General features: G+C 60.5%; 215 protein-coding genes, 2 tRNA genes, 4 pseudogenes and 1 riboswitch (2 of these 222 only partly in view). Of the genes and pseudogenes, 123 read left to right on the top strand and 98 right to left on the bottom strand.

The annotated features are described in order from the left end of the window. The 12 genes from mdh to AMC88_RS20405 form a co-directional block, all read left to right on the top strand. Nucleotides 1–43: the end of a malate dehydrogenase gene (gene mdh, locus AMC88_RS20460; protein ID WP_004679265.1), read on the top strand. The gene continues 920 nt to the left of window position 1, outside the view; only the last 43 of its 963 coding nucleotides appear in the window; its start codon lies off the left edge, out of view; it ends in the stop codon at nt 41–43. Between the two features lie 35 nt (nt 44–78). Further along, nucleotides 79–1272, top strand: a complete 1194-nt coding sequence (gene sucC / locus AMC88_RS20455) for an ADP-forming succinate--CoA ligase subunit beta (protein ID WP_012485486.1) — start codon at nt 79–81, stop codon at nt 1270–1272. An 8-nt stretch (nt 1273–1280) separates the two neighbouring features. Next, entirely contained in the window at nt 1281–1772 is a 492-nt protein-coding gene (locus AMC88_RS20450) for a DUF1579 family protein (protein WP_064825726.1), read from the top strand. Nucleotides 1773–1785: 13 nt separating this feature from the next. After that, the gene (sucD, locus tag AMC88_RS20445; RefSeq protein ID WP_016736377.1) at nt 1786–2688 is read left to right on the top strand and encodes a succinate--CoA ligase subunit alpha; all 903 of its coding nucleotides are present in this window, start codon (nt 1786–1788) and stop codon (nt 2686–2688) included. 168 nt (nt 2689–2856) lie between these two features. Continuing rightward, nucleotides 2857–5841, top strand: a complete 2985-nt coding sequence (locus AMC88_RS20440) for a 2-oxoglutarate dehydrogenase E1 component (protein ID WP_064823189.1) — start codon at nt 2857–2859, stop codon at nt 5839–5841. A 16-nt stretch (nt 5842–5857) separates the two neighbouring features. Beyond that, nucleotides 5858–6166 carry a YciI family protein gene (locus AMC88_RS20435; RefSeq protein WP_064822927.1) on the top strand — a complete coding sequence of 103 codons (309 nt, stop codon included), beginning with the start codon at nt 5858–5860 and terminating at the stop codon, nt 6164–6166. 40 nt (nt 6167–6206) lie between these two features. Beyond that, complete coding sequence (gene odhB, locus AMC88_RS20430; protein WP_064825724.1) at nt 6207–7472, top strand: 2-oxoglutarate dehydrogenase complex dihydrolipoyllysine-residue succinyltransferase; 1266 nt, start codon at nt 6207–6209, stop codon at nt 7470–7472. Nucleotides 7473–7483: 11 nt separating this feature from the next. Continuing rightward, the gene (locus AMC88_RS20425; protein ID WP_064830065.1) at nt 7484–8233 is read left to right on the top strand and encodes a DUF4241 domain-containing protein; all 750 of its coding nucleotides are present in this window, start codon (nt 7484–7486) and stop codon (nt 8231–8233) included. Further along, nucleotides 8230–8760: a hypothetical protein gene (locus AMC88_RS20420; RefSeq protein ID WP_064825722.1), complete on the top strand. Its 531-nt coding sequence runs from the start codon at nt 8230–8232 to the stop codon at nt 8758–8760. The genes AMC88_RS20425 and AMC88_RS20420 overlap by 4 nt, the downstream gene beginning before the upstream one ends. Further along, entirely contained in the window at nt 8757–9509 is a 753-nt protein-coding gene (locus tag AMC88_RS20415; protein WP_064825721.1) for an SDR family oxidoreductase, read from the top strand. The genes AMC88_RS20420 and AMC88_RS20415 overlap by 4 nt, the downstream gene beginning before the upstream one ends. Before the next feature lie 118 nt (nt 9510–9627). Beyond that, nucleotides 9628–11034 (top strand): dihydrolipoyl dehydrogenase, encoded by a 1407-nt coding sequence (lpdA, locus tag AMC88_RS20410; protein ID WP_064825720.1) that lies wholly within the window; start codon nt 9628–9630, stop codon nt 11032–11034. 102 nt (nt 11035–11136) lie between these two features. Further along, nucleotides 11137–11637: a cytochrome b gene (locus AMC88_RS20405; RefSeq protein ID WP_010017651.1), complete on the top strand. Its 501-nt coding sequence runs from the start codon at nt 11137–11139 to the stop codon at nt 11635–11637. Between the two features lie 78 nt (nt 11638–11715). Here AMC88_RS20405 and AMC88_RS20400 read toward each other — a convergent pair whose 3' ends face one another. Further along, nucleotides 11716–12789 (bottom strand): TraB/GumN family protein, encoded by a 1074-nt coding sequence (locus tag AMC88_RS20400; protein WP_064825719.1) that lies wholly within the window; start codon nt 12787–12789, stop codon nt 11716–11718. Between the two features lie 160 nt (nt 12790–12949). Then, nucleotides 12950–13885: a tyrosine recombinase XerC gene (locus AMC88_RS20395; RefSeq protein ID WP_064825718.1), complete on the bottom strand. Its 936-nt coding sequence runs from the start codon at nt 13883–13885 to the stop codon at nt 12950–12952. A gap of 139 nt (nt 13886–14024) precedes the next feature. On the opposite strand from AMC88_RS20395, the gene AMC88_RS20390 reads away from it, so the two are divergent. Continuing rightward, on the top strand, nt 14025–14975 hold the full coding sequence (locus AMC88_RS20390) for a GNAT family N-acetyltransferase (RefSeq protein ID WP_064825717.1): 951 nt from the start codon (nt 14025–14027) through the stop codon (nt 14973–14975). A gap of 42 nt (nt 14976–15017) precedes the next feature. Here the strand turns inward: AMC88_RS20390 and AMC88_RS20385 are convergent, their stop codons facing one another. Further along, nucleotides 15018–16643 (bottom strand): GMC family oxidoreductase, encoded by a 1626-nt coding sequence (locus AMC88_RS20385; RefSeq protein ID WP_064825716.1) that lies wholly within the window; start codon nt 16641–16643, stop codon nt 15018–15020. After that, nucleotides 16640–17572 (bottom strand): dihydrodipicolinate synthase family protein, encoded by a 933-nt coding sequence (locus AMC88_RS20380; protein ID WP_064825715.1) that lies wholly within the window; start codon nt 17570–17572, stop codon nt 16640–16642. Before AMC88_RS20380 ends, AMC88_RS20385 begins: the two co-directional genes overlap by 4 nt. A gap of 186 nt (nt 17573–17758) precedes the next feature. Between AMC88_RS20380 and AMC88_RS20375 the strand changes: the two genes are divergently transcribed. The 8 genes from AMC88_RS20375 (at nt 17759) to AMC88_RS20340 (ending at nt 25799) form a co-directional block, all read left to right on the top strand. Next, a complete protein-coding gene (locus AMC88_RS20375) occupies nt 17759–19975 on the top strand; it encodes a primosomal protein N' (protein ID WP_064825714.1) in 2217 nt (738 codons plus the stop codon). A gap of 79 nt (nt 19976–20054) precedes the next feature. Next, nucleotides 20055–20444 carry an AGROH133_08824 family phage infection protein gene (locus AMC88_RS20370; RefSeq protein WP_064825713.1) on the top strand — a complete coding sequence of 130 codons (390 nt, stop codon included), beginning with the start codon at nt 20055–20057 and terminating at the stop codon, nt 20442–20444. 253 nt (nt 20445–20697) lie between these two features. Beyond that, nucleotides 20698–21264 carry a F0F1 ATP synthase subunit delta gene (locus AMC88_RS20365; RefSeq protein WP_170965670.1) on the top strand — a complete coding sequence of 189 codons (567 nt, stop codon included), beginning with the start codon at nt 20698–20700 and terminating at the stop codon, nt 21262–21264. Next, nucleotides 21264–22793, top strand: a complete 1530-nt coding sequence (gene atpA, locus AMC88_RS20360) for a F0F1 ATP synthase subunit alpha (RefSeq protein ID WP_012485466.1) — start codon at nt 21264–21266, stop codon at nt 22791–22793. Before AMC88_RS20365 ends, atpA begins: the two co-directional genes overlap by 1 nt. 26 nt (nt 22794–22819) lie before the next feature. Then, the gene (locus AMC88_RS20355) at nt 22820–23704 is read left to right on the top strand and encodes a F0F1 ATP synthase subunit gamma (protein ID WP_064825712.1); all 885 of its coding nucleotides are present in this window, start codon (nt 22820–22822) and stop codon (nt 23702–23704) included. 21 nt (nt 23705–23725) lie between these two features. Beyond that, the gene (atpD, locus tag AMC88_RS20350; RefSeq protein ID WP_012485464.1) at nt 23726–25153 is read left to right on the top strand and encodes a F0F1 ATP synthase subunit beta; all 1428 of its coding nucleotides are present in this window, start codon (nt 23726–23728) and stop codon (nt 25151–25153) included. Continuing rightward, nucleotides 25153–25392 carry a hypothetical protein gene (locus tag AMC88_RS20345; protein ID WP_004679291.1) on the top strand — a complete coding sequence of 80 codons (240 nt, stop codon included), beginning with the start codon at nt 25153–25155 and terminating at the stop codon, nt 25390–25392. The genes atpD and AMC88_RS20345 overlap by 1 nt, the downstream gene beginning before the upstream one ends. Beyond that, complete coding sequence (locus tag AMC88_RS20340) at nt 25392–25799, top strand: F0F1 ATP synthase subunit epsilon (RefSeq protein WP_064825711.1); 408 nt, start codon at nt 25392–25394, stop codon at nt 25797–25799. Before AMC88_RS20345 ends, AMC88_RS20340 begins: the two co-directional genes overlap by 1 nt. A gap of 201 nt (nt 25800–26000) precedes the next feature. Here AMC88_RS20340 and AMC88_RS20335 read toward each other — a convergent pair whose 3' ends face one another. The 6 genes and pseudogenes from AMC88_RS20335 to AMC88_RS20310 all read right to left on the bottom strand — a co-directional run bounded on the left by AMC88_RS20335 (nt 26001) and on the right by AMC88_RS20310 (nt 31127). Continuing rightward, nucleotides 26001–26738 carry a sugar transferase gene (locus AMC88_RS20335; protein ID WP_064825710.1) on the bottom strand — a complete coding sequence of 246 codons (738 nt, stop codon included), beginning with the start codon at nt 26736–26738 and terminating at the stop codon, nt 26001–26003. 167 nt (nt 26739–26905) lie between these two features. Next, nucleotides 26906–28127 (bottom strand): annotated as a pseudogene (locus AMC88_RS20330) (acyltransferase family protein). 88 nt (nt 28128–28215) lie between these two features. Then, on the bottom strand, nt 28216–29226 hold the full coding sequence (locus tag AMC88_RS20325; RefSeq protein ID WP_064825708.1) for an ABC transporter substrate-binding protein: 1011 nt from the start codon (nt 29224–29226) through the stop codon (nt 28216–28218). Nucleotides 29227–29294: 68 nt separating this feature from the next. Beyond that, a pseudogene (locus tag AMC88_RS20320) lies at nt 29295–30106 on the bottom strand (ABC transporter ATP-binding protein). Further along, nucleotides 30103–30909, bottom strand: a complete 807-nt coding sequence (locus tag AMC88_RS20315) for an ABC transporter permease (RefSeq protein WP_064825869.1) — start codon at nt 30907–30909, stop codon at nt 30103–30105. Before AMC88_RS20315 ends, AMC88_RS20320 begins: the two are co-directional and overlap by 4 nt. Before the next feature lie 11 nt (nt 30910–30920). Further along, complete coding sequence (locus AMC88_RS20310) at nt 30921–31127, bottom strand: hypothetical protein (protein ID WP_064825707.1); 207 nt, start codon at nt 31125–31127, stop codon at nt 30921–30923. Continuing rightward, nucleotides 31118–31231, bottom strand: a riboswitch (TPP riboswitch). It overlaps the preceding gene by 10 nt. 333 nt (nt 31232–31564) lie before the next feature. On the opposite strand from AMC88_RS20310, the gene soxR reads away from it, so the two are divergent. The 10 genes and pseudogenes from soxR to AMC88_RS32200 all read left to right on the top strand — a co-directional run. Continuing rightward, nucleotides 31565–32035 (top strand): redox-sensitive transcriptional activator SoxR, encoded by a 471-nt coding sequence (gene soxR / locus AMC88_RS20305; protein WP_064825706.1) that lies wholly within the window; start codon nt 31565–31567, stop codon nt 32033–32035. 120 nt (nt 32036–32155) lie between these two features. Further along, nucleotides 32156–32926: an SDR family NAD(P)-dependent oxidoreductase gene (locus tag AMC88_RS20300; RefSeq protein WP_037118023.1), complete on the top strand. Its 771-nt coding sequence runs from the start codon at nt 32156–32158 to the stop codon at nt 32924–32926. A 103-nt stretch (nt 32927–33029) separates the two neighbouring features. Next, complete coding sequence (locus AMC88_RS20295; protein ID WP_064825868.1) at nt 33030–33371, top strand: ArsR/SmtB family transcription factor; 342 nt, start codon at nt 33030–33032, stop codon at nt 33369–33371. 76 nt (nt 33372–33447) lie between these two features. Further along, nucleotides 33448–34341 (top strand): LysR family transcriptional regulator, encoded by an 894-nt coding sequence (locus AMC88_RS20290; RefSeq protein ID WP_012485454.1) that lies wholly within the window; start codon nt 33448–33450, stop codon nt 34339–34341. A gap of 136 nt (nt 34342–34477) precedes the next feature. Further along, nucleotides 34478–34957, top strand: a complete 480-nt coding sequence (locus AMC88_RS20285; protein ID WP_064825705.1) for a formate dehydrogenase subunit gamma — start codon at nt 34478–34480, stop codon at nt 34955–34957. Beyond that, the gene (locus AMC88_RS20280; protein WP_064825704.1) at nt 34954–36510 is read left to right on the top strand and encodes a formate dehydrogenase beta subunit; all 1557 of its coding nucleotides are present in this window, start codon (nt 34954–34956) and stop codon (nt 36508–36510) included. The genes AMC88_RS20285 and AMC88_RS20280 overlap by 4 nt, the downstream gene beginning before the upstream one ends. Before the next feature lie 69 nt (nt 36511–36579). Next, the gene (fdhF, locus tag AMC88_RS20275) at nt 36580–39459 is read left to right on the top strand and encodes a formate dehydrogenase subunit alpha (protein WP_064825703.1); all 2880 of its coding nucleotides are present in this window, start codon (nt 36580–36582) and stop codon (nt 39457–39459) included. A gap of 64 nt (nt 39460–39523) precedes the next feature. After that, complete coding sequence (gene fdhD, locus AMC88_RS20270) at nt 39524–40351, top strand: formate dehydrogenase accessory sulfurtransferase FdhD (protein ID WP_064825702.1); 828 nt, start codon at nt 39524–39526, stop codon at nt 40349–40351. After that, complete coding sequence (locus AMC88_RS20265) at nt 40341–40586, top strand: formate dehydrogenase subunit delta (protein ID WP_064825701.1); 246 nt, start codon at nt 40341–40343, stop codon at nt 40584–40586. Before fdhD ends, AMC88_RS20265 begins: the two co-directional genes overlap by 11 nt. Before the next feature lie 59 nt (nt 40587–40645). After that, a pseudogene (locus AMC88_RS32200) lies at nt 40646–41122 on the top strand (MFS transporter small subunit); the annotation flags it as partial. A 95-nt stretch (nt 41123–41217) separates the two neighbouring features. On the opposite strand, the gene AMC88_RS20255 reads toward AMC88_RS32200, so the two are convergent. The 4 genes from AMC88_RS20255 to rocF all read right to left on the bottom strand — a co-directional run bounded on the left by AMC88_RS20255 (nt 41218) and on the right by rocF (nt 46114). Beyond that, nucleotides 41218–42978 carry a methyl-accepting chemotaxis protein gene (locus AMC88_RS20255; RefSeq protein WP_064825699.1) on the bottom strand — a complete coding sequence of 587 codons (1761 nt, stop codon included), beginning with the start codon at nt 42976–42978 and terminating at the stop codon, nt 41218–41220. 287 nt (nt 42979–43265) lie between these two features. After that, the gene (locus AMC88_RS20250; RefSeq protein ID WP_010020519.1) at nt 43266–43742 is read right to left on the bottom strand and encodes a chemotaxis protein CheW; all 477 of its coding nucleotides are present in this window, start codon (nt 43740–43742) and stop codon (nt 43266–43268) included. A 197-nt stretch (nt 43743–43939) separates the two neighbouring features. Continuing rightward, the gene (rocD, locus tag AMC88_RS20245; protein WP_037118010.1) at nt 43940–45139 is read right to left on the bottom strand and encodes an ornithine--oxo-acid transaminase; all 1200 of its coding nucleotides are present in this window, start codon (nt 45137–45139) and stop codon (nt 43940–43942) included. A 39-nt stretch (nt 45140–45178) separates the two neighbouring features. Continuing rightward, a complete protein-coding gene (gene rocF / locus AMC88_RS20240; RefSeq protein WP_064825698.1) occupies nt 45179–46114 on the bottom strand; it encodes an arginase in 936 nt (311 codons plus the stop codon). A 122-nt stretch (nt 46115–46236) separates the two neighbouring features. On the opposite strand from rocF, the gene AMC88_RS20235 reads away from it, so the two are divergent. Next, nucleotides 46237–46674, top strand: coding sequence for an Lrp/AsnC family transcriptional regulator (locus AMC88_RS20235; protein WP_010025157.1), 438 nt, complete (start codon nt 46237–46239; stop codon nt 46672–46674). Between the two features lie 67 nt (nt 46675–46741). Here the strand turns inward: AMC88_RS20235 and AMC88_RS20230 are convergent, their stop codons facing one another. The 3 genes from AMC88_RS20230 to AMC88_RS20220 all read right to left on the bottom strand — a co-directional run bounded on the left by AMC88_RS20230 (nt 46742) and on the right by AMC88_RS20220 (nt 55585). Next, nucleotides 46742–53164 carry a translocation/assembly module TamB domain-containing protein gene (locus AMC88_RS20230; RefSeq protein ID WP_064825697.1) on the bottom strand — a complete coding sequence of 2141 codons (6423 nt, stop codon included), beginning with the start codon at nt 53162–53164 and terminating at the stop codon, nt 46742–46744. A 66-nt stretch (nt 53165–53230) separates the two neighbouring features. Beyond that, complete coding sequence (locus AMC88_RS20225) at nt 53231–55159, bottom strand: autotransporter assembly complex protein TamA (RefSeq protein ID WP_185171500.1); 1929 nt, start codon at nt 55157–55159, stop codon at nt 53231–53233. A gap of 168 nt (nt 55160–55327) precedes the next feature. Then, complete coding sequence (locus AMC88_RS20220) at nt 55328–55585, bottom strand: YMGG-like glycine zipper-containing protein (protein ID WP_004679653.1); 258 nt, start codon at nt 55583–55585, stop codon at nt 55328–55330. 326 nt (nt 55586–55911) lie between these two features. Here AMC88_RS20220 and hemA point away from each other — a divergent pair, with 326 nt between their 5' ends. From hemA to AMC88_RS20185, 7 genes are all read left to right on the top strand, one after another. Further along, nucleotides 55912–57126 carry a 5-aminolevulinate synthase gene (hemA, locus tag AMC88_RS20215; protein WP_064825867.1) on the top strand — a complete coding sequence of 405 codons (1215 nt, stop codon included), beginning with the start codon at nt 55912–55914 and terminating at the stop codon, nt 57124–57126. 271 nt (nt 57127–57397) lie between these two features. Further along, the gene (locus AMC88_RS20210; RefSeq protein ID WP_080515666.1) at nt 57398–58474 is read left to right on the top strand and encodes a LacI family DNA-binding transcriptional regulator; all 1077 of its coding nucleotides are present in this window, start codon (nt 57398–57400) and stop codon (nt 58472–58474) included. Nucleotides 58475–58528: 54 nt separating this feature from the next. After that, nucleotides 58529–59767 (top strand): ABC transporter substrate-binding protein, encoded by a 1239-nt coding sequence (locus tag AMC88_RS20205; RefSeq protein WP_012485439.1) that lies wholly within the window; start codon nt 58529–58531, stop codon nt 59765–59767. Between the two features lie 73 nt (nt 59768–59840). Further along, nucleotides 59841–60758, top strand: a complete 918-nt coding sequence (locus AMC88_RS20200; protein ID WP_012485438.1) for a carbohydrate ABC transporter permease — start codon at nt 59841–59843, stop codon at nt 60756–60758. Next, complete coding sequence (locus AMC88_RS20195; protein ID WP_010021086.1) at nt 60755–61618, top strand: carbohydrate ABC transporter permease; 864 nt, start codon at nt 60755–60757, stop codon at nt 61616–61618. The genes AMC88_RS20200 and AMC88_RS20195 overlap by 4 nt, the downstream gene beginning before the upstream one ends. A gap of 127 nt (nt 61619–61745) precedes the next feature. Further along, nucleotides 61746–63668 carry a glycoside hydrolase family 127 protein gene (locus AMC88_RS20190; RefSeq protein WP_012485437.1) on the top strand — a complete coding sequence of 641 codons (1923 nt, stop codon included), beginning with the start codon at nt 61746–61748 and terminating at the stop codon, nt 63666–63668. Nucleotides 63669–63679: 11 nt separating this feature from the next. Further along, on the top strand, nt 63680–64765 hold the full coding sequence (locus tag AMC88_RS20185; RefSeq protein ID WP_012485436.1) for an ABC transporter ATP-binding protein: 1086 nt from the start codon (nt 63680–63682) through the stop codon (nt 64763–64765). 40 nt (nt 64766–64805) lie between these two features. On the opposite strand, the gene dxr is transcribed toward AMC88_RS20185, so the two are convergent. Next, a complete protein-coding gene (dxr, locus tag AMC88_RS20180) occupies nt 64806–65996 on the bottom strand; it encodes a 1-deoxy-D-xylulose-5-phosphate reductoisomerase (protein WP_012485435.1) in 1191 nt (396 codons plus the stop codon). Nucleotides 65997–66353: 357 nt separating this feature from the next. Between dxr and AMC88_RS20170 the strand changes: the two genes are divergently transcribed. Both AMC88_RS20170 and AMC88_RS20165 read left to right on the top strand, forming a co-directional pair. Then, complete coding sequence (locus AMC88_RS20170; protein ID WP_010023048.1) at nt 66354–67004, top strand: hypothetical protein; 651 nt, start codon at nt 66354–66356, stop codon at nt 67002–67004. Between the two features lie 62 nt (nt 67005–67066). Beyond that, complete coding sequence (locus AMC88_RS20165) at nt 67067–67357, top strand: BON domain-containing protein (RefSeq protein ID WP_010023046.1); 291 nt, start codon at nt 67067–67069, stop codon at nt 67355–67357. A gap of 100 nt (nt 67358–67457) precedes the next feature. Here the strand turns inward: AMC88_RS20165 and AMC88_RS33715 are convergent, their stop codons facing one another. The 3 genes and pseudogenes from AMC88_RS33715 to AMC88_RS20150 all read right to left on the bottom strand — a co-directional run bounded on the left by AMC88_RS33715 (nt 67458) and on the right by AMC88_RS20150 (nt 69424). Then, nucleotides 67458–67610 (bottom strand): hypothetical protein, encoded by a 153-nt coding sequence (locus tag AMC88_RS33715; RefSeq protein WP_010023044.1) that lies wholly within the window; start codon nt 67608–67610, stop codon nt 67458–67460. 114 nt (nt 67611–67724) lie between these two features. After that, nucleotides 67725–69091, bottom strand: a pseudogene (locus tag AMC88_RS33220) (IS3 family transposase). Between the two features lie 66 nt (nt 69092–69157). Further along, a complete protein-coding gene (locus AMC88_RS20150; protein ID WP_064825695.1) occupies nt 69158–69424 on the bottom strand; it encodes a hypothetical protein in 267 nt (88 codons plus the stop codon). 167 nt (nt 69425–69591) lie between these two features. Here AMC88_RS20150 and AMC88_RS20145 point away from each other — a divergent pair, with 167 nt between their 5' ends. Both AMC88_RS20145 and AMC88_RS20140 read left to right on the top strand, forming a co-directional pair. Beyond that, complete coding sequence (locus tag AMC88_RS20145; RefSeq protein ID WP_010025651.1) at nt 69592–70110, top strand: DUF2937 family protein; 519 nt, start codon at nt 69592–69594, stop codon at nt 70108–70110. A gap of 93 nt (nt 70111–70203) precedes the next feature. Then, nucleotides 70204–70449, top strand: a complete 246-nt coding sequence (locus AMC88_RS20140) for a DUF982 domain-containing protein (protein ID WP_004679623.1) — start codon at nt 70204–70206, stop codon at nt 70447–70449. 31 nt (nt 70450–70480) lie between these two features. On the opposite strand, the gene AMC88_RS33215 is transcribed toward AMC88_RS20140, so the two are convergent. Continuing rightward, nucleotides 70481–70577: transfer RNA gene (locus tag AMC88_RS33215), tRNA-Arg, on the bottom strand. A 406-nt stretch (nt 70578–70983) separates the two neighbouring features. Continuing rightward, entirely contained in the window at nt 70984–71400 is a 417-nt protein-coding gene (locus AMC88_RS20135) for a helix-turn-helix domain-containing protein (RefSeq protein WP_237353160.1), read from the bottom strand. A 588-nt stretch (nt 71401–71988) separates the two neighbouring features. Here AMC88_RS20135 and AMC88_RS20130 point away from each other — a divergent pair. The 4 genes from AMC88_RS20130 to AMC88_RS20115 all read left to right on the top strand — a co-directional run bounded on the left by AMC88_RS20130 (nt 71989) and on the right by AMC88_RS20115 (nt 76364). Further along, nucleotides 71989–73926: an AAA family ATPase gene (locus AMC88_RS20130; protein ID WP_064830063.1), complete on the top strand. Its 1938-nt coding sequence runs from the start codon at nt 71989–71991 to the stop codon at nt 73924–73926. Continuing rightward, nucleotides 73926–74900 (top strand): hypothetical protein, encoded by a 975-nt coding sequence (locus AMC88_RS20125; protein WP_064830062.1) that lies wholly within the window; start codon nt 73926–73928, stop codon nt 74898–74900. The genes AMC88_RS20130 and AMC88_RS20125 overlap by 1 nt, the downstream gene beginning before the upstream one ends. Nucleotides 74901–75028: 128 nt before the next feature. Further along, a complete protein-coding gene (locus AMC88_RS20120; RefSeq protein ID WP_064830061.1) occupies nt 75029–75796 on the top strand; it encodes a metallophosphoesterase in 768 nt (255 codons plus the stop codon). A 178-nt stretch (nt 75797–75974) separates the two neighbouring features. Beyond that, on the top strand, nt 75975–76364 hold the full coding sequence (locus AMC88_RS20115; protein WP_064830060.1) for a hypothetical protein: 390 nt from the start codon (nt 75975–75977) through the stop codon (nt 76362–76364). Nucleotides 76365–76797: 433 nt separating this feature from the next. On the opposite strand, the gene AMC88_RS32195 is transcribed toward AMC88_RS20115, so the two are convergent. From AMC88_RS32195 to AMC88_RS20100, 4 genes are all read right to left on the bottom strand, one after another. Continuing rightward, the gene (locus tag AMC88_RS32195; RefSeq protein ID WP_150128089.1) at nt 76798–77121 is read right to left on the bottom strand and encodes a hypothetical protein; all 324 of its coding nucleotides are present in this window, start codon (nt 77119–77121) and stop codon (nt 76798–76800) included. Nucleotides 77122–77245: 124 nt separating this feature from the next. Beyond that, on the bottom strand, nt 77246–77590 hold the full coding sequence (locus AMC88_RS32190) for a hypothetical protein (protein ID WP_081282713.1): 345 nt from the start codon (nt 77588–77590) through the stop codon (nt 77246–77248). A gap of 39 nt (nt 77591–77629) precedes the next feature. Then, on the bottom strand, nt 77630–78397 hold the full coding sequence (locus AMC88_RS20105) for an amino acid ABC transporter ATP-binding protein (protein WP_064830059.1): 768 nt from the start codon (nt 78395–78397) through the stop codon (nt 77630–77632). Between the two features lie 48 nt (nt 78398–78445). Further along, nucleotides 78446–78880 (bottom strand): NAD(P)/FAD-dependent oxidoreductase, encoded by a 435-nt coding sequence (locus AMC88_RS20100; protein WP_167355273.1) that lies wholly within the window; start codon nt 78878–78880, stop codon nt 78446–78448. Between AMC88_RS20100 and AMC88_RS34705 the strand changes: the two genes are divergently transcribed. Further along, nucleotides 78864–79097: an HAD-IA family hydrolase gene (locus AMC88_RS34705; protein ID WP_064830057.1), complete on the top strand. Its 234-nt coding sequence runs from the start codon at nt 78864–78866 to the stop codon at nt 79095–79097. The genes AMC88_RS20100 and AMC88_RS34705 overlap by 17 nt on opposite strands. Before the next feature lie 324 nt (nt 79098–79421). Here AMC88_RS34705 and AMC88_RS20090 read toward each other — a convergent pair whose 3' ends face one another. Next, nucleotides 79422–79925, bottom strand: a complete 504-nt coding sequence (locus AMC88_RS20090; protein ID WP_064830056.1) for a hypothetical protein — start codon at nt 79923–79925, stop codon at nt 79422–79424. Nucleotides 79926–81327: 1402 nt separating this feature from the next. On the opposite strand from AMC88_RS20090, the gene AMC88_RS20080 reads away from it, so the two are divergent. From AMC88_RS20080 to AMC88_RS20070, 3 genes are read left to right on the top strand one after another with little or no spacing between them, the layout of a single operon-like run. Further along, nucleotides 81328–82800 (top strand): hypothetical protein, encoded by a 1473-nt coding sequence (locus tag AMC88_RS20080; RefSeq protein WP_064830054.1) that lies wholly within the window; start codon nt 81328–81330, stop codon nt 82798–82800. A 55-nt stretch (nt 82801–82855) separates the two neighbouring features. Further along, nucleotides 82856–85819: a VPA1269 family protein gene (locus tag AMC88_RS20075; protein WP_064830053.1), complete on the top strand. Its 2964-nt coding sequence runs from the start codon at nt 82856–82858 to the stop codon at nt 85817–85819. Continuing rightward, complete coding sequence (locus AMC88_RS20070; RefSeq protein WP_064830052.1) at nt 85816–86490, top strand: hypothetical protein; 675 nt, start codon at nt 85816–85818, stop codon at nt 86488–86490. The genes AMC88_RS20075 and AMC88_RS20070 overlap by 4 nt, the downstream gene beginning before the upstream one ends. Nucleotides 86491–86794: 304 nt before the next feature. Here the strand turns inward: AMC88_RS20070 and AMC88_RS20065 are convergent, their stop codons facing one another. From AMC88_RS20065 to AMC88_RS20050, 4 genes are all read right to left on the bottom strand, one after another. Beyond that, on the bottom strand, nt 86795–87106 hold the full coding sequence (locus AMC88_RS20065; protein WP_064830051.1) for a hypothetical protein: 312 nt from the start codon (nt 87104–87106) through the stop codon (nt 86795–86797). Beyond that, nucleotides 87106–87738, bottom strand: a complete 633-nt coding sequence (locus AMC88_RS20060; protein WP_237353159.1) for a ParA family protein — start codon at nt 87736–87738, stop codon at nt 87106–87108. The genes AMC88_RS20065 and AMC88_RS20060 overlap by 1 nt, the downstream gene beginning before the upstream one ends. 424 nt (nt 87739–88162) lie before the next feature. Beyond that, nucleotides 88163–89452, bottom strand: a complete 1290-nt coding sequence (locus AMC88_RS20055) for a WD40 repeat domain-containing protein (RefSeq protein WP_064830049.1) — start codon at nt 89450–89452, stop codon at nt 88163–88165. Between the two features lie 123 nt (nt 89453–89575). Then, the gene (locus AMC88_RS20050; RefSeq protein ID WP_237353158.1) at nt 89576–89854 is read right to left on the bottom strand and encodes a hypothetical protein; all 279 of its coding nucleotides are present in this window, start codon (nt 89852–89854) and stop codon (nt 89576–89578) included. A gap of 97 nt (nt 89855–89951) precedes the next feature. Here AMC88_RS20050 and AMC88_RS33710 point away from each other — a divergent pair, with 97 nt between their 5' ends. The 3 genes from AMC88_RS33710 (at nt 89952) to AMC88_RS20040 (ending at nt 91722) form a co-directional block, all read left to right on the top strand. Continuing rightward, the gene (locus AMC88_RS33710) at nt 89952–90107 is read left to right on the top strand and encodes a hypothetical protein (protein WP_167355293.1); all 156 of its coding nucleotides are present in this window, start codon (nt 89952–89954) and stop codon (nt 90105–90107) included. A 28-nt stretch (nt 90108–90135) separates the two neighbouring features. Next, on the top strand, nt 90136–90720 hold the full coding sequence (locus AMC88_RS20045; RefSeq protein ID WP_064830048.1) for a DUF4304 domain-containing protein: 585 nt from the start codon (nt 90136–90138) through the stop codon (nt 90718–90720). Between the two features lie 159 nt (nt 90721–90879). After that, on the top strand, nt 90880–91722 hold the full coding sequence (locus AMC88_RS20040) for an isocitrate lyase/PEP mutase family protein (RefSeq protein ID WP_190311518.1): 843 nt from the start codon (nt 90880–90882) through the stop codon (nt 91720–91722). A 147-nt stretch (nt 91723–91869) separates the two neighbouring features. Here AMC88_RS20040 and AMC88_RS20035 read toward each other — a convergent pair whose 3' ends face one another. After that, nucleotides 91870–92826, bottom strand: coding sequence for a DMT family transporter (locus tag AMC88_RS20035; protein ID WP_237353157.1), 957 nt, complete (start codon nt 92824–92826; stop codon nt 91870–91872). Between the two features lie 164 nt (nt 92827–92990). Here AMC88_RS20035 and AMC88_RS20030 point away from each other — a divergent pair, with 164 nt between their 5' ends. Continuing rightward, on the top strand, nt 92991–93365 hold the full coding sequence (locus AMC88_RS20030; RefSeq protein WP_237353156.1) for an Lrp/AsnC family transcriptional regulator: 375 nt from the start codon (nt 92991–92993) through the stop codon (nt 93363–93365). Between the two features lie 417 nt (nt 93366–93782). Beyond that, on the top strand, nt 93783–94049 hold the full coding sequence (locus tag AMC88_RS34100; protein ID WP_237353155.1) for an NADPH-dependent FMN reductase: 267 nt from the start codon (nt 93783–93785) through the stop codon (nt 94047–94049). A gap of 459 nt (nt 94050–94508) precedes the next feature. Here AMC88_RS34100 and AMC88_RS20020 read toward each other — a convergent pair whose 3' ends face one another. The 4 genes from AMC88_RS20020 to AMC88_RS20000 form a co-directional block, all read right to left on the bottom strand. Then, nucleotides 94509–94952 (bottom strand): hypothetical protein, encoded by a 444-nt coding sequence (locus AMC88_RS20020; RefSeq protein ID WP_064830046.1) that lies wholly within the window; start codon nt 94950–94952, stop codon nt 94509–94511. A gap of 662 nt (nt 94953–95614) precedes the next feature. Beyond that, nucleotides 95615–95917, bottom strand: a complete 303-nt coding sequence (locus AMC88_RS20010) for a DUF982 domain-containing protein (protein ID WP_064830044.1) — start codon at nt 95915–95917, stop codon at nt 95615–95617. A 239-nt stretch (nt 95918–96156) separates the two neighbouring features. Next, on the bottom strand, nt 96157–96354 hold the full coding sequence (locus tag AMC88_RS20005) for a hypothetical protein (RefSeq protein WP_064830043.1): 198 nt from the start codon (nt 96352–96354) through the stop codon (nt 96157–96159). 123 nt (nt 96355–96477) lie between these two features. Continuing rightward, nucleotides 96478–96903, bottom strand: coding sequence for a pyridoxamine 5'-phosphate oxidase family protein (locus tag AMC88_RS20000; protein ID WP_064830042.1), 426 nt, complete (start codon nt 96901–96903; stop codon nt 96478–96480). Nucleotides 96904–97407: 504 nt separating this feature from the next. Here AMC88_RS20000 and AMC88_RS19995 point away from each other — a divergent pair. Then, nucleotides 97408–98142: a metallophosphoesterase gene (locus AMC88_RS19995; protein ID WP_064830041.1), complete on the top strand. Its 735-nt coding sequence runs from the start codon at nt 97408–97410 to the stop codon at nt 98140–98142. A 311-nt stretch (nt 98143–98453) separates the two neighbouring features. Here AMC88_RS19995 and AMC88_RS19990 read toward each other — a convergent pair whose 3' ends face one another. The 3 genes from AMC88_RS19990 to AMC88_RS19980 form a co-directional block, all read right to left on the bottom strand. Beyond that, the gene (locus AMC88_RS19990; protein ID WP_064830040.1) at nt 98454–99332 is read right to left on the bottom strand and encodes a DUF1236 domain-containing protein; all 879 of its coding nucleotides are present in this window, start codon (nt 99330–99332) and stop codon (nt 98454–98456) included. Between the two features lie 99 nt (nt 99333–99431). Next, nucleotides 99432–99731 carry a DUF1236 domain-containing protein gene (locus AMC88_RS19985; RefSeq protein ID WP_064830039.1) on the bottom strand — a complete coding sequence of 100 codons (300 nt, stop codon included), beginning with the start codon at nt 99729–99731 and terminating at the stop codon, nt 99432–99434. 138 nt (nt 99732–99869) lie between these two features. Continuing rightward, nucleotides 99870–100136 (bottom strand): BON domain-containing protein, encoded by a 267-nt coding sequence (locus AMC88_RS19980; RefSeq protein WP_064830038.1) that lies wholly within the window; start codon nt 100134–100136, stop codon nt 99870–99872. A 239-nt stretch (nt 100137–100375) separates the two neighbouring features. On the opposite strand from AMC88_RS19980, the gene AMC88_RS19975 reads away from it, so the two are divergent. After that, complete coding sequence (locus tag AMC88_RS19975) at nt 100376–101092, top strand: SOS response-associated peptidase (RefSeq protein ID WP_064830037.1); 717 nt, start codon at nt 100376–100378, stop codon at nt 101090–101092. Between the two features lie 200 nt (nt 101093–101292). Here AMC88_RS19975 and AMC88_RS19970 read toward each other — a convergent pair whose 3' ends face one another. Then, entirely contained in the window at nt 101293–102231 is a 939-nt protein-coding gene (locus AMC88_RS19970) for a sialate O-acetylesterase (RefSeq protein ID WP_064830085.1), read from the bottom strand. 300 nt (nt 102232–102531) lie between these two features. Between AMC88_RS19970 and AMC88_RS19965 the strand changes: the two genes are divergently transcribed. Both AMC88_RS19965 and AMC88_RS33210 read left to right on the top strand, forming a co-directional pair. Further along, nucleotides 102532–102813, top strand: a complete 282-nt coding sequence (locus AMC88_RS19965; RefSeq protein WP_064830036.1) for a DUF982 domain-containing protein — start codon at nt 102532–102534, stop codon at nt 102811–102813. A 487-nt stretch (nt 102814–103300) separates the two neighbouring features. Further along, entirely contained in the window at nt 103301–103504 is a 204-nt protein-coding gene (locus AMC88_RS33210) for a hypothetical protein (RefSeq protein WP_150128087.1), read from the top strand. Nucleotides 103505–103538: 34 nt separating this feature from the next. Here the strand turns inward: AMC88_RS33210 and AMC88_RS19950 are convergent, their stop codons facing one another. From AMC88_RS19950 to AMC88_RS19915, 8 genes are all read right to left on the bottom strand, one after another. Then, nucleotides 103539–103799 carry a BON domain-containing protein gene (locus AMC88_RS19950; protein ID WP_064830033.1) on the bottom strand — a complete coding sequence of 87 codons (261 nt, stop codon included), beginning with the start codon at nt 103797–103799 and terminating at the stop codon, nt 103539–103541. 534 nt (nt 103800–104333) lie between these two features. Then, nucleotides 104334–104576, bottom strand: coding sequence for a hypothetical protein (locus AMC88_RS19945; protein ID WP_064830032.1), 243 nt, complete (start codon nt 104574–104576; stop codon nt 104334–104336). A gap of 172 nt (nt 104577–104748) precedes the next feature. After that, complete coding sequence (locus AMC88_RS19940; protein ID WP_064830031.1) at nt 104749–105360, bottom strand: L,D-transpeptidase; 612 nt, start codon at nt 105358–105360, stop codon at nt 104749–104751. A 157-nt stretch (nt 105361–105517) separates the two neighbouring features. Further along, nucleotides 105518–106330 (bottom strand): non-homologous end joining protein Ku, encoded by an 813-nt coding sequence (gene ku / locus AMC88_RS19935; RefSeq protein ID WP_064830030.1) that lies wholly within the window; start codon nt 106328–106330, stop codon nt 105518–105520. Nucleotides 106331–106341: 11 nt separating this feature from the next. Then, nucleotides 106342–107247 (bottom strand): non-homologous end joining protein Ku, encoded by a 906-nt coding sequence (ku, locus tag AMC88_RS19930; protein WP_064830029.1) that lies wholly within the window; start codon nt 107245–107247, stop codon nt 106342–106344. 301 nt (nt 107248–107548) lie between these two features. Beyond that, nucleotides 107549–108799, bottom strand: coding sequence for a WD40 repeat domain-containing protein (locus tag AMC88_RS19925; RefSeq protein ID WP_064830028.1), 1251 nt, complete (start codon nt 108797–108799; stop codon nt 107549–107551). Nucleotides 108800–108951: 152 nt separating this feature from the next. Then, entirely contained in the window at nt 108952–109308 is a 357-nt protein-coding gene (locus AMC88_RS19920) for a hypothetical protein (protein WP_064830027.1), read from the bottom strand. A gap of 113 nt (nt 109309–109421) precedes the next feature. Continuing rightward, complete coding sequence (locus AMC88_RS19915) at nt 109422–109790, bottom strand: hypothetical protein (RefSeq protein ID WP_064830026.1); 369 nt, start codon at nt 109788–109790, stop codon at nt 109422–109424. Between the two features lie 287 nt (nt 109791–110077). On the opposite strand from AMC88_RS19915, the gene AMC88_RS19910 reads away from it, so the two are divergent. The 14 genes from AMC88_RS19910 (at nt 110078) to AMC88_RS19850 (ending at nt 126573) form a co-directional block, all read left to right on the top strand. Next, nucleotides 110078–110833, top strand: a complete 756-nt coding sequence (locus tag AMC88_RS19910) for an ImuA family protein (protein WP_064830025.1) — start codon at nt 110078–110080, stop codon at nt 110831–110833. Then, complete coding sequence (locus AMC88_RS19905) at nt 110754–112268, top strand: Y-family DNA polymerase (RefSeq protein ID WP_064830024.1); 1515 nt, start codon at nt 110754–110756, stop codon at nt 112266–112268. The genes AMC88_RS19910 and AMC88_RS19905 overlap by 80 nt, the downstream gene beginning before the upstream one ends. Further along, on the top strand, nt 112265–115528 hold the full coding sequence (locus AMC88_RS19900; RefSeq protein WP_064830023.1) for an error-prone DNA polymerase: 3264 nt from the start codon (nt 112265–112267) through the stop codon (nt 115526–115528). Before AMC88_RS19905 ends, AMC88_RS19900 begins: the two co-directional genes overlap by 4 nt. Nucleotides 115529–115794: 266 nt before the next feature. Further along, the gene (locus AMC88_RS19895) at nt 115795–116883 is read left to right on the top strand and encodes a DUF262 domain-containing protein (protein WP_064830022.1); all 1089 of its coding nucleotides are present in this window, start codon (nt 115795–115797) and stop codon (nt 116881–116883) included. Then, on the top strand, nt 116880–118034 hold the full coding sequence (locus AMC88_RS19890; protein ID WP_064830021.1) for a DUF3696 domain-containing protein: 1155 nt from the start codon (nt 116880–116882) through the stop codon (nt 118032–118034). Before AMC88_RS19895 ends, AMC88_RS19890 begins: the two co-directional genes overlap by 4 nt. Nucleotide 118035: 1 nt before the next feature. Further along, on the top strand, nt 118036–118998 hold the full coding sequence (locus AMC88_RS19885; RefSeq protein WP_064830020.1) for a hypothetical protein: 963 nt from the start codon (nt 118036–118038) through the stop codon (nt 118996–118998). Nucleotides 118999–119221: 223 nt separating this feature from the next. After that, nucleotides 119222–119413 carry a DUF6494 family protein gene (locus AMC88_RS19880; protein ID WP_064830019.1) on the top strand — a complete coding sequence of 64 codons (192 nt, stop codon included), beginning with the start codon at nt 119222–119224 and terminating at the stop codon, nt 119411–119413. Nucleotides 119414–119837: 424 nt separating this feature from the next. Continuing rightward, complete coding sequence (locus AMC88_RS34700) at nt 119838–120620, top strand: thermonuclease family protein (protein WP_081282709.1); 783 nt, start codon at nt 119838–119840, stop codon at nt 120618–120620. Continuing rightward, nucleotides 120584–120964: a hypothetical protein gene (locus AMC88_RS34090; protein WP_237353154.1), complete on the top strand. Its 381-nt coding sequence runs from the start codon at nt 120584–120586 to the stop codon at nt 120962–120964. The genes AMC88_RS34700 and AMC88_RS34090 overlap by 37 nt, the downstream gene beginning before the upstream one ends. Nucleotides 120965–121562: 598 nt before the next feature. Next, nucleotides 121563–121880, top strand: a complete 318-nt coding sequence (locus AMC88_RS32180; protein ID WP_081282708.1) for a MafI2 family immunity protein — start codon at nt 121563–121565, stop codon at nt 121878–121880. Between the two features lie 124 nt (nt 121881–122004). Continuing rightward, a complete protein-coding gene (locus AMC88_RS19865; protein WP_064830018.1) occupies nt 122005–122778 on the top strand; it encodes an SOS response-associated peptidase in 774 nt (257 codons plus the stop codon). 628 nt (nt 122779–123406) lie between these two features. After that, complete coding sequence (locus tag AMC88_RS19860) at nt 123407–124411, top strand: class I SAM-dependent methyltransferase (RefSeq protein ID WP_064830017.1); 1005 nt, start codon at nt 123407–123409, stop codon at nt 124409–124411. Between the two features lie 93 nt (nt 124412–124504). Next, a complete protein-coding gene (locus AMC88_RS19855) occupies nt 124505–125968 on the top strand; it encodes an asparagine synthetase B family protein (protein WP_081282719.1) in 1464 nt (487 codons plus the stop codon). Further along, nucleotides 125968–126573 (top strand): LysE family translocator, encoded by a 606-nt coding sequence (locus tag AMC88_RS19850; protein WP_064830015.1) that lies wholly within the window; start codon nt 125968–125970, stop codon nt 126571–126573. The genes AMC88_RS19855 and AMC88_RS19850 overlap by 1 nt, the downstream gene beginning before the upstream one ends. A gap of 258 nt (nt 126574–126831) precedes the next feature. Here AMC88_RS19850 and AMC88_RS34695 read toward each other — a convergent pair whose 3' ends face one another. Then, complete coding sequence (locus AMC88_RS34695) at nt 126832–127125, bottom strand: HNH endonuclease (protein ID WP_418314105.1); 294 nt, start codon at nt 127123–127125, stop codon at nt 126832–126834. Between the two features lie 556 nt (nt 127126–127681). Here AMC88_RS34695 and AMC88_RS19845 point away from each other — a divergent pair. Then, on the top strand, nt 127682–127963 hold the full coding sequence (locus tag AMC88_RS19845; RefSeq protein WP_064830014.1) for a DUF982 domain-containing protein: 282 nt from the start codon (nt 127682–127684) through the stop codon (nt 127961–127963). 206 nt (nt 127964–128169) lie between these two features. Here AMC88_RS19845 and AMC88_RS19840 read toward each other — a convergent pair whose 3' ends face one another. The 3 genes from AMC88_RS19840 to AMC88_RS19830 form a co-directional block, all read right to left on the bottom strand. Next, nucleotides 128170–129624 (bottom strand): SNIPE associated domain-containing protein, encoded by a 1455-nt coding sequence (locus AMC88_RS19840; RefSeq protein ID WP_064830013.1) that lies wholly within the window; start codon nt 129622–129624, stop codon nt 128170–128172. 196 nt (nt 129625–129820) lie between these two features. Continuing rightward, entirely contained in the window at nt 129821–130177 is a 357-nt protein-coding gene (locus AMC88_RS34690; RefSeq protein ID WP_081282706.1) for a hypothetical protein, read from the bottom strand. 313 nt (nt 130178–130490) lie between these two features. Next, nucleotides 130491–131093 carry a hypothetical protein gene (locus AMC88_RS19830; RefSeq protein ID WP_237353153.1) on the bottom strand — a complete coding sequence of 201 codons (603 nt, stop codon included), beginning with the start codon at nt 131091–131093 and terminating at the stop codon, nt 130491–130493. A 315-nt stretch (nt 131094–131408) separates the two neighbouring features. Here AMC88_RS19830 and AMC88_RS19825 point away from each other — a divergent pair, with 315 nt between their 5' ends. Further along, entirely contained in the window at nt 131409–132137 is a 729-nt protein-coding gene (locus AMC88_RS19825) for a competence protein CoiA (RefSeq protein WP_064830010.1), read from the top strand. Between the two features lie 66 nt (nt 132138–132203). Here AMC88_RS19825 and AMC88_RS19820 read toward each other — a convergent pair whose 3' ends face one another. Both AMC88_RS19820 and AMC88_RS19815 read right to left on the bottom strand, forming a co-directional pair. Next, nucleotides 132204–132959: a hypothetical protein gene (locus AMC88_RS19820; protein WP_064830009.1), complete on the bottom strand. Its 756-nt coding sequence runs from the start codon at nt 132957–132959 to the stop codon at nt 132204–132206. A gap of 195 nt (nt 132960–133154) precedes the next feature. Continuing rightward, nucleotides 133155–133784: a helix-turn-helix transcriptional regulator gene (locus AMC88_RS19815; protein WP_064830008.1), complete on the bottom strand. Its 630-nt coding sequence runs from the start codon at nt 133782–133784 to the stop codon at nt 133155–133157. Between the two features lie 189 nt (nt 133785–133973). Between AMC88_RS19815 and AMC88_RS19810 the strand changes: the two genes are divergently transcribed. After that, nucleotides 133974–134531 carry a recombinase family protein gene (locus AMC88_RS19810; RefSeq protein ID WP_064830007.1) on the top strand — a complete coding sequence of 186 codons (558 nt, stop codon included), beginning with the start codon at nt 133974–133976 and terminating at the stop codon, nt 134529–134531. Here AMC88_RS19810 and AMC88_RS19805 read toward each other — a convergent pair. Further along, nucleotides 134528–135628: a flagellin gene (locus AMC88_RS19805; protein WP_064830006.1), complete on the bottom strand. Its 1101-nt coding sequence runs from the start codon at nt 135626–135628 to the stop codon at nt 134528–134530. The genes AMC88_RS19810 and AMC88_RS19805 overlap by 4 nt on opposite strands. 568 nt (nt 135629–136196) lie before the next feature. Beyond that, nucleotides 136197–138146, bottom strand: a complete 1950-nt coding sequence (locus tag AMC88_RS33705; RefSeq protein WP_167355291.1) for a competence protein CoiA family protein — start codon at nt 138144–138146, stop codon at nt 136197–136199. A 117-nt stretch (nt 138147–138263) separates the two neighbouring features. Between AMC88_RS33705 and AMC88_RS19795 the strand changes: the two genes are divergently transcribed. Next, on the top strand, nt 138264–140957 hold the full coding sequence (locus AMC88_RS19795; protein WP_064830004.1) for an AAA family ATPase: 2694 nt from the start codon (nt 138264–138266) through the stop codon (nt 140955–140957). A 978-nt stretch (nt 140958–141935) separates the two neighbouring features. On the opposite strand, the gene AMC88_RS19785 is transcribed toward AMC88_RS19795, so the two are convergent. Continuing rightward, the gene (locus tag AMC88_RS19785) at nt 141936–143099 is read right to left on the bottom strand and encodes a M20 aminoacylase family protein (protein ID WP_012485424.1); all 1164 of its coding nucleotides are present in this window, start codon (nt 143097–143099) and stop codon (nt 141936–141938) included. A 155-nt stretch (nt 143100–143254) separates the two neighbouring features. Between AMC88_RS19785 and AMC88_RS19780 the strand changes: the two genes are divergently transcribed. Both AMC88_RS19780 and AMC88_RS19775 read left to right on the top strand, forming a co-directional pair. Next, on the top strand, nt 143255–144388 hold the full coding sequence (locus AMC88_RS19780) for a D-alanyl-D-alanine carboxypeptidase family protein (RefSeq protein WP_029531895.1): 1134 nt from the start codon (nt 143255–143257) through the stop codon (nt 144386–144388). Nucleotides 144389–144416: 28 nt separating this feature from the next. Beyond that, on the top strand, nt 144417–145589 hold the full coding sequence (locus AMC88_RS19775) for a CobW family GTP-binding protein (protein ID WP_012485422.1): 1173 nt from the start codon (nt 144417–144419) through the stop codon (nt 145587–145589). A 123-nt stretch (nt 145590–145712) separates the two neighbouring features. Here the strand turns inward: AMC88_RS19775 and AMC88_RS19770 are convergent, their stop codons facing one another. The 5 genes from AMC88_RS19770 to AMC88_RS33700 form a co-directional block, all read right to left on the bottom strand. Then, nucleotides 145713–145937: a sulfurtransferase TusA family protein gene (locus AMC88_RS19770; protein WP_012485421.1), complete on the bottom strand. Its 225-nt coding sequence runs from the start codon at nt 145935–145937 to the stop codon at nt 145713–145715. Between the two features lie 5 nt (nt 145938–145942). Then, on the bottom strand, nt 145943–147169 hold the full coding sequence (locus tag AMC88_RS19765; RefSeq protein WP_012485420.1) for a L,D-transpeptidase family protein: 1227 nt from the start codon (nt 147167–147169) through the stop codon (nt 145943–145945). 195 nt (nt 147170–147364) lie between these two features. After that, a complete protein-coding gene (locus tag AMC88_RS19760; protein WP_004679607.1) occupies nt 147365–148318 on the bottom strand; it encodes an acetyl-CoA carboxylase carboxyltransferase subunit alpha in 954 nt (317 codons plus the stop codon). Between the two features lie 62 nt (nt 148319–148380). Beyond that, nucleotides 148381–149334, bottom strand: coding sequence for a site-specific tyrosine recombinase XerD (xerD, locus tag AMC88_RS19755; protein ID WP_041683789.1), 954 nt, complete (start codon nt 149332–149334; stop codon nt 148381–148383). A 5-nt stretch (nt 149335–149339) separates the two neighbouring features. After that, the gene (locus tag AMC88_RS33700) at nt 149340–149516 is read right to left on the bottom strand and encodes a hypothetical protein (RefSeq protein WP_004679604.1); all 177 of its coding nucleotides are present in this window, start codon (nt 149514–149516) and stop codon (nt 149340–149342) included. A 148-nt stretch (nt 149517–149664) separates the two neighbouring features. Between AMC88_RS33700 and AMC88_RS19750 the strand changes: the two genes are divergently transcribed. From AMC88_RS19750 to AMC88_RS19740, 3 genes are read left to right on the top strand one after another with little or no spacing between them, the layout of a single operon-like run. Next, complete coding sequence (locus AMC88_RS19750) at nt 149665–150255, top strand: shikimate kinase (protein ID WP_004679602.1); 591 nt, start codon at nt 149665–149667, stop codon at nt 150253–150255. After that, nucleotides 150252–151382, top strand: a complete 1131-nt coding sequence (gene aroB, locus AMC88_RS19745; protein ID WP_012485418.1) for a 3-dehydroquinate synthase — start codon at nt 150252–150254, stop codon at nt 151380–151382. Before AMC88_RS19750 ends, aroB begins: the two co-directional genes overlap by 4 nt. Then, nucleotides 151382–152692 carry an HlyC/CorC family transporter gene (locus AMC88_RS19740; protein WP_012485417.1) on the top strand — a complete coding sequence of 437 codons (1311 nt, stop codon included), beginning with the start codon at nt 151382–151384 and terminating at the stop codon, nt 152690–152692. Before aroB ends, AMC88_RS19740 begins: the two co-directional genes overlap by 1 nt. 44 nt (nt 152693–152736) lie before the next feature. Here AMC88_RS19740 and AMC88_RS19735 read toward each other — a convergent pair whose 3' ends face one another. Continuing rightward, nucleotides 152737–153021 (bottom strand): BolA family protein, encoded by a 285-nt coding sequence (locus AMC88_RS19735; protein ID WP_010010759.1) that lies wholly within the window; start codon nt 153019–153021, stop codon nt 152737–152739. A 102-nt stretch (nt 153022–153123) separates the two neighbouring features. Between AMC88_RS19735 and AMC88_RS19730 the strand changes: the two genes are divergently transcribed. From AMC88_RS19730 to AMC88_RS19710, 5 genes are all read left to right on the top strand, one after another. Continuing rightward, nucleotides 153124–153741 carry a J domain-containing protein gene (locus AMC88_RS19730; RefSeq protein ID WP_064830002.1) on the top strand — a complete coding sequence of 206 codons (618 nt, stop codon included), beginning with the start codon at nt 153124–153126 and terminating at the stop codon, nt 153739–153741. Nucleotides 153742–154044: 303 nt separating this feature from the next. After that, the gene (gene cobS, locus AMC88_RS19725) at nt 154045–155037 is read left to right on the top strand and encodes a cobaltochelatase subunit CobS (protein WP_012485415.1); all 993 of its coding nucleotides are present in this window, start codon (nt 154045–154047) and stop codon (nt 155035–155037) included. A 12-nt stretch (nt 155038–155049) separates the two neighbouring features. Continuing rightward, complete coding sequence (gene cobT, locus AMC88_RS19720) at nt 155050–156951, top strand: cobaltochelatase subunit CobT (RefSeq protein ID WP_012485414.1); 1902 nt, start codon at nt 155050–155052, stop codon at nt 156949–156951. Between the two features lie 24 nt (nt 156952–156975). Beyond that, complete coding sequence (locus tag AMC88_RS19715) at nt 156976–158004, top strand: esterase-like activity of phytase family protein (protein WP_012485413.1); 1029 nt, start codon at nt 156976–156978, stop codon at nt 158002–158004. Nucleotides 158005–158064: 60 nt separating this feature from the next. After that, nucleotides 158065–158628, top strand: a complete 564-nt coding sequence (locus AMC88_RS19710) for an ATP-binding protein (RefSeq protein WP_012485412.1) — start codon at nt 158065–158067, stop codon at nt 158626–158628. Nucleotides 158629–158642: 14 nt separating this feature from the next. Here AMC88_RS19710 and AMC88_RS19705 read toward each other — a convergent pair whose 3' ends face one another. Next, nucleotides 158643–159278 carry a VUT family protein gene (locus AMC88_RS19705; protein WP_012485411.1) on the bottom strand — a complete coding sequence of 212 codons (636 nt, stop codon included), beginning with the start codon at nt 159276–159278 and terminating at the stop codon, nt 158643–158645. Between the two features lie 113 nt (nt 159279–159391). Continuing rightward, complete coding sequence (gene rpmB, locus AMC88_RS19700; protein WP_004679586.1) at nt 159392–159691, bottom strand: 50S ribosomal protein L28; 300 nt, start codon at nt 159689–159691, stop codon at nt 159392–159394. A gap of 241 nt (nt 159692–159932) precedes the next feature. On the opposite strand from rpmB, the gene AMC88_RS19690 reads away from it, so the two are divergent. Then, the gene (locus AMC88_RS19690; protein WP_064825691.1) at nt 159933–160712 is read left to right on the top strand and encodes a DUF3108 domain-containing protein; all 780 of its coding nucleotides are present in this window, start codon (nt 159933–159935) and stop codon (nt 160710–160712) included. Between the two features lie 30 nt (nt 160713–160742). After that, nucleotides 160743–161630 carry an aromatic amino acid exporter YddG gene (gene yddG, locus AMC88_RS19685; protein WP_064825690.1) on the top strand — a complete coding sequence of 296 codons (888 nt, stop codon included), beginning with the start codon at nt 160743–160745 and terminating at the stop codon, nt 161628–161630. Here the strand turns inward: yddG and AMC88_RS19680 are convergent. Both AMC88_RS19680 and gloB read right to left on the bottom strand, forming a co-directional pair. Next, nucleotides 161627–162049: a cupin domain-containing protein gene (locus AMC88_RS19680; RefSeq protein ID WP_012485407.1), complete on the bottom strand. Its 423-nt coding sequence runs from the start codon at nt 162047–162049 to the stop codon at nt 161627–161629. The genes yddG and AMC88_RS19680 overlap by 4 nt on opposite strands. Further along, complete coding sequence (gene gloB, locus AMC88_RS19675; protein ID WP_012485406.1) at nt 162049–162819, bottom strand: hydroxyacylglutathione hydrolase; 771 nt, start codon at nt 162817–162819, stop codon at nt 162049–162051. Before gloB ends, AMC88_RS19680 begins: the two co-directional genes overlap by 1 nt. Nucleotides 162820–162872: 53 nt before the next feature. Here gloB and AMC88_RS19670 point away from each other — a divergent pair, with 53 nt between their 5' ends. The 4 genes from AMC88_RS19670 (at nt 162873) to AMC88_RS19655 (ending at nt 166189) form a co-directional block, all read left to right on the top strand. Beyond that, entirely contained in the window at nt 162873–163649 is a 777-nt protein-coding gene (locus tag AMC88_RS19670; RefSeq protein ID WP_029531900.1) for a class I SAM-dependent methyltransferase, read from the top strand. Nucleotides 163650–163729: 80 nt separating this feature from the next. After that, entirely contained in the window at nt 163730–164839 is a 1110-nt protein-coding gene (gene hisC / locus AMC88_RS19665) for a histidinol-phosphate transaminase (protein WP_012485405.1), read from the top strand. Next, nucleotides 164836–165762, top strand: a complete 927-nt coding sequence (locus AMC88_RS19660) for a prephenate/arogenate dehydrogenase family protein (protein WP_012485404.1) — start codon at nt 164836–164838, stop codon at nt 165760–165762. Before hisC ends, AMC88_RS19660 begins: the two co-directional genes overlap by 4 nt. A 7-nt stretch (nt 165763–165769) precedes the next feature. Next, a complete protein-coding gene (locus AMC88_RS19655) occupies nt 165770–166189 on the top strand; it encodes a GNAT family N-acetyltransferase (RefSeq protein ID WP_012485403.1) in 420 nt (139 codons plus the stop codon). 12 nt (nt 166190–166201) lie between these two features. Here the strand turns inward: AMC88_RS19655 and AMC88_RS19650 are convergent, their stop codons facing one another. Then, nucleotides 166202–167218, bottom strand: coding sequence for a DUF2125 domain-containing protein (locus AMC88_RS19650; protein ID WP_012485402.1), 1017 nt, complete (start codon nt 167216–167218; stop codon nt 166202–166204). 49 nt (nt 167219–167267) lie between these two features. Between AMC88_RS19650 and AMC88_RS19645 the strand changes: the two genes are divergently transcribed. Beyond that, on the top strand, nt 167268–167798 hold the full coding sequence (locus tag AMC88_RS19645; RefSeq protein ID WP_041683945.1) for a gamma-glutamylcyclotransferase: 531 nt from the start codon (nt 167268–167270) through the stop codon (nt 167796–167798). Here the strand turns inward: AMC88_RS19645 and AMC88_RS19640 are convergent, their stop codons facing one another. The 4 genes from AMC88_RS19640 to ftsE all read right to left on the bottom strand — a co-directional run bounded on the left by AMC88_RS19640 (nt 167799) and on the right by ftsE (nt 171243). Continuing rightward, nucleotides 167799–168596: a lysophospholipid acyltransferase family protein gene (locus AMC88_RS19640; protein WP_012485400.1), complete on the bottom strand. Its 798-nt coding sequence runs from the start codon at nt 168594–168596 to the stop codon at nt 167799–167801. Between the two features lie 197 nt (nt 168597–168793). Next, on the bottom strand, nt 168794–169510 hold the full coding sequence (locus AMC88_RS19635; RefSeq protein WP_170960108.1) for a YdcF family protein: 717 nt from the start codon (nt 169508–169510) through the stop codon (nt 168794–168796). A 67-nt stretch (nt 169511–169577) separates the two neighbouring features. Further along, nucleotides 169578–170591 (bottom strand): cell division protein FtsX, encoded by a 1014-nt coding sequence (locus AMC88_RS19630; RefSeq protein ID WP_041683787.1) that lies wholly within the window; start codon nt 170589–170591, stop codon nt 169578–169580. Further along, the gene (ftsE, locus tag AMC88_RS19625) at nt 170584–171243 is read right to left on the bottom strand and encodes a cell division ATP-binding protein FtsE (protein WP_004671394.1); all 660 of its coding nucleotides are present in this window, start codon (nt 171241–171243) and stop codon (nt 170584–170586) included. Before ftsE ends, AMC88_RS19630 begins: the two co-directional genes overlap by 8 nt. 206 nt (nt 171244–171449) lie before the next feature. Between ftsE and AMC88_RS19620 the strand changes: the two genes are divergently transcribed. The 3 genes from AMC88_RS19620 to AMC88_RS19610 all read left to right on the top strand — a co-directional run bounded on the left by AMC88_RS19620 (nt 171450) and on the right by AMC88_RS19610 (nt 173275). Further along, on the top strand, nt 171450–172091 hold the full coding sequence (locus AMC88_RS19620) for a membrane protein (RefSeq protein ID WP_012485396.1): 642 nt from the start codon (nt 171450–171452) through the stop codon (nt 172089–172091). A gap of 111 nt (nt 172092–172202) precedes the next feature. Then, on the top strand, nt 172203–172745 hold the full coding sequence (gene hpt / locus AMC88_RS19615) for a hypoxanthine phosphoribosyltransferase (protein WP_004671390.1): 543 nt from the start codon (nt 172203–172205) through the stop codon (nt 172743–172745). 170 nt (nt 172746–172915) lie between these two features. Continuing rightward, nucleotides 172916–173275: a response regulator gene (locus tag AMC88_RS19610; RefSeq protein WP_003543311.1), complete on the top strand. Its 360-nt coding sequence runs from the start codon at nt 172916–172918 to the stop codon at nt 173273–173275. Between the two features lie 75 nt (nt 173276–173350). Here AMC88_RS19610 and AMC88_RS19605 read toward each other — a convergent pair whose 3' ends face one another. From AMC88_RS19605 to argH, 4 genes are all read right to left on the bottom strand, one after another. Next, on the bottom strand, nt 173351–176011 hold the full coding sequence (locus tag AMC88_RS19605; RefSeq protein ID WP_064825689.1) for a TIGR02302 family protein: 2661 nt from the start codon (nt 176009–176011) through the stop codon (nt 173351–173353). A 240-nt stretch (nt 176012–176251) separates the two neighbouring features. After that, entirely contained in the window at nt 176252–177520 is a 1269-nt protein-coding gene (lysA, locus tag AMC88_RS19600; RefSeq protein ID WP_012485394.1) for a diaminopimelate decarboxylase, read from the bottom strand. A gap of 11 nt (nt 177521–177531) precedes the next feature. Next, entirely contained in the window at nt 177532–177726 is a 195-nt protein-coding gene (lptM, locus tag AMC88_RS19595; RefSeq protein WP_004671378.1) for an LPS translocon maturation chaperone LptM, read from the bottom strand. Between the two features lie 153 nt (nt 177727–177879). Next, nucleotides 177880–179283, bottom strand: coding sequence for an argininosuccinate lyase (gene argH, locus AMC88_RS19590; RefSeq protein WP_012485393.1), 1404 nt, complete (start codon nt 179281–179283; stop codon nt 177880–177882). A 26-nt stretch (nt 179284–179309) separates the two neighbouring features. On the opposite strand from argH, the gene tlpA reads away from it, so the two are divergent. Further along, nucleotides 179310–179972: a thiol:disulfide interchange protein TlpA gene (tlpA, locus tag AMC88_RS19585; protein WP_012485392.1), complete on the top strand. Its 663-nt coding sequence runs from the start codon at nt 179310–179312 to the stop codon at nt 179970–179972. Between the two features lie 181 nt (nt 179973–180153). Here tlpA and AMC88_RS19580 read toward each other — a convergent pair whose 3' ends face one another. The 7 genes from AMC88_RS19580 to AMC88_RS19545 all read right to left on the bottom strand — a co-directional run bounded on the left by AMC88_RS19580 (nt 180154) and on the right by AMC88_RS19545 (nt 185885). After that, nucleotides 180154–181035: a 3-hydroxybutyryl-CoA dehydrogenase gene (locus tag AMC88_RS19580; RefSeq protein WP_012485391.1), complete on the bottom strand. Its 882-nt coding sequence runs from the start codon at nt 181033–181035 to the stop codon at nt 180154–180156. Nucleotides 181036–181275: 240 nt separating this feature from the next. Continuing rightward, nucleotides 181276–182205, bottom strand: a complete 930-nt coding sequence (locus AMC88_RS19575; protein WP_064825688.1) for an electron transfer flavoprotein subunit alpha/FixB family protein — start codon at nt 182203–182205, stop codon at nt 181276–181278. A 24-nt stretch (nt 182206–182229) separates the two neighbouring features. After that, nucleotides 182230–182979, bottom strand: a complete 750-nt coding sequence (locus AMC88_RS19570; protein WP_064825687.1) for an electron transfer flavoprotein subunit beta/FixA family protein — start codon at nt 182977–182979, stop codon at nt 182230–182232. 184 nt (nt 182980–183163) lie between these two features. Further along, a complete protein-coding gene (locus AMC88_RS19565) occupies nt 183164–183952 on the bottom strand; it encodes a rhomboid family intramembrane serine protease (RefSeq protein ID WP_012485388.1) in 789 nt (262 codons plus the stop codon). Nucleotides 183953–183985: 33 nt separating this feature from the next. Continuing rightward, entirely contained in the window at nt 183986–184564 is a 579-nt protein-coding gene (locus AMC88_RS19560; protein ID WP_012485387.1) for a cob(I)yrinic acid a,c-diamide adenosyltransferase, read from the bottom strand. Between the two features lie 269 nt (nt 184565–184833). Continuing rightward, nucleotides 184834–185037 carry a twin transmembrane helix small protein gene (locus AMC88_RS19550; protein ID WP_004671745.1) on the bottom strand — a complete coding sequence of 68 codons (204 nt, stop codon included), beginning with the start codon at nt 185035–185037 and terminating at the stop codon, nt 184834–184836. A gap of 14 nt (nt 185038–185051) precedes the next feature. After that, the gene (locus AMC88_RS19545; protein ID WP_010025556.1) at nt 185052–185885 is read right to left on the bottom strand and encodes an SDR family oxidoreductase; all 834 of its coding nucleotides are present in this window, start codon (nt 185883–185885) and stop codon (nt 185052–185054) included. Nucleotides 185886–185960: 75 nt separating this feature from the next. Between AMC88_RS19545 and AMC88_RS19540 the strand changes: the two genes are divergently transcribed. Then, nucleotides 185961–186884, top strand: coding sequence for a YihY/virulence factor BrkB family protein (locus AMC88_RS19540; protein WP_012485385.1), 924 nt, complete (start codon nt 185961–185963; stop codon nt 186882–186884). Here the strand turns inward: AMC88_RS19540 and gluQRS are convergent. After that, nucleotides 186849–187730 carry a tRNA glutamyl-Q(34) synthetase GluQRS gene (gluQRS, locus tag AMC88_RS19535; RefSeq protein ID WP_064825685.1) on the bottom strand — a complete coding sequence of 294 codons (882 nt, stop codon included), beginning with the start codon at nt 187728–187730 and terminating at the stop codon, nt 186849–186851. The genes AMC88_RS19540 and gluQRS overlap by 36 nt on opposite strands. On the opposite strand from gluQRS, the gene AMC88_RS19530 reads away from it, so the two are divergent. Continuing rightward, a complete protein-coding gene (locus AMC88_RS19530; protein ID WP_064825684.1) occupies nt 187729–188421 on the top strand; it encodes a DNA-3-methyladenine glycosylase family protein in 693 nt (230 codons plus the stop codon). The genes gluQRS and AMC88_RS19530 overlap by 2 nt on opposite strands. Before the next feature lie 111 nt (nt 188422–188532). Continuing rightward, entirely contained in the window at nt 188533–189090 is a 558-nt protein-coding gene (locus AMC88_RS19525; protein ID WP_004671754.1) for an HNH endonuclease, read from the top strand. A 93-nt stretch (nt 189091–189183) separates the two neighbouring features. On the opposite strand, the gene AMC88_RS19520 is transcribed toward AMC88_RS19525, so the two are convergent. Together AMC88_RS19520 and AMC88_RS19515 are read right to left on the bottom strand one after the other, a co-directional pair. Further along, the gene (locus AMC88_RS19520) at nt 189184–189699 is read right to left on the bottom strand and encodes a disulfide bond formation protein B (RefSeq protein WP_064825683.1); all 516 of its coding nucleotides are present in this window, start codon (nt 189697–189699) and stop codon (nt 189184–189186) included. 126 nt (nt 189700–189825) lie between these two features. Next, entirely contained in the window at nt 189826–190416 is a 591-nt protein-coding gene (locus tag AMC88_RS19515) for a YqaA family protein (RefSeq protein WP_064822853.1), read from the bottom strand. Nucleotides 190417–190612: 196 nt separating this feature from the next. Here AMC88_RS19515 and AMC88_RS19510 point away from each other — a divergent pair, with 196 nt between their 5' ends. Next, nucleotides 190613–190906: a hypothetical protein gene (locus tag AMC88_RS19510; protein WP_064825866.1), complete on the top strand. Its 294-nt coding sequence runs from the start codon at nt 190613–190615 to the stop codon at nt 190904–190906. Between the two features lie 31 nt (nt 190907–190937). On the opposite strand, the gene AMC88_RS19505 is transcribed toward AMC88_RS19510, so the two are convergent. Further along, a complete protein-coding gene (locus AMC88_RS19505) occupies nt 190938–192686 on the bottom strand; it encodes a cation:proton antiporter domain-containing protein (RefSeq protein ID WP_064825682.1) in 1749 nt (582 codons plus the stop codon). A gap of 212 nt (nt 192687–192898) precedes the next feature. On the opposite strand from AMC88_RS19505, the gene AMC88_RS19500 reads away from it, so the two are divergent. Both AMC88_RS19500 and AMC88_RS19495 read left to right on the top strand, forming a co-directional pair. Continuing rightward, nucleotides 192899–193183: a hypothetical protein gene (locus tag AMC88_RS19500; RefSeq protein WP_064825681.1), complete on the top strand. Its 285-nt coding sequence runs from the start codon at nt 192899–192901 to the stop codon at nt 193181–193183. A gap of 166 nt (nt 193184–193349) precedes the next feature. Next, nucleotides 193350–193637 carry a hypothetical protein gene (locus tag AMC88_RS19495; RefSeq protein WP_064825865.1) on the top strand — a complete coding sequence of 96 codons (288 nt, stop codon included), beginning with the start codon at nt 193350–193352 and terminating at the stop codon, nt 193635–193637. A gap of 118 nt (nt 193638–193755) precedes the next feature. On the opposite strand, the gene AMC88_RS19490 is transcribed toward AMC88_RS19495, so the two are convergent. Beyond that, nucleotides 193756–193840, bottom strand: a tRNA-Leu gene (locus tag AMC88_RS19490). Nucleotides 193841–193963: 123 nt separating this feature from the next. After that, nucleotides 193964–195259, bottom strand: a complete 1296-nt coding sequence (locus AMC88_RS19485) for an MFS transporter (protein WP_012485376.1) — start codon at nt 195257–195259, stop codon at nt 193964–193966. Nucleotides 195260–195385: 126 nt separating this feature from the next. Here AMC88_RS19485 and AMC88_RS19480 point away from each other — a divergent pair, with 126 nt between their 5' ends. Further along, entirely contained in the window at nt 195386–195970 is a 585-nt protein-coding gene (locus AMC88_RS19480; RefSeq protein ID WP_012485375.1) for a TetR/AcrR family transcriptional regulator, read from the top strand. Between the two features lie 2 nt (nt 195971–195972). Here AMC88_RS19480 and AMC88_RS19475 read toward each other — a convergent pair whose 3' ends face one another. Further along, entirely contained in the window at nt 195973–196770 is a 798-nt protein-coding gene (locus AMC88_RS19475; RefSeq protein ID WP_064825680.1) for a class I SAM-dependent methyltransferase, read from the bottom strand. Nucleotides 196771–196934: 164 nt separating this feature from the next. Then, the gene (locus AMC88_RS19470; protein WP_016736480.1) at nt 196935–197915 is read right to left on the bottom strand and encodes an aldo/keto reductase; all 981 of its coding nucleotides are present in this window, start codon (nt 197913–197915) and stop codon (nt 196935–196937) included. 222 nt (nt 197916–198137) lie between these two features. Between AMC88_RS19470 and AMC88_RS19465 the strand changes: the two genes are divergently transcribed. After that, nucleotides 198138–199769: an AMP-binding protein gene (locus AMC88_RS19465; RefSeq protein WP_064825679.1), complete on the top strand. Its 1632-nt coding sequence runs from the start codon at nt 198138–198140 to the stop codon at nt 199767–199769. 4 nt (nt 199770–199773) lie between these two features. Here the strand turns inward: AMC88_RS19465 and AMC88_RS19460 are convergent, their stop codons facing one another. The 3 genes from AMC88_RS19460 to secA form a co-directional block, all read right to left on the bottom strand. After that, nucleotides 199774–201051, bottom strand: a complete 1278-nt coding sequence (locus tag AMC88_RS19460) for a GNAT family N-acetyltransferase (protein WP_012485371.1) — start codon at nt 201049–201051, stop codon at nt 199774–199776. Further along, nucleotides 201052–202467 carry a lipopolysaccharide biosynthesis protein gene (locus tag AMC88_RS19455; protein ID WP_064825864.1) on the bottom strand — a complete coding sequence of 472 codons (1416 nt, stop codon included), beginning with the start codon at nt 202465–202467 and terminating at the stop codon, nt 201052–201054. It lies immediately after the preceding gene. A gap of 177 nt (nt 202468–202644) precedes the next feature. After that, nucleotides 202645–205359 carry a preprotein translocase subunit SecA gene (secA, locus tag AMC88_RS19450; protein ID WP_016736484.1) on the bottom strand — a complete coding sequence of 905 codons (2715 nt, stop codon included), beginning with the start codon at nt 205357–205359 and terminating at the stop codon, nt 202645–202647. A 246-nt stretch (nt 205360–205605) separates the two neighbouring features. Between secA and AMC88_RS19445 the strand changes: the two genes are divergently transcribed. The 6 genes from AMC88_RS19445 (at nt 205606) to AMC88_RS19420 (ending at nt 209782) form a co-directional block, all read left to right on the top strand. Beyond that, on the top strand, nt 205606–206487 hold the full coding sequence (locus AMC88_RS19445) for a peptidylprolyl isomerase (protein WP_004671783.1): 882 nt from the start codon (nt 205606–205608) through the stop codon (nt 206485–206487). Nucleotides 206488–206547: 60 nt separating this feature from the next. Then, complete coding sequence (gene argJ, locus AMC88_RS19440) at nt 206548–207789, top strand: bifunctional glutamate N-acetyltransferase/amino-acid acetyltransferase ArgJ (protein ID WP_012485368.1); 1242 nt, start codon at nt 206548–206550, stop codon at nt 207787–207789. Continuing rightward, on the top strand, nt 207770–208576 hold the full coding sequence (locus AMC88_RS19435) for a GNAT family N-acetyltransferase (RefSeq protein ID WP_016736486.1): 807 nt from the start codon (nt 207770–207772) through the stop codon (nt 208574–208576). Before argJ ends, AMC88_RS19435 begins: the two co-directional genes overlap by 20 nt. Further along, nucleotides 208573–209001, top strand: a complete 429-nt coding sequence (mutT, locus tag AMC88_RS19430) for an 8-oxo-dGTP diphosphatase MutT (RefSeq protein WP_012485366.1) — start codon at nt 208573–208575, stop codon at nt 208999–209001. The genes AMC88_RS19435 and mutT overlap by 4 nt, the downstream gene beginning before the upstream one ends. Before the next feature lie 229 nt (nt 209002–209230). Next, the gene (locus AMC88_RS19425; protein ID WP_004671792.1) at nt 209231–209548 is read left to right on the top strand and encodes a hypothetical protein; all 318 of its coding nucleotides are present in this window, start codon (nt 209231–209233) and stop codon (nt 209546–209548) included. 66 nt (nt 209549–209614) lie between these two features. Beyond that, complete coding sequence (locus AMC88_RS19420; RefSeq protein ID WP_012485365.1) at nt 209615–209782, top strand: Flp family type IVb pilin; 168 nt, start codon at nt 209615–209617, stop codon at nt 209780–209782. Nucleotides 209783–209848: 66 nt separating this feature from the next. On the opposite strand, the gene AMC88_RS19415 is transcribed toward AMC88_RS19420, so the two are convergent. After that, nucleotides 209849–210733 (bottom strand): methyltransferase domain-containing protein, encoded by an 885-nt coding sequence (locus AMC88_RS19415; protein WP_012485364.1) that lies wholly within the window; start codon nt 210731–210733, stop codon nt 209849–209851. Between the two features lie 167 nt (nt 210734–210900). On the opposite strand from AMC88_RS19415, the gene AMC88_RS19410 reads away from it, so the two are divergent. From AMC88_RS19410 to AMC88_RS19395, 4 genes are read left to right on the top strand one after another with little or no spacing between them, the layout of a single operon-like run. Then, nucleotides 210901–211677: a ComF family protein gene (locus AMC88_RS19410; RefSeq protein WP_012485363.1), complete on the top strand. Its 777-nt coding sequence runs from the start codon at nt 210901–210903 to the stop codon at nt 211675–211677. Between the two features lie 31 nt (nt 211678–211708). Next, entirely contained in the window at nt 211709–211966 is a 258-nt protein-coding gene (grxC, locus tag AMC88_RS19405) for a glutaredoxin 3 (RefSeq protein ID WP_010002303.1), read from the top strand. A gap of 10 nt (nt 211967–211976) precedes the next feature. After that, nucleotides 211977–212834: a carbon-nitrogen hydrolase family protein gene (locus tag AMC88_RS19400; protein WP_012485362.1), complete on the top strand. Its 858-nt coding sequence runs from the start codon at nt 211977–211979 to the stop codon at nt 212832–212834. Then, nucleotides 212831–213259, top strand: a complete 429-nt coding sequence (locus AMC88_RS19395; protein WP_012485361.1) for a DUF1178 family protein — start codon at nt 212831–212833, stop codon at nt 213257–213259. Before AMC88_RS19400 ends, AMC88_RS19395 begins: the two co-directional genes overlap by 4 nt. 53 nt (nt 213260–213312) lie before the next feature. Here the strand turns inward: AMC88_RS19395 and ubiG are convergent, their stop codons facing one another. Then, complete coding sequence (gene ubiG / locus AMC88_RS19390) at nt 213313–214059, bottom strand: bifunctional 2-polyprenyl-6-hydroxyphenol methylase/3-demethylubiquinol 3-O-methyltransferase UbiG (RefSeq protein WP_012485360.1); 747 nt, start codon at nt 214057–214059, stop codon at nt 213313–213315. A gap of 295 nt (nt 214060–214354) precedes the next feature. On the opposite strand from ubiG, the gene AMC88_RS19385 reads away from it, so the two are divergent. The 6 genes from AMC88_RS19385 to clpB all read left to right on the top strand — a co-directional run bounded on the left by AMC88_RS19385 (nt 214355) and on the right by clpB (nt 223858). Further along, nucleotides 214355–215629, top strand: a complete 1275-nt coding sequence (locus AMC88_RS19385) for an aspartate kinase (protein ID WP_004671807.1) — start codon at nt 214355–214357, stop codon at nt 215627–215629. A gap of 89 nt (nt 215630–215718) precedes the next feature. After that, nucleotides 215719–217986, top strand: a complete 2268-nt coding sequence (ptsP, locus tag AMC88_RS19380; RefSeq protein ID WP_004671809.1) for a phosphoenolpyruvate--protein phosphotransferase — start codon at nt 215719–215721, stop codon at nt 217984–217986. A gap of 29 nt (nt 217987–218015) precedes the next feature. Continuing rightward, nucleotides 218016–219095 (top strand): peptide chain release factor 1, encoded by a 1080-nt coding sequence (prfA, locus tag AMC88_RS19375; RefSeq protein WP_037114101.1) that lies wholly within the window; start codon nt 218016–218018, stop codon nt 219093–219095. Further along, the gene (prmC, locus tag AMC88_RS19370; protein WP_064825678.1) at nt 219092–219952 is read left to right on the top strand and encodes a peptide chain release factor N(5)-glutamine methyltransferase; all 861 of its coding nucleotides are present in this window, start codon (nt 219092–219094) and stop codon (nt 219950–219952) included. The genes prfA and prmC overlap by 4 nt, the downstream gene beginning before the upstream one ends. A gap of 343 nt (nt 219953–220295) precedes the next feature. Further along, on the top strand, nt 220296–221006 hold the full coding sequence (locus AMC88_RS19365; RefSeq protein WP_012485357.1) for a DUF4167 domain-containing protein: 711 nt from the start codon (nt 220296–220298) through the stop codon (nt 221004–221006). A gap of 251 nt (nt 221007–221257) precedes the next feature. After that, nucleotides 221258–223858 carry an ATP-dependent chaperone ClpB gene (gene clpB / locus AMC88_RS19360; RefSeq protein WP_004671816.1) on the top strand — a complete coding sequence of 867 codons (2601 nt, stop codon included), beginning with the start codon at nt 221258–221260 and terminating at the stop codon, nt 223856–223858. A 99-nt stretch (nt 223859–223957) separates the two neighbouring features. Here clpB and AMC88_RS19355 read toward each other — a convergent pair whose 3' ends face one another. Further along, a protein-coding gene (locus tag AMC88_RS19355) for a M23 family metallopeptidase (RefSeq protein WP_064825677.1) crosses the window boundary here: on the bottom strand, nt 223958–224980 show its 3' portion. Its footprint extends 918 nt past the window's final position; 1023 of the gene's 1941 nt are visible here — the last part of the coding sequence; its start codon lies off the right edge, out of view — the gene reads right to left on this strand; it ends in the stop codon at nt 223958–223960.

Genomic DNA, 224980 nt, shown 5'->3' with positions numbered 1-224980 from the left:
TCTTTGCGAAGCCTGCATCAATATCGCGCCTGCCCTCAAGTAATTGGGCGCTGAAGCAATCGAAACAGGGATAAACCCATGAACATTCATGAATATCAGGCCAAGGCTCTGCTGAAGGGCTATGGCGCGCCGGTTGCCGAAGGCGTCGCTATCCTCAAGGCTGAGGAAGCCGAAGCGGCCGCCAAGTCGCTTCCCGGTCCGCTCTACGTGGTCAAGAGCCAGATCCATGCCGGCGGCCGCGGCAAAGGCAAGTTCAAGGAGCTGTCGCCGGAAGCCAAGGGCGGCGTGCGCCTCGCCAAGTCGGTCGAGGACGTCGTTGCCAACGTCAAGGAAATGCTCGGCAACACGTTGGTGACGGCGCAGACCGGCGAAGCCGGCAAGCAGGTCAATCGCCTCTATATCGAGGACGGCGCCGACATCGAGCGCGAACTCTATTGCTCGCTGCTCGTCGACCGCTCGGTCGGCAAGGTCGCTTTCGTGGTCTCTACCGAAGGCGGCATGGACATCGAAGCCGTCGCCCACGATACGCCCGAGAAGATCCAGACGATCGCCATCGATCCGGAAACCGGCGTGACGGCTGCCGACGTTGCCAAGATCTCCTCCGCTCTCAAGCTCGACGGCGCTGCCGGAGAAGACGCCAAGTCGCTCTTCCCGCTGCTCTACAAGGCCTTCAACGAGAAGGACATGTCGCTTCTCGAAATCAATCCGCTGATCGTCATGAAGAATGGCCATCTTCGCGTTCTCGACGCGAAGATGTCGTTCGACGGCAATGCGCTCTTCCGTCACGACGACGTCCGGGCGCTGCGCGATGAGACCGAAGAAGACGCCAAGGAAATCGAGGCTTCCAAGTGGGACCTCGCTTATGTCGCGCTCGACGGCAATATCGGCTGCATGGTCAACGGCGCGGGCCTTGCCATGGCGACGATGGACATCATCAAGCTCTACGGCAAGGAGCCGGCGAATTTCTGCGACGTCGGTGGCGGCGCCGGCAAGGAGAAGGTCGCGGCTGCCTTCAAGATCATCACCGCCGACCCCAAGGTCGAAGGTATTCTCGTCAACATCTTCGGCGGCATCATGAAGTGCGATGTCATCGCCGAGGGCGTCATTGCCGCGGTCAAGGAAGTCGGCCTCAAGGTTCCGCTCGTCGTGCGCCTCGAAGGCACCAATGTCGAGCTCGGCAAGAAGATCCTGAACGAGTCGGGCCTTGCGATCACTGCGGCCGACGATCTGGACGATGCGGCCAAGAAGATCGTCGCGGCGATCAACGGCTGAGAACAGTCATGGCCTTCCAGTCCACACCATCCGCCGCTCATTTCCGCCTCAGCGCCTTTGCCGGTGTCTGGGAAGGAGAGGAGCATGTGGCGGCGTCGGTGTGGACGAATGAAGGCAAGGCCAGCGCCGCGCTTTCCGGCGAGGCGCTGTTCGGCGGGTTCTTCCTGGAGCAGCGCTATCGCCAGATGCGCGACGGCGCGGTCTCTTTCGAAGCTCGCAATGTCTTCGGCTTCGATGGTTCGGATCAGGCTTACAAGCTTTACCAGTTCGATAGCGCCGGTTTTGCACCGCCTTCGCCGGCTTCGGGCGAATGGAATGGCAATGAACTCGTGCTGACGAAGACTTCGCCGCGCGGCAGACAGCGCACTGCATTCACATTTGAAAATGAAGACTGCTACCGGATGGGCGTCAGCTTTTCGCCTGCAGGCAGCGATACTTGGCAGGAGGTGGTCAGCGGTATCTATCGTCGCGCCGCCCTCACGTCTTCCAACCTCTCCTAAACAAAGGCCTCGCATGTCCATTCTCGTCAACAAAGACACCAAGGTTCTCGTTCAGGGCCTGACCGGCAAGACCGGAACCTTCCACACCGAACAGGCGCTTGCCTATTACGGCACGCAGATGGTCGGGGGTATCCACCCGAAGAAGGGTGGCGAAACCTGGACCGGCGCAAAGGGCGAAAGCCTGCCGATCTTCGCCACTGTCGCCGAAGGCAAGGAAAAGACCGGCGCCGACGCGACCGTCATCTATGTTCCGCCGGCCGGTGCTGCCGACGCGATCATCGAGGCGATCGACGCCGAGATCCCGTTCATCACCTGCATCACCGAAGGCATCCCTGTCATGGACATGGTGCGCGTCAAGGCCCGCCTCGACCGCTCCAAGTCGCGACTGCTTGGGCCCAACTGCCCTGGTATCCTGACGCCGGAAGAATGCAAGATCGGCATCATGCCGGGCTCGATCTTCCGCAAGGGTTCGGTCGGCATCGTCTCGCGCTCGGGCACGCTCACCTATGAAGCCGTCTTCCAGACCTCCAACGAAGGTCTCGGCCAGACGACGGCCGTCGGCATCGGCGGCGACCCGGTCAAGGGCACCGAGTTCATCGATGTGCTCGAGATGTTCCTCGCCGACGACGCCACGACCTCGATCATCATGATCGGCGAAATCGGCGGCTCGGCCGAGGAAGACGCTGCGCAGTTCCTGAAGGACGAAGCCAAGAAGGGCCGCAAGAAGCCGATGGCCGGCTTCATCGCCGGCCGCACGGCGCCGAAGGGCCGCACCATGGGCCATGCCGGCGCCGTTGTCTCCGGCGGCAAGGGCGACGCGGAATCGAAGATCGCGGCAATGGAATCGGCAGGTATCAAGGTGTCGCCCTCTCCGGCCCGCCTCGGCAAGACGCTGGTCGAAGTTCTCAAGGGCTAAGCCACGTATCGACCGGGCGGAGGATGGCATCTGCGCCTTCCGCCCGGCTTGACAACATCAGACAAGCAGATGCGCCGCGGACAGGCGGCGATCGGAATGCGGCAGCCGGCGATCAAACCGGCAAAATCATCAAAGTCAGGAGGCGGACGGAAGCGTCCGCATATCACCATGGCACGGCAAGAAGCCAACGAGCAGTTTCAGATCACCTCGTTTCTGGATGGCGCGAACGCGGCCTATATCGAGCAGCTCTATGCGCGCTACGAAGAGGATCCTGCATCGGTCGACGATCAATGGCGCGCCTTCTTCAAGGCGCTGGAGGAGGATCCTGCCGATGTGAAGAAGGCAGCCAAGGGAGCTTCCTGGCGCAAGAAGAACTGGCCACTGCCGGCCAGCGGCGATCTGGTGTCGGCTCTCGACGGCAATTGGGGCATCGTCGAAAAGGCGATCGAGATCAAGGTGAAGGCGAAGGCCGAAGCCGCGGGCAAGCCCGCCGACAGCACCGACGTGCTGCAGGCGACACGCGATTCGGTCCGCGCCATCATGATGATCCGCGCCTATCGCATGCGCGGCCATCTGCACGCCAAGCTCGATCCGCTCGGCATCGCCGCTGCTGTCGACGACTATCATGAGCTGTCGCCGGAAAATTACGGCTTCACCGCTGCCGACTATGACCGCAAGATCTTTATCGACAACGTGCTCGGCCTTGAACACGCGACCATCCGCGAGATGATCGAGATCCTAGAGCGGACCTACTGCTCGACGCTCGGCGTCGAATTCATGCATATCTCCAATCCGGAGGAGAAGGCCTGGATCCAGGAGCGCATCGAAGGTCCAGACAAGGGCGTGGCTTTCTCGGCCGAAGGCAAGAAGGCGATCCTTGCCAAGCTCGTCGAAGCCGAGGGTTACGAGCAGTTCCTCGACGTCAAGTTCAAGGGCACCAAGCGCTTCGGTCTCGACGGCGGTGAATCGCTGATCCCCGCGCTCGAACAGATCCTGAAGCGCGGTGGCCATCTCGGCCTCAAGGAAGCAGTGTTCGGCATGGCCCATCGCGGCCGTCTGAACGTGCTCTCCCAGGTGATGGGCAAGCCGCACCGCGCCATCTTCCACGAGTTCAAGGGCGGCTCCTATGCGCCCGACGAAGTCGAAGGTTCCGGCGACGTCAAGTACCATCTTGGCGCTTCCTCCGACCGCGAATTCGACGGCAACAAGGTGCACGTTTCGCTGACGGCAAATCCGTCGCATCTCGAAATCGTCGACCCTGTCGTCATGGGCAAGGCTCGCGCCAAGCAGGACATGAGCGCGACGGTATGGGAAGGCGACATCATTCCGCTGTCCGAACGCTCCAAGGTTCTGCCGCTTTTGATCCACGGCGACGCGGCCTTCGCCGGCCAGGGCGTCATTGCGGAAATTCTCGGTCTGTCCGGTCTGCGTGGCCACCGTGTCGCCGGCACGATGCACGTCATCATCAACAACCAGATCGGTTTCACCACGAACCCGGCCTTCTCGCGTTCGTCGCCCTATCCATCCGACGTCGCCAAGATGATCGAGGCGCCGATCCTGCACGTCAACGGCGATGACCCGGAAGCCGTCGTCTACGCCGCCAAGGTCGCGACCGAATTCCGCATGAAGTTCCACAAGCCTGTGGTGCTCGACATGTTCTGCTACCGCCGCTACGGCCACAACGAAGGCGACGAGCCGTCCTTCACGCAGCCGAAAATGTACAAGGTCATCCGCGGTCACAAGACGGTGCTGCAGCTCTATGCGGAGCGTCTCGTGCGCGAAGGCCTCGTCACCGACGGCGAAGTCGAGAAGATGAAGGCCGACTGGCGCGCCCATCTCGAACAGGAATTCGACGCCGGCCAGCACTACAAGCCGAACAAGGCCGACTGGCTGGACGGCGAGTGGTCCGGCCTGCGCACGGCCGACAATCAGGACGAACAGCGCCGCGGCAAGACCGCCGTGCCGATGAAGACGCTGAAGGAGATCGGCCGCAAGCTCTCCGAGATCCCGGCGGGCTTCAACGCCCATCGCACGATCCAGCGCTTCATGGAAAACCGCTCCAACATGATCCAGAGCGGCGAAGGCCTCGACTGGGCGATGGCGGAAGCACTTGCGTTCGGATCGCTCGTCGTCGAAGGCCACAAGATCCGTCTGTCCGGACAGGATTGCGAACGCGGCACTTTCTCGCAGCGCCACTCGGTTCTCTACGATCAGGAGACCGAAGAACGCTACATTCCGCTCGCGAACCTGGCGCCGACGCAGGCCCGTTACGAAGTCATCAATTCGATGCTTTCGGAAGAGGCCGTCCTCGGTTTCGAATATGGCTACTCGCTCGCCCGCCCGAATGCGCTGACGCTTTGGGAAGCCCAGTTCGGCGATTTCGCTAACGGCGCGCAGGTGGTCTTCGACCAGTTCATCTCGTCGGGCGAACGCAAGTGGTTGCGCATGTCGGGCCTCGTCTGCCTGCTGCCGCACGGCTATGAGGGACAGGGTCCGGAGCACTCTTCGGCTCGCCTGGAACGCTTCCTGCAGCTTTGCGCGGAAGACAACATGCAGGTCGCCAACGTTACGACGCCGGCGAACTACTTCCACATCCTGCGCCGGCAGCTGAAGCGCGACTTCCGCAAGCCGCTGATCCTGATGACGCCGAAGTCGCTGCTGCGCCACAAGCGGGCGGTCTCGACGCTGGCCGAGCTGGCCGGCGAATCCGCCTTCCACCGCTTGCTCTGGGATGATGCCGAGGTAATCAAGGACGGCCCGATCAAGCTGCAGAAGGACAGCAAGATCCGCCGCGTCGTCATGTGCTCCGGCAAGGTCTATTACGATCTTCTCGAAGAGCGCGAAAAGCGCGGTATCGACGACATCTACCTGCTGCGCGTCGAACAGCTTTATCCTTTCCCGGCCAAGGCGCTCATCAACGAGCTGTCGCGCTTCCGCAATGCCGAAATGGTCTGGTGCCAGGAAGAGCCGAAGAACATGGGCGCATGGTCGTTCATCGACCCCTTCCTCGAATGGGTGCTTGCCCATATCGATGCGAAGTACCAGCGCGTCCGCTATACCGGCCGTCCGGCCGCCGCCTCTCCGGCGACGGGCCTGATGTCGAAGCATCTGTCACAGCTCGCCGCATTCCTCGAGGATGCCTTGGGCGGTTAAAATCAAGGGGGGCGCAATGGCTTATTTCTTTCTGAGACTGCTGCCGCCGCGCCCCACCTTCCCGCATGACGGGACCGGAGAGGAAATGGCGGCGATGAAACGCCATGTCGAATACTGGCACCGGCACGCCCTTGCGGGAACGGCGATCGTCGTCGGTCCCGTCTTCGAGGGTGCAGGCGCCTTCGGCATGGCGGTCGTCGAAGTCGAAGATCAGGCGGCGGCGCGGACTCTTGCCGACGGCGATCCGATCATTACCTCCGGCTTCGGTTTCCGTTTCGATATCCTGCCGATGCCCTCGATCATCTTGCGGCCGCCCGCCGTCTGAAACGCTTAAAACGAACACACACGAAATCAGGATCTGAACAATGGCCACAGAAATCCGCGTTCCAACTCTCGGTGAATCCGTCAGCGAGGCAACCGTCGGCACCTGGTTCAAGAAGGTCGGCGACGCCATCAAGGCCGACGAGCCGATTCTCGAGCTTGAAACCGACAAGGTGACCATCGAAGTGCCGGCACCGGTCTCCGGCACGCTTTCCGAAATCGTCGCTGCCGCCGGCGAAACCGTCGGTCTCGGCGCGCTGCTCGGCCAGATCGCCGAAGGTGCCGTCGCTGCCGCCGCGCCGGCTGCCGCTCAACCGGCCGCCGCTCCTGCCCAGCCAGCTCCGGCTGCTCCCGCTCAGCCGGCGCCGGTTGCCGCTGCGGCTGCATCGTCGTCGAGCGCTTCCGTCTCCACCATGCCGCCGGCACCGGCGGCTGCGAAGATGCTGGCCGAAAGCAAGCTTTCGGCCGATCAGGTCGACGGCAGCGGCAAACGCGGCCAGGTGCTGAAGGGCGATGTCATTGCTGCCGTCGCCCGGGGTATTTCAGCTCCGGCAGCCGCCCCGGCGGCAGCGCCCGCCGCTGCGCGCGGCCCGTCGACGGTCGAGGATGCCTCGCGCGAAGAGCGCGTGAAGATGACGCGCCTGCGCCAGACGATCGCCAAGCGCCTCAAGGACGCGCAGAACACCGCCGCCATGCTCACCACCTATAACGAGGTGGACATGAAGGCAGTCATGGACCTGCGCAACAAGTACAAGGACATTTTCGAGAAGAAGCACGGCGTCAAGCTCGGCTTCATGGGCTTCTTCACCAAGGCAGTAACGCATGCACTGAAGGAATTGCCGGCGGTCAATGCCGAGATCGACGGCACCGACGTCATCTACAAGAACTACTGCCATGTCGGCATGGCCGTCGGCACCGACAAGGGCCTCGTCGTTCCTGTCATCCGCGATGCCGACCAGATGTCGATCGCCGAAATCGAGAAGGACCTCGGCCGTCTTGCCAAGGCAGCCCGTGACGGCTCGCTCTCCATGGCCGACATGCAGGGCGGCACCTTCACCATTACCAATGGCGGTGTTTACGGCTCGCTGATGTCCTCGCCGATCCTCAACGCACCGCAGTCGGGCATTCTCGGCATGCACAAGATCCAGGAACGGCCGGTTGCAATCGGCGGCCAGGTGGTCATCCGTCCGATGATGTATCTGGCGCTTTCCTACGATCACCGCATCGTCGACGGCAAGGAAGCAGTCACCTTCCTCGTGCGCGTCAAGGAAAGCCTGGAAGATCCGGAACGCCTGGTTCTCGATCTCTAAGGAGCTTTTCAATGCGGAACCGGATGATGCGAGCGGCGCGCCTTCTTCTTTGCGCTGCTGCCGCGCATGTCCCGGTTTCCGCATCGGCGGGCGGCTGGGACGTCAGCAAGGCAAGCAGCAATTTCGAGCTGGTGACGCTCGGTGACACCGAACTCTCCGGACGGTCGATCAACGCGATCCATATGGGCAATGTCGAGCTGACCTCGGGGCGCATCGTCGCTGCCGACCCGCTCGCCCAGCCCGATCGGCCGGCGCTCGCCAGGACGGTTGCGCCGGGCGACTATCCGGTGACGCTCTATCAGGCGTTCGGTCGCATCGCCGCCGCCAGCATGCGGTTTGCCGAGGGCAAGCCGGATCATTGGGAGCTCGCCGTCCTGCCCGGACAAGATCCAGCAACGCTGAAGGACGACGAAATCTTCGGCTACCCCGTCGACGCCGGCGTCGGCTGCTACATGGATGCGCAGACGCTTGATCGGATCGACGAGCGTCAAGCGCAGGTGCAGGCGCAAAAACCGGACGCCGACATCAATTATTACGACGACGTGCTGGCCGCGGATCTGGATGCCACCAAGGGCCATTATGCGCTGCACCGGCCGGTCGCCGGCAAGAAGGGCAATGTCGCGGTATTCTGGAGCGGCTGGGGTGACGGCATCTATCCGGTTTTCTGGGGACTCGACAGGGACGGTCACGCGCTGGTGCTGCTGACGGATTTCGCGGTGATCGAGAATGCCGACGGGCGAAGGGAGCCGAAGCTGCAATGATCGGTCGGGGCGGTATCATCGCGGGTCGAAACGGCGTGGCGGCAATCGCAGCCGCCGCGGTTTTCAGTGTTCCCGCGACCGTCTTCGGCGCCGACTGCAAGCAGGAACAAGCCGTCTATATCGATCGCGACGGTGCCTATGAACTGCGTTTCGCGCCGCTGAATTCGGCGTCGGCCGCCGCCAGCAATCAGTTCAAGATGAGTGCGCTGAAGACGGCGGTGGTGATGGAAGGCTATGTCATGCCATCGCAGGATCCGGTGCGCGCCATCGGTATCCTGATGTTCAACTGTCCGGAAGGCGATGTGACCGGCGCCGATCTCGATGCCTGCACGGTCTGGCAGGGCGCCGTCTATGGGATGGATGCCAAGGGCGAGATCGCCAATCTGCAGCCGGAGGGGACTGCGGCCGCCGAAAAGCTGGTGCTTCCCGGGCTTGGTCCCGCCATTCGCGAATCCAGCGCCTGGGGCGAGGGCAAGGCCTCGGTGGCGCCTTGGGACGTGCTGACATTCAAGGAGTGTGCGACATGAGCGATACACCTGTTGTTCTCGTCACCGGCGGAAGCCGGGGCATCGGCGCGGCCGTCTGCCGGCTTGCTGCGCGCGGGGGTTGGCGCGTCGCGGTGAATTATGCCACCAGCCGCGAAGCGGCGGACGCCGTCGTTGCCGCGATCACCGATAGCGGCGGCGAGGCTGTGGCAATTGAGGGCGATGTCGGCAAGGCCGCGGATATCGCCGCGATGTTTTCGGCGGTTGATCGTCAGTTCGGGCGGCTTGACGGACTGGTCAACAATGCCGGTATCGTCGACTATCCACAGCGGATCGACGAAATGTCGGTCGAGCGGATCGAGCGGATGCTGCGCGTCAATGTGACGGGCTCGATCCTCTGCGCCGCCGAGGCCGTGCGCCGCATGTCGCGCCGATATGGTGGGCAGGGCGGGGCGATCGTCAACGTCTCCTCAATGGCGGCGGTCCTCGGTTCGGCAACGCAGTATGTCGATTATGCGGCCTCGAAAGCGGCGATCGACACCTTCACCATCGGCCTTGCACGCGAAGTCGCCGCGGAAGGGATTCGCGTCAATGCCGTCAGGCCCGGCATCATCGAAACCGATCTCCATGCATCGGGCGGCTTGCCGGACCGGGCGCGCGAAATGGCGCCATCGGTTCCCATGCAGCGGGCCGGCATGCCGGAGGAGGTGGCGGATGCAATCCTCTATCTCCTTTCATCTTCGGCGTCCTATGTCACCGGATCGATCCTCAATGTGAGCGGCGGCCGTTAGAAGGACAGGGCGAAATCAATATGAGCTACACTTTCGAATTCCTCGGCCTGATGGCCGTCTCCCGCCTCGCGCTGTCGCGCGCCGCCGACTAATTGAAAAATTCAAAGGGAAAAAAGCAATGTCTTATGATGTGATCGTTATCGGAACCGGCCCGGGCGGCTATGTCTGCGCCGTCAAGGCAGCCCAACTCGGCCTCAAGGTCGCCGTTGTCGAAAAGCGCGCCACCTATGGCGGCACCTGCCTGAACGTCGGCTGCATCCCGTCGAAGGCGCTGCTGCATGCCTCCGAAATGTTCCATCAGGCCGGTCACGGCATGAGCGCGCTCGGCATCGACGTTCCGGAGCCGACGCTCAACCTTGGCAATATGATGGCGCACAAGGATGCGACGGTGAAGGCGAATGTCGACGGCGTTGCCTTCCTCTTCAAGAAGAACAAGATCGATGCCTTCCAGGGCACCGGCAAGATCGTCTCGGCCGGCAAGGTTGCCGTCACCACCGAGGACGGCCAGGTGCAGGAGATCGAAGGCAAGAACATCGTCATCGCCACCGGTTCGGATGTCGCCGGCATTCCCGGCGTGCAGGTCGAGATCGATGAAAAGACCATCATTTCGTCCACCGGCGGCATCGCGCTCGACAAGGTGCCGGAAACGCTGATCGTCGTCGGCGGCGGCGTCATCGGCCTCGAACTCGGCTCGGTCTGGTCGCGCCTCGGCGCCAAGGTCACCGTCGTCGAATATCTCGACACCATCCTCGGCGGCATGGACGGCGAAGTCTCCAAACAGTTCCAGCGCATGCTTGCCAAGCAGGGCATCGATTTCCATCTCGGCGCCAAGGTCACCGGCGTCGAAAAGGGTGAGAAGGGCGCCAAGGTCACCTTCGAGCCGGTCAAGGGCGGCGACGCCGTGACGCTCGACGCCGATGTCGTTTTGATCGCCACCGGCCGCAAGCCTTATACGGCAGGTCTCGGCCTCGAGGAGGCCGGTGTTGCGCTCGACAATCGCGGCCGTGTCGAGATCGACGGTCACTTCAAGACCAATGTCGCCGGCATCTATGCGATCGGCGACGTGGTCAAGGGTCCGATGCTGGCGCACAAGGCGGAAGACGAGGGTGTGGCGCTGGCCGAAATCCTCGCCGGGCAGCATGGCCATGTGAACTACGATGTCATTCCGAGCGTCGTCTACACGCAGCCCGAGATCGCCTCGGTCGGCAAGACCGAGGAAGAGCTGAAGGCGGCGGGTATCGCCTACAAGGTCGGCAAGTTCCCGTTCACGGCGAACGGCCGCGCCCGCGCGATGCTGGCGACCGACGGTTTCGTCAAGATTCTCGCCGACAAGAACACCGACCGCGTGCTCGGCGGCCATATCGTCGGCTTCGGCGCTGGCGAGATGATCCACGAGATTGCCGTGCTGATGGAGTTCGGCGGTTCGTCGGAAGATCTCGGCCGCAGCTGCCACGCGCATCCGACGATGTCGGAAGCGGTCAAGGAAGCTGCGCTCGCGACCTTCTTCAAGCCGATCCACATGTAATCTTACATATTCGTAATGAAGCGTTCAGCCGCTTGCCGCGAGGCAGGCGGCTGTTTTAATTTTGGCGCATCGCAGAAATCGGCATGTGACGAAGGTTAGAAAATGCAAAAGCCGTCCGACAAGGGTTACAGCCTGAGCCAGCGCTTGCTTCATTGGACGGTGGCGCTTTTGATCTTCTTCAATCTGCTGTTTCCTGACGGCATGAACATCTGGCATCGGCTCATGCGCAGAGGCGAGGTGCCGACGCCGGAGCAGATTGCGTCGGCCAACATCCATGCCTATGTCGGCATCGCCATTCTGCTGCTCGCCGCCGTCAGGCTCGGGCTGCGCTTCGTCAACGGCGTGCCGGCCGAAGTCGCGGAGGAGCCCGTGATCTTCCGTCTTGCGGCGAAGCTTGCGCATGCCGGTCTCTACATCCTGATCTTCGCCATGCCGCTTACCGGCATCGCCGCCTATTATTTTGGCGTCAATCCCGCGGGTTCGCTGCACGCGGAGATCCTGAAGATCATTCTCTGGGCGCTGATCGCAGCGCATGTCGCGGGCGCGCTCGCCCATCAGTTCTATTGGAAAAGCAATGTGCTGCGCCGGATGACGCTCGGCTGAACACGATCTGACGTATACAAACTGAGATTGTCAGTCTCGATGAGCTGCTATTGCGGCTGACTATTCGGGCGACATGCTTCAGTTTACGGCAGTCACCGTAAAACCCTGCTTGCGCAGCCGTTCGATGACGCCACCCTGGCCGGGCAGGTGCAGGGCGCCGACGGCCATGAAAACATTGCCGCCGTCGAGAATCGGGGCGGCGCGCTCGGCCATCACCTTGTTGCGATCGAGGATGACGCGCTGTTCGAAGGCGGCGTAGTCGCCGGCCTGGTCTTCATTCGTCGGCGTTACGGTCTTCAGCATCGGCATGGTCATGCCGATATCGCCGGAGAGGTAGAGATCGGTCATCGTTTCGACGACGTCGCTCATCTTGTCGCCGAGTTCCAGCGTCTCGATCAGCGACTTCATATGGAATTCGACCGGCAGGTCGGCCATGGCTTGGATCTGTTCGGCAAGCGTCTCCAGCCCCCTGACCTGCTTGCCCTGAGCAACCGCGTCGGTGGCGATCTTCTGGTCGAGGAACTGCACGCCCTTGGCCTTGCGGGCGAGTTCGCAGGCCGGAAGCGCGACGGCGCTCGAGATCATCCATGGCCGCATGCGGGAGACGGCGCTGAGCGGGATGCCGCGCTGCTTGAGGCCGGCCTCCAGCCGCTTGTAATCTTCGGCAGACAGCAGCTTGTCGATCGTCGTGCCGTCGGTGAACATCGTCAGCTCCGGGCGCGCCAGCAGGGCGGCGGTCGCCTTGCGTTCATCGAGAATCTCGTCGGACTCGATGATGATCGTATCGGCGGCGTCGTGGGCTGCCTGGGCGCGCGGCGGCAGGGCCAGCACGCGCGGATCGGTGACATGCATGCTGCCGAGCAGCCATGATGGCGCAAGTCCTGCTTTTTCGATCTTCCAGAAGATGCCCTTGCCGTTCGGCACCGCCTCGGCTTCCTTGACCGCCTCGGCGTAGCGGGCGGGGTTGCTCTGCTGCAGATCGATCATCAGATTGCGGCCGGTGCAGGCCTCTTCCGCCGACGCCGGCCGTGCCGCCAGGAAGGCGACAAACAGCGCCGCAAGAAGCAGCATGTGGAAGGCTGCAATCAACCAGAGCAGCAGGTTGCCGGATGCTGCGAGGAAAGAGGTCCGGCGGCCGATTGATGTCGTCATGATGATGTTCCGGTCACATGCCTGATGCTTCATGCTCTACGCTCGGCTTGCGCATAATCCTTTAAGAGAATGCGTTAACGAAAACTTAGCGCATCGCATTCGTCGAATTCATGGGCGCTGAGCTTGCCGGTGAGCTGCGTGCCGCCGCCACAAACATGCCTCAGGCGCGCGGATGGGCCCGATCATACACCTCGAGCAGGCGCGACGCATCGACGCCGGTATAGACCTGGGTCGTCGAAAGGCTGGCATGGCCGAGCAGCTCCTGGATGGTGCGCAGATCGCCGCCGCCGGCAAGTAGGTGGGTGGCGAAGGAGTGGCGAAGCGCGTGGGGTGTTGCCGTCTCCGGCAGGCCGAAGGCGCTGCGCAGCTTCTGCATGGCGCGCTGGATGATCGCCGCCTGCAGCTTACCGCCGCGGGCGCCGCGAAACAGCGGCGCGTCGTTTTCAAGATGATATGGGCAGAGCGCGCGATATTTCTCGACCGCGTCGAACACCACGGGCAGCAGCGGCACCAGCCGCGTCTTGTTGCCCTTGCCGGTGATGCGGAGCGTCGCCGCCCCTTTCGGCAGGTCGGCGGGAACGAGATCCAGCGCCTCGGAGATGCGCAGGCCGCAGCCGTAGAGCAGCGTCATGACAGCTGCATCGCGCGCGGCGATCCAGGGCTCGTCATGGAGTTGGGCTTCGTTGCTGACGACGGTGATCGCCTGCGTGTCCGACAGCGGCTTGGGAAGCGATTTCGGCTGTTTCGGCGAGCGGATCGCGGCAGCGCCGGCGGCATTGACGAGGCCCTTCTTTTCGAGATGGCGCAACAGTGAGCGAAGACCGGCCAGGTTGCGCCCGAGCGAACGGGCGCCGGAGCCTTGCTTGCGCCGCGCGGCAAGGAAGGCGCGGAAGTCGGCGGGGCGCAATTCCCTTATATCACTGAGCGTCGCCGGGCCGGCGAGATGGCCGGTCAAGAAGGTCAGAAACTGGCGGGTGTCGCGCTCATAGGCATCGAGCGTATGCTCGGAAAGGCGGCGTTCGCGCGCGAGGTTTTCGAGCCACGCGGCGCGTTCCGCCATCAGGCGCGGGTCGGCGATAACAAGCAGTTCATTCACGTCGCTGGCCTTGAATTTGCCTTCAAGTCCGCCAATTTGAAGCAGGAACGGTTATGGAATTGCTAATGCCGGCCAAACCTTTGTCATGCCTAGATCATATTCTACTGCGATAGCTTACAGCCCATAGACAGGATCTTTCATGGCCCGGCGCGATTCCATGACGGCTTTCGGACAACTCGCGGAAGCGATCGCTCTTGTTTCACAGGGAAAGCCCGGTCATATCGTCGACACGCTGATTGCCGAACGCGGCCAGAGGATCGTCAAACATCCGCTCTGGCCGGTCATGCGGCCGTTCCTCTACACGCTTTTGCGCTACAATAAGGCGATCGAATTTGCCAATGCGGTCGCCAAGATGCCGGGCTTCCAGTCGTTCGAATATCTGAGCAGCGTGCTGAAGCTCGACATCGGCATCGCCAATGGCGAGCGTATCCCGGAGACAGGCGGCTTCATCCTCGTCAGCAACCATCCGACCGGCATTGCCGACGGTGTCGCCGTATTCGACCTGCTGAAAACGCGCCGGCCCGATATGATGTTCTTTGCCAATCGCGATGCGATCCGCGTCAATCCGCGTTTCGCCGAGATGGTCATCCCGGTCGAGTGGCGGGAGGAGCACAAGAGCAAGCTCAAGGCGCGTGAGACGCTGCAATTGACCAACCACGCGGTGAGGGAAGGCAAGGCGACGGTGCTCTTTCCATCAGGCCGTATCGCCTATTGGGCGAACGGCCGGCTGAACGAGCGCCCATGGAAGACCTCAGCCGTCGGGCTGGCGCGCAAATACAATCTGCCGATCCTTCCCGTCCACATGACGGCGCGCAATTCCGGCCTGTTCTACTGGCTGGCGAAGTGGTCGACGGAACTGCGCGACATGACCGTCTTTCATGAATTGTTGAACAAACGCGGCGACCGTTTCGATTTCGTGATCGGCAACCTCATCCCCGCCGAGCATCTCGACGGCGATCTCAACGAGGTGACGAAGGCGCTGGAGCAACATACGGTGTATGATCTGGCCGGCGACGGCGACGTCACCTTCGTGCCTGCCGGCATGCCGGCCGCGGCGATGCCTCGCAAGATTCCGGTACCTGCCGTTTAGATCATTCGGGATGGATGCCCGATTTGACACGGTGCCGCCACATCATTGGTAGTCCGCGGCAATCATGCTCGCCGCCTTCGATCCGATCGCCATCGCCGGTGCGTTGGTGTTGCCTGACGGGATAAAGGGAATGATCGAGCAATCGATCACCCTCAGCCCGTCCACGCCACGCACCCGCAGCCTGCCGTCGACCACGGACATCGAATCGGTTGCTGGCCCCATCCTCAGGCTGCCGGACGGATGGTAGTTCGTCTTGACGGTCTGGCCGGCGAATTTTACCAGCGAGGCCTCATCCTGAAGCGATCGTCCCGGCAGGATCTCCTCGGCGATCTTGCTCTTGAAAGGTTCCGTCTCAAGGAGCCGGCGCGCCGTCTTCAGCGAGGCGAGCGTCAGGCGGAGGTCATCGGGATCGCCGAAGAAATTGCAGTCGACCAGCGGCTGTTCAGCAGGGTTGGCAGAGCGCAGCCTGACGCTGCCGCGCGCCTTCGGCCGCAGCAGGCAGGAGGTGAAGGTCACCCCATAGGTCGGCTTTGCCGACGAGACGTCGCGGTCGAGATAGACGATCGGCGCGCAATACAGCTGGATCGTCGGACGATCGCCGCCATCGGGATCATAGAAGAGGCAGGATTCGATGCCCGTCGTGGTGACGGGGCCGGAATTGAACAGCAGATATTGCAGGCCGTTGCGGATCATCGGCCAGCCGCGATCCTGGCCGAAATAGCCGGATTTCGATTTCGTCGAGGCGATGACCGGAACTTCGTGGTGATCCTGGAGATTGGCGCCGACACCGGGAAGATCGGCGGCAACGGCGATGTCGTGTTCGCGAAGATGGTCAGCCGGGCCGATGCCGGAAAGCATCATCAGCTTGGCGCTGTTGTAGGTGCCGGCCGCGACGAGCACCTCGCGTCCGGCCAGGGCTCTGCGGCTTTCGCCGTTGCTGGTATAAACGACGCCGACGGCCCGCCCGTTTTCGATCAGAATGCGATCGACCCGGGCCTGGGTGACGATCTCCAGCCTGGTGTCGGCTGCAAGAGGATCGAGAAACGCCTTTTTGGCATCCGATCGCTCGATGCGCCGGCCCCATGGCGCGAAAGTGTGCTGCATGATGCCGACGCCGTTCTGCCGCGCGCCATTGAAGTCGGGATTATATGGATGGCCAAGCCCCTGTGCCGCCAGGATAAAATCCTCCGTCGTATCGGAGATGTGGCGCGGTTCCGAAACACGCAGATTGCCTGATATGCCGTGGTACCGGTTGTTGAAGCGGCTATTGGCCTCGAGGCCTTTGAAATGCGGCAGCATGTCCTCGTAGGACCATTCGTCTTCATTGCCGAGATGGGCTGCCCAGCCGTCATAATCCTCCTTCTGGCCGCGCATATAGACCATGGCGTTGACGGCGCTGCCGCCGCCGAGAGCTTTCGCAACGGGCACGATCGGTCCGCGCCCGCCGAGCTGGGGTTGCGGCACCGTATGGTGCATCTCGAGAAAATCGTCGCGGGCAAGATATTTCATATAGCCGGCGGGAAAGGCCATCAGCCTTGCCGTGTCGCGCGGTCCGCGCTCAAGGACGAGCACCGAAAAGCCGAAGTCACGCACCAGCCGCATGGCGGCAACGCAGGCCGCCGATCCGCCGCCTGCTATGATGAAGTCGAAATTCCTGTCCGTCGTCATGCGTCGATCTCCTTGAGGCGGATGGCCTGGCGGGCCAAAAGCCGCTCGATATCGGCGATGTCGAGTGCCGAAAGCCTGGCACCCGGCTTGCGCAAGGCAGCGGAATGGATGACGCCGCGCTTGGCAAGGACATATTTACGGCAGGCGAGACCGATGCCCTGCTGCTGTTCATAGCGGGCGAGCGGCAGGTAGGCATCGAAGATCTCATGGGCGCGATCGGGATTGCCGGCGCCATAGGCTTCGACGACGCCGACCATCATTTCCGGATAACAAAAGCCGGTCATGGCGCCATCGGCGCCGCGGCTCATTTCTTCGGGCAGGAAAAGTCCGCCATTGCCGCAGAGGATGGAGATGCGCCGCATACCGCCCTTGTCGCTGGCGGCGCGAAGCGCGGTGATTTTCGGCAGGCCCGGCCAATCCTCGTGCTTGAGCATGACGCAGCTGGGCACCTCCCTGACGATGCGCTCGATGACGGCGGGCGCGATCGTCACATTGGTGGTAAGGGGATAGTCCTGCAGCACGAAGGGTGTATCGCCCAGGGCTTCACCGACCGACTGGTAGAAGGCGAACACCTGGTCGTCGGTCTTGACGGTCCAGGGCGGCGCGACCATGACGCCGGCGGCACCTTCGCCCATGACGGCTTCGGCAAGCTCGCGCATCGGGGCAAGTCCGGGCGCCGACACGCCGACCACCACCGGCAGACGCCCGTCAAGCCGCTGCAACACGCGCTCGACGACGACGCGCGATTCTTCGGCGGTCAGCTTCGGGGCCTCGCCGAGTTGGCCAAGCACTGTCAGGCCAGTGACGCCGGCGCCCTCGTAGAAATCGACCATGCTGTCGATGCTTTCGAGATCGAGCGCGCCGTTGTCGGCGAAGGGAGTTACGGCGATCACATAGACGCCCTTGGCATCCGCGGTCAGTCTGGCCATTCCTGCGCTCCGATTCAGCGGTCGAACAATCTTCAGGCAATCTATGCGGCCAATCGCTTGCCGGGCAACCATTTCGTGAGGGCGTTGCCAATCTCGGCAGAGCCTCGTCATCCGCATTCCCGCCCGATACGGCGCCCTCGTCTTTGCGGTTCCAATTCCGTCGATTTGCGGGCATGGTCTCGCCCGATGAGCACAGATTCGTCCGATCTCTTTGGCGCGCTGTTCGAAGCACCGCCCCTGAACCGAACGGTTCCGGTGCTGGTGCCGATGCCGGCGCCGAAACCCTATTCCTACTCGGTGCCGGAGGGCATGGCGGTCGAGCCCGGCTCGGTCGTGCAGGTGCCGCTTGGGCCGCGACAGGTGATCGGCGTCGTCTGGGACGGCGGCGAGGATGGTGTCGATCCGAAGAAGCTCCGTCCGATCAGCCATGTCTTTGACTGTCCGCCGCTTTCCAGGGAGATGCGGGATTTCATCGACTGGGTGGCGGCCTATACACTCTCCCCGCCCGGCCTCGTCGCGCGCATGGCGCTGAGGGCGCCGAATGCCTTCGAGCCGGAGCCGATGGTGGAGGGGCTGAAGTTCGTCGGCGGCGAACCGGAACGGATGACGCCGGCGCGCGCCCGGGTGCTCGCGACCGCCTCCGACGGCTTGTCCTGGACGCGCAGCGGCCTGGCGCATGCGGCAGGTGTCTCGACCAGCGTCGTCGACGGGCTGATCACGCTCGGCATCTTCGAGACGATATTCCTGCCGCCGCCGCCGGTCGTGGCGTTGCCGGATCCCGATTTTGCCGCCGCACGTCTCGAAGGGCCGCAGAAAGAGGCGGCCGCAGAGATCGTCGCCGACGTTCGCAAGGGCGAATTTGCCGTATCGCTGATCGACGGCGTGACCGGCTCCGGCAAGACCGAGGTCTATTTCGAGGCGATCGCCGAGACGCTGAAACGTGGCAAGCAGGTGCTGATCCTGCTGCCGGAGATCGCGCTGACGGCCAGTTTCATGGAACGTTTTCAGGATCGCTTCGGGGCAAAACCCGCCGAATGGCATTCCGACCTCGCCCCGCGCATGCGCGAAAAAGTCTGGCGCCAGGCAGTGACCGGCGAAGTGCGCGTGGTGGCCGGCGCCCGCTCGGCGCTGTTCCTGCCTTTCGAGGATCTCGGCCTCATCATCGTCGACGAGGAGCATGACCCTGCCTACAAGCAGGAGGATCGCGTCTTCTACAATGCCCGCGACATGGCCGTGGTGCGCGGCCGCATCGGCGATTTTCCCGTCGTCCTGGTGTCGGCGACGCCGTCGGTCGAAAGCCAAGTCAACGGGCAAAGCGGGCGCTACAGTACCGTCCACCTGCCGACGCGTTTCGGCGATGCGGCGCTGCCGGACCTGCATCTCATCGATATGCGCAGGCACGCGCCGGAGCGCGGTGGCTTCCTGTCGCCGGTGCTGATCCGGGCGATCGGCAAGACGGTGGAGAAACGCGAACAGGCGCTGCTCTTTCTCAACCGGCGTGGTTATGCGCCGCTGACGCTCTGCCGGGTGTGCGGCCACCGCTTTCAATGCCCGCAATGTTCGAGCTGGCTGGTCGAGCATCGTTTCCGCAAGCAGTTGCAGTGCCATCAATGCGGTCATGCCGAGCGCACCCCGGAGGCATGCCCGGAATGCGGCACGCTCGACCATCTCGTCGCCTGCGGGCCTGGCGTCGAACGGATCGCCGAAGAGGTGGAGCGGCATTTCCCGCAGGCGCGGACGATCGTTCTTTCCTCGGATATCATGGGCGGGGTGAAGCGGCTGCGGCTGGAACTCGATGCCATCGCCAAGGGCGAGGCCGATATCGTCATCGGCACCCAGCTCGTCGCCAAGGGCCATAATTTTCCGCTGATGACGCTGGTCGGCATCATCGACGCCGATCTCGGCCTCGCCAATGGCGATCCGCGGGCGGCCGAGCGCACCTTCCAGCTTCTGTCGCAGGTGACCGGCCGGGCCGGGCGCACCGGGCTCAAGAGCCATGGGCTGCTGCAGACCTACCAGCCGCAGCATCCCGTGATGCAGGCGATTGTATCAGGCGATTCAGATGCCTTTTATGAGCGCGAGATCACCGAGCGCGAACGCGCGGCGCTACCGCCGTTCGGCCGGCTGGCCTCGATCATCGTCTCGGCCGAGACCCGCCACGACGCCGAAAACCATGCGCGCGGCATACGCAACGCCGCACCTGAGGTGTCCGGCATCTCGGTGCTCGGCCCGGCGGAGGCGCCGCTGGCGCTGGTGCGCGGCCGCCATCGCTTCCGGCTTCTGGTGCACGGACGGCGCAATTCCGACATGCAGGGTTTCCTGCGGGCGATGCTGTCGCAATCGCCGAAGGAGCGCGGATCGGTGCAGGTGCAGCTCGATATCGATCCGCAGAGCTTTCTGTAGATCGTTCCGCACGCTGCGTTTCCGGATGCGGCCGATCATGGCATAAACGCAGAATCAGCGGATGATTTGGGGTCGAGGCATGGAATTTGAGTTTCCGACGGAATTTGGTGAGCAGCTTGCCTTCGGCGCAGCCGCCTTCACGGCCTTCGCCGGCTTCGTCATCATGTTTGCGCCCGGTCTTGCGATGCGGGTCTTCGGCCTGGCGCCGCGCGGCGAGCGGCGTGAAGGTTTCAGCGAGGTCCGATCGGTGGGCGGCTTCTATCTCGGTCTTGGCCTCGGTGCCGTCGTGCTGGCTCAGCCGCTGATTTATACCGCCTTCGGCGCAGCGTTCGCCATGGCCGCGTTTGCCCGCATCGTCTCCATCCTGTCAGATAAGGGGAGTACGTATATCAACTATTTACTTCTGGTTGTGCAGGCAATTATCGCAGCATTGCCGCTGCTGTATGTTTTCGGCTTCTTCCAGACATAATTTCGCTGCCGGCGGCGGCTTGCGCGGCCCGCTTTCAGGCCATTGCGCAATTTTGCGAACAGAAATTCATGCGAAAGGCGTATTCGGGCATTACGCGTGTTGCGAGTCCGAACATCCTATGTTAGACGGACCCCGAATTTCGGAAGAAGCAAGAGGCTTCTCTTGTGATTTCTGGGGGAAATCAAAACGAATTCAAGATCATAGGTTCGGCGCCCGCCGAGAGCCGGATTTTGGATTGAAATCAGGGAAATTTGTGCCAGTGGCAGACACGTCCCAGCTTACTTCTGGTGTTGCCGAGCGCTATGCCTCGTCGCTTTTCGAGCTGGCGCTCGAACACGGCGCCGTCGACAGCGTAACCGCCGATCTTGACCGTTTCCAGGCGATGCTGGATGAGAGCGCCGAACTGAAGCGCTTCGTCGCAAGCCCGGTTTTCTCCGCCGAAGATCAGCTGAAGGCGATCGTCGCCATCAGCGAGAGAGCCGGCATCAGCGGCTTCTTCGCCAATTTTCTGAAGGTCGTGGCGCGCAACCGTCGCCTGTTTGCCCTGCCGGGCATGATCAGGGCCTTCCGTCTCATCGCCGCGAATCATCGCGGTGAAATCTCCGCCGAGGTCACCTCGGCGCATGCGCTCTCCCAGGCGCAGGAAACCGAATTGAAGGCGGCACTCAAGAGCGTCACCGGCAAAGACGTGACGATATCAGTCACGGTTGATCCGTCAATTCTTGGTGGTCTGATCGTGAAGGTCGGGTCCCGTCAGATTGATACGTCTCTTCGTACCAAACTCTCTACCCTTAAGCTCGCATTGAAAGAGGTTGGCTGATGGATATCCGCGCCGCGGAAATTTCCGCAATTCTCAAAGACCAGATCAAAAATTTCGGCAAAGAGGCAGAAGTCTCGGAAGTCGGCCAGGTTCTCTCCGTCGGTGACGGTATCGCTCGCGTTTACGGCCTGGACAATGTCCAGGCTGGTGAAATGGTCGAGTTCCCCGGCGGCATCCGCGGCATGGCTCTGAACCTTGAATCCGACAACGTCGGTGTCGTTATTTTCGGCTCCGACCGCGACATCAAGGAAGGCGACACCGTCAAGCGGACCGGCGCCATCGTCGACGTCCCCGTTGGTCCGGAACTGCTCGGCCGCGTCGTCGACGCGCTCGGCAATCCGATCGACGGCAAGGGCCCGATCAATGCGACGCGCCGTTCGCGCGTCGACGTCAAGGCGCCCGGCATCATTCCGCGCAAGTCGGTTCATGAGCCGATGTCGACCGGCCTCAAGGCCATCGATGCGCTGATCCCGGTTGGCCGCGGCCAGCGCGAGCTCGTCATCGGCGACCGCCAGACCGGCAAGACCGCCATCCTGCTCGATGCCTTCCTCAACCAGAAGGCCATTCACGAGAGCGGTCCGGAAGGCGAGAAGCTTTACTGCGTCTACGTCGCCGTCGGCCAGAAGCGCTCGACCGTTGCCCAGTTCGTCAAGGTTCTCGAAGAACGTGGCGCCCTGAAATACTCGATCATCGTTGCCGCTACGGCTTCCGATCCGGCGCCGATGCAGTTCCTGGCTCCGTTCGCCGGCTGCGCAATGGGCGAATATTTCCGCGACAACGGCATGCACGCGCTGATCGGTTACGACGACCTGTCGAAGCAGGCCGTGTCCTACCGCCAGATGTCGCTGCTGCTGCGCCGCCCGCCGGGCCGCGAAGCCTATCCGGGTGACGTTTTCTACCTGCATTCGCGCCTGCTCGAGCGCGCCGCAAAGATGAACGATGACAAGGGCGCCGGTTCGCTGACCGCTCTGCCGGTCATCGAAACGCAGGGCAACGACGTTTCGGCCTTCATCCCGACCAACGTGATCTCGATCACCGATGGCCAGATCTTCCTCGAAACCGACCTGTTCTATCAGGGTATCCGTCCGGCAGTTAACGTCGGTCTGTCGGTTTCCCGCGTCGGTTCTTCGGCGCAGATCAAGGCGATGAAGCAGGTTGCCGGCTCGATCAAGGGCGAACTCGCCCAGTATCGCGAAATGGCCGCCTTCGCCCAGTTCGGTTCGGACCTCGACGCTGCGACGCAGCGGCTGCTGAACCGCGGTGCACGCCTGACCGAGCTCCTGAAGCAGCCGCAGTTCTCGCCGCTGAAGACGGAAGAGCAGGTCGCCGTGATCTTCGCAGGCGTCAACGGTTACCTCGACAAGCTGCCGGTCGCATCGGTCGGCAAGTTCGAACAGGGCCTGTTGTCCTATCTGCGTTCGGAAGGCTCTGCCATCCTCGACGCGATCCGCACGGAAAAGGCTATCAGCGACGGCACGAAGGGCAAGCTCACCGCTGCTCTCGACAGCTTCGCCAAGTCTTTCCAGTAATCGGGCCAGGTTAGGACGGATAACGGATGCCTTCACTTAAGGATCTGAAAAACCGGATCGCCTCCGTCAAGGCGACGCAGAAGATCACCAAGGCGATGAAGATGGTCGCCGCGGCGAAGCTTCGGCGTGCGCAGGAGGCGGCTGAGGCCGCCCGGCCTTACTCGCAGCGTATGAATGCGGTCCTGGTGAACATCGCCAAGGCCGTTACCGATGCGGACGGGGCGCCGGTCTTGATGACCGGCACCGGCAAGGACCAGGTACACCTGCTCGTCGTCTGCACGGCCGAACGCGGCCTGTGCGGCGGCTTCAACTCGCAGATCGCCCGCTTCGCCCGCGACCATGTCCGCAAATTGGTCGCCGAAGGCAAGACGGTGAAGATCTTCACCGTCGGCAAGAAGGGTTATGACATTCTGCGCCGCGAATTCGCGTCGCTGATCGTCGAGCGCAAGGAGTTGCGCGAGGTCAAGAAGATCGGTTTCGAGAATGCCGACCAGATCGGCAAGCGCGTCATCGAGATGTTCGAGGCCGGCGAATTCGATGTCTGCACGCTGTTCTATTCCGAGTTCAAGTCGGTGATCAGCCAGGTTCCCACCGCCCAGCAGCTCATTCCCGCCAAGGCTCCTGAAGCCGTCGCCGAGGATGCAGACCATGCCGGCGCGGTTTACGAATACGAGCCTGATCCGGCGTCGATCCTCGACGATCTGATCCCGCGCAACATCTCGGTCCAGATCTTCCGCGCTCTCCTTGAAAATGTCGCGGGCGAAATGGGCGCCAAGATGAGCGCGATGGACAATGCGACGCGCAATGCTGGTGAGATGATCAATAAGCTGACACTGAGCTACAACCGCCAGCGTCAGGCGCAGATCACCAAGGAACTGATTGAAATCATTTCGGGCGCGGAAGCGCTCTGAGTTAGGAAAGAGGGTAAGAAAATGGCTGAGGCAGCTACCCGCTCTGTCGGCAAAGTCACCCAGGTTATCGGCGCCGTCGTGGACGTCGCTTTCGAAGGCGAACTGCCGGCGATCCTGAACGCGCTCGAAACCGATAACAACGGCAACCGCCTTGTTCTCGAAGTCGCTCAGCACCTGGGCGAAAACGAAGTCCGCACCATCGCCATGGACTCGAGCGAAGGCCTCGTTCGCGGCCAGCAGGTCATCGATACCGGCGCTCCGATCTCGGTTCCGGTCGGCGACGAAACGCTCGGCCGCATCATGAACGTCATCGGCGAACCCGTCGACGAAGCAGGCCCGCTCAACACCGCCCACAAGCGCGCCATCCACCAGGACGCTCCGGCTTATGTCGAGCAGTCGACGGAAGCGCAGATCCTCGTTACCGGCATCAAGGTCGTCGACCTTCTGGCTCCCTATGCACGCGGCGGCAAGATCGGCCTGTTCGGCGGCGCCGGCGTCGGCAAGACCGTTCTGATCATGGAACTGATCAACAACGTCGCCAAGGCGCATGGTGGTTACTCGGTTTTTGCTGGCGTGGGTGAACGTACCCGCGAAGGCAACGACCTTTACCACGAAATGATCGAATCGGGCGTCAACAAGCATGGCGGCGGCGAGGGCTCGAAGGCTGCGCTCGTTTACGGCCAGATGAACGAACCGCCGGGCGCACGTGCTCGCGTCGCTCTGACCGGTCTGACCGTCGCAGAACATTTCCGCGACCAGGGCCAGGACGTTCTGTTCTTCGTCGACAACATCTTCCGCTTCACGCAGGCAGGTTCCGAGGTGTCGGCTCTGCTCGGCCGTATTCCTTCGGCCGTGGGCTATCAGCCGACGCTCGCAACCGACATGGGTCAGATGCAGGAACGCATCACCACGACGACCACGGGCTCGATCACCTCGGTCCAGGCCATCTACGTTCCGGCCGACGACTTGACCGACCCGGCGCCGGCGACCTCGTTCGCCCACCTTGACGCAACGACCGTTCTGTCGCGTTCGATCGCTGAAAAAGGCATCTACCCGGCCGTTGACCCGCTCGACTCTACCTCGCGCATGCTCGACCCGATGGTTGTCGGCGAAGAGCATTACGAAGTTGCCCGTAAGGTTCAGTCGACGCTGCAGCGTTACAAGGCCCTGCAGGACATCATCGCCATCCTGGGCATGGACGAACTGTCCGAAGAGGACAAGCTTGCCGTCGCCCGCGCCCGCAAGATCGAGCGCTTCCTGTCGCAGCCGTTCTTCGTCGCCGAAGTCTTCACCGGCTCGCCGGGCAAGCTGGTTGCTCTCGAAGACACCATCAAGGGCTTCAAGGGCCTCGTTAACGGCGAATACGACAACCTGCCGGAGGCCGCCTTCTACATGGTCGGCTCGATCGATGAAGCCATCGAGAAGGCCAAGAAGCTCGCCGCTGCTTGATGAGCGACGCTCAGGACGAGATATTCTGCTGCGACTCCCTCAAGGGAGTCGTGGCGGAACTTCCAGAGCCGGCAGCGCCGACCGTCTACCGTGCCGATAACGGCGTGATCATGATGGTTGTGGGGCTGGTTCAGACCGAGGAAGGCCTCGGATATCTTGACCAGGCGATACTGCACTGCCCGTTCTGCGGGACCAAATTGCAAGATGCAAAAGCCATAGCCGAGAAGGTAAGTCACTGATGGCTGACAATTTCAACTTTGAGCTCGTTTCGCCGGAGCGTCTGCTGCTGTCGGAGATGGTGACCGAGGTCGTCATTCCCGCAACCGAAGGCGAGATGACGGTTATGGCGCATCATGCGCCGACGATGACGACGATCAAGCCGGGTATCGTGAGCGTCCGCTCCGGCTCCGGCAAGAAGCAGGACTATGTCGTGTTCGGCGGTTTTGCCGATATCCTGCCGACGGGCTGTACATTGCTTGCCGAGTCCGCCGTTCCGGTTGAAGAGCTCAACAAGGATGAACTGACCCGCCGCATCGAAGCTGCCAAGAAGGAACTTGAGGATGCCGTGCATCACGAACACAAGTCCAAGCTTGAGCACTTCATCCTGGAACTGACCCACCTGCGCGGTATCGTCGAGCAGGACTGATGGCCGCGATGGCATCATTGAAAGGCGGCCTTCCAGGCCGCTTTTTTATTTCTGGCTGTTTTCGCGGATCGGGAACACGGCATTGTCGCGCGGCTTGAAAGTGAAGAGCCGTGCCGTACGGCGGCTTTCCTGACGTCAAATGCGACTGCGTTCAGCCGGCCAGAAAAGCGGACACCGCTGCCACCGCGTTGTCGCGGTGACTCAGAAGCCGGTGCCGCCGCGCAGCTCGATGAGCAGCGTCTTGTACAGGATCTTCAGGTCGAGCAGCAGGCTGAAATTCCTGACATAATAGATATCACAGGCGATGCGGGCCCGGGCCGCCAATGGCCTTGTCGTGGGGCCGCGCCAGCCGCGTGTCTGTGCCAGGCCGGTGATACCGGGGCGCATGACGTGTCGATGGTGGTAGTTCGGGACTACTTCCTCGTAGAGCCTGCCGGCTGCGCGCATGTTGATGGCATGGCAGCGCGGGCCGACCAAGGACATCTCGCCTTTGAGGACGTTCAGGAGCTGCGGCAGTTCGTCGATATTGGTCCTGCGGAGCATTGCGCCGATGGCGGTCATCCTGGCGTCGCCCTTGACGGTCTGCTGGACGCCGCTTGGATCGCAAGCCTCCGCCCGCATTGAACGGAATTTGAAGACGTTGATCTTGCGGCCATTCAACCCCCAGCGGATCTGGCGGAAGAACACCGGACCGCCGTCGTCGAGCTTAATGAGAAGAGCGATCGCCAGGAAAAGCGGCGCCAGTACGAGAAGAGCGTTGGCCGAGATGACGATGTCGATCAGCCGTTTCACGGCCAATCGCAGTGCCGGCTTTCCTTCGCCATAGGCAAAGCTGTCCGGCTGGCGAATGTTGGAATTCGCTACGAGCAGGGTCTTGGCTTTGGTCTGGCGCTGAGACGGATCGAAGCGTGAACTCGTCTTCGAAGTAAAAGCATTCATTACGCAAGGCCCACAAGTTTAGATGCAATTCTGAACTGCGTGGAGACAAATACATGCTCACGTAAGGTTTGTCATCGGTATAAATAAGAAATTGCTAACCCTAAAGACACCAAAAATGGGAGTATTGCCTGTTAACCTTAATGCCTGTAGTTGAGGCGGAAACGAAATTATACTTTAAAAGGAGTAGCCCGTTCGGGTAGGGCGCGATGTCAGACGGTTGCCGAAGTCGATGGCCGGTCGCTCCAGCAGGTGATAGCTGAGACCTGCCACAAGAAGGACGAGCGCCGCCGTCAGTCCGCAGGATTGCAGCCAGCCGGTGACGACATTGTCCGAGGAGGCGCCGAACGAACCGGGGTCGAGTCTCTGGATCAATGTCAGGATAATCTCCTGCCAGATATAAATGCCGAACGAAATCTTGGCGACGTAACGGACGGGAGCGTTGTCGAGCAGCCTGCCCAGACGATGCGAATGGCAGAGCGATACGAGCGTGGTTGCGATTGCCAGCGGAAAGACCGGAAATCCGTAGGGGATGCCGAGCCAGCCGTAAGCCTCGGCGGAACCGCCGGGCGATATGGCGAGGCGGTAGCCGGCGATGGAAAAAGCGAGAAGTGCTGCGGCATCGAACCCCAGGGAACGCCTTGCAGCCAGCATGACTTCTATGCCGGCGGCAAGTGCGCCGAGGGCGAAGACGGCAAAAAAGCCGATTGGATTGTAGTTGGGCATCCATTCCTTCGCCCCGCCCTGCAGGCCATAGGCCCAGCCGCGCCCGATGTCGTCGAGCGCAAAGAGCCGCAGGATCGCCAACTGGGCAATGAGGACGCCGGCAAGGACGCAGAGCCAGGCGAAACGGGCCAGGAACAGGCGCTGCCGCAGCCCGGGCAGGCGAAACAGCAGGAAAAAGCAGGCCGGCAGGAGCACATAGCTGGTGACCTCGAAGGGGATGGACCAGAGCGGCCCGTCGGCCTCGACAGGGAAAAACGTGCGCCAATGCCATTGGCTCATGAACAGCAGTCCGGAAACGTAGCGAAGCGCGAGTTCCGGCGTCAGCGGCAGGGCAAGCAGCGTCAGGCTGACAACGAAGCTGACGGTGGCGGCGACCCAGAAGCCGGGGGCAATGCGCGCCGCCCTGCGGATGGCGTAGTTCCCAAGGCTCGGCATGTCGCTGCCGGCATCGAGCGCGCGCCAGAAGGGACGGGCCAGAAGAAAGCCGCTGAGCACGAAGAAAATGGCAACGCCGAAGTTGCCGAAGCGCAGGATGTGCGCCGTCGGCGCCAATTCATCGGGAATTCGGCGCATATCCAGTCGGAGCGTGAGATGGTGAGCAAGCACCAGCAGGCAGGCCATCGCGCGCAAAAAGTCCGCTCCGGCCAGTCTCTCCTGTGGTCGCATGTCGTTCCCCACCCTGCCCGATCCGGCTCAAATCACACCAAACAAAAGCTTGCCGTGGAAGGCCGCGTCGGGCAAGGCCGGGGCGGATTCAGCCGAGCAGTTCGTTGGTATAATAGGTGGAAAAGTCCGGCTTCTCCTTGAGCGCTGCGCCATTCGCATCGACCAGGATGCCGTTCTCGAGCAGGAAGGCGCCGATGGCATCGGCCTTCGCCGGGTCGATTGTGCCGATCACGCCGGCCTCGGATTTGAGGAAATGCCCGTCGATCAAAGCCTTCTGGGATGCTTTTACCAGTTCCGTATTCATCAGTGCGCCATTGCTGTTGGAAATCAGCAGGTCGCAGGCCTCGTCAGGATGGTCGACGGAATAGGCATAACCCTGGCGCGTGGCCTGGATGAAGGCGCGGGCGTATTCTGGACTCGCCGCGAGATAGGCGTCGCTGGAAACGATGACGGTCGTCTGCTCGTCGGGAATGCCATAATCGGAATAGTGGAAACGGCTGATCTTGCGGTTTTCCAGCTCGGCGGCGATGCCTTCCCAGGTGTAGATCTCCAGCGTGAAATCGACCGAGCCATTGTCCAGCGCCTCGTAGGCGGAGGTGCCGAGGGTGACGGTCTTGACGTCGCCCGTGCCGCCGTCGTTGCGGATCATCGCCGAGATCAGCGCGCTCTCCCAGGTGCCGCCAAAGCCGCCATAGGTCTTGCCGTCGAGATCTCTCGGGCTCTTGATGTCGTCGCGCCCGCCCTTGTAGATCAGGCGCGCGGTTTCGGTCTGGACGACGCCGTAGACCATCTTGACGTCACCGCCGCCGGCGCGCTGCGTCAGAGCCTCGATCTCGCTGCTGATGCCGAAATCGGCAACCCCGTTCGACACCAGCGTGCCGGCGCTGGTATCGGTAAAGGGTAGAATTTCGACATCGAGGCCGGCCGCGGCATAGAACCCCTTTGCCTTGGCGACATAGATGCCGATATGGTTGGTGTTGGGTGTCCAGTCGAGCGCGATGCGAACCTTTGCCGGTGCCGACTGGGCAAAGGCGGTTCGGCCGGCGAGGCTTGTCGCGAGGGCGGCGAGGATTGTCTGTCGACGGGTGAGAAGCAGCATGGTGACCTCCTCAGGTCTCTGGAGCATGATGCCGAAAACTGTAAGCGGTTTTCGGACGACATCATGCTCTAACTCTTTAAATGAGAACAGGATTCAGATCTTAGGCCGGCGGCCCAAAATCATCCTGTTCTTGCGGATGAAGCAGGGTTTGCAGGATTTCGGTCTCGATCGCCTGGGCCGCCGGCGAGCCGAGATCGGCGATGCTTCTCGGGCGGGACAGGGGAACGCGGAATTGGCGGATGATACGCGCCGGGCGGGCTGATAACACGTAGATCCGATCGGAGAGGAACACCGCCTCGCGGACGTCGTGGGTGATCAACAAGGCCGTCCAGCGATGTTGCGTCCACATGCCCTGCAGCCATTCCTGGATCTGCGTGCGTGTCAGCGCGTCCAGCGCGCCGAAAGGCTCGTCGAGCAGCAGCATGTCCTGGCTCTGGACGACGGTGCGCAATAGCGCGGCGCGCTGGCGCATGCCGCCGGAAAGCTCGGCGGGGTAATGGTGTTCGAAGCCGGCAAGGCCGAAATGCTCGAACAGCGGCGCCACAGTGGCGCGGGCGGCGCGACGGCTGATGCCGCGCACCTCGAGGCCGAGTGTGGCGTTGTCGATGATCCGGCGCCAGGGCATCAGCGCATCGCGTTGCGGCATGAAGGCGAAGGAATGCGGCGCCTGTTCCAACGGGGCGCCCTTGAAGAGCAAAGCGCCGGCATCGGGTCGCAGCGCCTGGGTCAGCAATCTGAGCACCGTCGATTTTCCAGAGCCGGAGGGGCCGACGATCGAAACGAACTCGCCGCTTGCGACAGCGAGCGAAATATCGCCGAGCACCTGCATGCCGTCGAAGGATTTCGAAATCTTGCGTAGTTCGACCAGTTCATCGGTCATCGGCGGCGCTCCCCGGACGGTTGCCAGGGCATGACGAGGCGCTCGATCATCAGCGTCACTCCGAAGAGGCAGAGTGTCAGAACGGCGCTGACGACGACGGCGGCGAGGACAAGATCCGGCCGGAAATTGTTCTTGGCGTTGAGGATATAGATGCCGAGGCCGCGCGCGGCTCCCGCATATTCGGCAAAGATCGCGCCGACGACGGCATAGGTGATCGAGATCCTGAGGCCGGCGAAGAAATAGGGCAGCGAGGAGGGAAGCCGGGCCAGGCGGAAAATGCGCCAGCGGCTTGCCTTCATCGAGTTCAAGAGTTCAGCGATGTCGCGGTCGGTCGCCTCATAACCCTGCAGCAGGGCGACGAGCAGCGGGAAGAAGGTGACGAGCGCGACCAGCAATATCTTCGGCAACAGGCCGAACCCGAACCAGAGAACGACGAGGGGCGCGATCGCCACCAGCGGCAGGGTCTGGCTGGCAATGAAGATCGGCAGCATTGCCCGGCGCATGAAAGGCATGAAATCCATCAGGATCGACGAGACGAAAGCGAAGGCGAGCGACAGGGCGAAGCCGCCGAGCGTGGCGCCGAGCGTCGGCCAGGTGTTCGATATCAGCGCTTCGCGGTTCAGCCAGCCCTGGGTAAGGATGCGCCAAGGCGCCGGCAGGATGGACGGTTTGATACCGGAAAGATCGACATAAAGTTCCCATGCGGCCAGAAAGGCAAAACCGGCGAGCAGGGCGGGGCTCGCCCGGCAGAGGGCGGCACTGAGCGCGGCAAGGCGCGAATCCGATGGTGGTGGCGATGTCATCAGCGTCGATTTCAGGCTTTCTTCCGGCTGCATGATTCCTCAAATCGGAATCGGTCCGGGGATAAATTCATGCAGCAATTCAAGATGCCGCAGCCTCCTTTGCGCGCCTGAAAAATCGCGCGGCGCCACAGATGCGCAAAGCCGTTGAAGACATCGAGCATGGCGCCGGCGAAACGGCCGGACATCGAAAAGGGTGACACTTGTGCGCCGGAAAACATCTGAACCTCGCTCCGCTGGCATTACCCAGATCAGCTTTGAAGGGTCCGGAGGCTTGCGCTTCTCATCTCAGCCCCGGCAACACGGAGCTCCCCTGTTATTTCGGCGAAAACTATCATCGGGGTTTTCTTACCGCAACCGCAAAATCACAATCCCGTCCGTCCGGTCGGGACGGAACCGCCGACACGAAAAAACACCCGGACGGAATCGCGTCCGGGTGTTTTCCGAGGTTCCGTACCTGCCGGGAACGGAACCCGAGCTCGTCTCCAGGCGACCTATCGGCAGGACGCGGCCGGCGCGAGGACGGCAAATGCCGGCGCCGTGATTTCAGCCGGTTATCGGCCGCGGTGATCTCGCCGCCGCTTCTTCCTGTCCTTGGGCTTTACGGCCGGCGGAGCAGGCGTTATAAAACCTCAACTAATATTGAGGTCAAGAGACGATGGATGCGATTTCTGCAACGCCGTTCGGCAGGCTTCTGACGGTTGGCGAAGTGGCGGAACGCAGTGGTCTTGCTGTCTCGGCGCTGCATTTCTATGAGGCCAAGGGGCTGATTTCCAGCATCCGTACCCGCGGCAATCAGCGGCGCTACGGACGTGACGTGCTTCGCCGGCTCGGCATCATCAAGGTGGCACAACGTGTCGGCATTCCGCTCTTAGAAATCCAGACGGCGTTCGCTTCCCTGCCGCAGGGGCGCACCCCGACGGTTGCCGACTGGCAGACGCTGTCGGCGCGCTGGAAGAACGAGCTCGACGAGCGAATCGGACGGCTCAGCCTGCTGCGCGACCGTCTGAGCGGCTGCATCGGCTGCGGCTGTCTGTCGATCGAAAGCTGTCCGTTGCGTAATCCCTGCGATCGGCTCGGCGAGGAAGGCCCCGGGGCGCGGCTTCTGGAGATCGAGAAGGAAAGCTGAGCTTCCGCAGCCCTGGTCTCCGGCGGAAAGATCGATGCGTGCCTTTCTTTCGGCCGGCGCGCTCATATGTTAAGGGCGAAGGGCGCAACCGGCGGCATTGTCCGCGAGGAGGACGGCTTCGTGTTCCATCCGAGACTATTCGAAAATCGCAATGTCGTCGTCACCGGCGCCGGGCGGGGCATCGGCCTCGAGGTGGCCCGGCAGTTCCTGGACTGCGGCGCGAAGGTGATCGTCCATACCGGGCGCAAACCGGGACGGGATCTGCCGGATTTCCTGCTGACGGCCGAATCGGAAAGGCGGGCGCTGTTGCTGCACGCCGATTTCACCGCCGCCGGCGGTGCTGCGCAATTTGCAGAGGACGCTCTCGCCTTCTTCGACAAGGTGCATGTGCTCGTCAACAATGCCGGCACCATGCTCGGCCGTTTTCCGGCCGCGACACTGACCGACGCGGATTATGAAGCGATCGTGCGGCTGAACCAGACGTCGGTGGTGGCCCTGACCCGGGCGCTGCTGCCGGCATTGAAGGCAGCCGAAGGCGCGGCCATCGTCAACACGGTTTCGATTTCAGCACTGACCGGCGGCAGCCCCGGCTCTTCGGTCTATTCGGCCTCGAAAGCATTCGTTTCCACCTATTCCAAGGCGCTTGCCCGTGAGTTGGCGCCGGATGGAATCCGGGTCAATTGCGTCTCGCCGGGAACGATCGAGACGGATTTCCATGAGCGCTATTCCTCCCGCGAAAAGCTGGAGCAGACGAGAAAATCCATTCCGTTGCAGCGTCTCGGCACGGCCGAGGATTGCGCTCCCGCCTATCTGTTCCTGGCGGCTCCTTCTCTCTCCGGATACATTACGGGCCAGGTTCTCGAGATCAACGGCGGTCAGCTTATCTGCTGATTTACTTGGACCTTTTTTGGCATTTCATCACATTTGACGAATTCGCTTGTGCGAATATGCTATTGTGCTGATCTACCTTATGCTTCCCTTCCGAGATGCCGAAATGCCGCTGCCTAAACCGGAGCCGGGAATGACCGGCCAGGACTTGCACAAACTCGCTTCAAAAGCCCATGAAGCGAGCGATCTACTGAAGGCGCTGGCGCATCAGAGCCGACTTCTGATCCTCTGCATCCTCGCGAATGAGGAGCGGACGGTGGGTGAAATCGAGAATATTCTCGGCATACAACAGGCAATGGTCTCGCAGCAGCTCGCGCGTCTGAGGCTCGAAGGGCTGGTCAACACGCGCCGTCAGGGCAGGCTGGTCTATTACAGCATCGGCAATCTCAGCGTGCTTGCCTTCCTCGAATCGCTGTTCGATCTTTTTCCGGCTGTCGAAAACGGTTAAAGCATGTCGGGTCGCGCGGTGGCTGCGCAGAAGATGGGCTGGATCCGGATGTGAACATACCGGGTCGGGAGACCGGATGATCGACAAGCTGGAATTCTTCATCGCCCTTGCCAATGAAAAACATTTCGGCCGCGCTGCGGAGGAATGCGGGATTTCGCAGCCGACGCTCTCGGCCGCCATCCGCCAGCTGGAGGATCAGCTCGGCGTCATGCTGGTGCAGCGCGGGTCGCGGTTTCAGGGGTTGACGCCGGAGGGGCAGCGCGTGCTCGAATGGGCGCGGCGCATCGTCGGCGATGCCCGCACCATGCGAGAGGAAATGCGCGCGGCGCGGCGCGGTCTTTCCGGCCACATTCGTCTCGCCGCCATTCCGACGGCCCTCGCCATGCTTTCGCGCATCACCACGCCCTTTCAGGAACGACATCCCGGCGTCACCTTCTCGATCGTCTCGCGCAATTCGCTGCAGGTGCTGAGCATGCTCGAAAATCTCGAGATCGACGCCGGTATCACCTATCTTGAAAATGAGCCGCTCGGGCGTGTCACCAGTGTTCCCCTCTATGCCGAGCGCTATCATCTGATCACGGCTGCGGGCAGCCCGCTGTCTGATCGCGACAGCGTCACCTGGAAGGAGGTCGGCGATCTTCGGCTTTGTCTATTGACCGCCGACATGCAGAACCGACGCATCATCAACCGGCACCTGACGGAAGCCGGAGCCACAGTGCATCCAACACTCGAATCCAACTCGATGATCGTGCTGTTCTCACATGTCAGAACCGGGCGCTGGGCAAGCATCATGCCGCGCAACGTTGCAAAATCATTTGGATTCCCAATAGAAATCCGCATGATTCCGATCGTTGAACCGGAGGCCCACCATCTGGTCGGCCTCGTCGCGCCCTATCGAGAGCCCTTTACGCCGCTCGTTTCGGCCTTGCTGCATGAAGCGCGCGTGCTCGTGCGCGATGAAGAGCTGTGATAGAAAAAACCTATCAATCCACGAGATAGCTTTATTGATCGTCGCCGGCTTCCCTGAGATGCTTGTATGAGGGGATGGCCTCATGCTGGGGGAGAGCGCCATTCCGCAACGAGCAAGCGGCTGGGAGGGCTGCCTTATGACCATTCATATCGCCGAAGGCGATATCGCAGCGCGCACGCGTACCATTGTCGCCGACCTTCGCTTCCTTGAAGGGCCGCTGCTTCCTATTCTACATGAAGTTCAGCAGGAATTCGGTTATGTGCCGCAGGAAGCCCTGCCCGTGATCGCGGAGGAACTGAACCTCTCGCGCGCCGAAGTGCATGGGGTGGTGACCTTTTACCACGATTATCGTGACCACCCCGCCGGGCGGCATGTGCTGAAGCTCTGTCGCGCCGAGGCCTGTCAGTCGATGGGCGGCGACGCGCTGGCTGAGCGCATCAAGGCGCTGCTCGGCATCGATTTTCACCAGACGACGCTCGACGGCAGCGTGACGCTGGAGGCGGTCTACTGCCTCGGGCTCTGCGCCTGCGCCCCGTCGGCGATGCTCGACGGCGAGGTGTATGGCCGGGTCGACGATCAGCTGGCGACGGAGCTGGTTGCGGAGGCGCGCCGATGACAGTCAAGATATATGTTCCGCGCGATGCCGCTGCGCTGGCGCTCGGGGCCGAAAAGGTGGCAAAGGCGATTGCCCAGGAGATCGTCGCCCGCGGCCTCGATGCTGAGATTGTGCGCAACGGCTCGCGCGGAATGTTCTGGCTGGAGCCGCTGGTCGAGGTCGAGCTTGCCGGCAAGCGCATCGGCTACGGACCGGTGAAGGCCAAGGATGTGTCCGTGCTTTTCGACGCCGGCATCGTCAATGGCGGCGATCACCCGCTCTGTCTCGGGGAGGTTGAAGACCTCCCGTTCCTGAAGGAACAGACCCGCCTGACCTTCGCCCGCTGCGGCGTCATCGATCCGCTCTCGCTTTCGGATTACGAGGCGCATGGCGGTCTTGCCGGCCTTCGCCGCGCCGTTTCGATGGCACCCGCCGAAATCGTCAAGGAAGTCACCGATTCCGGCCTGCGTGGACGCGGCGGCGCGGGTTTCCCCACAGGCATCAAGTGGAAGACCGTTCTCGATGCGCCCGGCGAACGCAAATATATCGTCTGCAATGCCGATGAGGGCGACAGCGGCACCTTTGCCGACCGGATGATCATGGAGGGTGATCCCTTCGTGCTGATCGAGGGCATGGCGATATCGGGACTTGCGACCGGCGCCACGAAGGGCTTCATCTACACGCGTTCGGAATATCCGCATGCGATCGCCGCGATGAGCGAGGCGGTCGGCATCGCGCGCCAGGCCGGGATCCTCGGCCCGTCGGTGCTCGGCTCGGGCCGCGCTTTCGATATCGAGGTGCGCACCGGCGCCGGCGCCTATGTCTGCGGCGAGGAGACGGCCCTGCTGAACAGCCTCGAAGGCAAACGCGGCGTCGTGCGCGCCAAGCCGCCGCTGCCGGCGCATAAGGGGCTCTTCGACTGTCCGACCGTCATCAACAACGTCATCTCGCTCGCTTCCGTGCCTGTGATTATGGAGAAGGGTGCTGCCTTCTATCGCGATTTCGGCATGGGCCGCTCGCGCGGCACCATTCCGCTGCAGATCGCCGGTAATGTCAGATATGGCGGTCTCTACGAAACAGCTTTCGGTCTTTCGCTCGGCGATATCGTCGACAGGATCGGCGGCGGTACGGCGACGGGACGGCCGGTCAAAGCCGTGCAGGTCGGTGGGCCGCTCGGCGCCTATTTCCCGCGGGCGCTGTTCGACACGCCGTTCGATTACGAATCCTTCGCTGCCCGGGACGGGTTGATCGGCCATGCCGGCATGGTCGTTTTCGACGACACCGCCGACATGCTGAAGCAGGCGCGTTTCGCGATGGAATTCTGCGCCGTCGAAAGCTGCGGCAAGTGCACGCCCTGCCGCATCGGCTCGACGCGCGGTGTCGAGACAGCCGACAAGATCGCTCAGGGCATCGAGCCGGAGAAGAACCGCGAGCTGCTGGCCGATCTCTGCAACACGATGAAATTCGGCTCGCTCTGCGCGCTCGGCGGTTTCACGCCTTATCCCGTGATGAGCGCCATGACGCATTTCCCGGAGGATTTTTCACCGGCACCGATCGTGGAGGCTGCCGAGTGATGACATCCCACGTGCTGGCCTGCTTTTCGCCCGACTTGCTCAATTCCATTTCCATACAGGAGAGCGACCATGTCTCTCATTCATGAAATCGACTACGGCACTCCCGCCTCGAAATCGGAAACGATGGTGACGCTCACCATCGATGGGCAGCAGATCAGCGTGCCGGAGGGCACCTCGATCATGCGCGCTTCGATGGAGGCCGGCATCGAGGTGCCGAAGCTCTGCGCCACCGACATGATCGATGCCTTCGGCTCCTGCCGGCTCTGTCTCGTCGAGATCGAGGGCCGGGCCGGCACGCCTGCCTCCTGCACAACGCCGGTGGCGGCCAACATGGTGGTGCACACGCAGACGGGCCGGCTGAAGGACATCCGCCGCGGCGTGATGGAACTCTATATTTCCGACCACCCGCTCGACTGTCTGACCTGTGCTGCCAACGGCGATTGCGAATTGCAGGACATGGCAGGCGCCGTCGGTCTGCGCGACGTGCGCTACGGCTATGACGGCGACAACCATGTCCGGGCGCGCAACAATGGCGAGATCAACCTGAAATGGACGCCGAAGGACGAGTCCAATCCCTATTTCACCTTTGACCCCTCCAAGTGCATCGTCTGTTCGCGCTGCGTGCGCGCCTGCGAGGAAGTGCAAGGCACCTTCGCGCTGACGATCGAGGGGCGCGGTTTCGGCTCCAAGGTTTCCGCAGGTGCGCATGAAGCCTTCATCGATTCCGAATGTGTCTCCTGCGGCGCCTGCGTCCAGGCCTGCCCGACGGCGACGCTGACCGAGAAGTCGGTGATTGCGATCGGCCAGCCCGAGCATTCGGCCATCACCACCTGCGCCTATTGCGGCGTCGGCTGTTCCTTCAAGGCGGAAATGCGCGGCGAGGAGCTGGTGCGCATGGTTCCCTGGAAGGACGGCCAGGCCAACCGCGGCCATTCCTGCGTCAAGGGCCGCTTCGCTTACGGCTATTCCAACCATAAGGATCGCATCCTCAACCCGATGATTCGCGAAAAGGTCAGCGATCCCTGGCGGGAGGTGACCTGGGACGAGGCCTTCGCGCATGTGGCGTCGGAGTTCCGCCGCATCCAGTATCAGTATGGCCGCGAGGCGATCGGCGGCATCACCTCGTCGCGCTGCACCAATGAGGAAACCTATCTGGTGCAGAAGCTGGTCCGCGCCGGTTTCGGCAACAACAATGTCGATACCTGCGCCCGTGTCTGCCACTCGCCGACCGGCTACGGCCTCGGCCAGACATTCGGCACCTCGGCCGGCACGCAGAATTTCGACAGCGTCGAACAGTCCGATGTCGTCGTCATCATCGGCGCCAACCCGACCGACGGCCATCCGGTGTTCGCTTCACGGTTGAAGAAGCGGCTGCGCCAGGGCGCCAAGCTGATCGTCATCGATCCGCGCCGCACCGATATCGTCCGGTCGCCGCATATCGAGGCTTCCTACCACCTGCCGCTGAAGCCCGGCACCAATGTCGCCGTCATGACGGCGCTGGCGCATGTGATCGTCACCGAAGGGCTCTATGACGAGACCTTCATCCGCGAGCGCTGCGACTGGTCGGAATTCGAGGACTGGGCGGCCTTCGTCGCCGAACCGGCGCACAGCCCCGAACAGACCGAGATCTTCACCGGCGTGCCGGCGGCGGATCTGCGCGGCGCGGCAAGGCTCTATGCAAAGGGCGGCAACGGCGCGCTCTATTACGGTCTCGGCGTCACCGAACACAGCCAGGGTTCGACCACGGTCATCGCGATCGCCAATCTGGCGATGGCGACCGGCAATATCGGCCGTCCCGGCGTCGGCGTGAATCCGCTGCGTGGCCAGAACAACGTGCAAGGCTCCTGCGACATGGGTTCCTTCCCGCACGAGCTGCCGGGCTACCGGCACATTTCCGACGATGCGACGCGCGATATCTTCGAAAAGCTCTGGGGTGTGAAGCTCAACAACGAGCCGGGCCTGCGTATTCCCAACATGCTGGATGCGGCGGTCGACGGTTCCTTCAAGGGCCTCTACGTCCAGGGCGAGGACATTCTCCAGTCCGATCCCGATACGAAACATGTCGCGGCCGGCCTTGCGGCGATGGAATGCGTCGTCGTTCAGGACCTGTTCCTCAACGAGACCGCCAACTACGCCCATGTCTTTCTGCCGGGCTCGACCTTCCTCGAGAAGGACGGCACCTTCACCAATGCAGAGCGCCGCATCAATCGCGTTCGCAAGGTGATCACGCCGCGCAACGGTTATGGCGACTGGGAGGTGACGCAGAAGCTTGCCCAGACCATGGGGCTCGACTGGAACTACAACCATCCCTCGGAGATCATGGACGAGATCGCGGCGACGACGCCGAGTTTCGCCCTGGTCTCCTACGACTATCTCGACAAGATCGGCTCGGTGCAGTGGCCCTGCAACGAAAAGAACCCGCTCGGCTCGCCGATCATGCATGTCGACGGCTTCGTGCGCGGCAAGGGCAAGTTCATCCGCACCGAATATGTGGCGACCGACGAACGCACCGGTCCGCGTTTTCCGCTGCTGCTCACCACCGGCCGCATCCTCAGCCAGTACAATGTCGGGGCGCAGACGCGGCGGACCGAGAATGTCGTCTGGCACGCGGAAGACCGGCTGGAAATCCACCCGCACGATGCCGAACAGCGCGGCGTCCGCGACGGCGACTGGGTGAAGCTCATGAGCCGCTCCGGCGACACGACGCTCCGGGCGTTGATCACCGATCGTGTTGCGCCGGGCGTCGTCTATACGACCTTCCATCATCCCAATACGCAGGCGAACGTCATCACCACCGATTTCTCCGACTGGGCGACGAACTGCCCGGAATATAAGGTGACGGCAGTCCAGGTCTCGCCTTCCAACGGGCCGAGCGACTGGCAGATGGAATATGACGAACAGGCGCGGCAATCCCGCCGCATCGCCGGCAAACTCGAGGCCGCGGAGTGATGATGAGGTGGTGGACTGGCGTCGACGGTGAGGCGGAGGCGAATGTATTTCGTCCTGTTGTCGCATGGTAGATTTCGCCACCACCGCCCGTGCCTCCGAAACCGCCCGCCGCAACGGCCTCATGCACGGCGGCTTTCGTATCGTGCCGGAGGAAGTGCCGATCGCCTTTTCCTATGGGGGCAGCGCCCATGCGGTGATGATGGCGACACCCGCCGATCTCGAGGACTTTGCCATCGGCTTCAGTCTGACCGAAGGGATCATTGCCGAGCGAGCGGAAATATCGGGCATCGAGGTCGTTGCGGGTGAGCAGGGGATCGATGTGCAGGTCAGCCTTGTCGATGACGTCGCCGATCGGCTGCGGGCGCGGCGCCGCAGCATGGCGGGGCCGGTCGGCTGCGGGCTCTGCGGCATCGAATCGATCGAACAGGCGGTGCGCCCCATGCCCGATGTCTCGGCATCACCACTGGCGCTGTCGCATGCCGATATCGTTCGCGCCGTTTCGCTTCTGAACGAGGCGCAGCCGCTGCATCGCGAGACGCGGGCGGTGCATGGCGCCGCCTTCTATCGTCCCGGCAAGGGATTGCTTGCCGTGCGCGAAGATGTCGGCCGGCACAATGCGCTGGACAAGCTTTGCGGCGCCGTCATCGGCTGCGGCGAAAGTGGCGATGACGGTGCCGTCGTCGTCACCAGCCGGCTTTCCGTCGAGATGGTGCAGAAGGCTGCTATCCTCGGCAGCCCGGTGCTTGTCGCCATTTCAGCGCCGACGGCTCTGGCCATCCGTACGGCCGAAGAGGCTGGCATGACGCTCGTAGCGCTGGTGCGCGGCGAGGACTTCGAGATTTTCACCCACCCGCACCGCATCTCGTCCGGAAGCATCGCCGATGTCGCATGATACCAAGACCAAACTCGTCTATATGGCAAACCAGATCGCCACCTTCTTCAAGAGCCAGCCGGCAAGCGAATCCGCGGAGGGCGTCGCCAATCATATCAATAAATTCTGGGAGCCGCGGATGCGGCGGCAATTGTTCGAAATTCTCGAGAAGCAGGAAAACGGCCTGGATCCGCTCGTGCTTGAGGCCGTTCCCATGATCCGCAAACCGGAAGCGGAAACTCACCAGATCCGGTAATCCAAAGTGGCGTATGCCGGAGGGGAGGCAGCAGCATACTGCCTGCGCCTGCGCCACCGTTCGTTCTCTCCCTCGGCATCATCCTGTCGATGTACGGCGGCGGCTTTGCGACCACCCCCGCCTATCTTGCCGATAGCTTCGGCACCCAATTCGTCGGCGCTCATTCATGGCCGGCTGCTGACGGCTTGGGTAACGGCCGGCATCGTCGGCCCCGGCGTGGTGAACGATATCCGCGAAGCACAGATCGCCGCCGGCGTACCCGGTCCAACCCTCTATACCGGCACCATGTATATCCGCCGGCATTCGGGCTGATCGCCAATGCGCTGGTCAAGCCGCTTCTCTACAAGTGGTTCATGACGACGAGGTCGCGGCGCTGCAGGCGAAATCGGCGGCCATCAATGCTGGGCCGACAGGCTCCTTCGGCATCGGCTCGGGTGGGCTCGACGCCAAGGCGATGCTTGCCTGGGCGTTGTCGGCATTCCGCTGCTCTGGGTGTGTGGGTGACGCTGCGGGCGACCTTCGCGCTGTTCGGATAACCGCTTGGAGCGCGCCAAGGCGATATGCTGCGGCGCGCTTCCTGGTGGTCCTAAGGCGCATTGCCGGACTTGATTTTATCGAAAAGGCTCCAGGATCAGAACGCTTCCCAGCTCTCGGCGCTTGCTGCGGCAGCGCCGTGCGCCCTGGCGACGCGTGAAACGAGATGCCGCGCCGGTGAGCCCGTCGGTCTTGCCTCCTGCCTGACGGAGGGCTGGGGCTGGCCCGGGAGACGAAACTTCGTCAGCAGCACACGCAGCGTCTCGGCCTCCCGCGCAAGGCTGTGGCTGGCGGCCGTGCTTTCCTCGACCATGGCGGCATTCTGCTGGGTTGCCTGATCCAGCGTGTTGACCGCCTGATTGATTTCGCTCAGTCCGGTCGCCTGTTCTCTCGACGCCTCGACGATCGCCTCGACATTACCGTTGATATCGCCGACCTGGGCGACGATCTCCTCGAGCGCCTTGCCGGTCTCGCCGACCAGACCGACACCATTCTTGACGAGCTGGCTCGACGTGTTGATGAGCGACTTGATCTCCTTGGCGGCGTTGGCAGAGCGCTGGGCGAGTTCGCGAACCTCCTGGGCGACGACCGCGAAACCCTTGCCGGCTTCACCGGCACGCGCCGCCTCGACGCCGGCATTCAAGGCCAGAAGATTGGTCTGGAAGGCGATATCGTCGATGACGCCGATGATGTTGTTGATTTCGCGCGAGGACTGCTCGATCTGGTCCATGGCCGCGACGGCATTGCGAACGACGACGCCGGACTGTTCGGCGCCCTGTTTCGTCTTGGCGATGAGGCGTCCCGCCTCCCCGGCGCGGCGGCTCGAATCGGCGACCGTCGTGGTGATTTCCTCCAGGGCGGCTGCGGTTTCCTCGATCGACGCGGCCTGTTGCTCGGTCCGTTTGGAAAACGAGTCCGCCGATGATCCGATCTCGCGCGAGCCCGCGGCGATCGCTGCGGCATTTTCGCCAATCGTCTTGATGGTTTCGGCAAGGCCCGCGACCGCGGCGTTGAAATCGTGGCGCAACTGCTCCATCGAGGGAACGAAAGCCGTATCCACCGTCCTTGTCAGATCGCCTTCGGAGAGCTGATGCAATGCGCCGCCGAGCATGGAAATGGCGCTCATGCGCTGGGTGACATCGGTCGCGAATTTCACGACCTTGTAAACTTGGCCGTCGGCATCGACGATCGGATTATAGGCTGCCTGGATCCAGATTTGCCGGCCGCCCTTGCCGAAACGGACAAATTCGTTGGCGATGAATTCGCCGCGCGCCAGCCGTCTCCAGAAGTCGGCATAATCCCCGGTGCTGGTATAGGCGGGATCGCAGAACATGCTGTGGTGCCTGCCGGTGATTTCGGCCAGCGAATATCCCATGGCGTTGCAGAAATTCTCGTTCGCGGTCAGGATTTCGCCCGTCGGAGTAAATTCAATCACTGCCTGGGAGCGCGAGATCGCCTCGAGCTTGCCAGAATCTTCGACCGCCTTCTTCTTGGCGGCGGTGATGTCGGCCGCGAATTTCACCACTTTGAATGGCTTTCCGCCCTTGAGAACAGGATTATAGGACGCCTGGATCCATATTTCCCTATTGCCCTTGGCAAAGCGCTTATAGGCACCGGCATCATGTTCGCCGCGTCCCAGTCGCGCCCAGAATTCGCGGTATTCCGCAGTGGCCGCATAGGCCGGCTCGCAGAACATGCTGTGATGCTTGCCAAGAATTTCGCTCAGGCTGTAGCCAAGTGCGTTGCAGAAATTCTCGTTGGCCGCCAGGATTTTTCCCTTGAGGTCGAACTCGATGATCGCCTGCGACTTGGAAATGGCGTCAAGAATGTATTTCGAATCGGGGGCTAGACCAAACATTCCTGTCCCTTTGAGATGTGCAGCTTTTGCTGCTTCGGGCTGCTAGAACGAAGCCATTCGGGGTGAGGAATGCCCTTTGCCGGGGAGTAAACCCCCACCGATCGGAAACCATGTCATCCTTGTGCTTCGCATTCCATAGTGATGGAGCGTGGTTAATTTTCGATATATAAAAGCGATCGCTTATATTTCAGAAGTTGAAAATAATGACTGATGTTGCTCAGACGTGGTTGCGTCGAAAAAAAACCGCCCTTGCGGGCGGTTTTCACGATCCGAAGCATTGGGCCGATTTACGCCGCCAGTTCGTCCGTCTCATTTTCCTTGAACATCTTGGAGAGGTTCAGGAAGCAGATCATGCCGTTTTCCGACGCGATGATGCCTTCGCAATAAGCGCGGTCGAAGGAGGCGGTCACTTCAGGCACCGGCTGGACCTGGCCGGACGAAATGGTCAGAATATCCGAGACGCGGTCGACGAGCATGCCAATGACCATGCTGTGAACTTCGGCGACGACGATGGCGCTGCGTTCGTTGGCGACGGTGCTCTTCATGCCGAGCTTGTAAGCAAGGTCGATGATCGGGATCACCGAGCCGCGCAGGTTCATGACGCCGATGACATCGGCCGGCGCGTGCGGGATCGGCGTGGACGGCGCCCAGCCACGGATTTCGCGGATGGTCGTGGTCTTGACGCAGAATTCCTGATCATGCAGGCGGAAGGCAATGATCTCGAGCGTATCGCCGCTGAAGCTAGTGGAATTGATCGTGGCCATTAGAATTCTTCCCAAATGTCATAAGCCAAAGCAGAAGCGAGTGCGCCCCCATTGGCGCTGACGAGCTTTGCCTTCACCCCACGCGATGGCTTTGCGTTGGGCGAAGCATCGTTACGGTTACGACGACATTAGCGAAAGAGTGTTGCCCAAATCTAAATCGGAAACCGGGTTAACCAGGTTTTCAGTCTCGATTTACGTCACCCGATCGTCTTTTCGATCTGCGAGACCGCCCAGTCGACCTGTTCTCTTGAGATGATCAATGGCGGGGCGAGGCGGATCGTATGGTCGTGAGTGTCCTTGGCGAGAAGACCGCGCTCCTTCAGCGCATGGCAATATTGGCGTGCCCCGCCGGCTTCGGGCTCCAGCTCGACGGCCATCATCAGGCCGCGGCCGCGCACATCGCGGACGATGTTCGAGCGCATCGACTTCAGGCCTTCGAGGAAATAGTCGCCCATCGCGGCGGCGTTTTCGATCATGCCCTCTTCCGTCAACACCTTCAGCGCGGTGCGCGCCACGGCGCAGGCGAGTGGGTTGCCGCCGAAGGTCGAGCCGTGCTGGCCGGGTTTCAGCACCCCCAGCACCTCGGAATTCGAAAGTACCGCAGATACTGGATAGAAGCCGCCGGAGAGCGCCTTGCCGATCAGCGTTACGTCGGCCTCGATGCCTTCATGTTCCTCGGCCAACAGCTTGCCGGTGCGGCCGAGGCCGGTCTGGATTTCGTCGAGAATGAGGGTGACGTTGTTTGTCGTGCAGAGCTCGCGGATGCGGGTGAAATAACCGGCCGGCGGAATGATGACGCCTGCTTCCCCCTGGATCGGCTCGATCAGCGCCGCCACCGTATTGACGTTGATGGCGGCGGCGAAAGCCTCGGCATCGCCGAAGGGAATGATGCGGAAACCCGGCGTGTAGGGGCCGAAGCCGGTGCGGGCGTCGGGATCGGTGGAGAAACTGATGATGCTCAGGGTCCGCCCATGGAAATTGTCGGCGCAGACGATGATCTCCGCCTGGCCCTCCGGCACACCCTTGACCTCGTATCCCCATTTGCGCACCGCCTTGATGGCGGTCTCCACGGCTTCAGCGCCGGAATTCATCGGCAGGATCTTGTGCGAGCCGGTGAGAGCGGCGAGCTCTTCGTAGAGATAGGCGAGCTGGTCGTTTCGGAAGGCGCGGGAGGTGAGGGTGAGCCGGCCCGCCTGCTCGATCATGGCGGCGAGGATCTTAGGATGGCAATGGCCCTGGTTGACCGCGGAATAGGCCGAGAGGCAATCAAGATAACGGTTGCCGTCGGTATCCCAGACATAAACACCTTCGCCGCGCGTCAGCACCACGTCGAGCGGCTTGTAATTGTTGGCGCCGAGCCGCTGTTCCGTGGCGATCAATTTTTCCGAAGTGGTCATGGCGCTTTTCCCTCTGAGACTTGTTTACGGCGTGCCTTTCTATGCGGCACGGGTTGGACGATCAAAAATGCGGCGGCCGAAGAGACTTGCCGTCAATTCCACCAATATCCGGGCGCTCTTGCCACGATCGTCGAGAAACGGATTGAGCTCGACGAGATCGAGCGACGAGACGAGACCGCTGTCGGACAGCATTTCCATCACCAGATGGGCCTCGCGGAAGGTCGCACCGCCAGGCACCGTCGTGCCGACGCCGGGGGCAATATCGGGATTGAGGAAATCCAGATCGAGGCTGACATGCAGCAGGCCGTTGGCCTTGGCGACGACATCGAGAATATACCGCATGATGGCGGCGATGCCCTGTTCATCGATTGCGCGCATATCGAAGACGTTGACACCGTGTTCGTGGATTTCTTCGCGCTCGCGCGCATCGACCGAGCGGATGCCGACCTGGAAGACATGTTTCGGATCGACGAAGGGACGGTCCTTCGGCAGGATCTCGGCGAACTCCGCCTCGCCGCAGAAGAAGGCGACGGGCATGCCGTGAATATTGCCGGAGGGGGAGGTGGCCGGAGAATTGAAATCGGCATGGGCATCGAGCCAGAGCACGAAGAGCGGGCGACCCTTGTCGGCGGCGTAACGGGCCATGCCGGAGACGCTGCCCATGGAAAGGCTGTGGTCGCCGCCGAGAATGAGCGGAAAGCGGCCGGAGGCGGCGACATCATAGACGCTGCTTTCGAGAGCGCGAGTGAAGGCGCCGACGGTTCTCAGATTATGGGCCTTGGGATGATTCGGCAGGTCCATCGCCGGTACGATCCTGAGATCGCCGTTATCCGCGACATCGTGGCCGAGATCGATCAGCGTCTGGTCGACGCCGGCGATGCGCAGCGCCGCGGGGCCCATGGCAGCACCTCTGCGGCCGGAGCCCTCCTCCAATGGTGCGCCGATGAGGGTGACAGATCGCGATTGGATATTCATGCGAGGGCTCCGTGTTGAGGCCTGTTTCGGCCGATAGTCGGATAAAGGGCTGCCGGCAAAAAGGTGGAAAAGTGTCAGAAATGGATTATGATTGCGCAGATTGATAAAGCTATTTTGACAAAGTGATCAGCGTGGACGATCTCGACACCGAAATTCTGAGCGCCCTTCGCCACAATGCCCGGATTTCCGTTTCCTCGCTTGCGGCGACGACCGGCGCATCGCGGGCAACGGTGGCCGCCCGCATCGACCGGCTAGTCGCCAGCGGCACCATTGTCGGCTTCACCATTCGCACCAGCCATGAGACGCGCTCCGCCGGCGTACGCGCCATCGTCATGATCGAGGTGCTTGGCAAACTGGCCGACCGGGTGGCCGATCAGCTGCGGGGCCTGCCGCAGGTGCGCGCGCTTCACAGCACCAACGGGAAATGGGATTTCGTCGCCGAGCTCGAGGATCGCGACCTTGCCTCCTTCGACGAGACGCTGCGCCGCATCCGGCTGATTAACGGTATCAACTCAACCGAGACCAATATTCTTCTCAAGACGAGCAAGACCGGCTTCTAGAGTAATCCCGAGAAAAGTGCGACGCGGTTTTCCGTCTTGGATTGCGCAAAGCAAGGGTTAAGCAGGCTCAGTACTCCCGCTCATAAACGATGCCCGCTTCGCCGGCGCCGTTGCCGCCGGCGGCGCCGCGCAGTTTGACGCCGCGGCCGACATCGAGATTGATGATCGCCTTGGCGCCGGCCGCGCCGCCCTGCTGCAGTTCGAAATAGGTGCGGTCGTTGAGGTAGCGGCCGACGCTGACGCTGGTCTGGCCCTTCGCGTCGGTGCTGACGTCGAAGTCGTCGACGCCGAGCTGGTTTCGCAGGCCTTCGAAAAGGGAGGTGGAGCGGTTGCCGGCGAGCTGGCTGACGGCATCGGCGAGCTGGGCGATCTGCACCGGCGACAGCTTCGACATCGACTGGCCGAAGATCAGCTGCGCCAGCACCTCGTCCTGCGGCAGCTGCGGCGAGGAGGAAAAGGTGATCGAAGGATCGGTGGCGAGGCCGGCCACATCGACCGTCAGGGTCGTCGTGCCGGAGGTGGAGGTGGCTTCCATATCGAGCGCCGGCGTCAGATCGCCGGCAAAGGTGATCCTGCTCTTGTCGGAGAAATCCAGACGGCGGTTGAGAATGGTCAGCCGGCCGCGGCGCATGGTGAAGCCGCCGGTGACGACGGGTACCGCCGCCGTGCCGCGGATGGTCACGCGGCCGCCGAGCTCGGCATCGATGCCGCGACCGCGCACGAAAATATGCGAGGGCGCGTCGATGTCGAGATCGAGGGTGATGACCGAGGATTTCTCACCGGTTTTCCGCTCGCCTTCATCCCTGAGCTGCGCGAGCACCGCGCGAGGCGCGTTCTTGTGCCGTATGTCGATTTCGCGGAGCGAGGTCGGCAATTTTTCCGGGACGGTGATCGAGGTCTTGTCCAGCCGCAATTTGCCGCTCAGCGTCGCGCTCATGATCGGCCCGCGCAAGCCTACTGTGCCGTTGACGGTCGAGACAACCAGGGTTCCGTCGACATAGACCGCCTTGTCGAGCTTGATCGAAATGTCGGCGGGAAAGCCGCCGGCCGGTTGAATGCCGATGGTGCCGCTCGCCGAAATCGTGCCGCCGCCGCCGAGATTGCCGCTGAGGCGCGATATCACCGCCTGGGTGCCGTTGAAGGTCACGGTGGCTGCGAGATTGTTGACGGCCAGATTGCGTCTGACGTCGACGAGCTTGGCGCCATTGGTCGAGACCGTACCGTTGATGACGGGTGCTGCCACCGTTCCGCCGATCGCGAGATTAACGGTTGCGATCCCGTCGGCGACCAGGCCCTGCTGCGCAAGCGGGGTGCCGAGCACCGCGAAAGGAACATTGCCGTTGAAGTGCAAGTCGAGAGCTCGATTGCCTGATATCACGACACTGCCGCCGCCCTTGAGCGACATGCCGGCGTCGCCGGCAAGACTGGTGTCGACGGTCAGCTTGCTGCCGGCCAGCTTTCCGGATGCCCCGATGCTGAGCGGCGACAGACCGGCGCCTTTCGTCTGGCTCGTCGCGGCGTTCTTCCAATCGATCTTGAAATCGACAGCGGGCGAGGACAGCGTACCGGCCGCCTTGGCGGTCGCCGAGATCGTGCCGTCGGCGCCGATTCCAGGAACAAAGCCGTTGGCGATGGCAGCCGGAACATTGGCAGCGTTTGCCGTGACGTCAATCGATCGGATCGATGTGCCCGCGATGGAAAGATTGCCGGCGGCTTTCAGCGCCATGCCGCCGCCGCCGCGGAGGTCAGCATCAAAATCGAGCCGGTCGCCGGCATATTTTCCTGTTGCCGCCAGCGCAAGACCAGAGAGGCCGGCAGCCTTGGTATGGCTGGTCGCGGCATCCTTCCAGTCAAGCTTGAAATTGACGACCGGATTGGCCGGCGTTCCCGATGTCACGGCGCTTGCCGAAAGCATGCCTTCGGCCCCGAGACCGGGAACAAAGGCATTGGCGATATTTGCCGGCAGGGCGGGAATATCGGCATTGACCGAAAGGTCGCGGATGGCCGTTCCGGCAATCGTGACGCCGCCGGTCGCCTTGGCCAGCACGCCGTCCTTGCCGGCGAGGTTGGCATCGAAATCGACCCTGTCATTGGCGAATTTGCCGGATGCCGCGGCGCTGAGACCGGAAATACCGCTGCTTCTGGTCTGGGCGGTGGCGGCGTTCTTCCAGTCCAGCCTGAAGTCGACGGCGGGCTTGGGAAGTGCGCCCGAGGCGGATGCCGTTCCCGACACCGTGCCCTCCGCCGCAAGGCCGGGAACGAAGCCGTTGGCAAGGCCGGCGGGCAGATTGGCGAGATCGGCCTTGACGTCAAGGTTGCGGACCGAGGCGCCCGATATCGCGACACTGCCCGCAGCCTTCAGCGACAGGCCGTCCTTGCCGCCGAGATCGGCGTTGAAATCAAGCTTGTTGTCGGCGAGGTGCCCCGATGCCGCAAGCGCGAGGCCAGAAAGATGGGCCGTTCTGGTATGACTAGTCGCGGCATCCGTCCAGTCGAGCTTGAAATCGGCCTTCGGTGCGGCGGGTGTGCCGGCCGCAGATATGGTGCCGGATATCGTGCCGCCGGCCGCCAGTTCGGGAACGAAGGCATTGGCGAGAGCAGCGGGGACCTTGGCGATCTCGGCATCGACCTTCACGCTGTCGATTGCCGTGCCAGCGAGGGCGACATTGCCCATGGCCTTTAATGAGAGACCTTGGTCGCCACCGGCCGCCGCGTTGAAATCCAGTTTGTTCTCGGCAAATTTTCCCGAAGTGGCAATGCCCAAAGCGGCAAGCCCGGCACGCTTGGTGTGGCTCGTTGCAGCGTCTTTCCAGTTGAGGTCAAAATTGGCGGTTGGCGCCGATAGTGAGCCTGCCGCCGAGATCTTTCCCGAGACGAAGCCTTCGGCAGCGAGATCGGCGACGAAGCTGTTTGCAATGCCGGCCGGGATATTTGCCAGCGTCGCATCGACCTTGGCGGCGCCGACCGTCTTGCCGGTGACGGCGACATTGCCATTTGCCTTGAGCGAGAGGCCGCCGGCGCCGCTGACCGCAGCGTCGAAATCGAGATTATTGTCGGCGAATTTGCCGGATGCCGTCACGCCGAGACCGGCAAGGCCGGCGCGTTTCGTGTGGCTCATGGCGGCATTTTGCCAATGCAGATCGAAATCGGCGGTCGGGGCGGCAAGCGATCCGCTCGCCGAGACCGTTCCGGAGACAAGGCCTGCCGCTGCGAGATCGGGGACGAATCCGTTTGCAACAGTCGCGGGGATATTGGCCAGTGTTGCGTCGATCCTGACGCCACCGATCGTCGCCCCCGTCATGCTGACATTGCCGTTCGCCTTAAGGGATAGGCGGTCGGCGCCGTTGACCGCGGCATCGAAATCGAGCGCGTTGTCGGCGAATTTGCCGGAGGCGGTCAGATCAAGGCCGGTGAGGCCGGCGCGCTTGGTGTGGCTCGTCGCCGCACCTTTCCAGGCGAAAGCGAAATTGGCGGTCGGAGCCTTGAGGGAGCCGGCGGCGCTTAGCTTTCCCGAGATCGCGCCTTCGGCGGCGAGATCGGGAACAAACCCATTGGCGACACGCGCGGGCAGGTTGAGGAGATCGGCGTTGATATCGAGCACCGGCGCCGCCGGATCGGCGAGGCCGACATTGCCGGCAGCCTTGAGCGAGAGGCCGTCGGCGCTGCCGATCGTCGTGTCGAAATCGAGCTTCTTGTCGGCAAATTTGCCGCCGGCGGTGATGCCGAAGGGCGCCAGCCCGGCCCCCTTGGTTTGGCCCGTTGTCGCATCCTTCCAGTCAAGTTTGAAGTCGGCGATGGGCACGGCCGGTGTTCCCGTCACGGCGATCGTCCCGGAGATCGTGCCGCCAGCCGAAAGGTTGGGCACGAAACCGTTGGCGAGTGCTGCCGGCAGCTCCTTGATGACGGCATCGAGCTTCAGCGTCTCGCCGGCGGACCCGGTGACACTCACCGAGCCGGTGCCGGTTTTCAGCGTCAGTCCGTTCAGACTGGCGGCGCCACCGGCGATTTTGACCTGCGTCGCTGCGTCAAGCTCGATCGGGATGTTACGAGGGCTTGCCGAGAAACGATCGAGGTTCACGTCGATTGTGCCATCCGCGGTCTGGATATTGCCGGCCGCCAGCACCGAGTTGCCATCATAGGCGGCGTTGAGATCGAAGTCGGTCTGATTCTGCTGCTTGGTGAAAGCCAGCGACAGGCCGGATAACCTGTTTGCGCCGGCATTCACCCCCTCGGCCCGGACCGTGCCGTTGGCCGCAAGCGCGCCGAGATCGCTGACCGTGACGTCGATCTCGGGTTTGACGATGGCGAAGGCGTCCCGGCGAAGCGAAGCGCCGGTCGCCTGCAGCGTCAGGGCAATCCTGTCGCCGTCGCTCGTGATGCCGAGCGATCCCTTGAGATCGCCTTCGGCTTTCTGTCCGCCGAGGGCCGCCAACAGGCCGATATTGGGAAAATCGAAAGTCAATGCGCCCGAGGGCGTCAGGGCGGGGGAAAATTCGAGACTGCCGGTCAGCCGGTTGCCGCCGATGTCGGCGGTCAGTGCCGGAACGATCATCCTGCCGTTCTCCGAGCGGATATCGCCGTTGACGCCGATCGGCTGGCCGTCGATCGTGCCAGTCGCGGCAATCCTGCCCTGCGGCGCCTTGGGATCGGCGACGCCGGTGACATCGACATTGAGGTTGGCGAGCATGCGATCGGCCATTTGCAGGCGGGCAGCCTTGATATTGGCTGACACGGAGAGGGCCGGCAGTTCGCCCCCGACTCTCAACGCGTATGCTGCGCCGCCGCTGGCACCCGCCATGAGCTTGCCGACATCGGGCAACAGGCCCGAGAGATCGGCGTTCAAAGTCGAGCCGTCGAGCGCGACGTTGCCGGCGGCTTCGAGCGTTCCGGATTTGACGACGAGGTTGGTCAGCGCCAATTTCGACGGGACGGTGCCCGCCACCTGGCTTTCGAGCGAGATTGGCCCGTCAAACCTGCTCGTTGCCGCAGCCGGCAAGGCCGCCGGTTCGACGGTCAGCTTGACATTGCCGGTCAGAGCGCGGTCTGTCAGCCGGTAGGAGCCGTTGAGGCTGCCGTTGATATTGGCGCTTTCGACGGTGGTGCCATTGAAACCAATGCTGCCGGCCGCCATCTGCAGCGGCGCGGCGATGGTGACAGGACCTTTGACCGCACGGTTGAGGTTCGGCTCGGCAAAAGTCGCGTCGCCGGCGACTAGGCGCAGCTGGATGCTGCCGGAGCGGGCGGCAAGATTGAAGGCGTCGCTCTTTGCCGTCAGCTTGACGCTGCCGATATTGGCCTGCGGTAGGGTCGCGCTGTCGAGCGAACCGCTGACGCTCAGTCGCGCCGCCTGCGCGTCGCCGGTCAGCGCCAGATTGAGGCCGGATATCTGGAAGCGAGCTTCGCCTTCGGCGAGAGGCCAGCGGAAATCGACAGGCCCGGAGGGGCCGAGCAGGTTGGCATTGAGGCTGTTGTTGCCGGCCGGATCAAGTGTGCCCGATGCGGCAATGACGACGCTGCCAGTGGCGACATTGCCCGTCTGGATATCGATCTTGCCATGATCGTTGAAGGTTGCAGCAAGATCGATATTGGTCTGGCCGGCGAAAAGCGGCCGGAATGCTGACGGCAGCAGCGAGCTCAGGTCACCGCCGCCCTTGAGGTCGAGATGGTGCAGCCCGTCGGCGGTGATCGCATGCCGGCCTTCGATTGCGGCCCGCTGTTGTCCGTCGAGCGCCGCCTGCAATTTGCCTTTCCAGTCGGATGTCGGTCCTTGGCCGTCGAGGTCGATATTGACGGCAGGACTATCCGGCAGGCCGAGGAAGCCTGCCAGCAGCCCGCCCTTCGGCTCGGCAAGCTGTGCCTTCAGTCGCAGCCGGTTTTCGGCCGGCGCATAAGAGATATCGGCGGTAAGCCGCGCATCCGGGACCGCGTGGCGGCTGACATTGACGGTCGCTTCCCCGCCGCCGCCATCTGCCGAGAGGCTGCCTTCGGCGGCGAGCGCAAAGGCGCGCCCGGCGAAGGGTTCGGCAAGCTTGATATTGGGCAGCGCAACCTGGTCGACGTCGATCTTGATCGGCAGAGAGAAGCCGCCGGAATTTTCGGCGCCGGGCCGGGAGGGCAGAGTGCGCACCGGCTTGCGCAGCACGTCGATTGCTTCGATCTCGAAGCGCTTGGCGTGGAAGGTTCCGGTCAGCAGCGCCAGCGGATTCCAGTCGATGGCCACGCCGTGGATCTCAGCAAAAACGCCCCGCGTGTCGGAGAGGGAGATTTCGGCGGCGCGAAGCCCGCCGGTCAACAGCCCTTCCGGTTCGCGCACCTCGATCGTCATGTCGCGATTGGAAAGCGTGGCGGCAATCTTTTCGGTGACGATGCGGGCGCCAAAGGAGGTGAAGCCGAAGATCGCAAGCGCTGCGACAGCGAGAATCAAGCTGGCGCCCACGACATAGCCGGTGAGCCGTATGATCCAGTTGACGATTTTTGCCAGCGTTTGCATCGGCGCGGACACTACCCCCGTTTTCATGACGGCTCGCGGACCGGACATAACAGCGGAATCGCAGTCCTAGAAGGACTGACCGATGCCGGCGTAAATCCCATAATCTGTGCCATCTTCGTACTTGTTCAGTGGCACGGCAAAATCAAGCCGCAGCGGGCCGAAAGGTGTGGCATATCGTATCCCGGCGCCGGCGCCGGCGCGGATATCGGAAAAACCAGGGAAGGTGCTGTCCGATACCGTGCCGACATCGACGAAGGGAACGAAGCCGATCGTATCGGTGATTTTGATGCGGGCTTCCAGCGATGCCGTGACATAGGAGCGGCCGCCGGTGGGGTCGCCATTGTCGTTGTAAGGCGAGATTTCCTGAAAGCTGTATCCGCGCACCGAACCGCCGCCACCGGCAAAGAAGCGTTGCGTGGCGGGAATGTCCTCGATCCCGCCGCCGCCGATCAGCACGCCGGCGGCGAGCTTGCCGGCCATAACCAGGCGGTCCTCGGCGCCGAACGGCAGATAGCCGGAGATCGAGCCCTCGAATGCCGCATAGGGCGTGGCGTTGAAGATCTCGTAACCGGGCTTTGCCGAAACTGTCGCGCGATAGCCTTCCGTCGGGTTGAACTTGTCGTCGCGGGCGTCGCGATCATATTGGATCGGCAAGGTGAAGGTCAGATAGTCATTCGTGCCGAAGGCGTCGTCGTCGCGTTCCCAGCTGACTTCGCCGCTGGCCGAGATCGTGTCCTTGTCGGTCAATTCATAGGAAAGGCCGAGCGAGGCGGTGACGAGCGTCGCGTTGTAAGCGTCCGGATTCTGGGTCTTGGCGACGATGCCGGCCTTCAGGGTGGCGGCCGGGAAGAAGGCGCCGGGCTTGGTGAAGAGGATGCCGGCAGAATAGTCGAGGTCGCCGACATCGGTGGTCTCGCCGAGCCGCGAGACCGATCCCTCGATCCTCAGCGTCTCGGCTTCGCCGAACAGGTTGCGGTGGCCCCAATAGCCCTGGATGCCGAGGCCGTCGGTGGTGGAATATTGCGCGCCGACGCCGAAATAGCGCCGCTTGCCTTCGGAAACCTCGATCGTCATCGGCAAGGTGCCGTCGGGCGCCAGGGCATCGCCTTCGTGAATGGTGACGCTTGAAAAAACCCCGAGGGCGCGCAGGCGTTCGCCGGCTTTCTTCAGCGCTTCCGGGGAATAGGCCTCGCCTTTGTTCAGTCGGGAGTAACGCTGGATGAAATCCGGCTTGACGGTTTTCTCACCGGTGACGCCGACATCGCCGATCGGGGCAACAGGCCCGCCCTCGGCGGAAAGCACAATGTCGACCGTATCGCTTTTATGATCGGCGACGACCTTGCGTTCGGTCAATTTGGCGAAGGGGCGGCCGTCGCTTTTCAACTGCTCGACGATCTTGTCGCCGGCCTTGATGATGGCGAGCGAACCGGCCTCAGCCCCCGAGGCGAGGTCGTAATCGGCGGGATTGCGGTCTGCAGCGTCGCCGCCGAATTGCACTTCCCTTACCCTGAAGACGGGGCCCGGGGTTATATCGACGGTGACGGGAATCGGCCCGGAGCGGTCGAAGGTCGGATTGGGCGGCAGATCGTCGATGTTCTGGCCGTCGATGGTGATCGTCACCACGCCGCCGTAGCGGGCCTTTTCATACAAGGCGGCAATCAGTCGCTCACGGTCGTCACGTGCCTTGACGACGACGCCGAGGTCGCCGGAAACGGGCTGCTTCTGGTCGCTGACGAGGCGGGAGCTGTTCTCCAGCGCTTCCCTGAGATCCGGATCGGCGGTGTCGGCCTTCAGTTCGACCTGATAGCGCACCGGATCGGGCACCTGTTCGCCTTCGTCTTCCTCCTTGCCGAAGATGGTGATGCCGAAAAGCTTGAAGGCGTAAGCGTCGCCGATCAGGACCGGTGAGAAAGCAGCTGCCGCTGCGACCACCATCATGGTGCCTGTTCGCCGATACGCAGTACCTGTTTTCGGGCCTGTCCCTCTGATTCGCATCCGCTGCTTTTGGTTAGGTCTTCAATGAAGCTTCGTTGCCCAGCCGTGAACAGCTTAGCGGCAAAATCGCGCGGGGTGTACCATTTTAAATTGCCAACGCGCTAATTTAGCACAAAAAATCCCGGACTGTGTCCGGGATTTCCTGATTTGGCCGGTGGGCAAGCACCCTCAGCGCGGGCAGGCGTCGATGTAGCGGCGGCCGTAGCGGTCGCGATAGTAGCACTGGCCGGGCTGTTCGGCGACGCTGCCGATGAGGGCGCCGGACACGCCGCCGATAGCGGCGCCGACCGCCGCGCCACGAACGTTGCCGGTGACCGCACCGCCAATGACGGCACCGGATGCAGCGCCGATGCCGGCACCCTGCTGGGTCGGCGTGCAGCTTGCGATCGACAGGCCGATCAATGCGAGTATGACAGCTTTCTTCATCACTTTTCTCCTGGGTTGTCGCCCAATGGGCATAGGCCGTCCCTAGTCTTTTTTTGCCACGCTAGTCCGAAAACTATGTCGGAAGAAAGGGTTGTCCACTCTAGTCCCGATTTTTTTGCAATATGGACGTTGTCGCCGGCGGCGGTTTTCGCGAATTCCATGGTGTCTGTGCGGCATCAATTCATTGCTTCGCGCTTGCGTATTTTTTTATCTGGAATCATTCAAAAAACTGGGCCTTTTGCCGCAGTTGATGGTAAAGCAAAGGGTAAGCATTGACGCGCGGACGTCCGGTCGGCAAGAACGGCCGCGTGATACTGGAGCATATGATGGATTTCGAAGCGTTTTTCAAAAACGAGCTGGACGGGCTTCATGCCGAGGGGCGTTACCGCGTTTTTGCCGATCTCGAGCGTCAGCGCGGCCACTTCCCGCGCGCCACGCGCCATACGGCCCATGGCGAAAAGGACGTCACGGTCTGGTGCTCCAACGACTATCTCGGCATGGGCCAGAACCCCAAGGTGATCGCGGCGATGAAGGCCGCCATCGACCACTGTGGCGCGGGTGCGGGAGGCACCCGGAATATTTCTGGCACCAACCACTACCACGTCCTGCTCGAGCGTGAGCTCGCCGACCTGCACGGCAAGGAAGCGGCACTGATCTTCACCTCCGGCTATGTCTCCAACTGGGCAGCCCTCGGCACGCTCGGCGCCAAGATCCCCGGCCTGATCATCTTCTCCGACGCGCTCAACCATGCCTCGATGATCGAGGGCATCCGCTATGCCAAGTGCGACAAGGTGATCTGGAAACACAATGACGTCGCCGATCTCGAAGCCAAGCTGAAAGCCGCTGATCCGAAGGCGCCGAAGCTGATCGCCTTCGAGAGCGTCTATTCGATGGACGGCGATATCGCCCCGATCAAGGAGATTTGCGACCTCGCCGACCAATACGGGGCGATGACCTATCTCGACGAAGTGCATGGCGTCGGCATGTACGGCCCGCGCGGCGGCGGCATTGCCGAGCGCGAAGGGCTGATGGACCGGCTGACGGTCATCGAGGGCACACTCGGCAAGGCCTTTGGGGTGATGGGCGGCTATATCGCCGCGTCGGCAGCGCTGTGCGATTTCATCCGCTCGTTTGCCTCCGGCTTCATCTTCACCACGGCGCTGCCGCCGGCGCTGGCCGCCGGTGCGGTCGCCTCGATCCAGCACCTGAAGGTCAGCCAGTTCGAGCGCGCCCGCCATCAGGACCGGGTGCGCAAGCTCCGGGCCATGCTCGACCAGCGCGGCATTCCGCATATGCACAATCCCAGCCATATCGTGCCGGTGATGGTCGGCGATGCCGCCAAGTGCAAGTGGATCTCCGACCTGCTGCTCGACAATTGCGGCGTCTACGTCCAGCCGATCAACTATCCCACCGTGCCGAAGAAGACCGAGCGGCTGCGCATCACCCCGACGCCGCTGCATTCCGACGCCGATATCGCCCATCTCGTCGACGCGCTGCATTCGCTCTGGTCGCGCTGCGCGCTGGCCCGGCATGTCGCCTGATTTTTCGATGATTGCTTCGGTTCAAACTGCCAATCAGGATCTCCGCCGGAGGTTCTGATTGCGCGGTTTTGCGCGCGCACGTTCCCCTCACAATTCCGCTATCGTCCGACAAAAGCATCCGGCACCGTCGCTTTGAGAGGCCGCGCCGATCTGGGCGATCGATCCACGTGGCACCCGGTTCGGGCGCATCGATCTTTCTCTGTGCCTTCCCTCGCAGTAACCCGTCTCTCCTTCGTTGCCTCGCGAATTGTATGAGAAAACCTTTTCTCACTTGACAGCGGAGGTGGTAAAAGCTTTTCTCAGGCCACTTCAGAAGGAGGAAGCTCTGAATCTAACGGGAGGAAAAAGAGGCAGGATCACCATCCATGAGGTGGCGTCGGCGGCCGGGGTGAGCATTTCGACCGCCTCGAAGGCGCTCAACGACACCGGCCGGATGGGAGCGGAAACGCGCGAGCGGATCAAGCGGATCGCCGGCGAAATCGGATATCGGCCGAATGCGCTGGCGCGAGGTCTGCTCAGCAAGCGCAGCTTCACCGTCGGGCTGCTGACGAACGACACGTATGGCCGTTTTACGCTGCCCGTCATGGCGGGTATTTCGGACGCGCTGGTCGATCATGGAGTTTCGGTATTTCTATGCGCCATCGAGGACGATCCGGCACTCGCCCAGACCCATGTCGACGCGATGCTGGACAAGCAGGTCGACGGCATCATCGCGACCGGCAAGCGGCTGGACCGGCGCCTGCCCGTCGATCTGTCGAATTTGCATGTGCCTGTCGTCTACGCCTTCACGGAGGGAACGCAGGACAGCGTTACCTTTCGTTCGGATGATGAACAGGGTGCGAGACTGGCGGTCGAATGGCTTCTCAGGGCCGGGCGGCGGCGGATCGCGCATATCACCGGACCGGAAGAGTTTTTTTCGGTGCGGGAGCGTGCCGGCGCCTATCACCAGGTGGCGGGCCATCGCGAGCCGGTGCTTTACGGGGTCTGGTCGGAAAGCTGGGGCCATGAGGCGATCGGGCAGCTTTGGAAGAGGTCCGGGGAAAAACCGGATGCGCTTTTCTGCGGCAACGACCAGATCGCTCGCGGTGCGGTCGATGCGTTGCGCGAGCGCGGCATCAAGGTGCCGCAGGACGTCTCGGTCATCGGCTTCGACAATTGGGAGATTGTCGCGGCCCAGACGCGGCCGCCGCTGACGACGGTGGACATGGAGCTGAAGGAGCTCGGGCGGCAGGCCGGATTGACGGTGCTGGCACTTGCGGAAGGACGGCTCGTCGAGCCGGGTGTCAGGAAATTGCCGTGCCGGCTCGTCGTCCGGCAATCATGCGGGGGCAATGCCCCCAAGGAATGAGAACCAGGAAATGAGCAAAGGCGCAGGGAGATGCGCCATATCGGGAGGAGTGTCATGATCAAGCGTCTATTGGCGGCGACCAGCATCGCTACCTTGTGCCTGTTTTCGGCCGCGTCGGCCGCCGAGAATGTCGAAATGTGGGTTCGCACGGGGATCGGCGACTCCTTCAAAAAGGTGGTCGAGGCCTATAATGCCGGCCACGACACCAAGGTCGTGGTTACCGAGGTGCCGTTCTCCGAGCTCGTGCAGAAATATGCGACGGCAATTGCCGGCGGGCAGGCGCCGGACGCCCTGTCGATGGACTTGATCTACAACCCCGCCTTTGCCGCGGCCGGCCAGCTGGAGGACCTGACGGACTGGGCGAAGTCACTGCCCTATTTCAACTCGCTTTCGCCGTCGCATGTGCGCCTCGGCACTTATCAGGACCGGGTCTACGGTCTGCCGCTTTCGGTCGAAACCTCGGTCTTCGCCTGGAACAAGGATCTCTACAAGAAAGCCGGTCTCGATCCCGAGAAGGCGCCGGCGAGCTGGGACGAAATTACCGCCAATGCGGAGAAGATCCGCGCATTGGGTGACGACACCTACGGTTTCTATTTCTCGGGCGGCGGCTGCGGCGGCTGCATGATCTTCACCTTCACGCCGCTCACCTGGGGTGCCGGCGCCGATATCCTGTCGGCCGACAGCAAGAAAGCGACGCTCGATACGCCTCAAATGCGCAAGGCCGTCGATATCTACCGCAACATGGTCAAGAAGGACCTGGTGCCGGCGGGTGCGGCCAGCGACAACGGCGCCAACTTCCTGACGTTTACCAACGGCAAGATCGGCCAGCAGAGCCTCGGCGCCTTTGCGATCGGCACGCTGGTGACCCAGCATCCCGACATCAACTTCGGCGTCACCCTCATTCCCGGCGTCGACGGCAAGCCGTCGTCCTTTGCCGGCGGCGACAATTTCGTCATCACCAAGGGCACCAAGAAGATCGACGCGGTGAAGAGCTTCCTCGAATATATCTATTCGATGGACGGCCAGAAGATCATGGCGAAATATGGCAGCTTGCCGACCCGTGGCGATATCGCCGACAAGGTGCTGGAAGGGCTCGATCCGCGCATGCAGGTCGGTCTCAAGGCGATCAGCGTGGCCAAGACGCCCTATACGCTGCAGTTCAACGACCTGATCAACAGCGCCAACGGCCCGTGGGCAACGTTTACCAACGCCGCGATCTTTGGCGACGATGTCGACGGTGTGTTCTCCAGCGCCCAGTCGGAAATGCAATCGATCATCGATAGCGGCCAATAACTCTCCCAAGGCCGCGGCCGGGGAGCGGTGGCAGCTTCCCGGCCAATTTCAATTGACAGATGCGGAGCGTTTGATGCCCGGTTCCGGTTCAGAGACCCTATTGCCTCGGCGCAGGCGACGGCGCCAATCGAACTGGCGCGGCCTTGCCTATATCGCGCCGGCCATGGCGCTGGTCATCGTCTTCTTCGTCATGCCGGTTCTGTTCACGGGATGGATGAGTCTTCACAACTGGCCGCTGATGGGGGCGTCGCGCTGGATCGGCTTCAACAATTATTATCGCATGGTCAACGACACCCGTTTCATGACGGCGCTGAGTTTCACGGCCTATTATACCGTGATCGTCACCATCGCGATTTTCGCCGTCGCCTTTCCGCTGGCCATTTTCGTCGAGAAGGAACGGCAGTTCGTCAGCACCTATCGCACCATCATCTTCCTGCCCGTCGTGGTCGGGCTGGCGACCGCCTCGCTGCTCTGGGTCTGGCTTGCCAATGTCGACAGCGGCTTCATCGGCCCGGCCCTGAAAGCGCTCGGTCTTGTGGAAAAGAGCCCCAATCTGCTTGCGACCTTCGACACCGCCTTCCTGACCGTGGTGGTGATGGTCGTCTGGAAGATCGCCGGCTTCACCATGATCATTCTTTTGACCGGGCTGCAGGCCATTCCATCCGAGCTGACGGAGGCGGCGCGCATCGACGGCGCCGGCCGCTGGCAGCGTTTCCGGCATCTGACGCTGCCGCTGATGCGCAAGACGATCGCGCTGGCGCTGATCGTCTCGGTCACCGGCTCGATCCTCGCCTTCGACCAGTTCTACATCATGACGGCGGGCGGACCGCAGAACAAGATGATCTCGGTGGTCTATTACATCTTCAACCAGTCCTTCGTGTCGTTCAATCTCGGTTATGGCGCCGCGCTGTCGATCGTGCTTCTCGCCATCCTGATGGCCATCAGCATCGTGCAGCTCTGGCTGCTGCGCGTCGGGGAGGAACGCCCATGAGCACCTCAAGGCAACGCCGCGCCCGCAAGGCGCTCCGTGTGAAGTCGGCCTATCATCTCACCGGCATCGCCATCTCGATCTTCTTTCTCGCGCCCTTCGCGATCACGCTGCTCGCCTCCTTCCGGCCGGGTGCGGAGGCCAGCCTGCCGCCTCTGCCGCCATGGCCGAGCTCTGGCGTCAGCTTCGATGCCTATGCGCTGCTCGATACGTTCGGCGCCGGCATCTGGCGGCACATGATCAATTCGCTGTTCGTTTCGGTCGCCACCGTGGTGCTGACCGTTACCGTCAGCCTGCTCGCCGGCTACGGCTTCTCGCGCTACCGCTTTCCAATGAAGAATGCGCTCTTCGTGCTGATCATCGCCACGCTGATGATCCCGTTCCAGTCGATCCTGACGCCGCTCTTCATCATCCTGGCAAAACTCGGCCTCAACAATTCGCTCATCGGGCTGACGCTCGTCTATGTGACGCTGCAACTGCCCTTCTCGGTCTTCATGATGCGCAACGCATTCGATGCGGTGCCGAAGGAGATCGAGGAAGCCGCGCGCATCGACGGCGCGCGCGACCTCAAGCTGCTCGCGCGCGTTCTGCTGCCGCTGGTGCTTCCCGGCGTGGCGACGGTGGCGATCTTTGCCTTCCTCAATGCCTGGAACGAGTTTCTGGCTGCCCTCGTGCTGCTCTCCAGCAACGAGAAATACACTTTGCCGGTGCTGATGACGGCGGTTCGCGCCGGACGGCTCGGCGCCATCAACTGGGGAGCGGTGCAGGCCGGTGTCGTCGTCATGACGATCCCCTGCCTGATCGTCTTCCTGCTCCTGCAACGCTACTACATGCGCGGGCTGATGGCCGGCGCGGTGAAATGATCCCAAGAACAGGATGATTTTAGGCCGTCGGCCTAAAATCTGAATCCTATTCTAAATTAAAGAGTTAGAGCATGATGTCGTTGGAAAACCGCTCACACTTTTCGGCATCATGCTCAAGGTAGAGCCCATGACCAAATCAAGCAACGACCGCCAGTTTCGTCCCGTCGCCGTTCCCGATGTCGAGCTCGGCGGCTTCTGGGGCAAATGGCAGGACGCCGTCTGCAATTCCACCGCCGAAACCCTGCTCGACCGCTGCGTCGAAGCCGGCATGCTGAAGGCAATCGATGTCGACCAGCCGAGCCCCGGCGTCGTCATTCCCATCCAGCCCTGGGGCGGCACGACGCAGATGTTCTGGGATTCCGACCTCGGCAAGTCGATCGAGACCATCGCCTATTCGCTCTATCGCCGGCCGAACCCGAAGCTGGAGGCACGTGCCGACGAAATCATCGACATGTACGAGAAGCTGCAGGATAAGGACGGTTATCTCAATGCCTGGTTCCAGCGCGTCGAGCCAAGCCGCCGCTGGACCAACCTGCGCGATCATCATGAACTCTATTGCGCCGGCCATCTGATGGAGGCTGCGGTCGCCTATTATCAGGCGACCGGCAAGCGCAAGCTGCTCGATATCATGTGCCGCTTTGCCGATTACATGATCAAGATCTTCGGCCATGGCGAAGGCCAGATCCCCGGCTATTGCGGCCATGAGGAAATCGAGCTGGCGCTGGTCAAGCTCGCCCGCGTCACCGGCGAGAAGAAATATCTCGACCTGTCGAAATACTTCATCGACGAGCGCGGCACCGAGCCGCACTTCTTCACGGCGGAGGCCGCTCGCGACGGCCGGAGCGCTGCCGACTTCCATCAGAAGACCTACGAATATGGGCAGGCGCACCAGCCGGTGCGCGAGCAGACGAAGGTCGTCGGCCACGCGGTGCGGGCCATGTACCTCTATTCCGGCATGGCCGATATCGCCACCGAGTATAAGGACGACAGCCTGACGGCGGCGCTGGAAACGCTCTGGGACGATCTGACGACCAAACAGATGTATATCACCGGCGGCATCGGCCCGGCGGCGTCCAACGAAGGTTTCACCGACTATTACGATCTGCCCAATGATACGGCCTATGCGGAAACCTGCGCCTCCGTCGGCCTGGTCTTCTGGGCAAGCCGCATGCTCGGGCGCGGGCCTGACCGGCGCTACGCCGACATCATGGAGCAGGCGCTCTATAACGGCGCGCTGCCCGGCCTTTCCACCGACGGCAAGACCTTCTTCTACGACAATCCGCTCGAAAGTGCCGGCAAGCACCACCGCTGGAAATGGCATCATTGCCCCTGCTGCCCGCCTAATATCGCCCGGCTGGTGACCTCGATCGGCTCCTATATGTATGCCGTTGCCGACGACGAAATCGCCGTGCATCTCTATGGCGAGAGCACGACACGGCTGAAGCTTGCCAACGGCGCTGCGGTCGAACTCCAGCAGGCGACCAACTATCCGTGGGAAGGTGCGGTTGCCTTCACCACCAGGCTGGAGAAGCCGGCAAAATTCGCCCTGTCGCTGCGCATTCCCGATTGGGCGGATGGCGCCACCCTCAGCGTCAACGGAGAAAAGCTCGATCTCGGCGCCGTTACCCGTGACGGATATGCCAGGATCGATCGGCAATGGGTCGACGGCGATCGTGTCGATCTTTTCCTGCCGCTTTCGCTTCGCCCGCAATATGCCAATCCGAAGGTGCGCCAGGATGCCGGCCGCGTCGCCTTGATGCGGGGCCCGCTGGTCTATTGCGTCGAGACGACGGACAATGGCCAGGATCTCAACACCATCGTCCTGCCGCGCGAACTGTCGGCGGCCGAAACCGTCGTGCTGAAGGACCTCAACGATGCCGTCGCCCTCGATCTCAAGGTCGAGCGCGAGGAAACGTCGAACTGGGGCGCGCCGCTTTACCGCAAGGCGCCGGCCGAAAGGCAGGTCGCCACGGCGCGTTTCGTGCCCTATCATCTCTGGGATAACCGCGCGCCCGGAGAGATGCTCGTCTGGGTCCAGTCGGACAAGTAGGTCGTTTGGGGATGACGAACGGTATGGCTAACAAGAGCGTCGTGCTCCAGGACGTGCGAAAAAGCTATGGCAATCTGCAGGTGGTCCACGGCATCGACCTGACGATCGAAGAAGGGGAATTCGTCGTCTTCGTCGGCCCGTCCGGCTGCGGAAAATCGACGCTGCTTCGTATGATCGCCGGCCTCGAGGACGTCACCGACGGCGAGATCGAGATCAAGGGACGTGTTGTCACCGATCTCGATCCATCCGAGCGCGGCATTGCGATGGTCTTTCAGTCCTACGCGCTCTACCCGCATATGAGCGTGCGGGACAATCTCGCCTTCGGCTTGAAGATGGCGCGCACGAGCGCGCCCGAGATCGAGATGCGCGTCAAGGCCGCTTCTGCGATCCTGAAGATCGACCACCTTCTCGACCGGCGGCCCGGACAGCTTTCCGGCGGCCAGCGCCAGCGCGTGGCGATCGGCAGGGCGATCGTGCGCAAGCCCGATGTCTTCCTGTTCGACGAACCGCTGTCCAATCTCGATGCCGAGCTGCGCGTTTCCATGCGCATCGAGATCGCTCGCCTGCACCGCGAACTCGGCAACACGATGATTTATGTCACCCACGATCAGACCGAGGCGATGACGCTTGCCGACAAGATCGTCGTGCTGCGCGACGGCCGGGTCGAGCAGGCCGGAACGCCGCGGCAGATCTACGAAGATCCGGCCAATACCTTCGTGGCGGGCTTCATCGGTTCGCCGAGGATGAACCTGCTGAACGCCCGCTCTGCCGAGCAAGGTCTGGTCGAGGTGGCCGGCGTCCGCATCGAAACCGCCTTGTCCTGCACCGGCCGGCCAGCCGGCGGCGCCGTGACGCTCGGTGTGCGGCCGGAGCATCTGAAGGTGGCGCCCGATCGGTCGGGCAGGCTGGTCGCCACCGTCGATTTCTCGGAATATCTCGGGGGAACGCAATATCTCTACTGTCAGCTCGGCGATGGCCAATCGCTGACCGTCGAGCATCGTTCGCCGGTCAGCATCGCGGCCGGCGACGAGATCGGCCTGCTTTTTGAGCCGGCCGATTGCCGGCTGTTCGACGAGGGCGGCAATCGGCTGCGGTAATTGCAGCCGCTATAGCGCTCAAGGAATTATGCAGTAGGTCTCAGCCGACGAGATCCAGTTTCATCAATTGCGAAGCCCGCTGCCGGGCTTGGCTGTCGGCGCTGAAAACATCGTCCATCTCGGCAGCCGGCGGCAGGTGGGCCAGATCGTCCATGACCCTTTCGGTGATGTCGGCCATGGCGAGGAAGGACAGGCGCCCTGCGATGAAGGCTTCCAGCGCCACTTCCTTGGCGCCGTTCAGCACAGCGCCCTGGACACCGCCGCGGGTCATCGCAAGACGCGCCAGCCGCAACGCCGGGAACCGCACCTCATCGGGCGCCTCGAAATCGAGCCTCGCGAGCCTGGCGAAATCCAAGCGCTCGATCGGCAGGTTCGGCCGGCGCGGAAAGGACAGGGCATAACCGATGGCGGTGCGCATATCGGGCGCGCCGAGCTGGGCCAGCACAGAGCCATCTGTATAGCCGACCATCGAATGAATGATCGATTGCGGGTGGAGGATGACCTCGATCTGATCGGGTGTCAGGCCGAACAAGTGCCGGGCTTCGATCATCTCAAGCGCCTTGTTGAACATCGAAGCACTATCGATCGAAATCTTCAGGCCCATCGACCAGTTCGGATGGGCGCGGGCGGTTTCCACCGTCACATCGGCCATTTCCTTGAGCGAGGCGGTGCGGAAGGGGCCGCCCGAGGCCGTCAGGACGACACGTTCGACCGCGTGGCGCTGGTTTTCTTCCAGCACCTGGAAAATCGCATTGTGCTCGCTGTCGACGGGAAGCAGCCTGCCGCCGCCTTCACGGATCGATTTGAGGAAGAGATCGCCGGCCGAGACCAGGCATTCCTTGTTGGCAAGGGCGATATCGGCGCCGCGGCGTGCGGCGGCCAGTGTCGGCGCGAGACCCGCCGTGCCGACGATTGCCGCCATCACCCAGTCGGCTTCGCAATCGGCGGCTTCCATAAGGCCCGATTTTCCCGACGCGACCGCGATGCCGCTGCCGGAAAGCGCGCTCTTCAGCGAATCGTAATGCCGGTCGCTCGCCGTCACCGCCAGTCGCGCGCCCGATGCTTTTGCCTGCCGGGCCAGCAATTCGACATTGCCGTTGCCCGTCAGCACGGAAATTTCGAAGTTGTCCCGTCCGCCCAGGTGTTCGACGACATTGAGCGTGTTGCGGCCGATCGAGCCGGTCGAACCGAAGATGCTGAGGCGCCGCGGCGCGGTTTTGCCGGTCGTCATGTGGAATTTCGCGAAAATTTATCTCGTAGGGTCAGGCTCTACTAGGGTTTGGAGGGTGCGGCAAGTGCGCGGTGCAGCAGATTTCGGCCCTCAAGGGGTTTACAGAGCGGCGGCGAGATGTGAGTCTGGCGACATTCCTGCGGGAATCGTGAATCCCAGGCAGCCGCTGATGGTCGCCCGGATATCCAAGGGCGCTGCGGCGTCCATTGAACAGGCACTTGGCTGCCACCGGCCGTTTCGGCCACACATTGAGATCGAGGATGACGTTGGGATGGACGGCTTTGCCGCGCTGCTCCCTTGCGGGTTCGCTGTGCGCATTTTGCCGCGGCATCCCTCCTTGAAAGACGAATTGGTCACATGACGATAGTCAGAATAGCCTGCATTCTTTTCACCGTGCTGCCTTCGCTCACCGCGGCTGCAAAAGCGGACGACCTGCTGATCTGGTCGCCCGCCAAGCTTTCGGAGCGGTCGTACAAGGCGACGATGGGCTTTCGTCTGCCGGCGGAATGGGAAACGAGCGCCGGCGCCGACATCGCACTGGCGGCGACGAAAAGCGGCGCGCCGCTGCCCGATTCCGAACAGGCGATGCTCTGGGGCAGAATCGTCAGAACGAACGTCACTCCGGCCGGCCAGTCACAGCGGGGTGTGAAGGTGAGCGTCGATACGCTGCGCGGCAGCGGCGCGCTGACGCTCAGCCGTTCGCGCAGCTGGATCCTGTCGGATTCGCTCGACATGCAATCGAGCCGCTCCGTCAGCGTCGGCTACGATCCGATCGATGCCCGGCAGGCCTCAGTCACGGCGTCGCAGGCGCTGAAACTCATCCATCCCTGGACGGGAACCTCGCTCTCGGCCGGCGCCGGCCTCAGCAATGCCAGCGGCGACTTCTCCAGTTCGGTGGCCGTCAGTCAGACGATCCTGCCGAACCTCAATCTCGATGCGTCGATGACCAACCCGTTTTCGCAGGACGAGGCCGGCAGCGTCAATCTGCGCTATCGGCTCAACTGGTAACAGGCTGAAACCAAAACCAACCGGCAGGCGTTTCCTTTCAAGATTTCACAGAGGAACAGGTCATGGTTTTCAAGGAGCAGACATTTCACGGGCTCGCGCCTGAAATGGAAGCGGAAATCGCCAATCGTGCGTCGGTCGAGGCGGCCGTCGCCAATGCGCTGGCGATCGCCGGCGGCATCGATGCGTCCGATGTCGAGGTGACGATGGAAAAAGACCAGATCGTGCTCAGCGGCACGGTCGGCACAGTCGGCGAGATCGAACGAGCGACCGCGGTCGCGAAGGCCGTCGAGGGAGTGCAGAGCGTTCAGAACCGGATCCTCCTTGGCGGATTCTCCCTGGACGGCACGCATTGATGGTGAGGGGGCTCCATCGCATCGGCAGGAGCGCGCCGTGGCTCGATGGCGAGCCGCGCTGTCTTATCAGTTGGTCTTTCTGGGGCCTGCGTTCAGCTGATCAACCGGCGAAACGCTCGACGAGAAAAGACGAGCCGGCCGGCCGATCGGTCTTCGCCGTGGTCACCGGTCCCTGCAATTGATAGGCGATGGTGAGAAGCAGAGCGCAGACCGCCACATAGGCGATTGCCAGAACAGTCATCTTGATAAGCATGGCGAATACTCCCATTTCGCCCTAAACGCGGCGGGATTTGCGAAGTTCCTTGCCGGGGAGACCAGATGAAAAGCCCGGCCGAAAGAATGAACTGACCCCCAAAAGTTGGACGGTCTAAAGGCTGGGGAGATTTAGGGGCTGGGTCCTGTATTGTACAGGGCTCAGCCCTTTGAGTTTCAGTTTGATACGCTGATGATTATAGTAGTTGATGTAGTCTGCCACCCCATCTTGCAGGCTCTTGACGCTGTCAAAGTCGTTGGGGTGGAAGAACTCGGATTTGAGAATGGCAAAGAAGCTTTCGATGGCAGCATTGTCGAGACAGTTGCCCTTGCGTGACATGCTCTGATTGATGTGACGTTTCTGAAGCATGCGCTGCCAGGCCGGCATCTGGTAGTGCCATCCCTGGTCGGAATGCAGGATCGGCCGGTCATCGTCTTGCAAACGGCTCACGGCCTTGGTGAGCATGTTTTCGACGAGTTTGAACACCGGCCGTCTAGCGGTTTCGAACGCAATGATTTCCCCATTGAACAAGTCCATGATCGGCGAGAGATAGAGCTTTTCGCCGGCCACGTTAAATTCCGTCACATCGGTCACCCATTTCTGATTGGCGCGCTCGGCGGTGAACTGCCGCTTGAGGAGATCGGGAGCCACGCGTCCCTCCTCGCCCCTGTAGGATCGATACTTCTTCGGCCTGACCTTAGACTTCAAGCCGCTCTCGACCATCAGGCGCTGAACCGTCTTGTGATTGACCGTCTCTCCCAAGCCGCGCAGCGCCGCCGTCACCCGGCGATAGCCGTAGCGGCCCTTGTGGGTGTCGAAGATCGATTTGATCCTCTCCTTGAGAACTCCGTGCCGGTCGGGCCGGGACAATGCCTTTTGCTGATAATAGAACGTGCTGCGCGCCAGGCCCGAAAGCGCAAGCAACCCGTCAAGCGGATGGAACGGCCTTAACGCTTCGACGACTTGCGCTTTTTCGGCGCTCGTTGCTGCGTTAAGGCCTCCAGTTTTTTTAAGTAGGCATTCTCCATGCGCAGATAGTTCAGCTCCGCCAACAGATCTTCACGGCTCTTGGCATCGTCACTGTGTGGAGCATCTGGTCCACTGGCTATGATAGGCGACTTGGGCATCGATCGAGGTCTTCCTCTGCGGCGCGGGGCCAAGGCTTCGATCCCACCCCGTTCATATCGCCTCTCCCAATCCGGAAGGCAGCTGGCATTGCGAACGTCGAAGATCGCAGCCGTCTGGCGATAGGACAACCCATCCTCCCACATCCGCTGTAGGACCGATAGCTTGAAGTCAGCATTATAATGGCTGAATTTCTTCACCAATCCAGCCGAACCATGCGCAGCATGGCTCGCTACCCATTTGCGAACGGTCGCAGGATCAATGGCAAACCGCGTGCTCACCTCTTGATAGCTACGCTCGCCATTCCCGTAACACTCAACAACAGACTGCTTGAAAGCCAGGCTGTATTTGGACATGCAAAACCCCCGAAGGTGGATGTCCAACTTTCGGGGGTCAGTTCAAAGAATCGGCCGGGCTTTGCCTTATCGGCAGATTCGGGTTTCCTTGATGACCGTATGACCGTGGCGGCGGATCCTTTCCGTCTTGGTGAAGCAGTCGCTGGAAACGTAACGCCGCCGCATATCGTGGCGATAATAGGGACTGTGGTGGCGGTAATAGGGGCGTTCCGAATCACGGTAATAATGGGGGCGCGCATCGTCCGTGGTGATGGTCACACTTGCCGCCTGGGACGGCACTGCGGACACAACGGACGCTGCGGCGAGCGTGCAGGCGAGGATAAACTGTTTCATGACGAGCCTCTCTTTCTCAGTTGCTCACGGCGAGCAACTCGGTTGTCATGGGGTCAACTCGCCGGAAGTGTCGTCGGTTCAATCACATAGCGTTACCGATTGTGTCGACAGCAGAAACCTTTGCGGCCGCGGATCGTTAGCGCAGGGAACAGCCGGAGGCCTCGATCATGGGACCGATTGCAAGGATCATCGCCATCGTCGCCGGGCTTGCCGGCGGCACGGTGTTTTCGCAGGCGCCGGAATTTGCCCAGCAGTACCGCCAGCGGATTGGCGGAGCGATTGACGAACTGCGGGTTATCGTCGAGGATTTCACCAGGCAGGCGGCCGAGCACCACCTCGATCGCCAGCAGGCGCTGAATACCTATGCGCAATCTTCCAACGATTTCCTGCGCGACCGCGGCGTCTCGATGCAAAGCACGATCGCACGCTACGAGACGCTGCAGTCGCAGCAGCTGAAACTCGGCACCGCCGCCCCGGTCGCCAAGCCGTTCGTGCTCATCGGGGAGCCGGATGATGTCGTTTTCGCAAATACCTGGCGGGATTTCGTACCCGGCGTGCCGGTCAGCTTCGCAGGCCTTGTCTGGGCTGCGATTGGTTTTGTCAGTGCTTGGGTCGTTGCGGCGCTGCTCGGATTTGGCGTGCGGCGGGTTGTGCGCGGCCGGCGAGCCTCTCCCCAGATGCGATGAATCGATATGGGAAGCAATGCGGTCGGCGCTGATTTGCAAGACGAGATCGATCAGTCTAACTAACCCCGCAACACGCAAGGAAGGCCAAAGAGAATGCAGACCATCTGGAAGAAGCCGGTGACGATCGCCCTTGAAGGTCCGGATCAATGGGTGGTGATACAAACCACGCAGGCTGCGACATGGGCGCTGATCGAAGACTGGCCGACAGACGAGGGTCCCGCCTTGGATCGGGCCTGTGCCGTATGCGCCGATGTCATCTCCGGAAAGCGAAGCCGGGAGGAGGCGCGACAGGCTTTCATCGAAGCTGCAATCGAGGCGGGAATTCCGATCAAGGTGTGAGGCAATGCCCGATCTGCTCAGCGCTAAAGACTGGTGATCCCGGCGCGATTCGAACGCGCGACCCCCAGATTAGGAATCTGGTGCTCTTTTCATAGCGGTACGTACTTTACTGGTAGTTACTGCCACTCTCCAACGGTTGATTGGTTCTCCAGTCATCAATGGGCAGCAAGGCCACACCTGGGCTTGCTGTTCCCAAGCCGACGCTACGAGTGAATGGCCCTGTCAAGGCCTTTAGAGCGTCAGCGTGCCTTTACAGGGACAGGCACGAGTGGCTTATCAAACAAAGAAGTATCCGCCCCTCAGGCGGATTCCGTTTAGGTATACGAGCCTTTTGGACCAGCGACCTTCCGTCTTGCGGTCCGTTCGGCCGTATACAACAAATGCCGGGCCCATTGGCCCGTCATTTTCGTCGAGCTTGCGAGACGCTTCGGCTTTAGCTTGGTCACTGGGATGGCAACCTTTACATCACCACGTGAGCATACGTCGCAACAAAGGTGGCGATGGTGCCGCGAGTGCCAGAAAGCTCGCGCTCGATTACGAGGATACTTTCAGGCTAGGGAGCCAACGAACGCCAACTCCATAGTAGCGTTTTGTCGCGGCGTCGCTCCACCCGAGGAACTCAACATTGTTCCGTTCGTAGTAGCTCTGCATCGCCTCTGACGATTCAGCCCAGTGGTCCCCACGCTCCATAGCCTTAACGGTTGCAACGGACAACCCGGTCTCATCTGCGATGACTTTTTGCGTCTTGTTCAGGAGGGCTCTAGCGGCTGGAAAGGATATCCCGACGTCTTCGGTCCGAAATTGTGATCGCTCCTCCGGAAGGCTTACCGGATCAGGCGCGCTCCATTTCGCGCCGGCACCGGAGACCTCGGTCCCGATCTTGGCTTCTCCCAGAAACTCAATGCCACGGGAAATGTAAAAGTCGACAAGCGCGAGATTGAGATCGAACATGGATTCCGACGTTTCGGCTGTCGAAATGTATCGTCTCGTGACGCCCGCTAGATCGGCGGCTTCTTGCTGTGAAAACCCCGTTAATGCACGTGCGATCCTGAGTGCTTCCGGTGGAGCAGGTAACCTCATTCATCCGAGAAGCCGCTCTGCAGAAAAATTGTCAACATTTACCGTATGGGGTCTTTTAATATCCGAAGGGGAGGCTATAAGGATTCCTTTAGGATTTAAAAACATCCCAAATATGGAGGTCACGTTGACACCAAGTGATTCGGGCGCGCACGAGGTAACAGCGGGCCGACATCGGCGACTTGTCGCGCGGAACCAAAGGTTGATCGATGACGTGACACTGAGCCAGGCCGTGGAAAACCGATCGGTGTGCTGCTTGATGTCTGAGACGGTCGGCCGCCCTAGCCCGATTATCGATCCGACGTCACGACCTCTGTCTGTTGTTTGGAATGCGAAACGCGGATACGCGGAGGACCATCTTGTATCGGCATCTGCGTGAACCTGCCGGCGGCCAGTAGGGATGGTGGGTCTGTACCCTCTCGGCCAACAAAAACCTGAACTCGTCAAATTTTAGGATGTCTCATGCCGAACCCTGAGCCAGGCAAGCGATCACGCGTGCCGTGGAATACGAGAACTCGCGAGTGGCGCTACGTCACTGTGCCGATCTATATGGCGTATTGCGCCGTCGCTGCCGCACTGAGGCCTTGGAATGGTATAGAGCGGAAATTCATAGCGACGTTGGTCTTCAAAGACGATTACTACCAACCGATCTACTCGCAAGCAGCTCAGGTCTTCGCGCGGGAGATTTGGAAGGGTTCCGATTGGGAGACCTACATTTTCGAATGGTCAAATTCGCCGTTTCGTCACCAGTCGCTCGCTGAAAAGAACGGGCGTGGCATCTTTTTATCGCCCCCCGGGTACAGGCTTACTGACGACGAGCGACTGTTTTCAGATGCTGTGATCGAAATCGAGCCTCGGTCTCCGGAGCATGCAAGGGCTGCATTACGGCGCGCTGCAATTCCGGTCGATGATGAACTCGTCGAGCTGTTGATTTCGGCACCGTGGGCAAGGCTTCATTCCGCCTTTCAGGACCGGCGTGGTCCGGTCCAAGGTTTGGAACGCCTTCGACGCGAGACAGCCAGGCTCAAAGAGGTCGAGTCTGCCAAAATCCTGCGCGACGATGGTCCTACACTCGACGACATGCATGGTCTTGGGCCTGCTGTGGAGTGGGGACGAAACCTCGCGAAAGACCTCGCAGATTACAAATCTGGCCTTATCGGTTGGAACGAAGTCGATGGCGGCGTCTTGCTTTCCGGGCCTCCAGGCATTGGAAAAACGCTGTTCGCGACGGCGCTCGCTAATTCGTGCAAAGTACCGATCATCTACGGCTCGGTTTCTAAATGGCAGGAAGCCGGCGCTCTGGATGCGCACCTTAAAGCCATGCGCGCGTCCTTCAAGCAGGCGCGTGACAATGCACCTTCGGTCTTGTTCATCGATGAATTCGACACCTTGGGAAAACGTACGGCCTCTGGCCAGAACGCGGGCTACCACAACGGCGTGCTTGCCGGTGCACTCGAATTGTTCGATGGCTTCGAACGTCGAGAGGGGGTAGTCGTGGTCGCTGCGTGTAACCAACCCCATCTCGTCGATGTTGCCCTCCTCCGAGCAGGAAGGCTTGACCGGCATCTGGAGCTGACGCTTCCCGACGGCCCCTCACGCCGCGGCATCCTGAAGTTTCACACTGGAATCGAGCTGTCTACCGCCGATGCGGAAATGTTCGAATTCGCCACGGAAGGGTTTTCGGGTGCGGAAATCGAGCGGCTCGTCAGGGATGCAAGGCGGACGGCCCGTCGGCAAGCTGATTATTTCAGCGCAGTCCACATTATCGATCAGCTCCCAGCCATTGAGAAGCTTCCTGAAGAATACCTCAGGGTGATCGCTTTTCACGAAGCCGGCCATGCCTTGGTCAGCTATGAAATTGGGCATGAAGTTTCAGGCATCACGATCTCCAAATGGCGGGTCAGCGGCGAGAGCCGAGTGCTTGGCAGCGTCGATTCAAAACCTTCACTGGTGCAGGCCAGGACCAAGACCACCTACCTCGACACCATAGCCATCTACCTGGGGGGTATCGCAGCTGAGGTGGAGGTCTTCGGAAGCTTCGCGGACGGGGCATCGGGTTCAAGTGAGGCCGATCTTAATAGGGCGACCGATCTTGCGACGATGGTCGAAGGTACGACCGGTATGGGCCACACGCTCGCTGTGGAGGCTACCGGTCCGGGGGAGTTCGCAAGGATGCGTCTATACAATCCGGAACTTCGAGAACAGGTCCACGTGTTGCTGGATAGCGAACTTGCCAGGACGAGGTCCATCATTCAAAGGCAGCGTCCTGCGCTGGACGCGCTGGTGGATAGGCTTATGGCAAATCCGACCATGACCGGACAGGACGTGGTCCAGGTGTTGCAGAGCAACAGGCGCTCGGTTGTCAGCCTTGCCAAGACACAGCTCAGGACGGGAACGTGATGGCAAAACGAACAAACGCAGCCGGCCGGCGGCCGGCGTCGAAGAAGCCATACGCGGGTTCGCTCGGCGAGATGCTCGACGATGCCGGATTTGAACCATTGGACAGGCGAATAAAGGTTTCTGATCGCGCTGGCGGAACCCAACTCGCATCGCCACCCAAGTGGTTCGATCCCGTGATCGAATTCTTGTGGGCAGCCCTACCGGACTTGGCCGCTAATCACTGGGACCATCTCTATATCGACGCTCTTCAATCTGCTTGCCAGGCGTTGGTCGCACTTGGTCAAGCAGTTCTTGATGGCGGTGGTGGCATCAAGGTTAACCCGGAGCCTGCGCAACCTGCCATCCTTCCCCGCTGGGACGATGTCGCGACAGTGGTCGTTTGCTTGGCTGCGCAAGTCAGTATGCTGGAGTATCGACATTTCACCGGAGCGCGCGACCGACCTAGTCCATCGGGACTTCGACGTCCAAATATTCGGTCGGATCACGGTAGCGGTCCGGCGTATCTGGCCCCAGAGGCGTTCCGAGTGTTCGAAAGCCTCGACCTGGTCCTTGGTGCTCGGTGGACGGAGCGCGCCGAAACAATATTCTGGCGTGACAACCCGTCAGAATGGGGCGTCGATTTCACGAGAGACCGCCGGTTCATACAAGCTCGGGACGCGGCCCTAGCAACCGTCCCCGACGACATTGCGGAGAAGATCGAGAAGACGGCGGTGATAACAGAGGAGAGTATCGTGGAGTGGCTTCAGATCGCGCCGAAAACCAAGACCCGAGAAGACGCGCTCAGGTCTCTCAGGTTTTGGAGCAGTCACAGTCTTGATCGTGTTTTCCATCGTCGATGGCGTTTGGATTGCGGATGGCTTTCGGTCGAGGAGTCGTACCGCACGCTTCTGATCGAAAACGATGCCCTATCGATCAACATGCGTCGGCATTTTGCAGCCCGATATCTGCCGCACGCTCCGTTTCTGAATGCATAAAGTTGGTGAGGTGCGGCGAGATCGCACGGTGTCGTGCATACCCCACCGCCGCTCGTGGAGAAATTGATGATCTCAATACCCGTAAAGGTGGCCAATCTGTTGCCGGCTGCTCAGTGCATGCTATTTCGATGAAAATCTGGGCCTTTTCAGACATTCATCTCGAGTTCGGCAAGCCGTTTACCGTGGCCCCGCCGGAAGACATCAACGTTATCGTTTGTGCCGGCGACGTTCTCGACAAAGGCGTGGTGCCCAGCATTGAGTGGCTTGCGAAGAGATTTGGTCCGGAAGTGCCGGTGGTCTTTGTCGCGGGAAACCACGAGTTCTACCGCAGTTTCCTTGTAGACAGCCTAGCCGCGGCGAATGCGTTGCGGGATCGCTATCCGCACATCCACTTTCTCGATGACCGTGATCTGGTCATTGACGACGTACTTTTTGCCGGAGCAACCCTTTGGACAGACTTTCGGCTATTCGATAGCAATCCCGAAACGTCTATGTGGTCCGCCCAACAGGGAATGAACGACTATCGGCGCATCAATCTGTCCAAACAGCCCTTCAGAAAACTCAAGCCCACCCATGCATTCCGGAAACACGGCGCTTCAATGGCGTTCCTGACGGAAAGTCTCGGTCGGGCCGACGTCAGGAAAAGGGTTGTCGTCACCCATCACGCGCCCTCATCGAGGTCGATTTCTCGATGGTTCCGAGATGACCCACTAGCGCCGTGCTACGCCTCGGATTGCGATGATTTCATAAGGGAGGCAGAGCCCGATCTGTGGGTTCACGGACACGTACACCAAAGACTGGATTACATGCTCGGATTCACCAGGGTCGTCTGCAATCCTCGTGGTTATCCCGGGGAGGCCACAGGGTTTGATCCCAACTTGGTGATTGAAATTTAGCGCTAGCGGAGCAGCATCAGATGTCAAACCATCGATTGGCTGGTAAATCAGCCAGAAAAACCAGAAGCGCCGTGGCAGGTTCGGTCGACTTGATGAACAAAATCCACCGACTGATGTGAAAAACTCCACGCACCAGTACGCCATTTAGGATCAGAACCTAAACCTTAGGAGAGCGTTGATGAGGAAGGACCAATCGAAATCGGTGATCCATTCCACACGTGACGATCCTCTTGGCATCGACCCCGACAAGGACTTCGATGCGGAAGTTCAGCGGATCGCCCGCAATGCTATCGAAGGCCGTCATCGGGAAGCCGTCCAAGCGGAAGTCCAAGCTGCCCTTCGACGATGGGGGATGCTGCCGGCGGCCGATCTTGCCGCGACGACGGCCACCGTCGCTCGCGCTCCTGACGCCGAGCCTGATCCCGGCGACGAGATCGTTGATTTTGACACCCAAGGTCTTGCCGAACTCGATCGCGAAGAGAGCGTTGAACTCGATGCCACACTTGAGAAGGCGCGAGCAATTGTGGATGAAGTTGAGCGGGCCAAGGCCAAGAAGTCCGACGAATAGTAAATTGAGCTGCGGTTCGCTACGAATGGGACCAAGACGCCAGGGGCGAAAAATACTGTCGCTGCTTCCTCCTTACTGGACGAAGCGACCGCTCAGCCCTTCAAGATCAAGTCCAGTGAAGATTAGGCCCGCCAGAGCAAGTTTGAATAGACCACAACGCCCGTATGCCAGCCATTCAACTGGTATCGCAGCCGGAAACGGCCGAGGATGCACTCTCGCCTTTTCGAGGCCTTCGGCAGCCGGAAGCATCGACTGGGTTATCACCGAAAATGCCGCAGCTGTGGAATTCTGCCGGCCACCCGGTAAAGATGTCCACCACTGACCAGTGTCGATCAGCTGAGTTCTTGGAGACTTGGAACCTAAGATTGGTGCGTTCAAGGAACAGCAGCGCCGTCGAGACGGATTACAAGCAGCCGAAGTTGGCGACTGAAGTTCAACGCGCCGCCGCGCTCTGTGCTCCTTCGCCTCTCTGTCTTCGAACCAGATACAGAGCAATGCTCTGGACCAACAGGCATCCCGCTGTCGAAAAGGCGAATGTTGTCTCGAGGGAGAATGTCGTGACGGTTATCCCGAAAATCATGAAGAACGTCGCAAAGCCATAAAGTGCGAATACCATTCCACGCAGCACCTGTCTGGCGGTTTCCGCGCCGCGCATTCGGTGGGCGAACAGGGCAAGGATCGTCCCGAAAATCGGAAACGAAGCCAGAAGGCCGGCGGTTCTAGCGCCCACGATACCCGCAACTGCTGTGACAGTCATTACGAGTGTCGTCACAATGACCATGCGAGCGGGCATGTCCCACCATGGAGGCGGACCATTCCCCGCGGCAGAGGGGCGAGGCGCAATCGCGAGGGCTGACACAGTAAGAACAGCGGCGGCGATCCTAGAACAATGGCCAGTTCGAAAGGTGCAATGACTGCAGTAGCGCTCCGACGACGGCGTAACCAGCCGCGCCGCCAACGAGAGCTATTTTCCAGCCGCGGGTCGCAAGAACCGCGTAACAAAGACAGAAGGCTCCCTGTGCGGCCGTTCCGATGAGCGAACCGCTGGATGCCGTGACTGCAAACCCCGGACCGTACTCGAGGACAAGGAAGGCGGCGACCGGGCCTGAAGTCAGCGGCAGGCCGACGAGCCATCCACCGATGGCGTCGCCCCAGCGTCGTCCCGCGAGTGTCGCCAGCAGGATGAGCGTGGGAGGGATGAGCAGTTTGAAGACAATCAGGCTCATGGGATTACCGCCTCGCGGACCGGGGAGCGCGCCCGATCCTCAGTGTAGGATTTGCGTCAGGAACAGCTTTGTCCGCTCGTGCTGCGGGTTGTCGAAAAACTCGGCTGGCGAGTTCTGCTCGATGATCCTACCCTGGTCCATGAATATGACCCGGTCGGCGACCTGACGGGCAAAGCCCATCTCGTGTGTAACGCACAGCATCGTCATGCCCTCGTCCGCCAACGACACCATCGTGTCCAGCACCTCTTTGACCATCTCCGGGTCAAGAGCAGACGTCGGCTCGTCGAACAGCATGATCTTGGGCTTCATGCACAGCGAGCGTGCGATGGCAACGCGTTGCTGCTGGCCGCCGGAAAGCTGGCCCGGGTATTTGTTGGCCTGCTCGGGAATGCGCACGCGCTTGAGGAAGTGCATGGCGATTTCCTCGGCCTGCTTGCGCGGCATCTTGCGAACCCACATTGGGGCGAGCGTGCAGTTTTCGAGGATCGTCAGGTGCGGAAACAGGTTGAAGTGCTGGAACACCATGCCGACTTCGCGGCGGACTTCGTCGATTTTCTTGAGGTCGCTCGTCAGTTCGATACCGTCGACCACGATCGAACCCGCCTGGTGTTCTTCCAATCTGTTGAGGCAGCGGATCATCGTTGACTTGCCCGAGCCAGACGGTCCGGCGATGACAATGCGTTCGCCTTCGCGGACTGTGAGGTTGATGTCGCGAAGAACCTGGAAATCGCCATACCATTTGCTGACGTTGGATAGGCGGATTGCGGATGGGTTGAGCTCGGCGGATTTCTGGCTGGTTGCGGTCATCGTAGGTTCCTGGTGAGGTAGAGGGCAGACTGAGGCGTTGGATGCCAGTCACGCAGCTTGTTGACGGTTGCCGCGCGCCCTGTTGGCGAGGCTTCTGACGCGCTTCGTGTCGCCCACGATACCGGGGACGGTTCCATCCATGAGCGGCACGGGGGTCGTCTTATGGCGCAGAGCCGCGAGGAGCTGCGTGCCGCCGACAACGCGCTGGGCACCGACGCAATCGGCAATCAGTTCGGCACAGGCCGAGTGCATCGGCAGGTTCCCGCCGCGCGGGCTGGCGAGGCCGTTGAAGTAGAGGCCGGGCGCGCGCGGAGCCACTGCACCGCCACCGATGCGGAGCGGTACACCCTCGGCCCAGTCGAGATGACCTTCCTCCAGGAACGGGAACGACGTCTTGTAGCCGGTGGCCCACAGGATCGTGTCGAACTCGCCCTTGCTTCGGGTAGACGCAGTCGTGGGCGTGGACATGGTTGCAAAGGGCAAGCCAGCCCCTGATCTGTACATCAAGGCCGCGGGGCTGCTCGGTCTCCGTCCGGAACAATGCGTGGCTCTGGATGACAGCGATCTCGGTGTCGCTGCCGCGGTCGACGCGGGCATAATGCGAGTGATCCAGGTGCCGGACCTGTTGGCCAGCCGGGAATTGCGAGCCCATCATCAGGCAGTCTCGCTAGACCGAGCCCGAGCGATCCTCGGCATTTAAACGGGCGACTAAAGTTTGAGCTGTTTCGCCGGTTCGGTCGCTTCCGTCGGCTTCTCAGGCACGTCCACTCATTTTTTATGCTCGGCCTAAACGTATTTCGCGACCCCCGTGTTTAGCACCTCTTCACGGGGCAATTCGAACCTCGACCTCTGGATTGGATGGAGGAGGCGCTCGAGCTACTCTCGTTCCGCTGGGAGCGTGTCTCTCAACGCCGCGATAGCCTGTGGGTCGAGGTACTTCGAGGCGGAGGTCCGCCGACATCTGGAAATGACGTAGGAAAAGTCTCCGACGCCCAATCCGATCAGATCAGATCACGCGCTCCCGTCAGTCGTTCCCTCCGGACGCTGGTTGGCGGGGATGTTCGAGAAGGAAGTAGCCGCCGTTGTTGCCGAAGATATCTTTGGCACCTCCAAGCACCTTACTCGCGATATAATGTTCGGGATAGCTGTTGCGAAGTTGCAGACCGCGGGCCTGCATCTCGGTCCAGAGCTCGTCGCGCCGGATCGGTTTGTTGTCCCGCTCCTTGAGGATCGCCGTGGCCAAATCGATGATTTGTTGTCGCTGGGTTGTACGCTTTTGATCGCTAACGGGCTTGGCCTGCTCGTGTATGGACCTCGGCGATTTTGCGAGAGATACGCCTCCACCACGAGGCGGTACGTTACCTTTCGCTGCGGATATTATGTAGCGCTTGGATTCTTCCGCTCGCTGTATCTCGTGTTCAACCCGCTGGCGTTCAGCCTCGATCCGATCACGCTCATTCCGCAAACGCTGAATGTCCAGGTCAATGTTGTGGAGTGCATCCTCAAGAGTGCCTTGCGCGTTCGACATTCCATCTCCTCGTCGCAGCCAGTCTAGCTACGAAAATCAGTCGCTCAAGATGCAGTTAACATGGCCAGTGAGGCTTTGCCACCGCGGTAGATGCATCTGTCAGGTGATTTCTGTGGGCTGATGCACGAGCCATTCCGGAGGCGGTAAGGTGCGTGTCCACAGAGAATGCCCCCGCTGCGCGCACCTCGATCGCTTGCTTGAATAGGTACGTGAAACTGTTAGTGTGTCCGCGCGGACGATTCGTCCATAAACGCAAAGCGTCACGTGCGCTAACACGTGACGCCGAGGTCATCCGAATCCCTTCCACCAAGAAAGGAGCGAATATGTAGATTTCTATCCCGGCATTTTTCCCCCTGCAACAGTGAAACCGGTTTCACTCCGCGTCAGCGGTGTTGAAAATCTGTGACTTGGTCTTTGGATAGCGATTTTGAGTGCCTGGAGCCCAGTTCCGAGGACAAAATCGCACGTCGAGATACATTTCGGCAGGGGCATTCTTCGAATCACTTCGATGCGTGCGCGGTCGTCTTTTGCGGCCGCGCCCGCCGTGACAATGGACGTTGTCGTTCTGGATCAAGGTTCTAAGGTGAAAGCTGTACCCGCACTAACTAATGTGTGCCAGGCAGAAACGCGTACCTTTCGTGCGAGAACAACTTATGCGAAGTCCACTGACGTGCACTTGGCGGTGCGCTGCTGTTTGCGGCGTCCTGAGATCGTTAACATCGGTTGCGAGTGTTTCTTACGTCCTCCGGTGCTGCGCAGCCCTTGACCCCAAGATTCGTCGCAAGAACGCGCGCACGGCAATCTGCGTGTGGCAAGAGTGGAGAAAAACATGACGCGACTAAAATTCCTTCCGATACCTTTGGAGCTGTACCTCAAATTGAGGCACGAAACGACGTTTCGCACTCCCACCATGTATGTGATCAATGGGGAGGCCGTGACCGAGTGGTATTTGGCCGATTGCCCGCCCGGGGACGTGTCGCCGTCTCAGGATGAACCTGACGACATAGCGGAACTGATAACCCGCAACGGCCTCTGATCTTTCCGCCCGCTTGGACTCAATCGCAGTTCGAGCCGAAGCCAAATCCAGTCGAAGCACAGCACCGACGACCGCGAGACCTCGCACCGTATCGGAGAGGTGCGTTCCGAGGAAGCCGACATGTTCCTAGTGGACGAAATCACAATCCGACGCTGCTGTGTCGCCAGGAGACAATGACCAGTGGCACCCCAAGCACAAGTACGCAAATCTGGACGTCAAAAGCTCAACTCGTACCGGCGCAACAAGGCACGTGGGTTGAATTTCGTCGTTTGCCGCCAGCCGATGATGCGCTCAGGGCTTCTGAGAAGCTGGCATAGACTTTTCTTGATAGGGAGGTCCGAGGACGGCTCCGTCGTAGCCCATCCCATGGAGATCATAGATCGCTACTTCGACGATCACCCGAAAATGTCGAAGCAGCACAGAAAGGAGACCTGCCAGGTTTTCGGCCTCCTGATTGACCATACCGTCGCGATCCTTCCGTCGTTGACCGCCGCACAACTCAAAGGGGACGCGCTGCCCCTGGAGAATGTCCTCTTTCGATCGTTCGCCGTCGCGCTTGCCTACGGGACGATTTCATTCCGTGACGACGGAGTGCCAATCGAAGAGAAAGGTTTGTTCTGGAGGACTCGTAGCGCACGGCGCGCGTTCCGTCTTCTCTCGGTCCTCGACACATTCTTCGACCATCTGGGGAAGATGGGCGTCACGCCCGAGTGGCTAGAGCGGTATAAAGGCACCACCAGCTCATCGGAGGCATTCAGGGCTACGGCTCACCTTGCTGTTCGACGCTCGAAATCACTGCTCGCCCATCTCAAGCAATATATGGATGCCGAGGATGGCAAGCCACCACACCCTTTCACCGGCGTTGTTCGTTCTCCCGGCAGGTCGACGCCAAAGACGTACTCTTTCCCTGCTAGGTGGGTTCCAGCGTTCCTGTTGGAAGGTTTCACGAACGAACGGGGCGAGACAGACGAGACGGCTCAGCTAATCGCGTTCTTCCTGTTCTACGGCGGGTTGCGGACTAGCGAGTCGTTCCATCTGTTTTGCTCGGACGTCCAGTTCGTCGGGCAGACGCCGGCGGTGTACCTCCACCACCCGGAGGAAGGACTGCTGCAGTACGGCGCGGAATTGATCACGCGCAAGGATTATTTGCAGCACTTCCAGAAGACGTCGAGGACGATGAACGACGGTCGAGACGAGGCAGGCTGGAAAAGCGTTCGCAACGACGACGAGGGCGACCCTATCTATTGGCTTCCCGTCGGCGGGCTCAAGGATTTGCTGGGTAAACTCCTTAAAAGGTACCTGCGTGTTATTCGTCCGGCGTTGATGATGCGGCGACCTGCGCGACTCGGGGATCACCCGTTTCTCTTCGTCAGCTCTGGGCGCACGGGAACCGTAAACGGGGGCGACGTAGGCGATCTGTACACCCCCGCAGCATTTCGGTCGGCTTGGAAGGCCGCCGTGAAGCGGATCGCTCGCCGATATCCGGAATCTGGTTTGAAGTACGGAAAGCGCTTCGGAACGTCTCCGCACGGTGCTCGCCATTTCTATGGCAGGTTCCTACGGACGCTCGGGATCAGCGGTGACATCATTCAGGTCTGTATGCACCACAAGCACCCTGACAGCCACTTGCGCTACGTCGAACTCTCGCCAGACGAGGTCAACGCTATCCTCAAGAAAGCGGCGGCCAACGACAACGACCCTTCCGCTTCCATTGATAATCCGATTGCCGCAGCTCGGAAGGAATTTGTGGCGGATTTTCATGGGGAAACCTACGGCGTCTGGTCATCTTCCGGCGGGTCTCATCATTCGGGTCGGGGACGGAGGTCGCGCGCCCGCTGATTGAGCAACAAACGTGCCGCGGAATACCGATCGGCCAGCAATCCCAGGAGTCGTAATGCTTGTGTTCGAAACGGATGAAGGTCCGGTCCACTTCAATAACACCCCAAATCCACAAAGCATCGAGAAGGGCGGAAGGGTTGGGCGGTCGGTGAAGGCCGCCTGCAAGATGTTGGAGGAGTTGCCACACCAAATTCCCATCGACGACGCCATCAAGAGCGCGATGGACTTGATTTTGGACTCGAACGTTATTCTGTCGGCGTGGTGGTTCTACGGCAAGGAGACCGCTGTTCACAAAGAGGTCTGCCGCTATTTCGTGATGGAGACCACCTTTGGTTTTGACCTATACGAAAGGCTGGACGCAGTCGGAGCGTTTAGCTTTCTGGAGAAGCTCAAACCCTCCGCGCGACGCCACGCCGATGGTGCGATTATGCGTTTGTTGGCACCTTTCGTCATCTCTTCCGCCGGAGTGGACTCCGTGGAAAGCGCGCCGCTGGAATTTATCCATTCGGTAGTGGACACCTATCGGACGGATGAAGGGCGTCGTTGGAGAAAGGAGGTCTTTGGATCGTCAGAAATCGTGACGCAATGCGCAAAGAACGTCGTCACCGGTCTCTTTAAAATCTACGGTGACCCCAACCTTCTGATAAAATCGAGCGTAGGTCGGCGTGCGGGGGCGGAGGTTGGTTCCAAGATTTGGGACCAACTCCGCGCGTCTACTGATCCTCTAGACCAAGAAGTCGTGGCACTTGCCGACGACGTCCTCAAGAAAACGACAATTGCACCAAAGACTGTTCCGCAGGGATGTTACGACATTCTCTCGTGGTTGCGGTCCGAATACCCTGGGATGTCGCTCCTTGACGTTCTGACCTCGAAAGCACGACCTGTTACCTTCACCGAATTCTTGAAGCGGCGGAAAGGGAGCATAACGAATTACGTCGTAAGCCAAACCATATGCGTTAAGCGACTCCTTGATCATTTCACCGGCCAAATGGTCGATGAAAACCCAGTGCTGATGGTCTATCCGCTGATTTCTGAAGCCGAAATGGCCTTGACTAGAGCGGCTGGTCCACCGCCTGGCAAAAAGCCTAGCCATTCCAAAGCGCGACCCTTGCCCATCAAGCTGTTCGCTCTCGTTCGCGAGATTCTATCGGAAGGTGAGGGAGGATGGCCCGGGCAATCCGGCCACTTCAACGTCGAACTCATGATCGATGGCAAACCGCAGACTATATTTTGCCCGGTTATTCCAACGCTCCTCTTATGCGCAACACATTTGCCGCTGCGGATCGGTCAATGGCGCAGATTGGACAGTGGGGAAGGCGACAGAGTCCAGTTCAACTCCGACACGGGTCAATGGGAGAACAACCCAGGTCCCCTGGCAGGCTTCTGGGCCGCGGAAGAAGACGGAACCGACGTGCCCACCCATGGATACGCCCACCGGTTCGAGGAAAGCACTACCACAGGCATTTTCGTAAACACCAACAAGACCGGGTCGCCTTACGTACTGCCTTGGCAGCACGAGTTTATTCTCGGAAGGCTTTGGGCCCTCCGAGAGTGGCAGCAGAAGTACAATCCGATTGACGATGCTATCGGTCCCGATGAGTATCTCGACGCGCCGGACAGAATGCCTGAGCGCACGAAGCGCGGCATGCCTCGAATCCACGCGCTCTTCAGGCTGTTTCCAACGTCGGATCGCCCGTTCAAAGGTAGAATTGTCACAGGGTCGGAAGTAGGTCACGCGTGGCAATATGTCATGGCGGAAGCCCAGCGCCGATGGAACGAACGTGAACCGTCCAATCAGATTGACATTGTAAAATTCAACTCCATCACGGGCCAACCATCGAGCTGTATCTACAATCTCCACGGGCTGCGGGTACGTGGACTGACCGACCTCTACCGCGCCCGCGTCCCCATGGAAATCCTGAGCAAGCTCGTGGCCGGGCATGCCACGTTTATGATGACCAGATATTACCTAGAGTGGGACCCGGACAAAGTCCATCAACTGCTGGAGGCCGGAGCGATCGAAGCCGCTGCCCAGCATCAGAGAGAGCTAATTGATGGTCTGAAGTCGTGGAACTACGAGCAGGCTCGCAAGAGGACGGTGGCCCTCGAAGCCGCCGCAATCGAAGAGGCAGTCTCGTCGCCGTCGAAACTGGAATACTGCAACGTCGATATCGGAGTGTGCCCGTTCGATTGCACTCGGTGCTGGGACGGCGGTCCCATCGATCGCAAGGAAACTGTAAAGAACGGGCCTGACAAGCATACCTACAAATCTGTGCCAACGAGGAATTGCGTCATTTGCCGACATTTCGTGACGGGACCGGAGTGGATGAACCAGCTTGAATGGTACGGTTCGAAGCTGTGTGAGCAACGTAAGCATCTTGCTTTGCTCGAGAAAGAAATCGTTGAAAAGGTAGATGAGCTGCGCGCTCGGTTCGACAGTGGCGCAGTAACCAAGGCCGAATATCTGCAGAAGTACGACGCATTCCAGTCCGAGTTGATGCCGGTGCTCGAAGAGCAGGAATTAGTTCAGCAGGGGATTTTCAATACCGATGTGTTGCTTGCCGCATGCGGCAAGCTACTCGATGAGATGAAGCCTGGCGATGCACCCGCACGTATCGTCTGGGACAAAGAGCGCGTTACCGAATTTGTCGAGGTCGACCATTTTGAATTCGCGCTCTTCATGTCGGTCGCCGCGAGACATTATCCGCTGCTTGGTGATCCACGCATCCGCAACGCGCTCTCCAGTCATCTGAATCGGATAGCTTTCAACGGCGGGATTGTTCCTCCCGAACTCAATTTCAAGTCCACTGAGGCGCAGCGGCGGAAATGTGCGGACCTTTTTGCCGACTTCATGGTGAGGCGTACCACAGCATTGCAACGGAAACAGTTGGTCGACGGAAGTTCACGGCTTCAAGATTTCGGTATTCACACCGAGATGCAGACGCTTGTCTCGAGCGTAATGGACGAGTCATTTAGTCTGGACCGGCGGGAATCCTTGTTGCTGGAGGCCCAAGCATGACGTCGCGAATTGCGGATATCATCAAGGTCGCCGACAAAAAATGTCTCGCCCTGACGCAGCAGGAACCTGAGGCCAATACGATCTCTCACCGCAACATGCGGATGTTGTGGACCATATGCCAAGGCTTAGTAGGTCGCCCTAAACCGCTCAAGCCGACAGTCCCTCTGATCATCGAGGAAGGCATCGCGAAATATGGCGAGGACGTCTTTCCGATGACCAGCACCATCTACAACGACTACCCGGACATTCCCCGAATTTGGCGCGAGGCCTACGTGTCGATCAGGGATATGCAATCGGTCGATCCGATGTCGAGAAAGGACTTGGACAAGGTCGACACGTCGATCATGAGCGAAGGCGACCGCTACAACTTCCTGGAAATCCGAAGGCTGCTGGAGGAAACCGAACTACAGAATGCTGCCATGCGTGCGATCGTTCGCCGGAAAGGCCCGGACGAAGAATCCCCCAGGGTCGACGCTATTGTAGACGGCCTAAACATCTGGGTGGATCGTATGGACCGACTTGGTTTCGGTCTGGATGAAGTGAGCCTGCATGTAACAGGCAGGACGCGTCCGGGGACGATCATCATGGACGCCGATCTGTTCAAAGACATCAAGAAATTCGTCGATGAACAGTTTCAGGCCCGGAAATCGCGGCGTTCGACAGACGGCTAACTGCGGAAATTAGGGCGAAGGCAGCCTCAGGACGGACTCTCGCCCAATTGTTCTGAAGATGCCGACGCACCCTGTCGACGTCCGTTCTCGCAAGTGAGGCCATCGACCCCCGGTTAGCGGAAGCCGGGGGCTCTCACTCTCGACAACGCGGGGGTCTGGCTAATAGGGAAACACCAATTGGACTGATTTTAGACGTCAGTGCTGGTCCGAGTTTCAAACCATTATCGAAGACGTCAGCTCGGCCGAAAGAAACGTCTTTAGGTGAGACGACCTTAGTCGGTAGCTATCTTGGCTAGGTAGCGTCCTAAACGCCGGCTTTCCTCATCAAGACGTCCAATGCCTCGCCGTAAGAATAGCCCGTTTCGTTACAGTAGCGCTTGAACCGATTGATCGTAGCAAGCGGCGCGCGGACGTACGCCTGGTCAAACGGCTCGCTCGGTTTCCGTACTCTGCCAACCCGCTCGATGGTCTCGCGGCTGGTGAACCCGTTGCGTTCGGCGGTACGATCGGCGGCCCGCTGGTCCAAATCCCCGTTGTTGTCTTCTCCCGACTCCGGCTTGAACTCGTCGATCTTGAGCTTGCGCTGTTCACTTCCGAAAATATCGTTCTTGCTCATCACGCCGCCTTTCCATCTGCGATCGCCCGAAGACAATCCAACAGGTCTGCCGTTACCTGTATGGCATTCTCGATAGCACCGCTCAGCCCGTTCACGATCTTGCCATCGAGTTCATAGAGGCTCAGCTTTTCCATGAACATGGCGTTGTAAGCTTCTCGTCTGTAGAGGTGCGTAGGCATCACCGGAAGGCAGTTTGCGATCATCTGGTTGGTGATCTCGCGCTCAATCCGGCGGGTGAAGGGAGGCGGGTTGGTTCGATTGAAAGCCAGGCAGAAGTTGAGTCTGCGCCCCGTATCCTCTTCGCTCTCTTTTACCAGATTGACTGCGCGGGCGGCCTCCCTGGCGTCCAGCGCGCTTCCCGAAAGCGGAATGAGAGTAAGGTCGGCGCGGATGATCGCGCGAGACGCCAGCCTGCTGGCCGTTCCTTCGAGATCGACGAATACGAATTGGCTCTCACGCGCCGCGCTGTTGATGCTGTCGCGAACGTTCGCCTCGGTAATGTCACTTATGACCTTGATAGGCAGGCGGCTATGACCCGATCGCCAGTCTGAAATTGGCCTATTTGGATCGGCGTCCAACACCGTTACCGAAGCTCCCTCGTGGGAAAGCGTAGTCGCCAGCGTTAAGATCATCGTGGATTTTCCAGCGCCACCCTTGGGGTTGGCCGCGCATATCACCGGCATTTCACGATTCCTTCCAAAATCTCGCCGCGACAAGTTACGTCAACGAATGTGCGCCTGCAAGCACGAGAGATTGCAATCAAGGGGTCATGAATTCGTGATAGCACTCTTGCAATCAATATAGTTGGCGATCTTTTGTCATTGCGTGGAAGGACAGCCTGGATGAATAAAAAACTGAATCGGCGCAATTGCATCCAGTTAGCGGGCGGCCCTGAGAAGTGCGCAACGAAAGTTCTGCTAATCGGCATTATCGTTGGGCAATGAAGCGCCCGATTATGTTCTGAAACCAAATCGCCCCTGCGGGGTGGCGAACGGCACGTGGAGCGGTTCAGTAGGTTTGTCCCACAGGGGCTAAATCTAGCCCGATTTTATTGGGTTATTTCTGCTCGATGGATTTGGTGCGTCCCTGAAGGTTTAATTGATCTATCGCGAAAGTGGCCATCACCGTTCCTGCGGCGATGATGCCGAACTTGCTGTCCGACGAAAATGACAACCCAATCGGCCCCCAACCTGGTTGTTCAAACTTCTGAATTACTTTGCCCGTGTCCATCGAGATCAGTGCAATCGCAGTGCCATTTTCATCTGGCAGCGAAATCAAGCCATAGCGTCCGTCCGGGCTGACCCCCGGAGCCGCACTATGGGAGAAGTACGATGCCGTGCCAGAAAGTGTCCATTTCACCCGGCCAGATGAAACATCCCTCAACTCGGCAATTGTTCCGGATTGCGGTGTCGGGGGCGAGCAGGAATTCCCCCATTCGCATAGCGCACCCGTTGCACTAAGATTGCCCATGATCAAAACGCTTGAGGCATCGCTCGAAAGTGTGAACGGCGTCCGCCGAGTAGTGGATGCGAGGGGAACGACGCGCGGCGGTTGCCCCTGAACCCAGAGTAGCCATTTGCCGGGTGCCCATGCGATCAGAATATGTGCTTTGCCGAATGGGTCGATCCGAGATTTGACGGCTTCCAAGCTCCTTTGACCGACCAGTTCCGGAATGCTGTCCCTTTCGACCGATTGCAGGATCGTTCCGTTACGTGCATCGACCAAGGCGAGCGTCGGCTTTCGATCTTTATGCTTTGGCTTGTCGTAGCTTCCCTGGGTTCCGAACGCGGCAAGCGCAAGCCCCGAACCGCCAACCCAGTAAATCTCATCGAGTGGACCGTTCGGATGAACGAGTTCGGGCAGCTTTATCTCAGAGCCATCCAAGGCGAAGAGATATGGCCGCAGGTGGCCGACGGCGAAGCCACTTTGCATCGCCACATGGCGTTTAACTCCGATAACCGCGGATGAGTCATCAAGCCAGGCGAATGGTGCTGTCCTTAAAAGGAAGTCTCCCGGGAGGGGTTCCTTGATTGTATGGGAGCGGCCGCCCCGCGTCACATCCCCGAGCCATAAGCCTTTCGTGAAACCGAAGGCGGCCACGAAATGGCCGTTCGGAGAAAGGAAGGGCGGAAGTATCCGCGGCCAGCTCTCCGGGATCGGTAGGCAGCGTATGGTTTTGAATGTCATCGGGCCGTTAGGGGTCGGCTCAAGCATTGCAAGCGTGGGGCCCCAGTTGTCGCCATAACAGCCTATTCGTTCTGGAGCCGCGGTGGCTACGTCATCAGCGCCAAATGCCGCGATCATGACACCCATTACGAAAGAAGCTATCGACGGTGCATGTTTCATCGCTTTCCCTTCATGGAACCTGGCCCCGCCAGCTTCGAAACGGAATACGGGCACCAGTAAATTTCTAGGGGTCTTCTCAAGAGGCCCGAGCTCGCTCGTATGGCGGTACGTTCGGATTACGATTCAATGGCTAGCCGGTGTGTGGCTGCTTATCTCAACCATCGTGCCGTCTTTGATCTCGGACTTATCCGATCCAACTAATAGGAAGCCCTCGGTTGACGACTCCTTGGATGGGCTGGGATGAAGCCAGTCCTTGTAAGCTGCGACTTCACGTACTTCATTGCCAGGAACATGCAATCCGGCAATGAGCCTGCTGCCGATAGGGAGATCGGTCGATCCTTCAATGGCGACCATAGTGCCATTGCGGCCTTCGACCCGAAGCGCTTCCAAAATCTCTCGCATTTACCATTCTCCCGGTGGGTAATGCCCCTTGGCCAACCAGCCATTGAACTCGTTGCCCCTTCAAGGCAGTGTGCCTGCCCGATAGGAGACAAAGTCGATGTTTGGCAAGAAGCCATCAAGGCAGAGCGTACTTCAACTCGACGTTGCAGCACATAGGGAAGGGATCGAAAATTCTCCCTTTGATGTGGTGTTGCCGGATTACGAACGACCGGTCTCCCTCGACACGATGGGGTTTATGGGACTGCCAGCATGATGGTCTACGGATACTGGAGAGGAATTATATGGGCGACGTTGCACGCAGTATCGATGCGGTTATCGGGCTTGGATTCGCGGACCTACTGAAAGCGCATGGTTTTAAAAAGACGGGCCGCAATTGGCACCGGGCCGATGGTGAGAACTGGCTGATCGTGAATATCCAAGCGAGCCGTTCGAATACCGGCGAAAATGGAGAGTTTGTCGTAAATCTTGGGGTCTACGTGGCGGCGGTTGCAGCTCTCGCAGGACAGGCCGCGATCAATGGAAAACCCAAAGAATACGACGCGACAATTCGGGAACGGCTAGGGAGCCTCGCCTATGGCGAGGATCATTGGTGGGCGGTTGAGTCAGGCTCAAACCTGGATTTGATCTCCGCTGATCTCGTAGAAAAAATGCTGTCCGTCGGCTTCCCATGGCTCGAAACTCATCGCGACATATCGCACCTCGCTGCTGCCCTTCGGAATAGCCCGTCTCTGTTGTCAGTCAGCGCGGCATGGCTCGCAGGCGACAAAGACGAAGCAAGTCGGCGATTGCGCGAGGCAATAGAGCGCAGGCCTGCCGCCAGAGAGCGTTTCAGTGCCTGGGCGATCAACAATGGCGTTGCGCTCTGAGGCGGCTGGATGCGATCTTTTTAATGGGGATGGCTGCGTGGGGGCGGGAGGGGATGGAGCAACAGCCCCTGGAAGAATCCTCTGCATCGTATGACCTAAGCAGTGTTCACATACCGTGCGCGCCTGCTAGGCTCGCCGCAACCGACTGGGGAGGGAGCGATGCTGGACCAAGAGCGGAAGTTCAAGCTACTAAAGGCGCTCCATCAGCGGGATAGTGCTTTCGTGATCCCGAACCCGTGGGACGCTGGTTCGGCACGTCTCCTGTCGAGCCTCGGATTTGAAGCACTTGCGACGACCAGCGCGGGGTACGCTTTTTCCAAAGGCAAGCTGGACTCGTTCGCAAGTCTTGGACGAGGCGAAATCTTGGAGAACGCTGCCGAAATCGTCCAAGCCACCGATTTGCCTGTCATAGCCGACCTGGAAGATGGTTTCGGTGCCGCGCCGGAAACCTGTGCCGAGACAATCCTCTTGGCTGGCCAGGTCGGCCTTGTGGGCGGATCGATCGAAGACGCGACCGGCGATCCCTCTAGGCCAATCTATGATCTGTCTCACGCGACCGAGCGCGTTCAAGCTGCGGCAGAGGCGGCGCGGGACCAGCCGTTCCTCCTAACGGCGCGGGCAGAAAACTACCTTTGGGAACGGCCTGATCTGGACGATACCATCCGACGATTACAAGCATTTTCGGCCGCTGGAGCGGATGTTCTTTACGCCCCGGGCTTGCCGCATATCGAAGCGATCCGAACGGTTTGTGCCGCCGTGGATAAGCCGGTCAATGTCGTCATGGGGTTGCGCGGACAAAGCTATTCCGTTGCTGAACTCTCGGCCGCCGGGGTGCGACGGGTGAGCGTCGGTGGCTCATTTGCGCGGGCCGCACTTGGGGCGTTATTGCGTGCAGCGGAGGAGGTGAAGTCTGCCGGCACATTCGGGTACGCCGCCGAGGCGCTTTCCGCGACTGCGATCGGCCAGTTGATGTCACAGGAGAAGCGCGACGACAGGCGATGAGTCAGGCAACTGCGCTTGGTCGCAATAAGCTGGTAGGGCGACCGCTCCGGGAAGGAGCCAATGGCCGCCATTTCGTCGACTGACCTGCAGTTTGTATCATCGACATCCCGTCGGCCATGATGATGGCGATATTCGACGTCGCAAAACTCAAACCTCTGCGACAGATAGCGCTGGCGGCTTGCCAAACGCCGCGACTGCCACGCAAACGCCGACGAGCTGCAACGTTACGCCAATCGCCTCGGCAGGAGAAGGCAATCGTCCCTCGAACATGAAGCCATAGGCAAGGCCGAACACGGTTTCGGCAACGATAAGCTGGGCCGCCAGAGCCAGCGGCAGGCGGCGGGAAGCGACCACCCAGCACCATGTTGCCAACCACGAGCCAGCCAGCCCCATCAGCAACGCCCATCCGATGAAGCGAGAGACCTCGGAACCAGAGACCGCATTCACCAGATCGAACGAAGCTAGCGGCAGCAGAATTAAGCTGCCGATTGCCGCACCGATGCCCTGCAATCCTGTCCATTGTAGACCGTCCGGCGCATCGATCGATCCCATCACGGCCGCATTGACTAGACCGTAGATGATCCAGATCACCAACGCCACGGAGCTGGCGAGGATGCCGAGTATGATTGATCCCGTGGAGGAAAGGTCAGCCGCGCCGATCGTGGCGACATTGACAATTGCCACCCCGATCAAGATCATTGCCAGTGGCAAGGCAAGGCTTTGCCAAGGTGCGGATCGGTCTCGGATATTGGCAATGATCGCCAGAGACACCGGCATTGTGCCGATGATGACTGGCGGAATGGCAGCGCCGGCGAGCTTCACGGCGAAGGCAGCACTGACAAAATAGCCCACATATCCAGCGCCGCCGAGAAGCAAGCCGATCAAAACCCGGATGGGTGCCATCCCAACGGGCCGGAATCGTTGATTGATCATCAGAAACAGGCAGGCCACACCGAAGATGCCATAACGGGCAATGGTCAAATCCCATGCCGTGAACGGTGAGACGGCGCGTGGGGCGACGAAGGTCAATCCCCACAAGGCGCAAGTGGTAAGGCCGGCGATGATCCCAAGCAGCATGACGATCTCCCTTTGATGGGCGATCATGCGATGTGATCCGGCGGATTTCTATGGAAAGACAAAGGAACAGTGGCTAGTTTGCATTCCATGTCCAAGGCAAAAGCACCAACAAACCTTCAATCTGGAAACTCGACGTTGGACGAGACGGAGCACGTATTCTCGCTGCGCTCGATTCCGACGCCCGATTGTCGATGAGCGAGCTTGCCCGTCTGGTCGGCATGTCCGCGCCGAGTGTATCGGACAGGGTTCGTCGACTGGAAGCCGCCGGCATCATTCGGGGTTTCACCGTGGATGTCGACACGCGCGCCATCGGCTATCAGATACGGGCCATGGTGAGGATCAGGCCGCTGCCCGGCAAGCTGCACCTAGTCGAAAGGCTCATTCTGGAGCGGCCGGAATTCGTCGAATGCGACAAAATTACCGGCGACGATCCTTTCCTCGCGCGCTTGGTCGTCCATTCGATCGAGCAGATGGACGATGTTCTCGAAGCCCTTTCCGAACACGCCGTCACCAGCACGGCCGTCATCAAGGGAACATCCGTCAAACGGCGGCTGCCGCCCCTTTAGCCAACCCTCGCAGAAGGCGCTCCCGCAACAGCCGATACGGGTGTTTCGGCATGCAAATTTGAGACCCTTGGCGGGGTAATCGGCGTCCAAAAATTGGACGCCGATAAGGGGTGATTTTTGGACGCCGATTGACACTTCAGCATCGTGTTGGAGTAGGCGGGGTCAGTGTCGCTGTAGACGCCGCCAGGACCGACGTAGGCACCATGGGCGGAAGATGTGTCCAGTCCCTCGGCAGCGAACGTGCTGTCACGAGAAGGGCCTTCATGGCGTTGAGGTGCTCCAGAACCTCGCTGACCGACCGCGGCATAGGCGTATCGGTGAGACGGTCTTGGCGCGGGTAAGCACTTGACCTCAAGTGCCCTTGAGGTTGCAAAGGTCATAACGGCATGTTTTCCGCCGAAAGATACGAGACCTTCTATGAGCATCAGCACCCCACGACCTCTGAAAATCACAATTCTTTCATGCAGTCTCGATCCAGAAAGCCGCAGTCGAGACCTCGGTCGCGAGGCAGAACGCTTCCTAGAAGCGCAAGGGTGTGTTCCGCAGTTCATTGATTTGCGCGAATTTCGGCTGCCAGACTTTGATAACTCCGCTTGCTATCGTGACCCCGCCTATGTCCCACTGCATCAGGCCGTTCGAGATGCCGACGGAGTTGTGCTTGCCGTACCAATCTACAATTGGTGAATCGGAAGCGCCGCCAAGAGCCTCATCGAATTGACGGGCGCAACTGGAGCGGAAAGCCGGAAGTCGGCATGGTTTGACCAGATTGTGACCTTCTTGTGTGCTGGAGGGCTGCCCCACAGTTATATGGGGTATGGAGCAACTGCGATGTCGCTGATGTTGGACTTCAAATGCGTCATCAACCCTTACGCCGTTTATGCGACGGAACGCGATTGGGGAAACGGGATCATGTCAGATGTCCTTTCCGCGAGATTTCGAAAATCTCTGGAGGTCAAGATCGAGCTAACCTCTCTATTGAAAGCGAGGCGATATTCGTCCGACTGGGAAATCTAACTGTTGACCAAAATCATCGGCTCGGTACGACGGCGGCGAGCTTCGTGAACCTTCTCCTTCAGGAGTTTTGCCCTGTGTCGAACTAGTAGACGCAATTCGCTGCGAACGCCCCTCGCTTGAAGCCGGCGTTTAACCTTTCTTTGGTTTCCATAACGCCGCGGTTTTCGCCACCGAACCTGCAGGCATATCCGCCTGACCGGCAAGTTCGTAACCGAGAAAACGCATGAGTTCTCCCACGATCCCACCTGCACTTTTGGTTCCATCGTTGTGCGGATGGTAACGATCGCCAAGGTCCGCGACGATGAGCGGCTCGACCCCGGCCAATGCGGGTCGCCCGGCCTCCGTCGCTTCGATAGCCGCCTTCTTTCCTTCCGAGGACCAGGCAATCTCTTGCATTCTCTGGTAGACGGGGTCGGACAATCTCATGCCTCCGGAGCTGAGCGGCAGTCCGGAAGATTCAATCAGCTCAATTATTTCTCGCCCGCCGTCGTCAAGGCGCTTCCTGGCGTTTTCGTGGAGGTTCGCGCGTTGCTCAGGAGTCATTTTCCTGAGTCTTTCGCTTGTGATCGTCATAACTTGCTCCTCAGCTGACTGTTGCTCCGTTCACCTGCGGATCGGGGGCAGCCAATCGGGGCCAAGGGGCATCTGGTGCTCTGGCTGACCCTGAACGTCTGGTTTCAAGGGCGCAGCTCTCAAGGGCGGGGGTGCTGGACAGCTACAACTGACGTAGTTGCCTTCATTGTCCACCGTGAGACAGAAGCATCTCGAACAAATAATGCCTTCTTCCATTGCCTCCGACCATTCGCCCACAAGAACCTCCACCTTCATTTACCACAGCTTGGCAGAGAGTTTCCTGCGGTCAATTCACCTAAACGGGCAGTGCATCGCTTGAACTGGGTGGCCAGCACTGGGCGTACAGAGGGGTGGCGAGTGTTACTATCAGCGGTCAGAACGATCCTGCCGGCGTATACGACGTCAATATAGGCTTGAACCGTTTGCAGTTCGCATTTCGCGAATTCGATTTTGGCCCCGATGGCGGTTATGCTCAGCTCGTCGGCAGTGACGCCGAAGGGGACACCCTCCAATCTTTGCCGGAGCCCTACGGTTCGACCGTTGTCTCCGTGTCAGGGGAGCCGATATCGGAGACAGACGAGCTTTGGCAATCATAGTCTATGCTTTACACGCCCACGAGATGATCTCGCGGGGCGAGTAGTGGTTTGAAACGAGGACTTGCTTCAGGCTCGGCGCGCGTCCGGTCGCCGCTCGGGCGCTGGCTGCTGGACGACAGTCAGAGCTGTAATACCCGCCTCGTCGGCGGCACGTAGGAATGCTTCCCGAAATTGCTCCGGAGCAATCTGACCGCTGATCGCATCGACGCAAGCCTTCACCGCAGTGACATATTCTTCGCCGTCGTCGGAAGGCCAGTCTTTGAGCAACAGATATGCCGCTTCTCCGAGAGTGCGTACGATCCTGTGAGCTGGCTGACCGCGCAGAGCCAGCCCGACAGGGGTGAATGCAGAGGTTGCGTCCCAGTCCATTGTCCTCGACCCCGAAAGGCAGGGATCGCAGTCCCCAAGAGCACTATAGGCGTATATTCCAAATTGGTAATTGACGATTGATTACCCGAAGTGACGGGGTGTGAAGGATGCCGTGGGAAAGGAGTGGGCGCTCTACGATTTCGTATCGGAGCGCCCTGAGCTGCATCGGCCTTTGTTGCGATGATGGCCGACGGCAGGACGCTGAAATGACGAGATTCTGGCCAGAATGCAACCGAAAATCAAGGCGGTGGCGGTGAAGAAGTCTGCGAGGGCGATGTAACTCGGGTTTCAGATGTCCGTTGCATCTTGGCCTCACGCGAATTCCAGATCATCAGCACCAATGTCGTCATGGCAAAGAATGCCAGCGCTGCCAGATGGATTTTTCCGATGCGGCGCACGAAATAGGATTTGGCCTTAGCCTCGACAGCCTGGGCCATGGCCCTCCTTCGCCTGTCGTCTTCGAGGAGATGCCGGCCGTACTAGAGTTATGTACTGTGCATCTCGGCGGGTTGCCTGGTTGGCCGATGCCCTCGGACGGCGATCCGAAGCCGTTGCGTCTGTCAGAATTGAATCTCGATCAGCTCGGGAGGCTCCTTGTTGAAATCGGAATATCGAATCCACCGCGGCGTTGCTTTGAACATCACTGCTCCCCTCTCGATGAACTCCCTTTCGGCCGGAACGCTGTTGAGATGGGCTTCCTGGTATTGTTCCATATCTGCGGCAGGAACCCTTGTTGCCTCACCCTCGTATTGAACCGTGATGTTATCGTTCCATCCGACAACGAACGCGACGCCAGGACGCTCCGCGAGATTGGTAAACTTCCGTGTGTCTTTGAAAGTATCGAACACGATCTCAAGATTGTCCCGCACCAAGAAGTCGACCGTAGCCGCTTCCGGCGTTCCGTTGCGGTGGCATGTCGCAATGACCGCCAAGGTGTGCTTCCTCAGGAATTCAAGGATCATGCGTTTCGTGTGGTCTTCGTCCATTGCCTCATCCCTTAGTGGGTATTCTCGATTTTCGTTCAGTCGCCTGCCGGCCTCAGCGGAGTTGGGCCGCTAGCGCCGCGAGCTTGCCAGATATTCGTTCATCGCCTTGCGTTCTGGAGGCGGTCCTGCCGTCTCGGCCTATGTGACCAAGACGGCAGCCACTCCTTGCCCCAAGGTCGAGGCACTCCTCAGTTACGCGGTCTGGGGAGCAATTGGACGATAGCCACTACGAATTAGGTTGGCTTTCAAGATTTTGACATTTTCTTCTAACGCCGGTCCCCGATCCACTCCCAGGCTTCGCTCGCCGCAATTGACGGCTGCAATATGTTCCTCGCCGTATGCGAAGGCGATAGCCAAAATTGCTTCTCATGCGGGACAGCTTGGTGACCTGGAATTAGTGTGTTTCGACAGCGCGGTGGCCTTTCTCCAGCTTTACTTCATCTTCCGAAACCGCACGTTCGGCCGTAGGGTACGACCATGAAAGAGAGATGTACGGAAGTGCCGATGATCGTAGCGCAGATTTCTGATATTCACGCTGCACCGAGTAACGACAATCTGCTGCGACTCAACCGCGCATTGTTGTGGCTTTCCGCGCTCGAGCCGGATGCGCTTGTCGTGTCGGGAGACCTAATTGATGATGACTGGACCGATGGTTACGCTGCGATAGCAGCCCGTCTTGAAGCCTTGAATTGTCCGTTCATGTTGGTGCCCGGTAACTCGGACGATCGGCAATTCATGCGAACCGTTTTCGCGACACGTTATGGAGCGGTTGACGACTGCGACGCCATGCATTTCCGCGCGCAGATCGGAGGGCTCGGGTTGGTGGGAATTGACACCTGCCTGCCCGGTACTTCGGCGGGCGACGTTGTCCAGCATCTTGCTTGGCTGGAACGGGTACTGGAGGAGCTAGCCTCATGCCCCACGCTTCTCTTCGCGCATCACCACTTCGTGCCAAGCGGAATCGCGCCGATGGATGCGGTGATCGCGGAGGGTAAAGCCGAGCTTGGTGACTTGCTGACCCGGCGCTCTCTTGCGCCAATCGCTATATCCTCGGGCCATGTCCATCGGCCAATGAGTGCTATGTTGGCGGGAATCCCCGCACATATCTGTGGCTCGATCTGCCCAGCTAACCCGCTATGGTTCGGGGACCGGAATATTCCTGCCGTGAACGAGCCACCGATGATAATGGTTCATCGTCTCACTCGCGATGGACTGGTGAGCAGTCACGTCGCCGTCTGAACGGCAATCAACTTCATGGACGAGCAACGAGAGTTCCTCGGTGGTTCACCGGCAAAGCCCCAGTCATAGCGTCCCCACTCAAAGCGTTGACGCCGCCACGATAGGATAACTGTCCCGCCGAACTCTGGGGAACCCAAACCCGTGCGGGCGAACGGGAACCTGAAGAAAGTGCGAGACTGCCCACGATGGTCACCATCGCGATCAAGATGACGGCGATCGGAAAGGCGATGCCAGACCGTTTTTCTTGACGATATATCATCGAATACTCCTGTCCCCGGCGGCGGAAAGACGCGCCGCCGGGGAATGCCTGGTTATGCCTCGATGATGTAGACGATCGTCAGAGCATCGGGATCGACAATGACGATCCGGCCGTCTGCAAGGATGAAGAACCGATAGCCTTCGTATTGCGGGACGATCTTCACGATGCGCGTCGGCAGCTTTTCAAGCCGGACCTTCTTCGGAATTTTCGTTCCGACGGAGACCGTGAAGTCCACTTCCTTCACCGGCGCAACATGAACCTCCTTCACCACGGTTCGAATTTCGGTCTGCTGCTCGACCGAGATGTTGACGTTGGTTTTGGTGTTCGATGTCTGGTTATTAGTCGTGGTGTTGTTGTTGACGTTGGTTTCGGAAGAGGTTTTGTTGGTCGTCGTAGCGTTCTGATCGGTCGACTGCTTCGATGCATCACCGCTTTGCGTGGCGCTGCCGCTGCCGGTTCCCTCAGCGGGCTTGGCATTCTGCGTGCTGCTCTTCGAGCCTGTGGTGGCCGAGCCGCCTGCGTCCGTAGTGCCAGACTTGGTGGTTGCCTTCTGTTCGGTGGTCGTGCCTCCACTGGCGTCTGTCGAACCTGGCTTGGTTTCTGTCGAAGACTTCCCGGACACGCTTCCGCTGGTCGACGAATTGCCGTTCGAAGGTTGCTGGGCGCTCTTTTGCGTGTCGGAACCTTGACCTGCTTTCTGCTGCGATGACTGACCCTTGCCCTGCGGGCAGGCTACCGAAGCGTCTGGCGTACAGTCGGTGCCCGGGCTCTTGCCGGTGGCGCTGGAGCCGGATTGCATGTCCGACTGCGAGCCGGATTGGGTCTGGCCGGTTTTCTGGGTATCCTGCTGGGCTGTGGCTGGCAGCGTTGCGAGCGGCGACACGCCGAGCGAGAGCGCCGCGACCATAATGGCGAGATGACTGCTTTTCATGATCGATCTCCGAGATTTGGACACGCAATGCCGTCCGCATTCTCGTGCGGTGCATGCGTGCCCTTGTTGTTGGAAGGGGCGGCTCAAGCCGCCCATCGGTCACTTGACGACCTGGATCACCTTCCGCGTGGAAGGCTCGACGATCACACGCTCATCGTTGACGATCGCGTATGCATATGTCGGGTCATCGGGAATTGGCGTCACGACCACCGTTTCCGGCAGCGGCTGCCCGACGACAACCTTCTCCTTCACCACGACGCGTTCAGTCGGGGCGGGAGCCTTTTGGACAAAGGTCACCACCTTCTCCGGCGGTGTCGCAATGACTGCCGTAGACTGCGCAAAGGCGGATGCCGATGCCAACACGATACCCATGGTAATTCCTAGTGCTTTGATTTTCATCTGTTCTTCCTCCTTGCTGCGGTTAGGTCCGCTCAAGGCCAAACCGGAAAAAGGAAGATGGGTTCCGGAGTAGGACTTAATGCCGAGGTTGGTCCGACTTTGGTCCTAAATCAAATTGGGTGCCCGTTCTGCCATCCACTACTGCGGCGGAATGCGGCTCAGCATTCGGTCTTGGACGTTGTCCCAGCCGACGACGGATGCTGCGAGCGAGATGATTTTATCGCGATCCGCGGCCTTTGTTATGTAGCCTTCGAGCAGAACGACGGGGCCGAGCATTCTGATTTCGACGGCGCTGCTGTCAACGTCCGGATCGGCAGCAAGGGTTGCCGAGATGGTCGCGATTGTCGCCGCCGTGCTGTGGCCTTCCGGACAGTGCTCCCCATCATTGTTGGGGCCAAACTTCATTTTCTTGTTCCTGTTCCGCCTTGCCCCTCCCATGGACCTCATATTGCCTCAAAAACAATATGTGCAGCGGCCGTAAGGTTGCCAGCCCGACTTAGGTCCCCCGTCTGGGCGACCATAATCTGTGGCGAATGCCTGGATGACCACAGGGGAGATTGGAAAATGCTGAAGACCGCTATGTATCTGACGTGATGCTCCGACCGCCCATATCGGCCGCCCAGGAATATGTATGAGATTTTCGCATGTGCCGCCGCATCTACATCAACCGTTCATTTAAGGAGCTGGCCGAAAGCTTCAGCTTCGCTGAGCGGGGCAACGTCGACGATTTGGGCGGCCGCCTCCCCAGATACAACGGTGCCCCCACCGAGGTGTACCACATCATCACTCAAGACGCGGAACGCCAGCGCGATCGTCCTAAGCCTGCCATCGCCGTCGCTTGCTGGGGCCTTGTTCCGTCTTGGATTGATCGGCCGCATCGTCAGCCGCCCGTCCACGCGCGCCGTGAAGACATAGCTTCGAATGAGTTATTCCGGGACGCTTACCGATCGCGCCGCTGTCTGATCCCGATTAGCGGCTTCTTCGAGTGGCTGGACATTACCGGGTCGGCCAAGAAGCAGCCTTACGCGATCGCCATGAGGGACCGGTCGATGTTCGCGCTGGCAGGCATCTGGGAAGTATGGCGTCACCCGGTCGGCATCGACATCCGTAGCTTCGCTGTCGTCACCTGTCCCGCGAATGAGATGATGGCGACAATCCACGATCGGATGCCGGTCGTGCTTCGTCCCGAGGATTACCAGCGTTGGCTGTCAGCAGACCCAGACCCACGCGGCCTGATGAGGCCCTTCGATGACGACGCGATGACGATGTGGCCCATTACCCGTCGCATATTGACCGTCAGAAACGTAGGGCCGGAGGTCATAAGCCCCGTTGATCTGAGCGCCGACCAGGTTCCGCAGTAGGATTACTGAGTTCAGGTAAATTGACGATTTTTTGAACTGTGTCATCCTGCTACTTAATCCGCCCCCTCGGTGCCGCATCGCTAATAAGGCGGCATCCGCCTGATACAAGATGCTCCGTTCTGCGGGGCATCTTTCTGTTTCGGGCCCCGGTAATTCAGGAAGATTTCGCACGGACCAAAAGAATGAAATCGCCGACAAGACTATCGCGAGCTTTCCAGGCGGTGATCGCCGCTCAGAAGGTCCAGCCAGGCCAGCGAGACTTTCTCCGCGCCTGAGCCCCCGATGTGGCAATCGTCGTACCGGTCGTCTCCATCAAGCAGTGCGTCAGAATCCACGCCCTCTCGGATGCCGTGGCCGCTTTTCGACAGGGCAAGTTGCGCCCGTACGATCGCATTGTCCGGAATATGCTCCTTGAAGCCGCCGTTGCTCGGTTCGAGGCATTTCGAGGCGATCGAAATGTAAACGGGTGCCTCGACGCCGTGCTGGCGCAATGTATCGACCATCGACATGAAACGTTCCTGATAGGCCTCCGTGGTGGTGCCCAAAACGAGGTCCTTCTCTCCTTGCACCCAGAGGACGCTCGTTACCCGGTGGCCGGAATCCTGAAGCTGTTTCATTGTATCGACCAGCACTGGATTGAGGTCACCGCCTTTCGCCCATCGTGCGACCTCGGAGCCGGAATAGGCGAGCGGTGCGAGGATGACGCTGTCATTTTGGCCCGAGGCGATCAGTTGGTTCCCAAGACGCGTCCAATACTCTCCCTTGATATCGGTCGATCCAAGAAGTGGTGACGCCGCGACGAAGCACCGCTTATCAAAGGCGTTTACAAGGCGAGCGCCATAATTTGACCGGTACCGTTGCCCACCGTCGTTGGCGGCGTTCGATTGGCCTAGAATAAGTAGGACAGCAGTTCGATCGGTTTGAACCGGGCAGGGCACAGCCGATTTTGTTTCATCGCCGATGAGTCGCTCCTTGTCGTCGAAGGTGTAACGGCTTGGAGCCGCCGGCTTCTCTCCGCCAACCGTTTTCTTCAGCGCGGAAAGTTGCGGCCAAGGAAATATCTCATGTCTCGCGCTCTCGCCGCCGACAAAGTACACGGCGATCAAAGCCGCCAGACCGAACACTATTGTTTTGCGCATGTCGTTACCTTTAAAGATCATCCGATGACGTTTAGCCTGGCTTGACCCTGTCAAAGCTGCTCACGCCATGAAGGTTACTTTTAGCTCAGCAACATCTGCTTGCTCGGACATCCTAAGAAAGAGATCGTCTGGCTGCCACCCCGACCTAAGTCCGGGATACCACCGGGCGTCAGCCGATGTAATGCCCCTCGTCTTTGTTGAAATGCCATCGGGAAGGGTTTAGTCGTTGTCGCAGGCGTCAGAGGTTTTCGCAGCGGATGGCGAAAAACGCTCTTTGCAAGGACAACAGGGACTCTTGGCATGCCGAGGCTCGGCTTAGTGAATTGGCGAAGGACCGACGACTTCGCTCCGTTGGTGCTTGTGATGAGTGGTGAGGAAGAAAACAGGCTTGTCCGATCTCTCGGTGAGGTTGCTAAGGCTCTCGTCGTGGGATGGCCAAGTGACGATGGTGAGGAGTACATGGCTGCCGTGAAAACATGCCTGGATGCCATTCACGGCAATATCCCCGCCAAGGCTGCACGTGACGCACTCATTCGCGCTGCGGAGGAAGCCGGAATTCCCGTTTTCGCGGTCGCTCACTGACAGGATAGCTCGGCCTTGGTCCGCGCTTGGAGCACCAGCTGACAGCTGCTCTTGAACCGCGACCGACCCGAAACCACCTCAGGGCACGACGCGTATGCGTGAAGAACGAGGGAAGCGCGATGAGCTATCACCGGCATGACCAGCCGCTGACATCGGAAGACTTATCGAAGTGCCAGATAGTCCTTGAGGAATTCTGCTCTGCCAACAACGTCCCGTCTCCCTCTGACGAAGCCGAACGTGTAGCCGCCATCATCATCGAGCTATACCAGCAGGGCGTCCATGAACTTCATCAACTGAGGCCGCTCGTAGACGCAGCGCGTGGAATTTTGGACCCGGCCACGTCGCCACAATAGGCGGAGGGCTGATAGTACTCTGCCACCGTTGGAAGCTGCGCTTTCGTGTCGATCCCGAAGCCTTAGAATCGCCTGCCCGAGGTTGGGAACAATGGCATGTCAGGCCTGTTATCTTCGGAGAAGTGGACAAGGCCATGCCCAGAATCCTAAATGCGCGTCAAATTGCTTTCTCGTCTGATCGTATTCACGACTGCAAGGAATCTCTTGGAACCGAATTTCATCTGATGATTGATCACGCTCTCAGTGTTGGCTGGTCTCTCGATGAGGTGGCCGTCGCGCTCAATGGCCTCGTCGCGGAGGAGATCGCGGTGCCGGAGCGAGCGATCACCCTTCATTGAAATCCACATTATCGGATCGAAACAGGGGCGACGATTACTCCTGAGTAGGCGAGGTAGATGCCATCTCATCTCGGTCTCGCATTCTGTCGCTCACGTTTTCCGGGCCCGCGATCAATGCGGCGATCGCCGTCGCTTTCTCCCGATCACCGTAGTCCGCCACATAGCCCTCCAGCAGCACGCTTCTGCCGACCATACTCACAGAGATCGACGAGCTTTCCAATTCCGGTTCCATGGACACCGCCGCTTGCACATTCGCAAGCTGATCGTGGGCGAGGCTTTCGGGCTCGAAACTCATGGCAGTCCTCCTTCGTGCTGTGAAAGAAACAGCGGGAAGTCAATTTGGTTCATGGCCGGGACTTAGGTCCTAGCGACGGATCGGCGTCAGCAGGGGAGAGGGGCACGCTCTGCGGGCGCGCGTAGTGATCATGAAATGGGTCGGCAATAGACGCTCGTTGGTGCGATAGCGCACGGGACCTAAGTCCGGGCTTCCACGCGCCCACCAACTGGCCTAGCGTTTGGTGTCCAACCCCTGATGGACGATGGAAGGAAGGCGCAGTTGGTGTATGTTATCGGTCTCCTTCTGAGCCTTCCTTTCCCGGAAGTACCCTGCGTTTCGGGGCGGTTGAAAGTCTTCTAAGTGACGGGACGGGAATCGTGGTCACGGAGGGGGACTACCTGCTCGTGAAGACAACGGTTCGGGGTCGTCCTCCCGACCTCTGGGACAGTGTAGATCGAAACTCGTTCAACTGATGGCGGCGCAGTTCGACGGCGAGGTGATCAGGCGTCCATCGGAGGCCTGTCGCTCAGACGAGTATGCGGATGGCAAGAACTACACAGACGGGTTACGCTTTCCAGACAGCAGTGCCCAGGCGCGACGCATCTTTTGGAGCCGCGAGGACATCCGCTCCTTTGCCGGAGGAACCAACATTCCGTTGCGAAAATCGGCCCAGGCCTGCGCTTCCAGCCTCGATTTTTCGGTCGAACCTTCCCGGTCGAGGAGCGGGCTGCCGGTCTGATGATCGACGACCGACCACATTCCGTTTTCGAGTGCTTGTATCTCGTAGCGCTGCATGACTGGAGCCATAGATTTGGACGTCTCATACCAGCCCGTAATCCCTTTGAAATCAACTGGAGCGGTGCATCACTTCACGCATACTTTGGTGAGATGGTGAACCTCGGGTTACCCCAGCAGAACACGAGCACCGGCGTTGGCGACGAGCAGACTCCTTAGCATTTTGAAGGGATCAGCGCCGGACGATCACTCGGGTCCCCGGCCGGACCATATCGTAGAGTTCCTCGACGTCCTCGCGGTACATCCGAAAGCATCCGCTCGATGCATTGGTGCCGATGGAGGCGGGGTCGTTGGTGCCGTGGATGCGGAGCAGCCCGTCGGCCAGGTAAATCGCGCGGGTTCCAAGCGGATTGGCAGGGCCGGCTTTCACAACCGCGGGAAGCCTCGGGTTCTTCTGCCGCATGCTCGCCGTTGGCCGCCACTCGGGATGCATTCGCTTGGATACCACCCGGGTTGATCCGTACCACTGTTTGCCTTCGCGACCGACGGCAATGGGGTACGCGAACTGCTCTCCGCTCGCTGTCGTGTAGATAAGGGTGTGCTCACGCGTGGCGATGACGATGGCTCCCCTTCCAACTCGCGTCGATGGCTCCCTTCGTTCTTGCAACGGTTCCCGATAACCAGGTTCTGGCTCGTAGTAGGGAGGTGGGGGATACCGGCTGTAAGGGTCATCATACCCATAGGGGTCGTATTCCTCGTATCCATCATACGGCGCGTAAACTTGGGCTTGGGCATGCGCCGCTGTCAGGAAGAGGGCCGCAGCAAGGAGAACCAGCAATCTCATTCTTCGCCACTCGGTTGTTATAAAGGCAGTGTTGGTCCCAATTCCGTGGCGTGACTATGGCGGACCGCGACCGATGGGGTTTGAATGTGTCAATCGGCGTCCAGGAGGCGACTGCGACTTCCCTCGGTGCATTCGCGATTTCGCTCTTGAGCCCTGCTCAACCGGCCTTACGCGATTTCAGGTCGTTCTCGACGGACTTGCGAAGGGCATCCATGATGTTGACGACATTGGAGGCCGGAGCGGTTTCAGGTTTCTTGCCTTTCGTGGTCTTCCTCGGTTTCAGTGCCTTCTTCTTCTCCTCGATGAGGGCCAGCAAGGCTTCCTGTATGGGATCGGTGACCATGGTCGGTGACCAATGTTTCGTCCGCTGTTTGATCAGCTTCTCCACCAAGGGCAGGGCATCCCTCTCGGAGTCGCTGTCGATGTCTTCGAAGTAGGATTCCTCCGGGCGCACCTCGTCGCCGAAACGAAGGGTCCAGAGGACGATGCCTTCGTCGCGGGGCTCGAGAATGACCGCTCGTTCCCGGCGACCGATGACAAGCTTCGACACGCCAACAACCTTAGACGCCTTCATGGCGTCGCGGATGACGGAAAAGGCCTCATGGCCGACCGGATCGTCAGGCGTGAGGTAGTGGGCTTTCTCCAGATAGGTCCAGCCGATGGATTCGGAAGGAACGAACTTTTCGATGTCGATCGTTCGCACGGTGTCGAGCGCCACGGAGTCCAGGTCTTCCTCCGTCAGGATGACATAGTCGTTCTCGCCGCGGGCATAGCCCTTAGCCTCGTTTTCGTCCTTGACCGGTTTCCCCGTGACCGAGTCCACGTATTGGGAGACGACGCGGTTGCCAGTGGCGCGATTGAGAGTGTGGAAACGAACTTTCTCTGATTCCGATGTCGCCGGCGACATCGCCACCGGGCAGGTGACGAGGGATAGCTTGAGGTAGCCTTTCCAGTAGGGGCGGGGTGCCATTGTTCACTGTCCTATCCAGCTTTACGCTGCGGGGAGGCTGCTGCGGCGGACTTGGCCGCCCCGCGCGTCGCACGCTGGCGTTGGGTGCCTTTGTTGGCATTGGCGGCCGTGCGTTTCGGTTGTCCAGAGGATTTGCCTGCAAGGCCCGCGCTTTCGCGAAGGGCAGCAAGAAGCTCATTGGGTTTTGAGACCTGTACCTTTTTCGGCTTGGGAAGCGACTTGCCTTCGATCTTGGCTTTCACGAGTTCCGCGACCGCCTGTTCGTAACGGTCGTCGAAGGTGGCAGGATCGAACTCCCCGAGCTTCGTCGAAATGATGTGCTTGGCGAGATCGAGCATCTCACCTTCGATCTTCAACTTCGGTATCTCCTCGAATGCGGCCTTCGAAGATCGTACCTCGTAATCGTATTGTAGGGTCGTGGCGATCATCCCGTTGCCGTGCGGGCGAATGAGCACCGTACGCATCCGCCTGAACAGGACTGCCTTCGCGATTGCGGCGACCTTCGCTTTCTTCATTCCGTCCCGGAGAAGCGTGAACGCGTCCGATCCGGCACGGTCGCTCGGGGTCAGGTAGTAAGGCTTGTCGAAATAGACGTCGTCTATCTCGGAGCAGGGGACGAAGGCCTCAATCTCCAGCGTCTTGTTGCTCTGGGGGATGGCCGCCGCGATCTCTTCCGGATCGATCATGATGTAGCGACCGTCGTCGACCTCGAAACCCTTGGTCTGCTCCTCTTTCGGGACCGGCTGTTCGGTCTCGCCGTCGACGAAAATGCGATTCACCCGGTTGCCGGTCGCTTTGTTGACGGTGTTGAAGGTGATGCGTTCAGCAGTGGACGCAGCCGTGTAGAGGGCAACCCCGCAGCTGACTTCTCCAACTTTCAGAAAGCCCTTCCACTGGGCACGGTGCCCTGACGCCATGACAAGTTTCTCCGAATCAATGATTCGCGACTCAAGTCTGGAGGAGGTGATTCGTTCCGACTCGAAACGAATCATTTTTCAATGGCTTACGACCTGATGTTGAGATTTTGAATGGGGACGACTTCATCGTGCGAGCGCGGCCGTAAACGAAAGACACGAACAGATCGACGAACTTGCCCGCTGCATATCAACTGCTCCAGACACCGACCCCTCAAACTCCCAAGAGCGCTCGCTGGCGCTGACGGAGCCATCACGGCAGAGGAAGGTTTCGCCCTGGCCTCGGTAAGCTTCTAATTGGCGTTCATTGATCGATCGCGAAAGTGGCCATCGTTGTGCCTGCGGCGATGACCGCGAACTTGTTGTCCAACGAAAACGACAACCTTATCGGCCCCCAACCTGGTTGTTCAAACTTCTGAATTACTTTGCCCGTGTCCATCGAGATCAGTGCAATCGCAGTGCCATTTTCATCTGGCAGCGAAATCAAGCCATAGCGTCCGTCCGGGCTGACGCCCGGAACCACGCTGTGGGAGAAGTACGACGCGGTGCCGGAAAGCGTCCATTTCACCTGGCCTGTTGAAACGTCCGTCAACTCGGCAATTGTTCCGGATTGCGGTGTCGGTGGTGGACACGGGTCTCCAAATTCGCAGATCGACCCTGTCGCGCTAAGATTGCCCATTATCAAAACGCTTGAGGCATCGCTCGACAGTGCGAACGGCGTCGACCGAGTAGTCGATGCGATAGGAACGACGCGCGGCGGTTGCCCCTGAACCCAGAGCAGCCATTTGCCGGGTGCCCAGGCAATCAGTATATGTGCCTTGCCGGATGCATCGATCCGAGATGTGACGGCCTCCAAGCTTCTCTGATCGATCAGTTCCGGAATGCTTAGCTTTTCGACCGATTGCAGGATCGTTCCGTTAAGTGCGTCGACCAGGGTGAGTGTCGGCTTGTGATCCTCATGCTTTGTCTTGTAGGAGTTTTCCCTGGTTCCGAACGCGGCAAGCGCCAGCCCCGAACCGCCAACCCAGTGAAGCTCCTCGAGTGGACCGTTCGGATGAACGAGTTCGGGCAGCTTTATCTCAGAGCCATCCAAGGCGAAGAGATATGGCCGCATGTGGGCGACGGCGATGCCACCTGGCATCGCCGCATCACGTTTAGCTCCCATAACCCCGGACGAGTCATCAAGCCATGCGAATGGTGCTGTCCTTAAAAAAAGGTCTCCCGGCAGGTTTCCCTTGATTATGTGGGAGCGGCCGCCTCGCGTCACGTCCCCGAGCCACAAGCCTTTCGTGAAACCGAAGGCGGCCACAAAATCGCCGTTCGGGGAAAGGAAGGGCGGAAGTATCCGCGGCCAGCTCTCCGGGATCGGTAGGCAGCGTATAGTTTTGAATGTCATCGGGCCGTTGGGGGTCGGCTCGAGCATCGCAAGTGTGGGACCCCAGTTGTCGCCATAACAGCCTATTCGTTCGGGTGCCGCGATGGCTGCATCAGCAGCGCCGAAAGCCGCTATCATGGCACCCATCACGAAAGAAACTACAGACGATGCATGTTTCATCGCTTGTCCTTGATTTGGTGAAATTCGCGTGCTGTCAGGTCGACTCTGCATTTCATTGCATTCGAAACGCGAGTCACCGATGCGACTTCCTCGGTCTCGTCGCCGTTCCAGTGCTCAGGCAGGACGATGTCCTTCCCGCGTTCTTTGTTGGCTTACTTCTCGCGCAAATAGCCGGTTTTTGCGTAATTCCGCCAATCACGAACCCAATCCGTATCTGCGCAGCTTGGCTTGTATAGGCTGCGACCACTCAGCAATGGCTGCTTGAGAACGCCGAGTTTATTGGAAGATTCTAGGTCATCGAGCGTCTCATCAACTTTCCGACGCTCTTTGACGGAAAGCACATGACATTTGTCGTCGATCCTTGCGGTGTGGAAGGCCAGATTGAAAATCAGTCCATTTCGCGCGGTCTCGTCGCGACCGCCTGCCTTTTGGCCGCCCAGGGAAAGACCGGGAGTGGCCAGGAGCGTGAGCGCGATGACAAGAGCGCTTGCTTTCGTAAGGTGCTGCATTTTATCCCCGTTAATGGCGCAACGCGTGTTGTGTCGGTGTTTAGCAGCCATGGGTAGAGGAAGGCTTAACGCTGATCGCCATGATCGGAGTGTCGCGTGCCCTGAGGAATTATTCAGACGTCTTGATTATCCGGAACCTCGTTATCGTCGCATCGCTCGTCTTCATCTGGCGGGAAGAGCAGCTTCTCCTGGTCGTATTCAAGCTGCGCGATCTGATCGAACAACGAATGCTCGTAGTTGGAAAGCACACTGCCGAGATGCGCAAGCGTGTCGACAGGTAGCTCGCTGCCATCATCCGTTGTCACAGCGATCCTTCCCGCGTAGACGACGTCAATATAGGTCTGGACCGTCTGCAGTTCGCTTTTCGCGAATTCGATTTTGGCCCCAATAGCGGTTATGCGCAGTTCGTCGGCAGCGACGCCGAAGGGGATACCCTGCAATCTCCGCAGGCTCTCGTCAGATGAGATCACGTTCTCCGTCATCGACTTTTCTCCCGTGCCTTGCATCGGCATCGACAAGATTTCAGGAAAGGGCGCGAGTGGTTCTCTATAGGTATTTTTTCTTATCGATGACATTTCGGAGCCGTGGGACGAGCCTTCGGTAGTCAATTGAATCCATTCGTCCTTCCGGTCCAATAGCGCCGACGAGGTTGCAGCTCACGCGCCCATTCGCCTTTACATCTGCATTGACTCATGTTCCGCTAAGGAACAAATAGGGAACATACTCGCTTTTGAACGAGATGGAAACCCGCTTTTGGTAAAGGCCCCGAATGGCGCAGATCGCCGCAAACCCAATTATCTCCGATCTTCGGGACCGCATTCAGCACCTCGAAGGGGCGGTCGCGCGATCCAAGTCGGTCCTTCCATTCGGGGTGACCGAAATCGACGAACGCCTTCCGGGTGGCGGGTTGGCCCATGGCGCGGTCCACGAGTTTGCGGGAGGCGGAGCAGGGGCAGTTGATGGGGCCGCAGCTGCGCTCTTTGTTGCTGGGATCGCGGCCCGGACGAAGGGCATGGTCGTCTGGTGTCTGGCTCGTCCGGACCTGTTCGCTCCCGCATTGGCCCAGGTCGGCCTGCACCCGGATCGCGTCATCTATGTCGAAGCGGTCAAAGAGGAATATGTCCTCGAAGCCTTCGAGGAGGCCTTGCGGTTCCGGGGACTGGGCGCGGTCGTCGCCGAAACGGTGCGCCTACCGATGGTGATTTCGCGCCGTCTCCAGCTGGCGGCGGAGGGTTCCGGCACTATCGGTCTGATTATCCGACGATGGCGACGGCAGACCGAGGCGGGGGATTTCGGACACCCGACGGCAGCGGCAACGCGATGGAGGATATCGGTTCTGCCGTCCGAGCCACTTCCAGTTCCGGGCGTTGGGCGAGCCCGATGGTTGGCCGAGCTGATCAGGGTCAAGGCAGGTGAAAGCGCAGATTTCGAAATAGGTGCATGCGATGCCCAGGGTCGTATCAGTCTTCTTTCCGACGCTGGCGACGGATCGGATCAGACGCGCCGATCCATCCATACCGGTTAACGGTCCGCTGGTCGTTGTCGCCAGGAGCGGCTCGAAACGATGGCTATCCGCTGTCGACGCAAACGCCGGCAGGCTTGGCTTGCACGTTGGCATGGCGGCCGCCAAAGCACAGGCCTTGATACAGGGCCTCAATATAGTCCATGACGATCCCGCCGGTGATCGTGCTGCCCTCGAACGCCTGACGCTTTGGGCGCTGTCCCAATATTCGCCGATCGTGGCAATCGATCCACCGGACGGGATCGTCATGGACACCGAAGGAGCCGATCATCTTCGGGGCGGCGAAGAGTTGATGCTGTCCTGTCTCGTGAACCGCTTTCGTGCACGGGGTCTGCCGGCTCGCGGGGTCGTCGCCGATACCTGGGGAGCCGCATACGGGCTGGCGCGATCAATGACGGTCGAGACGAGGGTCGTTCCACCAGGGAAAACGGCCGAGGCAGTTGCTCGGCTTCCGCTCTCGTCGCTGCGGCTCAGTTCCGAGACGGTGATCAGTCTGCGTACGCTTGGATTCCAAACCGTCGGTGAGCTGGCTGCGACACCGCGTGCGCCATTGGCCCTTCGCTTTGGTCCTGAGATCGGTCGCCGCCTTGACCAGATGTTCGGTCGGGTCGCCGAGCCGATTGATCCGATCCGTTGTCCCGAGATCATCGAAGTCCACCGTGCCTTCGCCGAGCCGATTGGTGCAGCCGAGACCATCGGAAAATACATCGCGCGGCTGGTAGCGAAGCTCTGTCTGGAACTCCAGGCAAAAGGGCTGGGCGTCCGCCGCACGGACCTGATCGTCCACCGCGTCGACAACACGATCCAGGCACTCCGGGCGGGGACAGCAAAGCCGGTGCGCGACGTTGCCTGGCTGACGAAGCTGCTGCGTGATCGCGTCGAGAAGATCGATCCCGGGTTCGGCATCGAGAAACTCAGTCTCGCCGCAACCATGGTCGAGCCACTCGAGGACAAGCAAATTGCTTCCAGCCTGGTAGAAGATGCCGCGGTCGATGTCGGTGCTTTCGTCGATGTCCTCGGCAACCGAGGAACCTATCGCATCTATCGCGTGGCACCGGTCGCCAGCGATGTCCCGGAGCGATCGATCCAACGCGTATCGCCCGTGGCCGCCGTGATTGGACAAAACTGGCCGATGACCTGGCCACGTCCGGTCCGCCTGATGGACCGTCCCGAACTGATCGAAGTCATGGCTCTGCTGCCTGACCATCCGCCCGTCTGGTTTACCTGGCGTGGCAAACGGCGGCGTGTGAAGCGGGCGGACGGACCGGAGCGCATCTTCGGAGAATGGTGGCAACGAACGTCGGAATGGGCTGCCGTCCGCGACTATTTCACAGTCGAGGACGAGAGCGGCGAGCGCTACTGGATTTACCGCTCAGGCGACGGCGTCGATCTCGATACCGGCTCGCATCGCTGGTTCATCCATGGAATCTTCGCATGAGATATGCCGAACTCCATGTCACGACCCATTTCAGCTTCCTCAGAGGTGCATCCTCGGCGGAAGAGCTGTTTGCGACGGCAAAGGAACTGGGAATCGAGGCGCTTGGCATAGTCGACCGCAATTCGCTCGCTGGCATCGTGCGGGCGCTCGAGGCGTCTCGTGCCACCGGCCTACGGCTGGTCGTCGGCTGTCGCCTTGATCTGCAGGACGGCATGTCGATCCTTGTCTACCCCACGGACCGGGCCGCCTATTCGAGGCTAACCCGGCTGCTGACGCTCGGCAAAGGCAGAGGCGGCAAAGCCAACTGCATCCTAAACCTCGATGACGTCGCCCTTTATGCGGAAGGTCTGATCGGCATCCTGGTGCCCGACCTGCCTGACGAGACCTGCGCGATCCAGCTTCGAAAGATGGCTGAGGTTTTCGGCGACCGCGCCTATGTTTCGCTCTGTCTGCGCCGGCGACCGAACGACCAGGTGCGGCTGCATGAAATTTCCAACATGGCAGTCCGGCACCGGGTGAAGACGGTCGTCACCAATGATGTCCTGTTCCACGAGCCCGGCCGCCGCCAGTTGCAGGACGTGGTGACCTGCATTCGCATGGGCATGACAATCGACGACGTCGGCTTCGAGCGCGAACGGCACGCAGACAGGTTCCTCAAACCGCCGGGAGAGATGGAGCGTCTGTTCGGTCGCTATCCGGAAGCGCTCGCCCGGACGATGGAGATCGTCGAGCGCTGCACCTTTTCGATGGAGGAACTGACCTACCAGTATCCGGAGGAGGCTATCATTCCCGGCATGACCGCGCAGCAATCGCTGGAGCATTATGTCTGGGAATGCGTGCCCAACCGTTATCCCGAGGGGCTGCCTTCCCACGTGGAAAAGATCATCCGCCATGAACTGGCCCTGATCGAGACCATGCGCTACGCCCCCTATTTTTTGACGGTTTTCTCCATCGTCCGGTTCGCCCGCTCTCAGGATATCCTCTGTCAAGGGCGTGGTTCCGCCGCCAACTCGGCCGTCTGCTTCGTGCTCGGCATCACCTCCATCGATCCGGATACCAACGACCTCCTATTCGAGCGCTTCGTTTCGCAGGAACGCGACGAGCCACCCGACATCGACGTCGATTTCGAGCACGAACGACGCGAGGAGGTCATCCAATGGATTTACAGGACATACGGCCATCACAAGGCTGCACTCTGCGCGACGGTCACACGCTATCGGACAAAGGGCGCGATCCGCGATGTCGGCAAGGCGCTCGGCCTGCCGGAGGACCTGATCAAAGCTTTGTCGTCGGGTGTCTGGGCATGGAGCGAGGCGGTCGATGATAGGCAGGTCAGGGACCTTAATCTCAATCCCGACGATCGGCGGCTCGCCCTGACGCTCCAGCTTGCCCAGCAGCTGATGGGAGCCCCACGTCACCTCGGACAGCACCCCGGTGGCTTCGTTCTGACGCATGATCGCCTGGATGAACTGGTCCCCATCGAACCGGCGTCGATGGTGGATCGTCAGGTGATCGAATGGGACAAGGATGACGTCGAGGCCCTCAAAATGATGAAGGTCGATGTCTTAGCCTTGGGCATGCTGACCTGCATGGCCAAGAGCTTTGCCTTCCTCGCCCATGACAAGGACATCGATCTCGATCTCGCGACGATCCCGCAGGAGGACCCGGCGACCTACTCCATGATCTCCAAGGCGGACACGCTTGGCACATTTCAAATCGAGAGCCGCGCTCAGATGTCTATGTTGCCCCGCATCAAGCCTAAGACCTTTTACGATCTCGTGATCCAGGTCGCCATCGTCCGCCCTGGTCCCATCCAGGGGGATATGGTTCATCCTTACCTTCGCCGTCGCGAGAAAAAGGAGGAGGTCGAATACCCGACGCCGGAGCTGGAGGCGGTCCTCCATAAGACGCTGGGCGTGCCGCTGTTTCAGGAGTCGGCGATGAAGGTCGCGATGGTCTGCGCCGGGTTCACCGGGGGTGAAGCCGACCAGTTGCGCCGGGCGATGGCGACGTTCAAATTCACTGGCGGTGTCAGCAAGTTCGAGGACAAGCTCGTTTCCGGCATGATCCGCAACGGTTACTCGCCGGAATTCGCGAAGCGCACCTTTGGTCAGCTGGAGGGCTTCGGAAGCTATGGGTTTCCCGAGAGCCATGCGGCATCCTTCGCCCTGATCGCCTATGCGTCGAGCTACATCAAATGCCACTTTCCTGACGTCTTCTGTGCGGCGCTATTGAACTCTCAGCCGATGGGCTTTTATGCACCGGCCCAAATCGTCCGCGATGGCCGGGAGCACGGTGTCGAGGTTCGCCCGGTCTGCATCAATCGGTCACGATGGGACTGCACGCTCGAAGCTATCGATGGCTCGGACCGGCACGCGGTCCGCCTTGGTATGCGGATGGTGCGAGGCTTGGCAACGGCGGACGCGGCTCGGATCGTGACCGCTCGGGCGGATCAGCCCTTCGATAGCGTCGACGACATGTGGCGACGGTCCGGTGTGCCGGCAGCGTCGCTGGTGGAGCTTGCCGAAGCAGATGCCTTCCTGCCATCTCTCGGGCTGGAACGGCGGGACGCTCTTTGGGCGATCAAGGCTCTTCGTGATGAGCCGCTTCCTCTCTTTGCGGCCGCGGCCGAACGCGAGGCGAGAACGATTGCCGAGCAGCAGGAGCCGACGGTCGAGCTGCGGCAGATGACTCAGGGGCACAATGTCGTCCTCGACTATGGGCATACCGGGCTGACCCTTCGGGAGCATCCTGTCAGCTTCCTGCGCAGGGAATTGGTCGAGCGTCGTGTCGTTACCTGTGCGGAGGCAATGTCGGCTCGCGATGGCCGATGGCTGATGGCAGCCGGGCTGGTACTGGTCCGCCAGCGGCCGGGGTCGGCAAAGGGTGTGATCTTCATGACTATTGAGGACGAGACGGGCGTCGCCAACGTCGTCATCTGGCCGAAGCTATTCGAACGATCACGTCGGATCGCGCTCGGCGCTTCCATGACGGCGATCAATGGGCGCATCCAGAGAGAAGGCGATGTCGTGCATCTCGTCGCCCAGCAGTTGTTTGGTCTGTCGGGAGACTTGACGGGCCTTGCCGATCGCGATCTGGAATTCAGGCTGCCGACGGGGAGGGGCGATGAGTTCGGACATGGCACGCTAGGCAGGCCGGATTCGCGTGAGCGGTCGGGGCAAGGGATGAAGTCACGGGACATCTTTATCCCAGACCTGCATATCGATCAGCTGAAGGTGAAGAGCCGAAATTTTCAGTAGAAGGAACGTCGACATACCGTCAATCGCGTGATTGAGCACCTTGAATGGTAGCTTCGCGCCAGAAGCGGACGTCGCAATGCCGTCCCGCAATCATTGGCTCATAGACTATCAGGCCCGCTTGGGCTTTGTTCGAAGGGATGGCCGCCACCCTAATGACAGTTTTGCGCTACGCCTATATGTAGGGAGTCGCAATAGGGGACTTCAGCGAGAAGGCTTAGAAAAGACTCCGCGAACGTAGCCGCAACTGGTTGAATGGCCGAGGCAAAATGGCGACTGATGAAGAAGAACTTGAGGGCTTAGACAACAGTTCGCCTGACCGGCAACGGCTCGACTACCCGCTCGATGATGTGATGGTACGAAGTGAAACTCGTACCGTTGCTGAAATTATAAGGCGTATCGAAAATGGTCGATACGTTATGGACCCTGACTTTCAAAGAGATTTTGTATGGCCGCCTGACAAGCAATCAAAGCTGATCGAGAGTTGCGTGATGCGCATCCCGCTCCCGGTCTTCTACGTAGCAGAAGGAGAAGACGGCAGGGTAACGGTAGTTGATGGCTTGCAGCGGTTATCGACTTTTCGCGCATTTATCGGCAACAAATTGGCTCTTAGAGGGTTGGGCGAGGAACATCCTCTCGAGAAGCTGCGATACGACGACTTGCCCATCAATCTTCGAGAGCGCATCGAAGATACGCAGCTGACGCTTTACATCCTTGACAAGAACGCTCCGGAAGCGGCCCGCTTGGACATATTTGAGCGCGTAAACAGTGGCGTTCCTCTAACAAGGCAACAAATGCGGAACGCGCTGTATAACGGTCAAGGAACCCAATGGATAGCTGACCGCGCAAGACGCAATCCTTTCATTCGCGTCACCGGAGGTTCACTTTCCGCTACGACAATGAGGGATCGAGAGGCGATTAATCGCTTTTGCGCCTTTTCACTTATAGGGCATTCTAAATATACCGGTGACATGGATGAATTTTTGGCCGAAGCTCTTCGTTTGATGAATAAACTTGACGAAGCTTCGCTCGAGAAAATTCGGATTGAATTTACCAAGTCGATGAACCGAAATGAGAAGCTTTTTCAAAAGCATGCTTTTCGAAAATCGCTTATTTCCACTCCGTCGGCCAACCGCAGTGTTCTGAATATAGCGCTTTTTGACGTGATGTCCGTTGTTCTTGCCCGAGTTGATGACGAGCAATTCGAGAGCCAGCAGCGCTATATTAAAGATGCGATAATTGAACTTTTGAATAACGATGAGTTTTCTAACTATATAACGTATTCAACTAACAGTAAATTCCAAGTTCAGGGCAGATTTCGGCTGGCTGAGGATGCCTTAGAGGTATATCTTCCATGATTACAGAATTATCCCTACGAAATTTTAAGTGCTTTTCGGATTTTCGTTTTCAAATTACCGCTTTGACCGCTCTGACTGGTTACAATTCGTCAGGTAAATCTACTTCAGTGCAAGGACTTTTGCTCATTTCGCAAGCTTTGCGGGCCCAGAATAATTTAAGTTCTATAGCTCTCAATGGGGACTTGCTTCGGATCGGCTCGTTTGTTGACCTTCTCAGGGAGAACTCAAACGAGCTGGTTGAAATTGGTATCGCCGACCAAGGAGGGGGAGAGGCTCGCTGGACATTAGGCCAAAGCACTAAATTGGACAGGCGATTTCTCGATGTAAGACGCCTGATCGTGCGTCAGCAGGGTGGCAAATCCAGCCTCGAACGTCAGCCTAGAGTTTTGCCAGCGGCCGGGCGGGCGCGGGAACTGATGGAAGAAATTCAAGATGTCATTTACATCAGTGCTATTCGCAAAATTGAAGATGCGGCCTTTTCACCGCCTGAAGACACGAAGTTAATTCAAGGTAACGTGGGAACGAGCGGGGAATATGCGCCGTGGTGGCTTGCTCGGATGGCTGATGAAATATCTGAACCGGCCCGACGAAACTCCAATGAAAAAGGCATAACGATTAGGTCGCAGGTAACCGCATGGCTTGACTACTTGTTCCCAGGTGCGGCAGTGACCACTGAAACCTTGGTCCCTACTTCACTTACGGCGTTATCATTCGCAGTGGGCGGCTCTAACGTCTGGCTGCGACCGTCCAACGTCGGTTTCGGCCTCTCATATTCCCTACCTATCCTAGTTGCATTGCTCTGCGCCAAACCCGGCCAATTGATCGTGATTGACAGCCCCGAGGCTCATCTGCATCCGCGTGCTCAATCGCTTTTTGGAAAGATGCTCGCTCGTTTTGCAAACGCGGGGGTCCGAATTATCGTTGAGACACATAGCGATCATGTTCTTGCGGGGATGCGAGTGGCGGTGAAGAGCGGTGAGATAGGCGCAAACGATCTCAGCGTGTATTTTTTCGGCAGCCCAGATTCGGACGCTGGTTCGACTAGCGTGTCGCTTATAAAGGTAGATAAAAACGGGATGATCGAAAGTTGGCCGAGAGGGTTCTTTGATCAAAGTGAACAGGATTTGGCCACTTTGAGCGGCTGGAACTAACTTGCAAGCGTTTCTTAATGAACTATCGCTGGACGGGCAGTTCTCGACGTCTGAAGGTGTTGTGGAAGTTTTCAGGACGCTCATGCGCGCCCGAGTTCAACACGCGATTCTGGCACGAGAACTTTATTGTTCCCGAGCACTTCCAACCGTAAACGGTGTGGCCGGCGAGACGATCGCACAAACAATCTCACGGCTCCCGCGCGACGAAAAGAACTCGTTTTTGCTGTGGTTGGCAAACAGAGGACCATTCACCGACGATGTACGAACAGAGGAAGAGGACGACCTTTTTCAGTACGAGCACACTGATGTCACTGATCAGGGGCTTGGCGAAGCTGCCCGAAGAGAGAAAGCTGGGAGGCGCGCAGTTGCCTACAGCTTTTCTCCCGGTCTCACACGTCAGTTTGATTTTTCTCCTCTAACAGTCATTCAGGGCTGGGATGAGAACTTAATTGCGGAGATCGAATTGCAAAATTTCTGGGATGTCGATCTACTCGCGCAGGCTTTGGCGCAGGCTGAGCCAGACCCGGACGATTGGGCCGCGGTTATCGAACAATCAATCCAAAGATTTCCAAATCTCTGTATCGCTGAGCACATCGTCGACGAACTGCGACGATCACCCTTTTCTGTCTCACTGGCCAGAAATGTTTGCGACCTGTTATCGGCTCTAAACTCCGTAAAGACGGAAATGGACGGTCAAGGTAATCTATCCCCTGTTGGCGTGCAGTTGGTGCAGAAGTATTTTGTGGGAAAAAATGCGTGGTTTACGGATGAATCAGACAGGAACAAAATAGACTTCGAGTCAGACATGTCGTTCGTTGATCCAATAACAAAACAAAAAATCACGTGCTTCTGGCATGGTAAAATACAAACTCCTCAGTTCCGAATTCATTTCGAATGGCCTGTATCAGATTACAATTCTGGGCTAAAGGTTTGTTACATCGGACCGAAGATTACAAAAAGATAATAATCTTAACCGATCGGGTTGAGAGTTATTGCTTGAACTAATGCGGCATGCCCATACATTGGAGACGGACTACCTCTATTCGCAACGGTGACGTCCGCTTTGGGCCGGGAGCGGTCATCTGTCGCTGAAATTTTTCACGTCAGATTCTCGGGCATGGGGCGTCATTGCGGCTTCCTTGACGATTTACCTTCCATTACAATCCCTTCCGCACAGGAGTTCCGCCATGAGCGAAGACGCCTTCAACATGTCGATCCGCAAGTTCCTGAAGGAAGTCGGCGTCACGTCGCAGCGCAAGATCGAGGAGACGGTGCGCAAGGGGCAGGTCGGCGGCAAGACGTTGAAGGTCCGCATGACGCTAACGGCGGAAGGCACCGGCCTCAACCACGTGGTGGACGGCGAGATCGAACTTCCGTAGGTCGGGCGAAGCGATCGTGTGAACCGTCGGGCTTTCCCAAGTTCATGGTCCACGCCCGCGCGTAATCGAAGATGGCCGCTCTGGGCCTACGGCGGACTTCAGACGTGACTTCGCTCCGGATCATTCCACGGAATGCCTCGTCCATCCTGCTCTCCCTTGACGAGGCGCGTGAGCGTGGGGGACAGGTACGCGAACGGATCAACGGCGTTGAGTCCGATGCTGCCATTTGATGGTCTGCGCTAAACCAATGTAGCTCGGGATATTGACTGATCACGCCAGCGGTCACCACGAGAGCAAGATTGCCTCGGCCGCTTCGCGTTTTGCTGCGCACATCTGCACGTCTGGTTGCTGAATGAGGCGTCAGTTTACGATTTCTTCCGGCCTTCCTGCTTAGGTGTGGCTATCCGCACGAAGCGACAGAGCCATGGACCCGGCTGGAAACCTGCGAAACGACATCGAAGCAGCATTGCGTCGCCCCAATTTGACGGCTTGGCAGCGAACGTTTCTCGCCGACATCCATGCGCGTCTCGAACGATCGGGCGGCCAGGCTCGCCTTTCAGACAAACAGTGGCGGAAGATTTTCGAAATTCTGGGCCGGCCTGGTACGGCCGCGCCATCGCGATCCCCGGTCGTTCCCTTTCCCAGATTTCGCCGCCAACACAGGAAAACGCTCGCTCCCAGTTTTAGCCGCGTGGGCAGACGGTTGAAATGGCGTTTCCGAAATCTGGTCATTGGATTCCTGTTTATCGCCGCTGTTGCGATCGCCCAGCAGGTATTCGAATTCGGACAAGGCCAGTTTCAGTCTGCTCCTGCGACGGCGAGAACCTCGCTGAACCAGGAATTCACGGTGACCGACGGAGACACGGTCCATGTCGTTGGCGAGGCAGCAGGGACCAGGTTAGTGGGCTTCAACACGCCGGAGAAGTTCTCGCCCCAGTGCGAATACGAGCGCCAACAGGGCGAGCGGGCGTCGGCACGGCTTCGGGAGCTCGTCGCCGGCGGCAGCACCCAGCTGACAAAAGTCGCATGCGCGTGCGCGGCTGGCACCGAGGGCACCAGCAAGTGCAACCACGGCCGGTCCTGTGGGACGCTGCTGGTTGACGGAAAGGATGTCGGGAGCATCCTAATCAGTGAGGGCCTTGCGGTACCATTCGTCTGCGGGACAATGAAATGTCCGCCGACGCCTCGGCCGTGGTGCAGGGGATAACCATGAAATCGGGCGGACCTTTTCGCGTTTTGAATGGTTTATTGACGCGTGTCTACGCGTTTACCCGTCTCGTCCTGACCTTTGTCCTTTGGGCGATCCTTCTTATACTCGCGGCTATCATCCTCGTGCCCATGTTGCTGCTGGCCACCAGGACACCAGCAACCGTGGTATTGCCGAGCAACGAGACCAGAGAAGCAATCTACAATCTGGCATGCAGCAAGGGACTTTCCAGCGGATCGCTTGCTGAACGCGAGTTGATATGGCGGAGGCGTAGGCTCGTCGAGCTAAGCCATCCAATCCGCGTCGTCCTTGCCTTGCAGCCTTATGATATCCCGTGGGGCTAGTATGCTGGTCGCCCGAATCCGACGAGCTTCAACTGTCCGCCACGAAAACAAGCCTCTCTCCAATATTGGATACCCAGCCTCGATATGCCCGAGGGAGAGATCGTCTATAGCGGAGCGACCAACCGACCAAAGGAGCGCGCGAGGCCAAACCCGAGACCTGACGAGTCGGTTGTGGAAGCGTTATGGGTCGTCGGATACGATGACGATCGTTCGTACGGGCGAAGATCGATTGAGTGGCTGAAGGAGGCGAGGCAGCTCGAGGGTCGTTCCCCAGGTAGTGTCGAGGAGCACGGCCTTTGGCATACCGTGGTTCCGACAGGCAGCTTGCAGATGACCTATTGGTATAAATTCGATCTCAGTGAGGATGTCGTGATCGAATGTTATGGTCCATTCCAGAGATGCGAGGGGAATGTCGACTTGAAGGATTTGCGAATGTACGCGCGGCTGAGCTTCGATAAGGACGCCATTCCTCAGCACCAAGTCATTGTCGACGGACTTCGAACCCTGCTGTCTCGTTGGCGGTCGTCGAGCTGATCAGGATTTTTCAACAAGGCCACCCGGAAGCTTGCGGCGAAGGCGCTCCACGACAGAGGTTTTGATGCCCACACTTGATCGAGAAATAAGACTTCGACTTAGTGTGCAACGCGCGTTGCTTGGAGCAGTCTCATCAGCAATAGCCGCTGTTACGTGCGGCTGGAATGGCAACGAGATTGTCCTCGAATTCTTGGTTGACTCGCACTTCAACGATGAAGATCGAGAGCGTATTGAAGTCGTCGCATCTGAGGTCCTCGCGGATTTCGCCGACGAAACGATAACGACGGTCTTCACATCGCTTCCTTCAGATGGGCCGAAGGCTCCTGTCGCCACTCGATGGTGGGCTTACAAGCGATTTCCGCCAAACGCCTATGTCAGCTGAGCAAAAACTGGAATGGCCCTCATTGTGCAGGGTCTCAAGGTCGCATTGTCGCGTGTTTACCAACATTTGACGTGCTGGTTGGAAGGATTAGGCTGTCCGCAGCGAAATCGAGGTCGTTGCGGTCATGTGCAATCTCTACCGCATGGAGGACAAGGACTGGGTGAGCAAATGGGCTCAGGACGTCGAGAGCCTGATCAACCTGATGCCCGCCTATCAAATGAACCCGGACCAGATGGGGCCAATCGTCCGCAACACGGCCGATGGTCGCACGCAGCTTGTGCATGCGCGGTGGGGATTGCCGTCGCCATTTTTCGCGATCAAACAGGCAGCTGAGGCCCGGGCCGAGAAATTGCGGCAAAAAGGCAAGCCGGTCGACATGGAAATTCTCATCCGAATGGAGCCGGATAAGGGCACCACCAACATCCGAAATCTCAATCTTCCACATTGGAAAAAATGGTTCGGTGTCCAGAGCCGCTGCATCGTGCCGGTGACCAGCTTCGCCGAGCCGGACCCCGCCAGTAAGGAAGAGGGCGGCAACACGCCGAACGCCTGGTTCGCTCGAGATGAGAGCAAGCCACTGATGTTCTTCGCGGGCATCCACGTTCCGCAATGGCAAAGCGTTCGGAAGGTCAAGGATGGACTGACAACTGATGACCTCTATGCCTTCCTGACGACCGATCCCAATGACGTCGTCAAGCCGATCCATCAGAAAGCGATGCCGGTTCTGCTCCTGACGAAAGAGGAAACGGATGTCTGGTTGCGGGCATCATGGGACGAAGCGAAGGCGCTGGCTCGGCCGTTGGCGAACGACGAGATTGGGGTGACGTCGCGGGAGCCCTATGGTTCGACCATCGTATCGAATTCTGGAGAACTCCTGCCGCAGCCAACCCTATTTTGATGTTGTCCGGATCATTGGGTTGATCTCGCTGCTCGCTAAATTTTCCCGTAGTGGAAGATTGAGTGATATAAAGCCTCTCGGTTTGCGCCGGGAGGCTTTTCGCTATGGGAACCAACCCACCATCCCCGCACGAAGGATCGAAAGCCAGCGAGGCACATGATCGGGGGCTGGTTGCGAATGCGGAAGACGACAATATGCAGCAGGCGGCAAATGTCGCGACTACCAATGAGAGGAAAGTGAGGAGCGATAGGTTCCAGGGCATTGGAGCGGTCGCATATTTCGGTCAGAGACCTTAATTCGACACACGTAAAAGACGAGTCACGGGGATCAGGAATATGGCCAAAGATGATCGATTTCTGACCCAATCCGACCGCGACTCTAATGGCCACCAATGCCAATCATATTAAAATGGCACCCCCTCCGCGTAGAGCGAGTTGCGGTTCAATTTATTCGGGCAAGGACCGGCTAACCGGGTAAACGCGCCATCAGCCGTGCCACTAGCAAATAAAAGAGACTCGCTGCTCAATTTCGGCGCATCCACTGATGAATTTATTTGCAACTATAGGTACTTGATTCTTAAAAAATATTACGCCTAAATTGCATTGTCCAACCTTAGGAAGATGCCAGCATGCTCAATACACTCAATGCCATTTTCACAAATCCCGAATACCTGACTCAAACAACTTTCTCCGACTACTATCGCGCGACTGCGGTGTCCTTTCCCGATCTATGCGCTCTCCTCGATGAGGACGCGATCGCTGAAGATAAGCTCGCCGACTATGTGCGGCTCATGAACTCGCTTTCCTGGGAATTCGAAGATTTGGCAGACGGCGGCAGGGGCGTGGCTTACAACGTCGCCCAGAAAGTCGTCGGCAATCGCCAACATGGCATGATCGCTCTCCTGAAGTGCTTTTCACCCAGTTTCCGTGACATGCCGGATGCCGACACCAATATTCTGGACGTCCTTGGCGGCGATGGGACGATTGCCCGTTTTGTTCAGAACATCGATGGACCTCGGCCGACGATCATCACCGCCGATCTATCGCGCTTCATGGTGGATGCCTGCATGAAACAGGGGCTGCCATGCGTACGCCAGTCGGCCACTCGGAGCCTTTTTAAAGACAACGCTCTCGACGGCGTGCTGATCGCATACGGCAGCCATCACTTGGCTGAGGATGATCGCCAATTGGCGATCTCGGAAGCTTATCGGACCTTGAAACCGGGCGGACGGTTGGTCCTGCACGATTTCGAGACCGGCGGGGAGACTGCACGTTGGTTCGAGGAGGTAGTGCACGTCTATTCCAGAACCGGCCATCCTCACCCACATTTTACGCGACCGGAAATGTGGGAGCGCTTCAGTGCGGCTGGTTTCCGCGACGTGCGTGTCTTCGATTTGAACGATCCCTTCACGCTACCCGGCGCAACAGCTGACGAAGCCGTGTCCAATGCGCTCATGCACATGTACCACATGTACGACCTGGTAAAGATCGCCAACGGAACCGGCGATATCGTCAATCGCGTTGCACGTTGTGTCGAGCAAACGCTGGGCGAAATTCATGTCAACAAGGCCGATGACGATTTCGTCGCGACGATACCGCGCAAGGCGCTCGTTGCCGTCGGCACGAAATCCTAATCCGGAGGATCAGATATGTGTGGAATCGCCGCCGTATTCTCATCTCAAAACAACCCGAGCGATCCAAGGGACCTCGAAGCTGCATTGCTGCACATGCTTGGCGCAATCCGGCATCGAGGTGACGCTTACAATTTCGCTGAGCGCCTCGTCTTCGACAAGGGAGCGATGGGCACCAATCGCCTCGCCATCGTGGATAGGGATCAGGCCAAGCAGCCAATTGTCGATCCAGCCTCGCGCAGAGTGATCGTCATGAATGGCGAAATCTATAATCATCGGGAACTGCGGATGGAACTGCAGGGGCTCGGTTACGCCTTTCAGACATCGAGTGATACCGAAGTGGTGCTCCAGGCTTTCATCGCGTGGGGCTCCCTCTGCGTGCAGAGGCTCGACGGCATCTTCGCCTTTGTCATCTACGATCCGGACACAGGTGACTGCTTTGCGGCCCGCGACCACATCGGCATCAAGCCGCTTTATTACAGCGTGGGCGATAGGCTCGTCTGCTTCGCCTCAGAGCGGAAATGCTTCCTGGGATTGGCGAAGACGACGCAGGAGGTGATGCCGGGCAGCTATTGGCATAATGGGAAGGTGGAGCGCTATGTCACCTTCGAAGCCATCCCGGACTTCGGTACGAAAGAAGCAGCCGCCATCGAGGAGTGCAGGCAGCGAATGGAGGATGCCGTTCGCAAACAGGTGGCGACCGATCTGCCGATTGCGGTCATCTTCTCCGGTGGCCTCGACAGCACGATCATCCTGCATCTAGCAGCCAAATTCCACAAGGATGTGACGGCATTCTCTATAGGCACTGACGATTCCGCTGATCTCGCATTCGCCCGGCGGTTTTGCGCCGAAAGGGGCATCCCGCATGTGATCACGGAATTTCACCACGGGCAGATCAGGAGGAACATCCGCAATTCGGTCTTCAACGGCGAGTTCTTCGAACCGGTCGACATTTCGGACATGCTGACGATGGCAGCAGTCTATGCCGCCGTTCGAGCCAATGGCTTCAAAGTGGCGCTCTCAGGCGATGGCAGCGACGAGATATTTGCCGGATACGACCTTTTCAAAACTGCGGCAGACCCCTATGGCCTGTCGACCTATCGCTTGAACAATCTCTATCGCACCGATCTTCAACGAACGGATCGAAGCAGCATGGCAAATTCGATCGAGTGCCGGGTACCGTTCCTCGACCGCGCCGTGATCGAACTCGCCATGTCGCTGCCGTTCGATATGAAGGTCCGCAACGCTGTCGAAAAATATGTCCTTCGCGAAGCCTTCAGGTCGGAAATCCCCTCCTACATGATTGACCGGCCAAAAATCCGGATGCCGGAAGGGATCGGCATCCACGACCAGATATTCAATGCGCTGGCAGAGGTCCAAACCAACGACATCGTTTTGCCAGACATCAATATCGACGGACCGCAGGTTCGGAATGCGTTAAAGCTCTTCTTGGAATTCGGATACGATGCGCCCCTTGAGCGCTACAAGAAGCTCGGGACCGATTACTTCCACGGCGGATATTTCAAGTTCGACGATTTAACCGAGCAAAGGAGCGCGTGATGGACCTACAAACAGTTCTGACCTTTAGCCTGGCTTTCTTCGTATTCGCGGCAAGCCCTGGCCCTGACAACCTGACGATCTTGTCGAAGACCGTGTCCAGCGGTCCGGCGCACGGTGCCGCCTATGGAGTCGGCGTCGTTTGCAGCATCTTCCTTTTTGTCATCTTTGCTGCCATCGGCTTCAACGCTATCGCCCAGTACATGAACGAAAATCTGCGCTTCATCCAATATGTCGGTGCGATCTACCTCATTTACACCGGCATCATGATGTGGCGCTCAAAGCCCGACATCAAACCCCGCGTGATGCGCGGTGGTCTGATCCGCCTTTTCCTCACCGGCTTCCTTCTCAACATCTCTAATCCGAAGATGCCGATTTTCTATCTGGCGCTGCTGCCAGGCGTTCTCGGAATCCGGCCGCTCACCGTCTCCGATACGGCGGAACTGCTAGTGATCATCGCACTGATAGAGGTGATCGTAGTCGGAGGCCATGTGTTCCTCGGTCATAAGGCAAAAACGGCCTTGGCCGATCCCAACAAGATCGGAATCCTCAACCGTGGAGCTGGGGCGTTGATGGTCGGAGCTGGGGTGCTTGTCGCTGGCCGCTAATGCCGATCTTCTTGTGAGGTGCGGTCTCCCTGTGTCGCCATTGGGAGGCCGCGAGCCATACAGGCCAGCGGCTTGACCGAACGCAAAGTCTTGTGGGCAATTTCCGTGCATTCCTTTGGAGGTAGTTTTTGACGGACTTTGCGTGCGCGGTTTTTGTAAGGGATGGCCAGGTCCTGCTGGCAAAAGCGAGCCGCCCATAAAGTGTGGTACCCAAATTGCTGGGACCTGGTCGGCGGCCACTAATAGCACCGGGCCGGCTTATTCACCGCTTAGGTCAGCCTCAGATTTCTGAGGCATTAACCTGACTGAATGCCATCGTCCTTTTTCGATCCTGGATCGAACAAAGCTGGCGTAGGATTCTGCACCCTTCGGCCGCTTCCTGCTATGACGCGTTTTGTTGCAATAGTGGCAGGCGGCGACGATGTTCTCCTCGATGTCGCGACCTCCATCACACTGAGCCGTCAAATGCTCTGCGGTGCATCGGAAGCGCCGGACTTCCCGAGAAGATATGGAATAGCGTGTTTTGAAAACCTCCGGGTCGCCTTCCCACATGGGAAAGGAGCAGTAATAACACTGCCACTCTTGGCGCTCGGCGGCCGCGCGTCTGAGAATTCTCATTCGGCTGTTTGATCTCATGAGTCCACGTCCGTTGCTTCATTGCTGAAGCGGACGTGCAACGTACCAAAGGGCCGCCCCTCAGTTGGGAGGAAAACCTCGCACAAGACGACGCCTAAAAGCGTCACTCCGCAGTCTTTGAACGGTACGAGCGCTTGCAACCGCGCAACGCTGACGGGCCTTTGACCAGCCCCAAGCAAGCAATAACTTGCCTCCGCCCGAACTAAACGTAAACGGACCAGTCAAATTGTCAATGGAGTCCGTTCTCAGATCGTCGCAACGAAGACCAGGGGCCGGCGACGAATGCAAAATACCTTCTCATCGCTCGAACCTTCCGACCACATCGGTCCTAGTTCCACTGGTGTTCTCACTGTTCAGTTCCATTCCTTATTGAAAGGGCGTCGGGAAGGTTTTAGTCATTTGTCGCGGTACATCTGGATCGAGCTTCGCAGCAAATTGGAACACTGTCGTCGGGGTTGAAAGGGCTATTGGCATGCAGAGGCTCGGTTTGGTGGATTGGCGAAGGAGCGATGATTTCGCGCCTTTGGTGCTGGTGATGAGTGGCCAAGAGAAGAACAGGCTGGTGCGATCACTCAGTGAGGTAGCCAAAGCCCTTATCGTTGCGTGGCCGACAGACGACGGGAAGGAATACGTCGAGGCTGTGAAATTATGCCTGGATGCCATTCAGGGCAATGTCCCAGCCAAGACAGCGCGTGCCGCGCTCATTCGTGCCGCAGACGAAGCTGGAATCCCAGTGATTGTCTCCGTTCATTGATGGTCTTCCGCCGCCAAGCGTAGAGACCGGAAACCCGCTCCGGTGAACAGAGCACGCAAAGCTGTCAACGTTGACGCTTCTGGAGCCAGCGAGGGAGTCGAGCGAAGCCTATGGACCGGTCCGAAAGCGAGATACCACTGAACGGTGGTCGCGTGACTTGTACGCGTTGGTGACACTGTTCGACGTCCGCCTACAAATGGTCATCGTTAAATAGCCTCAGGCAGCAAAACCTCGGAGGTTGCCTCCTCCGCCAGGAGAACTGACCGCCGCTTCGCAAGCGTTTCACGGTAGTCCTGCGCCTCGACGTCTTTGAAGAACGGCGCATCAGGTGCCAAGCGCTTCACGGCCGCTTCAACCTGATCCAGGGTCGCCTTGAAAAACTCCTTGCGGTAGTTCTGGGCATTGACACGAACGGGTTCGAACTCGGTGTGCAAGGCCCTTTCCAAGGTCGGCGCGTTGTCACTGTAAATGATTGCGTGGGTGTCAAATAGGAACGGAACGCTGGCGTCCCCAAGTTCGCGGATGCGGTCAGCCGGATCAAGTCGGCGGGTCAGACCAATCTTGACAACGTCGCTGCCGAACGAGCCGACGTTAGAGATAATATAGACGTACCCTGATCTAGTCTTTTCAGCCATCGCTTGAGCACGTTCCACCTTGGCATGGGCTTCGGCCAGGTCGCGCTCCAGCATTTCGATTTGGGCGTTGAAGGCTTCGAGCTTCGGCCCGACGGCCCTTTCGGCTTCTGTTTTTGCTTTGTCGAGCAGACGCTGGTACCGGGCTTCGTCTTCCTCCGCCCGCTCCATGTCGCGTATCAACTTCTGCTCCTCCTTCTGAGCCCTAGCCAGTTCCGCCCGTTCGTCCCGTTCGGCCTTGACCTTTTCCCGGTATTCGTGGGTAAGGAATAGTTCCTGGAACTTCAGCTTCACGTAGTCCTCGGTAATGAACACGCGATTGGATTCATTCAGCTTGTTGATCTGGATTAGCGCGTTGCCGATCCTCTTCTCCATTGCGTTGACGTTGCTCCATCGAGTGTTCGCAATCGCCGCATCGCACTCGTTGTTGAAAGCTCGCAACGTCAACTTGATGTTCCGGTTCGTCATGGTCTGCCCCTTAGCCGTGCTGCCGTCGACCGTCCATTCCGTCGGACATATGACCGCCGTTTTCAAGGACACCATTTGCTTCTGGGTTGCGCGAACCACTTCGATATTCTGCTTGTATTCCTCGCTGTCGGTGTAGTCGAAATGGGGTTCGTAGACGCCCATTTCGGCGAACGCCAGTTTCTCATCGAAGATTGCGACCTCCTTCAGCAGGCGGTCATAGACGAGCTTCTTTTCTCCATATGAGGCGCGTAGTTGCTCGATCTGGGCCGCTTCCTGCTGGTTTTTGGCTCTGAGCGATGCTGCCTCAGCGTCAAGGTCCAAAACGTCTTTGAACCGCGCCTCGATTTCGGTGAACCTGCTCGTGAGTGAGTTCTTCTCCTGGAGCAGTGTCTGTCCAACCTCCATCGCCTTAGTCAGTTTCTCGGAGGTATCTGAGAACGCTGCGGTGGCCTGCGCCGCTCTTCTCCTTTGGATCAGCCACAAGGTCATGAACAACAGCATCGTCACCGGAATGACGATGACGAACAGAACGGCGGTAATCAGCGTATGATCAGTAGTCATGAAAGCTCCCCAGCCTGCGAGCTGGAGATTACCGTTCTCGTTGTAAAAGCCAAGTGGTGCAGCACTCAAGATTGAAGGGATCGACAGCCGAAATGGGCGTCTTTCTGATCCTCGTCACATCAATCAGCTTTTGCCACCCAATCGATAGAGGCGGGCGCACCGCGTAAGTGCCGTCTTGGCGACCACCATGCAACAGCTAGGCACCGTTAGGGGGCGCGAAGAAGCAGTTCACTTCGTTTTCCGTGGGATGCAGGCAGATATGATATCGGCCATCACCGGAAGGTATCTCGTCGCCATATGGGATGAAGAACAGGTGTGGCTTTGTCGCGAGGTGGTGGTCTCCCCGATGCAGGAAGATGGAAAAGCCATGAGGGCCCGGACTGATATGCTGAGCGGGAATGGCTTCACAATCTCCACCAACATCGTGGGCCTTGCAGCACGCTGGAGGGTAAGTCCAGCCGCTCTCCGCTTGATGGGCCTCTGCTCTAATTAGAATGCCGACTGAGGTAGCCGTAAGTGTGGCCAGGCATAAAGTTGATGTGACGAGTGTCATTGCACACCTCCTTGGAGGCAGCCCCGCGAAAAACGCCGAGAAGTTGCTTCACCGATTGGCAGGAACGCGCTGTCTACTCGATGGGTCGACCAGTTGTATGCTACCGGACGCTTGCGGCGCGGTTAGGTCGACTACGCCTCACGAGCCATCGCTGTGATTAGGCAGCGATGGCGAGGAAGACATACTACTCCTTAGATATCCGGCCGCAAACGCTGTTCGGCCTCGTTGGGGCTCAGGTCAACTTCGATCGCGCGCGCAAGGTATCGGCGCGCTCTCCCTCATTTAAGCGCGGGGAGCGATGCAGGTCGGTCGTTCAGATCGGTTTCTTCTTTCGAAACTCGACGCCTAAAGTGGCATCCACTAAACCGCGGGCATCGAATGCCGACATGCCAGAGGCCATCAGCCTGTGGAACTCGTCTCTCATCCGAATGTGATCGTCAGGGTATTTTCGAAGGGCGGTCGGTAATGCTCTGCCATTGCGAAATGCTTCCCTCCCGGTGCCATCGCTGGTTTCGCGCCACTCGATGAACGGATCGGGAATGAATAGGAATTTCGAAGCGGTTTCCGCCAACTGCGGCGTTAGACAAAGCCATTGGCCGCCATAGTTGACGACTGAATGCAAAATCAGGTCGGATGCGTCGATCAACCACCCGGTTACATGACGGCTCAACCCATCAAGATCGTTTGCCGCTTGCGCATGGCAGTTTGCATGGCACTCGTTGTGAACCATGTCGGCGGCCAGCAACTCCTCGTTTGGAGGGCGCACGACGACAATCCGCGGAAGCTTGAGAACGTCTGCGAGGACGTTTGCTTCCCATTCAGTTGGAGGAAAGGCCATTTCCTCAGTAATCCGAATTGCCAAACGACCCAGTTCTTCTTGTCGTTGAGTGTCTTTTGCTGCTTGGATGTTAAGCACTCGTCCCCACCAATGCATTGTTCCACTGGCAAATTATCGGTTGCCAAGCCCTACGTGGTGCTGATGGCCAACGACTGCAAGCTCCCGGATGTGGTGGTCTGTAGTCGCCCCGGGCAATAAGTGCGGTCCATTTGCCGTTATTGCCTTCGATGTAAATGAAGGCTAGCTTGTCCTCATCGTCAGGTGGACCAGATGATGAAGAAGATGAGGCAGCCGAAACTGCCCGAAGAATCTCCAAGCGGTATCCAAGCCGCCCGCCAACTTCCCTACTAGGAACCGAGCTTGCGTCGCTCTGGCGGCTGTTTGGAGATGACAATGAAATTCGCTCTCGTAGACGGAATCCGTCAGGAAGCGACGCCTGGCGTCCGTGGAACTTGTCCCGGATGCGGATCGCCAACGCTGGCCAAATGCGGTCTCAAGCGACTGCATCATTGGGCCCACGTCAGCACTGCCGTTTGCGACCGTTGGTGGGAACCCGAGACAGAATGGCATCGAGCATGGAAGAACCTGTTTCCAACGGAATGGCAGGAAATCCGACACGTCGCGATTGACGGCGAGGTTCATATTGCCGATGTGAAATCGACGAATGGGAAGGTGCTTGAGTTCCAGCACTCGGCCATCACGCCGCAGGAGCGGGCGTCTCGCGAGGCGTTCTACGGTTCCATGTTATGGATCGTGAACGGCAATCGGCTGAAACGGGACCTGTCGTCGTTCCGCGAGGCCTTCCTCAATGCTCCGTCGGTGGGGTCCGAGACCGAGGCCCGCGCATGGCTCCTATCTGATCGCGCCGCGGCGATCATCGAACGCTGGAGAGGAGGCAGGTGTGCCGTTTTCCTCGACTTTGGCGACGCCGAGTTTCCGTTGGACTGGATACCGTCGACGAGGGTGCTTTGGTGGCTGAGTTATACACTCCGCGGGCGTGTGACCGTGACGCCCGTTCACCACCAGAGCCTGGTGGACCATGTGCTCTCTGGCACGTCCATTCGCGGATTTGGTAGACCCATGCCACCTATGTCGCGTCGATCGGGACGACCGAGATTTTGACCCGCGGGCGGCGTGCGTGTGTTGAGAGTCCGAGCATCATTGCGTCACCTCCACGATCAGTTGCCACTAGAGCTTCGGAGCGGGGGCGGCAGTAGTGGCGTTCCTGGATTTCGCCGCATCGATGCGCTTCCTGGCGTCGGAATTATCCGCGTCGAAATCTTGCGCGAGATGTAGCTGGTCCATCATCTTCATCTCAAGCTCGTTCGCCAGACCCGTCTGATCACCGCGGACGACAAAATCGACGTAGATGCCGCACATGCTTGCGGATTGCTTTGCTTTCTTTGCCGTGAATTCGTCAAGGCCGACCGGGAAGTCGCTGATGCCGATGCAGCCCAATGGCGATTCCAGTTTTTCGGCCTTTGCGTCGGCTGAACCGAATTTCCATGCTGCCCAGATGCCGGTGGCGCTCTTTCCGGTTACCGACGGCTCGCCGAATTTCTGGACGGCCGCGGCATAAACTGACTCGGTCATCGGTCGTTGCGATGGCCTGAACTTCAACTCGCGGCTGGCGGCAAACAGTTTGTTGCCAGACCCGAGGCCCGTGAATGCGAACTGCATACGCTCGTGTTCCATGTCGTCCGGATTTGCGAGGTCGTTGTACAGGGTCCTGCCGTTGGCGACCCACTCGCTGCCTTCCGGGAGTTTCCAGCGCACGAACTCGTACTGAGCTTCCGGGCGCGCCTCCTGGAATCTCGCGATGATTTGGTCGGCACTCGTCCCAAGCGCAATTCCATTGATGTCAAGTTCGGCTGCCAGCGCAGTAGACACGGACGCCGCGCTCAGCGTGAGCGCGGTGACGAGATGTAGGATCGCGGCTCTCATGAATCCCTCGGATACCTCGGATGGTCATTGCCGGACATCGACCGACAATGAGCTTCTCCAACAGGAGCAGCCACTGGAAGTTGCCGCGTCGGAATTGTGATTTCGGCAATTTCCGAGGGGGATTCCACCCTCCCAGAGTAATCGAGACTTCGAGAACAGCGGTTAGCGTTAGCGACCGTTTAACGATGCCGATTTTTACAGGGAGCGCGCGACGAGATCATGGAGCGTTTTTGCTCCGGTCATCGCCTTGAGACGCTCGACACGATGCTCGACCGTGCGTGGGGACAGCTCAACCCGGTGGCCGATCTCCCGCATCTGCAGGCCTTCTCGCAGCAATTGGAGGACGGCTAAATCGACGTCGTCGAGGTCCTTCGGTATTGCCGAGGACCTCAGGATATAATTCACGACACCGAGGACGAGGCACCAGTCGCCTCTCGGCTTCGCGGCTTTGCGAGGAAGCGCCAGCATCTCGAAGTTGGTTTGCATGTTGTCGTGGCGGACGGTTTCAGAGATGAGCGAAGGCCGGCGGCCGGTGATCGCCTTCAGGATGGAAGGGTGAAGACGTCCTGCAGGAAGCATTGGGAGTCGTGATTTCAAGACTTCAGGGACGTCTGCGTAGCTGGTTGGAACGCTGTAGTCGCGGACGAGATTCACTTCAAACTCGGTAGGGCTGCCGTTAGTCATTTCGATGACGGCAAGCACCATATTCGCGGAAAGCCGATTGCTAATCACGTTCGATAGCACGGTAGAATGCTCGACGTCATTGCGGGAAATCCAGACGTCAATGAGCTGCTGGGCGAGATCACCGAAAGTCGCCAGCTTCATCGGTGGAGGACAGAGCGTAATTCCTTACCGCCGGCGACTAGATACGAGCGTTTTTGTCATCGCTCGGGAAATGTTTTGTCACTTGCCTAAGTCATTGCAACCATTTCCGGATTGAAATCATGCAACCCCGCGCACTCGCACGTCGAAAACGCTGCATTCTGTCAAGCGGCGCGGAGGATGGAATAAAACATGGCAAAGGTGGGGTACGCCCGGGTCTCAACACACGATCAGCGCCTCGACCTCCAGATGGCGGCTCTGCGGGAGGTTTGCGACCGGATTTTCGAAGATCAGGGCATCTCGGGAGCAAAATTCAGGAGACCTGGTTTGGCAGCGGCACTTCGGTCACTGAAGCCGGGCGATACCCTGGTGGTCTGGAGGCTCGATCGCCTTGGCCGATCAATTCAAGACCTGATTGGAATCATCGAACGCCTTACGAAACGAAAAGTGGAATTCCTCAGTCTGACAGAAAACATAGACACCAGCTCCGCAAGCGGACGGCTTGTATTCCATCTGATGGCTGCCATGGCCGAATTCGAGCGCTCGCTTGTAAGGGAGCGAACCCGGGCGGGGCTTGAAGCCGCGCGTGCTCGAGGCCAACGGCTCGGCCGGCGCCCTTCTCTGACGGAAGACGAGTGCACGCTGGCCTATAATGCCGTCGTCGTAAACGGGGAGGATGCTCAGGAGGTTGCCCGACGATACCGGGTGCACCCGAGAACACTTGCCAGACTTATAGGACGGCGTGATTAGCTGAACAACTGCACCAGGTTGCCCGGAGCCGCATTGGCGATCCCCAAGCTCTGAATGGCAAGTTGCTTTTGGGTTTCCAGCGCGCGCAGCCTGGTCGCCGTCGTTTCCATGTCAGCGTCCACCAGACGGCCGATGCCGTTGGTCGCGGAATCGATCATCTTGTTGTTGATCTCGTCGTACATCTCCAGCGACTTCTGGACCGTGCCGACATACGCCATTTTCGATGTGATCGCCTGAATCTTCTGGTCTAGGTTTGCCACGAAGTTGCTGTAGAGTCCCTGCCGATCCGATCCAAAGCGTACGACGTGGTTTTCGAGCGCCTGGAGGACATAGGTCGGCTGGACAGGATAGGCCTCCGGATCGCCCGTCGTGGGATTGGAAACCGGGATGTTGTACCAATACGCCCCCACAGGCGTGAACGATCCAGGAGCGGTGATGGTGTCGCTGCCGTCGAACAGCGTTTGCTCTGGATTGAATTCTCCCGGAAAGGTCGTGGGAAAGCTACCGAAGTCGTCGTTGAGAAGCAGCGTGTCCATGGCCTTGACGTTCAATGTCTGAACCTTGCCGTCGGCGTAGCCGATGGTGAAGTTGAAAACCTGCGCGCTCGCCTTTTCGTCTTCGTTCTTGCCGTGATAGAGCAGGTTCACACCCGAGAACGAAGCGGACAACATGGCGGCTTTCGCCTGATCCTGGAGGGTCTGTATCCGCTGGTCGATCTTGTAAACGTCGGATTTCGCGTATTCCGGATCGAGGCTGAATGCCGGCTTGACCGCGTCCCGCATGCCCGGCTGCGGCATGTCGCTCGCGGTGATGACGAGGTTCCTGATCTCGACGAAGCTGTCGAGTACACTTTCCATCCCCGCGTAGGCGGTATCCACCACCCCCTGAGCCAGGCCCACGCTGTCATTGACGACGTTCATGGCCCTCACGTCCGATCGCATCGAGGTGGAGATGGACCAGTAAGCCGCATTGTCGGATGCCGTCTTCACCCTAAGGCCCGAAGACATCTTCTCCGACTCGTCGTTCAGTCGTCCGCCGACGGAGCGCAAAGTCGCAAGCGTTGTCATCGCGCCGTTGTTCGTGATAATGCTGGTCATAATCTCCCGTCGCATCGGCCGGGCTCGTCATGAGCCAATCTCTAAGTTACGAGTTCGAAAAATCGTCGACGCAGGTTAACGACAAGGTGAAAAAGGCAGGGGGAAATTACCCTGGCACCCAAAAAATGTAGCCTGATTGGGTCGTGGAAAGTCGTTCACGGCGCGAACGATCCAGTGATGCGCGGCACCAACCCACGCGGATTCCCTGGGGAGGTGACTGCCTTCGAACCGTGGCTTGTTATCGAAATCTAGCCGATCGACTCCAGAATCTGGGCTTTCCGCCGGCCGCAGTCTCCTCAAATATATGCGATATAAGATCGAGGGTTTCCATGGGTTCAACTGAGGCACAGCAGCGAAGGGAACGTGCGGTTATCCGCCTCATAACCTTCCATCCGCTTGAACTTGAATCCTCAAAGGAGACACCACGGCGGCAAGACTGCTCCAACAAGATGACGGCCTATTTGACCACCTGATGGGGACGTTGAAAACCGGACGTCGATTCTTAGGATGCAGCGGTTCGACCTCACGCTCGGGAGTGACGCTGGCAGTCCAATGGTCGCCGCTCCCGTCAACGCCGGCCCCGTTTACGCTCGCTGGCCACAAAGTCCTCCAGGACCTCAAGGCAGCGGGCAAGAGTCTTCTGGTCCTTGCAGTAGTCCAAAGGCTTCATGCCGTCCAGTTCTGGCCACCCTTGCTTCGGCCATAAGTCAGCAATTTCACGGCGGGGAATAAGGCTATAAACGCGTTCCCAAAGCTTTCCGACCATATCCCGCTTGAGACCTTCCGCAACCCGGACTGCCTGCTCGGCTTCCCTGATAGAGGAGAGGATGGCCTGGGCCTGATTGAAACCCCGATAGCTTTCCGACGCGAGCTGTCGGGGTGTCTTGCCATCATGTTCTGACCTCGGGGTGTCCAGAAAGACGTCCACGTCAGGAACCACGAACATCGCTGCCTCCGTCAATCGGAACACACGGTCGGTGATTTCTTGGCGTTGTAGCGCTTCCGCCTCCGCCTCCTGTCGCCTCCGGAGGGCTGCAAATTCGGCCTGCTCTCGCTTTTCCTCCGCGATCCGTGCCGCCGTTAGACGTTTGATCAAGCCGTCCATCGGCAATCCTGCCAAGTCTTCAGGTTGCTTGATCTTCTTGTAATTCCGCATGTCGGCGACCATTCGGTAGACGGCTTCCATCCGGTCGGTCAGGTCGTCGAAGTGTCCACTCTCGTCTTCAAGTAGTTTTCCAACGGACAGCCTGACGGCGGTTGCCCGACCTTTAAGCCAATGATCGAAATTAGGTAGTCGACCGTCGTCGGGTTCCATTAGAACGCCGATGTTTCGGAAGGTGACCTTTAGCTCTGCTATCCGACGCTGAGGCCGGGTCCTCTTTTCGATAGCTGCATCTATTCGGAAACGTAGCTCTCGGCTCATTGCGAACCCTTTACCGCGGGCCTCGTATACTGCGCCTTCCGTGCGCAGTCGTGATAAATAGGCTGACACCTCTTCATAGGGCGACTTGAAATCGTCGGCGATGTTGGCGGCTATCCATTTGGAATGCTCGGACTTCGTGTACGCGATTTCTTTCTTCGGCCAGCCTCCTTTGGAAAAGCTCTCGAGCAGGTCCATCGGACTTAGGAATGCTGATTTCGCCTTGTACAGGCGATCGAGGATCACAGCCTGCCACTGGCGGCGGTAGATTATAAAGGCTGACGGCCGGTCGTCGAGTTCCAGGAATTCTCCGAGGCCCAACTGAGCGAGCTCCTCGGACAACACCTGGGCCTTAACGTGATTTCGGATAACTGGATTGCGGTATACCGCCACGAGTCGCTCGGCCTCGGTTCGTTTTGCGTCTTCCTGCCGCCTCCGATCTTCGGCGATCTTGGCGGCCATGGCCTTGACCTCGGAGCTGTGGATCAGCGTGCGAGGGGCGATGTCGAGGATGATCTCGTCGAGGTCGTCCAGCGGGACGGCGCGATACGCCGCGACGGTAATCTCAAGGACCTCCACGCCCATGGCATCCAGCTTCTCGATTTTATCCCGCGAGCATGGGTGCGTATTGGCGATCTCGATGAATATCCGTCTACCGTCGGGCATCGTCGCGGTGACGTCGGGGATCAATTCCCCCGCAACCGCCTCCAGTCTGACATCGGTGAGATTGACGGATCGCTCGGGATTGACCTCTACTTGGTTTCCGTCCAGCCCCAAGATGGATGTGGCGGGTAGCGTCACCCGTCGATACTTGGCGATGATTTCTTTCGCACGTATATGGAGCGCGGTCTCGCCTGCCGATGTGCAGTCGATGACGATGTCCTCAGCGCGGTGCGCGAAGTGATGGGTCATTTGGGCTGGATCGCCGCCATTCTTCGCGATCAGCCTTCTTTTGCAGCCGAAACAGATGCATCCGCACGCCGCGCCGTTGGGGACTTCGGAAATATGCCGAAGCGATCCGTCGTCGGTGTCCTCAGCGACGAGGATCATGCCTTCGTCGTCTGGGAAGAGGTCTGCAATGGTGATCTTCGTTACCATCAGTTCCATGGAAATAGGAGTGGCGAATAATAACCTGTTCGCGACTTAGTTGAGGGATTGAAGGCATACTCTGCGAGTGTAAGTTGCCCAAATCATAAACGTTGGGCAAGCGATTCTATGAGCATTACCGATGATCTGCTCGCATTTGCGAAGACGAGACCGACATGGGAACAGGACTTGTTCCGGCGCATCTATACGCAGCCTGATCTGGTCGAAAATGACTATGTTGAGGTCTTGGCCATAATTAAGGCCGCAAATGGAATCGAACTCGCCGTTGCGCCCGGTGATCCAGTCCCGCTTACTGTCGATCACGTGTTGCATAGGGCTGATGGCGCTGATCCTGTAGTGCTCGGTTCGATCAACGACATTCGTAGCGCGATGCAGTTGGCATCCGGACAAACACTGTCTTTCGCGGTCAATGGGTTGACGATCGTTTACGGTGAAAATGGAAGTGGCAAGAGCGGTTACTGCAAGCTTCTAAAGCAGATTTGCCGCGCTCGGCGAGAGCGCAATGACGAAGTCGTGCTGGAGAATGCCTACTCGACGGACAGGCTTTCCAAGCCATCTCTCACGGTACGCTTCAAAGTAGGGCAAGCCGAAGTCCAGGATCATCGGTGGGAAACGGGCGCTCCGCCTCCGCAAGCCTTGTCTCGAGTGAGCGTCTTCGACAGCCGCTTGGCACCTCTCTATGCCGATAAGCAAGACAAAATCGAGTTTCTGCCGGCAGGGTTGGATGTGCTGCCGCGGGTGGTCAAGGCGTGCACAGAACTAAGCCGACGCCTGCACGACGAAATGGAGCCGATAAAGACGATTGTGGCCAGCCCTCTGCCCGACATAGAGCGAGACACCCCACAGGCCGAAGCCATCGGGAAGCTCAACGAGAAAACCGCCTTGAAATCCATTCCAAGCGCGACGGCTTTCCAGAATCTCGCGCTTTGGTCGTCAGCTGACGACGCGAGGATCGAATTGGTGCAGGACGATATACGTAGCGACCGGGCAGCTCTTGCCAAAGAGAAGACTCGCGGTGTCGGCATTTTGGAAAAGCTCAAAGAGCAGCTCGTGCATGCGGAAAACCTATTGTCTGCCGACGCGGTCGCGCGTTTGAACTCCACAATAGCGAAATGCGTCACAACCAGGCAAGCGGCGACGCTTGCCGCTAGCCTCGAATTCCGCGAAGACCCGCTTGCAACAGTAATCGGCTCTGAACCGTGGAAGCAGATGTTTGGGTATGCGGTAGCGGTGTACGCTGACGCGTTTCACGGGGCGGAATTACCGTCGCATGGCGATAACGAAGTTTGCCCTCTTTGCGCTCAGAAACTATCGAATGGGGCGTTCGACAGACTGGTGAAGTTCCGGGCGCTCATTGCGAACGAAGCGGAAAAGCAAGCTGAGTCAGCGCTTGCGTCTCTGACCTCCGAGGTATCGGTTCTACGGCAGTTGACTCTGCCGTCGGCCAATCAGATCGTCAGCGCTTTGACCCCATTCTTCGTGGAAGGCAGCTCGGAAGCGAGTGTCGTGAACGACGTACTCAATTGGTTGGTATCCGCTGATGAGTTTCGGTCAGCTCTTACGAAGTCTGCCGAGTCACTCGAAGACGTGATGGTCCTTGGCGTACTGGAACCGGGCAAGTCCAGCGAAGTCGAAACTTGGGCCTACGCGCTAGCGGCGGCAGCGGCGGCGGATCAGACTGCCGCGACTGATCCGGAGCGTTTGAACCGTCTCAAGACCGAACTCCGCGATCTTCGCGGACGCAAGCAGCTCCATGACAACCTGCCAGCGGTCCTCCAACGAAGGAGCCAACTGGTCAGCTTGTCGAAGCTTTCCGGATGCATCGCTTCTCGCCATAGCGCGCCGATCTCATCCAAGAATACTGAACTGTGCGAGAAGCACCTGACCGAAGACTTCCGCGGGAGGCTACAGAAGGAAATAGGCGACTTGGGCATAGGGTACCTGCCTGTCGTTGTGACTGGACGGACCGATAAGGGGGTCAGTTATGTTGGACCCGACCTGTCGAAGTCGATTTCAGCAAAGACCTCGAATATCTTGAGTGAGGGTGAATTCCGCGCATTGTCGCTCGCGTGCTTCTTCGCCGAAATCTCTTCCATTGACGGCCATGACGGCGTGATCCTAGACGACCCCGTTTCCTCGCTCGACCATAAGCATGTTAGGCAGGTGGCCACTCGTATCCTTTCGGAAGCCAAGCACCGTCAGGTGATCGTATTCACCCATGAATTGAGCTTCTATTATGAACTCTGGCATCAGGCCATGGAGGCTCAAGTCGAAGTCTTACGGCATTGGATCGTCAAAACTGAAGAACATGGCTTTGGCACGGTTCGAAACGACGATGCTCCATGGCAAGTCAAGTCCACCAAGGATCGCTTGGCGGCGCTGGACATCAAGCTGACATCCATGGCCAGTAGGGCATCGAAAGACACCGAGGCTTACGAACGTGAAATCACCGATTTCTTCACTGGGCTGAGAGAGACTTGGGAGCGCTTGGTCGAGGAGATGCTTCTCAATGGTGTTGTCGGCCGCTTCCAGCCCGGAGTGATGACACAGTCTCTGAGCGGGGTTGAGGTCAGGGACAGTGACTTTACCACGATACATTTCGGAATGCGCAAGACCTCAGAGCTTTCCGGTCACGATTGGTCCAAAGGCAGGTTGCCCTATTCTCCCAGCGTCGATGATATGAAGCGCGAAGTTGAGACGGTGAGGACCTATTTCGCTGAGCTTAGAAAGAGGCGTGACGAACTGGCCTCCACCCGGCGGAAAGCCGTGTCGGCTCCCCAAAAGGCCGAGACGCTGCGTTAGTCCACGGCGAGGTGAACTTCGATTTCAACTTGAATGCTCGTGCGTCATGGAAGCGGTCGTCCGACTTAGTACGCGCTGCCCTGACCAACCAAGATAAAATGGATCAGACATTTCCGATACAATTTATCGATCTCCAGACAGCTCAGATGACGCCATCAGCGCCGTATGATGTGGGTTAGGGGCAACACAGGTTGCATCTGAGGAAAATTATGCTGATTTATCTCAGGGACAAACCTATTGAAGCCCCAGGGACATATCAGCGCTCGTAGGGACAAACCTTTTGAGCGATTCCAACGATCATACGAACGCCTGTTACGATTCAGGGGAAATGGTGTCTACGAGAGGATTCGAACCTCCGACCCCAGGATTCATACCACTTCGGCTTTAGCCGCCGCCATTTCGGCGTTCGTGGTCTGGACTGTCCCTTCACCATGGGCCGAAGCCTTTAGGTGCTACCCATCCAGTCTCTACACCTTCAACGGATTTCTCCGAAGCTTGGCTCGGGATTGGCATGCTGAGAGTTCAGCGAAGCGTTCCCCGAATTTGAGTAGATCGACTACAACCTTTCGGAGTGCAGCCCCCAATTTACAACCAGGAATCCTGTGCTCTATCCTGCTGAGCTACGTAGACGAACCTTTGTTCAAGATGGTTCGTAACCCATGCTCTCTCGAAGATCAACACCCAGCGGCAACAGCGTACGTCGTTGGGTGACCTCTCAGATTCGAACATCCGCGTCGCAGTGGCGGTGAACCACCCTGCGACACGGTTGTTCAACAAAATCGCGATGTGCTGACGTCCAATTTGGCCTTCAGGCGCGGCAGTAAATTTACTGGTACGCCTATGCCCTGCCATGCTTGGAATTTCGCCCGAACCAGTAAACTTTCACACTATAAAAGGCGCTCTATCCTGCTGAGCTACGGGACCACTTGCACGCCATGCATACAAAAGGCTTGGCGTGAAGCCAAGCCTTAATTCTTGTCAAAGACCCAGGCGCTGTTCGGCGAGGCGGACCCAGTAGGAGATGCCGTGGGCGATGGCTTCGTCGTTGAAGTCGTAGGCCGGGTTGTGCAGGCCGGCGCTGTCGCCGTTGCCGATGAAGATGAAGGCGCCGGGGCGGACGTTCAGCATGTAGGAAAAATCCTCGCCGCCCATCATCGGATCGATTTCGGCATTGACGTTGCCCTCGCCGGCAACGGCGCCGGCGATGGCGACCGCATGCTCGGTCTCGTCAGGATGATTGATGGTGACGGGATAGTTGCGATGGAAGCTGATCTCGGCTTCGGCGCCGTGGGCAGCAACCACGCCCTCGACGATCTGCCGGAAGCGCGTCTCGGCGAGCGTGCGCACCTCCGGGTCGAGGGTGCGCACCGTTCCGGCGAAGGTCGCATCGTTCGGGATGACATTATGGGCAAAACCGGCATTGAACTTGGTCACCGAGACGACGACCGAGCTGATCGGATCGGCGGTGCGCGAAGCAATCATCTGCAGGTTGGCGACGATCTGCGCGCCGATGGCGATCGGATCGATCGTCCGGTGCGGCTGGGCGGCGTGGCCGCCGCGGCCCTTGATGGTGACGGTGAATTCGTCGGTCGCCGCCATGATGGCGCCCTTGCGGGTGGCGAACTGGCCGACGGGCAGGCCCGGCAGATTGTGCATGCCATAGACCTCTTCGATCCCGAAGCGCTCCATCATGCCGTCCTTGACCATCAGATTGCCGCCGCCGCCGCCTTCTTCGGCGGGTTGGAAGATGACGGCGACATTGCCGTTGAAATTGCGGGTCTCGGCCAGATATTTCGCGGCGCCGAGCAGCATGGCGGTATGGCCGTCATGGCCGCAGGCATGCATCTTGCCCGGCGTCTTCGAGGCCCAGGGCTTGCCCGTGATCTCGGTCAGCGGCAGGGCGTCCATGTCGGCGCGCAGGCCGATGGTGCGGCGGCCCTCGCCCTTGCCTTTGATCAGCCCGACGACGCCGGTGCGGCCGATGCCGGTGCCGATCTCGTCGACACCGAATTCCTTGAGCTTTTCGGCGACGAAGGCGGCCGTGTTTTCCACCGCGAAGAGCAGCTCGGGCTGGGCATGAATGTGGCGGCGCCATTCGGCGACTTCATTCTGCAATTCGGCGGCTCTGTTCAAAATCGGCATGTTGGCTTCCTGTTATCAAATCCCGACAATCTAGATCGCTTCACAAGGGTGTGAGGCTTTTGGAAATTACTTCGTCAATGACCTTTGCCATGTCATAGCCATATAGGCTAGATAGGGGAAGGTTGCGAGATTTCCTGACATCTGAAGGACGAACCGTGTCGACGAGCCACTTCCGTTTGTTTGCCGCCATGCGGCCGTTGCGTTTCTCAGTCGCCGCGACTGCGGCTTTTCTCGCCTCCGTTTCGCTCGCTCAGGCCAATCCGCATATTCTCGTCGACGTCCAGACCGGCCGCGTGCTCGAGCACGAGGAAGCCTTCCGCAAGTGGTATCCGGCCTCGCTCACCAAGCTGATGACGGTCTATACGGTGTTCGATGCGATCCGCGCCGGCCAGATCAGCCTTGATACGCCCATTGTCATGAGCAAGCGCGCCGCCGCGCAGCCGGCCGCCAAGATGTATTTCAAGCCAGGCCAGAAGCTGACGCTCGACAGCGCGCTGAAGATCCTGATGGTGAAATCGGCCAACGACATCGCCGTTGCTGTCGCCGAAGCCGTCGGCGGCACGCAGGAAGGCTTCGTGACGCGAATGAACGGCGAGGCGTTGAAGCTCGGCATGACGGATTCGCATTTCGTCAACCCGAACGGCCTGCCGGGCAAAGGACAATATACGACGGCGCGCGACCTCGCGGTGCTGACGGTGGCGCTGCGCCGCGACTTTCCGCAATATGCCGGCTATTTCTCGCTGGAGGGTTTTACCAACGGCCAGCAGAACGTGCCGAACCTCAACATGCTGATCGGCCGCTTTGCCGGCGCGGACGGCATGAAGACCGGTTTCATCTGCGCCTCGGGCTTCAACCAGATCGGTTCGGCGACACGCAACGGCCGCACCCTCGTCTCGGTCGTGCTCGGCACCGACAGTCTGGCGGCGCGTGCCGATGCGACGGCGAACCTTTTGCAGAAGGGCTTCACCACGCAGTTTCCCGGCAACGACACGCTCGGTTCGCTGAAGCCTTACGGGCAGGGACAGGACCAGGTGACCGACATTACCGCCGATATCTGCAGCGCCAAGGGCGCCAAGATACGCAGCGAAACGCGCGACGAGGTCGGCCGGATGAAGGTGCACTCGCCCTATATTCTGGAAATGGACCACGACCCGCAATTCGTCTTTGCCGGCCTTATTCCGGGGCAGGATCCGCAGCCGGCGCAGCAGCCGGAAAAGGTCGCGACCGGCGACACGGCCGGAGGCATCGCCAACGTGCCGGTGCCGATGCCGCGTCCGACCTCGTTTTAAGACAGGATCGTTTTCAAGGTAAAATGAGATGAGTGCGCTCAACGACAGGATTCCGGTCACCATCCTGACCGGCTTTCTCGGCGCCGGCAAATCGACGCTGCTCAACCGCATCCTCAAAGACCCTGCGATGAAGGACGCGGCCGTCATCATCAACGAGTTCGGCGATGTCGGCATCGATCATCTGCTGGTCGAAAGCTCCGGCGATTCGATCATCGAGCTCTCCGACGGCTGCCTGTGCTGCACCGTGCGCGGCGAGCTTGTCGATACGCTGGCGAACCTGATGGATGCCGTGCAGACCGGCCGCGTCAAGCCGGTGAAACGCGTCGTCATCGAAACGACCGGCCTTGCCGATCCGGCGCCGGTCATGCAGGCGATCATGGGCAATCCTGTCATTGCCGCGAATTTCGCGCTCGACGGCGTCGTGACCGTCGTCGATGCGGTCAACGGGCTGCAGACGCTCGACAATCACGAGGAAGCGCGCAAACAGGCGGCCGTCGCCGATCGGCTGATCATCTCGAAGACATCGATGGCCGGCGCAACGTCCGGGCTGGAACTGCGCCTGCGGGCACTCAATCCGCGCGCGGCGATGATGGATGCCGACAGCGCTGACGCCGGCAGCGCCGCGGTGCTGGTCAACGGGCTCTACGATCCGGCGACGAAGATCGCCGATGTCGGCCGCTGGCTGCGGGATGAGGATGCGCACGAGGCGCATCACAGCCACGACCACACCCGTGATCACGGTCACCATCATGATCATACTGGCGATCATCATCATGATCACCACGGTCACGCGCACCAGCACGCCCACGACGTCAATCGGCACGATGCCTCGATCCGGTCTTTCTCGATCATCGAGGAAAAACCGATCGATCCGATGGCGCTCGAGATGTTCATCGATCTCCTGCGCTCGGCGCATGGCGAGAAGCTGCTGCGGATGAAGGCGATCGTTTCGGTCTCCGACCGGCCGGACCGGCCGTTGGTGCTGCACGGCGTCCAGAGCATCTTCCATCCGCCGGAGCGGCTTGCCGCCTGGCCGGATCCCAGCGACCGGCGCACGCGCATGGTGCTGATCACCAGGGACCTGCCGGAAGCCTTCGTCAAGGATCTGTTCGACGCCTTCCTCGGCAAGCCGCGCATCGACACGCCGGATCGCACCGCGCTGTCCGACAATCCGCTCGCCATTCCGGGTTTGAGAATTTAAAGCATGTCGCGCAAAAGTGCAGCGGTTTTCCCAGGCAAAGCGCGAAGCGCTTTTGCCGCAACGGCATGCGTAAGAACAAAAAGCTAAAGCGCCAAGAGCAAATTTGAAAGATCGCAACGCGCTTTAGCGCTTGCGGATCAGGAAGCGGTGGCCGCTTTCGGTCTTTTCTGTTTCGACCAGTTCGTGACCGTCCTCATTACAGAAATGCGGCATGTCGATCACCGCCAGCGGATCGCTGGTATCGACAAGGATGAGCGCGCCGCTTGCCATGGCGGCGAGCTTCCTGCGTGTCTTCATCACCGGGAGTGGGCATTTCAGGCCGCGAAGATCGTAGAGAACGGGGTTCAAGCCGTTCAGTTCCGCGCCCAGAATTTCCAGAACGGCTTCTTTGCCGCGGCTTCCGCCGTCTCCTGCGGTTCGGGCGCGGTAAAGGCCAGCGGGTTCTGCATCGGCACCGGCACGACCGCCGGGGCGGCGGTAGCGACGGCCACTGCCTGCGGCTGGGCAGGGGCTGCGGGGATCGCGCCTGTGGCGGTTTGAGTGGTCACGCTCTGGGCGGTGCGCTTGGCCATCAGGTCTTCGAGTTCGGCGACCTTGACCATGCGGCCGGCTTCCAGCGAGGTGCCGGTCGGAGCGAAGGCCAGCTCGCGGCCCTTGCGCAGCTTGGCGACCACCGCCTTGCGCTCAGCTTCCGACGGGTCGTACCAGGCCATGCCGTCATATTTGCTCATCGCCTTGGCATAGTCGGCATCATAGGTCTTGCCGTAGGACGCCAGCGCGGCCGCCAGCGCCGGCGGCGTCGACATGGCAGGGCATTTGCCGGCGGCATTGAAAGCGCCGCCATCGGTTACCTGCTGGTTGAAGACATATTTCTTCTCGCAGACGGCCACCTCGGGCGGGCGCTTCGTCACTTCGAAATTATCGTAGCCGACCTTCAGCATTTTCCAGAAGTCGTAATTGCTGTCGAGGCGATGCTTGACCATATTTTCCGCCGTCATGCGGAAGGGGAAGGCCTGCAGCTGCACGGTCGCCTGACCGCCCTTGAAGGCGTCGCGGGCGAAGGCATAGATCTCCAGCACCTGCTGGTCGGTCATCGAATAGCAGCCGGAGGACGAGCAGGCGCCATGGATCATCAGATCAGAGCCGGTGCGGCCGTTCGCCGCGTCGTAGCGGTTCGGGAAGCCGGTGTTGATCGCCAGATAATATTTCGAGTTGGGGTTCAGGTTGGCGCGCGTCAGGTCGTAGAAACCTTCCGGCGCCTGCCGGTCGCCGGTCTTTACCTTCGGGCCGAGGCGGCCCGACCACGCGCAGATCTTGTAGTCGGCAATCTTGTCGAAGCGGTTGTCGGTCTTCGCCTTCCAGATCTCCATGGCACCTTCTTCCTTGAAGATGCGGATCATGATCGGCGAATTGCGGTCCATGCCCTTGGCGGACATGGCGGCGAGGATATGCGGAGGAAGCGGCTGCTCGACCTTGTTCTTGACCTTGGAAAGATCGACCTGCGCGGTTTCCAACGCGTCATTGCAGCCGGTCAGAGCCAGCGCGATGAGAGAAACATAGGCAAAATGACGTATGCGCATCCAAACTAGCCCATAAAGAAGTGCGACCCGGTCGCCTAAGGAGTCCTGGCACGAGGCAGAATCATAAGCGGCTTATACTTCACAAATCCTTACCAGCCTATGACGTGTGAGGAACGCCCCCGCAAGCGCAAATGTTAGAGATAACATCAATGTGGCCAAGGTTTGGCCTCAATCCGCAAGGAACGGCAGTAGAGCTTACAGATTCCGCCCCATGTTGAGGAATTTCTGGCGCCGTTCGTTGCGCAATTGTTCGCCGGAGCGGGACGACATTTCGGCCAGCGCATTGGCGATCACGTCGCCGGTTGCGGCAATGACGCTGTCGGGATCGCGGTGGGCGCCGCCGAGCGGCTCGGAAATGATGCCATCGATGACGCCGAGCGATTTCAAGTCTTCGGCGGTGATCTTCATGTTGGTCGCGGCTTCGCGGGCGCGGGTCGAATCGCGCCAGAGAATGGAAGCAGCGCCCTCCGGCGAGATGACGCTGTAGATCGAGTGCTCGAGCATATAGACCCGGTTGCCGGTGGCGATCGCGATCGCGCCGCCCGAGCCGCCTTCACCGATGACGACGGAAACGAGGGGAACCTTGACGCCGAGGCACATTTCCGTCGAGCGGGCGATCGCCTCCGCCTGGCCGCGCTCTTCGGCGCCGACGCCGGGATAGGCGCCGGCCGTATCCACCAGCGAAATGACCGGCAGGCCGAAACGATCGGCCATCTCAAGGATGCGGATCGCCTTGCGGTAGCCCTCCGGGCGGGGGCTGCCGAAATTGTGTTTCAGGCGGGACTTGGTGTCGTTGCCCTTTTCCTGGCCGATGACGGCGACGGGCTGGCCGCGGAAGCGGGCAAGACCGGCCTGGATCGCGGCATCCTCGGAAAACTTGCGGTCGCCGGCTAGCGGCGTGAATTCCTGGAACAGCGTCTTGGCGTAATCGACGAAATGCGGGCGCTGCGGGTGGCGGGCGACCTGCGTCTTCTGCCAGGCGTTGAGCTTGGAGTAGATTTCGAGGATTGCCTCACGGACGCGAACCTCCAGCCGGCCGATTTCATCGGTGGTGTCGATGCTCTCGTCTTCCGTAGCGAGCTTCTTCAGCTCGATGATCTTGCCTTCGAGGTCGGAGATCGGCTTTTCGAAGTCGAGATAATTGTGCATGAGGTGCGTTTCCGTTCCTTGTGCCCGGGGCGTTTTCCTGGCTCCGCCCCTTGTCGCCGGTCCTATTCGTGCTTTTTCGCCTGTTTGGCAAGGGGGTGATGCGTCTGGACGAGTTGCTGCAGCCTCTCTTCGAGCACATGTGTGTAGATCTGTGTGGTCGAAATGTCCGAATGACCGAGGAGTTCCTGGACGACGCGCAGATCGGCGCCGTTGGCGAGCAGGTGGCTGGCAAAGGCGTGGCGCATGACGTGCGGCGAGATCAGTGACGGCGTCAGGCCGGCGCGGATCGCCAGGTTCTTCAGGTCTCGCGCAAAAACCTGGCGCGGCAGGTAGCCCTCCTTGGAGGCGGCCGAAAATAGAAAGGGGCTTTCCTGCGGCTCCTTCGCCGCGGCATTTTCGGCCGCCAGCAGGCGGCCATAGGACTTCAAGGCCTTGATCGCCGATTGCGACAACGGCACCAGCCGCTCCTTGTTGCCCTTGCCGCGGATCATCAGGAAGCGGCCCTCCTGGTCGAGGACGCGGGCGGGAAGCGAGACGAGTTCGCTGACGCGCATGCCGGTGGCATAGAGCAGCTCCAAGAGCGCCAGCATGCGCAGGCGCTGCAACTGGCCCGGGGCCGGATCGTCGGCCTCGGCCTGCGCCTGCGACAGCAGCCTGCTGACCTCCTCGACCCCCATCGTCTTCGGCAGCGGTCGGCCTTTCTTCGGCGCGTCGAGCACGCCGGTGGGGTCGTCGGTGCGAATGCCTTCGGCGTAGAGGAACTTGTAGAACTGCCGCATGGCCGCAAGCCGGCGCGCCTGCGAGGAGGGCTTGAAACCCTGCCTGGCGAGCGAAGCGAGATAGGCGGAAAGATCGGCGGAGGCGGCTTCGGTCAACCTGATGCTGCGGCCGTTCAGGAAGGACCTGATGTCATCGAGGTCGCGCTCATAGGATTGCAGCGTGTTGGCGGCGGCACCGCGTTCGGCGCTCATCATCTCCAGGAAGGATTCCACATGGACGCGGCCGAGATCCCTCATGTCGCTCACTTCCCGGTGGTGTTGATCGTGCCCGTCGCCGGCGGATTGACCCGCTCGGACGGAATGCGGATCGTCACGTCGCGCGGCTCGGGCTCCACGAAGGTCGCAAGCGCCCACATCGCTCCGTAAACCGTCCCGGCGAGGATCGCGCAGACGAACAGAAAACGGAACAGGGTCGGCATCCGGCAACTCCTTCATGCTCTGCTTCTGTTATAAGAAGCGTATCTGCAAGTGCAAGAAGCGGTATTCAGGCGATGATTCCCTTGTCCACGACTTGACGCTCCACCTGCATTTGTCGATACGGTTTGCAAACAAAGTGTGAATGGACCGATGAGTGAACCACTGCTGACCGTTGCTGACAGCCTGAAAGACAGAGCTCGCGCCGCGCTCGGTTCACGCAATCTGATCCTGGTCGGCCTGATGGGTGCGGGAAAATCCTCGGTCGGACGCATTGTCGCCAGCCAGCTCGGCATTCCCTTCATCGACAGCGACCACGAAATCGAGCGGGTGTCGCGCATGACGATCGCCGAACTTTTCGCCGCCTATGGCGAGGACGAGTTCCGGGCGCTGGAAACGCGGGTGATCAAGCGTCTGTTGAAGAGCGGGCCGCGTGTCGTCTCCACCGGCGGCGGCGCCTTCGTCAACGAGCGGACGCGCAGGCATATCAAGAGGGGCGGCCTTTCGGTCTGGCTGAAGGCGGATCTCGACGTGCTCTGGGAACGGGTCAACAAACGCGACACGCGGCCGCTGCTGAAGACCGAAAATCCGAAGCAGACGCTCGAAAACCTGATGAACGCACGGTATCCGATCTACGCTCAGGCTGATCTCACCGTGCTCTCGCGCGATGTGCGCAAGGAAATCATGGCCGACGAGGTGCTGACGGCGGTGATCGAAGCTCAGAAGGAAAGTCCAGCGTCATGAATGCGATAACCTCCGCTCCCGCCGCCCAGACCGTGCATGTGCCGCTCGGCGAGCGCGCCTACGACATTCTGATCGGGCCGGGGCTGATCGCGCGGGCCGGCGCCGAGATCGCTTCGCGCCTCAAGGGCCGCAAGGCGGCTATCATCACCGACGAAAATGTCGCGCCGCTCTATCTCGACGCCCTCGTTGCCAGCCTCGATGCGGCGGGCATCGCCTCGGCTGCGGTCGTGCTGCCGGCCGGCGAGAAGACGAAGAGTTTCGAACATCTGATGACGGCCTGCGACAAGGTGCTGGAAGCCCGCGTCGAGCGCAACGGCTGCGTCATCGCGCTCGGCGGCGGCGTCATCGGCGACCTCTCTGGATTTGCGGCCGGGATCGTCCGTCGCGGCGTGCGCTTCGTGCAGGTGCCGACGTCGCTGCTGGCGCAGGTCGATTCTTCCGTCGGCGGCAAGACCGGCATCAATTCCCGCCACGGCAAGAACCTGATCGGCGTTTTTCACCAGCCGGATCTGGTTCTGGCCGATACCGATGTACTGAATTCGTTGAGCGAGCGTGAATTCCGCGCCGGTTACGCCGAGGTCGCGAAATACGGTCTGATCGACAAGCCGGATTTCTTTGCCTGGCTGGAGGCGAACTGGAAGGCGGTTTTTACAGGTGGTGCGGCGCGCATCGAAGCGATCGCGACGAGCTGCCAGGCAAAGGCCGATGTCGTCGTTGCCGACGAGCGGGAGAACGGCCAGCGGGCATTGCTCAATCTCGGCCACACCTTCGGCCATGCGCTGGAAGCGGCGACCGCCTATGACAGCCGCCGCCTTGTGCACGGCGAGGGCGTTTCGATCGGCATGGTGCTGGCGCATGAATTCTCTGCGCGGATGAATCTCGCCAGCCCCGACGATGCGCGCCGCGTCGAGCGGCATCTGCAGGCGGTCGGCCTACCGACCCGGATGGCTGAAATTCCGGGCGAGCTGCCGCCGGCCGAGGTTCTGATGGATGCGATCGCGCAGGACAAGAAGGTCAAGGGCGGCAAGCTCACCTTCATCCTGACGCGCGGCATCGGCCAATCCTTCGTCGCCGACGACGTTCCGGCCTCCGAGGTGATCAGCTTTCTCCGGGAAAAACACCCCTGATGGCGGTCGAAGGCGCTCTGGCATTTCTTGCGACATATTGGCCGGAGATCCTTTCGATCACGGCCCTCGTGCTGACATCCGCCTTCTTTTCCGGCTCGGAAACCGCGCTGACCGCCGTTTCGCGCAGTCGCATCCATACGCTGGAGGTCAATGGCGACGAGCGCGCCGGGCTCGTGCGCCAACTGATCGAGCGGCGCGACCGGCTGATCGGCGCGCTGCTGATCGGCAACAATCTCGCCAATATCCTGTCGTCGTCGATCGCCACCAGCCTGTTCCTCGGGCTGTTCGGCAGTTCCGGCGTGGCGCTGGCGACGCTGGCGATGACCGTTATCCTGGTCATTTTCGCGGAAGTGCTGCCGAAGAGCTGGGCGATCTCGACGCCCGACCGCTTCGCGCTTGCGGTCGCACTGCCGGCCAAGCTCTTCGTCACCGTCGTCGGCCCGGTTTCCTCCTTCGTCAATGCGATCGTTCGGCGGATCCTGGCGCTGTTCGGCATCAATCTCTCGCGGGAAATATCGATGCTGACGGCGCATGAGGAGCTGCGCGGCGCCGTCGACCTGCTGCATCGCGAGGGATCGGTGGTGAAGGCCGACCGCGACCGCCTCGGCGGCGTGCTCGATCTCGGCGAGCTCGAACTGTCCGATATCATGGTTCACCGCACCAAGATGCGGGCGATCAATGCCGACGATCCGCCGGAGGCGGTGGTGCGCGCCATCCTGGAAAGCCCCTATACGCGCATGCCGCTCTGGCGCGGCACGATCGACAACATCATCGGCGTCGTTCACGCCAAGGATCTGCTGCGGGCACTGGCCGAGCCGAACATGGAGCCGCAGAACCTCGATATCGTCAAGATCGCGCAGAAGCCGTGGTTCGTGCCCGACAGCACCAACCTCGAAGATCAGCTCAATGCCTTCCTGCGCCGCAAGCAGCATTTCGCCGTCGTCGTCGACGAATATGGCGAGGTGCAGGGCATCGTCACGCTCGAGGATATTCTCGAGGAAATCGTCGGCGACATTTCCGATGAGCACGATATCGAGATTCAGGGCGTGCGCCAGGAGGCGGATGGTTCGGTCGTCGTCGACGGCGGCGTGCCGATCCGCGACCTGAACCGTGCGCTCGACTGGAACCTGCCCGACGAGGAGGCGACGACGATCGCCGGCCTCGTCATCCATGAATCGATGACCATTCCGGAAGAGCGCCAGGCCTTCACTTTTTACGGGAAACGTTTCGTCGTCATGAAGCGGGAGAAGAACCGCATCACCAAGCTGCGCATCCGTCCGGCCGGGGAAGACGGCGCCAAGCCGACCTGATCGGCTTGGCGCGAAGGCAACCGGTTCCTATATGAGCTGCGGTTCTACCATCGCGTCGCCTCGCCGGGGGCCGCCGGTTCGACGGCCAGCGCATGCAGGCCGGCATCGAGTTCCGGTTTCAGCAGGTCGGTGATGGCGCGGTGGCGGGCCAGCCGCGACAGACCGGCAAATTCCGCCGAGACGATCCTCACCCGCATGTGGGTTTCGCCCGTGCCTGTGATATCAGGCTGATGGCCGGCATGCAGGTGGCTTTCGTCGATGACGCTCAGGCGTTCCGGCGCGAAGGCTGCGACAAGTTTTTCTTCGATGCGGGTCCTGAGGGTCATCATCCGGTCTTGCTGTTGCGCGAAAGGGGTTCCCACCAAGCCAGCAACATTCCCATTTGTCAATTCTTGTTGTCGCCTTCCGACAGCCCCATAATTAGCGCCGCCATGAGACTTGATTCCAAATATTTCGATCGCATCCGAACACGCCGCAAACGCGAGCAGGAGGCAGAGCAGGCACCGCCTACCTGTCAGTGGGACGGCTGCGACAAGAAAGGTTCGCATCGCGCGCCCGTCGGACGCAATGCGGAAGGCCAGTTCTTTTTGTTCTGTTTCGAGCACGTCAAGGAATACAACAAGGGCTACAATTATTTCTCCGGTCTTTCGGCCGGCGAGATCGCGCGATACCAGAAAGAGGCGATCACCGGCCACCGGCCGACATGGACCGTCGGCGTCAACAAATCGGCGAAGGACAGTCCGCTGCATTCGGAAGTCCGCTCCGGCGCCTATACGCGCGTTCGCGATCCCTTCGGCTTCGTCAAGGAGGGCGGCAAGGGCAGCGGACCGCGTTTTCCCCAGGCGCGCAAGCTGAAATCGCTGGAAAGCAAGGCCTTCGACACGATGGGTCTGCATGCCAACGCGACCTCGGCAGAGATCAAGAGCCGCTACAAGGAACTGGTCAAGAAGCACCATCCGGATGCCAATGGCGGCGATCGTGGCTCGGAGGAGCGTTTCCGCGCCGTCATCCAGGCCTATCAATTGTTGAAGCAGAACGGTTTTTGTTAATTCCCGTCCTTGCTCTTAGGCTTCAATCGGGTATGGTCCAAATCGGCTGAGGCCGCAGGCAAACGCGGCTCCTATCTGCGTGTTTACCGATCGCCTCCGCCGACCTTCCGGACGCGGCGTTTCTTGTCCGGGACTCTTTCAAGAATGCTCGCACGCGGTCATCATCCCGCCGAGGTTTCGTTTCAGTCCCGGAGAAGTATCGCCGACGTTCCGACCTGACGGGCGCGGATAAATCGCGGCGTCACGGTTGCGACATGGCCTGAGACAGTATGGCCGGGTGGCATCACCCGCCTTGGAGACATGATGAGCAAGATCGACCTGGATATATCTGAACTGCCCGACACCGCCGTTTCGGTTCGCGAGACCTTCGGCATCGATTCGGACATCCGCGTTCCCGCCTACAGCAAGGGCGACGCCTATGTGCCGGACCTCGATCCCGACTATCTGTTCGACCGCGACACGACGCTCGCCATTCTCGCAGGCTTTGCCCATAACCGACGCGTGATGATCTCCGGCTATCACGGCACCGGCAAGTCCTCGCATATCGAACAGGTGGCGGCGCGGCTCAACTGGCCCTGCGTGCGCATCAACCTCGACAGCCATGTCAGCCGTATCGATCTCGTCGGCAAGGACGCGATCGTCGTCAAGGATGGACTGCAGGTCACCGAATTCAAGGACGGCATCCTGCCCTGGGCCTATCAGCACAATGTCGCGCTCGTCTTCGACGAATATGATGCCGGCCGTCCCGACGTCATGTTCGTCATCCAACGCGTGCTCGAATCCTCCGGCCGCCTGACGCTGCTCGATCAGAGCCGCGTCATCCGGCCGCACCCGGCTTTCCGCCTGTTTGCGACCGCCAATACGATCGGCCTCGGTGACACCACCGGCCTCTATCATGGCACGCAGCAGATCAACCAGGCGCAGATGGACCGCTGGTCGATCGTCACGACGCTGAACTATCTGCCGCATGATCACGAAGTGAATATCGTCGCCGCCAAGGTGAAGAGCTTCGGCAAGGACAGGGAAGGCCGCGAGACCGTGTCGAAGATGGTGCGGGTTGCCGACCTGACGCGCGCCGCCTTCATGAACGGCGATCTCTCCACCGTCATGAGCCCGCGCACGGTCATTACCTGGGCTGAAAACGCCGAGATCTTCGGCGATCTCGCCTTCGCCTTCCGCACCACCTTCCTCAACAAGTGCGACGAGCTGGAGCGGCCGCTGGTCGCCGAGCACTATCAGCGCGCCTTCGGCGTCGAACTGAAGGAAAGTGCCGCCAACATCGTTCTCGGAGCCTGAGACCGACCGATCATGGCAGCTCGCGGTGACAATTCGAAAGCAAAGCCCGGCGCGCCCGTCGATGTCGAGCCGTTGCGCCGGGCGATATCCGGCTGCGTGCGCTCGGTCGCCGGTGACGGCGATGTCGAGGTGACCTTCGCCAATGAACGGCCGGGCATGACCGGCGAGCGCATCCGCCTGCCGGAGCTTTCCAAGCGGCCGACGGCGCATGAGCTGGCGGTCACCCGCGGGCTCGGCGATTCCATGGCGCTGCGGCTTGCCTGCCATGACGAGAAAGTGCATGCGACGATGGCACCGCAGGGCTCGGACGCCCGGGCGATCTTTGACGCGGTCGAGCAGGCGCGCGTCGAATCGATCGGCGCGCTCCGGATGGAGGGCATGGCGTCGAACCTGCGCTCCATGACCGAGGAGAAATATTCCAAGGCGAATTTCACCGGCATCGAACGCCAGGAAGACGCACCGATCGGCGAAGCCGTCGCGATGATGGTGCGCGAGAAACTGACCGGCCAGCGCCCGCCTGAAACCGCCGGCAAGGTGCTCGACCTCTGGCGCGGCTTCATCGAGGACAAGGCGGGCTCCGAGCTCGACAACCTGTCGGGCGCCATCAACGACCAGCAGGCCTTCGCCAAGGTGATCCGCAACATGCTGTCGGCCATGGAGATGGCCGAGGAATACGGCGACGACGACAGCCAGGCCGACAACGACGATCAGTCGGAGCAGGAAGACCAGCCGAGCGGCGACGAGCAGGATCAGGACGAGGTCGACGAGGATGCCGGCACCGATGCCGCCCCGGTCGAGGACAGTGAAGTCGCCGACGAACAGATGGAGGACGGCGAGACCGAAGGCGCCGAAATCTCCGACGACGACATGATGGAAGAGGGCGAGGACGATTCGGAAACACCGGGCGAGACCCGCCGTCCGAACACGCCCTTTGCCGATTTCAACGAGAAGGTCGATTATCACGTCTATACCGAAGAGTTCGACGAGATCATCACCGCCGAAGAGCTCTGCGACGCCGCTGAGTTGGAGCGCCTGCGCGCCTTCCTCGACAAGCAGCTGGCGCATCTGCAGGGCGCCGTCGGCCGCCTCGCCAACCGGCTGCAGCGCCGCCTGATGGCGCAGCAGAACCGCTCCTGGGATTTCGACCTGGAGGAAGGTTATCTCGATCCGGCCCGGCTGCAGCGCATCATCATCGATCCGATGCAGGCGCTCTCCTTCAAGATGGAGCGCGACACGCAGTTCCGCGACACGGTCGTCACCCTCCTCATCGACAATTCCGGCTCGATGCGCGGCCGGCCGATCACGGTTGCCGCCACTTGCGCCGACATTCTCGCCCGCACGCTGGAGCGCTGCGGCGTCAAGGTCGAGATCCTCGGCTTCACGACGAAGGCCTGGAAGGGTGGGCAGGCGCGGGAAAGCTGGCTTGCCGGCGGCAAGCCGCAGACGCCGGGCCGGCTCAACGACCTGCGCCACATCATCTACAAATCGGCCGATGCGCCGTGGCGGCGGGCCCGCGCCAATCTCGGGCTGATGATGCGCGAGGGCCTGCTCAAGGAAAATATCGACGGCGAGGCGCTGATTTGGGCGCATAACCGCCTGCTGGCGCGCCGCGAACAGCGCCGCATCCTGATGATGATCTCGGACGGGGCGCCGGTGGACGATTCGACGCTGTCGGTCAATCCCGGCAATTATCTGGAGCGGCATTTGCGCGCCGTCATCGACCGGATCGAGACCCGTTCGCCGGTGGAATTGCTGGCGATCGGTATCGGTCACGACGTGACGCGCTACTACCGCCGGGCGGTGACGATCGTCGATGCCGACGAGCTTGCCGGCGCGATGACCGAACAGCTTGCCTCGCTTTTCGAAGATCAATCCGTCCAGCCGCGCGGCGGCCGGCTTCGCCGTGCCGGCTGACGCCGCTTCAGGGAAATGTCCGGAATGACAGGCAAGCGCCTTTGCCATGCGGCGTTGATCGCTCTTTGCATCGCAACAGGCGCCTGGCCCTCATGGGCGGCCGGCGGCGAAGTGCCGGTCATTAGCCGGCAGATATTAGATTTCAGGATCGGCTCTGCCGAGACGAAATTCGGATCGCTGGAATTTCTCGGCGGGCTGGAGATGGTTTCCAGCAGGGCCCTGTTCGGCTCGCTTTCCTCCATCCGTTTCCGGCAAGACCAGAAGCATTTTGTGGCTGTGCTCGATACCGGCCAGTGGCTGACCGGCAGCATCGAGCGTGATGCCAAAGACAAGCTTTCGGGCCTTTCGGATGTCGAGATCACCCCGATGAAGAACCGCGCCGGGCGCAGCCTCGAGGGTAAGGCCTATATGGATGCCGAGGGGCTGGCGTTCGACGGCGATCGGATGCTGGTCTCCTTCGAGCAGCTTCATCGCGTCGATGTCTATCCCGATCCCGGCTTTGCCGACTCGCGGGCGATCGGCACCCTGCCGCTCGTCATCCCGCCAAAGTTTCTGAGGGACAATCGCGGGATCGAGACGATCACGGTGGCGCCCGCATCGAGCCCGCTCAAGGGCGGCGTGGTGATTGTCTCCGAACGCGGCCTCGACAGCGACGGCAATCGGGCGGCGGCGATCCTCAGCGGGCCATTGAAGGGACGTTTCTCGGTCGCACGGGACGGCAGTTTCGACGTCACCGACGGCGCCTTCCTGCCGAACGGCGATCTGCTGCTGCTCGAACGCCGCTTCAACATGGCCGAAGGCATCGGCATGCGCCTTCGGCGCATCAAGGGCGCCGATATCAGGCCGGGGGCCGTGGTCGAGGGCGAATTGCTGCTCGAAGGCAATTTCAATTCGCAGATCGACAATATGGAAGGTCTCGATGCTTTTCAGGCGGCCGACGGCACGACCCATATCATCATGGTGTCGGACGACAACCATTCCATTCTGCAGCGCAATCTGATGCTGGAATTCCGGCTTTACGAAGAGCCCCAATTGCTCGGATCGTCAGATTGACGTCACATGCCTCGGTTATCCCGCCGGCGGTATCGCAAGCGGCGGTTTTCGGAGGAAGTCATGGTGCATATTCATGTCATGGGTGCGTCCGGTTCCGGCACCACGTCGCTCGGCCGGGCGCTTGCGGACCGGCTGGATATCGCCCATCTCGACACCGACGATTTCTTCTGGCTGCCGACCGATCCGCCGTTCACGACACCGCGGGACTCAGACGAACGCATAAGGCTGCTGCTTGAGGCGACGCGGCGGCCCGGCGGCTGGATTGTTTCCGGATCGGCGCTGAAATGGGGAAGGCCGCTGGAGCCGCTCTACGACCTGATCGTGTTCCTCACGATCCAGCCGGAGCTTCGCATGGCGCGGATTCGTGCGCGCGAGGCGGCCCGATACGGACAGAGGATCGGGCCTGGCGGCGACATGGAAGTGAAAAGCGGAGAATTCCTGGCATGGGCGGCAAGCTACGATACGGCCGGCCCCGAGCGCCGCAGCCTCGCGGCGCATGAGCAATGGCTGGAAACGCAGACCGCGCCGGTGCTGCGGCTCGATTCGTCGCGCGATATCGACGATCTGCTGGCAGAGGTTCTTCTGCACCCCGCGATCGCCGCCGGTGCGGTGCGGCGGCGGTGACGTCTCCGGCTTGATCAGCCGGCGCGGGCGGGCTGCATCGGCCGCAGCACGTTCATCAGCGCGCCGTAGGGCAGCAACATGACGAGGCCGACGAGCATCTTGACAGCGAAATCGCCGATCGCCCAGGAAAGCCAGCGCGGCGCCTGCGCAGCGAAAACGCCAAGGATAGGAGCCGCTTCCAGCGCGAACGGTTCGTTCGGGCCGAGGAAGACGAAAAACGCGGCAAAGGACAGCGAGAAGAACATCACCGTGTCGAGCGCCGAGCCGATCAGCGAGCCGACGAGCGGCGCGCGCCACCAGGCCTGGCGGCGAAGCCGATTGAAGACGGCGATATCGAGCAACTGGCCGGCGAGATAGGCCGAGCCCGACGCGATGGCAATGCGCGGTGCCGAGGTGAAGAAGGACAAGGTCACGCCGACGACGAAGCCGGCAAAGACCACCTTGCGGGCTGCCTGCGGGCCGAACTGGCGATTGGTCAGATCGGTGATCAGGAAGGCGACCGGATAGGAAAAGGCGCCCCAGGTCAGAATATCGGCGAGGTTGATGCCGGCGACTTCGGCGTTCAGCGGAAACTGGACGAGAAAGTTGGAGGCGACGACGATCAGCGTCATCAATGCGACATAGGCAAGCGTATAGCGCGTCTTCAGCATTTTTTTATCCTGGGTGATGCCACCAGTTGGAGAGACGGACCGGCAAAACAAAAGGCTTGACCGGAGGTCATCCGTGCAAGCCTTTCGAAGCCGTGTGAAAGAAGAGCAGAAGCTTAGGCAGCAACAGCCGCTTCGGCAGTCTTCTTGACGATCTGGCGGCGCAGCAGACGTGCGCGCATCGACAGTTCGTTTTCGCTGGCCTTCAGCAGGAAGGCATCGAGGCCGCCACGATGCTCGACGGAACGCAGAGCAGCAGCCGAAACGCGAAGACGATAACGCTGGTTGAGAGCGTCGGAAATCAGCGTTACCTGGCACAGGTTCGGCAGGAACCGGCGCTTGGTCTTGTTGTTGGCATGGCTGACATTGTTACCAGTCAGGACGGCCTTGCCGGTCAATTCGCACACGCGGGACATGGAACACCTATTCTTGTTTTTCTCGGGCCATCGAATTGCCATCCCCGGCAAAACCGGGCTCGCAATCCAACAGGCATGATTGGAAAGTTGCGGTTCTATAGTCAGAGAGCCTGCTCGCGTCAAGCCAAACCTTGGCCTTTCCCGCAATTCTGTCAAAAAGCTGCTGTTTTCTTACCGGCATGGCAGGAGTATAGAGCATTTCGGCAAGGGCTGCCGCGCGCGGCAAGACAAGGCTTAACACATGGCTCATTCGGGCAGACGCATTTTGATTTCGGCTATCGCCGCGCTTTTTGCCATACCGGTATCGGCGGCCGAGATCCAGCACCGGACGGTATACCGGGTGACGCTTGCCGGCCTGCCGATCGCGCGCGCCGCATTCCTGACGCAGATCGAGGATGATCATTCCTACAAGATCGCCGGCGATATCAAATCGGCCGGCCTTGCCGATCTCGTCAAGACGATCTCGGCAACGACCAGCGTCACCGGCGTCGTCCGCAATGATCGGCTGCAGGCGCTGAAATATTCCCTCTATTACAAAAGCGGCAAGAAGGCCCGCGTTTACGAGGTCAATTACCGCAACGGCGATATCATTTCGGCGACGACGACTCCGCCGCCGAAGCGGCCGAAGAACTGGATCGACGTTACCCCCCGCGACATGCGTTCGGTGCTCGATCCGATCTCCGGCCTGGTCTTCACCGGCGACACCAAGATTTGCTCGCAGACGCTGCCGATCTTCGATGGCGAGACTCGCATGGACTTGGTGCTCTCGCCGAAGGGCGACGAGGATTTTTCGACCGATGGCTTCAAGGGCAAGGCGGTTGTCTGCGGCGTACGCTTCGTGCCGCGCTCGGGCTACAAGAAGGGTCGCAAGGATATCGATTATCTGAGCAAGAGCGACCGCATGGAAATCTGGTTTGCCAAGTCGGACGCGGCAAATGTATATGCTCCTGTTTATGTGCGCATTCCAACCGAATATGGAATGGTGACGATCACTGCCGTCAAATATGGCAGCGTCAGCTGACGGAGCTTTCGCCTCCGTGAAGGAGGACAGGTGAAACTTCGCGCGACGTTGATCGGTTTTACGGCCATCCTGATGTGGTCGTTCCTGGCGCTGTTTACGGCAGCCTCCGGCAAGATGCCGCCGTTCCAGCTTTCGGCCATCTGCTTTGCGATCGGCAGCGTTCCCGGCCTCCTGGTGCTCTTCTTCAAACCCTCGCGGCTGACGCTGCTGAAGCAGCCGGCCAAGGTCTGGCTGACCGGCATTGCCGGGCTCTTCGGTTATCATTTTCTCTATTTCACCGCGCTCAGGAATGCGCCGGCGGTGGAGGCGGGGCTGATCGCCTATCTCTGGCCGCTGCTGATCGTCGTCGGTTCGGCGTTGCTGCCGGGCGAACGGCTGCGCTGGTATCACGTGGCGGGCGCGCTTGCCGGGCTTTGCGGCACCTTCCTGATCGTCGCCCGCAACGGCATCGAATTCGACGGCGCCTATGCCGTCGGCTACGGCGCCGCCTTCCTCTGCGCCTTCACCTGGTCAGGCTATTCGCTGTTGATGCGGCGCTTCGAGGCCGTCTCCACCGACGTCGTCACCTGCTTCTGCCTTGCGACGTCAATCCTGTCGTTCTTCTGCCATCTCGGCCTCGAGGCGACCGTGTGGCCGGCAACGGGCTTCGAGTGGATCGCCGTCATCGGCCTCGGGCTTTTGCCCGTCGGTGCTGCCTTCTATGCCTGGGATTACGGCATCAAGAACGGCGATATCCAGATCCTCGGCGCGGCAAGTTATGCCGCACCGCTGCTTTCGACGCTCATCCTCACCCTGTTCGGATTTGCCGATGCAAGCTGGCGGATTGCGCTCGCCTGCCTGCTCGTCACCGGCGGGGCGGTGCTGGCCGCCCAGGACATGTTCCGTCGCAAGGCTCAGCTGCGACCGGCTGAGGTCTAAGCTCCGGGCTTCCAGCCGGGTGCAGCCATTTCGAAGCTTGAAAATACGAAGCCGGGCGAAACGGTGCAGCCGACCAGGGTGAAATCGCCAAGGGTTTCGGCTGATTGCCACCAATTGGCGGGAATGACCGCCTGCGGCCGCTCGCCTGCAGTCAGATTCGGTCCGAGCGTCGAGGTCTCGCTTGCCGCCCCGTCCTGCGAGCGGTGCAGCGCCAGCGGCGCGCCGGCGTAGTAGTGCCAGATCTCGGCGGCATCGTGGACGCGATGCCAGTGCGAGCGTTGTCCGCTGGTCAGGAGATAGTAGATCGCCGTCGAATGGCCACGTTCTCCGCCTGCTGTATCGCGGAATGTCTCAGCATACCAGCCGCCCTCGGGATGCGGCTGCATGGCGAGTTCGCGGATGATGTCCTCGGGCGACATCAGAAATTGTCCTTGCGCTTGCGGATTTCGGCGAAGACTTCCTCGTTCGTCTTGCCTTCCATGATCAGGCTGCGGCGGATGGTGGGATCGCCGGCGCGCAGGAACGGATTGGTTTCCTTTTCAAGCCCCAGCGTCGTCGGGATGGTGAATTTGCCCTCGGCGCGCAAAGCCTCGATCTCGGCGGCGCGGCTCTTCAGGCGTTCGTTGCCGGGATCGACGGTCAGCGCGAAACGCGCGTTGGAGAGCGTATATTCGTGGCCGAAATAGACGGCGGTCTCATCGGGCAAGACGGCAAGCTTTTGTAGGGAGTGCCACATGTCAGCGGCGGGGCGCTCGAACAGACGGCCGCAGCCGAGCGCAAACAGCGTATCGGCGGCAAAAAGCAATTTGTCGTCGACGAAGTGATAGCAGATGTGGCCAGAGGTGTGGCCCGGGGTCTCGATCACATGGACCGTGTGGTTGCCGAAGAGGAAGGTATTGCCATCCGCCATCGCCCGGTCGAGGCCGGGAATGGCGATGGCCTCGTTGATCGGGCCGATGATTTCGCAGCCGAACTGCTCCTTCAGCGCCAGATTGGCGGCGACGTGATCGGTGTGATGATGGGTGGTGAAGATATGGGTGATCTTCCAGCCGCGCCGTGTCGCCGCTTCCAGGATCGGCGCTTCCTCCGGCGCGTCGATTGCCGCGGTAAGACCGGTCTCCGGATCGTGCACGAGAACGCCGAAATTATCGGTGCGGCAGAGAAAAACGTCTAATTCCAAAGGTTTCATCGTTCAATAATCCTTTGTCCTGCGAGTCTCGCGGGAATGTAGAGGTTCCGGCCTTGAAGTCCAACCGCCCGCTGATAACATTTATCGCAATGCACGCCGATATCGTCGACCTACGTCAGTTCTATCATTCCGACCTCGGGCGTTTTGCCGAGCAGTCGATCGCCATGGCGCTGTCGTCGCTCTGGGTGCGCCTGCCGCAGGAGCGTCTGGTCGGTCTCGGTTATGCCGTGCCCTTCCTCGATCGGTTCCAGGCCGATACCGAGCGTACCTTCGCCTTCATGCCGGCCGGGCAGGGCGCGGTGAACTGGCCGATGGGCTCGCTGTCGTCGACGACGTTGATTTTCGATGAGGAACTGCCGTTGCCGGATTCCTCGATCGACCGGGTGCTGATGGTGCATTCGCTCGAATTCGCCGAAAGCCCGCGCGAGACCCTGAAGGAACTCTGGCGGGTGCTGGCGCCGGGCGGACGGCTGGTCATCGTCGTGCCGAACCGGCGCGGCGTCTGGGCGCGCATGGAGCATACGCCCTTCGGTTCGGGCCGGCCCTATTCGCGCGGTCAGCTGACGCATCTGCTGCGCGAGACGAATTTCACGCCCGGCGCGACGGCCGAAGCGCTGTTCTTTCCGCCCTCCAAGCTCAGGGGCATCCTGCGGCTTCGCCGCGCCTTCGAGCGGATCGGCCGGACGCTGTGGCCAGCTTTTTCGGGCGTCATCATCGTCGAGGCGCAGAAGCGGCTCTATCAGGGCCTGCCGGTGGCGGCACGCGCCTCCCGCCGCGTCTTCGTGCCGGTTCTCGCACCCCATGGCGTGCCGACGACGCGCAACCGGTGAGCCCGTTCCCGGCTCTCGACAAGAACCGCATTCCGCTTTAATGCCACTTGGTCATTTTCCGGAAAATCCAAGGTCGACCCATGAGCGTTGAGATCAGCAAGCCCGTTCCGCGTCCCGGTATTCTCGATATTGCCTCCTATGTGCCGGGCAAGGAACATGCGCCGGGGGTTGCCCGCGTCTACAAGCTCTCCTCCAACGAAACGCCGCTCGGCGCCAGCCCGAAAGCGATCGAGGCCGTCAAGGCTGCTGCCGATAATCTCGGCCGTTATCCGGACGGGCAGGCGATCGAACTGCGCGAGGCGATCGCCGCCGTGCATGGCCTCAATCCGGCAAACATTCTCTGCGGCAACGGTTCTGACGAACTGCTCGGCCTGCTCTGCCATGTCTATCTCGGCGCCGGCGACGAGGGCATCATCACCGAGCACGGGTTCCTGGTCTACAAGATCCAGATCATGGGCACGGGTGCGACGCCCGTCGTCGTGAGGGAAAAGGACTATACCGTCGATGTCGACGCGATCCTTGCGGCGGTGACGGAGAGGACGAAGATCGTCTTCATCGCCAATCCCGGCAATCCCACCGGCACCTATGTTCCGGTCAGCGAAATCCGCCGCCTGCAGGCCGGTCTGCCGAAACATGTCGTCCTCGTGCTCGATGCGGCTTACGCCGAATATGTGCGTCGCAACGATTACGAAGCCGGGATCGAGGTCGTGTCTTCCAACTCCAACGTGGTGATGACCCGCACCTTTTCGAAGGCCTACGGTCTGGCGGCGTTGCGCGTCGGCTGGATGTATGCGCCGGCCGAGATCGTCGACGCGGTGAACCGCGTCCGTGCGCCGTTCAACCTGAATGCGGCGGCGATCGCCGCCGGTGCGGCGGCCATCCGCGACCAGGCTTTCGTCCAGCAGGCCGTTTCTTTCAATCAGATGTGGGTGGAAACGCTCACGGAGGCCCTGGAAGCGGTCGGACTGAAAGTGACTCCGTCGGTCGCCAATTTCGTCCTCATCCATTTCCCTGATGTCGACGGCAAGCGCGCCGCCGATGCCGATGAACTTCTGACGAGCCGCGGTTACATCCTGCGCGCCGTACGCAGCTACGGTTTTTCCAATGCGCTGCGCATGAGCATCGGTCCTGAAGAGGCCAATCGCGGCGTCATTGCCGCACTGCGCGAGTTCATGGGACGGCAGGCATGAGCGTACTGTTCGACCGAATCGCGCTGATCGGCATCGGCCTGATCGGATCTTCGCTCGCCCACGACATTCGCCGGCTCGGGCTTACGAAAGAGATCGTCGTCGCCACGCGCAGCGCCGATACGCTGAAGCGTGCCGAAGAGCTTGGCCTCGGCGATCGCTATACGACCTCCTCGGCAGAGGCTGTCAGGGGTGCCGACCTTGTCATCGTTTCGGTGCCGGTCGGGGCTTCGGAAAGTGTCGCGAAGGAAATCGCCGGCAATCTGCGGCCTGGCGCAATCGTCACCGATGTCGGCTCCACCAAGGCTTCCGTCATCGCGCAGATGCAGCCGCATATGCCTGAGAACGTGCATTTCATCCCCGGCCATCCGCTGGCCGGCACGGAAAAATCCGGTCCCGATGCCGGCTTCCCCGGCCTCTTCGAAGGCCGCTGGTGCATCTTCACGCCGGTCGCAGGCACCGACGAGACGGCGCTGAAGCGGCTGCGCAGCTTTTGGGAGGCGCTCGGCTCGAAGGTCGACGAGATGGATGCGGAGCACCATGACAAGGTGCTCGCGATCGTCTCGCACCTGCCGCATATCATCGCCTATAACATCGTCGGCACGGCCGACGATCTGGAAACGGTGACGGAATCGGAAGTCATCAAATATTCGGCTTCCGGCTTTCGCGATTTCACCCGTCTCGCCGCCTCCGACCCGACGATGTGGCGCGACGTCTGCCTGCACAATCGCGATGCGATCCTCGAAATGCTGGCGCGCTTCTCGGAGGATCTCGCCTATCTGCAGCGGGCGATCCGCTGGGGCGAAGGCGACAAGATTTTCGAACTTTTCACCCGCACCCGCGCCATCCGCCGCTCGATCGTCCAGGCTGGTCAGGACGTCGATGCCCCCGATTTCGGCCGCCCCCACCTGCTGGACAAGAAGTAGCCGCGCGATGGTGGAGGTGACGAGCGCGAGCCAGGGGGACATCGATTGGCTGGTGCGCGAGGATGCCAACGTTGGTCAGCCGTGGGTGTCGCGATGCGTGGCGCTTGGCGAATATCTTGTGGCCAAGGAGGCCGGCGAGATCGTCGGCTTCCTGCGCTTTTCCCGTTTCTGGGGCAGGGTTCCCTATTTGGAGATGGTCCGTATCCAGCCTGCCTATCGCCGGTCGGGTGTCGGCACGGCGCTGTTTCTTGCCTGGGAAGCGGCGATGCGCGCCGAAGGCGCCCGCCTGCTGATGACGTCGAGCGAATGCGACGAGAGCCGGCCGCAGGATTGGCATCGCCGCAACGGATTTACCGAAACCGGCGCAATCGGGCTCCCAGGTCTGCAATCGGTGCCCGAGGTTTTCTTCATCAAGCACATAGCCTGAGAAACAGGCTGGTCAGATCGGCGGGATCCGGCCGAGCGGGATGAAGCCGCTGACGGTGGCGTTGCCATGATCGACAACGAGATCGACCGACACCTTGTCCTTGCCGCCGGCCAGCGATTTCAAGAGCTTGGTCGCCGTGTTGACGGTCGAGGCGATGTCCGGGAAGGTCTGTTTCAGGCTGTCGCCCCAGGGTCCGAGCCGTTCGATCTCCAACTTGAATTTTCCGGAGAGGAAACCGTGTTCGTCGAAGGAGAAGGGGCCGGTCAGGGTCATCACCTTGCCGTCGCCGATGTCGGCGACGATGCGGCGCAGCTCTCCGGCAGAACCGTTAAGGCCATTCGGGTCGCTGCCGTCGATCAGGCCGGCCTTGCCGGCAACGGTCAGATCGATGCTGGCGGAGAGTTTCGGGAAGACCTGCGGCCAGTCGGTGATGGCCGTATTCGCATCCTGCACGGAGATCGCGCCGTCGAGATCGGTGCCGTTCTGGCGCAGATGAATTTCCGTGCGGGCGGCATCGAAGTTCACCGTCTCGCCGGTGAACGAAGAAACCGCCGTCGCCTTCAGGCCCTCGATGACCGTCGAGCTGCGGTCGATGCCTTTCAGCCTGGTTGCGAGGCTCGCCTCAAGGTTCGTCCATTGCGCCGAGATCGTCAGGCCGTTGGTGGTGCGGATCTCGGCCGGCGAATCGAGTTCCCAGACGATATTGCCGGGCGCATAAACCTGGGCTGCCGAGCGCAGCGCGCCGAAGGTGGCGGAGACGCCGTTGACAGTGTCGTCGACATCGATCTTGGAGCAGAACAGGCCGATGCGGAAGGGATAGCCGCGGAATTCGATGTCGGCACATTCGCCGCTGACGCCCGCCTGGTCGCGCGGCGCGATCGCTTTCAGCACCGTCGTCTTCAGCGCCGATGCCGCATAGAACCAGCCGCCGGTATAGAGCGCGATCGCCAGGAGGATGCCTCCGCCCAGCAACCAGAATTTCTTGCCGCTGGTGGATTGACCGCTGCCGGATCGGCTTGACGCTGCCATGATGTTCTCCAATGGTGAATCGCAATGTGATTCCGGTCTGGCGTGCGATATGGACGAATTTTGGGTGTTTGGCTACGGCTCGCTGATGTGGAATCCGGGCTTCGAGTTCCTGGAACGGGCAGAGGCTCTGGTACATGGTTACAGGCGTTCGCTCTGTGTCCGTTCCTTCGTTCATCGCGGCACGCGCGACAATCCGGGCCTGGTTCTCGGCCTCGACAGGGGCGGCGCCTGCCGCGGCATGGCCTTCCGTATTTCGCCGAAAAATTGGGACGCGGTGATCGATTATCTCCGTGCCCGCGAACTCGTCACCAACGTCTATCTGGAGCGCCGCGTCCGGTTGCAATTTGCTGGCGGCCGCAGGGCGGAGGCGGTAACCTATGTTGCCGATCGCGACCATGAGCAATATGCCGGTACGCTCGATGCGCTTGCGGCGGCGCGGGTGGTCAACGAGGCCGAGGGGCAGTCCGGTCCGAACGACGCTTATGTCTTCAACACGCTCGCGCATCTGAAGCAGATGGGCATCCGAGACCATTGGCTGGAGCAGGTCGTCAACGAGGTGGAACGGTTGCGCGCCGCTTGATCAGGCCCTAGCCGCCTTCAGTTTGCGCAGCTCCGTCAGTCTTTCAACCGCCGTCGGCGGCAGCGGCAGATGCGGATTGCGTTCGACGGTGTCGATGAGGAGCTCGTCGCTTGCCCGTTCCGTCACCTCGATCAGATGGGCGAAGAAGGCGTCCGGATCCATTCCCGGCATGATCGGCGGCAGGATTCGCACCTTGAAGTGGCCGGGATAACGACGGAAGCTCCGCCGCGGCCAGAAGAGGCCGGGATGCATGGCGACGGGCACGACCGGAATGCCGAGGTCGCGGTACATTCGGGCGATACCGTATTTGTAGACCGGTTCGGCGCCCGGCGGGCGGCGGGTGCCCTCCGGATAGATGATGAGCTGGCGGCCGGTCGAAAGCTCTTCCTTCGTGCGTCTCAACACTTCCACCATCACCTTGCCGCGGGCGCCGCGATCGACCGGGATCATGCGCTGCTTTTTCGCATACCAGCCGAAGAGCGGAATCCACATCAGTTCGCGCTTCAGGATGTAGACCGGATCCTTGAGCCTCGGCAGAAGCGCGTAGGTATCCCAGAAGGACTGGTGCTTCGGCGCCAGGATATAGCTGCCGTCAGGCAGGTTCTCCAGCCCCTCGATCTCGAAGGTCGCGCCGATGATCATGCGCATCAGCCAGTGGTTGGAGCGCGCCCAGTTCTTCGGGATCGCATAGGCGGTAAGCCGCGGCACCGCGAAATAATAGGGAGAGAGAACGATCATCCGGATGATGAGGTTGGCGTAGAAGATCGTGTTGAAGAGGACGGAACGCAGGGCGATCATGAAATTTTCCCGAGGCAGGCTCACGCGACCGGCCTACACGATATTGGTCGTCATAAAAAGCGTTTGATGCCGCCCCAGAACAGGATTCAGATTTCAGGCCGGGCCTGAAATCTGAATCCTGTTCCAAATTAAAAGAGTTGGAGCATGATGTCGTCCGAAAACCGCTCACACTTTTCGGCATCATGCTCTGGCAAAACCTAGTCCGAGGCGGACGCACTGGCCGAGCGCAATCCTGTATGACGGCCGAAGCCGGTGATGTTGCGGGCGCCGGCCAAGAGCACCTTCGCATATTCGGCCAGCATGACGCGCATCGCGTTCGGATCGGTGAACCAGTTGCGGGTTTTCAGATCCGAGTTGACGACGGGATACGGGATGAACTCGATGTCGGGGTCGACATAGGAGAGTTCGGCGAGGCTGCGCGGCATATGATAATTGTTGGTGACGACGAGCACGCTTCTGTATCCCTTGGCATGGATCCAGTTGGAGGTCTCCTCGGCATTGCCGATCGTGTCTAACGCGTCATGCCCGATATCGACGCAGCAGGAGAAGAGATTGGCCGAGCCCTGTGTCATCTTGCGGATCTGGGCCGGCGTCGTCGTCGGGTGGACGCCGGAGATCAGGAGCCGCTTGCCGACACCCTTCTGCAACAGTTCCACGGCCTGGTCGATGCGCTGGTAACCGCCTGTCAGCACGACGATCGCGTCCGCCTTCGGCTCGACCGGGGGCTTCAGCGTCGTCACGGAATCGGCAAAGCGCAGGAAGCCGCCGAACAGCAGGGCGATCGCCAGAACGCATCCAAAGCCGCCCCAGCGCAGCAGGCGCCGGATCAGCCCGCGCCGCGGCGGCAGGCCTGCCGGGCGATCAAGCTCCGGATCCCGCCGAATCGGGTTGCGTGTCGTATGGCCCATGGTCATGAATCGTGATTATACGCTGATTGCGGCGTGGAACAGACGCTTTAATGACAAAACCACATGGCCACGATCAACTTGCGATGCCATCGGTGCGCGTCGGGTCCGAGCGCAATGTATCGATTTCATAGATCGTCCGCATGACGGTCAACCGGGCGGTGACAGTCGTCAGCAGCGCGATGACGATCATGGTCGCGAAGATGCCGGCATAACCGAGGACGCCGACGGAAAAGGTGCCGAACAGCGCGGTTGCCTGATCCGTTTCCGGCGTCGCCAAGGTGCGGCTTTGCAAGAAGCCGGCGGTGGCGAAGAAAAGAGCGGCAAGCGCGCTGCCGATCGCCGAGCCCTTGAGGCTGATCTTCAGGAAATGCTTCTGGAATTCGGTGGCGACGAAGGAACTTTCGGCGCCGACGAAATGCAGCACTTCGACGATGTGCCGATTGCCCGACAGCGCGCCGCGTGTGGCGAAGACGACAGTGAGCACCATTGCCGAAAAGACCAGGAGCAGGACGCCGGTGCCGATCAGCACCGTCGTGTCCGCCATGGACACCAGCCGGTCGACCCAGGTGCGGTGATCGTCGAGGCTCGCCTGCGGGATGCTGTCTTTCAGCAGGCCGCGCATTGCATCGAAATCCGGCGGGTTGCTCTCGTCGATGGTGATGACGACGAGTCGGGGGACGGGCAGATCCTTGAGGTCGAGACCGGGGCCGAGCCACGGTTCGAGCAGACGGGCGGTGGCTGCCTCGTCGACGATCTGGCCACTTTTGGTGCCGACGAATGTCAGCGCCAGGTCACGCGCCTGAGTCAGCGCCTTTTCCATGTCGAGATTGTCGTCGGGCTTGATCTGGATGGTGATCTCGCGGGAGATCTGGCTTTCCCAGCTCGCCGCCGTCGAACGCACCATGCTGACGCCGCCGAGCGTCAGGCAGGCGAGAAAGGCCATGATCGATATTACCACCATCAGGGCATTGCCCTGGATATTGGACGGCGGCAGGATCGGCGCGGTCGGGCGCACGCGCATTTCCGGCCGCTTCTGCTGGGCCCGGGCCGGCGTCTTCTCCCGGTTGCTGGATGGGGGCTCAGTCATAGATATCGAGATGCCCTTCCGAGAGGATCATGCGGCGGGCCTCCACCTGCTCCATCAGCGCCAGATCGTGGGTCGCGATCACGACCGCCGTGCCGAGCCGGTTGAGCTCGAGGAACAGATTGAGCAGGCGCCGGGCCATCGGCGGGTCGACATTGCCGGTGGGCTCGTCGGCCAGCAGCACCTCAGGCCGGTCCATCAGCGCCCGGGCGATGGCGGCGCGCTGCTTCTCGCCGCCGGAGAGCACCGGCGGCAGCACGTTGATGCGTTCGCCAAGGCCAACCCATTTCAACAGTTCCAGCACATCGGTCTTGTAGGAGCTTTCCTCCTTGCCGCGCACCCGTAAGGGCAAAGCGACATTCTCATAGGTGGTGAGATGATCGAGCAGACGAAAATCCTGGAAGACGATGCCGACGCGCCGGCGCAGCAGCGGCAGCTCGGGACGAGGAATTTCGGAAATGTCGCGCCCGAACATGCGGATCAGGCCGCGCGTCGGCTGCAGCGACATGAAGAGCAGCCGCAGCAGCGATGTCTTGCCGGCGCCCGACGGGCCGGTCAGGAACTGGAAGGATTTCTTCGGAATGTCGAAGGTCAAGTCCCGGAGGATTTCCGGGCCCATGCCGTAGCGCAAACCGACATTCTCGAAGTGGATCAACGGGCAGCTCAGTCTGTTCTTGGTTTCACCGCGTGACTTGTTAACCAACACCGTTAACAGCCGGTAAATTTTGCCGGAAAGACGCCCGTTTGATGGCGATCTTTGCGAAGCATTAACCATTAAAATTTACGACTGAGCAGGATTCGTTTCAATGCCAAGATTAGCGCTGGCAGCGAAACCATGTGGACATCTGCGAGGCAGTCACCATGGAAGCATCCTTCTTCAGCCGCCGGACACCGGGCCAGGCCTATGATTTCCTGCCGCCCGAACCCGCAAGCCGCCCGTACCGCAATCCGCGCCCGGCCGATATTGCCGACGCCGAATTCGTCACGCTCGGCAAGGTGCGGCCGCGGGAGTTCACGGCGAGGACCCATAACGACAACCGCAAGCGGGCAGGCACACAGCCATCGCTTTGGCTGGCGATCGCCGCTTCTCTTCTGCGGGAAGCAGAGACCTGGCTGCAGCGCGCGTCGATGCGCAGCTTCGCCATACTGGTGCTGGCGCTTGTCGTGCTCGTCTTCGGGCTTGCGGGTGGCTTCTCCGGTCTGTCGGGCAGCCGAGCCTATTCCGGAGCGCCGCTGCATTTCACCCATGTGACGGCGACGCCGCGTGATGCGAACGGCATGCGCGTGCTCGTCATCAACGGCATCATCGAAAACGACAGCGGCACGACGCAAACGCTGCAGCCGATCCGCGCCGATCTCGTGACCGACGAGCGGTTGACCGCGAGCATCGTCATCAACCCGCCTGTCGACGTCATCTATGGCGGCCAGAGCCGGGGCTTTTCGGCGCGCGTCCAGCATGCCGGCGGACCATTGCCGGAAGTCCGGCTTTCGTTCCTGCCTTAGCCGACTTTCCTGCCACAGGTCGTGGCAATCCGGTTAATTTCCTGGCTGGCGAGGCTGTTTCAAGCGCGCATATGTGCTAACGGCTTACCCTTCTTTTCAGGGAGCAAGCCTATGCCTGTCGTGCGCGGAAAAAACATCGAGCCGCTGTTCACCGCCGAACAGATCGCCGAACGCAATCATGCGATGGCGCGGGAGATCGCCAACGGTCCGACCAAGGACCTGCTCGTCATCGCCGTGCTCAAGGGCTCCTTCATTTTCGCCGCCGACCTGATCCGCGCCCTGCATGACACCGGGCTTGCCCCAGAGGTCGAGTTCATCACGCTGTCGAGCTATGGCAGCGGCACGGTCTCGCAGGGCGTGCGCATCGTCAAGGATATCGACAGCGATGTGCATGGCCGCGACGTCCTGTTGATCGACGATATTCTCGAATCCGGCCGGACGCTGCTTTTTGCCAAGGAGCTGCTGTTCGAGCGTGGCGCACGCAACGTCACTATCGCCGTGCTGCTCGACAAGCGCGTCAAGCGCAAGGAAAAGCTGGAGGCCGATTATGTCGGCTTCGAATGCCCTGACTATTTCGTCGTCGGCTACGGCATGGATGTCGCCTACGCCTTCCGTGAACTGCCCTTCGTCGGCGTGGTGACCGGCGACGCCTGAATGATCGGGCGGACCGCAGCGCCGTCGCACGTCTGAAAAAGACGCGCGGCGCGGTGCTGTCGCTCGAGACGGGTTGTTAACCATTCCGTCCATCGCTTCGCCATCTTTACCGATCGAAAAGGAAAGTCTGGTGATTTCCGTCGCGGGGCTGAAGACGGAGCAATGCACATATGGCAAGAATTCTGATTACGGAAGACGAGGACTCCCTGCGGTCTTTCGTAGCCCGGGCGCTCAGACTCGACGGTCATGAGACCGATGAGGCGGCCGACGGCGCCGAGGGACTGGAGAAGCTCAAGGACGGCGTCTACGATCTGCTGCTGTCCGATATCCGCATGCCTGTCATGGACGGCATCGAACTTGCCCATCAGGCAAAAGACGCCTTTCCCGGCCTGAAAATCCTGCTGATGACCGGCTATGCCGAACAGCGGGAACGGGCCGACGATCTTGCCGAGAAGATCATCGACGTCGTCGCCAAGCCATTCGCGCTTCCCGATATCCGCAAGGCGGTTGCCCGGGCGCTCGTCGCTTAAAGCGCGTTCACTCTTCGGAATTTCACGCGTAACCCCGGAAATCGATTGCGATTTTCGGGGTTACGCGCTTGAGGCCTATTGGATATCCAGCAGCCGTTCGAGATATCGCCGTTCCATTTCCTGCGGCGGGTTATTGCTGAGCTTTTCGCGAATCGCGTCGAGAATTTCCCGTGCCCGCTGAACGTCGATCTCATCGGGTACCTTGACGCTGTCGTCGAATTCCGGCCCCTGGATCCGGCGCGGCCGGCCGAGCGGGTCGCGGCCGTTCTGCTCGCCCTGGCCGACCTGGCCATTCGGGCCCTGGCCTTGCTGGCCCTGCTGCGCCTGCATCATCTGGTTCATCATGTCACGGGCGCCTTGGCGAAGCGCTTCCAGGGCGCGGCCCTGGTTTTCGATCGCCGGTTGGCCGTGGCCCTGGCCGAGTTCGCGGCCGGCACCTTCCATCTCGCGCTGCGCCTGGCCGAAACCGGGGCCGGGCTTCATGCCCATTTCGCCCAGCTTTTTCTGCAATTCACCCAGCTGCTTGCCGAGCCCGTCCTGCTCAGCGCGCAGCTGTTTCAACGCCTCGCGCAGTTGTTCGGCCGTCATCTGGTCGGAGGGCTGCTGGCCTTCCTGGCCTTCCTGGCCTTGCTGACCCTGTTGCTGCTCCTGCGGCTCGCCGTTTTCGCCGGGGGCCATCTCGTGGAGCAGCGGATCGTTTTCGCCCATATCGGGTTCGCCGCGCTGCATGCGGTCCTTGAGCTGCTGATCGAGGCGGAAGGTCTGTTCCATCAGCTTCTGCTGGTCGCGCAGAATTTGGCCGAGCTTGTCGATCTGCTTGCGTGCCTCACTATTCTCCTGGCTCTGCTGACCGCGCTGCGGCCGGCCAGCCTGCAGATTGTTCATCATGCGCTGCAATTCCGACAGCATCTGCTGGGCCGCGTCACGGTTGCCGGAGCGGGCGAGATTTTCGATCTGGTCCATCATCCGCTCCAGATCCTGCTGGCGCAGGATGTTCTGGGCGTTCTGGTTTTGCTGCGTCGGCGCATTCTGCATGCGCTGGGCAAGCTCGCTCAGATAGTCCTGCATTGCCTTGCGCAACTCGTCCATCAGCTTCTTGATCTCTTCGTCCGGCGCGTTGCGATTCAATGCGTCGGCAAGATTCTGCTGGGCCTGGCGCAGCTTGCGCTCGGCAAGGGATAGATCGCCGTCCTCCATGCCGAGGGCGATCTCCCAGAGATATTGGGCCGTATCCTTGAGCGCCTCCTCGCCCCTTGCGAGTTTCATCCGCGCCAGGGCGGATTCCAGCAGCAGGTAGTTGGTGAGCTTGGGGATGGTCTCCTCGGGACGGATGGTCAGCGCTTCGTTCAGCGCGATCGCCTGCGGCATCCTGCGGGTGTCGAGGGCGAAAACCTGCCGTTCCTCGGCGACGGCCGCGGCAAGCGGCTCGTTGAACGGCCGCGACGGCAGCGTCATCTCGTGCGGCGGACTGCGGCCGGTCTGGCCGGCTCCGTCCTTGGCAACGAGCGTCACGCGCACGCGTTTGCCGGCGAGCGGGTGTTCGGTCAGGTTCCTGCTGGTCACACCCTTCGCGTCGCGGGCGTTGCGGCGGGGAATATCCAGCCTGTACTCCGGCAATGGGTAGAGAGGCGTCGCTTGCGGATCGGTTTCGACCGGCACGATCTCGGCATGAGCCTCTTGGACGCCGTAGTCGTCCTTGACGGTGAAACCAATTTCAAGCGCGCCGTTGACGCTGGGCTTCGGCAAGCCGTCAAAGGCAATTTCCGGCGCCTTGTCGGGAAGGATGTCGAAGCTCCAGCGGCGGCCGTTGACTTCGAGCGCGCCGTTCTCCTCGAGCTTCATCGCATGCGTCTGCGCGACGGCGGGCTGGCCGGCCGTTGCGGCATCCGCCGGGTTGCCGGCTGTCGCGGTTGTCTGGCGCGGGCTTGCGTCCGCCTGCAAGGCGATATCCTGCGCCTGACCATTTGCCTTGCGGAACACGACCTTTTCGGCGGTCTTTCCGCCGCTGACGCGTACGGTGAGGGCGGAAAACTGCGGAATGCCGATCGGCGCCTGTTCACTGCCGTCGGCGGTCAGGTAAACCGGCGCGCGGCCGGTATAGGAGGGTGGCGTCACCCAGGCGTCGATGCGCACCGCAGGATCGACCGTCACCTGTTCGGGTGCTGCCTGCAAGGCGTCACTGATCGAACCGCCATTGATCGACAGCGAATAAGCGTAGGCGGTGACCAGCACCAGCGCCGGAATGGCGCGAAGGGCGAAACGGTCATGCCCGGCAATGTCGGGCCTCGGCATGCCCGCATCGAGCGCTGCGATCTTTTCGGCCATGCGCAACTGGTGCTCGCGCCAAAGCGCCCGGGCGAAGGGCGCATCGAAGGCCGGTTCGTCTTCCTGGACGGTGACCGGCTGGTGCGGCAGGCCGTTGCGCTCTTCCAGCATGCGGTCGGCTTCGGCGATCCTCGGCCAGCGCAGATTGCGGAAGGGAAGAAGCGCGACGAGCAAAGCGAAAGCGAAGGCGATCAACAGAAGGATGCGCAACCAGTCGGGCGCGCTGCGGAACACGCCGAACCAGGAGGCGGAGAGATAAAGCGCGACGACCGACAGGACCGTCACCAGAGGCGGCAGCAGCTGCTCGCAAAAAAGCACGATGCGCGCCAGCAGACGTTTTGTCGTCACCAGCCGGGCAAGGGCAGGGCGGAGCGCAAATGCACCCTTCTTCTGCCTGAAGGGGCTTGTCATCGGTCCGGTCTCCGCGATCTCAAGTGGAACAGAGGGCGCTTCCGGCGATTGCGAGGCAATATGCTCATGCTGACAAGGATAACACTCTTTGTGGCGAAGGCGAGGGCGGGCGGCCGGCAATACCGGCTTTTCACGTTTATTCGTCAAAAAGTGATGCTCTACCTTGAAGCGCGTCGCGATTTTTTCAGGTTGCTTCCCGCGCTTCAGATCTTTGTTTTATGCATGTCTTGCGCAACAGCTTCAGTCGAGCCAGGCCGGAACCGAATCGAGGCTGATCAGCTCGGCATAGGTTCTGCGCGGCCGTATCGCATGGAAATCGCCGCCCTTGACCAGGACTTCGGGGACCAGCAGGCGGCTGTTATAGGTGCCGGCCTGCACGGCGCCATAGGCGCCGGCCGTGCTGACGGCCAGCAGATCACCGGGCTTCGGCATCGCCATTTCGCGATCGAGCGCCAGATAGTCGCCGGTCTCGCAGACGGGGCCGACGACGTCGGCGCGGATGCGCGGCGCGTTCGCCGCCGAAATCGTCACCGGGCGGATTTCGTGATAGGCCTCGTAGAGGGTCGGGCGGATGAGATCATTCATCGCGCCGTCGACGATGACGAAGGTCTTTTCGCCGCCGTCCTTCACATAGAGCACCTCGGTCACCAGAATACCGGCATTGCCGACGATCAGGCGGCCGGGCTCGGTGATGACCTTGCAGTTCAGATCGCGCAGCTGGTTCTTGACGATCGCCGCATAGGCATCCGGCAGCGGCGGCGGATTGTTGTCGTCCTTATAGGGGACCCCGAGGCCGCCGCCGATGTCGACGTGATCGATCGTATGGCCATCGGCGCGGAGCGTCGCGACAAGGTCGCGCAGCAGCTTGAAAGCGTCGTCGAAAGGCTGCAACTCGGTGATCTGGCTGCCGATATGCATGTCGATGCCGGTGACCTCGATGCCGGGCAGCTTGGCGGCATGGGCATAGATCGCGCGGGCGCGCTCCCAGGAGATGCCGAACTTGTTTTCCTTCTTGCCGGTCGAGATCTTCGAATGCGTCTTGGCGTCGACATCCGGGTTGATGCGGAAGGAGACGGGGGCCTTCTTTCCGGCGCTGACGGCGCGCTGGTTGAGGATTTCAAGCTCTGGTTCGGATTCGACGTTGAAGCAGTAGATGCCGGCCTCGAGCGCGAAATCCATCTCGGACGGGGTCTTGCCGACGCCTGAAAACATGATGCGGCTTGCCGGAATGTCGGCTGCGAGCGCGCGGCGCAGTTCCCCTTCCGAGACGACGTCGATGCCGGCGCCGAGGCGACCCAGCGTCTTCAGCACCGCCTGGTTCGAATTCGCCTTCATCGCGTAGCAGACCATCGAGTCCATATCGGCGAAGGCTTCCGAGAAGACCCGGTAATGGCGTTCCAGGGTCGCGGTGGAATAGACGTAGAACGGCGTACCGACCGCCTTGGCGATCTCGGGAACGGGAACGTTCTCGGCGTGAAGGATGCCGTCGCGGTACTCGAAATGGTTCACGGGCTTATGCCTTAAAGAAGAGGATCGAGAAGGAAGGGCTTGTCAACGGTTCCTGGCTGTTTCGTCGGCTTGGAAACGTCGCCTTCTTTCGTTGCCGCAGCACTCGGCGGATCGAGATCGCCTTTGCGCCCGCATCCGGCAACGGCAAGGCCGATGACGGCGATGACCGCCGTCAAGCGAATGAGGTGCGGCAAGCTCTTCTGCATGGATATCCTCTTGTGCGAGATATGGCGGACATCATTCGTTCCGAACGATGGACATCTTCATAGCGAAGTTTCTCCGCCTTGTGCACCCTGATTGTTGGACGGTTTTTCCCCGTGCGAGGGAAGGGCGAAGCGGCTTTTCGCCTCGCCTTTCTTTCAGTTGCGGGCGCGCCAGAAGGCGATCTGCTTGCGCACCTCGGAGGGTGCGGTACCGCCGAAGCTCTTGCGGCTGGCGACCGAGGCTTCCACCGTCAGCACGTCATAGACCTTGTCGGTGATATCAGGATGGATCGCCTGCAGGTCGGCGAGCGGCAGTTCGGCAAGGTCGCAGCCCTTGCTTTCGGCCAGCGCCACGGCGCGCCCGGTCACGTGATGGGCATCGCGGAAGGGCAGGCCGGCTTCGCGCACCAGCCAGTCGGCAAGATCGGTCGCAGTCGAGAAACCGGAACCGGCCGCCGCCTTCATGCGCGCGGTGTTGACGGTCATGTCGCGCACCATGCCGGTCATGGCGGCGATCGCCAGCTCCAGGCTCTCGGCCGCGTCGAAGACCTGTTCCTTGTCTTCCTGCATGTCCTTGGAATAGGCGAGCGGCAGGCCCTTCATGATCGTCAGCAAGGCGATCAGCGAGCCGTTGATGCGCCCGGTCTTGGCGCGCACCAGTTCGGCGGCATCCGGGTTCTTCTTCTGCGGCATGATCGAGGAGCCGGTCGAAAAGGCGTCGGACAGGCGCACGAAACCGAATTGCGGCGTCGACCAGATGACGATCTCTTCGGCCAGGCGCGATAGATGCATGCCCGTTATCGCGGCGATCGCCAGAAATTCGATGGCGAAATCGCGGTCGGAGACCGTGTCGATGGAGTTGCGGGTCGGCTCGCGGAAACCCAGCGCCTTGGCCGTCATATGGCGATCGATCGGATAGCCGGTGCCGGCAAGGGCGGCCGCGCCGATCGGGCTTTCGTCCAGATGCTCGATGGCGTGGCGCACCCGCGAGCGGTCACGGCCGAACATTTCGACATAGGCCATGCAGTGATGGCCGAAGGTGACGGGCTGGGCGGTCTGCAGATGAGTGAAGCCCGGCATCACGCTTTCGGCATGTTCCTCGGCGCGGTCGAGGAAGGCGGCAATCAGGCCGGTCAGCATCTTCTCGGTCTTCTCAAGCTCTTCCTTCACCCAGAGGCGGAAGTCGAGCGCCACCTGGTCGTTGCGCGAGCGGGCGGTGTGCAGCCGGCCGGCGGCCGGTCCGATCAGCGTCGCCAGGCGCGCTTCGATGTTCATATGGATGTCTTCGAGCCGGCGCGAGAATTCGAAATTGCCGCTTTCGATTTCTGACAGGATCGTGTTTAGCCCGTGAACAATCTTGTCCTTATCCTCGGCCGAGATGATCCCCTGATGGGCGAGCATCGTCGCATGCGCGATGGAACCTCGAATATCCTGCGCGAATAGCTTCTTGTCGAAACCGATCGAGGCATTTATCTCCTCCATGATCGCGTCCGGGCCGGAGGCGAAACGCCCGCCCCACATCTGGTTGGAGGATTTGGAGTCCGTGTTGCTCTCGGCCATGAAAGATGCCCGCCCTGGAGAATGAAATGACGACAAAAAAACCCTTCGGCCTGCCGTCCGTAAAACTGATCGCAATCGCCGCCGTTGCAGGCGTTGTTGCCGGTGCGGCAGCGGTATACGTGAAGGAGACGGGGATTGGCAATGGCATCGGCAATACGGCTTCGGCCGAGTGCCCGCTGGCCAGGGAACGCGCCGCCAATCTGACGCCGCTAATGAAGGGGCAGGTTGCCGCGATGGTCGCCGCCAACGAGCCGCGCAAGCTGGCCGGGGTGTCCTTCAATGGCCCTGACGGCAAGCCGCTGACGCTCGACCATTTCGCCGGCAAGACCGTGCTGTTCAATCTCTGGGCCACGTGGTGCGTGCCCTGCCGCGAGGAGATGCCGGCGCTGAACGCACTGGAAAAGCAGATGGGCAGCGACAAGTTCCAGGTCGTGCCGGTCAATATCGATACGGGTGACGACGAGAAGCCGAAGGCTTTCCTCGCCGAGACCGGCGTCGATGCGCTGCAGCTTTACCGCGACAATACGATCGGCGTCTTCAACAGCCTGAAGAAGGAAGGTCTCGCCTTCGGTCTGCCGGTGACGCTGCTGCTCGACGAAAAGGGCTGCCTGATCTCCGCCATGAACGGACCCGCCGCCTGGGACAGCGAGGACGCCAAGACTTTGATCAAGGGTGCGATCGGATCGTAAGGATACCGGTCAGGAGTCGCCATTTCCTCTGATCAGGAAAACTCCGGCAATTCCAATAAGGACGCAGCACTGCAGCAGGAACATCGGTGTTTCGGTCGACATGGCGTTTCCCCCGTTCACCGCAAGGAAAGCATGTCCCGGGCGTCCGGTCCATTCGCCCGTTCTGATGATGCCTGGTTACTTACCGGGTCGGGACCGGTACTTCGCCGCGATAGTCGTAGAAGCCGCGGCCGGATTTGCGTCCGAGCCAGCCGGCTTCGACATATTTCACCAGCAGCGGGCAGGGTCGATATTTCGAGTCCGCCAGGCCGTCATGCAGCACCTGCATGATCGACAGGCAGGTGTCGAGGCCGATGAAATCGGCAAGCTGCAGCGGTCCCATCGGGTGGTTGGCGCCGAGCTTCATCGCCGTATCGATGGCATCGACCGTGCCGACGCCTTCATAGAGCGTGTAGATCGCCTCGTTGATCATCGGCAGGAGGATGCGGTTGACGATGAAGGCCGGGAAGTCCTCGGCGACGGTAATGGTCTTTTCCAGCGTGCCGACGAATTCCTTGGCGGCGGAGAAGGTTTTCTCATCGGTGGCGATGCCGCGCACCAGTTCGACCAGCTTCATGACCGGCACCGGGTTCATGAAATGTATGCCCATGAAGTGTTCGGGGCGGTCGGTGGCGGCAGCAAGCCGGGTAATCGAAAGAGAGGAGGTGTTGGTGGCAAGCAGCGCTTCCGGCTTCATCACCGGACAAACCTGACTATAAATCTTGCGCTTGACGCTTTCATCCTCGGTGGCTGCCTCGATGACGAGATCGGACGGGGCGAGGTCGTTGACATCGGCCGAGCCCGATATGCGCGACAAGGTCGATTTACGTTCCTCATCCGTCATCTTGCCGTTCGTCACCAGCCGGGCAAGATTGCCATTGATGGTGGCGAGGCCGGATTCGATGCGGTCCTGCGAGAGATCGTAGATGTGGACCCTGTACCCTGCGGCGGCCGAAACATGCGCGATGCCGCAGCCCATCTGGCCGGCACCGATGATCCCAATATTCTTCAACACCGCACTCATCTCCAAACCCCCGCTCGGCAGTCGCCCCCGCGTTGCCGCATTATTTTAGCATTACTGCCGGACGAAAGATCGCCCGGCAGCAGATAAAAGACAATTTTCCAGTCATTCGCAAGTGCGAAAGAAAAGCATCGAGGGCTTTGAAGCGCGTTGCGATCTTTCCGATTCGCTTGTCGCGCTTAAGGTCTTTGCTTTTATGCATATGTCCTCGCAAAACCGCCCTGCAGTTTTGCGCGGCATGCTTTACAGCGCCTTCTGCAATTCCGGCAGGGCGTCGAACAGATCGGCGACGAGGCCGTAGTCGGCGACCTGGAAGATCGGCGCCTCCTCGTCCTTGTTGATGGCGACGATCACCTTCGAATCCTTCATGCCGGCCAGATGCTGGATGGCGCCGGAGATGCCGGCGGCGATATAGAGATCGGGCGCCACCACCTTGCCGGTCTGGCCGACCTGCCAGTCGTTCGGGGCATAACCGGCATCGACGGCCGCCCGGCTGGCGCCGACGGCAGCCCCGAGCTTGTCGGCAACCGGCAGGATGACCTCCTTGAACTTCTCCGCCGAACCCAAGGCGCGGCCGCCGGAGATGATGATCTTCGCCGAGGTCAGTTCCGGACGGTCGGAGGCCGACAGCGCATCGGCGACGAAGCGCGACAGACCCGGATCGGAGGCCGCTGCGATCGCCTCGACAGAGGCAGAGCCGCCTTCCGCAGCCGAAGCAAACGAGGCGGTGCGCACGGTGATGACTTTCTTCGCGTCGCTTGCCTGCACCGTCTGGATGGCATTGCCGGCATAGATCGGCCGCTTGAAGGTATCGGCGCTGACGACCTCGATGATCTCCGAGATCTGGGCGACATCGAGCAGCGCGGCGACCCGCGGCAGCACGGTCTTGCCGACGGAGGTGGCGGCCGAGACGATCGTGTCGTAGGAACCGGCGAGCGAGACGATCAGATTGGCGAGCGGCTCGGCCAGATTGTTGGCAAGCGTGTCGCTTTCAGCGAGCAGCACCTTGGAGACGCCAGAGAGTTTGGCGGCCTGATCGGCCGCTGCCCTGGCGGCCTTGCCGGCGACGAGGATGTGCACGTCGGCGCCGATCTGCGAGGCTGCCGTCAGCGCCTTGGCGGTCTGGTCGGAGAGGTGATGGCCGTCATGGTCGGCCAGAAGAAGAATGGTCATGAGAATTGCTCCTGTTCTTGCCCGTTACAGCACGCCGGCTTCGTTCTTCAGCCTGTCGACCAGTTCGGCGACCGACTTGACCTTGACGCCGGCCTTGCGGCCGGACGGCTCCTCGGTCTTCAACACCGTCAGCCGCGGCGTCGTCGAGACGCCGAAATCGGCCGGGCTCTTCTTGTCGAGCGGCTTCTTCTTCGCCTTCATGATGTTCGGCAGCGAGGCATAACGCGGCTCGTTCAGACGAAGATCGGTGGTGACGACCGCCGGCAGCTTGATCTCGATCGTCTGCAGGCCGCCGTCGACCTCGCGGGTGACCGTTGCCTTGCCGTCCCCGATCTCGATCTTCGAGGCGAAGGTCGCTTGGGCGGAGCCCAGCAATGCCGCCAGCATCTGGCCGGTCTGGTTGCTATCGTCGTCGATCGCCTGCTTGCCGACGATGACCAATCCGGGCTGTTCGGCATCGGCGACCGCCTTGAGGATCTTGGCGACGGCGAGCGGCTCGACTTGATCGTCGGTCTCGACCAGGATCGCCCGGTCGGCACCCATGGCGAGGGCCGTGCGCAGCGTCTCCTCGGCCTTGGCCGGACCGATCGACACCACCACCACTTCTTCCGCCTTGCCGGCTTCCTTCAGTCGCAGCGCCTCTTCCACCGAGATCTCGTCGAACGGGTTCATCGACATCTTCACATTGGCAAGCTCGACACCCGTGCCATCCGGCTTCACCCGGATCTTCACGTTGTAGTCGACAACCCGTTTGACGGGGACGAGAATCTTCATGGGGTCTCCTTCAAGAAAACTGGCTTCAGCGAGGCTTTTAAGGAAAATGCGCGCTCGAGCGCCGCTTCGATTGTCGAATGGCGACATGGATACGCGTTTTTCCCCCAAATACAACGCTTGCATGACGCAGGCAGGGGATTGCGTCGGCAATATATGGACGTTTACGTGCGCGTCAATATATCTGTTAGCCGCGGCCGCGACCCCAGGGAAGACGCTCGACCCGTCCATCCGCGCCGGCCGCAACAGCCGTACCGGCGCCTGCTTCGTTCCTCACGGCGCGGGGCGTCAGCATTTGCCGATCGAAGAGTGGTACGCCGCGACGACGCAGCACCAGGATCAAAACCGCTCCGGCAAGAATGCCGCCGACATGGGCGCCCCAGGAGACGTCGCCATCGCGGGCAATCGCCAGCATGAAGAACTGCTGGCCGATCCACAAAAGCAGCGGCACGAAGGCCGGCAGGGGCAAGGGGACGCGGAAGAACACCAGCACCCAGACCCTGACGCGCGGATGCAGCATGACATAGGCGGCAACGACTCCGGAGATCGCCCCCGAGGCGCCGACCAGCGGCGCTTCCGGGCTCGTCGTCAGCAAGCCGTGGCAAAGCGCGCCGGCGGCCGCGCAGAGGAGGTAGAAAAGCAGGAAGCGCATATGCCCCATCGCATCCTCGACGTTGTCGCCGAAGACCCAGAGGAAGACCATGTTTGAAGCCAGATGCCAGAAGCCCGAATGGACGAAGGCATAGGTGAGATAGGTCATCGACTCCGGCACGATGTCCAATCCCTCAGCCAACCGAGCCTGTCCGAAGGCGATTGCCGGGATGTAGCCGAGGCCGACGGTCGTTGCCTGGGCAGCCTGTTCGCTCTCCAGGCTGGTGAAGAGCCAGACTGCGACATTGAGCGCGATCAAGGCCAGCGTCACCCACTGAACCTTGATGTGTTTCAGCGTATTGGCGTCGTGAAATGGTATGAACATAAAGGCCCCCCGGCAATCGTGATCGTGGCAAACCTATCTGTTTTTTCCCGGAACCCAAAGCACATCCGCACGACCTCGGTCATTTGCATGGCGGGCGGCGACGAAGAGGAAATCCGAAAGCCTGTTGATATATTTCATCGCGGCCCCGCCGACGATTTCGCCCTCCATGCGCGCCAGCGTGACCATCAGCCGCTCGCCTCGGCGGGCGATCGTGCGAGCGAGATGCAGATGCGCAGCGGCCGGGCTGCCGCCCGGCAGGATGAAGGATGTCAGCGGGTTGAGGTCGGCATTCAGCCGATCGATATCGCGCTCGATGCGCTCGACTTGCGTCTCGACGATCCGCAGCGGCTCGTAGGCCGGCGGCTCGCCGGTATCGGGCGTGGCGAGATCGGCGCCGAGGTCGAAGAGATCGTTCTGGATCGACATCAGCATGGCGTCGAGGTCGGCCAAGTCTGTCGTGTAAAGCCGCGCCAGGCCGATCGCGGAGTTGGCCTCGTCGATCGTGCCATAGGCCTCGACGCGCAGATCGTCCTTCCTGCGGCGCGGGCCGGAGGCCAGCCCCGTCGTGCCGTCGTCGCCGGTCTTCGTGTAGATCTTGTTGAGTTTTACCATGCCGCACCGCCGATCGAGGGGAGGTTGGTCGCGTCCCCCCAACCTCCGTCATGCTCGAGCTTGACCCGAGCATCCACACCGCATCTGTCAGCGGCTATGGGGATGAATCCGCGGGTCAAGCTCGAGGATGACCGGGGTTGGCCTTCACGCCAAGCTCGCCCCGGCATACTCACGCACACCGCGTCGGGGTGCTTCCTCAAGCCGCCGCTCACCTCTCCTCCGTCATTGCTGTCCGCGTGCATCATCAAAATCCCTGCTCCGTGGTTTCCTCAGCTCGGGCGGCCGCCGCCGGTGATCCAGAGCGTCAGCATGATCAGGATGACGGCGACTGCCTGCAGCAGGACGCGAAGCTGCATCAGTTTGTTGGAAAGGTTGGCGTCGCCGCCCTTCATCATGTTGAAGAGGCCGCGAATCAGCACAAGGGCGACGACGCCCATGACGATGATCGCAAGGATATAGGTGACCGTAGACATGGCATTCAGCTTTCTCAGTCCGTCCAGCGCATCAGATTGTAGAAGAGGTCCGCCGGAAGCAGCCGCTTCAGGAACATGCCCTGTTTAGCCGGAGTCGTTACAGGATAATGTGGCCTTGGATTTTTCGCGTTCAATGCGTGTTTCAACACCGAATAGACCGCCTCGGGGCCAAGTTTATGACGGTTGACCGGCCCCGAACCCTCAAGCCTCGTCAACTGCCTGATATAATCGGCCGCGTGCGGCGAGTTCTCGACGTCGATATTCTCCTTGATCTTTGCCAGCGCATTGGCGGTGAAACGTGTGGCGATCGGTCCCGGCTCGATCAGGCTTACATGGATGCCGCTGCCGTGCAGCTCCATGCGCAGGGTGATGCTGAGGCCCTCGAGCGCGAATTTGGAGGCGGTGTAGGCGCCGCGATAGCGGTATGGGACCACGCCGAGTATGGACGAGCATTGCACGATCCGGCCCTGGCCCTGTCTGCGCATCGACGGAATCACTTGCCGCGTCAATTCGTGCCAGCCGAAGAAATTCGCCTCGAACTGGGCGCGCAGCGCTGCCGTCGAAAGATCCTCGACGGCACCCGGCTGGCCAAAGGCGCCGTTGTTGAAGAGCGCGTCGATGCGACCGCGGCTGCGTTCGAGAACCGCGCCGACCAGCTCGGTGATCGTCTCGGATCTGGTATAGTCCATCAAGAAGGTTTCAATGCCGTCGGCTTCGAGGGCCGGCAGATCATCCTTTTTGCGCACTGTCGCAAAGACGCGCCAGCCATCGGCTTTCAGCGCCCGGGCGCAATGAGCGCCAATGCCGGAGGAACAGCCGGTGACGACGATTGTACGCTGCTCCACCATGGAATGATTCCTGTACAAAATGGGACTCGTTTCCCATATTCGGCCAGAGGATACAATCTGGAAGCCGGAGACGGAATGCGGAAGGTGCTGCGCACGATCTACGACGTGGTCTATGACGCGATCTGTCACATGGTCGAGGACGACGGATTTGCGATGGCAAGCCACGTCGCGCTGTCAAGCCTGCTTGCGGTTTTCCCGTTCCTGATCTTCGGTACCGCGCTTGCAAGCTTTCTCGGCGCCGATCAGTTTTCCTCCACCGCAATCCATCTGATCTTCGACACCTGGCCCGAAGCGATCGCCAAGCCGCTTGCCGACCAGGTTCTGCAGGTTCTGACCATTCCGCGCGGCGGGCTGCTGACGATCTCGGTGCTGGCGGCCGCCTATTTCGCCTCGAACGGCGTCGAGGCGCTGCGCATTTCGCTGAACCGTGCCTATCGGGTGCAGGAAACCCGGCCGTGGTATTTCACCCGCCTGGCCAGCCTCGGCTACGTCCTGATCGCAGTCATCATCTTCGCGGCGATCAGCATCCTGCTGGTGGCGGTGCCGTTGGCGCTCGATTATGCCCGGAACTGGTTTCCGCTGTTTGCCGATACGCTCGACATCGTCTTCAGCTGGCGCATCTACGGCACGCTCGTGGTGCTGACCGTCGGCCTGCTGGTCATGCATCTGTGGCTGCCGGCCGGCAAGCGGCGGGTTTTCGACGTCATCCCGGGGGTCTTGCTGACGTTGCTTCTCTGGCTCGCCGGCGCGTTGATCTTTGCCTATTATCTGGCCACCTTCGCCAATTATACCGCCACCTATGCCGGTCTCGCCTCGGTGATGATCGTGCTGATCTTTCTCTATATGGTCGGCGTCATCTTCATCATCGGCGCGGAGATCAATGCGGCGCTGATCAAGTTCCGCGTCTTCCGGATGTTCTCGCATACGCTTTCGATCGTCGGCAGAGAGCGTGTCGAACGGCGCTCAGAGCCCGACAAGGCGGCGAATGTCGGCCCCTGACATGCCCTGGGCACGCAATTCGGCGAGCCCGCTGTCACCTTCGCTCTTCGAAAGCTTGCGGCCATCGGCGTCGAGAATGAGCCGATGATGGTGATAGAGGGGCTGCGGCAGGCCGAGCAGCACCTGCAGCAGCCGGTGCACCGATGTGGCGTAGAAAAGGTCGAGCCCGCGCACGACATGGGTGACGCCCTGCAGCGCATCATCGACGACCACCGAAAGATGGTAGCTCGAGGGTGCGTCGGAGCGCGAGAGGATGACATCCCCCCAGACGCCAGGCTCGGCGGCGATCTCGCCTGTCCTGCTGTCGCCGGTTTCGGTCCAGAACAGCAGTTCACCGATCAGGTCGAGCGCCTTGCGCATGTCGAGCCGCCAGGCATGTTTTTTCCCGGAGGAAAGGATGTCCCGCCATTCGGCTTCGGGCCGCTCGCGATCAATCGGCGGATAATGCGGCGTGCCATCGGGATCACGCGGCCAGGATTCGCCCGCTGCCTCATAGGCGGCGACACGCGCCTTCACCTCGCCGCGTGTCAGGAAAGCCGGGTAGACCAGGCCGCGTTCGATCAGCGCATGCAGCGCCGCCTGGTACTCCGGAAAATGTTCCGACTGGCGCCGCACCGGACTTTCCCAGTCGATGCCAAGCCAGTCGATGTCCCGCAGGATGCCGGCCTCGAATTCGGGGGTGCAGCGGGCCTGGTCGATATCCTCGATGCGCAGCAGCAGGCGGCCATGCAAAGCGTCGGCCATGTCACGGTTCAAAAGGGCCGAAAGGGCATGGCCGAGGTGCAGCGGTCCGTTGGGGCTCGGCGCAAAACGAAAGACAGGTTTTTGACGGTCGCTCGTGGTCATGCTTTCTTCTGCCACGGATTTTGGTTTTGAACCACTGGGAGGACGCGTGCAGATCATCCGCAACGACGACGACGTCAGGCTGGGGCTCGAAGCGTTGCTTCGCCTGGATCCGCGGCTTGCACCGATCGCCGCGCATGCGGGTCCGCTTCCACTGCGGCTGCGCGAACCGGGTTTTGCCGGACTTGCCCATATCATCGTGTCGCAAATGGTCTCGCGCGCCAGCGCCGAGGCAATCTGGCGGCGCATGCTGCCGGCGGATGGCCCGCTGACGGCGGAAGCCTACCTGCTGCTTCACCCCGAGGCGTGGCGGGAATTCGGCCTGTCGCGCGCCAAGGCCGATACGCTGACGCGGATCGCTGACGCGGTTGCCTCCGGCCGCCTCGATCTTTCCGGGCTGTGCCTGAAGCCGCCGGGCGACGCGCTTGGCGAACTGACGGGACTGAAGGGCGTCGGCCCGTGGACGGCGGAGGTCTATCTGATGTTCTGCGGCGGCCATGCCGATGTCTTTCCGGCCGGCGATGTCGCGCTGCAGAATGCCGTCGGCGCCGCGCTCGGACTTGCGGCGCGGCCGCAAGCGAAGGCGCTTGCCAAGCTCTCGGAAGTCTGGTCGCCGTGGCGCTCGGTGGCAGCCCGGCTTTTCTGGGCCTATTACGCCACGAAAATGCGCCGCGACATGGTGCCGACCGGCTGATCGGCCACACTCTTCAAATTGCCTTTATCCTCTGAATTTATTGGACTTCACAATCCTGTAACAACCGGCCTAATATACAGGTGCAGATGCCGAATCGATCAGGAGAGTCCCTTGACGATTGCAGTCTCCCCGCAGGCCCTGCCAGCGCTCGTCCTGAACGCTGACTACCGGCCGCTGAGTTATTACCCCTTGTCGCTGTGGTCCTGGCAGGACGCGATCAAGGCGGTATTTCTCGACCGTGTGAACATCATCGCAGAATATGAACATTCGGTTTCCTCGCCGAGCTTTTCGATGCGGCTTCCGAGTGTCGTATGCCTGAAGACCTATGTGCAGCCGTCCCGCAATCCTGCCTTCACTCGGTTCAACGTATTCCTGCGCGATCGGTTCGAGTGCCAGTATTGCGGCGCCCATGACGACCTGACTTTCGACCATGTCATCCCGCGCGCCCATGGCGGCGAGACGACCTGGGAGAATGTCGTGGCGGCGTGCTCGCCCTGCAATCTGCGCAAGGGCAGCAAGCTTCCGAAGCAGGCAGGCATGTTCCCGGCGCAGAAGCCCTACCAGCCGACGGTGCAGGATCTGCACAATAACGGCCGGCTGTTCCCGCCGAACTATCTGCATGACAGCTGGCTCGACTATCTCTACTGGGATACCGAATTGCAGCCCTGATCGCACCCGTCTGGAGCGCGTCGCCTCGACCGTGGCCAGCACCGCGCTTTGTCGTTATCAATGGCCCGTTGCGGACGCCCGCGACGCCTTGCGTCAGGCGGCTTTGCGCACGCCGACGAAGGCGAAGGCCGCAAGCAGGATCCCCGCAATCACGTTCCAGCCGGCAAAAGACAGGCCGAGCACCCGGAGCGCCGCATCGGTGCAGGATGGGCCCTTGATCGTATTGAGTTCGCCGAGCAAATCGCCGGCATTGGTCGTCATGCTGCTTGCGGTGGTCGAGCAGGTGGCCGGACCCGGCCAGAAATGCCATTCGACGCCGGCGTGATAGACGCCCATGCCGGCGGTGACCAGCATCAGGATGCCGGCCGCGAGAATCATGGCGCGGGAAATCCACTTCGGCAGGCCGACGAGATCACAGATCGCGGCGAGAACGGCGATCGGAATCGCATAATAATAGGGCTGGCGCTGCAGCAGGCAGAGGGCGCAGGGAATATAGCCGCCGATATACTGGAAACCGAGGGCGCCGCCGACCACCGCCGCCATGCCGATAGCGAGCAATATGGAATAGATAAAGCCGGGACGAGCGAGCGGCGAGGCGGTGACAGTCATAGCGGAGCTCCGCGAGAGTTTGGCTTGGAGCAATTCCAGCAAAAGTGTGAAGCGGTTTTGCGTCCGGAATTGCGTAAAATTAAAAGAGAGAGAGCATCTTCGCTATTCGAGGAAAAACGAAATGCTCTAGTGAGCGAACGAGCGGTAGCCGACGTATAGCACGATTGCCGCAGCGGCACCGATGCCGACGAGCTGGCCAAGGCGTTTCTCGATGAAGTCGCGGATCGGCTCGCCATAGCGGCGCAGCAGCCAGGCGAGGAAGAGGAAACGCGCGCCGCGTGCAATAATCGCCGAAACCATGAAAAGGCCCAGGTTGACGTTAATGACGCCGGACAGGATGGTGACGATCTTGATTGGCGGCAGATGTGCAAGACCTGATGTGACAAGCAGCAGCAGGATCCACTCGTAGGTGACATAGGCCTTCATCTGCTCAAAGGCATCGAGCTTGCCATAGAATTCGAGAACTGGTCGCGCCACCGCCTCATAAGCGTAATGACCGAGCGCCCAGCCTGCAATGCCGCCGAGCACGGAGGCGACGGTCGCAATCAGCGCATAGCGATAGGAGCGCTCCGGCTTGGCGAGCGCCATCGGCAGGAACAGCACGTCGGCGGGGACGAGAAAGACGGAGCTTTCGACGAAGGCGATGACGGCGAGCCAGACTTCGGCCGATTTGCGCGCGGCCAGAGACATGGTCCAGTCGTAAAGTCTGCGGAGCATTCCGTTCCTTTCCTATTGCAATGCAAAAGAGCTTTAGGGGCCGTGCGCGGCGCTGTAAATGCTCGTCCGTGTCCTTCGTGCCACCCGGCGCTTAAAAATTTCGTGATGCGGGCATCGATGTCTCTCCCAAGATTTCATGGGATGGCGAATCGGCCATTCTGCGGCAAGCTGGTTTGAGGACGACGTGCAGGGTGGCATGAGAATGTTCAAAGTGATCGAAGGCGGCCGCGGTCGGGCCGTTCAGATGGATGACGGGGTCGGAGCGGGACGGGGACCGAACAGGGACGATGTGCGTCGGGAAGCGGCCCGGCGGCTGAGCGAAAGCGGTTATCATCTGTCCCGCGTGCGGGAATTCGTGACCGGTGTGCCGATGCTGGCGTCTCTGAAACACCTGTCGCTGCAGATCGATTTCGCCGCCGAAGCGCTGTCGCGGCTCGATCCGATCCCGGCAGATTTCCGTTCCGACGGTTACTGGCCGGCATCTTCCTGAACGGATCGCCGCACCATGGTCGACTGCGGTTTCAGGACAGGTCCATCGACTTTTCCCATTGCTGACGCAGCACGTTCATCTCCGTGCGCTTTTGGGCCATTTCGCTGACGATAGCGCGCAGGTTGGGATGGTGCGACATGAACATGTTGAAATCGCGCCGCTCGAGCACCTCGAACTGGCAGAAGTCGACGGCGATGACGTCGGCGGTGCGCCGTCCGCCGCTCAGCAGCGCCATCTCGCCGAAGAAGGCGCCCGGCTCGAGGCGGATCGCGCCGCTCGCGAGCCGCACTTCGACGGCGCCTGAGGAGATGAAATACATGCTGTCGCCGCGATCACCGCGGCGGATGACGCGTTCGCCCGGAGGGGCGGACTTTGCCTTGAAGAGCAGCAGAAGCTCTTCCTGCGCGTCCTCGCCGACCTGGGAGAACAGAGGGAAAGTTTCGATCAGCTGCTGCATCTTCAGCTGGTGCTGGCGTTCGCGCTCCTCGCCGAGCGCCCTGATCTTTTCCAGTTCCCTGCCGAGCGTCTTCTGCTTCTTTCTGCCGTAGTTTTCGAAGAGGAGGGGCCATTTCGAATGCATGTATTTCTTCAGGCCGTCGCTCGCGAAGATCACGATCGGGTTGAGCGTGATCGACAGGATCGCGGCGGCAAGAATCAGATCCTGGCCCTCATGCGGCAGAAGTCCGAGCGAGACGCCGAGGCCGGCGAGGATGAAGGAAAACTCACCGATCTGAGCAAGGCCGCCGGCCAAGGTCAGGCCCATGCTGATCGGATAGCGCAGCAGCATGACGATCGCAAAGGTGATGATGGCCTTGCCGAGGATGATGAGCGCCATGGCTCCGATCACGGCCAGCGGCTGGCGCACCAGGATCGAGGGGTCGAAAAGCATGCCGACGGAGACGAAGAACAGCACGGAGAAGGCGTTCTGCAACGGCAGCGAATCGGCGGCTGCTCTGTGGCTGAGCTGGGATTCGCTCATGACGACGCCGGCGAAGAAGGCGCCGAGTGCAAAGGAGACGCCGAAGATCGCCGCTGAGCCGAAGGCGATCCCCAGCGCGATCGCCAGCACTGTGAGCGTGAAGAGCTCGCGCGAGCCGGTGCGGGCGATCATCGTCAGCAGCCAGGGCACGATCCGTGGACCGAGGAAGATCGCCATGGCGGCGAAAGCCCCCACCTTCAACAAGGTCAGCCCGATTGTCAGAGCCAGCGGCAGTTCGCCGAGACCGTGATTGGTCGTATCGACAGCATGGCCGCCGAGCAGTTCTGCCAGCGCGGGCAGCAGCACCAGCGCCAGCACCATTGCCAGATCTTCGACGATCAGCCAGCCGACGGCGACGCGTCCGCTTGCCGCATTGACGAGATTGCGCTCCTCCAGCGCCTTCAGGAGCACGACGGTGCTGGCCACCGACAGGCTGAGGCCGAAGACGATACCGGCGCCAAGGCTCCAGCCCCAGAGCTTGCAAAGGCCGATGCCCAGCAGTGTGGCGAGGCAAATCCGTCCGATCGCACCCGGTACGGCGATGCCGCGCACGGCGAGCAGATCGGAGGCGGAAAAATGCAGGCCGACGCCGAACATCAGCAGGATGACGCCCATCTCCGCAAGCTGGCCGGCAAGCGCGGTGTCGGCGACGAAGCCCGGGGTGAACGGCCCCATCATGATGCCGGCCACCAGATAGCCGACGAGCGGCGGCAGCCGGAGCCGGTCCGCGCCATAGCCGAGGACCGCCGCGAAAACAAAACTGACGGCGACCGTCGCGATGAGTCCTACTTCCTGATGCACGTCTGGCCTCGCCTGATGGTAACGGTCGCCACATTGGACGAAGCGTAAACAAAATTAAACAGTTGATTTGCGTTTTGAGCGCCTGGTCGGCGCTCCTGTCCGATCGGCAACAGATAATGTCGGCAGAGGATCGCCACGGTCGGCGCGCCACCGATGTTGGAACCAGTTTTAGCTTACGTCGTTGCCCCTTCATCACGAGAAGGAGAAACGATATGCGGAAAATCATCCTGAACTGTACTGTGGCGGCGCTTGCCGCCTGCTCATTTGCAGCCCCTGTTCTCGCAGACAGCGTCTATGTCAGAGAGCGCACCTATGATGATGACGGCTATCGCCAGGAGCGCGTGAGGCCCGGCATCACCATCAGCGAGCGCGGCGTGACCTTTGGTGTCCGCGAACGCGAGCACCGTGGCTATCGCAACGATGGCTGCGAGACCAGGAGCGTCACCCGCCAGACGGAGGACGGCGAGGTTACCAGGACTGTGCGGCGCTGTTACTGATGAAAATATCGGAGAAGGGCGAGGCCCGGTTCCTGCGTGAGCCGGGTTTTCACCTTTTCGTGGCGCTGATGTCGCAATGTGGTGGTGGAAAACCTCCGGCGATGTTATCAGCACGCCTTCGGTCGAAGCGCATTCCCAGCGCAAGGACCCGCACAGGATTTTTAGTATGATTGAGCTTACCCCGTCCCAGATCGCCGGACTCAAACTCGCCAGGGATGGAGATCTTTATCCTCAGCCGGCCAATAAATGGACGCATCAGAACGCGACCGTGACCTACGCAAAAACCGACCGGTGGAAAGAGCGGCCTCAGAAGGTGAAATCGGTCACGGCAAAGACGCTGGGTGAGCTGAAAGAGCCAGGCTTCCTCGAGCGACGCCACCTGGACGACGACGCATCAAAGGATGTCTACGGCATCACCATGGCCGGCAAGATGTGGCTGTTGAAGAATAAATAGTTTCAGTTGAATGCGGATTGTTCCGTATCGGGGATCGAGGCGCGGCGAGTTGAAACCAGTCCGCCTTCATTCCTGACGGAACTACGGCTCGCCGAGCCGAAGCTAATAGAGCGGAGGCTGGTGCCCCATGCCGGGGTCGAACCAGCACTTCTTTCGAAACTCGATTTTGAGTCGAGCGCGTCTACCAATTCCGCCAATGGGGCAACGGATACCGACGAGGCGGGTGTCTAACATGTGTGCGCCCGCGCATGCAAGACGGACGAGCGAAGTTATCGCGGCAATCCCGTGGAGAGATCCGGCCTGTTTAGAGGCCGGATCCTCTGGGATCAATGGGCCGCGGCAGGGGCGGCACTCGGCAGGCCTGATTTCTTCAGCGTGATCGCCAGAATCGAGGCCAGCAGGCAGAAGGCGCCGGCGACGAAGAAGGCGGGCAGATAGCTCGACAGTTCCGTGCGCGAGAGGCCGGCGCCATAGGCGGCGGTGGCGGCGCCCAGCTGATGGCCGGCAAAGACCCAGCCGAAGACGAGGCCGGCCTTTTCTCGGCCGAAGCGGTCGGCGGCGATCTTGACGGTCGGCGGCACGGTGGCGATCCAGTCGAGGCCATAGAAAATGGCAAAGATCGAAAGCCCGTAGAAGCTGAAATCGCTAAAGGGCAGATAGAGCAGCGAGAGGCCGCGCAGGCCGTAGTACCAGAACAGCAGCCAGCGATTGTCGAATCGGTCGGACAGCCAGCCGGAGCCGATGGTGCCGAAGAAATCGAAGATGCCCATGACGGCAAGCACGCTGGCAGCGGCCACCGGCACGATGCCGAAATCGCCGCAGAGGGTGACGAAATGGGTCTGGATCAGGCCGTTGGTGCTGAGGCCGCAGATGAAGAAGGTGGCAAACAGGATCCAGAAGGTCGAGGTCGTCGAAATCTCGCGCAGCGTGGTGATCGGCGTCATCAGGGCAGCGCCGAGCGTCGGCTTGGCCGGTGCCGGCGTCACATGTGCCTCACCCAAAGAGGGCAAATTGACGTCAGCCGGCCGGTCGCGCATGAAGGCGAGAACGGCAAGGGCGGCAACCATGATCATGGCGCAGACGAAAAACACCGTCGAGCGCCAGCCATAACGCTCCGTCAGCTCCGCCATCAGCGGCAGGAAAACGAGCTGGCCGGTGGCCGAGCTTGCGGAAAGCATGCCGACGACGAGGCCTCGATGCCTGGTGAACCAGCGCGTCGACACCGTCGCGGCGAGCACCATCGCCGTCAATCCGGTGCCGAAGCCGACGACGATGCCCCAGAGCAGCAGGAGCTGCCACAACGTCGTCATGAACAGCGAGCCGACGAAGCCTATGCCGATCAGCGTCAATGCAAAGACGATGACCTTTCGCACGCCGAAATAATTCATGAAGGCGGCGGCAAACGGCCCCATGAAGCCGAACAGGATCAGGCGAATCGCGAGTGCGGAGGAAATCTGCGACGTTTCCCAGCCGAATTCGTCCTGCAGCGGCTTGATCAGCACGCCGGGGGCGCCCATGGCGCCCGCCGTCACCAGCATCGTGAGGAAGGTAGCGGCAACGACGACCCAACCGTAGTGAATGTTGCGCCGGGCAAGGGTTGAGGCAAGGGCGGTGGAAACCATGAGCGAGATTCCGTTTCGGATTTTCGGGGAAAATACTGGACCGATTTACATGATGGTCATCATATTTCTTGCGTATTGATGATGGACATCATATAATTTGTCAAGCCACTATTTCCGGAGACGATGATGCGGGTCAGCCGCGAGAAATTTGCCGAAAACCGCGAGAAGATTCTGAGTGTAGCCGGCGTGCTTTTCCGGGAAAACGGTTTTGACGGCGTTGGCGTTGCCGACATCATGAAGGCGGCAGGGCTGACGCATGGCGGCTTTTACGGACACTTCGGCTCCAAGGACGAACTGGCGCTTGAGGTCAGCCGCAAGCTGATCGATCGGGTGGAAGAGCGTTGGAAGGAGCATATTGCCAGCTCGCCGGACCGGCCGCTCGAAACGCTTCTCGACCACTATATCCACTGGCGCACGGTTGATGATCCTGGCGGTAGCTGCGTCTTCGCGACGCTGATCCAGGAGGTGAGCCGCAGCCGCGGCGCGGTTCGCGCCGTCTTCAGCGATGGGTTGTCCGTGCTGGTTGACACGCTAGCCGAGATTGTTCCCGGCGACAGCGAAGAGGAACGCCGCGCCAATGCCGCGACGACGCTTTCATCGATGATGGGCGCCGTCATTCTCGCCCGCGCCGTCGAGGACAGGGCCGTCGCCGAGCAGTTTTTGGTGACGATGCGCCGACAACTCGATCCCAAACCCGGCAATCAGAAATAGGCTCAGTCGCGGAAGGCGATGAGGGCGTTACTCTCGACGATCTCGGTGAATTTTCCATCCGGTGAAAGAGCGGCCAATTCGTTTCGCAGCGTCTGCTCGAATTGCATCGTCCTGCCGCCGAGCGCCTGCGGCGACGTGACGGACATGGAGAAGGCGCGGCCGACGATCTCATCGGCATCGATGGTCCGCTCGACGACAATGCCGATGCGTTCCAGGTTGCGGAATGCCGAGCGCAGCAGAAATTCCTCGTGCTTCCCAAAGTCAGGCCCGCGGCGGAACTGCCGCTCGCTACGCATCTCTTCCGGCGACAGGTGTTCGGATACGCTGTCCACGGCCTCGCGCCAGGCCGGCGAGGCGGAGATGTGCCGGTCGCCGAAAAGAACGACAGTTCCTCCCGGCTCAGTCAGCTTGTCCAGCATCGCCAGTGTCGCGGCGCGATCCATCCAGTGGAACGAGCGGCCCATTGCGGTCATCTTGAGCGGCCCGTAGGCGGGGCCGAGATCATACGAAGAGCCGAGAATGAATTCGGCGCGGATACCGGCCGCCGCCGCTCCCTCGCGGGCCGCATCCAGCATTTCCGGCTCCGGGTCGAGGCCGGTGACATCGGCGCCGGCAAGGCGGGCGAAGGCGATGCCGATCTGGCCCGGCCCGCAGCCGAGGTCGAGCAGACGGTCGCCGGGGCGAAGGCCGATTCGGCCGGCCACCCGCTCGATCAGTGCGTCGGGATAGGGAACGCGGAAACGGCTGTAATAGGTGGCGGTGCTGCGGAAGCGGCGGGGCTCGAAAGGAACGGTGGTCATGGCAAACTATTCCTCATGTTCCGGCAATCGCTAGGGCCGAACTAGGACTGTCTTGTGATGCCGGACGGCCTGCCGATGCAACGGTGCTGCCACAATTTTGCTCCCTCGCCGCGCGAACGGGAGGGATCTGTTCTGGCGATTGAAGGCCGAAAGCGGGCTGGTGGTTATTTGAAGCCGGCGACGGCATGCGGGATATAGGGTGCTTCCAGTAAGGCGATTTCCTCGGCAGTGAGCTTGACCGTGAGCGAAGCGACAGCGTCCGCCAGGTGGTTCGGTTTGGACGCGCCGATGATCGGTGCGGTCACGACGCTCTTCTGCAGAATCCAGGCGGTGGCGACCTGGGCGCGGGAAATGCCGCGGGCTCTGGCGATGTCGGCTACGGCCTCGACTATTCTGCGGTCGGCATCGATCGATTGGGTGTAGAGCGTCTTGCCGAATTCGTCGGTCTCGCTGCGCGCCGTCGTCTCGTCCCAGTCGCGGGTGAGGCGGCCGCGGGCCAGCGGACTCCAGGGGATGACGGCGATCTTCTGGTCTTCGCAGAGCGGCAGCATCTCGCGCTCTTCCTCGCGGTAGAGCAGATTCAAGTGATTCTGCATGCTGACGAATTCCGTCCAGCCGTTCAGACGGGAGACGTAGAGCGCCTTGGCGAACTGCCAAGCATACATGGATGAGGCGCCGATATAACGCGCCTTGCCTGATTTGACGACGTCGTGCAGCGCTTCCAGCGTTTCCTCGATCGGCGTCGTATAGTCGAAGCGATGGATCTGGTAGAGATCGACGTAATCCGTGCCCAGGCGGCGCAGGCTGTTGTCGATCTCATCGAAGATCGCCTTGCGCGACAGGCCGGCGCCGTTAGGGCCCGGCCGCATGCGGTTGAACACCTTGGTCGCCAGCACGATATCCTCGCGCTTGGCGAAATCCCGGATGGCGCGGCCGACGATCTCCTCCGAAGAACCGTTGGAATAGGTGTTGGCCGTGTCGAGGAAATTGATGCCGAAGTCGATCGCCTGCTTGATCATTGCCCGGCTTTCCTCTTCCCGCAGGCTCCAGGCATGGTTGCCGCGGCCAGGATCGCCGAAGGTCATGCAGCCCAGGCAGATTTTCGACACTTCGAGACCGGTCTTTCCGAATTTTGCGTATTCCATGAAACGACTCCGTGATGAATCTGACGGTGCTCCCCAGCGGCTTTCCATCATCTAGTGCGGAGCAGGCGAAGGCGCAGGGAGCGCGACGAAGAATTTGTGCTGCATGTGCACAATCATCGGTGACCACCTTGAAGCCGCGTTTCCGCGCCATTTCGCGCTCCTGCTTGCACATCGGTGCCGCAAGGTGTTAGCTGCTGCAGCATTTTTTACCGGAATCCGACGATGCAATTGCCCTCTCACGATCGCTATGACGATCTCTATCGTGATTTCTCCTGGCGGATTCCGGAGGATTTCAATATCGGCCGCGCCGTCAGCGACGATTGGGCAGCCCGGGCGCCGGAGCGCGTCTGCCTCGAACATTTCAGCCCCGACGGCCATCATCGCTCGATGACCTACCGCGCGCTCGCCGACCGTTCCTCGGCCTTCGCCAATGCGCTGGTTTCGCTCGGGATCGGACGCGGCGATCGTGTCGCGCTGCTCTTGCCGCAGTCCTTCGAAACAGTGATCGCGCATGTGGCGATCTACAAGGCCGGCGCGGTTGCGCTGCCGCTGGCGCTGCTCTTCGGCGTCGAGGCGCTGGAATACCGGCTGAAGGCGGCAGGGGCAGCGGCCGTCGTCACCAATGGTTTCGGTCTTGATCGCATCCGGCAGATCCGTGACCGCCTGCCGGTGCTGAAACATGTGGTCAGCATCGACGGGCCAAATGACGAGGCGCTGGGATTTGCCGAACTGGCGGATACTCACCCTTCGGTCTTCGACGTCGCCGAGACCGGTCCGAACGATCCGGCGCTGATGATCTTTACCTCGGGCACGACAGGGCCGCCGAAGGGCGCGCTGCATGGCCACCGTGTTCTCCCCGGGCATATTCCCGGCATGCAGTTCGCCCATGAGGGTTTTCCGCGTGCCGGCGACAAGGTCTGGACGCCGTCCGACTGGGCCTGGGCCGGCGGGCTGCTCAACGCGCTGCTGCCGAGCCTTCTGCTTGGCGTTCCCGTCGTCTCCTCGCCGGCGCAGAAATTCGATGCTGACATGGCCTACCGGATCATGGCGGAGATGAAGGTGCGCAATGCCTTCATTCCACCGACGGCGTTGAGGCTGATGCGCTCGGTTTCCGATCCGCGTTCGAAATATGATCTCGTGCTGCGCACGATCGGCTCTGCCGGGGAGGCGCTCGGCCGCGAGACCTATGAATGGGCGCGGCGCACGCTCGGCATCACCGTCAATGAATTCTACGGCCAGACGGAATGCAATTTCGTGCTCTCATCGAGTGCTGCCTATGGCGTGACCAGGGCCGGTGCCATCGGCAGGGCGGTACCGGGACACCGTGTCGCGATCGTCGGTGAAGCGGGGGATGAGCTGGCGGCCGGCGAGCCGGGCCAGATCGCCATCGCCAGTCCCGATCCCGTCATGTTCCTTGGCTATTGGAACGATGAGGCGGCGACCGAGAAAAAATTCGTCAAGGGCTGGCTGCTTACCGGCGATATCGGCCGCCAGAATGAAGAGGGCTACGTCACCTTCGAAGGCCGCGACGACGACGTCATCACCTCTTCGGGATATCGCATCGGCCCGGCCGAAATCGAGGACTGCCTGATCGGCCATCCCGCCGTGCAGCTTGCCGCTGCCGTCGGCAAGCCCGATGCCGTGCGGACGGAGATCGTCAAGGCCTATATCGTGCTGGCACCGGGCCATTCGCCGAGCGAGGCGCTGGCCGCCGACATCAGGGAATGGGTGAAGATGCGGCTTTCGATGCACGAATATCCGCGCGAGGTGGAATTCGTCGAGTCACTGCCGCTGACGACCACGGGCAAGGTGATCCGCCGGCTGCTGCGGGAAAAGGCGGCAGCCGAAGGCTGAGGCGTCAACTCCGGCTGGCGAGCGACATGATCTTCTCGCGCAGCATTTTCGCCATGTTGCGCGTGCTGCGGTACATGTGCAGCTGGGCGGCGACCTGGCGCATGTCGCGGTCGCCGTTCTGCGTCAGGCCGATCACCAATGTTCCCATCTCCTCGCGCTCCTGCCAGAAGCGGCTCATGATCGGGTGGTCGGAGACGGCGCAGGAATCGGAGCGGACGATATTGGCGTCGTCGAGATGCCATTCGGTGAGTTCGCTCATCAAAAGCTTGCCCGGAGAATAGCGGGCATAGTTTTCGTCATAAGCCGTCTTCCAGGTATAGGCCTCGCCGCCCATCATCAGCACCACGACGGCGGCGATCGCCTTGCCGTTGAGGTCGATCGAATGAATCCGCACCGCGTCGACGGCGGCAAGGTTCGAGACGGCCTCGCGGGCGAAGGCGGTATGATAGCGGTCGGTGACAAGGGCGCTTCGCCGTTTGCCTTTCCAGCCGCCGGCTTCCATCGCCAGGAATTCCTCGAAACGGACGTGGATTTCACGCGGCTGGCGGGCAACGGCATAGACCGCCGTTCCGAGTTCTTCCAGCTGACGCCACTGGCGGCGCATCTCGCGCATGTGTGATGAGGAGATGGTTTTGCCGAGATAGGCCGGCGCCTCGTCCTCGCTCTGCAGCATCGGGCGCAGATAGGGATTGGTCACGGTGAGCGGCAGATTGCGGCCGAGCGCGACAGCCTTGAGCATGCGCACAAAAATTCCGTTCAATCTCAGATCCGGCAGGACCAGGGTGCCCGGCAGGTTGAGATCACGGACGGTAAGCGCTTCGAAGAGATTGTCGAGGGTTTCGGCCGCGTCCTCGCTGTCGACGAGCGGCGTGCCGAGCGGGCCGAAGCTGTTCGACCAGCCGCGGATGATCGAGGGACCGACGGCAAAACCCGGTTTGTCGACCGAAAACGGCAGGAGGAAGCGCATGCGGCTGCGGCCGGCATTGTGGTCGCGGATCAGGGCGAAATTCACCTGCCTGTCTTCGAGCCGCGGCATGGCGGGCGCTAGGAAGCGGCCGGAGAAGAAGACGTTCGGCTCCATCGCCCGGTTGGAGAGGAAGTCTAGCTCATCCTGAAGCTCGTAGCCGAGCTTGCCGGGATAGAGGCAAAGTTCGCGTCCGGGCCGGCCGATCTCCGTACGGGCCTCGGCCTGCGGTGCCTCGAAATGCAGCGACGCGAGATCATGGATCATGCGGTTGGTGATGCTGTCGGTGCTTTCGGTGACGGGGGGCGGACGCACCATCTATCGAACTCTCATTTCTGGGGTTGCGGCGGCGGGGCTGGCGAAGGCGAAGAGAACGATGCCGAGCGTGCGGCGCACGGCGATATGCAGAAGGACAGCCTCGACCGCCATGGCCGAGGCTGTGGCAATCGCGGTGCCTTCGATGCCGTAATGCGGAATCAAAGCGAGGTTGAGACCGATATTGGCGGCCAATGCACCGGCATAGAGCGCGACGCAGAGATTCTGCTTGCCGGCCATCATCAGCAGCGTCTCGGCCGGACCGACCAGCGACTTGGCGAGAATGCCGGCAAGCAGGATCGCCATGACCAGATAACCCGACGTGAAGGCGCCGCCGAACAGCGACAGCAGCAAGTGACCGGCCGCGAGAACGGCAAGACCGACGCCGAGCGCTGGCCAGAAGGTCCAGCGGGCGGCGTCAGCTGCGGCATTCGCCAGCTGCGCATGGTCGCCTTGAGCGATGATCGAGGAAAAGCGCGGGCCGGCGGCGGCTTTGACGGAGAAATTGATGAAATGCACCAGCGCCATGGTCTTGGCGGCGGCGAAATAAATGGCGACGTCGTGTGGTTCGAGGAAAATGCCGACGACGACGACATCGGAATTGGTCAGCAGGAAGCTGACGCCCTCGATCAGGAAGATGGGAAAGGCGACGCTGAGCCAGGCGAGGAAATCGACCTTGCGCGGGCCGTCGTCATAATGCCGGCGAAGGCGGTAAAGCGTCGCGCTATATTGGCCGAGGGCCGTGACGAAGGTGGCCACGAGCGCCGCCTGCATGGCGGTGACGGCGGTATGCTCCGCGCCGGTGGCAATCGCAATCAGCATGCAGCCGATGATGAGGATCGGCCGGATAATATAGACCGGGCCCAGCGCCATCACCGGCCAGTGGTTCGCTCGCGAGGTGCCTTCCAGAATATCGCCGAGTGCGATCATCGGCATGGCAAACAGGCCGAGGAAGATCGGGACGAGATAATAGGGCTCGATCATATCCCCGAATAAACGCAGCCCGAGCATGCCGGCGGCAAGCATCGCCGTGCCGGACAGTAGCGCGAAGATGCGCGCCGTACCCGTCAGGCCGCGGATTTCCTCGAAGGCGCCCGCCGCCTTGTACTGCGGCAGAAAGCGGATGATCGCGGTGTGGAAGCCAAGGCAGGAGAGGTCGCCGAAGACGACGACCAGCACCCAGACGAAAACGAAGATGCCATATTCATATTCGCCCATCAGCCGTGCGAGCACGATCTGGGAGACGAAGGCGAGTGCGGCACTGAGGATGCGGATCGAAAAGGCCGTCAGCGCCATACGCTGAGCGGCGGCCTTCTCGCCGCCTTCGGTCAGCACGGCCGCGAGCATGCGCAGCGTACGGCCGCCGATCGGGCGCAGGCCCGCCGGCAGCATCTTCTCCGCTGTTTCTATGACCGCCATGATGAACACGCAAAACTCTGAGGTCAGGCAAATCGTCCCCGAAGTCTTGACAGAGCAGGGTTAAGAAACGGTTCCGGAACGGCCCTGGCCGCGGGCCTGGAATTGCAGCTGCCCGGCGTTGCCGCAGAAAAGAAAATGCCGCCCGAAGGCGGCATTTTCAGAGTTGTCGTATTGGCCTCAGACCTGTTCGAAGGCCCCGTGGCAGTGCTTGTATTTCTTGCCGGAGCCGCAGGGGCAGGCCTCGTTGCGACCGATCTTGCCCCAGGTCGTGGGATCCTCGGGATTGCGGTTCTCGGGCGCGACGATCACTTCGGAGGCCTGGTAGATCGGAGCGAAATCGTCCTCGCCCGTCATTGGGTCCAGATGATGGGCCTGCATCAGCGGCGGCTCGGGTTCGGCCGGCGCCTGCTGCACCAGTTCGACGCGCATCAGCTGGGCGGTGACGGCCTCGCGCAGATTGTTGAGGAGGCCGGTGAAGAGTTCGAAAGCTTCAGACTTGTATTCCTGCAACGGATCGCGCTGGGCGTAACCGCGGAAGCCGATGACCGAGCGCAGGTGATCGAGGTTGACGATATGCTCGCGCCAGAGATGATCGAGCGTCTGCATGACGATCGAGCGCTCGACATAATGCATGATGTCGTCGCCGAAACGCTCGGCCTTCTCAGTAAAGGCGGCATTGGCGGCTTCCGTCAGGCGCTCGCGAATATCGTCCTCGCCGATGCCTTCCTCCTTGAACCAATCCTCGATCGGCAGATCGAGATTGAGGATATTGGTGACGCCGGTCTTCAGGCCGACGGCATCCCATTGTTCGGCATAGGCGCGTTCGGGGATATGCTTTTCGACCAGATCCTCGATCACCTCACGGCGCATGTCAGAGACGGTCTCGGAAATATTGGTCGATTCCATCAGTTCGAGGCGCTGCTCGAAGATGACCTTGCGCTGATCGTTAAGAACGTCGTCATACTTCAAGAGGTTCTTGCGGATGTCGAAGTTGCGGGCTTCGACCTTCTTCTGCGCGCGCTCCAGCGCCTTGTTGATCCAGGGATGGACGATCGCCTCGCCCTCCTTGAGTCCGAGCTTGGTCAGCATGCTGTCCATGCGGTCGGAGCCGAAGATGCGCATCAGGTCATCCTGAAGCGACAGGTAAAATTTCGAGCGGCCGGGGTCGCCCTGACGGCCGGAGCGGCCGCGCAGCTGGTTGTCGATGCGGCGGCTTTCATGGCGTTCGGTGGCGATGACATAGAGGCCGCCGGCAGTAAGCGCCTTCTGCTTGAGTTCCTTGATCTCTTCGACGATCGCCTGAATCCGGGCTTCACGCTCCGGACCGGCTTCAATCTCGCCGAGTTCGCGCTCGATCCGCATCTCCAGGTTGCCGCCGAGCTGGATGTCGGTGCCGCGGCCGGCCATGTTGGTGGCGATCGTCACGGCGCCCGGCACGCCGGCCTGGGCGACGATGTAGGCTTCCTGCTCGTGGTAGCGGGCGTTCAGCACCTGAAAGTCGTTGAAGCCCTGCTTGCGCAGGCGCTCGGCAAGCAGTTCCGACTTCTCGATCGAGGTCGTACCGACGAGCACCGGCTGGCCGCGCTTATGGGCGTCGAGGATTTCCTCGATGATCGCCTTGAACTTCTCGTCGAAGGTCCGGTAGACCTCGTCGTCCTCGTCGATGCGCTTGATCGGCAGGTTGGTCGGAACCTCGATGACGTCGAGATTGTAGATATTGCCGAATTCTTCCGCTTCCGTCTGCGCCGTGCCGGTCATCCCGGCGAGCTTGTCATACATGCGGAAGTAATTCTGGAAGGTGATCGAGGCCAGCGTCTGGTTTTCCGGCTGGATCTGCACCTTTTCCTTGGCTTCGAGCGCCTGGTGCTGGCCTTCCGAATAGCGCCGGCCCGGCATCATGCGGCCGGTGAACTCATCGATGATGACGACTTCGCCGTTGCGGACGATATAGTCCTTGTCGCGCTGGAAGAGCTTGTGGGCCTTCAGCGCATTGTTGATGTGATGGACGATCGCGACGTTCTCGATGTCGTAGAGCGCGTTGCCCTTCAGGAGACCGGCCTGGCGCAGCATGTTCTCCAGCTTCTCGGTGCCTTCCTCGGAGAAGTTGGCGGAGCGCTGCTTCTCGTCGATTTCGTAATCGCTGGGGACGAGCAGCGGAATGAAGGCATCGATCGTATTGTAGAGTTCCGAGCGGTCGTCGAGCGGGCCGGAAATGATCAGCGGCGTGCGCGCCTCGTCGACGAGGATCGAGTCCACTTCGTCGACGATCGCGAAATTATGGCCGCGCTGAACCATCTGGTTCTTCTCGTACTTCATGTTATCGCGCAGATAATCGAAGCCGAGTTCGTTGTTGGTGGCGTAGGTGATGTCGCAGGCATAGGCCGCGCGGCGCTCCTCGTCGGAGAGGCCATGGACGATGACGCCTGTGGTCATGCCGAGGAAGCCGTAGACGCGGCCCATGGTCGCCGCATCGCGCTGGGCAAGATAGTCATTGACGGTGACGACGTGCACGCCCTTGCCGGAAAGCGCGTTCAGATAGACCGGCAGGGTGGCGACGAGAGTCTTGCCTTCGCCGGTCTTCATCTCGGCGATCGCATTCGAGTGCAGGATCATGCCGCCGATCAGCTGTACGTCAAAAGGTCGCAGGCCGAGAACGCGGCGCGAAGCCTCGCGCACGACGGCAAAGGCGGGAATCAGGATGTCGTCGAGCGTCTTGCCTTCGGCCAGAAGAGCACGGAACTCCGCGGTCTTTGCCGCCAGCTGCTCGTCCGTCAGGGCCTTCGTCTTCTCTTCGATGGAGTTGATCGCGGTGACGTTCGGCTGGAAGGACCGCACGCGGCGATCATTGGACGACCCAAATAACTTGCGGGCTATACCGCCAAAGCTGACCATGTGACTGGTCCTTTCTCAATATTCATCCGCGACGTTTCTTGTCCGCGGCCCAGCCGAAAATCAGGCGCACGCCTTGAAACGCCCGGAAACTGTTCTGGACGCGAGGTTGCGTGACAGATAAGAGGGGGGTCGAATGATGTCAACGGATTTGGCGGATACAGAAAGGCCACAATCCGGTGTTGATGGCTATTTTGAGCTGGAATAGGCGATGCTGACGCCGGCGATGTAACTGTGAAGGGTTATTTGATGTTGAGCACCAATAAATTCGCCCTGCTGGCGTTTGCAACTTTCGTTGCATTCCAGGCTCCGGCCCATGCAGAGGACGCCGTCGTCGCCAAGGTCGGCAATCTGGAAATCCACCAGTCGGAACTCGATCTTGCCGTCGCCAATCTCGATCCGCAGCTGGCCCAGCTTCCTGACGACCAGAAGAAGGTCGCAGCCCTGTCCGCCGCCATCGACGTGAAGCTGCTTGCCGCCGACGCCATCGCCGAGAAGCTCGACCAGACCGACGAATTCAAGAAGCGCATGCAGTATCTTTCCGATCGCGAGCTGCACAACGCCTATTTCAAGAAGCATGTCGTCGACACCGTGACGCCTGACGAAGTCAAGGCGCGCTACGACAAGGAAGTCGCAGCCCTGCCGAAGCAGGAGGAAGTCCATGCTCGCCATATCCTCGTCAAGACCGAGGACGAAGCCAAGGAGATCATCAAGCAGCTCGACGCCGGCAAGGATTTCGCCGAACTCGCCAAGGAAAAATCCACCGATCCGAACAAGTCGGAAGGCGGCGATCTCGGCTATTTCTCGCGCGGCCGCATGGTCAAGGAATTCGAGGACGCAGCTTTCGCGCTCGAGAAGGGCGCCTATTCCAAGACGCCGGTGAAGACCGACTTCGGCTATCATGTCATCAAGGTGGAGGACAAGCGCGACGCGCCGCCGCCACCTTTCGATCAGGTGCAGGATCAGGTTCGTCAGCTCGTCATGCGCGACAAGTATCTTGCGCTTCTGAACCAGGCCAAGACGTCCGCCAAGATCGAGATCTCGGACGAGACGCTGCGCAAGGGTTATGATCAGGCCAACAAGCAGCCGGAACCGGGCAGTGAGCCCGCCCAGCCGGCGCCGCAGCAGTAATATTCGCATCGGGCCCGGTTCTTCCGGGCCCTTCACTATCTTCCATTGGCAGGTTTCATCATGTCCGGTTCTGTTTCTCCGCTTGCTCCGAAATCCTTCGTTGCCATGCCTGCTCTGCGCGGCGTGCGCATCGCGACGGCTTCCGCCGGTATCAAGTATAAGAACCGTACCGACGTGCTGATGATGGTCTTCGACAAGCCGGCCGCCGTCGCGGGTGTCTTCACCCGCTCCAAATGCCCGTCGGCGCCGGTCGATTTCTGCCGCGCCAACCTGCCCCACGGCAGTGCCCGGGCCGTCGTCGTCAATTCCGGCAATGCCAATGCCTTTACCGGCATCAAGGGCCGCCAGGCGACCGCGCTGACGGCGAAATCGGCCGCGGCCGCCGTCGGCTGCGGCGAGAACGAGGTCTACCTGGCCTCGACCGGCGTCATCGGCGAACCGCTCGACGCCACCAAATTCTCAGGTGTCCTGGACCGGATGCAGGCGGAGGCCACCGGCGACTTCTGGTTTGAGGCCGCCAAGGCGATCATGACGACCGACACCTATCCGAAAGTGTCAACCCGCAGCGCCGAGATCGGCGGGGTTGCCGTGACGATCAACGGCATTGCCAAGGGCGCGGGCATGATTGCGCCCGACATGGCGACGATGCTCTCCTTCGTCGTGACCGATGCGGACATCGCCCCGGCCACGCTGCAGGCGCTGCTATCCGATGGCGTCGGCCCGACCTTCAATTCCATGACCGTCGACAGCGACACCTCCACCTCCGACACGCTGATGCTGTTTGCGACGGGTGCCGCGGCCGAAGACGGCCAGGCCCGCATCGAACGCGCCGATGATCCGCGCCTTGCCGCCTTCCGGGCCGCTCTCAACGAAGTGCTGAAGGATCTGTCGCTGCAAGTGGTGCGCGACGGCGAGGGCGCCACCAAGATGCTCGAAATCACCGTGACCGGCGCCGAGAGCGATGCCGCCGCCAAGCGTATCGCGCTGTCGATCGCCAATTCGCCGCTGGTCAAGACGGCGGCTGCCGGCGAAGACGCCAATTGGGGCCGGATCGTCATGGCTGTCGGCAAATCAGGCGAGATGGCCGACCGCGACCGACTCGCCATCTGGTTCGGCGACGTCAGAGTCGCCGTCAACGGTGAGCGCGACCCCGACTATTCCGAGCAAGCCGCCTCGAACGTGATGAAGGCGCAGGATATCCCCGTCAAAGTCGATATCGGCCTCGGCACCGGTTCGGCAACCGTCTGGACCTGCGACCTCACCAAGGAATATGTTGCGATCAATGGCGACTACCGGAGCTGATCGTTCGTTGGAGCAGGCATCTATTTCTTCGCAGAATTTGCCGCTGGTCCGCAGGCTGGAGGCTGTCGGTTTTCGCGCCTGGCCGGCGGCATCCGTGCAATATGACGGCAGTTGGCAGGTCCGGTTGACGGCCGGCCACCCGTCCAACCGGCTGAATTCCATCGTGCCGCTCGATCCGTCGGACCATCGCGACGTCGAGATCCGCCTGGAAAAGGCGAGCCGCAAGTTCGAAGCCTATGGCCGCGCCGCCGTCGTCCGGCAGACGCCGCTCGCTTCGCCTGTCTTGATCGAGCTTCTCAGCGCGCAGAACTGGACGCGGTTCGACGAAACGGTGGTGATGACCTGTGATCTCACCGAGGCTGCGCTGCCGGATACGCTCGATCACCTGCCGACCCACGACGTCGGCCGTTTCGTCGATGCCAACCTTGCCGTCGATGGAGCGCCTTTGACGCTGAAGCCGGCACTTGCGGAAATCATTTCCGCGATCAAGCCGCCGTCGGGCCTCTTCATGATTGAAAATGCGGTGGACGGCCCGCTTGCGACCGTGCTCTGCGTCCAGGACAACGATCTTGCCGGCATCATGTCGCTCTCGGTCTGCGAACCGCGGCGACGCGAAGGACTAGGCACCGAAATCCTGACTTCGGCGCTGCGCTGGGCACGCATGCGCAGCGCCCGATCGGCCTGGCTGCAGGTCAAGATTTCCAACCGCCCGGCGATCGCACTTTACGAGCGCCTCGGTTTTCGCGACGCCTATCATTATTGTTATTGGCAGCGGGAGCCGCGATGAGCGAGCCTCTCATACAGTGCAATGGCCGGAAGATATTGCTGGTCGCCGCCTGTGCGCTGATCGATGCCGACGGGCGTATTCTATTGGCACAGCGTCCCGAGGGAAAATCGCTTGCCGGGCTTTGGGAGTTTCCCGGCGGCAAGGTCGAGCCCGGCGAGACCCCGGAGGAAACACTGGTGCGCGAGCTCGAGGAAGAGCTCGGCATCAAGACGAAGATCGCCTGCCTCGCGCCGCTGACTTTCGCCAGCCATTCCTACGAGACGTTCCACCTGTTGATGCCGCTTTATATCTGCCGGCGCTATGAGGGCATTGCCCAGGGCCGCGAGGGGCAGGCCTTGAAATGGGTGCGTGCGCAGGCGCTTCGGGACTACCCGATGCCGCCGGCCGACGAGCCGCTCATCCCGATGCTGCAGGATTTACTTTAGAGTGCGTCTTGTTGAACTTAATGCGCGCGACGCGCTTTGAATTCTTATTTCATTACATGTCGTTCTCCAGGAACTGCTGCGCCCTTCCAGTCGACATGTATTAGCGTTAGCTGATTATTATTGTCCCATGCCGTTTTCGGCTGTGGATATTAATGGATCGTTTAACACCTTCTGCCAAAGATCGGCCTCAATCAAGCATCTGACGTGCGTATTTAAAAGGCTTGACCTCATGGACGATGATTTCTGGAAAGCTGTCCGGGAAAAGGAACGGGCTTCGTCTGCCTCGCGCAGGACGGGTGCGCTCAATATCGCCCTTCTCTTTGGCACGGCGGTGGTCGCCCTGACACTGATCCTGACGCCGATGCTTGCCGATTCCTCGAAGAAAAGCGTCTTTGCCAGCGCGCCGGTGGATTTCGACACGATCACCACAGGATCGATCCCGAAGAACGAAGGCGGCAAGCGCTATACGATTCGCCGCAGCGTCCTGCAGGAGACGCCCGGCTCGGTCTGCGTCGTCGAGGGATACGGCGTCGGCGCCGGTTGCTGAAAATGCCGGCCATCGCCCGATGGCCTGTATTAGTTATTGCAGTCGATTCACGCAAAGGTTGGGGTAATGCGTCTTTTGAAAGCATTTTTTGCGGACGACACGGGTGCAACGGCGGTCGAATACGGGCTGATCGCCGCCGTCATCTGCACGGCGCTGGTCTCGGGTCTCGGCTTTTTTACCGGCAGCCTGCAGAACGTCTTCAGCGTTGTCAGCAACAATATCACCGTCAATTAAACAGACGGCCGTCTACTTTCGGCGGGTTGCAGCATGAAGCGTTGCACAAACCGTTGAGATCATCCGCTATTGCCTGAGCTTATGCTCGTCCACTTTCAGCGCATCGGCAAGGCGTGCCTTGGCCGAGCCCGGCTGGAGCGGCTTCTGCTGGCTCTCGTGAGCCGCCCATCCGGAGACATAGATGATCGAAAAGGTCGCGCGAATGCGTCCGTCGGGATCGGAATAGCGCTCGGCATAGATCTCTGCTGCGCGCAGGAAGAAGGCGCGGGTCAGGGGCATGCGGCCGCGGGCTGCGAGCGGATTGCTCATGCCCATGGCCCGGAGATCGCGCATCAGCGGAAACAGTGAATCATATCGTACCGTATAGGTCTCAGCGTCGATCACCGGCAGGGTAAAGCCGGCACGCTGCATGAGACTGCCGACATCGCGCACATCGGCAAAGGGGATGACGCGCGGGCTGGCGCCGCCGGTCATTTCGACCTCGGCGGTCAAGAGGGCGTCGCGCAGTTCCTGCAGCGTGCCGGCGCCGGGGATGGCCGCCAGGAACAGACCGTCCGGTTTCAGGGCGCGGCGAATCTGGATGAAAACACCCGGTGTGTCATTGGTCAGGTGCAGACTGAGCGGCGCCAGAATGAGGTTGGCCGATTGCGGATCGAGAGGCACGTCCTCGAGCGGCGCTTCGATAAAGCTTTCGCTTGAGGCCGCATAGGCCTTCTCGCTCTCGACGCGGATCATCGTGCCGATCTTACCCGTCGCCATTGCCGCGCGGGCCGCCGCACCTGTCGTGCCATGCAATTCGACGGCGGTTTCGAAGCGCCGTTCGACGACCGCCAGCCTCTCGGCCATTTCCTCTGCCGCGATGTCCAGCAGGAAGGCGGCTTTCGGGTCGTTGTTGACAAGCGCGCGATGGCGATGCGCGGCGATCAGGGCTCTGTCGAAGATCATTTCCATGGCGATGTCCTTACTGCATAATTCCTGATATCGGAATCGATTTCAGGGATTGCAGCTACTCAAAGCGTTGCAGCTTCCTTGCGCGTCTTTTCAGACGCGCGCCGCCGCGGTCCGGCATCGCCGCAAGGCGATTTTCCTTTCGAAGAGAACCGGCTAATCTCAGCGGCATGGGACCGATTGATTTCGAAAGACCGGCGGAGTTCCTGCGGACGCAGCTCCTGCGGCCGTTTTCGGCACTTGCCGATTTTCTCTATCCGCCGGCCTGTTCGGTCTGCGGCGTTTCCACCGGCGGCCATCGCGGGCTCTGCGCGAAATGCTGGGCTGGCATCCGCTTCATCGAACGGCCCTATTGCGAGGTGCTCGGCATTCCCTTCTCGCACGATCTCGGCGCCGGCATTGTCAGCGCCGAGGCAATCGCCAATCCGCCGCCTTTCGACCGGCTGCGGTCCGCGGCGACCCACGACCACGCCGTCCGCGACCTCGTGCATGGGCTTAAATATCGCGATCGCACCGATCTGGCGCCGATGATGGCCGGATGGATGTTGCGCGCTTCCGATGGGACGGTCGAAAGCTGCGATGCGCTGATTCCGGTGCCGCTGCACCGCACCCGCATGCTGACCCGCAAGTTCAACCAGGCTGCCGAGCTTGCCCGCCATATGGCAAGGCTTTCCGGTAAACCGCTGCTTGCCGCCACCCTTGTGCGCGTCAAGCGCACCAGCCAGCAGGTCGGCCTCGGCGCCAAGGCGCGCGAGGACAACGTCAGAGGCGCTTTCGCGATCGCCAAGGGTCGTGAAAACGACATTTTCGGCAAGCGCATCGTCCTTATCGACGACGTTTATACGACAGGGGCGACGGTTGCCGCCGCAAGCCGGACGCTGCGCAAGGCGGGCGCGGCCGAGATCACGGTTTTGACCTTTGCAAGGGCTCTCTCCGAGCCTATATGACAGAAATACCCGGCATCCGTCTGGAGATATCATGGTACCCGTCACGATCTATACACGGCAGTTCTGCGGCTATTGCAGCCGCGCCAAGTCCCTTCTTGAAGAAAAGGGCGTCGACTACGTCGAGCACGACGCGACCTATTCCCCGGACCTTCGCCAGGAGATGATCGGCAAATCGAACGGGCGGACCACCTTCCCGCAGATCTTTATCGGCGCCGAACATGTCGGCGGCTGCGATGATCTCTTTGCGCTCGACCGTGCCGGCAAGCTTGATCCGATGCTGGCGGCGTGAGGACGAATCGATGAGTTTCAAGGCTGCCGCCATCCAGATGTGCTCCGGGGTCGATCCGGTCAAGAATGCCGCCGCCATGGCAAGGCTGGTGCGCGAGGCTGCCGCCAAGGGCGCGACCTATGTGCAGACTCCCGAGATGACCGGCATCCTGCAGCGCGACCGGGCCGCGGCGCGCGCCGTGCTCGCGGACGAGGCGCATGACGTCATCGTCAAGACCGGCTCCGAGCTTGCCAGGGAGTTCGGCATTCACATGCATGTCGGCTCGACTGCGATCGCGCTTTCCGACGGCAAGATCGCCAATCGCGGTTTCCTGTTCGGTCCCGACGGCAGAATTCTCAATCGCTATGACAAGATTCATATGTTCGACGTCGACCTCGACAATGGCGAAAGCTGGCGTGAAAGTGCGGCCTATACGGCGGGCTCGGAGGCGCGCGTCCTGTCGCTGCCTTTTGCCGAAATGGGTTTCGCGATCTGCTACGACGTGCGCTTTCCCGCGCTTTTCCGAGCTCAGGCCGTTGCCGGCGCCGAGGTGATGACGGTTCCGTCCTCCTTCGCCCGGCAGACGGGGGAAGCGCATTGGGAGATACTGCTGCGCGCACGCGCGATCGAGAACGGTGTCTTCGTCATCGCCGCGGCGCAGGCCGGCCGGCACGAGGACGGGCGCGAGACCTTCGGCCATTCGATGATCATCGATCCCTGGGGCACGGTACTGGCCTCCGCCGGCGCCACTGGAGAGGCGGTCATCCTCGCTGAGATCGATCCCGGCGCGGTAAAGGCTGCGCATGACAAGATCCCGAACCTGAGGAACGGCCGGGAATTCTCGGTCGAGAAGATTGTGGGGGCAGTCGCAGGAGGCGTCGCCGCTTGATCCGCTATTCCCTCACCTGCGACAATGCCCATGAATTCGAAGGTTGGTTTTCGGAAAGCGCCGACTTCGACCGTCAGGTCGCGACCGGTTTCCTGACCTGCCCGGTCTGCCATTCCGCCGCAGTCTCCAAGCTTCTGATGGCGCCGTCGGTTTCGACGGCGCGCAAGAAGGACGAGAGGCAGACGCTGGCAATGGATGCGATGCGGCAGGAGGCCCTGCAAAAACTGAAAGAGGCCGTCGCCGCCGTTAAAGCCAATTCCGAGGATGTCGGTACAAAGTTCCCAGAGGAGGCCCGCAAGATCCATTATGGCGAAGCGGATGCCCGCGGCATCATCGGCCAGGCGACGCTCGACGAGGCGCAAGCGCTGGTGGAAGAAGGCATAGAGATCGCGGCTATTCCGGTTCTGCCGGAGGATGTGCACTGATAGTCAGCCGTTGCGGTTTGGCTGCGAAACGTAGCCGGCTTATGAGTGCGAAATCAAGCCGGCCGCTTCCCCAGCAGCATGTAGTTCACGTCCATATCTCTCGATAGGTTCCACTGGTTCGACAGCGGGTTGAAGAAGACGCCGGTGCGGTCGGTTATCTCGAGGCCGCTTGCGGCAAGCGGCTTTTCCAGTTCTTCCGGACGCACCAGCTTTTCATATTGATGGGTGCCGCGCGGCAGCCAGCGCAGGATGTTCTCGGCGGCGAAGATGGCAAGGGCTGCCGCCTTCATCGTGCGATTGATGGTGGCAACGAAGATGAGGCCGCCAGGGCGAACCATCTTCGCGCAGGTCGTCATGAAGAACTCGACGTCGGCGACGTGTTCGACCACTTCCATGTTCAGAACGATATCGAAGGTCTCGCCGGCCTCGGCGAGCTCCTCGGCGGTGACGGCGCGATAGTCGACCGGGACGCCGGAGGCTTTCGCATGGGTCGAGGCGATGCCGATATTCTTGTCGGAGGGGTCGGCACCGACGACGGAGGCGCCCATGCGGGCGACCGGTTCGGACAACAGGCCGCCGCCGCAGCCGATATCCAGGACGCGCAGACCCTCGAGCGGACGAGGGCTTTTCTGATCGCGGCCGAAATTCGCGCAGGCCTTGTCTCTTATATAGGCGAGGCGGACGGGATTGAACTTGTGCAGCGGTTTGAACTTGCCGGTCGGGCTCCACCATTCCGCCGCCATCGCCGAGAAGCGGTCCACTTCACCCTGGTCGATCGTGCTTCTGGCGCCTTCCGTCATCGTCCACTCCTTCGTTCGTCAGATGTGAAGTCGGATGATCGGCAGCATAAGTCAAGGGGCGCGGACCAGGGGGCCGGCAGGCGTGGAGCAGCCCGGCAACTGCTTTTATCGCACGCGCTTGCCTCCCCTGGCCAAACTCGCTAAGAGACGCCGCAACTTGGGGCCTTACAGGCCTGGGCTTTTAGAGCGGTTCCAGAAATTGTAACTCGGCTCTTTCGCCAAGCGGTCCGCCCCAGAGCTTTCGTGATGCCGGGTGCGGGTTTCCGTTTTCCGGCGCCAGTCGTGGTAGAGGCATATGGCACGCATCGTAATGAAATTCGGCGGCACGTCCGTCGCTGACCTGGACCGCATCAAGAACGTTGCCCGCCACGTGAAACGCGAAGTCGATGCCGGCCACGAGGTGGCCGTGGTGGTTTCGGCTATGTCCGGCAAGACCAATGAGCTGGTCGGCTGGGTGCAGGGCACGCCGAAGGTGATCGGCGCCAACTCTCCGTTTTACGATGCGCGGGAATATGACGCAGTCGTCGCCTCCGGCGAGCAGGTAACCTCGGGGCTGCTGGCGATCGCGCTGCAGGCGATGGATATCAATGCGCGCTCCTGGCAGGGATGGCAGATCCCGATCCGCACCGACAACGCCCATGGCGCGGCGCGCATCCTCGATATCGATGGTTCCGACATCATAAAGCGCATGGGCGAGGGGCAGGTTGCCGTCATCGCCGGTTTCCAGGGATTGGGACCCGACAACCGCATCGCGACACTCGGACGCGGCGGATCGGATACATCGGCTGTGGCCATCGCGGCCGCTGTCAAAGCCGATCGCTGCGATATCTATACCGATGTCGACGGCGTCTACACGACCGATCCGCGCATCGTGCCGCAGGCGCGCAGGCTGAAGAAGATCGCTTTCGAAGAAATGCTCGAGATGGCCTCGCTCGGCGCCAAGGTGCTGCAGGTGCGCTCGGTCGAGCTTGCCATGGTGCACAAGGTGCGTACCTTCGTGCGCTCGTCTTTCGAAGATCCCGATGCTCCGGGCATGGGCGATCTGTTGAACCCGCCCGGAACGCTGATTTGTGACGAGGATGAAATCGTGGAACAGGAAGTAGTCACCGGCATCGCCTATGCCAAGGATGAGGCTCAGATCTCGCTTCGCCGTCTTGCCGACCGGCCGGGCGTCTCCGCTGCGATCTTCGGGCCGCTTGCCGAATCTCATATCAATGTCGACATGATCGTCCAGAATATCTCCGAGGACGGATCGAAGACCGATATGACCTTCACCGTGCCGTCGGGCGACGTCGAGAAGGCGATCAAGGTGCTCGGCGACCATAAGGAGAAGATCGGCTACGACGTCGTGCAAAACGAATCGGGGCTGGTGAAAGTCTCGGTCATCGGCATCGGCATGCGCAGCCATGCCGGCGTGGCAGCGACCGCGTTTCGCGCACTTGCCGAAAAAGGCATCAACATCAAGGCGATCACCACCTCCGAGATCAAGATTTCCATCCTGATTGACGGTCCCTATGCAGAACTCGCTGTCAGGACTTTGCATTCCTGCTACGGTCTGGATAAGAATTGATTCCCAGCGGGCGGCCTGCCCCTTCAGGTTGAGGAGACGAAGGCAGGCCGGCCGGGACAGAGTGCGTTGTTTCGGGAGCTTGAGACGCCATGAGAGACCTTTCCGGCGGTCCGCGCGTGCTGCTCAGGCGGCTGCGCGAGTTGATGGCAGAGCCGCTGGAGCCGCAGGATCGTCTTGACCGGATCGTCCGACAGATTGCCAGCAACATGGTGGCGGAAGTCTGCTCCGTCTATGTGCTGCGCGCCGACGGTGTGCTCGAACTCTACGCGACCGAAGGTCTCAACCGCGAGGCGGTGCACCTGGCGCAGCTGAAGATGGGGCAGGGCCTCGTCGGCACGATCGCCGCCTCGGCGCAGCCGCTCAACCTTTCCGACGCGCAGTCGCATCCGGCCTTCCGCTACCTGCCGGAGACGGGCGAAGAAATCTACCATTCCTTCCTCGGCGTGCCGATCTTGAGGACCGGGCGCTCACTGGGTGTTCTCGTCGTGCAGAACAAGGCGAGCCGCAACTATCGCGACGAGGAGGTGGAAGCGCTCGAAACGACGGCGATGGTGCTTGCCGAGATGATCGCCACCGGCGAGCTCAAGAAGATCACCAAGCCGGGCCTCGAACTCGACCTGACGCGTTCGGTGACGATTGATGGCGACACCTATAATGACGGCATCGGCCTCGGTTATGTCGTCTTGCACGAGCCGCGCATCGTCGTCACCAACCTGCTGAACGAGGATGCCGAGAAGGAAATCCGCCGGCTGGCGGAGGCCATGGGGTCGCTCAGGATCTCGATCGACGACATGCTGTCGCGCCGCGACGTCTCGATGGAAGGCGAGCATCGCGAAGTGCTCGAAACCTACCGGATGTTTGCGCATGACCAGGGCTGGGTGCGCAAGCTCGAGGAGGCGATTCGCAACGGCCTGACAGCGGAAGCGGCGGTCGAGAAGGTGCAGAGCGACACCAAGGCGCGGATGATGCGGTTGACCGACCCTTATCTGCGCGAACGCATGCATGATTTCGAAGATCTGGCGAACCGGCTGCTCCGACAGCTGACGGGTTATACCGGCCGGACGACGGCCGAAGGTTTTCCCAACGACGCGATCATTCTGGCGCGCGCCATGGGGGCGGCGGAACTGCTCGATTATCCGCGCGCCAATGTGCGCGGGCTGGTGCTGGAAGAAGGGGCGGTGACGAGCCATGTGGTGATCGTCGCGCGCGCCATGGGCATTCCAGTCATTGGCCAGGCGGCGGGCGTGGTGGCGCTCGCCGAGAACGGCGATGCCGTGATTATCGACGCCGACGAGGGGCATGTGCATCTGCGGCCGATGGCCGATCATCGCCGTTCCTATGAGGAAAAGGTGCGCTTCCGCGCCAGGCGGCAGGAACAGTTCCGGGCGCTCCGGGCCATCGAGCCGGTCACCAAGGACGGCCAGCGGATTTCGCTGATGATGAATGCCGGGCTTCTGGTCGATCTGCCGCAGCTGTCGGAATCGGGTGCAGAGGGCATCGGTCTCTTCCGCACCGAGCTGCAATTCATGATCGCCTCCACCATGCCGAAGGCGGATGAGCAGGAGCAATTCTACCGCAATGTGATCAAACAGGCGGCAGGCCGCGTTGTAACCTTCCGCACGCTCGATATCGGCGGCGACAAGGTCGTGCCCTATTTCCGTGGCCACGAGGAAGAAAACCCCGCACTCGGTTGGCGCGCCATCCGGCTGTCGCTCGACCGGCCGGGGTTGCTGCGCACCCAGCTGCGCGCCCTGCTGAAGGCGTCGGCCGACACCGAGCTGAAGCTGATGGTGCCGATGGTGACCGAGGTATCCGAGCTGAGGATGGTGCGCGAGCTCCTGCAGAAGGAAGTGCAGCATCTGTCGCGCTTTGGCCACGGGCTGCCGCGCAAGCTGCAATTCGGCGCGATGCTCGAGGTGCCGGCGCTGCTGTGGCAGCTCGACGAGCTGATGGCGGCGGTCGATTTCGTTTCGGTCGGTTCGAACGACCTCTTCCAGTTCGCGATGGCCGTCGACCGCGGCAATGCGCGCGTGTCGGACCGCTTCGATCCGCTGGGCAAACCGTTTTTGCGCATCCTGCGCGACATCGTGCGCGGCGCCGATCGGAACAAGACGCCGGTAACGCTTTGCGGCGAACTGGCCGGCAAGCCGCTTTCGGCAATGGCGCTGCTCGGCATCGGTTTCCGCTCGATTTCGATGTCGCCGGCCTCGATCGGGCCGGTGAAAGCGATGCTGCTCGGGCTCGATGTCGACGCGCTGGCGAAGGCGATGAATGAAGTGCTGGATGACAACAGCGCCACGGTGCCGATGCGCGAGGTGCTTGCCCGCTTCGCCGAGAGCCACAATATTCCCCTTTAGGCATACATTAAGAAGAATCGGAGTGAAGGGTGGCGAAGCTTCCCGTTGAAAAGATGCGCGAGCTGGAACGCCGTTTCGACGAGATCGAAGCGCGCATGTCGGCAGGCCCGGCCGCCGACGTCTACGTGAAGCTTGCATCCGAATATTCCGAGCTGCAGCCTGTCGTCACGAAGATCCGCGCCTACGAGAAGGCGGTCGCCGAGCTTGCCGATCTCGACACACTGCTCGAAGACAAGGCGGTGGATCGCGAGATGCGCGATCTTGCCGAACTCGAACTGCCCGAGGTGAAGGAGCGGATCGAGGCGCTGGAACAGGAAATGCAGATCCTGCTTCTGCCGAAGGATGCGGCGGACGAAAAAAGCGCGATCCTGGAAATCCGCGCCGGCACCGGCGGCTCGGAAGCAGCCCTTTTTGCCGGCGATCTCTTCCGCATGTATGAGCGCTTCGCAGCCGAAAAGGGCTGGAAGGTCGAGGTGCTCTCGGCAAGCGAGGGCGAAGCCGGCGGCTACAAGGAAATTATCGCGACGATCACCGGGCGCGGCGTCTTTGCCAAGCTGAAATTCGAATCCGGCGTCCACCGCGTGCAGCGTGTGCCGGAAACCGAAGCTGGCGGGCGCATCCATACCTCGGCCGCGACGGTGGCGGTGCTACCGGAGGCAGAGGAGATCGACATCGAAATCCGGCCGGAAGATATCCGCATCGACACAATGCGCTCCTCGGGTGCTGGCGGCCAGCACGTCAATACGACGGACTCGGCGGTGCGCATCACCCACCTGCCGAGCGGCATCGTCGTCACCAGCTCTGAGAAATCGCAGCACCAGAACCGCGCCAAGGCGATGCAGGTGCTGCGTTCCAGGCTCTACGATGCCGAGCGGCAACGGGCCGACAGCGAACGTTCGGCCGATCGCAAGAGCCAGGTCGGCTCCGGAGATCGCTCGGAACGTATCCGCACCTATAATTTTCCGCAGGGACGCGTGACGGACCATCGCATCAATCTGACGCTCTATAAGCTCGACCGGATGATGGAGGGTGAGATCGAGGAGGTCGTCGATGCGCTGATGGCCGATTATCAGGCAAGCCAGCTGGCGCAGCTCGGCGAGCAGCTATGAGCGCAACGGTCGCCGATATGCTTGCCGAAGCGCGCCGCCGCTTCACGGAGGCAGGCATCGCCGATCCGGCAACCGATGCGCGGCTGCTTGTCGCAGGGATCTTGAAGCAGTCGTCAACCGAGTTGTTGACGCGATCGGCCGAGAAACTTTCTCCTGACCAGATCGCGATGATTTCCAAGGCGCTCGAGCGCCGGCTCGGCCATGAGCCGGTGCATCGCATTCTCGGCGAGCGGGAATTTTACGGTTTGCCGCTTCAGCTCTCGGCGGAAACGCTGGAGCCACGCCCGGATACGGAAATCCTCGTCGATACGGTGCTTGCCTATCTCAAGGACCTTGCAAAGGCGCATGGCGATCTCCATATTCTTGATATCGGAACCGGGACCGGGGCGATATGCCTTGCGCTTTTGAGCGAATGTCCTGAGGCGTCAGGTATCGGCAGCGACATATCGGCGGATGCCCTTGGAACGGCAAGATCAAACGCAGAAAGACACGGATTGCAGGATCGCTTTCATGCCGTACAGTCGAGTTGGTTCGAGAACATCCGGGGCTCCTTTCACGCGATTGTCTCAAATCCGCCCTATATTGCCTCCAATGTCATTCACGATCTCGCTCCCGAAGTGACGAAATTTGATCCGGTTGCGGCTCTGGATGGCGGCCCGGATGGGCTTGACGCCTACCATGCGATAGCCAAGGATGCGGCAAGGTTCATGAGGCCCGATGGGGTTCTCGGACTGGAAATCGGCTATGATCAGCGAAATGATGTGACGGCGATCTTCGAAGCGAAAGGCTTCAGGTGCCTCAAATCCGTGAAAGATTATGGTCAGAACGACAGGGCGCTCATGTTCGCGCTCGCGTAAAAGGCGATAATTCCGGCATTGGACGGGACATTATTGTTATTGCGAAGAAAAGGCTTGGATTTCCCAGGGAAGCAATATAGGTTGCGGACACGTGTTGGGCAGATAGGAATGAACGAGATTCGTTCGGTACTTGGTTTGCCTCGGGGGTCCGCTCTTTTAAACGAGAGTTTCAACGGTTGAACACGACCCAACGCGTGAATCAGTCAAACTGACTTGAGAACCAAGCGGCAGGTCGGCGCAGAGGCGCAGTATGCTCGCGGCACAAAGGTCCTGACCCGGTTTTCCGGTCATGGCGGTTGGTGCCATGTATCCATCACAAACAGAAAATTCAGGTGAACGATCTATGAGGCCAGGACAGCAAAACAAGCGCGGTCGAGGGCGTGGTAACAACAATAACAATGGCGGCGGTGGAAATAACAATAACAACAATTTCAACCGCAAGGGCGGCAATCCGCTGACCCGGACCTATGACAGCTCCGGCCCCGACGTGAAAATTCGCGGCACTGCCCAGCATATTGCCGAGAAATACGCGCAGCTTGCCCGTGACGCCCAGAGCTCCGGCGACCGCGTGATGGCCGAGAACTATCTTCAGCACGCCGAACACTACAATCGGATCATCGCCAGCGCCCAGGCGCAGATGCAGGAGCGTTTCCAGCGCGACGATCGCGGCGAATACAATGACCGCGACGCGGCGGATCGCGACAGTGACGATATTGATGCCAACGATAATGACGGCGATGATGTCGTCGTCGTCCAGCCGCCGCAGAGCCGGCAGCACCAGCCGCAGGCACAGCCGCAGCCGGCTCCCGCTGCGGCACCTCAGCCCGAGGTCATCGATGGAACCGGCCCGCAGCCGGAGATCGAAGGCATTCCTGCCGAGGTCGCGATGGATGAGGAAGGTTCCGCCGGCCAGCCGCGTGAACGCCAGCCCCGCCGCCGCAGCGCCGGCAACCGTCCCCGTCGCCCGCGGCGTGGCGCAGAAGGCGATGCAGCCTCGGAAGGCGAGGGCGCTTCCGCCGAGGCGCCTGTTCTGGCGGACGCCACATCGGAGTGAGGGATCTCGCCTCTCCTTCGGGAAGAGGCGGGACGTTCACATGATCTGCCCGGATTTGCTTAAAAATCCCCGGCCCAGTGCCGGGGATTTTCATTTTGCGGGCTCTTTAAACTCCTGAAACAGGCTACCATATTCTCCTCGAACTGCTTCGCCCAAATCAAATGGGCCAAGCGCGGCCTGCCTTTTCAGGGGGTCGATCTCAATCATCGGTCTGCGCCTCGTGAGGGCAGGGCGATCCATGGAGGTGGAGTATGAATATCGAGAAATATTCGGAGCGGGTGCGCGGTTTCATCCAGTCGGCGCAGACCTATGCGCTGGCGCAGGGCCATCAGCAATTTTCGCCCGAGCATATCCTCAAAGTCCTGCTCGATGACGATCAGGGCATGGCGGCGTCGCTGATCGAGCGCGCCGGCGGTGATGCCAAGGCTGCTCGCCTTGCCAATGACGCGGCACTCGCCAAGTTGCCGAAGATCTCCGGCGGCAACGGCAATATCTATCTGGCGCAGCCGCTTGCCAAGGTGCTTTCGACTGCCGAAGAGGCGGCGAAGAAGGCCGGCGACAGTTTCGTCACCGTTGAACGCCTTCTGCAGGCGCTGGCGATCGAATCCTCGGCCTCGACCTATTCGACGCTGAAGAATGCCGGCGTCACAGCCCAGGGGCTCAACCAGGTCATCAACGATATCCGCAAGGGTCGGACGGCCGATTCCTCCAACGCCGAGCAGGGCTTCGATTCCCTGAAGAAATTTGCGCGTGATCTGACCGGTGAGGCCCGCGAGGGCAAGCTCGATCCGGTGATCGGCCGCGACGACGAAATCCGCCGCACCATCCAGGTCCTGTCGCGGCGCACCAAGAACAATCCGGTGCTGATCGGCGAGCCGGGCGTCGGCAAGACGGCGATCGTCGAAGGTTTGGCGCTGCGCATCGTCAATGGCGACGTGCCGGAATCGCTCAAGGACAAGAAGCTGATGGCGCTCGACATGGGCGCGCTGATTGCCGGTGCGAAATATCGCGGTGAATTCGAAGAGCGGCTGAAGGCCGTGCTCAACGAAGTGCAGGCGGAAAACGGCGAGATCATCCTGTTCATCGACGAGATGCACACGCTGGTCGGCGCCGGCAAGGCCGATGGGGCGATGGATGCTTCCAACCTTCTCAAGCCCGCGCTTGCCCGCGGCGAGCTGCATTGCGTTGGTGCGACCACGCTCGACGAATATCGCAAACATGTCGAGAAAGATCCGGCGCTTGCCCGCCGCTTCCAGCCCGTGGTTGTCGACGAGCCGACGGTCGAAGATACGATCTCGATCCTGCGCGGCCTCAAGGAAAAATACGAGCAGCATCACAAGGTGCGCATCGCCGATGCGGCGCTTGTCGCCGCCGCGACGCTGTCCAATCGCTACATCACCGACCGTTTCCTGCCCGACAAGGCGATCGATCTGATGGATGAGGCGGCAGCGCGGCTGCGCATGCAGGTGGATTCCAAGCCGGAGGAGCTCGACGAGCTCGACCGCCGCATCATCCAGCTGAAGATCGAGCGCGAGGCGCTGAAGAAGGAAACCGACGTCGCGTCCGCCGACCGGCTGAAGCGGCTGGAGACCGAACTGACCACTCTTGAAGAGGAAGCCGATGCGCTGACGGCCCGCTGGCAGGCGGAAAAGCAGAAGCTCGGCCTTGCCGCCGATCTCAAGAAGCAGCTTGACGACGCCCGCAACGAGCTGGCGATTGCCCAGCGCAAGGGTGAATTCCAGCGTGCCGGCGAGCTGACCTATGGTGTCATTCCGGACCTCGAAAAGCAGCTGGTCGACGCCGAAAAGCAGGATGGCGAACGCGGCGCGATGGTTCAGGAGGTGGTGATCCCCGACAATATCGCCCACGTCGTTTCCCGCTGGACCGGCATCCCCGTCGACAAGATGCTGGAGGGTGAACGCGACAAGCTGCTTCGGATGGAAGACGAGCTCGCGAAATCGGTGATCGGCCAGGGCGATGCGGTTCAGGCCGTGTCGCGCGCGGTCCGCCGCGCCCGCGCCGGCCTGCAGGATCCGAACCGCCCGATCGGCTCGTTCATTTTCCTCGGCCCGACCGGCGTCGGCAAGACGGAGCTCACCAAGGCGCTCGCCCGCTTCCTGTTCGATGACGAAACCGCAATGGTGCGCATGGATATGTCGGAATACATGGAGAAACACTCCGTTGCCCGGCTGATTGGCGCGCCTCCCGGCTATGTCGGTTATGACGAAGGTGGAGCGCTGACGGAGGCGGTCCGCCGCAGACCTTATCAGGTCGTGCTGTTCGACGAGATCGAGAAGGCGCATCCAGACGTCTTCAACATCCTGCTGCAGGTGCTAGACGATGGCCGTCTCACCGACGGCCAGGGCCGGACGGTCGATTTCCGCAACACGATGGTCATCATGACCTCGAACCTCGGCGCCGAATATCTGACGCAGCTTAAGGACGGTGACGACAGCGACACGGTTCGCGAACAGGTTATGGAGGTCGTGCGCGGGCATTTCCGGCCGGAGTTCCTGAACCGTATCGACGAGATCATCCTCTTCCATCGCTTGAAGCGCGAGGAGATGGGCGCGATCGTCGATATCCAGCTGAAGCGGCTTGTGGCCCTGCTGTCGGAGCGCAAGATAGTCATCGATCTCGATGAGGAAGCCCGCCACTGGCTGGCGAACAAGGGGTATGACCCGGTCTACGGCGCACGGCCGCTGAAGCGGGTGATCCAGAAGTTCGTGCAAGATCCGCTGGCCGAGCAGATTCTGTCCGGTCAGGTGCCGGATGGATCGACGGTCAAAGTGACAAACGGGTCGGATCGGCTGCAGTTCCGGACCCGGCAGACGGTCAGCGAAGCGGCATAGCCTGAGCCGCCGGATGAATGAGAGATGGCGGCCTTGGCCGCCATTTTTTCTGGGCCGAGACGCCCCGGCAGTTCGTCAGCCTGGCGGCCGCCACGGCGATTACTTGCTCGCCACCTGATCCGGTGTCTGGTTGTTCAGCAGCGTATCGATGCGCTTGCGCTCATCCTCGAACTTTGCCAGTGCCTCGCCCTGCAAGGATTTGCCGCCCGGCAGGCGAATGCGCAGGGGGTCGACCTTAGTGCCGTTGACGATCAGTTCGTAATGCAGATGCGGGCCGGTGGATTCGCCCGTCGTGCCGACCCAGCCGATCACCTGGCCCTGGCGAATCTTAGCGCCGGGCACGACGCCCTTGGCGATGGCGCTTTGGTGATTGTAGGAGGATTCATAACCGTTCGCATGGCGAATGATCGTCTGGTTGCCATAGCCACCGGAATCCCACCCAGCCTTCTCGACCGTACCGTTACCGGCAGCGATGATCGCCGTGCCGCGGGGTGCGGCCCAATCGACGCCGGTATGCATGCGGGCGAAACCGAGGATCGGGTGCCGGCGCATGCCGAAGCCGGATTTGAAGATGCCGTTCGGAACCGGGTTGCGCAGCAGGAACTGGCGGATGCTCTTGCCGTTCTCATCGAAATAATCGACCGTGCCGTCCTCGGGATCCTGGAAACGATAGAAGCGGGTCTGCGTATCGCCGAAGCGGGCGTTGACGTAGAGCAGTTCGGAATCCTCGGTCGCCTGACCAGCACTGTCGGCGACGGAGAAGAAGGCCTCGAGCGTATCCGTCGGTCGCAGCTGCGCCTGGAAATCGACATTGCTGGCGAGCAGCTTGATGATCAGCGCGGTCATATCCTTGGTCATGCCGTAGGAAAGGGCAGCGCGAAAGATGCCGTCATAAACGCGCGGCAAGTTCTGCCCGGGCGCCGGGGCGAAGGTATTGTCATCGAAGGCCGTGGCGATGGCATCCAGCATCGGCGGCTCGCTGCCGGGCACATATTTGCCCTTGTCGTCGACGGCCACGGTGACCAGATGGCGGGTGCCGCGATAGACGCTCGCCCGGATGATCTTTGCCTGTTCACCCTTCTGGATGATGCCGATACGCAGCACGTCGCCTTTTTCCAGGTC

Origin of the sequence: Rhizobium phaseoli (genome assembly GCF_001664385.1) — a bacterium.
GTDB lineage: Bacteria > Pseudomonadota > Alphaproteobacteria > Rhizobiales > Rhizobiaceae > Rhizobium > Rhizobium phaseoli.
This window is presented reverse-complemented; position numbering and strand designations above follow the sequence as displayed.

What these genes read in the sequence shown, in the direction of transcription:
- soxR (WP_064825706.1), top strand. Translation starts at nt 31,565, where the DNA reads ATGGATGCGATTTCTGCAACGCCGTTCGGCAGGCTTCTGACGGTTGGC.
- fdhD (WP_064825702.1), top strand. Translation starts at nt 39,524, where the DNA reads ATGGTAGATTTCGCCACCACCGCCCGTGCCTCCGAAACCGCCCGCCGC.
- AMC88_RS19500 (WP_064825681.1), top strand. Translation starts at nt 192,899, where the DNA reads ATGCGGAAAATCATCCTGAACTGTACTGTGGCGGCGCTTGCCGCCTGC.
- AMC88_RS20105 (WP_064830059.1), bottom strand. Translation starts at nt 78,397, where the DNA reads ATGACCGCAACCAGCCAGAAATCCGCCGAGCTCAACCCATCCGCAATC.
- AMC88_RS34705 (WP_064830057.1), top strand. Translation starts at nt 78,864, where the DNA reads ATGGTTGCAAAGGGCAAGCCAGCCCCTGATCTGTACATCAAGGCCGCG.
- AMC88_RS19680 (WP_012485407.1), bottom strand. Translation starts at nt 162,049, where the DNA reads ATGTCGCCCGAGGACATCATCCGCGAACTCGCCATGCAGCCGCATCCC.
- AMC88_RS19995 (WP_064830041.1), top strand. Translation starts at nt 97,408, where the DNA reads ATGATCGTAGCGCAGATTTCTGATATTCACGCTGCACCGAGTAACGAC.
- AMC88_RS20230 (WP_064825697.1), bottom strand. Translation starts at nt 53,164, where the DNA reads ATGCAAACGCTGGCAAAAATCGTCAACTGGATCATACGGCTCACCGGC.
- ku (WP_064830030.1), bottom strand. Translation starts at nt 106,330, where the DNA reads ATGGCACCCCGCCCCTACTGGAAAGGCTACCTCAAGCTATCCCTCGTC.
- AMC88_RS19540 (WP_012485385.1), top strand. Translation starts at nt 185,961, where the DNA reads ATGCGGAAGGTGCTGCGCACGATCTACGACGTGGTCTATGACGCGATC.
- AMC88_RS20130 (WP_064830063.1), top strand. Translation starts at nt 71,989, where the DNA reads ATGCCGAACCCTGAGCCAGGCAAGCGATCACGCGTGCCGTGGAATACG.
- prmC (WP_064825678.1), top strand. Translation starts at nt 219,092, where the DNA reads ATGAGCGCAACGGTCGCCGATATGCTTGCCGAAGCGCGCCGCCGCTTC.
- clpB (WP_004671816.1), top strand. Translation starts at nt 221,258, where the DNA reads ATGAATATCGAGAAATATTCGGAGCGGGTGCGCGGTTTCATCCAGTCG.
- AMC88_RS20190 (WP_012485437.1), top strand. Translation starts at nt 61,746, where the DNA reads ATGACCAAATCAAGCAACGACCGCCAGTTTCGTCCCGTCGCCGTTCCC.
- AMC88_RS20195 (WP_010021086.1), top strand. Translation starts at nt 60,755, where the DNA reads ATGAGCACCTCAAGGCAACGCCGCGCCCGCAAGGCGCTCCGTGTGAAG.
- xerD (WP_041683789.1), bottom strand. Translation starts at nt 149,334, where the DNA reads ATGAGGGATCTCGGCCGCGTCCATGTGGAATCCTTCCTGGAGATGATG.
- AMC88_RS20310 (WP_064825707.1), bottom strand. Translation starts at nt 31,127, where the DNA reads ATGTTTTCCGGCGCACAAGTGTCACCCTTTTCGATGTCCGGCCGTTTC.
- AMC88_RS19560 (WP_012485387.1), bottom strand. Translation starts at nt 184,564, where the DNA reads ATGGTAAAACTCAACAAGATCTACACGAAGACCGGCGACGACGGCACG.
- AMC88_RS19975 (WP_064830037.1), top strand. Translation starts at nt 100,376, where the DNA reads ATGTGCCGCCGCATCTACATCAACCGTTCATTTAAGGAGCTGGCCGAA.
- tlpA (WP_012485392.1), top strand. Translation starts at nt 179,310, where the DNA reads ATGACGACAAAAAAACCCTTCGGCCTGCCGTCCGTAAAACTGATCGCA.
- AMC88_RS19785 (WP_012485424.1), bottom strand. Translation starts at nt 143,099, where the DNA reads ATGCCGATTTTGAACAGAGCCGCCGAATTGCAGAATGAAGTCGCCGAA.
- rocD (WP_037118010.1), bottom strand. Translation starts at nt 45,139, where the DNA reads ATGACCACTTCGGAAAAATTGATCGCCACGGAACAGCGGCTCGGCGCC.
- AMC88_RS19910 (WP_064830025.1), top strand. Translation starts at nt 110,078, where the DNA reads ATGGCGCAGATCGCCGCAAACCCAATTATCTCCGATCTTCGGGACCGC.
- AMC88_RS19465 (WP_064825679.1), top strand. Translation starts at nt 198,138, where the DNA reads ATGCAATTGCCCTCTCACGATCGCTATGACGATCTCTATCGTGATTTC.
- AMC88_RS19425 (WP_004671792.1), top strand. Translation starts at nt 209,231, where the DNA reads ATGGACGATGATTTCTGGAAAGCTGTCCGGGAAAAGGAACGGGCTTCG.
- lptM (WP_004671378.1), bottom strand. Translation starts at nt 177,726, where the DNA reads ATGCAGAAGAGCTTGCCGCACCTCATTCGCTTGACGGCGGTCATCGCC.
- AMC88_RS19920 (WP_064830027.1), bottom strand. Translation starts at nt 109,308, where the DNA reads ATGCAGCACCTTACGAAAGCAAGCGCTCTTGTCATCGCGCTCACGCTC.
- ubiG (WP_012485360.1), bottom strand. Translation starts at nt 214,059, where the DNA reads ATGACGGAAGGCGCCAGAAGCACGATCGACCAGGGTGAAGTGGACCGC.
- AMC88_RS19810 (WP_064830007.1), top strand. Translation starts at nt 133,974, where the DNA reads ATGGCAAAGGTGGGGTACGCCCGGGTCTCAACACACGATCAGCGCCTC.
- AMC88_RS19455 (WP_064825864.1), bottom strand. Translation starts at nt 202,467, where the DNA reads ATGGCGGTCATAGAAACAGCGGAGAAGATGCTGCCGGCGGGCCTGCGC.
- AMC88_RS19890 (WP_064830021.1), top strand. Translation starts at nt 116,880, where the DNA reads ATGATTACAGAATTATCCCTACGAAATTTTAAGTGCTTTTCGGATTTT.
- AMC88_RS19740 (WP_012485417.1), top strand. Translation starts at nt 151,382, where the DNA reads ATGGCGGTCGAAGGCGCTCTGGCATTTCTTGCGACATATTGGCCGGAG.
- AMC88_RS19820 (WP_064830009.1), bottom strand. Translation starts at nt 132,959, where the DNA reads ATGAGAGCCGCGATCCTACATCTCGTCACCGCGCTCACGCTGAGCGCG.
- AMC88_RS20340 (WP_064825711.1), top strand. Translation starts at nt 25,392, where the DNA reads ATGGCTGACAATTTCAACTTTGAGCTCGTTTCGCCGGAGCGTCTGCTG.
- AMC88_RS20205 (WP_012485439.1), top strand. Translation starts at nt 58,529, where the DNA reads ATGATCAAGCGTCTATTGGCGGCGACCAGCATCGCTACCTTGTGCCTG.
- AMC88_RS19760 (WP_004679607.1), bottom strand. Translation starts at nt 148,318, where the DNA reads ATGCACAATTATCTCGACTTCGAAAAGCCGATCTCCGACCTCGAAGGC.
- argJ (WP_012485368.1), top strand. Translation starts at nt 206,548, where the DNA reads ATGTCCGGTTCTGTTTCTCCGCTTGCTCCGAAATCCTTCGTTGCCATG.
- lpdA (WP_064825720.1), top strand. Translation starts at nt 9,628, where the DNA reads ATGTCTTATGATGTGATCGTTATCGGAACCGGCCCGGGCGGCTATGTC.
- AMC88_RS19980 (WP_064830038.1), bottom strand. Translation starts at nt 100,136, where the DNA reads ATGAAGTTTGGCCCCAACAATGATGGGGAGCACTGTCCGGAAGGCCAC.
- AMC88_RS19550 (WP_004671745.1), bottom strand. Translation starts at nt 185,037, where the DNA reads ATGTCTACGGTCACCTATATCCTTGCGATCATCGTCATGGGCGTCGTC.
- AMC88_RS34700 (WP_081282709.1), top strand. Translation starts at nt 119,838, where the DNA reads ATGGACCCGGCTGGAAACCTGCGAAACGACATCGAAGCAGCATTGCGT.
- AMC88_RS19860 (WP_064830017.1), top strand. Translation starts at nt 123,407, where the DNA reads ATGCTCAATACACTCAATGCCATTTTCACAAATCCCGAATACCTGACT.
- AMC88_RS19645 (WP_041683945.1), top strand. Translation starts at nt 167,268, where the DNA reads ATGGACGAATTTTGGGTGTTTGGCTACGGCTCGCTGATGTGGAATCCG.
- AMC88_RS20090 (WP_064830056.1), bottom strand. Translation starts at nt 79,925, where the DNA reads ATGTCGAACGCGCAAGGCACTCTTGAGGATGCACTCCACAACATTGAC.
- AMC88_RS19845 (WP_064830014.1), top strand. Translation starts at nt 127,682, where the DNA reads ATGCAGAGGCTCGGTTTGGTGGATTGGCGAAGGAGCGATGATTTCGCG.
- AMC88_RS19915 (WP_064830026.1), bottom strand. Translation starts at nt 109,790, where the DNA reads ATGACGGAGAACGTGATCTCATCTGACGAGAGCCTGCGGAGATTGCAG.
- hemA (WP_064825867.1), top strand. Translation starts at nt 55,912, where the DNA reads ATGGATTTCGAAGCGTTTTTCAAAAACGAGCTGGACGGGCTTCATGCC.
- AMC88_RS33710 (WP_167355293.1), top strand. Translation starts at nt 89,952, where the DNA reads ATGTTTGGCAAGAAGCCATCAAGGCAGAGCGTACTTCAACTCGACGTT.
- AMC88_RS19805 (WP_064830006.1), bottom strand. Translation starts at nt 135,628, where the DNA reads ATGACCAGCATTATCACGAACAACGGCGCGATGACAACGCTTGCGACT.
- AMC88_RS20250 (WP_010020519.1), bottom strand. Translation starts at nt 43,742, where the DNA reads ATGGCCACGATCAATTCCACTAGCTTCAGCGGCGATACGCTCGAGATC.
- ku (WP_064830029.1), bottom strand. Translation starts at nt 107,247, where the DNA reads ATGGCGTCAGGGCACCGTGCCCAGTGGAAGGGCTTTCTGAAAGTTGGA.
- AMC88_RS20045 (WP_064830048.1), top strand. Translation starts at nt 90,136, where the DNA reads ATGGGCGACGTTGCACGCAGTATCGATGCGGTTATCGGGCTTGGATTC.
- odhB (WP_064825724.1), top strand. Translation starts at nt 6,207, where the DNA reads ATGGCCACAGAAATCCGCGTTCCAACTCTCGGTGAATCCGTCAGCGAG.
- AMC88_RS19825 (WP_064830010.1), top strand. Translation starts at nt 131,409, where the DNA reads ATGAAATTCGCTCTCGTAGACGGAATCCGTCAGGAAGCGACGCCTGGC.
- AMC88_RS19575 (WP_064825688.1), bottom strand. Translation starts at nt 182,205, where the DNA reads ATGACCATTCTTCTTCTGGCCGACCATGACGGCCATCACCTCTCCGAC.
- cobT (WP_012485414.1), top strand. Translation starts at nt 155,050, where the DNA reads ATGGCAGCTCGCGGTGACAATTCGAAAGCAAAGCCCGGCGCGCCCGTC.
- AMC88_RS19855 (WP_081282719.1), top strand. Translation starts at nt 124,505, where the DNA reads ATGCTTGGCGCAATCCGGCATCGAGGTGACGCTTACAATTTCGCTGAG.
- AMC88_RS20000 (WP_064830042.1), bottom strand. Translation starts at nt 96,903, where the DNA reads ATGGACGAAGACCACACGAAACGCATGATCCTTGAATTCCTGAGGAAG.
- cobS (WP_012485415.1), top strand. Translation starts at nt 154,045, where the DNA reads ATGAGCAAGATCGACCTGGATATATCTGAACTGCCCGACACCGCCGTT.
- AMC88_RS33715 (WP_010023044.1), bottom strand. Translation starts at nt 67,610, where the DNA reads ATGCTTATCAAGATGACTGTTCTGGCAATCGCCTATGTGGCGGTCTGC.
- AMC88_RS19420 (WP_012485365.1), top strand. Translation starts at nt 209,615, where the DNA reads ATGCGTCTTTTGAAAGCATTTTTTGCGGACGACACGGGTGCAACGGCG.
- AMC88_RS19940 (WP_064830031.1), bottom strand. Translation starts at nt 105,360, where the DNA reads ATGAGATTGCTGGTTCTCCTTGCTGCGGCCCTCTTCCTGACAGCGGCG.
- AMC88_RS19865 (WP_064830018.1), top strand. Translation starts at nt 122,005, where the DNA reads ATGTGCAATCTCTACCGCATGGAGGACAAGGACTGGGTGAGCAAATGG.
- AMC88_RS34695 (WP_418314105.1), bottom strand. Translation starts at nt 127,125, where the DNA reads ATGTGGGAAGGCGACCCGGAGGTTTTCAAAACACGCTATTCCATATCT.
- AMC88_RS20125 (WP_064830062.1), top strand. Translation starts at nt 73,926, where the DNA reads ATGGCAAAACGAACAAACGCAGCCGGCCGGCGGCCGGCGTCGAAGAAG.
- AMC88_RS19880 (WP_064830019.1), top strand. Translation starts at nt 119,222, where the DNA reads ATGAGCGAAGACGCCTTCAACATGTCGATCCGCAAGTTCCTGAAGGAA.
- AMC88_RS20115 (WP_064830060.1), top strand. Translation starts at nt 75,975, where the DNA reads ATGAGGAAGGACCAATCGAAATCGGTGATCCATTCCACACGTGACGAT.
- AMC88_RS32190 (WP_081282713.1), bottom strand. Translation starts at nt 77,590, where the DNA reads ATGAGCCTGATTGTCTTCAAACTGCTCATCCCTCCCACGCTCATCCTG.
- AMC88_RS19445 (WP_004671783.1), top strand. Translation starts at nt 205,606, where the DNA reads ATGTTGAGCACCAATAAATTCGCCCTGCTGGCGTTTGCAACTTTCGTT.
- AMC88_RS19635 (WP_170960108.1), bottom strand. Translation starts at nt 169,510, where the DNA reads ATGACCATGGGCCATACGACACGCAACCCGATTCGGCGGGATCCGGAG.
- AMC88_RS32195 (WP_150128089.1), bottom strand. Translation starts at nt 77,121, where the DNA reads ATGACTGTCACAGCAGTTGCGGGTATCGTGGGCGCTAGAACCGCCGGC.
- AMC88_RS20075 (WP_064830053.1), top strand. Translation starts at nt 82,856, where the DNA reads ATGCTTGTGTTCGAAACGGATGAAGGTCCGGTCCACTTCAATAACACC.
- AMC88_RS19460 (WP_012485371.1), bottom strand. Translation starts at nt 201,051, where the DNA reads ATGGTGCGTCCGCCCCCCGTCACCGAAAGCACCGACAGCATCACCAAC.
- AMC88_RS20020 (WP_064830046.1), bottom strand. Translation starts at nt 94,952, where the DNA reads ATGACGATCACAAGCGAAAGACTCAGGAAAATGACTCCTGAGCAACGC.
- argH (WP_012485393.1), bottom strand. Translation starts at nt 179,283, where the DNA reads ATGGCCGAGAGCAACACGGACTCCAAATCCTCCAACCAGATGTGGGGC.
- AMC88_RS19480 (WP_012485375.1), top strand. Translation starts at nt 195,386, where the DNA reads ATGCGGGTCAGCCGCGAGAAATTTGCCGAAAACCGCGAGAAGATTCTG.
- sucC (WP_012485486.1), top strand. Translation starts at nt 79, where the DNA reads ATGAACATTCATGAATATCAGGCCAAGGCTCTGCTGAAGGGCTATGGC.
- AMC88_RS19400 (WP_012485362.1), top strand. Translation starts at nt 211,977, where the DNA reads ATGAGTTTCAAGGCTGCCGCCATCCAGATGTGCTCCGGGGTCGATCCG.
- AMC88_RS20335 (WP_064825710.1), bottom strand. Translation starts at nt 26,738, where the DNA reads ATGAATGCTTTTACTTCGAAGACGAGTTCACGCTTCGATCCGTCTCAG.
- AMC88_RS19485 (WP_012485376.1), bottom strand. Translation starts at nt 195,259, where the DNA reads ATGGTTTCCACCGCCCTTGCCTCAACCCTTGCCCGGCGCAACATTCAC.
- AMC88_RS19690 (WP_064825691.1), top strand. Translation starts at nt 159,933, where the DNA reads ATGGCTCATTCGGGCAGACGCATTTTGATTTCGGCTATCGCCGCGCTT.
- AMC88_RS20060 (WP_237353159.1), bottom strand. Translation starts at nt 87,738, where the DNA reads ATGATCTTAACGCTGGCGACTACGCTTTCCCACGAGGGAGCTTCGGTA.
- AMC88_RS20065 (WP_064830051.1), bottom strand. Translation starts at nt 87,106, where the DNA reads ATGAGCAAGAACGATATTTTCGGAAGTGAACAGCGCAAGCTCAAGATC.
- AMC88_RS20225 (WP_185171500.1), bottom strand. Translation starts at nt 55,159, where the DNA reads ATGCGAATCAGAGGGACAGGCCCGAAAACAGGTACTGCGTATCGGCGA.
- AMC88_RS32180 (WP_081282708.1), top strand. Translation starts at nt 121,563, where the DNA reads ATGCCCACACTTGATCGAGAAATAAGACTTCGACTTAGTGTGCAACGC.
- AMC88_RS19850 (WP_064830015.1), top strand. Translation starts at nt 125,968, where the DNA reads ATGGACCTACAAACAGTTCTGACCTTTAGCCTGGCTTTCTTCGTATTC.
- AMC88_RS19705 (WP_012485411.1), bottom strand. Translation starts at nt 159,278, where the DNA reads ATGCTGAAGACGCGCTATACGCTTGCCTATGTCGCATTGATGACGCTG.
- AMC88_RS20265 (WP_064825701.1), top strand. Translation starts at nt 40,341, where the DNA reads ATGTCGCATGATACCAAGACCAAACTCGTCTATATGGCAAACCAGATC.
- AMC88_RS20345 (WP_004679291.1), top strand. Translation starts at nt 25,153, where the DNA reads ATGAGCGACGCTCAGGACGAGATATTCTGCTGCGACTCCCTCAAGGGA.
- AMC88_RS19620 (WP_012485396.1), top strand. Translation starts at nt 171,450, where the DNA reads ATGGAAGCATCCTTCTTCAGCCGCCGGACACCGGGCCAGGCCTATGAT.
- AMC88_RS19765 (WP_012485420.1), bottom strand. Translation starts at nt 147,169, where the DNA reads ATGCGCATACGTCATTTTGCCTATGTTTCTCTCATCGCGCTGGCTCTG.
- AMC88_RS20290 (WP_012485454.1), top strand. Translation starts at nt 33,448, where the DNA reads ATGATCGACAAGCTGGAATTCTTCATCGCCCTTGCCAATGAAAAACAT.
- AMC88_RS19730 (WP_064830002.1), top strand. Translation starts at nt 153,124, where the DNA reads ATGAGACTTGATTCCAAATATTTCGATCGCATCCGAACACGCCGCAAA.
- AMC88_RS19580 (WP_012485391.1), bottom strand. Translation starts at nt 181,035, where the DNA reads ATGAGTGCGGTGTTGAAGAATATTGGGATCATCGGTGCCGGCCAGATG.
- AMC88_RS33700 (WP_004679604.1), bottom strand. Translation starts at nt 149,516, where the DNA reads ATGCCGACCCTGTTCCGTTTTCTGTTCGTCTGCGCGATCCTCGCCGGG.
- AMC88_RS20170 (WP_010023048.1), top strand. Translation starts at nt 66,354, where the DNA reads ATGACGATAGTCAGAATAGCCTGCATTCTTTTCACCGTGCTGCCTTCG.
- AMC88_RS19815 (WP_064830008.1), bottom strand. Translation starts at nt 133,784, where the DNA reads ATGAAGCTGGCGACTTTCGGTGATCTCGCCCAGCAGCTCATTGACGTC.
- AMC88_RS19715 (WP_012485413.1), top strand. Translation starts at nt 156,976, where the DNA reads ATGACAGGCAAGCGCCTTTGCCATGCGGCGTTGATCGCTCTTTGCATC.
- AMC88_RS20255 (WP_064825699.1), bottom strand. Translation starts at nt 42,978, where the DNA reads ATGTTTGGTCTAGCCCCCGATTCGAAATACATTCTTGACGCCATTTCC.
- dxr (WP_012485435.1), bottom strand. Translation starts at nt 65,996, where the DNA reads ATGACGACCGGCAAAACCGCGCCGCGGCGCCTCAGCATCTTCGGTTCG.
- AMC88_RS19630 (WP_041683787.1), bottom strand. Translation starts at nt 170,591, where the DNA reads ATGACTGAGCCCCCATCCAGCAACCGGGAGAAGACGCCGGCCCGGGCC.
- AMC88_RS20080 (WP_064830054.1), top strand. Translation starts at nt 81,328, where the DNA reads ATGGAGATCATAGATCGCTACTTCGACGATCACCCGAAAATGTCGAAG.
- AMC88_RS20035 (WP_237353157.1), bottom strand. Translation starts at nt 92,826, where the DNA reads ATGATCGCCCATCAAAGGGAGATCGTCATGCTGCTTGGGATCATCGCC.
- AMC88_RS20010 (WP_064830044.1), bottom strand. Translation starts at nt 95,917, where the DNA reads ATGGACTGGGACGCAACCTCTGCATTCACCCCTGTCGGGCTGGCTCTG.
- AMC88_RS20415 (WP_064825721.1), top strand. Translation starts at nt 8,757, where the DNA reads ATGAGCGATACACCTGTTGTTCTCGTCACCGGCGGAAGCCGGGGCATC.
- AMC88_RS19905 (WP_064830024.1), top strand. Translation starts at nt 110,754, where the DNA reads ATGCCCAGGGTCGTATCAGTCTTCTTTCCGACGCTGGCGACGGATCGG.
- AMC88_RS19410 (WP_012485363.1), top strand. Translation starts at nt 210,901, where the DNA reads ATGGGACCGATTGATTTCGAAAGACCGGCGGAGTTCCTGCGGACGCAG.
- mutT (WP_012485366.1), top strand. Translation starts at nt 208,573, where the DNA reads ATGAGCGAGCCTCTCATACAGTGCAATGGCCGGAAGATATTGCTGGTC.
- fdhF (WP_064825703.1), top strand. Translation starts at nt 36,580, where the DNA reads ATGTCTCTCATTCATGAAATCGACTACGGCACTCCCGCCTCGAAATCG.
- AMC88_RS19795 (WP_064830004.1), top strand. Translation starts at nt 138,264, where the DNA reads ATGAGCATTACCGATGATCTGCTCGCATTTGCGAAGACGAGACCGACA.
- sucD (WP_016736377.1), top strand. Translation starts at nt 1,786, where the DNA reads ATGTCCATTCTCGTCAACAAAGACACCAAGGTTCTCGTTCAGGGCCTG.
- secA (WP_016736484.1), bottom strand. Translation starts at nt 205,359, where the DNA reads ATGGTCAGCTTTGGCGGTATAGCCCGCAAGTTATTTGGGTCGTCCAAT.
- AMC88_RS20220 (WP_004679653.1), bottom strand. Translation starts at nt 55,585, where the DNA reads ATGAAGAAAGCTGTCATACTCGCATTGATCGGCCTGTCGATCGCAAGC.
- AMC88_RS20355 (WP_064825712.1), top strand. Translation starts at nt 22,820, where the DNA reads ATGCCTTCACTTAAGGATCTGAAAAACCGGATCGCCTCCGTCAAGGCG.
- AMC88_RS19610 (WP_003543311.1), top strand. Translation starts at nt 172,916, where the DNA reads ATGGCAAGAATTCTGATTACGGAAGACGAGGACTCCCTGCGGTCTTTC.
- AMC88_RS20385 (WP_064825716.1), bottom strand. Translation starts at nt 16,643, where the DNA reads ATGACGACGGACAGGAATTTCGACTTCATCATAGCAGGCGGCGGATCG.
- AMC88_RS19565 (WP_012485388.1), bottom strand. Translation starts at nt 183,952, where the DNA reads ATGTTCATACCATTTCACGACGCCAATACGCTGAAACACATCAAGGTT.
- AMC88_RS33210 (WP_150128087.1), top strand. Translation starts at nt 103,301, where the DNA reads ATGCCCAGAATCCTAAATGCGCGTCAAATTGCTTTCTCGTCTGATCGT.
- AMC88_RS19655 (WP_012485403.1), top strand. Translation starts at nt 165,770, where the DNA reads ATGGTGGAGGTGACGAGCGCGAGCCAGGGGGACATCGATTGGCTGGTG.
- AMC88_RS20390 (WP_064825717.1), top strand. Translation starts at nt 14,025, where the DNA reads ATGGCCCGGCGCGATTCCATGACGGCTTTCGGACAACTCGCGGAAGCG.
- AMC88_RS20435 (WP_064822927.1), top strand. Translation starts at nt 5,858, where the DNA reads ATGGCTTATTTCTTTCTGAGACTGCTGCCGCCGCGCCCCACCTTCCCG.
- AMC88_RS20400 (WP_064825719.1), bottom strand. Translation starts at nt 12,789, where the DNA reads ATGACGACATCAATCGGCCGCCGGACCTCTTTCCTCGCAGCATCCGGC.
- aroB (WP_012485418.1), top strand. Translation starts at nt 150,252, where the DNA reads ATGAATGCGATAACCTCCGCTCCCGCCGCCCAGACCGTGCATGTGCCG.
- AMC88_RS19570 (WP_064825687.1), bottom strand. Translation starts at nt 182,979, where the DNA reads ATGAAGATTCTCGTCCCCGTCAAACGGGTTGTCGACTACAACGTGAAG.
- AMC88_RS34690 (WP_081282706.1), bottom strand. Translation starts at nt 130,177, where the DNA reads ATGACACTCGTCACATCAACTTTATGCCTGGCCACACTTACGGCTACC.
- AMC88_RS20295 (WP_064825868.1), top strand. Translation starts at nt 33,030, where the DNA reads ATGCCGCTGCCTAAACCGGAGCCGGGAATGACCGGCCAGGACTTGCAC.
- AMC88_RS20145 (WP_010025651.1), top strand. Translation starts at nt 69,592, where the DNA reads ATGGGACCGATTGCAAGGATCATCGCCATCGTCGCCGGGCTTGCCGGC.
- AMC88_RS19650 (WP_012485402.1), bottom strand. Translation starts at nt 167,218, where the DNA reads ATGGCAGCGTCAAGCCGATCCGGCAGCGGTCAATCCACCAGCGGCAAG.
- AMC88_RS34100 (WP_237353155.1), top strand. Translation starts at nt 93,783, where the DNA reads ATGAGCATCAGCACCCCACGACCTCTGAAAATCACAATTCTTTCATGC.
- AMC88_RS20040 (WP_190311518.1), top strand. Translation starts at nt 90,880, where the DNA reads ATGCTGGACCAAGAGCGGAAGTTCAAGCTACTAAAGGCGCTCCATCAG.
- AMC88_RS20280 (WP_064825704.1), top strand. Translation starts at nt 34,954, where the DNA reads ATGACAGTCAAGATATATGTTCCGCGCGATGCCGCTGCGCTGGCGCTC.
- AMC88_RS19510 (WP_064825866.1), top strand. Translation starts at nt 190,613, where the DNA reads ATGAGAATGTTCAAAGTGATCGAAGGCGGCCGCGGTCGGGCCGTTCAG.
- AMC88_RS19475 (WP_064825680.1), bottom strand. Translation starts at nt 196,770, where the DNA reads ATGACCACCGTTCCTTTCGAGCCCCGCCGCTTCCGCAGCACCGCCACC.
- AMC88_RS20325 (WP_064825708.1), bottom strand. Translation starts at nt 29,226, where the DNA reads ATGCTGCTTCTCACCCGTCGACAGACAATCCTCGCCGCCCTCGCGACA.
- AMC88_RS20185 (WP_012485436.1), top strand. Translation starts at nt 63,680, where the DNA reads ATGACGAACGGTATGGCTAACAAGAGCGTCGTGCTCCAGGACGTGCGA.
- AMC88_RS33705 (WP_167355291.1), bottom strand. Translation starts at nt 138,146, where the DNA reads ATGGTAACGAAGATCACCATTGCAGACCTCTTCCCAGACGACGAAGGC.
- gloB (WP_012485406.1), bottom strand. Translation starts at nt 162,819, where the DNA reads ATGAAACCTTTGGAATTAGACGTTTTTCTCTGCCGCACCGATAATTTC.
- AMC88_RS20030 (WP_237353156.1), top strand. Translation starts at nt 92,991, where the DNA reads ATGAGCGAGCTTGCCCGTCTGGTCGGCATGTCCGCGCCGAGTGTATCG.
- AMC88_RS20425 (WP_064830065.1), top strand. Translation starts at nt 7,484, where the DNA reads ATGCGGAACCGGATGATGCGAGCGGCGCGCCTTCTTCTTTGCGCTGCT.
- AMC88_RS19990 (WP_064830040.1), bottom strand. Translation starts at nt 99,332, where the DNA reads ATGAAAAGCAGTCATCTCGCCATTATGGTCGCGGCGCTCTCGCTCGGC.
- AMC88_RS20450 (WP_064825726.1), top strand. Translation starts at nt 1,281, where the DNA reads ATGGCCTTCCAGTCCACACCATCCGCCGCTCATTTCCGCCTCAGCGCC.
- AMC88_RS20120 (WP_064830061.1), top strand. Translation starts at nt 75,029, where the DNA reads ATGAAAATCTGGGCCTTTTCAGACATTCATCTCGAGTTCGGCAAGCCG.
- AMC88_RS20135 (WP_237353160.1), bottom strand. Translation starts at nt 71,400, where the DNA reads ATGTTCGATCTCAATCTCGCGCTTGTCGACTTTTACATTTCCCGTGGC.
- AMC88_RS20070 (WP_064830052.1), top strand. Translation starts at nt 85,816, where the DNA reads ATGACGTCGCGAATTGCGGATATCATCAAGGTCGCCGACAAAAAATGT.
- AMC88_RS20420 (WP_064825722.1), top strand. Translation starts at nt 8,230, where the DNA reads ATGATCGGTCGGGGCGGTATCATCGCGGGTCGAAACGGCGTGGCGGCA.
- rpmB (WP_004679586.1), bottom strand. Translation starts at nt 159,691, where the DNA reads ATGTCCCGCGTGTGCGAATTGACCGGCAAGGCCGTCCTGACTGGTAAC.
- AMC88_RS19840 (WP_064830013.1), bottom strand. Translation starts at nt 129,624, where the DNA reads ATGACTACTGATCATACGCTGATTACCGCCGTTCTGTTCGTCATCGTC.
- AMC88_RS20440 (WP_064823189.1), top strand. Translation starts at nt 2,857, where the DNA reads ATGGCACGGCAAGAAGCCAACGAGCAGTTTCAGATCACCTCGTTTCTG.
- AMC88_RS20055 (WP_064830049.1), bottom strand. Translation starts at nt 89,452, where the DNA reads ATGAAACATGCACCGTCGATAGCTTCTTTCGTAATGGGTGTCATGATC.
- AMC88_RS19520 (WP_064825683.1), bottom strand. Translation starts at nt 189,699, where the DNA reads ATGACTGTCACCGCCTCGCCGCTCGCTCGTCCCGGCTTTATCTATTCC.
- AMC88_RS19775 (WP_012485422.1), top strand. Translation starts at nt 144,417, where the DNA reads ATGAGTGCGCTCAACGACAGGATTCCGGTCACCATCCTGACCGGCTTT.
- hpt (WP_004671390.1), top strand. Translation starts at nt 172,203, where the DNA reads ATGCCTGTCGTGCGCGGAAAAAACATCGAGCCGCTGTTCACCGCCGAA.
- AMC88_RS20150 (WP_064825695.1), bottom strand. Translation starts at nt 69,424, where the DNA reads ATGAAACAGTTTATCCTCGCCTGCACGCTCGCCGCAGCGTCCGTTGTG.
- AMC88_RS20200 (WP_012485438.1), top strand. Translation starts at nt 59,841, where the DNA reads ATGCCCGGTTCCGGTTCAGAGACCCTATTGCCTCGGCGCAGGCGACGG.
- AMC88_RS34090 (WP_237353154.1), top strand. Translation starts at nt 120,584, where the DNA reads ATGTCCGCCGACGCCTCGGCCGTGGTGCAGGGGATAACCATGAAATCG.
- AMC88_RS19735 (WP_010010759.1), bottom strand. Translation starts at nt 153,021, where the DNA reads ATGATGACCCTCAGGACCCGCATCGAAGAAAAACTTGTCGCAGCCTTC.
- AMC88_RS20165 (WP_010023046.1), top strand. Translation starts at nt 67,067, where the DNA reads ATGGTTTTCAAGGAGCAGACATTTCACGGGCTCGCGCCTGAAATGGAA.
- AMC88_RS20405 (WP_010017651.1), top strand. Translation starts at nt 11,137, where the DNA reads ATGCAAAAGCCGTCCGACAAGGGTTACAGCCTGAGCCAGCGCTTGCTT.
- AMC88_RS20005 (WP_064830043.1), bottom strand. Translation starts at nt 96,354, where the DNA reads ATGGCCCAGGCTGTCGAGGCTAAGGCCAAATCCTATTTCGTGCGCCGC.
- AMC88_RS19605 (WP_064825689.1), bottom strand. Translation starts at nt 176,011, where the DNA reads ATGACAAGCCCCTTCAGGCAGAAGAAGGGTGCATTTGCGCTCCGCCCT.
- AMC88_RS20380 (WP_064825715.1), bottom strand. Translation starts at nt 17,572, where the DNA reads ATGGCCAGACTGACCGCGGATGCCAAGGGCGTCTATGTGATCGCCGTA.
- AMC88_RS19415 (WP_012485364.1), bottom strand. Translation starts at nt 210,733, where the DNA reads ATGGAAATGATCTTCGACAGAGCCCTGATCGCCGCGCATCGCCATCGC.
- gluQRS (WP_064825685.1), bottom strand. Translation starts at nt 187,730, where the DNA reads ATGACCACGAGCGACCGTCAAAAACCTGTCTTTCGTTTTGCGCCGAGC.
- atpA (WP_012485466.1), top strand. Translation starts at nt 21,264, where the DNA reads ATGGATATCCGCGCCGCGGAAATTTCCGCAATTCTCAAAGACCAGATC.
- rocF (WP_064825698.1), bottom strand. Translation starts at nt 46,114, where the DNA reads ATGAATATCCAATCGCGATCTGTCACCCTCATCGGCGCACCATTGGAG.
- AMC88_RS19900 (WP_064830023.1), top strand. Translation starts at nt 112,265, where the DNA reads ATGAGATATGCCGAACTCCATGTCACGACCCATTTCAGCTTCCTCAGA.
- AMC88_RS19640 (WP_012485400.1), bottom strand. Translation starts at nt 168,596, where the DNA reads ATGATCGCCCTGCGTTCCGTCCTCTTCAACACGATCTTCTACGCCAAC.
- AMC88_RS19925 (WP_064830028.1), bottom strand. Translation starts at nt 108,799, where the DNA reads ATGAAACATGCATCGTCTGTAGTTTCTTTCGTGATGGGTGCCATGATA.
- atpD (WP_012485464.1), top strand. Translation starts at nt 23,726, where the DNA reads ATGGCTGAGGCAGCTACCCGCTCTGTCGGCAAAGTCACCCAGGTTATC.
- AMC88_RS19660 (WP_012485404.1), top strand. Translation starts at nt 164,836, where the DNA reads ATGAGCGTACTGTTCGACCGAATCGCGCTGATCGGCATCGGCCTGATC.
- AMC88_RS20375 (WP_064825714.1), top strand. Translation starts at nt 17,759, where the DNA reads ATGAGCACAGATTCGTCCGATCTCTTTGGCGCGCTGTTCGAAGCACCG.
- AMC88_RS20370 (WP_064825713.1), top strand. Translation starts at nt 20,055, where the DNA reads ATGGAATTTGAGTTTCCGACGGAATTTGGTGAGCAGCTTGCCTTCGGC.
- AMC88_RS19895 (WP_064830022.1), top strand. Translation starts at nt 115,795, where the DNA reads ATGGCGACTGATGAAGAAGAACTTGAGGGCTTAGACAACAGTTCGCCT.
- hisC (WP_012485405.1), top strand. Translation starts at nt 163,730, where the DNA reads ATGAGCGTTGAGATCAGCAAGCCCGTTCCGCGTCCCGGTATTCTCGAT.
- AMC88_RS19435 (WP_016736486.1), top strand. Translation starts at nt 207,770, where the DNA reads ATGGCGACTACCGGAGCTGATCGTTCGTTGGAGCAGGCATCTATTTCT.
- AMC88_RS20285 (WP_064825705.1), top strand. Translation starts at nt 34,478, where the DNA reads ATGACCATTCATATCGCCGAAGGCGATATCGCAGCGCGCACGCGTACC.
- AMC88_RS20315 (WP_064825869.1), bottom strand. Translation starts at nt 30,909, where the DNA reads ATGACATCGCCACCACCATCGGATTCGCGCCTTGCCGCGCTCAGTGCC.
- AMC88_RS19710 (WP_012485412.1), top strand. Translation starts at nt 158,065, where the DNA reads ATGGTGCATATTCATGTCATGGGTGCGTCCGGTTCCGGCACCACGTCG.
- AMC88_RS20050 (WP_237353158.1), bottom strand. Translation starts at nt 89,854, where the DNA reads ATGCGAGAGATTTTGGAAGCGCTTCGGGTCGAAGGCCGCAATGGCACT.
- AMC88_RS19515 (WP_064822853.1), bottom strand. Translation starts at nt 190,416, where the DNA reads ATGCTCCGCAGACTTTACGACTGGACCATGTCTCTGGCCGCGCGCAAA.
- AMC88_RS20140 (WP_004679623.1), top strand. Translation starts at nt 70,204, where the DNA reads ATGCAGACCATCTGGAAGAAGCCGGTGACGATCGCCCTTGAAGGTCCG.
- AMC88_RS19965 (WP_064830036.1), top strand. Translation starts at nt 102,532, where the DNA reads ATGCCGAGGCTCGGCTTAGTGAATTGGCGAAGGACCGACGACTTCGCT.
- AMC88_RS19470 (WP_016736480.1), bottom strand. Translation starts at nt 197,915, where the DNA reads ATGGAATACGCAAAATTCGGAAAGACCGGTCTCGAAGTGTCGAAAATC.
- AMC88_RS19545 (WP_010025556.1), bottom strand. Translation starts at nt 185,885, where the DNA reads ATGGTGGAGCAGCGTACAATCGTCGTCACCGGCTGTTCCTCCGGCATT.
- AMC88_RS19495 (WP_064825865.1), top strand. Translation starts at nt 193,350, where the DNA reads ATGATTGAGCTTACCCCGTCCCAGATCGCCGGACTCAAACTCGCCAGG.
- ptsP (WP_004671809.1), top strand. Translation starts at nt 215,719, where the DNA reads ATGAGAGACCTTTCCGGCGGTCCGCGCGTGCTGCTCAGGCGGCTGCGC.
- grxC (WP_010002303.1), top strand. Translation starts at nt 211,709, where the DNA reads ATGGTACCCGTCACGATCTATACACGGCAGTTCTGCGGCTATTGCAGC.
- AMC88_RS19950 (WP_064830033.1), bottom strand. Translation starts at nt 103,799, where the DNA reads ATGAGTTTCGAGCCCGAAAGCCTCGCCCACGATCAGCTTGCGAATGTG.
- AMC88_RS19750 (WP_004679602.1), top strand. Translation starts at nt 149,665, where the DNA reads ATGAGTGAACCACTGCTGACCGTTGCTGACAGCCTGAAAGACAGAGCT.
- AMC88_RS19530 (WP_064825684.1), top strand. Translation starts at nt 187,729, where the DNA reads ATGCTTTCTTCTGCCACGGATTTTGGTTTTGAACCACTGGGAGGACGC.
- AMC88_RS19385 (WP_004671807.1), top strand. Translation starts at nt 214,355, where the DNA reads ATGGCACGCATCGTAATGAAATTCGGCGGCACGTCCGTCGCTGACCTG.
- AMC88_RS19985 (WP_064830039.1), bottom strand. Translation starts at nt 99,731, where the DNA reads ATGAAAATCAAAGCACTAGGAATTACCATGGGTATCGTGTTGGCATCG.
- AMC88_RS19365 (WP_012485357.1), top strand. Translation starts at nt 220,296, where the DNA reads ATGAGGCCAGGACAGCAAAACAAGCGCGGTCGAGGGCGTGGTAACAAC.
- AMC88_RS19945 (WP_064830032.1), bottom strand. Translation starts at nt 104,576, where the DNA reads ATGCAGCGCTACGAGATACAAGCACTCGAAAACGGAATGTGGTCGGTC.
- AMC88_RS19970 (WP_064830085.1), bottom strand. Translation starts at nt 102,231, where the DNA reads ATGCGCAAAACAATAGTGTTCGGTCTGGCGGCTTTGATCGCCGTGTAC.